Here is a 230,686-nt window from a genome sequence, read left to right as displayed (position 1 = left end):
GTCCGGACGGTGACCGCGCGGTCCTGGAGCACGTCGTACCTGCCGGCCCGGGCGGCGTCACGGGTGAGTGCGGCGTACCGCCCGCGGCGCGTGCCGGCGACGGCGGCGGCCGCGACGACGAACAGCGCGGCCCCGGCCAGGATGCCGATCCGGCGTCCGGTCACTCCCGGCACGAACAACCCGACACCCGCCGCGAACACCCCGAGCCACCACAGCGGGGCGGCTCCCGCCCGTACCACGACGGCCACTCGGGCCAGACCCTGTCCTCCGCGCACCACGTTCGGCCTCCCGTCTCGTCCTGTGAAGCGCCTCAGCGCGCGCAGGCTAGCGGCCGAAGGTGAGACGAGCCTGAAAAAACCCGGGTTCCGGGAAACCCGGGTCCGGCGGGCCGAAGCCCGAAGTCCGGGCCCGGGAGGGCTACTCCACGAACAGTCCCCGGGCCGCCGCCCGCGTGTCGAACTCCTCCAGCCGGGCCTGGGCGTCCGGCAGGTCGTCGCACATCGCCTCCAGCAGGACCCGCCCCAGCAGCATCGGCGCGCAGGCGGTGTCGAAGGCGAGCCCGGTGCCGACGGCCGCCGGCAGCAGCAGGTCGGAGGACTTCGCGACCGGCGCGAAGGCGGAGTCGGCGACGGTGACCACCGTCAGCCCGGCCTCCTTCGCGTATGCCAGCGCGTCCACGACCTCGCGCGGGTGCCGGGGCAGCGCGAAGCACAGCACGGCGCTCGCACCCGCCCGTACCGCCGCGTCCATGCGGTCGTGCAGCATCGTGCCGCCCTCGTCGAGCAGCCGGACGTCCGGGTGGACCTTGGCGGCGAAGTACGCGAAGCCGTACGCCTGGGCGGCCGCGGCCCGCAGCCCGAGGACGGCCAGGGGGCGCGAGGCGGCGAGGATCCGTCCGGCCTTCCGCACCGGCCGCGGGTCGGCCAGCACCTCCGCCAGATGCCTCAGGTTCTCGATCTCGGCCTCGACGGCCTGCTGGTACTCGTTGCGGGAGCCCGGGGACGGCGCCTGCTCGGCGGGCGCGACCTCGCGCAGGTACTTGCGCAGCGCCGGGTAGCCGTCGAAGCCGAGCGCGACCGCGAAGCGGGTGACGGACGGCTGGCTGACCCCGGCCAGTTCGGCCAGTTCGACGCTCGACAGGAACGGCACGTCGGCGGCCCGTCGCACCATGCTGTGCGCGATGCGCCGCTGGGTCGGCGTGAGCCGGTGCCCCTCGAAGAGCGCCTGCAGCCGTGCGGCAGGGCTGTCGGTCACGCTCATGACGTGCTCCCCCTCCAGATCTCCGTGCACCGGTCGAGCAGCCGGACCACCGCTGGGAGGCTATTCAAACACCAATGCCCCTGCATGGCGATATGCAATCCGGGCATGCGCCGCTCCCCGCCCCCCGTAACACGGGGGTTAGCCCCAGTGCGGCGTATGTCGTCGACTGCCTACCGTGGGCCGCATGACCGGTATGGACGCACAGGACACCGACCTGAAGAAGGAACTCGACGCCACCTTGCAGGCCCGCAGGGAACTGGGCGAGGAGTACGAATCGGCGCTGGTCGAATCCTTCCTGGAGAAGGTGGACCAGCGCATCGACGGTGCGGTGGACCGCCGGGTGCGGCGCGGGCTGGCCGAGCAGCAGATGGTCGTCGCCCGGGGCGCCCGCTCCCCGCGGGCGACGGACTCCTGGGGGGAGCGGTTCGGATTCGGCATCGTGTCGCTGGTGCTGGCGGTCCCGCTGTCCGCGATCGGGGGCGGCGTCGCGCACCTGCCCGGTCTGCTGGTGACCTGGGTGGGCATCGTCGGGGTCAACGCGTTCCAGGCCGTGCGCACCACCCCCGGCCTCTTCGGGCGCCGCCGCAGGTCCGGCCAGGACACCGACTGGCAGGACTGACCCGCACCGCCGGGCCCGGAGACGCGGGGGAAGAAGACGCCGGCCGGTGGCGCGGGGACAGAGACCACTGGCACGGGGACAGGGATACGGGCGGGGACAGAGATGTGCGCGGGGACCGCCGCACCCCCATAGCTGGGGGGCGGGACGACGGCGGTCCCCGCGAGGGACGCGGGCCGGGTCAGGGCCGGGCTTGCGCGTCCGTGGCGTCCATGGAGGTCCGGGAGCCGCTCCGGAGGTCCTTGGCGCCGTTTCGGTTGCCGACCGGGGCGGGGAGAGCCTCCCCCAGCGCTTCACGCCTGGGAGGTACCTCCGCGGCCCTGCCGACACCCACTAATGTGCCGGACCCGTGTTAAGCGGGTGCTGCGTGCACGTGACGCGCTCGTACCACTTCCGCGAAGCCCCGCACCCGCCCGTCACCGAAAGTTCGCCGCCGACACGGTCGGTTCACCGGACGCTTGCTACTGTTTCCCGCCCTTGGCCAGGAATGCCAGCAGGTCCTGCCGGCTGATCACCCCGGTCGGCTTGCCCTCGACGAGGACGATCGCCGCGTCGGCCCTGCCGAGCACCGACATCAGGTCCGCGACCGGCTCGCCGGAGCCCACCTGCGGCAGCGGCGCGGACATGTGCTTCTCCAGCGGGTCGTCGAGCGAGGCCCGCTTGGTGAACAGGGCGTCCAGCAGCTCCCGTTCCACGACGGACCCCACGACCTCGGCGGCCATCACGTCCGGGTGGCCCGCGCCCGGCTTGACGATCGGCATCTGCGAGACGCCGTACTCGCGCAGCACCTCGATGGCCTGTCCCACCGTCTCGTCGGGGTGCATGTGGACGAGTGAGGGGATGGAGCCGCCCGCCTTGTCGTCGAGCACGTCCGCGACCCGCGCGCTGGGGCCGGTGTCCTCCAGGAAGCCGTAGTCGGCCATCCACTCGTCGTTGAAGATCTTGCTCAGGTAGCCGCGCCCGCTGTCCGGCAGCAGCACCACCACGACGTCGTCCGGCCCGAGCCGCTCCGCGACCCGCAGCGCCGCCACCACCGCCATGCCGCACGAGCCGCCGACCAGCAGGCCCTCCTCCCTGGCCAGCCGCCGGGTCATCTGGAAGGAGTCCTTGTCGGACACGGCGACGACCTCGTCGGCGACGCTCCGGTCGTAGGCGTCCGGCCAGAAGTCCTCACCCACGCCCTCGACGAGGTACGGGCGCCCGGACCCGCCGGAGTACACGGAGCCCTCGGGGTCGGCGCCGATGACCTCGACACGTCCGTCGCTGACCTCCTTCAGATAGCGCCCGGTGCCGGAGATGGTCCCCCCGGTGCCGACGCCGGCGACGAAGTGGGTGATCTTCCCCTCCGTCTGCTCCCACAGCTCGGGGCCGGTCGAGTGATAGTGGGACAGGGGGTTGTTGGGGTTGGAGTACTGGTCCGGCTTCCAGGCGCCGGGAGTCTCACGGACGAGCCGGTCGGAGACGTTGTAGTAGGAGTCAGGGTGTTCGGGGGCCACCGCCGTCGGGCACACCACCACTTCGGCGCCGTATGCGCGCAGTACGTTGATCTTGTCGGTGGACACCTTGTCGGGGCAGACGAAGATGCACTTGTAGCCCTTCTCCTGGGCCACGATCGCCAGCCCCACCCCCGTGTTCCCGCTGGTCGGCTCGACGATCGTGCCTCCCGGCTTCAGCTCGCCGCTCTGCTCGGCCGCCTCGATCATGCGCAGGGCGATGCGGTCCTTCACGGAACCGCCGGGATTGAAGTACTCGACCTTCGCGAGGACTGTCGCCTGGATGCCGGCGGTCACGCGGTTGAGCCTGACCAGCGGGGTGTTGCCGACCAGGCTGATCATCGAGTCGTGGAATCGCACCGTTGTCTCCGGTTGCTGCAAAAGATGTGGTCGTGATGATGCCGCCAGCGTAAGGGCTCCCGCCCCCGGCACGGCCCGCGGACGCGGGCCGTGCCGGGCGTTCACGTCCGGTTGAGATTGGGCGACGGTGCGTACGGGGCAAGCACAGGGTGAAGGGCTACGAGGAGGTGGCGGCGACGCATGTCGAGCATGTCGAGGGCGAGGGTGGCCCGGCGCATCGCGGCGGGGGCGGCGTACGGCGGCGGTGGGATCGGCCTGGTCGGCGCGGCCACCGTCGGTCTCGTGCTGGCCGAGGTGCAGTTGGCCAAGCGCCAGGTGGGCAACGGGGACAGCCCGTACCCGCCGAGCCCGGAGGGTCTGTACGGATGGGGACCCTCCCGCTCGCCCGAGGCCGGGTCAGGACACACCGCCCCGGACGGACCGTCGCTCCGGCTGACCATGCTCGGCGACTCCACGGCCGTGGGACAGGGCGTGCGCCGCTACCGGCAGACGCCGGGCGCGCTGCTGGCGTCGGGTCTGGCGGCGGTGGCGGAGCGCCCGGTGGAGCTGCGTGTCGTGGCGGTCCCGGGGGCGCAGTCAGATGATCTGGACCGCCAGGTGGCCCTCGCCCTGGAGGACCAGGACCGGATCCCCGACGTCTGCGTGATCATGATCGGTGCGAACGACGTGACCCACCGCATGCCGCCGACGCGCTCGGTCCGCCATCTGTCCACGGCGGTACGGCGTCTGCGCACGGCCGGCGCGGAGGTGGTGGTCGGCACCTGCCCCGACCTGGGCACGATCGAGCCGGTCCAGCAGCCCCTGCGCTGGCTGGCCCGCCGGGCCTCCCGCCAGCTGGCCGCGGCCCAGACCATCGGGGTCGTCGAGCAGGGCGGCCGCACGGTGTCGCTGGGCGACCTGCTGGGCCCCGAGTTCGCGGCGAACCCGCGCGAACTCTTCGGCCCGGACAACTACCACCCCTCCGCGGAGGGGTACGCCACCGCGGCGATGGCGGTCCTGCCGACGGTCTGCGCGACCCTGGGCCTGTGGCCGGCGGAGGAGGAGCGCCCGGACGTGTCCCGCCGCGAGGGCTTCCTCCCGGTGGCCCGCGCCGCGGCCGAGGCCGCGTCGGAGGCGGGTACGGAGGTCACGGCCGCCATGCCGACCGGTCCGCGGGGGCCCTGGGCGCTCCTCAAGCGCAGGCGCCGCCGCCGTCTGCCCACCCCGGAGGCGGAGCCGGCCCCGGCCACGGAGTCCACGGCCTGACCACGGAGTCCACGGCCTGACCGGGGACTTCGCCCCTCTCTCCCTGCCCGGGCGCCGGGCGCCACCGGTCGTCCGGGCGCCGGGTGTCCGGCACGGGAGGACCCGGCCGCCCGGCACCGGAGGAGCCGGGCGGCCGGGCCGGGGCGGGGTCCTGGGTGTCGTCCCATCGGAGCCGGAAAAAGCAAGCGCTTGGAAAGTGCGGCCCGAGTCACACCGCCACGCTCGTGACCTCCACGGTACGTACAGGTAACTTCCCTCACAGCCCTGCCTCCCCTCGTCCAATGGAGCCGTGATGCCCGAAGCCGTCATCGTCTCGACCGCCCGTTCCCCCATCGGCCGCGCCTTCAAGGGCTCCCTCAAGGACCTCCGCCCGGACGACCTCACCGCCACGATCATCCAGGCCGCCCTCGCCAAGGTCCCCGAGCTGGACCCGAAGGACATCGACGACCTGATGCTGGGCTGCGGCCTCCCCGGCGGCGAGCAGGGCCACAACCTCGGCCGCATCGTCGCCGTGCAGATGGGGATGGACCACCTGCCGGGCTGCACGATCACCCGCTACTGCTCCTCCTCCCTGCAGACCTCCCGCATGGCCCTGCACGCCATCAAGGCCGGCGAGGGCGACGTCTTCATCTCCGCGGGCGTCGAGATGGTCAGCCGCAGCGTCAAGGGCACCTCCGACGGCCTCCCGGACACCCACAACCCCCTCTTCGCCGAGGCCGAGGCCCGTACCGCCACCGTCGCCGAGTCCGAGGGCGCCGACTGGCACGACCCCCGCGAGGACGGCCTCGTCCCCGACCCGTACATCTCCATGGGCCAGACCGCGGAGAACCTGGCCCGTCTCAAGGGCGTCACCCGCGAGGAGATGGACGAGTTCGGCGTGCGCTCGCAGAACCTCGCCGAGCAGGCCATCGCCAAGGGCTTCTGGGAGCGCGAGATCACCCCGGTGACCCTCCCGGACGGCACGGTCGTCGGCAAGGACGACGGGCCGCGTGCCGGCGTCACGATGGAGGCCGTGGCCGGCCTGAAGCCCGTCTTCCGCCCCGACGGCCGGGTCACGGCCGGCAACTGCTGCCCGCTCAACGACGGCGCCGCGGCGCTGGTCATCATGAGCGACACCAAGGCGCGGGAGCTGGGGCTCACGCCGCTGGCCCGGATCGTGTCCACCGGCGTGTCCGGGCTGTCCCCGGAGATCATGGGCTACGGGCCCGTCGAGGCCAGCAAGCAGGCCCTCCAGCGGGCCGGCCTCACCATCGGCGACATCGACCTCGTCGAGATCAACGAGGCGTTCGCCGCCCAGGTGATCCCCTCCTACCGCGACCTCGGCATCCCGCTGGACAGGCTGAACGTCAACGGCGGCGCCATCGCCATCGGCCACCCCTTCGGCATGACCGGCGCCCGGATCACCGGCACGCTGATCAACTCCCTCCAGTGGCACGACAAGCAGTTCGGGCTGGAGACGATGTGCGTCGGCGGCGGCCAGGGCATGGCGATGATCATCGAGCGCCTCAGCTGACGCAGGCCCCCACGGCCTCGCGCGCTCGCGCGAGGCCCGCAGACCGGCCCGGAGCCCGTTCCCTCGGGGCTTCGGGCCGTTTTGTGATCCAATCTCGCCCAGGATGTGACCTATCTCCCTCCTGGGGCGATTCACGCAGGTCAGGGCCCCTGCGCAGAGACACCCGAGGACCACACCCCTGTCCGTTTCGTGACGTTACGCACTGACAACGGGAAAGTCCGCCCTTCAAGCTGTTGTAGGAAGTCGGGGGTCGACCTTGAACGGGAGTACGTCAGTGAGCGCCATGCCGATTGCTCTGCTGCTCACCACGGCCGCCACCGCGGGCGTGGGCGTCGCCGTCCTGCGCAGCGTGCGGGCGCTGCGCCGGCAGCTCACGGCCCTGCACACCGAGCTCCTGGAGAGGAGCACCGGGCACGTCCGCGGGCGGGTTCCGGCCGCCCGCTCCACCGCCGAGGCGGAAGAGATACGCGCGGCCGTGGCCGAGGCGCTCGCCGAGGAGCGGGAGCGGGAGCTCGCCGAGGCACGTGCCTTCTGGGCCGCCCAGGAGGCGCGTGACATCGCCGACGCCGCCCCCACCGTGCTCGGCCTGCCCGACAGTGAGCTGTTCCTGCCGCGCCAGTCGGACTTCGCGGGCCTGGAGCACGACAGCCTGGAGCCGGTGGCCGAGCCGACGGCCGACGAGAGCGAGTTCGCCGCGGGCACCTCCCCGGACGGAGCCCTGGCGGGAGACTCCCCGGAGCTGGCCGCAGCCCGCCGCCGCCACCCCTCGCACCCCGACTTCGTACCGGCCCCCTCCCCCGTCGTGAACGACCACGAGCGCACCGTCGCCTGCCTCGAGGAACTGGCCGAGGCCCGCACCGAACTCGCCGATGTCCGCCCCGGGCCGCTGGGCACCCTGGACGTCTACGTCTTCGCGGACGGCACGACGCTGTGCCTGACCCCCGGCCACCGCGAGACCGCGGAGCGGCTGGCCGCGGCCCTGAGCGCCGGCCGTTCCCCGGTCCTGCTGGGCGGTTCGAGCCTCTCGGGCGCGTATGCGCTGACCTTCGCGTGCGGCGAGGAGACCGTCTACGTCCTCGCGGACCGCGTCATCGCGTCCCTGTAGCCCCGCGGCGGCGGGTGGTCGCGCCGGCGGACGGTGCCGGCGGACCGGGCGGACACGACAGTGCCCACCGACCGCGCCCCCGATCCCTCAACACACCCGCGCCGGAGCGTCAGACCCCGGCGCGTTTCTGCGCCTCCTCGACGAGCGCCAAGGCCGCCGCGAGGTCCGCCTCGTCCCTCAGCACGAGCGCCAAGTCGTGCACGGCGACCGTGATCTGGTCGGCGGCCGCGAACATGCCCGCGTCGGGCATCTCCCGGGGCTGCGCCGAGGGGTCCTCCAGGAGCTGGGCCCGGCGTGCCAACTCCCTGGCCAGTGCGAGTGCCTCGGCCGCCGCGCTCCGCTGCAGCCGGCTCTGCGGAGCGGCCCGCAACCGGTCGGCGAAGTGATCCACGGCCCGGGTCAAACGCGTCGTATCAAGCACGCCGCGAGACTACGCGTCGTACCGGGACTGTTGCCAACAGGCGAACGCTCAGGCACCGTGACCTGAAGGACCGGCTTCATCGAGTGCGTCCGGAGGCGCCGATGTCCCAAGTCTTCTCCCAGGAGACCCATCGCAATCTGCTCGCCCGCATTCCCCACTGCACCGGTCGTGAAGTCTCCGACTGGCTGCGTACCGTCGACGAAGGCCCCTCTCTCTGCTTCGAGGAGAAGGTCAGCTGGCTCCGGCACGAGCACAATCTCGCGTACGGCCACGCCAAGGCGATCATTCACGAGTACGACCTGAGGAGGGCCGCGCGCAAACTGCTCTGAGCGCGCATCACCGCATCCCGTTCGCCACCGAGCATCCGCACGACGAAGGGCCCGCGAACCCCGGTGCGGGGTCGCGGGCCCTTCCCTGTCCGGGGCCGACGGTCAGTCGTTGCTGCTGAAGATGGCGACCAGCCGGAGCATCTCGACGTAGATCCACACGAGCGTCATGGTCAGGCCGAACGCGGCCAGCCATGCCTCCTCGCGCGGGGCGCCGTAGGCGATGCCGTCCTCGATCTGCTTGAAGTCGAGGGTCAGGAAGAACGCGCCCAGCAGGATCGCGACGACGCCGACGAGCGCGCCCAGCGGGCCCATGCTGCGCAGCCCGCCGTCGGGTGCGACACCGAAGGCGACCAGCAGCAGGTTGACCGCCATGACCAGGACGAAGGCGATGGCGATGGCCATGCCGACCCGCGCATACCGCGCGGTCACCCGGATCCAGCCCGCCTTGTAGACGAGCAGGGTCGCGCCGGAGACCGCCATGGTGCCGAGCACGGCCTGGAAGGGTGCGCCGCTCCACTGCGAGTTGTACATCTCGCTGATCACGCCGAGGAAGACGCCCTCGAAGGCGGCGTAGCCGAGGATCAGCGCGGGCGAGGCGGTGCGCTTGAACGACTGCACCATCGCCAGGACGAACGCGACGAGCGCGGCGCCGATCGCGAGGCCGTAGCTGGAGGCCGAGACCGGCAGCAACGTCCAGGCCAGGATGGCGCCGACGGCGACCGTGCCGAGCGTCATCGCCGAACGCATGACGACGTCGTCCATCGTCATCCGGCCGGTGGCGGCCGGGGCCTGCGGCGGGGCGCCGTACTGAGTCTGCTGGGAGTAGGGGTTCTGCGCGTAGGGGTTGCCGCCCGCGTAAGGGTTCTGCGCGTACGGGTTGCCCTGCGTGCCGACGGCGGCTCCCCCGGCCTGCGGCGCGGTGTTGAAGCCCGCGTAGCCGTTGTCGCGGCTGAACCCCCGTCGCGAGAAGACCGGGTTGCTGCTCCTCATTTCACTCCTCCATGGCCACCCTGCGTGGCCTTGGCTCAAGAGTAATAGGTAGGCAAAGGATTGACCCTACTGCTTGAGGAGGATCTTTCCCCTGTCCTTGCGCGCAACACGCTACGCGGATGGGTGATTCCCTGCGAGGGGCCCGCCCATCCATGACCAATCTGGGACTCGGCCGAGACCGGCCGCTGATCCACGGCGCGTTTCCCCCACTCCGACGGCCCCCTCGGGGCTCACCCCGACGGCCCCTAGGGGCTCACCAGGCGCGGGGAACTGTCGACAGTGAGAATCGAACGCCTTGCCGCCACCGGGCATCCGTACCGCGCGCGGGCGAGGATGGGGGTACGGACCCTCCACGCCGCGGCAGGAAGCACGCCCACCCCATGAACGCTCTGCTGGAGATCGACGGAGCCGCCTGCTCGGGATCGGGCATGATCGTCCGCCAGGCCATGGCCTACGCGGCCGTGACGGGCATCCCGGTCCATCTGCGCCGTGTCCGGGCGCACCGGCCGTCCCCGGGGCTGCGGCATCAGCATCTCTGCGCGGTCGAGGCCGTCCGCACGCTGGTCGGCGGGACGGTCGAGGGGGCGGTGCTCGGCTCGCGGGACGTCACCTTCCGTCCCGCCGGCGGGTCGCCGCACGGCCGGTACGCGTTCGACGTGGGGACCGCGGGGTCGGCCACCGCACTGTCGCTCGCGCTGCTGCCCGTCCTCGCCACGGCAGCCGAGCCGGTCCGGGTCGACCTCACCGGCGGGCTGTTCCAGGACCGTGCGCCCTCCGCGTTCCACCTGCAGCATGTCCTCGCCCCGCTGCTCGGCCGGATGGGGCTCGCGGTCGAGGTCACGCCGGTCCGGCCCGGCTATCCGCCGAAGGGCGGCGGTGTGCTGCGGCTCGTGGTGCGCGGGCACGGCCCGCTCCTGCCCCTGGACGCGCAGTCGCCGGGGCCGCTCCGGTCGGTGTGGGGCATCGCCCTCGCCTCCCACCTGCGAGAACGCGAGGTGGCCCGGCGGATGGCGGACGGGGCCCGCGAGGTGCTGGCCCGGGCAGGACACGACGCTCGCATCGACGAGTACGACGACACCACCGCCCTCCAGCCGGGCGCCGCGCTCGCCCTCTTCGCGGACCTGACGGACGGGTGGCGACTCGGGGCGGACGGCGCCGGGGCCCCCGGGCGCCGCGCCGAGGCGATCGGGGCGGCCACCGCGCGGCGCCTGCTGGAGGAACTGCGCACGGGGGCGGCGCTCGACCGCTTCGCCGGCGACCAGATCGTCGCTTTCACCGCGCTGGCCCACGGCCGCAGCCGGGTGCGGCCGGCCGCGGTCAGCGACCATGTGCGCACCGCGGTGTGGCTGACGAACCTGTTCGGCCTGGCCCGCGCCGAACTGACGGGACGCCTCCTCGTCGTCGACGGGGGCGGCCGGCCGAGGAGACGGCCAGGGTGACGGCCGGGGACACGCCGCGGCGGCGGCCCGCCGGACGGCGGCACGTGCCCGATTCGCCAGGCCAGGTGGAGGCGCGCAGCATGGAAATGACCCGAATGCCGCCGTTTCGCGGAGGTGAACCGCGATGACACTGCCCGTACATCACCGGCCCGGCCAACACCTCGAGTGGTTCCCGGAGCTGAGCTGGGGCGAGCCGATCACCGCCGAGGTGGAGAACCTCTTCGAGCGGATGAACCGGTTCCTGGAGGCCGCCGGGGTCGCCCCTTCCGCCGGGGCCTGGTCGCCGGCGGCCGACCTGCAGGAGAGGGACGACGCCTACCTGATCGAGGCGGAGCTGCCCGGGATCAAGCGCGAGGACATCGACGTCGAGATCAGCGAGCGGGAACTGTGCATCACCGGCGAGTACAAGGAACGCGAGCGGGAGGGCGTCCTCCGCCGCAGCACCCGGCGCACCGGACGCTTCGAGTACCGGGCGCTGCTGCCGGCCGACGTGAAGACGGACGAGATCACGGCAACGCTGACGGACGGGGTGCTGACCGTCACCGTCCCCAAGGCCCAGGCGGTCACGTCGCGGCACATCGAGATCTCCCAGTCCTGAGGGACACGGCGCCTTCCCTCCCGACGAGCGGGGCACGGACGCCGAACGGCAGATCCCGGGCACCCGGCAGACCGAGAAGAGTCAGAAGACCCAGAACATCCCGATCGCGCACCTTCTTTGGAGAACCCATGCTCCAGACCCGTGAACTCCTCGACAGCCTGACCACCAAGTCACCGCTGAACAACGAGATCCTCGCCGCCACCATCGACGCCCTCTCCACCTGCGAGGAGGCCGTCACCGCCTGCGCCGCGGGCATGGCCACGAGCCAGGACGGCGGATCGATGGGCACGGCCATCGCCCTCGACCTGGACTGCGCGGACTCCGTACTGGCCACGCGGCGGATCCTGACCCGGGCGACGGGACCCAACGGCGCCCTGCTGGGCGCGCAGTTGGAGGCGTGTCTCATCGCCTGCCAACGCAGCCACGAGGAGTGCAGTCGCCACTCCGCCCACCATGAGCACTGCCGTCTGTGCGCGGACGCCACCCGGCAGGCCGCCGACGCCTGCCGTCAGGCCCTGACGGCCCTGCGCGCCTGACCGGACGACGCCGACCCGACCGGGCGACAGCGCCACCCCGGGCCCGGTCACCCCTCGTCGTACGCGGTCACCGGCCGGCACCGGCCGCGCCCGGGCGTCGACGTCTTGCGTCACCGCCTGCCCGGGCAGGCGGTGTCGACGTCGGTGCGAGCCCACGGCCCCCCGGCGCGCATGCACGTGCCCGCGTGACACGCTCGGCCGGGGGGCTGGGTCGCGGCTGCGCCGCACGCGTTCCTACCGTTCACCCCGGACCACCGTGGGGAGATCCCCGCCTCTCGCCGGGGTTCTCCGCACGGGACCTGGGCCGGTCCACGTCGAAGGCGTGGTGGGACGCGTCGTGCCGTTGATCGAGGCAGCCGGCGCTGTCGGGGCGGGAGACTCCCGCCCTCAGTCGTCCGCCTCCTGCTCCTCGAACATGCCCGGGTCGACGTCATCGTCCTCGAACATGGACGGGTCGGCGACCTCTTCGTCGTCGAACATGGACGGGTCGGCGACCTCCTGATCGTCGAACATGGCGGGGTCGGCGATCTCCTGCTGGTCGAGCTGCACGACGTCGGCGTTGGTCTGCGCCTCGCCTGCCTCTGCGAGGACCGGGGTGCTCAGGAGCATCAGGCCGGCGGCGGCGATTGCCAGCGCACTGGTGATGCGAGTCGTCTTGGTCACGATGGTGCTCCTCTGTCGAGCGGACTGGGATCCTGGTGTCTTTCCTGATCGGGCCCGTGGAAGCCGGAACGGGGGAGCGGCTGGGGCACCCTCGTCCGCCGTCGGACCCTTCGATCCCTGGTCGTTCTGCAAGCCGGCCGACCCGCAGAAGGGGATCTGTCCGCAGGCTATGCAGACATCAACAACGCCCATTGCCCCGACACGACATACAATATGACCTTTTGTACAACGTCCCTCATTTGACCTATTCGCCTCCGCATCCCGGGGCCGCTCGCTCCCGCCACGCACGCGGCGACAGAGTCGGATCGCGCCGAGCGGACCAGAGCGGCATCGACTGTGCCGAATCGCGGGCACGTTGCGGTTGGAGGTCGTACGGGAAGGATGCCCCGCATGGGGGCCTCACGAGCACGTCGGACAGCTCTGGTCTACGTCGGCCTACTGGCGGCAGCCGCAGGAGTGGCACTGTGGCTGTCCAAGGAGGGGCCTTGACCCCTGATCCGTAGCGCCGGGCCGAAGACGCCGCCGTCGAAGAGCTGGGCCGGGAGCCGGCGGCAGTGGCGCCGTGTCGTGCGATGGGCCCGGAACCGGACTCGAACCGGAAGAGGCCACCTCCCTGGAGTGGCTCACCGGGTGAGCCGGCAACGCAAGCAGTCGTCTGCACGCCGAGCGTGACCACCGCCTCCGACGAGGCGGCGGTCACGCTCGGCGTGTTCTCGCTCTGGGCGAGATCGCTTTCGAGGGGCGCTAACTGCAGGAGCTGCAGCTGCAGCAGCTTTGGACCCTGACGTCGTCGATGACGGGGCCGTGGGATCCGACGTTGGTGCCGGCGAATGTCAGCTTCGTGGAGGTGTTGTTGGCCACGAAGGTGAACTGCCGCGTCACGTACCCCATGTTCGTCGGGGTCTTGCCTGTGGTGTCGAAGGTGAAGTCCTGGAAGGTCTGCCCGTCGATGAGGGCCTTGCCCGTCTTCACGGGCGGACTGTATGTGGGATCGACGACAGGGTTGCCGGCGAGGTCGTAGGTCACGGTGTACTTCGTCCCGGGCTTCGTCGTGAAGGTCTGGGACACGGCGCCTGGGCCGCCGCCGTTGAGGTCTACGGACTGGTTGCCTTCCGCAGCCTGCCAGTAGCTGTTGTCGACCAGGTCGACGGTGCCGCTCTCGACCTGCCACAGGCCCATGTCCTGACCTGGGACGAAGGTCTGGAAGACGTTCGGCGCGACGATGGGCGTCTCGAAGCTGCCGTTGGAGAAGGCGGTGGTGGCTTGAGCTGCCACCGAGCGGGCCGCCTGGGCACCGTGAGCGGGGGATGCCGCAGCAGTGCCGGTACCGGCGAGCAGGCCCGCCGCGACAATCGCAGCGCAGAGACGTTTGGACAGCATGGACCCTCCGATTGAACGGTTCAAGGGAGCCGGGACAGGCTGAGTGTTGCCTACTTCGTTCACAATTGCGGCTGATGGACACATAGGCATTCGAGTGAGAGTTTGCTGGAGGAATATGCCATGTCCGCGTAGGGTGACCGCCGTGCAGCGGCAGGGTTGTTCGGCCGCCGGTCTCAGCTTGGCGTTTGTCCTCGGCGGCACTCAGTTGTTCTGGTCCGTGCAGATGCTTCACGGGCACGGCGAACAGGCGGGCACCACATCCGACGTGATCGTCCCTAATGGGCTGCGCCGCGGGGGGAGATCAAGCCGGACTCGTAGGCGACCACGACGAGTTGGGCGCGGTCGCGGGCGGCGAGCTTGGTCATGGCGCGGCTGACGTGAGTCTTGGCCGTGGACGGGCTGATCACCATGTGGGCGGCGATCTCGTCGTTGCTGAGGCCACGGCCGACCAGGGCGAGGACCTCGCGCTCCCGCCGGGTCAGCGCCTCCAGGCGGGACTGCGCGCCGGGGCCCGGGTACAGCGGCCGGGACGTGTACTCGGCGATGAGCTTGCGGGTGATGGCCGGGGAGAGCAGCGCGTCGCCGCGGGCGGCGACCCGAACCGCTTGGAGCAGGTCGGCGGGTTCGATGTCCTTGACGAGGAATCCGCTCGCGCCTGCGCGCAGCGCGCTGTAGACGTACTCGTCGACGCCGTAGTTCGTCAGGATCACCACGTGCACGGCGGACAGGGCCGGGTCCGCGGCGATCCGGCGAGTGGCCTCGATCCCGTCCGCCACCGGCATCGAGACGTCGACGAGGGCCACGTCGGGAACGTGCTCGGCGGCCAGCGCGGCCCCGGCCGCCCCGTCGGCGGCCTCGGCGACGACCTCGATGTCGTCCTCGGCGTCCAGCAGCGCGCGGAAGCCGCCGCGGATGAGCGGCTGGTCGTCGACGAGCAGAACCCGGATCACGGCGTGCCGCCGGGATCGGCTCCGTTCAGCGGGAACTCGGCGCGGACGGTGAACCCGCCCTCCGGCCGGGGCCCGGCGTGCAGCCGCCCGCCGAGTGCGGTGACCCGCTCGCGCATGCCGGTCAGGCCGGTGCCCGGCTCCGGCTGCGCCACGGGGGTTGCCCTGCCGTCGTCGTCGACGCGTATGGCCAGCGAATCCGGCTGGAAGTCGAGGCGGACCCGTGCCGAGGCGGGCCCGGCGTGCCGGGCGGCGTTCGTCAGCGCCTCCTGGACGACCCGGTAGGCGGCCCGGTCGAGTTCGGGGTGCAGCGCCCTCCGCTTGCCCTCGACGGTCACGGTGACGGGCAGGCCCGAGGAATTCGTCCGTTCCACCAGCTCGGGCAGGAGGACGAGCCCCGTGGCCGGGGGGTCGGGCCGGCCGGGGACGGCCTCGCCGGGGGCGCGCAGCACGTCGAGGGTCGCCCTGAGTTCGCGGGTCGCGTCGCCGGCGGCCTCCTCGATGGCCAGCAGGGCTTCCGGGGCGCTCTCGCCGCGCTTGCGTGCCAGGTGGACGGCCACCCCGGCCTGCACCTTGATCACGGAGATGCTGTGGGTGAGCGAGTCGTGCAGTTCGCGGGCGATCCGCAGCCGCTCCTCACCCGCCCGGCGGCGTGCGGTCTCCTCGCGCAGCCGCTCGGCGTCGGCCGCCCGCTGCTCCGCGTCCGCGGCGCGCTGCTCGGCCTGCCTGAGGTTGCTGTTCCACTGGCGCCGCATCTCCGCCGTCATCACTGCGGCCACCACCCAGCCGACCAGCAGGAACCGCCCCTCCACGATCTCCCTGGCGGACTGTCCCTGGGAGGACGTGAGGCTCGGAGCGACCGTGCCCGCGACGAACGCGCCTGTGCTCAGGGCAACCGTGACCAGCCGGTGGCCCGCGAGGACGGCGGTGTAGACCGCCACGAGAACGGGCAGGGCGGCCGCGTCCCCCGGGTAGCCGCGCAGTTCGTAGGCGACCAGGCAGGCGAGCGTGGCGGCCACGACCGCGACCGGGGCGTGGTGCCTCGCGGTGAGCGTGAGAGCCCCCACCAGCACCAGGAGGTGTCCGAGCAGGTCGAGACCGGTGCGGTCGGGGACGGCCACCGCGGAGCCGACCAGCGAGATCGCGGCGACGACACCCGCCGTCACCGCGTCCCGTGCGTAGCTGCGCAAGCCCCACCGCATGCCCATCCCCGCACGGTAGCGCCGGTGCGTGCACCGACGCGTCACCCCGTGGGGCCATTCCGCGGGTACTCCCGGGGAGGTAGCCGCCGGGCCGGGTCCGCCCGACGTGTCGGCTCGGAGTGCCACCGTCAGGGCGACGACGGCGGCCCCCGGCACCGCACACCCTCGAAAGACGCGGCGGCCGATGCCGCAGACGGTCGGCAAGGCGATCGGAAGGAGAAGGGGACATGAAGAGGCAAGCGGTCGACACGGCGGGCACCGGGGCGCGGGAGCCGGAGCAGCCCGGCGTCCTCATCCCGTGGGTGCGCCGGTACAACCTGCTCGTCACGGTGATCTTCGGCGGCCGCCGCGGTGCGCTGAACAGCACGCTGGTGGCGGCGAGCGGCGCCCGCTCCGGCGATGCGGTGCTCGACGTCGGCTGCGGCCCCGGCGTCTTCGCCGGGCGGCTCGCCGACGCGGTCGGGTCCGGTGGCCGGGTGGTCGGCATCGACCCCTCGGCACCCATGGTCGAGTACGCGTCCCGGCACGCGGGCCGGGCGGCCAACTGCCGCTTCGTACTCACGTCCGCGCAGTCCCTGGACCTGCCCGACCGCGAATTCGACGTGGTCACCTCGACGTTCGCGATGCACCACATCCCCGAGGCGCACCGGAGGACCGCGCTGGCGCAGATGTACCGCGTGCTGCGGCCCGGCGGGCGACTGCTGATCGCGGACGCCTTCCCGAGCGGCGCGGTGACCCCTCGGGTGACCCGTGCCATGGCCAGGATGATGTCCCACGGCGGCGCACGCCAGGAGATGCCGGATGATCCGATGTCCGTCGCCGACGTGCGGCAGTACACGGGTGCGCTCCGTGACGTGGGGTTCACCGAGCCGCGGTTCACCGACGTGCCGCCCTGGACGCGCTACCTCGTGGCGGAGCGCCCGACGGCATGACCAGGGGCGGGGACGGACGCCGGGGCCTCCCGGCGCCGAGCCGACGAACTGCGGTCGCTGATCGAGACTGGGCTCCCGGGTCGGCGTCCCGGGCCTTGCCGACTACTCGGCGACCAAGTCAGGGATCGAGAGGTACACCATGGGGGTCGCACGGGACCTCGGGCCCCGGGACATCACGGCCAACGTCGTGGAAGCCGGACTGATGGAGGGCGGCAGGGAAGGGCCGGACCCCGAGACCCTCAAGGCCCTGGTCAGCTCGCTGTCCCTGCAACGCCCGGGTCGCCCCGAAGAGATCGCCGCGGCGATCGCCTTTCTCGCGAGCCCCGCCGCGTCGTACGTCACGGGCGCGGTGCTGGACGCCCACGGTGGCTACAACGCCTGAACCTGAACTCCTGCCGCGCGCCCCGAACGACCGAAGAGATGCGGCGCCGACCGACGTCTTCTCCTGGTCTGCCACCGTGTCGTGCGATGTGCCCGGAACCGGACTCGAACCGGTACGCCCGCGAGGGGCAGCGAGGTTTAAGCTCGCCGTGTCTGCATTCCACCATCCGGGCAGGCCATGGGCTCCGCATCGAGGCTCCGAGCCTATCGGGGCGCATCGCTCCAACAGCGGCCGGGTGAGCCGATGTTGTCTTATTTTATTGACGTCTGAGGGAGCATCAGCCGCGGGTACGGGCCATCCGCACTTGCCAATAGCCTTTCGGGCGACCACAGCCCGTGCACGCGGAATGACGGAATTTCACCGCCCAGAAGGAGCGCATCGAGACCCGCTCCGCACCTGGTGAGCAACCGCTTTCTCCCCGGAAGCGCCCCCGGCAGCCTTCTCAGGGGCCGGCGTCATCCCCAGGTATGACGCCGGCCCGGCCGGTCCGACCCGAGACTGCCCCGGGAACCGGAACAGCGGCTGACTCCGCGCCGTGGATCGGCCGGGACGATGGACACGTCCCATCGACCGATGTCGTCCCGACAGGAGCACCCCGTGACCAGCACCCCCCTCGTCGACCGGGCCACCTCGGTGGCCGCCCGAGCCACGGATCTGTCCAAGGTCTACGGTCAGGGCGAGACCCAGGTGGTGGCCCTGGACCGGGTCACCGTCGACTTCCAGCAGGCCCGGTTCACCGCCATCATGGGGCCCTCGGGCTCCGGCAAGTCGACGCTGATGCACTGTGTCGCCGGCCTCGACTCCTTCTCGTCCGGTTCCGTGCGCATCGGCGACGTCGAGCTGGCCACGCTGAAGGACAAGCAGCTCACGCAGCTGCGCCGGGACAAGATCGGCTTCATCTTCCAGGCGTTCAACCTGCTGCCGACGCTGAACGCGCTGGAGAACATCACCCTCCCGATGGACATCGCGGGCCGCAGGCCGGACAAGGCGTGGCTGGACACCGTGATCCAGATGATCGGTCTGTCGGACCGGCTGAGCCACCGCCCCTCCCAGCTGTCCGGCGGCCAGCAGCAGCGCGTCGCGGTGGCGCGGGCCCTGGCCTCCAAGCCGGACATCATCTTCGGCGACGAGCCCACCGGGAACCTGGACTCGCGGTCGGGCGCGGAGGTGCTGGGCTTTCTGCGCAACTCCGTCAGGGAGTTGGGGCAGACGGTGGTGATGGTCACCCACGGCCCGGTCGCGGCGGCGTACGCGGACCGGGTGATCTTCCTGGCGGACGGACGGATCGTGGACGAGCTGCACGAACCGACCGCCGACGCGGTGCTGGACCGGATGAAGCGGTTCGACGCGAAGGGCCGCACCAGCTGACACCGGCGGCAACCCGCCCGTCCCGTACGAAAGCCCGCCCGCACGGGAGTGCGCCCGCGCGCCCGGCCCGCCACATCCCCGGGAGCGGCCGTCGGCCGCCCCGCGCGCCTCCCGCCCCCACCCGTCGCACAACCCAGCCCTGGACAGAGAGAAATGTTCCGAACCGCCCTGCGCACCGTGCTCGCGCACAAGGCCAGGCTGCTCATGACCGTCCTCGCCGTGATGCTCGGCGTGGCGTTCGTGTCGGGCACCCTGGTCTTCACCAACACCATCTCGGACGCCTACCAGAAGAGTTCCGCCAAGGGATTCGACCAGGTCGACGTCGCCATCCGCCCGGAGGGCCGCAAGGACACCGGCGACACGGTCGGCAAGGAGCCGGAGCTCACCCAGGCCCTTCTCGACAGGGCCGCCGAGGCGCCGGGCGCCGACAGCGCCATCGGTGTCGTCAGCGGCTTCACCGCCATCGCCGACAAGCACGGCAAGCTCATCGGCGGCGGCTTCCGGTCCCAGGGCGGCAACTACTGGGGCGCCGAGGATCCCCGGTACCCGCTCGTGAGCGGGCACGCCCCCAAGGGGCAGAACGAGGTCCTCATCGACTCCGGGACCGCCGAGCGCGCCGGCTACGAGGTCGGCGACACCGTGCGCCTCTCCGTCGACGGGCCCGTCCTGGCCCCGAGGATCACGGGCATCTTCACCACCGACGACGGCAACGTCGCCGCCGGCGGCAGCCTCGCCCTGTTCGACACGGCCACCGCCCAGCGACTGTTCCACAAGAGCGGGGCCTACGACGAGATCGACGTGAAGGCCGCCCCCGGCACCGGCCAGATCGCCCTGCGCAACGCGCTGGACGAGATCGTGCCCAAGGACGTCGCCTCCACCACCACCGGCCGGCAGCTCGCCGACGACCAGGCCCAGCAGATCGCCTCCGCGACCAGCGGCATGCGCACGGGACTGCTGGTCTTCGCGGGGATCTCACTGTTCGTCGGCACGTTCATCATCGCCAACACCTTCACCATGCTGGTCGCCCAGCGCACCAAGGAGCTGGCGCTGCTGCGCGCGGTCGGCGCCTCCCGCCGGCAGATCACCCGGTCCGTGCTCGTCGAGGCGTTCGTGGTCGGAGCGGTCGCGGCCGTCACCGGGCTGGTGGTGGGCATCGGCATCGGCGCCGGGCTGCGGTCGCTGGTGGGCAAGCTCGGCGGGACCGTTCCGGACGGGCCGCTCGTGATCACCCCGGGCACGGTCGTCGCCGCCGTCGCCGTGGGCGTCCTGATCACGATGCTGGCCGCCTGGCTGCCGGGCCGCCGCGCGGCGAAGATCCCGCCGGTCGCCGCGATGAGCAGTGTCCACGCGCAGGCCACCACGAAGTCCCTGGTCGTCAGGAACACGATCGGCGCCCTGCTCGCCGCGGCCGGTGTCACCACCGTGCTGTACGCCACCACGCTGGACGGCAGCGCCGGCCAGATGCCGATGGGTGCCGGCGCGGTGCTCCTCGTGATCGGGGTCTTCGTCCTCACGCCGCTGCTGTCGCGCCCGCTGATCGCGGCCGCCGCACCCGTCCTGCGCGTCTTCGGGGTCTCGGGGAAGCTGGCCCGGCAGAACGCGGTGCGCAACCCGCGGCGCACCGCGGCCACCGCCTCGGCCCTGATGATCGGCCTGACCCTGATCACCGGTCTGACGGTGATGGCGGGAAGTCTGCAGCACGCGATCGACAAGATGGCCGCCTCGGCGCTCAAGGCGGACTACGTGGTGTCGATGGCGAACGGCAACCCGCTCTCCGTCGACGTCGAGAAGACGCTGAAGTCGACCGACGGGGTCACCGCGACCAGCCCGCTGCGCAACGCGCCCTCGCGCATCGACGGCGAGACCGAGTACCTGACCGGCGTCGACGGCGCCACGATCGGCACGCTGACCGATCTGCCGGTCCTGGACGGCGCCTTCAAGGTCGGCGGCACCGGGGTGGTCGTCGACGACGGCACGGCCGGATCCCACCACTGGACGGCGGGTTCGCGGTTCACGGTCTCGTACGAGGACGGGAAGAAGCAGGTGCTGACGGTGGCGGGCGTCTACCGGAAGACCGAGATGATGCGCGGCATCATGCTGGACGTCGCGACGCTCTCCCCGCACCAGAGCGATCCGTCCGACATGCAGGTGATGGTCAGGACGTCGGGCGGCGCCACCGCCTCGGCCAAGAGCACGCTGGAGAAGGCGCTGGGCGACAACCCGGCCGTCCTGGTCCAGGACAAGAAGGACATCTCCAACAGCATCGCGCAGATCTTCACGCTGATGCTGAACATGCTCTACGGCCTGCTGGCCATGGCGGTGATCGTCGCCGTCCTCGGCGTCATCAACACCCTGGCCATGTCGGTCTTCGAGCGATCCCAGGAGATCGGGATGCTCCGCGCGATCGGACTCGACCGCAAGGCGACCAAGCGCATGGTCCGACTGGAGTCCCTGGTCATCTCGCTCTTCGGCGGCGTGCTCGGCCTCGGCCTGGGCGTGTTCTTCGGCTGGGCGGCCGGTGAACTGCTCGGCACGAAGCTGGCGACCTACGAACTGGTCCTGCCCTGGGGCCGGATGGCGCTCTTCCTCCTGCTGGCGGCGGCGGTCGGCGTACTGGCCGCCCTGTGGCCGGCCCGGCGGGCGGCCCGCCTGAACATGCTCACGGCGATCAAGTCGGAGTAGCGGCGAAGACCGAAGGGGCTCCGTCCGGACGGTGATCCGGACGGAGCCCCTTCGTCGTGCGGGCAGGTGCGGGGAGCGAGGGGGGTCAGTTCCAGGTGCGGGCGCGCAACGGCATCCCGGACGTGCCCGGCTGCGGTGTCCGCACGGCGAGGACCTGGTTGACGCCGATGCCGTTGCGCTCGAAGGCGAGGGCGGAGGCGGCCATGTAGAGGCGCCAGACGCGAGCGCGGCCCGGACCGGTGAGGCGCCGCGCCCGCACCCACTGGGCCTCCAGGTTGGCGCCCCAGCAGCGCAGGGTGAGGGCGTAGTGCTCACGCAGGGACTCGACGTCGCGGACCTCGAACCCGGCACGCTCCAACTGGGTCACCGTGGTGCCGATGGGGGCGAGTTCGCCGTCCGGGAAGACGTACGCGTCGATGAACGGGTCGACGGCGTACGAGGATTCGTCCCGCCGGGGCGGCCGGGCGATCTGGTGGTTGAGCAGCCGCCCGCCCGGCTTCAGCAGGGCGTACAGACCGCGGGCGTAGTCCAGGTACCGCTCGGCGCCCACATGTTCGGCCATGCCGATGGAGGAGATCGCGTCGAAGGGGCCGTCGGTGACGTCCCGGTAGTCCTGCACCCGGATCTCGACGCGGTCGGCGAGCCCCTCCTCGGCGACCCGCTTGCGGGCGTACGCGGCCTGCTCCTGGGAGAGCGTGACACCGACGACCTCGACGCCGTGCTCGCGGGCGGCGTGCACGGCCATGGAGCCCCAGCCGCAGCCGACGTCGAGGAGCCGCTGACCCGGCTTCAGGCTCAGCTTGCGGCAGACCAGTTCCAGCTTGTCGCGCTGGGCGTCCTCCAGGGTGCCGTCCGGAGTGTCCCAGTAGGCGCACGAATAGACCATGGAGGGGCCCAGGACGATCTCGTAGAAGTCGTTCCCGACGTCGTAGTGGTGGCTGATGGCCCGCTTGTCGCTGCGCCGGGTGTGGAGGTGGCGGGCCCGGCGGACCTCCTCCACGGGCGGCGGGGGCGGCGGCAGCGGGCCGGCCATCCTGGCCAGCCCGCGGACGGCGGCGCGGACCTCCGGGTCGCGGACCGCCTCGGCGAGGCCGCGGGCGTCCTCCCCGCGGTCCCAGAGGAGTCCGGCCAGCAGGTCCAGGGCGGTGTACAGGTCGCCGTCGATGCCCAGGTCCCCGGCGATCCAGGCACGGACCAGCCCCAGTTCGCCGGGCTTCCACAGGATGCGGCGCAGCGCGCGGCGGTTGCGCACGACGAGGGCGGGCGCCTCGGGCGGCCCTGCCTCGGAGCCGTCCCAGGCGCGGACGCGCACCGGAAGCGGGGCTCCCAGCAACTGTTCGACGAGGCCCTTCAGCCGCCGCGCGGTGTCAGCCATGGTGCACACCTCCGTGACAGGTCCCGGAATGTCCAACACCACGTAAACACCTGAGGGGCCGGATCGCAGTCCCCCGTCGGCATTACGGCTGGGCAAAATGCGGGTGTCGTCCGGTCCCGGCCCCCTCGCACCGACCGGGTCCGGCTCCTGTCGCCGTACGCCGAAGGGGCCGCCCGCACCACGGATGGCGGGCGGCCCCTTCGGGGACTGCGGTGTGACCGGAGGTCAGGAGGCCTTGGCCTTCTCCTCGGTCTTGGCCGCGACCGGGACCGGGACCGGCTTGGCGGCCTCGTAGAACTCGTCGCGCGGAGCGTGGATCGCGCCGAGCGCCACGACCTCACGCTTGAGGAACAGCGCCAGCGTCCACTCCGCGAAGATGCGGATCTTCCGGTTCCAGGTCGGCATGGCAAGGCCGTGGTAGGTGCGGTGCATGTACCACGCCAGGCGGCCGCGCAGCTTGATCCTCATCTTGCCCACGACGATCATCGCGACGCCCTTGTGGAGGCCCAGGCCCGCGACCGCGCCCTTGTTGGCGTGGCTGTACTCCTTCTGCGGGAAGCCCCGCAGGCCGGCCACCACGTTGTCGCCGAGGGTCCTGGACTGGCGCAGCGCGTGCTGCGCGTTGGGCGGGCACCAGGCGTTCTCGTTGCCCGCCTTGCGGCCGACGAGGTCCGGCACCTGGGCGTTGTCGCCGGCGGCCCAGATGTAGTCCGTGCCCTTGACCTGGAGCGTGGGCTCGGTGTCCACGTGGCCGCGCGGTCCCAGCGGCAGGCCGAAGCGGGCCAGCGCCGGGTTGGGCTTGACGCCCGCGGTCCACACGATCGTGTTCGAGTCGACCTCGAGGCCGTTCTTGAGCACCACGTGGCCGTCGACGCAGGACTCCATGGAGGTCGACAGGTAGACCTCGACGCCGCGACCCTCGAGGTGCTCCCTGCCGTACTGGCCGAGCTTGGGGCCGACCTCGGGAAGGATCTTGTCGGCGGCGTCGACGAGGATGAAGCGCATGTCGTCGCGGGACACGTTCTTGTAGTACTTGGCCGCGTCCCGGGCCATGTCCTCGACCTCGCCGACGGTCTCCGCGCCGGCGAAGCCACCGCCGACGAAGACGAAGGTGAGCGCCTTGCGGCGGACCTCCTCGTCGGTCGTGGAGTCGGCCTTGTCGAGCTGCTCGAGAACGTGGTTGCGCAGGCCGATGGCCTCCTCGATGCCCTTCATGCCGATGCCCTGCTCGGCGAGGCCGGGGATCGGGAAGGTGCGGGAGACGGCGCCCAGCGCGATGACGAGGTAGTCGAAGGGCAGCTCGTACGCCTCGCCGACCAGCGGGGAGATGCGCGCGACCTTGCGGTCCTGGTCGATGCTGGTGACCCGGCCGGTGAGGACCTCCGCCTTCGGCAGCACGCGCCGCAGCGGGACGACGACGTGCCGGGGGGAGATGCTGCCGGCGGCGGCTTCGGGGAGGAAGGGCTGGTAGGTCATGTACGAGCGCGGGTCGACGACCGTGACGGTCGCCTCGCCGTAGCGCATCTTCTTCAGAATGCGTCGAGCTGCGTACAGGCCTACGTACCCACCGCCTACTACGAGGATCCTGGGACGCTCCGTGGTGCTCATGGCATCGAGTATCCACCTGCCGGCGGGGGGAAGCTCGTGCGCCCCTTCACAAGCTCATGCCAGGTATCTGCTATAGTTCGCGGCCCTCGCAGCGCAGGCCAGGGCGCCCCGACGGAACAGTCGTACGGGCGGAGACTCGTCAAGGCCGCGTGAGCTGCGCCGACCTCCTGAGGAAGATCCACACGGGCTCCGGATCCGGGCCCGCACGGCCCCATACTCTCGCTCGTGTGAGCACGTGCAAGGGTCCACTGAGCCCCACGGATGGGCCATTCGGCCCATGGCGCCGCCCAGCTGGGACGATTTCCTTGTGAAGAACTTCACGAACTTTTCCGCCGGCGCCGTGCCGAGGGGCCCGCCGGGGCCCTCGGACACGCTCATACGGTATCCGACCTGCTCAAGGGAGGCTACCGGCGAGTAGAGAACCCGCCCGCCCGGCGAAGGACCGGGCGGTCCCACCGGGATATCGCGTGTACACACAGGTGCGTACACTGCCTCATGACTGAGAACACCGTGACCGTACGGGAAGCCCGCGCGCACCTCGCCGACCACATCAACCGGGCCGAGCAAGGCGTCCCGACGGTCATCACTCGCAATGGGGTCCCGGTGGCTGCCGTGGTCCCGATCTCGGACTTCGAAGCGTTGGAGGAAGCAGCCGACGTGATGGTGGCGCGTGAAGCCGAAGCAGTGCTGGCCGAGGGCGGCGCCACAGTGACGATGGCGGAACTGCTGGCGGATCTGTTCACCGACCAGGACGGCGAGGCGGCGTGAAGTGCGCCTTCCGGTTCACCACGGCGGCACAGCGGCAGCTCAGGGCCGTCAGCCGGCCCGACGCGATGCGTATCCTGACTGCGCTGACCGCACTCGGTGACGACCCGTACCGCCAGGACGCAGACGTCAAGAAACTCACCGGACCGTCGGGGCTCTACCTGCTCCGGGTCAAAAGCTACCGGGTCGCCTACCAGATCAACGATGGTGAACTCGTCGTCCTCGTCATCAAGGTGGGCGACCGGCGCGACGTCTACCGCAACCTGTGACGCCCCGCCCGACACCCCCACCGCCGGGCACCGCCCGTCAAAGCACCTCGCTCGCCGCGTAATGAGCGATCCCGTCGAGGATGTCGTGCTCGCTGACCACGACCTCGGCGGCCCCGGTCCGCTCCATGACGGCGAGCAGCACGAGGGCGCCCGCGCCGATGACGTCCACGCGTCCCGGGTGCATGGAGGGGATCGCCGCGCGCTCGGCGTGCGTGGACCTCAGGAGCCGCTCGGTGATCTCGCGCACGCGGTCGTGGGAGAGGCGGGAGTGGTGGATCCGCGCCGAGTCGTACTCCGGCAGGTCCTGCGCGATCGCCGAGACGGTGGTCACCGAACCCGCGAGCCCCACCAGCGTGTGCGCCTCACGCAGCGGCACCGACCGCTCCGCCAGGTCGAGCGCGGCCTCGATGTCGGACCGTATGGCCGCGATCTGCTCCTCGGTGGGCGGGTCGGTCACGGCCCCGTCGCGCACGAGGTGCCGCTCGGTCATGCGGACGCAGCCGATGTCGACGGACCGGGCGCCGCGCACCCGGTCGTCGCCGACGACGAACTCCGTGGACCCGCCGCCGATGTCGACGACGAGGAAGGGCCCCTCGAGGTCCTCCCGGCCGGCCAGCTCCCTGGTCGCGCCCGTGAAGGAGAACTCCGCCTCCTGCTCGCCGGAGATGACCTCGGGCTCGACACCGAGGATGTCCAGCACGCCGCGCACGAACTCCTCCCGGTTCTCGGCGTCACGGGAGGCGGAGGTGGCGACGAAGCGGATCCGCTCCGCGCCGTGTTTGTGGATGATCCCGGCGTACTCGCGGCAGGCGGCGAAGGTGCGCTGGAGCGCCTCCGGCGCGAGCCGCCCGGTGCGGTCCACGCCCTGGCCCAGCCGGACGATGGTCATCCGCCGGTCCAGGTCGACGAGTTCACCGGTCGCCGGGTCCGCGTCCGCGACCAGCAGCCGGATGGAGTTCGTGCCGCAGTCGACGGCGGCCACCCGGGTCACCGGCCGTCCTCCTCGGCATCGGCGGTGGGGGCGGCATCGCCGGTGGGGGCGGCATCGTCGGCGGGCCGGAACGCGAACCAGCCGGAGTCCGACGCCTCCACCTGCCACTCCTCACCGGACGGCGGTCCCGCGGGCGTCACGCACGGCCCCTTGCGCCACCATTCCGGCAGCATCGCGATCGCCTCGTCGCCGAGCGGGTTGACGCCCGGGCCCGCGGCCAGGGAGTGCGCCACGAGCACGTGCAGGCACTTCACCCGGTCCGGCATGCCGCCCGCGCTCGGGAAGCCCTGGAGGACCTCGACGGCGTCACGACGGGCGATGTAGTCCTCGTGCGCGGCCCGGTAGGCGGCGGCCAGCTCCGGGTCGGTGGCCAGCCGGTCCGTCATCTCCTTCATGACGCCGTTCGCCTCCAGCGTGCCGATGGCCGAGGCGGCACGCGGGCACGTCAGGTAGTACGTCGTCGGGAACGGTGTCCCGTCGGGGAGCCGCGGCGCCGTCTCCACGACGTCCGGCTGCCCGCACGGGCACCGGTGCGCGATCGCACGCAGCCCGCGCGGCGCGCGGCCCAGCTGCTGTGTGACGGACTGGACGTCCGCGTCCGTGGGCTCGGTGCGCGGGGTGGGCGGCGGAGGGATTTCCATGGCTGCTTTCAGGCTGTCTTTCTCGGTTCACTTGCCGGACGACGCGTCGGACGTGTCGACGCCGTACCAGATGTTGGCGTACCAGGGGCGCAGGGACGTCGTCCGGTCCGTGCGCGGCTGCTCGGCGGGACGCGGGCCGATCACGACGTACCCGGTCTCCCCCGGCATCACGTAGTGCAGCCGCTGCCGGATCTGCTGCTCCGCGTACGCGTCGTCCTGCCAGCGCGCCTTGAGGTCGCGCAGCTGCTCGACCCGCCGGCGGGCCTGCTCCTGCTGCCGCTCCAGGTCGGCGATGTCCGCGCGCTGGGAGACGTACTGGCGCATCGGGTACGCGAGCGCCACGATCAGCGAGCACAGGACGAGCGCGAGCAGGGCGGCCCGGCCGGTGAGCCGGGAGCGGTGGGCCTGCCGTCTGTTCTGGGAGCGGTAGACCCGGGCCGCCGTCTGCTCGCCGAGCAGCCTCAGCCTGGTCGCTGTGGAGAACCGGTCGCGGTCCTTCACGGCCATCTCTCCCGCCTCCCCTTCACACGTACGTACGTCCCCGCACACGGTACGGGACCGAGTACGGGGACGTACGGACGACTGGCTAAGGCGTGGCCCTGCTCGCTCAGCCCTTGAAGCGCGGGAAGGCGCTGCGGCCGGCGTAGACCGCCGCGTCGTCGAGGATCTCCTCGATGCGCAGCAGCTGGTTGTACTTGGCCACGCGCTCGGAGCGGGCCGGGGCGCCGGTCTTGATCTGGCCGCAGTTGGTGGCGACGGCCAGGTCGGCGATGGTGACGTCCTCGGTCTCGCCGGAGCGGTGGGACATCATGCACTTGAAGCCGTTGCGCTGGGCCAGCTCGACGGCGTCCAGGGTCTCGGTCAGCGAGCCGATCTGGTTGACCTTGACGAGCAGGGCGTTGGCGGTGCCCTCCTCGATGCCGCGGGCCAGGCGCTCGGGGTTGGTGACGAACAGGTCGTCGCCGACGAGCTGGACCTTGTCGCCGAGCCTGTCGGTGATGACCTTCCAGCCGGCCCAGTCGTCCTCGAACAGCGGGTCCTCGATGGAGACCAGCGGGTAGGCCGCCACGAGCTCCTCGTAGTACTCCGTCATCTCGGCGGCGGAGCGCTCCTTGCCCTCGAAGAGGTACTTGCCGTCCTTGTAGAACTCGGAGGCGGCGACGTCGAGGGCGAGGGCGATCTGCTGGCCGGGGGCGTAGCCGGCCTCCTTGATCGCCTCCAGGATGAGGTCGAGGGCCTCGCGGTTGGAGCCGAGGTTCGGGGCGAAGCCGCCCTCGTCGCCCAGGCCGGTGGACAGACCCTTGTTCTTCAGCACCTTCTTGAGGGTGTGGTAGACCTCGGCGCCCCAGCGCAGGGCCTCGGAGAAGGACTCCGCACCGATCGGGGCGATCATGAACTCCTGGATGTCCACGTTGGAGTCGGCGTGCGAGCCGCCGTTCAGGATGTTCATCATCGGCACCGGCAGCAGGTGCGCGTTCGGGCCGCCCAGGTAGCGGAACAGCGGCAGGTCGCTGGCCTCGGAGGCGGCGTGGGCGACGGCGAGGGAGACACCGAGGATGGCGTTGGCGCCGAGGGAGCCCTTGTTGTCGGTGGCGTCCAGGTCGAACATCGCCTGGTCGATCAGGCGCTGCTCCGTGGCGTCGTAGCCGACCAGCTCCGGGCCGATCTGCTCGATGACCGCGAGCACGGCCTTCTCGACGCCCTTGCCCTGGTAGCGGTTCGGGTCGCCGTCGCGCAGCTCGATGGCCTCGAAGGCCCCGGTGGAGGCGCCGGACGGGACGGCGGCACGACCCGTGCTGCCGTCGTCGAGGCCGACCTCGACCTCGACCGTGGGGTTGCCTCGGGAGTCCAGGATTTCCCGGGCTACGACGACGTCGATGGACGGCACGAGCATCTCCTTCGTGGATGTGACGCTGAGGGTGCGGGGCACCTTGCGACTAGAGACTAACCGTCCCCGGGATGCCGGAAGCCGACCGACCGTCCCGTGGACAGAGTGACGGTACACATTGTTCCTGCACTGAACAAAGGGCCTGGGGAAAGAGGCGGCGAACATCACGGGACGCGCAGGAAAAAAGCCCCGCTCCGGAGCGTTCGGGGGAAAACGCACCGGAGCGGGGAGCCTGTGGGGCGGGGGCCGCCCTCACACCGTCACTTCAGGTGCAGCCGCTGGCCCGGGAAGATGAGGTCGGCGTCCTTGACGACGCCCTTGTTCAGCTGGAACAGCTTCTGCCAGCCGCCCTTGACGTCGTGCTCGGCGGCGATGCCGCTGAGGGTGTCGCCCTTGACGACGGTGTACTCGCCGTCGCCCTTCGCGACCTTCGCGACCTTCGAGGCGGCCGGGGCGGCGGCCTTCGGAGCGGCCTTCGGGGCGGCCGGGCGCGCGGCCGACCGGGAGGACTGCTGCTGCGCGGCGGGGCGGGGCGCGGCCTTGGCGGCACTCGACGAGCCGCCGGTCACGGCGCCGCCGTAGGGAGTGCTGGACAGGCCCCTGCCGCAGACCGGCCAGGCGCCCTTGCCCTGGCCCGCGAGGACCTTCTCGGCGATGGCTATCTGCTGCGCCTTGGTGGCCAGGTCGGCACGCGAGGCGTAGGCGGTGCCGCCGAACGCGGCCCAGGTCGAGTTGGTGAACTGCAGGCCGCCGTAGAAGCCGTTGCCGGTGTTGATGGACCAGTTGCCGCCGGACTCGCACCGGGCGACGGCGTCCCACTCGGCGGCGGTGGCGGCCGAGGCGTTGCCGGCCGCGAGCAGCGGGGCGGCGATGGCGGCGCCGGTGACTCCGGCGAGCGCGATGACACGGGTGGCTTTGGACGGGCGGCGGTGCTTGCCGTTGCCGGAACACAGCATGGTTCGTTCCCCTCACCGACGCCTGCGAGGTGAGCTGTCGGGTTCGGGCCGGTTGAGTTGCCCGGCCGCGCTTGTCAGGGCGCGCGGCTTCACCCCAAGCCGTCCCCGGTCAACGTCCGGGCACGGCACTTACCTTGGGTCCCCCGCTCCTGCCTACGGCGCTTGACGCGACGACTGTTCCCGTGCGGCCACTGGCAGGATTAGGCGTGGCGGCCGTCGGAGCCCGCTGTGGCGAGCGGCATGACCGTAAGCAGTCGATCCACCGAATTTCAAAGCTGATCAGGGCGAGTGAGACCCATCTCTCACTTTCACCAAACAGGACATATCACATGAAGTGGGGCGTGAACTGTCGTCGAGACGACGGCAGTTCAGGACCGCCCAGCGGTCGCGTCGGCATCGAGCGCAAGGCTCTGACCGGGGAGGATGAGGTCGGGATCGATGCCGACCGTCTGCTTGTTCGCGTCGTACAGCGCCCTCCACCCGCCCGTGAGGTCGAGCGAGTCGGCAATGCCCGCGAGACTGTCCCCGGGGCGAACGGTGTACGAGTCGTCGTCCGCGTCCCGCGGGTCGGACGAGTCGCGCGAGGCATGCCGGCCCGCCGCATCGCCGGTACGGCCGTCCAGGGCGCCCTCGTCGGCACTGTCCCCGCGATGACGGCCCACGCCCGGGTCCTCGGATTCCTCGCTCTCCGAAGCGGCCCCACTCTGCCCGGACTTGTCCGAGTCATCGCCCTTCGTCGTATTGGCGAGCGAGTCATCGGAATCGCCTGATTCAGCCGCATTCGCCGCACTCTTTCCGGAATCGGTGAGCGAGGCTCCGGAAGGGGACGAAGAGGGAGAGGAGGGAGAAGAGGGGTAAGTCGGAGAAGAACCCTTCGATACGGATGTGCCGGACGACTCGGACAGACCGGAGTCGGCAGCGGAGTCCGCCGCCGAACCGCCGCCGGAGGCATCGCCGGCCACCCCGGTGTCGACGCGGGCGGAGGCCGTGTCCTTGTCCAGGCCCGAGAGCAGACCGCAGCCCGGCCACACCGAGACGCCCCGGTCGGCGAGGATCTTCTCGGCGACGGCGATCTGCTGCGAGCGGCTGGCCTGGTCGGGGCGCGGGGCGTAGTCCAGACCGCCGTACGCGTCCCAGTCGCCCTGCGACAACTGAAGTCCGCCGAAGCGGCCGTTGCCGGTGTCGGCGCTCCAGGATCCGCCGCTCTCGCACTCCGCGACCCGGTCCCAGGTCGTGCCGCTGGCCGCGCTCGCACCGGTGGCGCCGAGGAGCGGGATGGCGATCGCTGATCCGGTCACTCCCGCCGCGACGAGGAGAGCCGGAGCCTGGCGGGGGCGACGGTGACGACCGGTCCCGGAGAGCATGCGGTTGCCTTTCACGTGACAGCAGTGACCAACGCGGCGGCCGTGGCGCACCGCCGTGTTGCTGCGTGAACGTATCGGCACTCGAACGCCTGTCACAAGTCAATGCAGCGCAGATCACGTGAAGATCACAGAGTTGAGGGAATGTCAGCTTCCCGCGGTCCTCGGTCTTTTGGCCGTGTCACCGGGAGCGGCCGCCCGCAGGGCCGTGGCCGGTGCCGGGCACGGGGGCGAACTCCACGGGGAGCGTGCGCAGTCCGCGCATGATGAGCCCGCCCCGCCAGCGCAGATCGCCCGGATCCACGGCGAGTCGGAGGTCCGGGAGGCGGGTGAGGAGCGTCGCGAGCGCGGTCTGTCCCTCCAGACGCGCGAGGGGCGCGCCGAGGCAGTAGTGGATGCCGTGCCCGTATCCGAGGTGCTGGTTGTCGCGGCGGGAGAGGTCGAGGGCGTCGGGGTCGGCGAACCGCTCCGGATCCCGGTCCGCGGCGGCCAGGACGACGAGGACGGGGTCGCCGGGGGCGATGTGCTGCCCTCCGATGGTGACCGGCTGCGTGGCGAACCGCCACGTCGCCATCTCCACCGGGCCGTCGTAGCGCAGGAGTTCCTCCACACCGGTGGCGAGGAGGTCCCGCTCGTGACGGGCCAGGGACGCCTGGAGGCGGGCCCGCTGCCCGGGGTGGGTGAGGAGGGCGTACGTCCCGTTGCCGATGAGGTTGACGGTGGTCTCGAACCCGGCGAACAGCAGGATGAACGCCATGGCGGCGGCCTCGTTCTCGGTGAGGTGCTCGCCGTGGTCGGAGGCGCGGATGAGCCCGGAGATGAGGTCCTCACCGGGCTCCGGAGTGCCGGGCAGGGCCTCGCGTTTGCGGTGGATGAGGTCCGCGAGGTATCCGCGCATCTTCTTGACGGAGCGTGCGACCCCGCCCCGCGGGCCTTTGCCGTGCCCGCGGGGGTCCGGGGGCGCGTCCCCGGGAAGATGCAGCATCATTCCCGCCCAGTCCCGGAAGTCGTCCTGGTCCTCGCCGGGCACGCCGAGCAGGTCGCAGATGGCGTAGATGGGGAGCGGGAAGGCGAACTCGCGGATGAGGTCGGCGTGTCCGCGGCCCGAGAAGCCGTCGATGAGCCGGTCGGCCAGTTCCTGCACACGGGGCGCGAACTCGGCGACGCGCCGGGGGGTGAACGCCTTGGAGACGAGCCGGCGCAGCCGGGTGTGGTCCGGCGGGTCGATGTTGAGCAGGTGCGTCATCAGCTCGGCCTTGCGCTCACCCGGGATGCCGGTCCTGCCCCGGGCGTGGACGGGCTCGTCGTGGTGCGCCGGGTTCTTGCTGAGCCGCTGGTCGGCGAGGGCCTGCCGGGCATCGGCGTATCGGGTGACCAGCCAGGCCTCCACGCCGCTGGGCAGCCTGGTCCGGTGCACGGGGGCGTGCTCGCGGAGCCAGGCGTAGGAGGGATACGGGTCGGCCGCGAACTCCCAGGTGAAGAGTCCGGGGTCCGGGCCATGGGTGGGGGCGGGCGGCTGGGGCTGGGTGGTCACACCTCGACGGTATCCGGCGGGCCGGACCGCACGGCCCACGGGTCACCGCCCCCGCCCCCGGCCTCGCCGGGCGGGCGGGTGCGGACTGCCGCACGGTCGGGGCGACCAGGGCCCCCGGCCCCTGGGAACTCCGGCCGCCGGCCGCGGCGATGCTCAGCCCCCGCTCTCCACCGCCCGGATGGCGTCCCGGTAGGCCCGCCCTGCCGCCCGGAGGGCCGCCTCCGGGTCCACGCCCTCCGTCTCCGCGCGCACCGCGAGGGCGAGCAGCTCGTAGCCGATCCCCTCGCCCCGGGGAAGCGGGACGTCGAGGCCCGCCGTCCGCACCCGTGAGGCGAGCTTCGCCGCCAGGGCGAGTCCCGGCTGGCCCAGGGGGATGCCCTCCGTCACGGATGTGCGCTGCTTCTCCACCGCCTTGGTGCGCAGCCAGTGCTCCTTGACCTCTTCCGGCGTCGTCGCGGTCTCGTCGCCGAACACGTGCGGGTGACGGTGGATCAGCTTGGCGACGATGCCGCCCGCCACGTCGTCGACGGAGAAGGGGGCGTCCGGGTCCTCCTCGGCTATCCGGGCGTGGAAGACGACCTGGAGCAGGACGTCTCCCAGCTCCTCGCGCAGTTCGTCGCGGTCGCCCTCCTCAATGGCCTCGACCAGCTCGTACGCCTCCTCGATGCCGTACTTGGCCAGGCCCTCGTGGGTCTGCCGCGACGACCAGGGGCACTCGGCGCGGATGCGGTCCATGACCTGCACGAGGTCGAGGAGGCGGGCGCCCGGCAGGTCGTAGGACGCGGGGAGCAGCTCCAGCTCCGGCATCCGCACCCGTCCCGAGCCCGCCAGCCCGGCCAGGCCGTCGGTGAGGCGGGGCTCGCCCTCGCCGGTCGCGACCACGACCACGGTGCGACCGCCGGCGCAGGCGTCGACCAGCTCCCGCGCGGTCGGGGCGGTCTCCTCGACGGTGATGCCCGCCTCGCGCAGATAGGGCAGCTGGGGGTGCGCGCCGTCCGCGCACAGGACCCGGTCGGCACCGTGCAGCGCCTGCCAGGCGGGCCAGGACAGCAGGCCGGGCGCGACCCGGTGGCTGGTGGTGAGCAGGACGACACGACCGGGGGCGACGTCGGGTGCGGGGGCGGCGGAGGCGGAGGTTCCGTACGAACCTTCGCCGTGCGGGCTGCTTGCGTTCACCCTTCGAACGTAACCCACGTCACCGACAGACCCACGGTCGTCCACAGGCCCGGCCCGAGCGCCGGGCGCGCGTCACGCCGTCTGCGGCGGCGTCTCCGCCCCCGTGACCTGCTTGACCCACGGCGTCTTCGCGTCCACCCGGGTGCTCTTCTCCACGTCCCACGTGCCGTAGCGCGGGTTCAGGTCGATGCGGAGCTGCTTCGACGCCTCGGACATCGCCTTCCAGAAGGCGGCCTTGCCGTCGGTCGTGTTCATGTCGGCGCCGAGCGCGGCGGCGAGCTTCTGCGCCTCGACCTCGGTGCGCAGGCTGTCGTCGATGCGCTCGGGAGCCACCCCGTACTGCTGCAGCCAGGCCGACTGCAGCGCCTTCGCGCCGCCCGCCTGCTGCTCCAGGGTCGTCCGCATCCGCTGCACGTCCTGAGGAGTGGCGCGCACGCCCGCGTTCCTGGCGGCACGGTCCAGCACCCGGTCGAGGACCAGGCTGTGCAGCGTGTCCCGGGTGAGGGTGCCCGTCCGGGCGAGCGTCTGCTGGTACTGGGTGTCGTCCGGGGCCGCGGCGCGCTGAGCCGCGCGCACCTCGTTCACCCGGCTCTCCAGCTGTGTGACCGTGATCCGCTGTCCCCCGACGACGGCTGCGGCGCCCGGATGCGGCGCGCCACCGCAGGCGCTGAGGAGAGGGACCGCGGCCAGAGCGGCGCTGAGGGCGATCGCGGTGCGACGGCGGTGCAAGGTAGCCTCCCCAGGAGATTGTGCGACGGTGCACAAAGTCTTGCGATGATCGATAGTAGGCAGTGAACAGGCTCCGGCCAACCCATTCGGCCAACGATTCGCCCGGGCATCCGGCACCGTCCGCACCCGCCCCGCTGTCAGCCGGTGATGGCCACCGGCCCGTCCCAGGCGTCCCGGTCCACCGTGATCGTGTAACCGCCGCGCGTCTCCTTGCTGTTGACCAGGTACTGGTGGCCGCGGCTGTGGTCCGTGTACTGGCCGGAGCCGAACGGCCAGTCCGTGGTGGTGGTGTACGTCTTGTCCCACAGGGCGTACCAGAGGTTGCCCGGCAGATCGGTGCGGTCGGTCGCGGTGGCGACGGCCTTGGCGCTGGAGCTCGCGAAGCCGTAGAAGCCGGCGCGGTACGTCTTGGCGCGCAGGCCCTTGTCGAAGGCGCGCACGTAGGTGAGCACGGCGTCGTTGCACGCCTTGTCGGTGATGTCGTACGGCTCCATGTCGAGGTAGATCGGGCTGCCCGCCTTCATGCCGAGCGCCGACGCCTTGGCCACGGCGTCGGAGGCGTCGCTCGCGCCGAGCGAGGCGGCGGTGGAGGCCGTCAGCTTCTCGGGGTTGGAGCTCGTCTGGCAGGGCGGCTGCGCGCCGACGTAGATCGGGATGAGCTTCCAGCCGATGGAGCTGACCGACTTCACCCAGGACGCGGTCAGGTTGGGCTGGTTGCAGCCGCGGTTCTTGCCGCCCACGTACACGGCGGCGGCCCCGTAGAACCCGGTGTGCCACGCCTTCATCGCGGCCTGCGACGGCGCGGTGCAGGTGTCGAACGCGCGCCCGGTGAAGGTGCGCTGGGCGGGCCATGTCGTGGCCGCCATCGACGTCTGCGCGGCGACCCCGGCCCCGGCGACCACGGCGGCCCCGGTCACGGCCCACGCGATGTATCTGCGCTTCCTGGACAGCCGATGGCTCGACATGAAGGCCCCACCCCTGGTTGTGCGATGTCGGTGTTGTGCGATGCCGGTCGATGACTCGAACGAACGCAACGTGACGGACGTCGGGTCCGCGCGTGGAAAAGGTAATCCCTCCGGGCGCACAAGATTCCTTCAGGGCACCGTAAGAGCGGGTGCCCCGTGCGCCTGTCAGCCGCGCACCTGCCCCAGCCACTGCAGGGTCCGGCGGATGTCCCCGGCCAGCGGATGGCCGGGCCCCCGCAGTCGCTCCACGTCGTGCAGGAGCCGTACGAGGGTCTCGTGGGCGGCCGCGCGGTCGCCGAGGGCGAGGAGCAGGTGCCCGATGCGACGGCGGACGTCGTGCGCGAGTTCGGGATCGCCCGCGACGTACTGGTTCTCGTAGTACGGCAGCAGCGAGCGGTACTCGGCGAGCGCCGCAGCGGGTTCGCCGAGCTGCTCCAGGCACTGCGCGGCGTCGTAGCGGAAGCGCAGGGCCTGGGGGTCGGCCTGGCCCGCCTCGGTGGCGCGTTCGTCGGCGAGGCGGCGCAGTTCGGGCAGGGCGCGCCGGTACTGGCCGTCGTCCATGAGGGTGGCCGCGTACTGCTTGCGCAGGGTGCGGACGACCGGCGAGTGCTCGCCGTGCTGGGCCGCAGCCGCCGGGAGGATCGCACCGAGAATGTCGACGGCCTGGGTGATGCGGCCCTGGCCGAGAAGGCGCTTGACCTCCTCGACGGCGCCCGCGACATCGGGTTTCTCGACCGCGGGTGCCGGCTGCGGCTGGGGCGCCGGGGTACGGGCGCGGTCCGGCCACGGCGCGTGCGGGCGGAGGAAGGGGCGCGTGGGGTCGAGGGGGGCACCCGTGGGCATGCCGCGCGCCGGAAGGAGCGGGAGCAGGTGCTCGTACGTCTCCTGCGCGGAGGACGGGCGGTGCTGCGGGTCCTTGGCGAGCAGGCTCAGGACGAGCGATTCGAGCACCTCGGGCACTTCGGGGCGCAGCCGGCGGACCGGTACCGGCGGTTCGTAGAGATGGCGGTGCAGCACCCCGAGCGCGGTGGAACCGCTGAAGGGCACGTCCCCGCTGAGGAGTTCGTGCATGAGGACACCGAGCGCGTACAGGTCCGTGTAGGGGCCGACCGCGCCGCCCATCGCCTGCTCGGGCGCCATGTAGGCGGGCGAGCCGATGGGGGAGCCGGTGTGGGTGAGACGGGTCGTGTCCGAGTCCATCACCGAGGCCACACCGAGGTCGAGGACGGTGACCGTGCCGTCCTGCTTGACCATCACGTTCCGGGGCTTCAGGTCGCGGTGGATGATCGGCACGGCGTGCACGGCGGAGAGCACCGCGCACAGTTGCGCGGCCACGGCCACGACCCACTGCCAGGGGTACGGGTCGTGCTCGGCCAGATGGTCGGCGAGGTCGGCCCCGTCGACGTACTGCATGACGAGGTAGAGCTCCTCGCCCTCGCTGCCCGCGTCGTGCACGGTCACCAGGCCGGGGTGGTCGACCTGCGCGGTGACCCGGCACTCCCGCACGAAACGGCGGCGCAGTTCGTCCGCTTCCTGGCCCGCGACCTTGTCGGGGCGCAGCAGCTTGACGGCCACGCGCCGGTCCAGGCGGCGGTCGTACGCCGTCCAGACCTGGCCCATGCCGCCCTGGCCGATGAGCGTGGACAGTTCGTAACGGCCGGCGACGATGCGTCCGGTCGCCACGCTCACCTGCCGTCCTCGTGCTTGCGCAGGTAGTCGCTGAGTTCATCGAGCTCGGCCCGCACCTGGTCGATGCGCGCGGGCGCGGGACGCTGCGGCTGCGGGGGCTGCGGCTGCGGCTGCGGCTGCGGCTGCGGCTGCGGCGGCGGCGGCGCGGGGGTGTACGGGGACGGCGGCGTCTGCGAGTGCGTCACCCCGTACGGGGCGGCGGGCGGATAGCCGTAGCCCGACTGGTAGCCGGTGGCGTGCGGCGCGGGGCCGATGGGCGGCAGGGCTCGGTGGTGGCGTATGTCGAAGACCAGGAACCACGCGCAGCTGATCGCGCCGAGGAGGAGGATGGCGGCCAGCGCCACGTCGCTGCGGGGGTCGGTCTCCGGGACGGCGCCGATGACGGCGAAGCCCACGATGGCCACCGGCAGACTGACCCAGGCCAGGAGCCAGTCCCACCATTTGCCGCGCATCACGGCGATCCGGAACAGCGGGACGCAGGCGAGCAGTCCACAGGTGAGGAATCCGGCGAGGGCGAACAGCACGCGCAGGGTGATGACCGTGCCCGTACTGCGGGTGCGCGGCGCCGCGCCGTGGCCGTACATGACTGCTCCTGGAACCGGGTGAGGACGGACGTACGAGTGTCGGAGTCCGAGGGTATAGCCCGGCTCGGACACATGGTCCGGAGATGTGCCGAACCGTTGCCGTTCCGAACCGCAGGCACGGGGCGGCGTCACGGACGGTGAAGGCGGACGGGGCGTGCGTGAGGGCGGCGCGGCGCGGGTCGCGTGGGAGCGTCGCACGACGGCCCTTGCGCCCGGCGCGTCAGGCCGGCGGGACCGTACCGTCCGTCAGACCGTCGTACAGCCCGCGCACAAGTCGTTCGCCGAGGCGTCCCGCCAGGCGCAGCGCGTCCTCGAAGGCGGCCAGCGCCCGGAAGCGCTCGCCGTAACGGTGTTGCTGATCGAGCGGCAGCCGCGGCAGCTGGAGGCGCCGCACGTCGAGACGGGTCGCGGTGGAGGCATAGCTGGTGGCCTGGCGGTTGTTGGCGGTGCCGCGCAGGAAGCCGGCGAGGAACCAGGGGTCGAGCGCGGCCGGATCGGGGCGCAGCAGCGCCAGGTTGCGCCCGAGGGCGGCCCCGGCGGTGGCCCGGTCGATGACGCGTGCGACGGCGCCGCCGCCGAGGACGGGCACCACCACGTCGCCCTCCTCGACGAGGACCGGTTCCTCCCCGGCCTCGGGCAGCGTGCCGGAGGGTGCGGTGCCCGAGAGGACGTCGAGGTCGGTGAGCACGCGCGTGTGCGGGCCGTTGCCGCCGGTGCGCATCACCAGGGCGCCGGCGCGGACGAGTTCGCCGATCGTGGTGAGCGGCCAGCGGGCCGGGCCGCCGCTGTCGCCCGCGGGCGGGGTGAGGTCGGTGGTGAGGCGGAGGGTCTCGTCGAGGCGGGCGCGCAGGGCGGTGAGCTCCTCGGCGCCGCCGCCGGCCGTGGGCGGCGGGAGATGGCGGGCCGGGGCCAGGTCGACATCGTCGTCGAGGAGTTCGATGACGGGCACGCACCGGCTCACGCCCGGCACCTCCGGTGCGGTGCCGGCCCGGACGAACGCGCGCCAGGCGTCGAGGACGGTGCTGCGCACGCTCTGCCAGTCGGGGCCGCCGCGCCCCTCGGGGGCGAGGGCGCCGGCGTCGGTGAGCAGCACCTCGGGCTGCACGGGCGCCTGCTCGGGGCGGCGCAGCACCCACAGGTGCAGCGGGATGTTGTACGGCGGCGCCGCGCCCACCGGCAGTGCGATCACGGCGCGCAGAGCGCCGCGGCGCAGCAGATCGGCGCGGATGCGGCGGCCCGAGCGCCGGGAGGCGGCGGCGGGCGGCATCAGCAGGACGGCGGTGCCGCCGTCCTCGAGACGGGCCAGGGCGTGCTGCACCCAGGCGAGTTCGGACTCCGTGCGGGCCGGGAAGCCGTACTCCCAGCGAGGGTCGTAGGCGAGTTCGTCGTGGCCCCAGTTGCGCTCGTTGAACGGCGGGTGGCACAGCACCACGTCGGCCCTGACGCTGTCGAACGCGTCCGCCCTGAGGCTGTCTCCGGCGGCGGTGCGGACGGCGGCCCTGCTGTGCAGCGCGAGGCGCAGCGCGGTGAGCGCGGCGAGGCCGGGGTCGTCGTCCTGGCCGTACAGCTCCTGGTCGGACGCGGGGGCGACGGCACGCAGCAGGGCGCCGGTGCCGCAGGCCGGGTCGAGGACGGTGCGGGCAGGCCCGGCGAGGTCGGCCATCAGGGCGGCCAGGTCGCCCGGAGTGAGCGTGTACTGGCGCGGGTTGGCGTCGAGGTGCCGGCCGAGCAGGAACTCGTAGGCGTCGCGGGCGCCCAGGTCCGCGGCGAGGTCGGCGGCGGCGCGCAGGAGCGGCGCCGACGGCAGCAGCTGCGCCGGGGTCGGGACGGGCACGGCGGGCCTGCGGAGCGCGCCGAAGCGGGGGGTGAGCACCTGCTCCAGGGCGGTGGGCAGCAGTCGGGCGAGCAGTTCGTCGGGGCCGGAGCTCGCCTCCTTCCAGACCGTGGGCCGGTCGCGGACGAGGACGAGGACACAGCCCGTGTGAACGAGGGCGGTGACCGGACCGGCGGGGTGGCCGGCGAGCTGCTGCCAGACCCGTTCCCGCAGCGGCACCTCGGCGAGCTTGCCCTGGCGGCGCAGCCACTCCTCGACCTCGCCGAGCGCGAAGGAGGGACTGGTCTCGGTGCCGCCGACCGGTTTGGGGAAATCGGCGTGGCGGCGGCGCCAATTGCTGACGGCGGCACGGCCGACCCCTGCCATCCGGGCGATCCCGGCGGCGGTCACCTCTGTCCCGTTCTCCTGCACCGGCCCGGCTCCCCTCTGCCCTGTGCGGCGCCTGCGTTGCGGGCGCCTTGGTCTGCGGCACCCCTCGCCCTGTGGCGTCGAGCATACCGAGGCGCGCTGGATTCATCGCTTCACGAGCGTGTACACACATCCGAGCGTGAATCGTGTTGACTCGGTTCACAGGCTCTGCTCTTATTGACCCAGCGAACGAGCGATTCGCCGAGCGGGCGGATCCGGTCGACCGGGGAGGGGACGTGCCATGGGCATGAAGGGGAAGATCGCGTTGGGAGCCGTCATCGGCGTCGTCGTCATCGGCGTGGTGTCGGCGAACGCGGGCACCGAGGGGGCCAAGGACGGCGGCAAGGGGTCGTCCGCGTCCACGGCCCGGGGCGCCACGGGCCACAACGGCGACAAGGGTGGCAAGGGTGGCAAGGGTGGCAAGGGCGGCAAGAAGGAGAAGGCCGCCCGGCCGGCGTTCGGCGGCGACGGCAGCTACCAGGTCGGCAAGGACATCCGGCCCGGCACGTACCGGACCACCGGCAACACCGACGGCATGTGCTACTGGGAGCGGGCCAAGGACGCCTCGGGCGAGATCGACTCCCTGCTCGCCAACGACAACGTCACCGGCACGAGTTACGTGACCGTCAAGGCCACCGACAAGCTCTTCACGTCGAGGGACTGCGCGGACTGGGAGGCCGTCGACCCCAAGGCCGCGGGCTCGCCCTCCGGTTCACGCGTCAAGGGCGACGGCGGGATGTACCGGGTCGGCGTCGACATCGCTCCCGGCACGTACAGATCCCCCGGCAACAAGGACGACTCGTGCTACTGGGAGCGCACGAAGGACGCCCTGCACTCCATCGACTCCATCGCGGCGAACGACAACGTGACCGGAACCGCCGTCGTCACGGTCAGCGCGAAGGACGCCTACTTCAAGACCACGGGCTGCCAGGACTGGACGAGGACGTCCTGACCCTCCCCCGCCCTCAGGGCCCGGGTGGACGCCGCCCCCGCGGCGTCCACCCCTCCACCCCACCTCATGTCTCTCACCCCTAGGAACTGCCATGCGTCGCACCGTACTCGCCGCCCTCTGCCTCACCGCCGCGGCCACCACGGGACTCACCGGCTGTCTGTCCGGCCAGAACAGCGCCTCCGACAAGCCCAAGGGCCCGTTCCCCGGGATGACCGGCGGCGAGATCGCCGACCGGGCCGTGAAGGCCACCACCGGGGCCGGCTCGCTGCGTATGACGGGGGACGTGCCCGACGACCAGAGCAAGGGCACGATCCACATCGACATGGCCCTCGACAAGAAGGGCGAGTGCGCCGGGACGCTCGGCATGGGCGGACAGGGCAAGGCCGACCTGATCAAGACCGGCGACACCGTCTACATGAAGTACGACGAAGCGTTCCTGCGCGCGCAGAGCAAGGGCGAGTCCAAGGCCGACACGGACGCGGTCGTGGGCATGCTGGCCGGGAAGTGGACCAAGATGTCGGCGACGGGCAAGGACGCCAAGGACATCGCGGGCTTCTGCGACCTGGACACGGTGCTGGCCGGCGCCGAGGACGTGAACTCCGACGCGACCCGCGGCGCGACCACCACGGTCGACGGCACCCCGGCGATCGTCCTGCACGAGAAGGACGGCAAGGACCGCTACACGCTGTACGTCGCCACGCAGGGCAAGCCCTACCTCCTGAAGGTCACCAGCACCTCCCCGAAGGACCCGGGCGCCGTCACCTTCACCGACTACGAGAAGCCGGTCGCGGCCGACGCGCCCAAGGGCAAGGTCCTCGACCTGGACGCGCTGGGCGGCTGAGACGAGCCGGGCGGCACGGCACCGCCCGGACTCCGGCGCACACGGCCCGCGCGCTTCCCGTCAGCCGGCGGGGAACCGCGCGGGCGCCCTCATCCACCGCACTGCGTCAGCATGGCCGCCTTGTCCGCGGCGGTGACGGGAAGGCCGTACTTCAGCGACACCTGCGCGAAGCGCACCGCGTAGGAGCAGCGGATCCGCCTGTTCGGAGGCAGCCAGGCGGCCGGACCCGAGTCACCCTTGGCGCCATTGGCGGGGCCGTCCACCGGGACCAGGTTGAGCGGGTCGTTGGCGATGTCCTCGCGCTTGCCCTTCGTCCAGCGCGAGGCGCCCATCTGCCAGTCGTACGAGAGCGGCATGACGTGGTCGATCTGCACCGTCGCGGCACGGGACTTCGTCCACCGGATCGTCTTGCCGGTGTACGGGTCGTGCAGCGTCATGGAGACGACGACGCAGTCCGAGCCGGCCCGGAAACGGACCTTCTCCCCGTCGCGCTTCAGCAGATCGTTGCGCGTTATCTCTATCTTCCTCCTGAGCTCGATGCACATGAGGCACAGCCGTAACCCCTTCTTGTCGCTCGCCGTTATCAGTCATGCCATGAGGCACATGAGTGACATCGGAGACAGGAAGCAGATTCCGTGACGTTACGTGCAGAGAAGGCCGTGTCGCCTACCACCGGCGAGATCACCTGGCTCCTGGTCGACGAGGAGACTTACGCGCCTCACCCCGAGGCCCGCGAGTTCTCTCTGTACCTGCGCGGAGCCGGGCGGTCACCGCAGACACAGCGCGCTTACATCCCCAGAATCGGTCGCTTCCTCAACTGGTGCACGGAGCGAGGCGCCGGCTGGAAGAGCGTCGGGCTCGGAGACATGAGCCTGTTCAAGTTCCACGTCGAGCGGACACCGACCCGGTACGGGCGGCCTCCGACCGGCAAGACGGTCAACGCCACGCTCACCGCGGTCTGCGAGTTCCTCCGCTTCTGCGCCGTCCAGGGACACGTGACCCACGAAGTCGCCGCGCGTCTCAGCGAGCCACGCTTCCTCGCCCACGCCCCGGTCGGCTTCGATCCCGGCGAGGGCGGCCAGCACCTGATGGTCAAAGCCCGCGTTCTGAAGGCGCCGGAGGTCGGGCGGGCGCCACAGACACTCACTCGCGCCCAGACGGATCAGATCCTCGACGCCGCTCGCACCGCGCGTGACCGGCTGCTGCTGACCGTCCTCCTGGAAGCAGGCCTCCGCATCGGCGAAGCCCTCGGACTGCGGCGCGAGGACATACATCTGCTCCCCGACTCCACCCACCTCGGCTGCCGGACCGGCGGCGCGCACCTGCACGTCAGGCCGCGGCAGGACAACATCAACGGGGCACGGGCCAAGGCCGGGCGCTCTCGCATGGTCCCGCTCACACCGGAAGTGGTGCATCGATATCGCGATCATCTCGCCGAGCGTGAACAGGTGGCTGGCTCCGCCGACTGCGACTACGTCTTCATCAACCTCGTCGGCGTCCACACGGGACGCCCCCTGTCGTACTCCAACGCCAAGCAGGTGATCGAACGTATCGGGAGGCGCTGCGGTCTGGCCACCAGACCGCACATGATGCGGCATACGGCCGCCACCCGATGGATCCGCAACGGGGTCGCTCCAGACGTCGTGCAGGCCCTCCTGGGGCATGCGTCCTCGGCGAGCACCGCCGTGTACCTGCACGCCCAGGACGAGGATCTCCGCGCAGCCGTCGAGGCCGTCGAGAGTCTCGCGCCGGAGCTGCCGCGATGACCGTTGCGCTCCTCCACTCCGCTGCCGTTCCCTCTTTCCCCGGTGTCCCGGAGTGGCCGTCGTGGCTCGCGGCACGCCTCCCGTCGGGCTGGCGCACAGATGAGTGGGACCCCGTTCAGGCACTGTTCACCGCCAATCCCGGCAACCCGACGACCAGCGTTTTCATCTGTTCGGTGGCCGCCTGTGCCACCCATGTGGCGAGCAACGGATCGCGTTGCGACGCCTGCCGGAAAGCTCGCTACCTCCTGGGGAACCCCACGGACTTCGACACCACGCATACCCCGGATCCGTCCCGCCGCAGGCCCAACACCTCCGCGAACGGGGCGATGCCAGGCGTCTCCCAGTTCTCGCTCGCGGGTGTGACCCCTGCAGTCCGCCAGGAGATCCTTTACGGGCTCCAGCAGCGCGACGACGCCGGAATCAGCCTGGTCCCCCAGCGGGTACGCCGCATTGTGGCCGGCCTCCCAGCCGGACTCGGCTCGCTCCTCGACCTGGACGCCTCCTTCTCCTCCGGGCTTCCGGCTGCGGCCTCCGGCGTCCTGAACGGAGTGCTCCTGCACGTCCGACGCGCACGCGTCGAGTTCGAGGGCACCGATCCGACCTCGGGCGACGTATGGGAGTGCGCCCTCATCGGGCTTACGGCAGGGCGCGGGCGCAAGTATGCCGCTGTCCACGGCGACATCGACTTCCGTCCGGTACGGCAGCGTTGGCTGCGGGAACTGATCAAGGAGTACGGCCGCACGGCACGCCCCAACGTCATGGACCTACGGCAGACCGTCTACGCGGCGACCATCGCGTCCTCCGTACTGGCAGGCCGCCCCCACGGGGATGAGCCGGAGTGCCTCGCCATGGCTGACATGAACGCCGTAGTGGACATGTTCCGCATCACCAAGCGGCCCGAGGACGGTCACGACTACTCCACCAGCCACCGCAGAGCACTGCTACGCCACTGGCGCACATTCCTGGAATACGCCCGTCAGGCCGGGATGATGGACCACGTGCCCGGCGGGTTCGCGCTCAACCCCCGCTTCCACAGCATCGCCGCCGTGGAAGTGACCGAGGACGATCTCGGCCGCGCGATCCCCGAGCATGTCATCGCCCAGCTCGACGCACACCTCGGGCTGCTGGGCACCTCGACGGGGTACGCGAGCGGCGGCTGGACGGCCGCCGACTTCGCACGAATGTACCAGGTGGTCTACGCAGTCCTCCGGGACACCGGCCGACGCCCGGGCGAGGTCACCAGCCTGCACCGCGACTGCCTGGAGCGGATCGACGGCAAACCGACGCTGATCTACGACAACCACAAACGGCGACGCCACGGCCGTCGGCTGCCGATCTCGGAGAGCACCGCCCAGCTGGTCGAAACCTGGCGGCAGGAGCTCGATGCGCTACCGGCCGTACCAGCCTGCGCCCAGTGGCTCTTTCCCTCACCGGGACAGCGCAACCGTCCACGCCGCGGGCATCTGAAGGCCGCGCAGTTCTGCAACCGGATCTTCCGCGACTGGGTCGACGAGCTGATCCCAAACCTCCTGGACGACCGGCTCGACGAGGACGGCGCCCCGCTCGCCTACGACCGAACCCAGGTCGTGCCATACGGCTTCCGCCACGCGTACGCCCAGCGCCATGCCGATGCGGGAACCCGACCCGACGTCCTGCGGGAACTCATGGACCACCGTTCGCTGGACGTGACCATGGGCTACTACAAGGTCTCCCTCACCCGTAAACAGGAGGCCGTACGGACGGTCGCGGCGCTCGCCGTCGACCGGCACGGCACAGCCCACGGTTTCAGTGATCCCCTCGCCTACGAGGTGGAGAGCGTCGGGGTTCCGTACGGCGGCTGTACCGAACCGAGCAACGTCAAGGCGGGCGGCGGGCACTGCCGCATCCGTTTCCAGTGCGCCGGATGCGACTTCTACCGCCCCGATCCCTCCTACCTCCCCTCCCTGGAACAGCAGGTCGCGGACCTGCGAGCCGACAAGGAAGCCGCCCTCGCGATGGAGGCCGCCGACTGGGTCGTACGCAATCTCGATGACCAGATCCGCGCCTACTCGAAGTCGGCCGACGAGATGCGGCGGAAGCTCGACGCCCTGCCCGCCGAGGAGCGGGCCGCCGTCGAATCCGCCTCACGCGAGCTGCGCAAGGCACGTTCGGCAGCGGCCTTCATCCCTCTGCAGGCACTGACGACACGGAGCTCGGAATGAAGATTCCTGCTGCTTCCGGCGGCAACGACCGGAGCGCCCGGGTCGAGCGGCTGCGCGTCAGCCGCGCCAAGGACAGCGAAAACAAGACGAGGCGTGCACTCGACGCCGTGGATGCCCTTCTCCGCTCGGGGCGACGGATCACCGTCACCCAAGTGGCACGGGAGGCCGCGGTGTCCACGTGGTTCGTCTACAACCAGCCTCAGGTCCACCAGGCCGTTCAGGACGGCATCTCCGCCCAGCGAACGCGAGGTCGTCAGAACTCCCACACTCCAGAAGCGTCCCAGGCGTCTCCGGCCGGGTTGCGGACGGACCTTGCACTGGCCCGCGAAGAGATCAAGGACCTCAAGAAGGAGCGCGATCGGCTCCGTAACCGGGTCAGGCTCTCTCTCGGCGCCGAGTTGGAGGGCGTGAACCAGCACGAGCTGATCGAGCGGGTACAGCAGATCGAGCAGCGGAATACCACGCTGGAGCAAGCGCTGTCAGAGACCAGGGATCGGATCGCCGCCCTGGAGGGCCAACTGCGTGAGGCGGAGGACGACCTCACAGCCGCACGAGCCAGTCTGCGCCGTGCCATGCGGGCTGTTCCGTCCCCGTAGCTCGCGTTCCACCACCACCTGCGGCTGTCCGGCTTGAGTGTTGTCTGCCGGGCAGCCGTGAGAGGCGGAATCAGAATGGGAGATCGTTGAAGAACGAGCCGGTCCGGACAGGTGAGACCGGCTCGGAATCACGCTGCTGAAGGAGTGCGACGGCGTCGTTGACGCGCCCCAGGTCGATGAGGTGGCCGGCAAGTTCGTTGCTGTTCTCGGGGGCGTGCTGTTCGAGAACGGCAACAGCTTCCTCGGGGCGTCCGGCGCCGACGAGCAGGTCGGCGATGTGCGGCGCCGCGTACGAGGTGGATCCCTCGGGGTGGGAGCAGGCCTGTGCGACCGCTGCATCGACGCCGTCGCGGGCGGCGATGAGCGGCAACCGTATCCAGTACAGGTCCCAGTCCTCCTCGCCCCCGCGGGCAGCGGCGAGGGCGTCGAGGTGCGCCAGGCCGTCCTCGGCCCCGGAGTCCTAGCCCAGACACCAGCCGCAAAGTAGGTCTCGGGTAGCCGGACGAGCCCCGTTTCCCCGTCCCGGGCGTCGTCGTTGGCCTGATCGAGTGATCGAGGCCAAAGGGGTGGGTGTGCGGCAAGAGTGGTCGCCAGAAGAGCTGTTGGCGAGCTGGACGCTGGTAGACGGCGACTGGGACCTGGTGGCGAACAAGAGTGGGACGACCCGGCTCGGCTTCAGCCTCTTGCTGAAGTTCTTCGAGTTGGAAGGCCGGTTCCCCGATGTGCTGGAAGAAGTCCCGCCGGCCGCGGTGGAGTACGTCGCCGATCTGGTGAAGGTCCCGGCCACCGACTTCGCGAAGTACGCGCTGGTCGGCCGGACTGCCGAGTACCACCGCAACCAGATCCGTGAGGCCCTGGGATTCCGGCCCTCGACGGTCGCGGACGAGAAGGCGCTGGCCGAGTGGCTGGCCGTGGAGGTCTGTCCGGTCGAGCTGGTGGAGGACCGGCAGCGTGAGGCCCTGCTGGTCGAGTGCCGGGCTCGGAAGATCGAGCCGCCGGGCCGTACCCGGGTCGAGAAGGTACTTGTCGCGGCGCGGGGCAAGTGGGAGAAGACGTTCTGTGCCCGCTCGATCGGCCGCCTGGGCCAGACAGGCACGGCCCGACTGTTGTCCCTGGTGGCCGAGGACGACGAGGAGGGGACCGCCTTGCTGGCCGCGCTCAAGCGCGACCCGGGCGCGGTGGGCCTGGACTCCCTGCTCACGGAGATCACCAAGCTCAACGACGTGCGCAAGCTCGGACTGCCCGACGGGCTGTTCACGGACTGCTCGGAGAAGCTGGTGGCCGCCTGGCGGGCGCGGGCGATCAAGATGTACCCCTCGGACTTCCGCGACACGAGCGAGGACGTACGGATCACTCTGCTCGCGGCACTGTGCTCATCCCGTCAGGCGGAGATCACCGATGCCCTGGTCGACTTGCTGGTCGCTCTGGTCCACAAGATCAACGCTCGTGCCGAGCGGCGAGTGGAGAAGCAGCTGACGGCCGAGCTGAAGAAGGTCCGTGGCAAGGAGGGCATCCTCTTCAAACTGGCCACAGCCGCCGTCGACAAGCCCGACGAGGTGGTACGCCGGGCCCTGTTCCCGGTGGTCGGGGAGAAGACGCTCCGCGAGCTGGTGGCCGAGGCGAAGGCGAACGAGAAGGTCTTCAAGGCCAAGGTCCGCACCACCCTGCGCTCCTCCTACAGCTCGTACTACCGGCAGATGCTGCCTCCGCTGCTGAACACCCTCGGTTTCAGGTGCAACAACACCGCCTACCGGCCGGTGATGGACGCGATGAAGCTGCTGAAGAAGTACGCCGATATCGACGGCAAGACCCGCTTCTACGACGCTGGCGACGAAGTGCCCATGGACGGCGTGGTGCGCAAGGACTGGCGCGAGGCGGTCGTCGACGACAAGAGCAGGGTCGAGCGCATCCCGTACGAGCTGTGCGTTCTGGTTGCGCTGCGGGACGCCGTACGGCGCCGCGAGATCTACGTCGAGGGCGCGGCCCGCTGGCGTAACCCGGAGGACGACCTGCCTGGTGACTTCGAGGCCACCCGCGCCGTGCACTACGCCGCGATCCGGCAGCCGCTGAACCCGAGGGCGTTCATCGCGGACCTGAAGAAGCGCATGACCACGCGCCTGGACCAGCTGTCCGGCGCGCTCGCCGACGGCTCGGCGGACGGGGTGAAGGTCACCACCCGCAAGGGCGAGCCGTGGATCACCGTGCCGAAGCTGGAGCCGCTGGCCGAGCCCACCGGTCTGGCGGCCCTCAAGGAGGAGGTCGCACGCAGCTGGGGTGTCCTGGACCTCCTGGACGTGCTGAAGAACGCCGACTTTCTAACCGGGTTCACCGAGGAGTTCTCCTCGGTGGCCGCGTACGAGCGTATCGAGCGTGACGTCCTCCAGCGCCGCCTGCTGCTGGCCCTTTTTGCGCTGGGTACGAACATGGGCATCCGGGCGATCGTGGCGACCGGCGAGCACGGCGAGAGCGAGGCAGCGCTGCGGCACGTGCGCCGGCACTTCATCACCGTCGACAACCTCCGCGCCGCCGTCACCAGGCTGGTGAACGCCACCTTCGCCGCCCGCGACACCGCATGGTGGGGCCGCGGCACCGCGTGCGCGTCGGACTCGAAGAAGTTCGGGTCCTGGTCCTCGAACTTCATGACCGAGTACCACGCCCGTTACGGCGGCAACGGCGTGATGATCTACTGGCACGTGGAGCGGAAGAACGTCTGCATCTACTCCCAGCTCAAGAGCTGTTCGTCGTCCGAGGTCGCCGCGATGATCGAGGGCCTGCTGCGGCACTGCACGGACGCCGAGATCGAGTCGAACTACGTCGACACCCATGGCGCGAGCGTGGTCGGGTTCGCCTTCACCGAACTGCTCAGCTTCCGCCTGCTGCCGCGGCTGAAGAACATCGGCAGCATCCGCCTGTACCGCCCGGACGACACCCCGCCCGGCTGGCCCGCGCTCGGTGCCTCGCTGACGAGGCCGATCCGCTGGGAACTGATCGAGCAGCAATACGACCAGATGGTGAAGTACGCCACGGCGCTGCGGCTGCGCACGGCGGAGGCCGAGCAGGTGCTGCGGCGCTTCACCCGCGGCGGCCCCAAACACCCTACCTACCAGGCACTCGAAGAACTCGGCCGGGCCGTGCGCACGATCTTCGCCTGCGACTACCTGGCCAGTCCCGGCCTGCGCCGCGAGATCCACGGCGGGCTCCAGGTCGTAGAGAACTGGAACAGCGCGAACACCGTGCTCCACTACGGCAAGGACGGTGCCCTGACCGGCCCGGACAAGGAGCACGCCGAAACCTCGATGCTCGCCCTGCACCTGCTCCAGTCTGCGCTCGTGCACGTCAACACCCTGCTGGTGCAGCAGGTCCTGGCCGAACCGGCATGGGCGAAGAAGCTGAGTGACGAAGACCGGCGCGGCCTGACCGCGCTGTTCTGGTCGAACGTCAACCCGTACGGCACGTTCCGCCTGGACATGGACAAGCGGCTCGACCTGGGGCTCACGGTACCCCGCCCCCGCACCCCGACGAACGCCGCCGACCGATCAAGCACGGAGACACGATGAAAGGCTTCCAGGACCTCACCGACTCTCGGATGGACGAGGCTGTGGGTCAGGCGTTCTGGACCTGTTGGGCGCGGGCGGCGACCATCGAGGCCAGCTGCTCGAACTCCCTAGACCAGCCCGAGTTGTCGGGCACCGGCTGGTATTCCAGCTCGACGAGGACGGTGCCGACGCGGAGCAGGGCGACGGCTGTCGTCTCGTCGAGGTCGATGTTGTAGTGGGTGATCGCGGCGCGCTGGTCGCCGAGCTCCGGGAGGGAGATCTCCCTCGCCTTGTTGTTGTTGGCGACGCCCGACCGGGTTTCCTCGAAACCCTTCGCGGTCAGCGCCGCGCTGGGGCAGGACCACACCGTGAATTTGGCCCAGACCGTCCTCGTGCTGGTGCCGTCGTTCCAGTTGTTCGTGTTGAAGCGCGCCTGGGCCCTTGAGCATCCGTTGTCCTCGTCCTTGCCGGCCGTGAGGGAGTCGGATCTCTCCCAGCCGGAGGGCATGCTCGTCAGGTCCGGAACGACCTGCTTGACCTCGCTGACGTTCAGGGCTCGCACGGCATGGCGGGCGCTGTCGTCCTGCGACGACTCGGGGGAGCCGTCGACCATGATCAGCCGTGTGCCCCCGTATACCGCCAGCACGACCAGGGCCAGCAGCAGAGCGGCCACCAGGGCGATGACGGCCCGCCCGCCCCGGGTGTTGTTGATGGTCAGCGGGCCAAGAGCGATGGAACTGCGCGACACCTGGCTGCCGGTGATCAGCAGGCTGCCCGTGGCGTTCGTTCCCGGTGCGGTCAGCTGCAGTTGCAGCTGACGCCGCAGTTCCGGGTCCGCCTCGATCTCCTCCTGGACCACGGACCGGGCCGTGTCCTGTGCGGCCGGGTCTTCCGGGGCCTGGTTCAGTGTGTCCAGGGCCGCGCGCCCCCGCTCCGTTGAGGCGAGCCGGGCGTGTAAGGCATCGGCGACTGCGGTTCCGGCGCTCTGGCCGACCGCGGTCGCCGCGCCGGTCGCCGTCGCGGTCATGACCGCGACGGCCATGGTCGCCAGTTCAGAAGTCTCCATGCGCTCCCCCGGTTCCAATGCACAGTGTCCTCAGGGCCCCGCGCCCGGATTTCAGTATCGCCATGCACGCGACATTCAGCGTGGCATTCGGACACTTTCCCGGGGCGTGGACCAGCCACGCCCCGCGCCCCACTTTCAAGAGGGCGGGGCTGGCTATGTTTCATAGGTGGTCGCTCATGAAACAGCCGCCCGTCCGACGGTCCACCTGCGGCGATCATGTTTCATGAGTTGTTGCAAACAACTGGACATCTGAAACACCCTCATGACAGTCCGGGGTCGTGAGCGACGACTTCAAGCGCGTGGAATCGCACGACTGTCCGATGTTCACCTGCGCCGCCCCCGCAGGGTCCCCTTGCCGGACCGGCAAGGGCAAGGTTGCCATCCAGTACCACACCGCCCGCTTCCGCCTCGTGCCCAACTCGCCAAGGCCCTGAGCGTGCCGACCCCCGCCGTACGCAAGCCGGGCTCGGCGTGGACCGAGATGCCCCGGCCCGTACGCGCCGGCGCCGAACCGGTCGGGCAGGTCCGCCTCGGATACGCCCGCGCCTCGACCGCCCGGCAGTCCCTCGACGCACAACTCGACTCCCTCGCCGAGGCCGGGGTCACCCGCGTCTTCTCGGAGAAGATCTCCACCCGTGCCACCAGGCGCCCCGAGCTAGAGGCCGCCGTGAATCTCGCCGGTGAGATCCGCTCCTCCAGCGTCGCCGTGACTCTCGTCGTCCACGAGCACAAGCGGCTCGGCCGCGGCATCGAACTGGCCATGCTCGCCGAAGAGCTGAAGGCCAGCGACGTCGGCCTGGAGTTCCTCACCGGGGAGCTGAAGGGCTCGCACGACCCCTCCGGCATCGTCTTCACCGTGCTTGCGGCCATGTCCGGCATGGAGCGCGAGTACATCCGCGACCGCACCCTCGAAGGCCACGAGTCCGCCCGCAAACGCGGCAAGACCATCGGCGGCGCGGGTGTCACCGACGACGACATGCTCTCCATGGCCCTCCACCTGCGCGATCAGGAGATGAGCCTGCGTGACATCGCCAAGCGGCTCGTCATCACCATGGGCGCGAAGAAGGGACAGCATCCCTCGCCCGCCACCGTCATGCGGATGCTCCGCGAACACGACGAGCAGGGCGCCACGGCGGTGAGCACGTGATCATCCGGCTACTTTGCGGCTGGTGCCTGGGCTAGGACTCCAGGGCCTCCTCGGGGCGGTCCTGTGCGAGGCACAGGTTGGACCACGTATGCAGGATCCAGTCGTCCCCGTTGTGGGCCTCGGCCAGGACTCGCATCACATCGACCGCTTCGCCCCCTCGGCCATGCCGCGCCAGGAGCTCCGCCAGTCGCACCGTGCCGTGGCACCGGAAGTCCTGCAAGTCGCTCGACTGCCGGTACACGGCGATCGCGCCTTCCACGTCACCGCGCTCCTCCAGTGCCTCAGCCAGACGCTGCGCGGCGTGACCGAGACGATCGGTCACCGCGTACGCGCGCAGTTCCTCGATCCGACCGTGTCTCGCCAGCAGGTCGGCCAGCTGATCCCGGTTGTTGACCGAGGTGATGTACCGGGTGCGCAGCAGGGCGATCGCTTCGTCGACGCGGCCCTGGCGTTCGCGGATCGTGGCAAGAAGCCCGATGGCGTCGTCGGGGTCGAGACCGTGGCAGCACCATGGACTGTCACAGCGGTGCTGGTCCGGGATACGGGCAGCCAGCAGCGCGGCGACGTCTTCGTCCCGGCCCGCTCCCTCGGCGATGTCGACCAGAGCGGCGGCAAGAAGCCGGTCCTCAATTCCTGCGCTCAGCCGAGTAACTGCCTCGTCCGTACGACCGTGCCGCGCCAGCAGGCGCGCGAAATACTCCAACGGGAGCCCTCCCGCGCTCGCGTACGGCAGGGCCAGCGCAATCGCTTCCTCTGCCCGCCCCCAGCTCTCCAGCAGCTCCGCCTGGGTCCGTGCTGCCGACCACCAGCCAGTGGCAACGTACGGAGAGAGCACCTCCAGCGCCTCGGCTTGCCGACCCTGGACACTGAGCAGCTGCGCCCAGGCCCGCGCGCAGAACCATTCCCCGCGACGGGCTTGGGCCTCCACCTCTTCGCTGTGGCCGATCTCAAGAAGCCGGGAGACCAGGAGTGGAGGAATACACCCGGACAAGGTCCGGGCCTGACGGTCGAGATCGGCAGCGTCCACAACAGCGCACCTTAGCCACCACGTCCGAGAGGGAACCCGCAACGCCGAGGCCGGGACAGCCATGGTGATGCTGTCAGCCCTGGCACTGCTTCAACGTCGTCGCCCTGTCCGCCGCCGTCACCGCGAGGTCGTACTTGAGGGCCACCTGCGCGAACCGTACTGCGTACGAGCACCGGATCGCCTTGTTCGGCGGCAGCCAGGACGCCGGGCCTGAGTCGCGCTTGGCGGAGTTCGCGGAGCCCGAGACCGGCAGAAGATTCAGCACATCGTTGGCCAGCTGCTGCCGCTTCTCCTTGCTCCAACGCGAGGCACCCATCTGCCAGGCGTACGACAACGGCACCACGTGGTCTATCTGTACCTCGGTGGCCTTGGCCTTCTTCCAGGCGATGTGCTTGCCGGTGTACGGGTCGTACAGGTCCATCGACACGACCACGCAGTCGGAACCCCTGCGGAACTCGACGTCCTGTCCATGAAGTTTCAGCAAGTCGTTCCGGGTGTCACAACCGTTCCTCGCCAGCGGCACCCCATCCGCCGTGTCCGTCCACGCATAGCCGAACTTGTCCCGTTCGTAGCCCGTCTTCGGCCCACGCCCCTTGACTGTGAGTTTGTCGACGAGCTTGCGCGCGTTCGCCTTGTCCGCCTCCGACGTGAGCGCGCCGAGCCCCGGCTTCGTCCCGTCGGGATTCGCCAGTGGGCTCACCGCGCGCCCGTCAGCGACGTCCGGTCCGGACCCTGCGGAACTTCCGCCCGGCTCCAGGTCATCACAGCCCGCGACGAGCGCGGCGGCAACGGCGACCGTCAGCACGGCCCTCTTCCCGCGAGTACACAGCGTCCTGTGACTCATGTGCCTCTCACTACGCACAGCCGACCACACCCTGCATACGCTGCGAGAACAGATCCATCACGGCGCGAGGCATAGAGATAATGCGCGAGTCGCACCCGTTGTGGGAGTAAGGGACGCCGCCGGGGGCCGAGTCCGTCCAGGCGTAGCCGAACTCGTCCCGGTCGTAGCCCGTCCTGGGGCCGCGTCCCTTCGTGGCCACCTTCTCGATCAGCCCGCGCGCCGTCGCCCTGTCCGCCGCCGAGGTGATCGCCGCCAGCCCCGGTTTCGTGCCGTCGGGGTTGTCCAGCGGACTCGCCGCGCGCCCGTCGTCCGCCGGCGCACCGGAGCCGGACGGGGAGCCGTCGACAGGAAGTCCGCCACCGTCGCAGCCGGTGAGCAGCAGCCCCGCACCGAGCAGCGCGGCGCGGGCCGCCAGGACGAGCCGGACGCCCTCGCGCTCGGTGACCCCGCCCCTCGAACGCATCACGTGACCCCTCCCCTTGCCCCTGCCGCTCGACCGAGCCGCCCCACGCCGGGGCACCCCGGTCCCACGGTAGCCGCCGGGAAGTCATGTCCATACCATCGCCCGGCGGGCAGCGGGTGCGCGCCGGGCGTGTCCCGGGGTGGTGAGGTGTCCCAGCCGTGCGCCTACGAGCCCAGGACCGACGTCAGGAACTCCCCGACCCACCCCAGCAACTGCCGCCCCACCAACGGCTTTCCGCCGACCTTCGCGGTCTTGGGGCGCGGCACCAGCACCTGGCGCACCGCCGGCTTGATGACGGTCCCCGGGTACAGCCGCTTGACCCGCAGTTCCTGGGACTCCCTCAACTCCACCGGAGCGAAGCGGATGCTGGTGCCCTGGAGGACGATCTCACCGACGCCGCACGCGCGGGCGAGCATGCGCAGGCCCGCCACGAGGAGGAGGTTCTCGACCGGCTCCGGAAGCTTGCCGTAGCGGTCGACGAGTTCCTCGCGCACCGATGTGATGTCCTCCTCCGTGGTGATGGAGGCGATCGCCCGGTACGCCTGCAGGCGCAGTCGCTCGCCGGGCGCGTAGTCGTGCGGGACGTGCGCGTCGACCGGGAGCTCGATCTTGACCTCGAGGGGCGGTTCCTCCTGCGCCCCGCCCTCCAGGGACGTCCGGTAGTCCGCGACCGCCTCGCCGACCATCCGCACATACAGGTCGAAGCCCACGCCCGCGATGTGGCCGGACTGCTCGCCGCCCAGCAGATTGCCCGCGCCGCGGATCTCCAGGTCCTTCATCGCGACGTACATGCCCGCGCCCATCTCCGTGTGCTGGGCGATGGTCGCCAGGCGCTCGTGGGCCGTCTCCGTGAGCGGTTTCTCCGGCGGGTACAGGAAGTACGCGTAGCCCCGCTCGCGCCCGCGGCCGACGCGGCCGCGGAGCTGGTGCAGCTGGGAGAGGCCGAAGGTGTCGCCACGCTCCACGATCAGGGTGTTCGCGTTCGAGATGTCGATGCCCGACTCCACGATCGTCGTGGAGACCAGGACGTCGTACTTCTTCTCCCAGAAGTCGACGACCACCTGCTCCAGCGTCTGCTCCGACATCTGGCCGTGGGCGGTGGCGATACGGGCCTCCGGGACGATCTCGCGCAGCCGCGCCGCGGCCCGGTCGATCGACTCCACCCGGTTGTGGATGTAGAAGACCTGGCCCTCGCGCAGCAGTTCGCGGCGGACGGCGGCGCCGATCTGCTTCTCCTCGTACGGCCCCACGAAGGTGAGCACCGGGTGCCGCTCCTCCGGCGGTGTGGTGATCGTGGACATCTCGCGGATGCCGGTCACGGCCATTTCGAGGGTCCTGGGGATCGGGGTCGCGGACATCGTCAGGACGTCCACGTTCGCGCGCAGCTTCTTCAGCTGCTCCTTGTGCTCGACGCCGAAACGCTGCTCCTCGTCCACGATGACCAGGCCCAGGTCCTTGAACTTGGTCTCCGCCGAGAACAGCCGGTGCGTGCCGATGACGACGTCGACCGAGCCGTCCCGCAGGCCCTCCAGGACCGCCTTCGCCTCCGTGTCCGTCTGGAAGCGGGACAGCGCCCGTACGTTCACCGGGAACTGTGCGTAGCGCTCGCCGAACGTGCCGAAGTGCTGCTGCACCAGCAGGGTGGTGGGGACGAGGACCGCGACCTGCTTGCCGTCCTGCACCGCCTTGAAGGCGGCCCGCACGGCGATCTCCGTCTTGCCGTAGCCCACGTCGCCGCAGATCAGGCGGTCCATCGGGACCGACTTCTCCATGTCGTCCTTGACCTCGGCGATCGTGGTGAGCTGGTCGGGCGTCTCCGCGTACGGGAACGCGTCCTCCAGTTCCCGCTGCCACGGCGTGTCCGAGCCGAAGGCGTGGCCGGGGGCCGCCATGCGGGCCGAGTACAGCCTGATGAGGTCGGCGGCGATCTCCTTGACCGCCTTCTTGGCGCGCGCCTTCGTCTTCGTCCAGTCGGCGCCGCCCAGGCGGTGCAGGGTCGGGGCCTCACCGCCGACGTACTTGGTGATCTGTTCCAGCTGGTCGGTCGGGATGTAGAGCCGGTCGCCGGGCTGGCCGCGCTTGGCCGGGGCGTACTCCACCACCAGGTACTCGCGGGTCGCTCCCTGCACCGTGCGCTGCACCATCTCGATGTAGCGGCCCACGCCGTGCTGCTCGTGCACGATGTAGTCGCCCGGCTCCAGGGTCAGCGGGTCGATCGTCTTGCGCCGGCGGGCCGGCATGCGGGTGCCGTCGCGTCCGGCCGCCTTCTGGCCGGACAGGTCGGTCTCCGTGAGGACCGCGAGTCTGAGGGCCGGGTCCACGAAGCCGTACTCGATCGAGCCGCACGCCACGTGGACCACCGACGGCGACAGCCGGCCGAGGTCGACGTCGAGCCGGGCCGCGACGCCCTCGCCGCCCAGCACCTCGACCGTGCGGGACGCCGGTCCGTGGCCCTCCGTCACGAAGACCGTGCGCCAGCCGTCGGCCAGCCAGCCCTTGGTGTCGGCGAGTGCCTTGGCGGTGTCGCCGCGGTAGGTCTCCGGGGCGCGCATACCGAGTTTGAGGGTGTCCCCGTCCACCGCGGCCAGGTCGTCGTCGGCCGCGAACGGCGACACGCACCACCACATCATGCCCAGCTCGCGCGCCCGGTCCCGGACGTCCGCGAGGGGCCACAGGGAGGCCGCGCCGACGTCGATCGGCGCGTCGCCGCCGCCCGCCGTGGCCGCCCAGGACGCCTGCAGGAACTCCTGCGACGTCGCCACCAGGTCCGCCGCGCGGGTGCGGACGCGCTCCGGGTCGCACACGACCGCCATGGCGCCCGCGGGCAGCACGTCCAGGAGCAGCTCCATGTCGTCGACGAGCACCGGCGCCAGCGACTCCATGCCCTCGACCGCGATGCCCTCGGCGATCTTGCCGAGCAGCTCGCCCAGCTCGGGGTGGCGCTCGGCGAGCGCTGCGGCCCTGCGGCGCACGTCGTCCGTGAGCAGCAGCTCGCGGCACGGCGGGGCCCACAGGCCGTGCTCGGCGACCTCCAGGGAGCGCTGGTCGGCGACCTTGAAGTAGCGGATCTCCTCGACGTCATCGCCCCAGAACTCGATGCGCAGGGGGTGTTCCTCGGTGGGCGGGAAGACGTCCAGGATGCCGCCGCGCACCGCGAACTCGCCGCGCTTCTCGACCAGCTCCACCCGGGCGTACGCCGCGGCGGCCAGGGCGTCCACGACCTCGCCGAGATCTGCCTGCCGGCCTGTGCGCAGGGCGACCGGCTCCAGGTCGCCCAGCCCCTTGACCTGGGGCTGGAGCACCGAGCGGACCGGGGCGACGACCACCGAGACGGGGCCGGTCTCCGAGTCGTCCGGGGTCGGGTGGGCGAGTCTCCTGAGCACGGCGAGGCGGCGGCCGACGGTGTCGCTGCGCGGGCTCAGGCGCTCGTGCGGGAGGGTCTCCCACGACGGGTACTCCACCACCGCGTCCGGCGGCAGCAGGGAGCGCAGCGCTGCGGCGAGGTCCTCGGCCTCGCGTCCCGTCGCGGTCACCGCCAGGACCGGCCGGTCCGCGTCGCGGGCCAGCGCGGCCACCGCGAACGGGCGCGCCGCCGGAGGGCCGACCAGGTCGACGTGCATCCGGTTGCCGTCGGTCGCGGCCTTCACCGCTTCCGCGAGTGCGGCGTCCTTGACGACGGCGTCGAGCAGACCGTGCAGGCTCATGAAGGGGCATCCCGTCCCGGGTGGGCAACACGAACACCCGGCCGCGAAAAATTCGGAGGCCGGGGCTGTCCAGCGTACGACGCCCCGCCTGCGGGTGGCGGGGCCTGTGGGCAAGGTCCGTCCTGCCGGGGGCGGAGTGACCGCCGTGGGGGTGCGCCCCCAGACCCCCTGTCGGCCTGAACGGCCTCGTCCTCGAACGCCGGACGGGCTGTACACGCCTCCGCCCGGCGTCGGGGAGTCGGTGCTCCCCGACGCCGGGCTTTCCCCCGTGTCCCCGGTACTCCCCGCCCGGGCGCCCGGCAGGCGGCCCGGGCGCCCCGGTGGTCATTCGGTCGCGATCGCGTTCAGTACGTTCATCCGGCCCGCGCGGAACGCCGGGATGAGGGCGGCGAACAGGCCCACGAACGCCGAACCGATGAAGACCGCCGTGATCGTGCCCCACGGGATCTCCAGGACCTTCAGGCCCTGCAGGGCCAGGAGCTTCTGGGCCGTCGCACCCCAGCCCATGCCCAGGCCGAGGCCCACGAGGGCGCCGAAGAGGGCGATCACCACCGACTCCAGGCGGATCATCCGGCGCAGCTGGCGGCGCGAGAGGCCGATCGCCCTCATCAGGCCGATCTCCCGTGTGCGCTCCACCACGGACAGGGCCAGGGTGTTCACCACGCCGAGGATCGCGACGATGATCGCCAGGGCGAGCAGGCCGTAGATCATGTTCAGCAGCTGGCCGATCTGGTCCTTCAGCGCCTGCTTGTAGTCGGTCTGGTCGCGGACGGTGTACTGCGGGTAGTCGTGCAGCGCCGCCTTCAGCGCCTTGTACGCCGGGGTCTGCCGCCCGTCCTCGGCGGTGGCGAAGACCAGCTGGTCGAGCGGCATCTTGTCGGCCGGCACGTACCGGGCGAGCGTCGAGATCGACGTGTACATCGCGCCCTTGTCGATGACGACGTCGTCACTGGTGATCGCGCGGACCGTCAGCTCGGCCCGGGAGCCGTCCTTGAAGGCGACGGCGATGCGGGAGCCGAGGTGGATGCCGTGGTCCTCGGCGAACTTCTCGTGGACGGACATCGAGTCGGGCTTGTAGGCGTCCGCGAGGTTCCCGGCGACCGTCTTGGTGCGCAGGTCGGTCGCGTAGGTGGGGTCGGCGGCCGTGATCCCGGTGTCCTTGAGCGTCTTGCCGTCGGGCGTGGTGAAGTCGGCCTGGGTCGACTTGTACTCCGTGACCCGTTCGAGGCCCGGTGTCGCCTTCACGGCCTGGACCGCCTGCGGTGTGACCAGCTGCCCGTTGTCGCTCTGGATGATGAAGTCCGTGCCGACGGTCTTGTCGAGCTGGTCGGTCGCGGAGGCCACCATGGAGGAGCCGACCACCGACAGGCACGCCACCAGCGCGAGACCGATCATCAGGGCGGCGCCGGTCGCGCCGGTACGGCGAGGGTTGCGCAGGGCGTTGCGCTCGGCCATCCGCCCGACCGGGCCGAAGATCCGCAGGACGACCGCGCCGAGCGCCCGGACCAGGCCGGAGGCCAGCAGCGGGCCGATGACCACGAAGCCGATGAGGGTCAGCACCACGCCCGCGCCGAGCCACAGCGAGCCCTGGGCGGCCTTGCCGGCGTTGGCGGCGAGGTAGAGGCCGCAGCCGCCTGCGGCGGTGAGGACCAGCCCCACCAGGACCCGTATCCGGCCCGCCTTCGCGTCCGCCGGGGCGCCCGCGTCGCGCAGCGCGGCCATCGGGGACACCTTGCCCGCACGGCGGGCCGGCAGATACGCGGACAGGACCGTGACGACCACGCCCAGGGCGAGCCCGACCACCGGGGTCGTCCAGGCGACCGTCAGGTCGTCGGTCGACAGATGCATGCCCATGGAGCCCATGAGCTTCATCAGCCCGACGGCGATGCCGACGCCCGCGCCGACACCGAGCACGGACCCGAACACGCCGAGCAGCAGGGCCTCGGCGAGCACCGACCGGTTGACCTGCCCGCGGGAGGAGCCGATCGCCCGCATCAGACCGATCTCCCGGGTCCGCTGGGCGACCAGCATCGAGAAGGTGTTGATGATGAGGAAGATGCCGACCAGGAAGGCGATCCCGGCGAATCCGAGCATCGCGTACTTCATGACGCTCAGGAAGCTCTCGACGTCCTTCTGGTTGGCGTCCGCGGTCTCCTTGGCGGTCTGCACCTTGTAGGCGCCGCCGAGTTCGGCCACCACGTTCTTCTTCAGCTGCACGTCGCTGACGCCCTGGCCCGCCGTGACGTTGATGTTCGTGTAGACGCCGGTGCGCCCGACGAGGGCCTCCTGGGCGGTCCTGGTGTCCAGGTAGAAGATCGCGGCACCGGGGTTGGTGACGGTGAAGGCGGCGGTCCCGGAGACCTTCGCCCGGTGCGTGCCGACCGCGCTGATCACGCCGATCTCGTCGCCGAGCTTCAGGTGGTGCTTCTTGGCGGTGTCCGCGTCGACCATGATCTGGTCCGGGCCCTCGGGCGCCGCACCGGAGCTGATCTTCATGGTGCGGGCGTCGTTGCCGTTCCAGCTGCCGACGATGGTCGGCGCGCCGCTCTTGGGGGACAGGCTGTTCTTGTCGGCGTCGACGACGGTCACGGACGTGGAGAACACCGTCCCCTCGGCCGACCGCACGCCCTGCGCCCGGCGGACCTCGCCGAGCGCCGAGGCCGGCATGACCGGCGGCCTGCCGTTGTCGGAGGTCGTCTCACCGCTGTCCGAGGCGCCCTTCGCGCTGACCGTGACGTCCGACGACGTCACCGCGAACAGCTTGTCGAACGTCGTGTTCATGGTGTCCGTGAACACCAGCGTGCCGCACACGAAGGCCACCGACAGCAGCACCGCGATCGCCGACAGGGCCATGCGTCCCTTGTGCGCGAAGAAGTTGCGCATGGAGGTCTTCAGGACGGTCATGACGTGCGCCCCCGGGCGTCGAAGTCCTTCATGCGGTCCAGGACCTGGTCCGCGGTGGGCTGGTGCATCTCGTCGACGATCCGGCCGTCGGCCAGATACAGCACACGGTCGGCGTACGAGGCGGCTACCGGGTCGTGCGTGACCATCACAATGGTCTGGCCCAGCTCGTCGACGGAGCGGCGCAGGAAGCCCAGCACCTCGGCGCCGGCCCGCGAGTCGAGGTTCCCGGTCGGCTCGTCACCGAAGATGATCTCGGGCCGGGCGGCCAGTGCCCGGGCCACGGCGACGCGCTGCTGCTGGCCGCCGGAGAGCTGGGTGGGACGGTGCTTGAGCCGGTCGGCCAGGCCCACGGTCTCCACGACCTGCTCCAGCCAGGCGCGGTCCGGCTTGCGGCCCGCTATGTCCATGGGAAGCGTGATGTTCTCGATCGCGTTCAGCGTCGGCAGCAGGTTGAACGCCTGGAAGATGAAACCGATCCGGTCCCGGCGCAGCTGCGTGAGCTTCTTGTCCTTGAGGCCGGTGATCTCGGTCTCGTCCAGGAAGATCTGGCCGCTCGTCACGGTGTCGAGTCCGGCGAGGCAGTGCATGAGCGTGGACTTGCCGGACCCCGAGGGGCCCATGATGGCGGTGAACTGGCTGCGGGCGATGTCCACGTCGACGTGGTCGAGTGCGACGACACGGGTCTCCCCCGCGCCGTACGCCTTGACGACCTGGCGCGCCCGCGCGGCAACGGCCGTACGCCCTCCAGTGCCCCCGTGCCTGGGAATGGTCACGGCCGATGTCATGGTGAGTCTCCTCATGTCGGTTCGGTGATGAAGCAGGGTGAGCGGGCTACGGCTGACGCCCCCGTGCGGCCGGACCGCAGCGACGCCCCGCTCCACGAGTCTCGGGTCCGCGAGGGGTCCGGCGCCCTGGTGCCCGGCCCCCTCTTCCGCTGGGGTAAACCCCACCCCTTCTGCTACGGCCGGCACGACCCCCGTGCGTCCCGGCCGCTCCCCAGCGGCGTAAGACCAGGTTAAGGAACGGGTCCGGTCCCTCTCGTCCTCCCCCGGGACGAACCCTCCCCGACACCTCGTACGGAGGTACCCCTAGGGGCAGTCCACCGTGGGGTGGAGCTCCTCTCGGGGTCGGCTCCACCCTTCGGCGCGGCCAGCGTCCACCCTCCCGTCGCGTCAGGGTCAAGTGCGAAACTTGCGTGCGGCGGGCACATACAGGGGAGGGCACCGGTGGGCAGCACCAGACCTGCGGTACGCAAGGCCACGCGGCACACCGGTGCCGACAGGCGCGGTGCCGTCGTCGCGGCGCTGATGCTCGCGATGGCGCTGGCGGCGCTCGACTCGACGGTCGTGTCGACCGCCGTGCCGCAGATCGTCGGCGATCTCGGCGGCTTCTCCGTCTTCTCCTGGCTGTTCTCGGGCTATCTGCTGGCGGTGACGGTGACCCTGCCCGTCTACGGCAAGCTCTCCGACACCCTGGGCCGCAAGCCGGTGCTGATCGTGGGCGCGGCCCTCTTCCTGCTCGGCTCGCTGCTGTGCGCGCTCGCCTGGAACATGGGCGCGCTGATCGCGTTCCGCATCGTGCAGGGCCTGGGCGGCGGCGCGCTCCAGGGCACGGTGCAGACGCTGGCCGCCGACCTGTATCCCCTGGAGGAGCGCCCGAAGATCCAGTCCAAGCTGTCCACCGTGTGGGCGGTGTCCGCGATCGCGGGCCCGGCGCTCGGCGGGGTGCTGGCGGCGTACGCGGACTGGCGGTGGATCTTTCTCGTCAACCTCCCGGTCGGTGCGTTCGCGCTCTGGCTGATCGTCCGTCATCTGCACGAGCCGCAGCGAGAGGCGCACGCACGTCCTCGTATCGACTGGGCGGGCGCGCTCGCGGTGTTCGCCTGCGGGGGCGTCCTGCTGACGGCGCTGGTGCAGGGCGGGGTGGCCTGGCCCTGGCTGTCGGCGCCGTCCATGGCGCTGTTCGGCCTGGGACTCGGGCTGGTCGCGGTGGTGGTGGCGGTCGAGCACCGGGCGGCGGAGCCGATCATCCCCGGGTGGGTGTGGCGGCGACGGACGATCGCCGCGGTCAACCTGGCACTCGGCGCGCTGGGACTGCTGATGGTGGCCCCGTCGGTGTTCCTGCCGACGTACGCCCAGGCGGTCCTGGGCCTCGCGCCGGTGGCCGCCGGGTTCGTGCTCTCCGTGTGGACGCTGAGCTGGCCGGTGTCGGCGGCGCTCAGCCAGCACGTGTACCGGCGCATCGGCTTCCGCTCCACCGCGATGCTGGGCATCGGCACCGCGGCGCTGATCCTGCTGGCGTTCCCGTTCCTGCCCTACCCGGGGCAGGCGTGGCAGCCGGCCCTCCTGATGCTGCTGCTCGGCGGCGCGCTGGGGCTCTTCCAGCTCCCGCTGATCGTGGGCGTGCAGTCGACGGTCGGCTGGGCGGAGCGCGGCACGACCACGGCATCCGTGCTCTTCTGCCGTCAGACCGGCCAGACCGTGGGGGCGTCGGTGTTCGGCGCGGTCGCCAACGGGGTCCTGGCGTCCCGGCTGGGCGGCGCGGGCGACCTGGACGCGGTGACGCGGGCGCTGGACCACGGCACGGCACCCGAGACGACCCGCCGGGCGATCGCGTCCGCCGTCCACGCGGTCTACCTGGGCGCGTCCTGCGCGGCGGCGCTCGCGTTCCTGGTCCTGCTGGTCGTGGCGCCGCGCCGGTTCCCCGTCCTCGAGGACTGAACCCCGCGCCGCCAACGCCCGTCACCCCTTCCCGCGGCACCGCGCGCGTCCGCCCTCGCTCCCCACCGGGGCGAGGACGGACGCGAGCGGGCCGTGGCCTACTCGGCGGCGGCCCGGCCCGTCAGCATGGCGAGGCTGCTGCGCACATGGTCCATCTGGGCCTGCACGCAGTCCCATTCCTCGCCGTGCTCCCGCAGCACCCGTTCCGTCTCGCGGGCGATCCGGTCCTCCCGCACCCGGGCCTCGGCGATCAGCTCGGCGGCACGCGCCTGGGCGTCCAGTTCGATCTGTCCGGCCGACTGCTCCGCCGCGGCGAACGCGCGCTCGGCCTCCGTCAGGGCGGCCTCCGCGCGCGCCGCCCGGTCGGCGCTCGACGCGTCGATCTCCGCGGCCCGTTCGGCCTCGGCACGCTCCTCGCTCTCCCAGAGCTCGGCGTACTCCCGCTCCTGCTCGGCGAGCAGCGCCTCGGTGCGCTGCCGCATCTCGCGCAGCGCCGCCAGCGCCTCGCCGCGCCCCTCCTTCACCTCGCGCCGCGCCGTGACCCGCAGATCGTCCGCCTCGGCCCGGGCCGCCAGCAGACGCGTACGCACCCGTTCCTCGCCCTCGCCGCGCACCTCGTCCGCATACTCCTGCGCGGTCTCCAGCAGGCGCCGCCCCTCCTCCTCCGCCTCGGCGACGAGGCGCTGCGCCTCCTCGCGCGCCCCTTCCCGTACGGCGGTGGCCTCCTCCTGCGCCAGGTCGAAGAGGCGCCGGGCGCCGTCGCCGAGGGTCTCGTAGGTCTGCGGGCCCAGCTGCGCCACCGTCTCGCGCAGCCGCGCCAGGTCGCCCTCCATCTCCTTCGCCAGCACGGTCAGCCGCGCGGCCCGCTCCCAGGCGGCGTCGCGGTCCCTCGAGAGGGCCGCGGTGTACGCATCCACCTGGTCGGGACGGTAGCCGCGCCGCACGGTCACGAAGCCGTACGACGGCTCCGGTGCGCTGCTCATCGTGGAACCCCTCTCCACCTGACCCACACGAACCAATGATTTCGCGCACATCTTGATGGATCAGACGGAAGCGTTTATAACGCGACACTCCGCACATAAGCAACGGATCTCTCCGGACACCACCTGAAAAGGGGGCAGGGCCCGGTCGTACGGCTTCGTACGACCGGGCCCTGCCCCCTGAGGAACCATCAGGACCCGCCGGGAATCGTCAGGAACGACGCGTCACAGCAACCCGTCCCACATCTGCTCCAGCAGCACCGACCACCAGCTCTCCGGAGAGCCGAGCGCCGCCGGGTCCAGGGAGGCCAGCTGGGCCTGGAAGTCGACGGTCCAACGGCCCGCCTGCTCCTGGTTGAGCCCGTACCGCAGCCGCCACATCCGGCCGAGCAGCGCCAGGCAGCGCACGAACTCGGGCAGCCCCGTGTTCACGAACTGCGGCGGCACAGGAGCCCCGCCCGGGCCGGCCTCCACCGGCACCGCGACGATGTGCGCCGTGCCGTACTGCACACAGATCGCCTTGCCGAAGTCGCTGCCCATGACCAGGTACGAGCCCGCGTCCGCGGCCGGCTGCACCCCGCGCTCCTGCGCCAGTTCGGCCAGCGTCGGCACCGGACGGCCCGGCTGCGCCTGCGCCCAGAAGAACGGGCCCATGTCGAGGGGCAGCCCGGCCACCACCAGGGTGTGCGCCACCACCGGCGGCACGCCCTGCCGGGAGACCGCGGCCTGGTCGAACCGGAAGATCCCCGGCCCGAAGGCGCCGGCCAGTTCCTGCGCGACGGCCTCCGGCGGCACCGGTGGGACCGGCGGGACCGGGGGTAGCGGCGCGCGTACCGGCCCCGGCCGCGCCGGACCGTCCGCCACCTGGTGCAACTCACCCTGATGTGCGAGCAGTTGCTGCACGCCCTGCTGACGCGAGGCATGGTCGGCGCCGTACGGGGCGATGCTGGTGATCCGCGCCTGCGGCCAGTTCTCCCGGATCATCCGCGCACAGTACGCACCCGGCAGCTCGCACGACTCCAGCTCCGTGTGCAGCTCCAGCACCTGGTCCGGCGGGACGTTCATCGCGCGCAGCTCGTGGAAGATCTGCCACTCCGGGTGCGGGGTGCCCGGCGCCGAACGCCGGATCAGCTGCTGCTCCGAACCGTCCTGCGCGCGGTAGCGCAGCACGGCCTGGTAGCCAGGGCCGACCGTCGGCTGGCCCTGGGGCGGATAGCCGTACGACGGCTGCTGACCGGGCATCGGCTGCCCCGGCACCGGTTGCGGGGCGCCGGGCGCCATGCCGGGAGCGCCCGGGGGCGGCGGCGGGGGCGCGCCCGGGCCGCCGACCGGCGGCCCGGCCAGCATGGTCTCGGCGTGGTGCACGCCACCGGGGCCGGCGGGAGCGCCCGGGGCGCCGGGCGCTCCCGGGCCTGCCGGGGCTCCCGGAGGCTGCGGCGCGCCGGGGCCGCCGACGGCGGGACCGGCGAGCATCGTGGCCGCATGGTGCACACCACCCGGCGGCGTCCCACCCGGCACACCCCGCGGCGGCGTCCCACCACCCGGCAGACCCGGAGCACCAGGAACACCCGGAACACCCGGAACACCCGGAACACCAGGAGGCTGCGGCGCTCCCGGAGCACCCGGAGGCTGCGGCGCGCCGGGGCCCCCGACGGCGGGACCCGCGAGCATCGTGGCCGCATGGTGCACACCACCCGGCGGCGTCCCACCCGGCACACCCCGCGGCGGCGTCCCACCACCCGGCAGACCCGGCAGACCCGGAGCACCAGGAACACCCGGAGGCTGCGGCGCACCCGGAGCACCCGGAGGACCCGGAGGCTGCGGCGCGCCCGGAACGGGCGTGCCCGGGCCCCCGGGTCCGTCGGGGCCGAGCTGCGAGACGAGCTGCGTGGGCACATAGCCGCCCGCCGGACCACCTGGCGCGGACGGCGGCGGCGTCGCACCCGGGTGCGCACCGGGCGCACCCGGCACTCCGGGGGCGCCCGGCGGATGCGGCACCCCGCCGGGGTTCCCGCCCCGTGGCGGCGCCGCCTTGCTGGTCGCGGCGTCGGCGATGTCCCCGGCGTTCGGCGCGACCCGCTGCCCGGGCACCGGCGAACCGGCCGGAGGCTGCGCCTGGCCGGGCGCGCCCGGGGCCTGCGGCACGCCCGGCACAGGCACACCAGGAACCTGCGACCCACCAGGCACAGACACACCAGGAACCTGCGACCCACCAGGCACAGACACACCAGGAACCTGCGACGCACCCGGTACGGGCGCACCAGGCGCCGGCGTACCCGGCGTCGGCGTACCGGGACCGCCCGCGGAACCCTGCGGGTAGCCGTAGGAGGGCGGTCCGGGCGGCGGGGTGCCCGGGACGCCCGGCGCCTGCGGCCCACCGGGCGCGCCCGGAACACCGCCAGGCGGCGTCCCCGCGGCGCCCGGCGCACCCGGCCCGTCCAGCACCGGAGCCACCGTCGTGCGCGGCAACTGGCTGCCGCCCGCCATCAGGGCTGTCTTCGCGTCCGGCGCCACCGCGGGCGGCGGCGTGCCGTCGCCCTCGTCCGCGTCGACCAGCGGCGGCGCGAACACCGTCGCCGGCAGCGGCACCGAACCGTCCTCGCCCGCCTCGGCGTTGGTGTCGGTCCCCGCCCACGGCGTCGCCCCCGCGGGCGCACCCGGCCCCGCGGCCGACGCCTCCTCGCCGCGCCCGGCGGCCGGCCACGGCGTACCCGACGCCGATCCCGCACCGCCCGGGGCCGCCGCGGCCGGCGCATCCCCGGCCGCCGCGCCGCCCGCGGGGCGCGAACCGGCACCGTCCGACGCTCCGGACGCCGCCCGGGAAGAGGCCCCGGAAGCCGCCCCGGCCGCCCGCCGGTGATCCGGGATGCCCATCCTGTCCGCCGCCTCCTGGAGCCACTCCGGCGGGCTCAACAGGAACGACGTCTGGTTCAGATCGACCCGGGCCGGAGCCGCCGGCGCGGGCTGCGGCGCCGCGTCCTTCGCCCCGTACTCCTCCTCGTACCGGCGGATCACCTCGCCCACCGGCAGACCGGGCCACAGCGTCGCCTCGCCACTGTCGCGGGCGATGACGAGCCGCTGCGCGCCCCCGTCCGAACGGGGGCCCTCCGCCCGGTCCTCCGCCCACACCACGAACCCGAGCTCGAACTCCCGCACCCGCACCTCACGATGCTGGTACGACGGCACGTCGCCGTTGATCCACTCTTCCGCGCGCTCCTGCGCCTGTGCGAACGTCACCATCGCCCGACCTCACTCCCCCGCCGACGGTACGGGCACCGCACGCGCGAACCCGCCGTCCACCATCAGGTTCGCCACCGTCTCCAACTCCGGCGGATTGCCCGCGAGCCGGGACAGGAACCGGTCGAAGTCCTCGCCGCAGGGCAGCAGCAGCCGTGCCACACGGTCCGCCGGCGCCCACGACGGGTCCACGTCGCGCGCGTCGTCGAACGCGCAGAACCACACGGAACCGGTCCGCTCGCCCTTCACCTTCACGGCCAGCAGACCGCCCTGCACGAAACCGACTCCCAGGTAATCCTTCGTCAGATGGTCCCGCAGGCACTTGTTCACGTACACCAGGTCGTTGACCGCCGCCTCGTCGCGCACCGTGAAGAACGGCTGGTCGACCAGCAGCCCCAGTTCCGCGTCGAGCGCCGCGCCCACCGGCGCACAACCGCCCGCCGCCTTCAGGAACGAGCGGTAGGCCCCCGGCAGCCGGTAGCCCAGCTCCTCCTCGACGCCCAGCACCTGCTGCTCCGTCACCGCCACCGACGACCGCGGCAGCCGGAAATGCGCCGGCCGCGTCTCCTGCAACGGCCGCGTGCCCCGCTTGTTCTGATCGACGTTCGCCGTCGCGATCCCGCCGTGGTGCCGCAGCAGCGCCTTCACCTCGACCGGGACCAGCTCCAGGCGCCGCGTCCCGCGGACGTGGTGCCACGTCCAGCCGTGCGGAGTCGCCACCGCCGGGATCGTCTCCCACAGATCGTGCCCCGACGCCGCGAGCGCCGCGTTCGCCGACACGTAGTCCGTCAGCCGCAACTCGTCCACGCCGAAGCCCTCCGGCGGGTCGGCGATCTCGGCCGCCCCACGGGCGTACGGCGAGAAGTCCGGGTAGCCGAACTCGTCCACCCGTACCCCTCTCGGGTGACGGGCGGCCCGCACCGGATCCGGAAAGTGCACGACCTGTCCGGCGTAGGCCGCGTTCGGCGGCGCGGCGTGTCCCCCGGCCTGGCGGCCGGGAGGTGCCCCCAGTCCGAGCCGACCTGTCGTCATGGCGGTTGCCCCCTGCGGCGTTCTGTCTGGCCTGTACGGCGATGAATCGCGGATGCCGAACAGCCTATGCGGTACGACGACACCGGTCACCGGGCCTCCGGTCCCACGACCGTTCATCCGGCCGTCACCTCCGTGACCAGCCGTCACCCTGCCGTGACGGTCCGCCGAAGCCCTGGCGTGTCACGACGCCCCAGCTTCCGCAGCAGCCACGGCATTTGGCACTCTGGGTGCCGCCCGGGGGATGCATGGGAGGGGAAGACGATCATGAACGCGACACAAACGGACACGTCCGGGGACCCGCGCGTCGGCTGGAGCAGCGCCGAGGCGACCGCCGCCCCCGCCCTCCGCCACCGCCGCGACGGCATACTCCCCACCGTCGCCGCCGCCCTCTCCGTCCGCGGCGCCACCCTCACCGGCACCGCCGCACGCGGCGACCAGCCACCCGCCCTCCATCCCCTCGTACAGGACTTCCTCGACACCCTCACCAGCGGTCAACGGGACCGCTACACGGGGCGCTGCGCCGAAGTGATCCTCATCTCCCGCCACATCGCGGCCGCCGACGCGGCCCGCAGCAGGCGCGCGGCCCGCAAGCCCATGACCAACGGCGAGGCCCGCAAGGCCCTCAGGCAGGCCAAGCTCACCGCCCGCCGCATCCGCGAGGACGGCGACCCGCTGCACGGCAGCTTCGCCGCGCCCTGCCGTGCCTGCACCGCCCTCAGCGACCACTTCGGCGTACGCATCGTCGACCCCACGGCGCGGAGCTGACCCCTTACCCCGGCCCACGCACCACCGCAGCACGGCGTCCGCACGCCGGTCCAGGCACTCGACGAACGAAGGGCAGATGCACACCGACCGCTCCTCCAGCACACGCTTCTCCGTACCGGTGGACGCCGCACTGCGCGCCGCGGGCTGGCAACCGGGCCGCTGGGACATAAGGCAGGCGGAAGGCTGGGCCGACACCCTGCGCGGCCACACCTCCCCCGCGGGCCACCGACACGCGGTGTTCCCCGCGGCGGTCGAGGCATGGGCCGAGTTCGGCGGCCTGCGCATCACCGCCCGGGAGCCCGGCCGGCAGGTCGCCCCCGCCGTGCTCCACCTCGACCCCCTGCACGGCCTCCACATGGCCCGCACCCTCGGCGACCTCGGCCGCGCCCTCGGCACCGAGATCTGCCCCCTCGGCGAGGAGTCCGACAGCCGCGCCCTGCTCGCCGTCGACGCCGAAGGCCGCGTCTACGCCCTCGACCACACCGGCGACTGGTACCTGGGCCCGGACATCGACCACGGCCTGACCACCCTGATCACCGGGATCGAACCGGTACGGCTCACCGCGGGCTGACCCGGGGAACGGGCCGCGCCCCCGGGGTCACGCGGCCCCGGCCGGAATCACCGCCGACACCCGGAACCCGCCGGCGTCCGTCGGGCCCGACACGAACACCCCGCCCAGCGCGCTGACCCGCTCCTTCATCCCCACCAGGCCGTTGCCCCCGCTGGGCAGCCGCGCCGCCCGCGCCGAACCCGGCTCGGGCGGCGGCTCGTTCTCCACCTGCATCGCGATCTCCGCGCTGCGGTGCGCCAGCCGCACGTGCGTCTTCGCCCCCGCCGCGTGCTTGTGCACGTTGGTCAGCGCCTCCTGCACCACCCGGTACGCCGTCTGCTCCACCTGCGGCGCATACGGGCGCGCCTCGCCCTCCACGGACAGGTGCACGACCATCCCGGCCGCCGCCGACTGCCCGACCAGCTCCGCCAGCTCGGCCAGACTCGGACCGTCGGCGGGATCCTCCGCGGCCCGTGACGCGGCGGCCGCCGCTGCCGCCCCGACGGCGGCCAGGGGCACATCGGCCCGGGCGGGCCGCTCCGCGATCCCCTCCCCGCTCCGCAGCACCCCGAGCATCTGCCGCAGCTCGGTGAGCGCCTGCCGCCCCATGTCCCCCACCAGGGCGGCGTTCTTCACGGCCTTCTCCGGATCCTTCCGCGCCACGGCCTGCAGGGCCGCGGCGTGCACGACCATCAGGCTCACGCGATGCGCGACGACGTCGTGCATCTCCCGCGCGATCCGGGTCCGCTCCTCGTTCCGCGCCCACTCGGCCCGCTCCTCCGCCCGCTCGGCGAGCAGCATCAGCTCCCGCTCCAGCGAGTCGGCCCGCTCCCGCAGGCTCTCCATCAGCCGCCGCCGGGCGCCGATGTACAGCCCGAACAGCACGGGAGGAGCGGTCGTGCCGAGCGCGGTCGTCACGGACAGGAAGGGGATGAACCCGCCCGCGATCGCCAGATCGCCCTGGACCACCCCCTGATGGGCCCGCACGTACGTCACGATGAACATCCCGACGAACGACATGCCCGACAGGGCGCCGATCATCCGCCGGGGCAGCTCCGACGCCGCGAGGGTGTACAGCCCGACCACACCCATCAGAAAGCCCATCTGGGCGGGCGTGATGGCGATGCCCACCAGCACGACGGCGATCGGCCATCTTCGCCGCAGCAGCAGCGTGACGCCGGCGAACAGCCCGAACACCGTCCCGACGGGAACCGGCAGCCCGGCGTCCCGCGAGAACTGGATCCCCTCCAGCGCGCACTCCACGGCGGACACCGCCGCCAGCGAGACGTCGAGCAGCGCACTGCGCCACCGCCCCCACCACAAAGGCCCGGTCCCGGCCTCGGTGCGGACTTCCCCCGTCGTGGTCATGGCTCCAGACTACGGGCGTAGCGCGGGCGTTTTCCGCCGAGTTCCGACGGTCGCGTCACAGCACATTCCGTAATCGAACAGAAGCGGCGCCGCACGCGGCGGGCAGGCTCGTACCGTCGCATCGGAGGCGCTCGGTACGGCATAGTGGACTCCGCGCACGAGCCTGATCAACACAAGCGGGCGGAGTGCGCACACCGTCCCGGATCGTCTAAGGGCAGGACAAACGGTTTTGGTCCGTTGAATGAGGGTTCGAATCCTTCTCCGGGAGCGCAGCGCGGGCCCCGACAGCACCGTCGGGGCCCGCTCCCATGTCCTCCCGGAAACGCCCCGGTATCCTGCGGATGTCCACCCCACCCCGAAAAGCCGAAGGGCATCCCCGTGAGCGCCAATCGCCCGGCAGCCGTCGTCGTTCTCGCAGCGGGTGAGGGCACCCGTATGAGGTCGGCCACACCCAAGGTCCTGCACGAGATCTGCGGCCGTTCCCTCGTGGGGCATGTGCTCGCCTCAGCGCGCGAGTTGGAGCCCGAGCAACTGGTCGTCGTGGTGGGCCACGCGCGGGAGCAGGTCGGGGCCCATCTGGCCGGCATCGACCCCGAGGCCCGTACCGCCGTCCAGGCGGAGCAGAACGGCACCGGGCACGCCGTCCGGATGGCGCTGGAGGAGCTGGGCGGGTCCGTCGGCGGGACCGTGGTCGTCGTGTGCGGGGACACACCGCTGCTGACCGGTGAGACCCTGCGCGGGCTGGCCGCCACCCATCGCGAGGACGGCAACGCCGTGACCGTGCTGACCGCGGAGGTCCCGGACGCCACCGGCTACGGCCGGATCGTCCGGGACGACGCCGGCGCCGTGACGGCCATCGTGGAGCACAAGGACGCCACCGAGGCACAGCGCGTCATCCGTGAGATCAACTCGGGTGTGTTCGCCTTCGACGGGCAGTTGCTGGCCGACGCCCTGAAGAAGGTGCGGACGGACAACAGCCAGGGCGAGGAGTACCTCACCGATGTGCTCGGGATCCTGCGCGAGGCGGGGCACCGGGTGGGGGCGTCCGTCGCGGCGGACCACCGGGAGATCGCCGGCATCAACAACCGGGTGCAGCTCGCCCAGGCCCGCCGGATCCTGAACGACCGGCTGCTGACGGCGGCGATGCTGGCGGGTGTCACGATCGTCGATCCGGCCACCACCTGGGTGGATGTGTCGGTCACCTTCGAGCAGGACGCGGTGGTGCACCCCGGCACCCAGCTGCTGGGTGCCACGCATGTCGCCGAGGGCGCCGAGATCGGCCCCAACTCGCGGCTGAAGGACACCGAGGTGGGCGCGGGCGCACGGGTGGACAACACCGTGGCCGACGGCGCCACGGTGGGGGCGGGGGCGTCGGTGGGCCCGTACGCCTATCTGCGCCCCGGGACCCGCCTCGGCCCGAAGTCGAAGATCGGTACGTACGTGGAGACGAAGAACGCCTCCATCGGCGAGGGCACGAAGGTGCCGCACCTGTCGTACGTGGGTGACGCGACGATCGGCGACCACACCAACATCGGCGCGGCGAGCGTCTTCGTGAACTACGACGGACAGGACAAGCACCACACCTCCATCGGCTCCCACTGCCGTACCGGTGCGGACAACATGTTTGTGGCTCCTGTCACGGTCGGGGACGGCGTCTACACCGCCGCCGGCTCGGTGATCACGAAGGATGTGCCGGCCGGCTCGCTGGCCGTGGCCCGTGGTCAGCAGCGGAATATCGAGGGCTGGGTGGCCCGCAAGCGTCCCGGGAGCGCGGCCGCGAAGGCGGCCGAGGCGGCTTCCCGGGAGCCGGACGGCGAAGGCTGACCGGAAACAGGTGCGTCTGACACGGCGTACCGTGATAAGTGCACACCGCACCCCCACCAGCCGAGACGGCCGCCCATGTCCGGCTGCGAACACCTCTGAGGAGACAGTGCTGTGACCGGGATCAAGACGACCGGCCAGAAGAAGTTGATGTTCTTCTCCGGCCGCGCCCACCCCGAGCTTGCCGAGGAGGTCGCCCAGGAACTGGGTGTCGGAGTCGTGCCCACCAAGGCCTTCGACTTCGCCAACGGTGAGATCTATGTGCGGTACCAGGAGTCGGCGCGCGGTGCCGACTGCTTCCTGATCCAGAGCCACACGGCTCCGATCAACAAGTGGATCATGGAGCAGCTGATCATGATCGACGCGCTGAAGCGCGCGTCGGCGCGTTCGATCACCGTGATCGTGCCGTTCTACGGTTACGCACGGCAGGACAAGAAGCACCGTGGGCGTGAACCGATTTCGGCGCGTCTGATCGCGGATCTGATGAAGACGGCGGGTGCGGACCGCATCCTCACGGTGGATCTGCACACGGACCAGATCCAGGGCTTCTTCGACGGCCCGGTGGACCACCTGTTCGCGCTGCCGCTGCTCGCGGACTACGTGGGCCGCAAGGTGGACCGTGCCAAGCTGACGGTCGTCTCGCCGGACGCGGGCCGTGTGCGGGTGGCGGACCGCTGGTGCGACCGGCTGGGTGCGCCGCTGGCGATCGTGCACAAGCGCCGCGACAAGGACGTCGCCAACCAGGTGACGGTCCACGAGGTCGTGGGTGAGGTGAAGGGCCGCGTGTGCGTCCTGGTCGACGACATGATCGACACGGGTGGCACGATCTGTGCGGCCGCCGACGCACTGTTCGCGCACGGCGCGGAGGACGTGATCGTGACGGCCACGCACGGTGTGCTGTCGGGTCCGGCGGCCGACCGGCTGAAGAACTCGAAGGTGAGCGAGTTCGTCTTCACGAACACGCTGCCCACGCCGGGCGAGCTGGAGCTGGACAAGATCACGGTGCTGTCGATCGCGCCGACGATCGCGAGCGCGGTGCGCGAGGTGTTCGAGGACGGCTCGGTGACGAGCCTGTTCGACGAGCAGTGACGGTTCTGCGGTAGAGATCGTTTTGGGTACGGCCTCCCCCTCCGAGTAGACTGCGGAAGTTGCTCGGCGAGGGAGGCCGTACCGGTTGCGGTGCGGCGGTCCGTAATCGACGCGCTCTTCGTAGCAGGCCGTTCGTGGCCGGGTAACCCAGTCCGCCCACGATCCATACGAGGAGTGAACATGTCCGAGGTGAAGCTCGCCGCCGAGACGCGTACCGAGTTCGGCAAGGGCGCCGCGCGCCGCATCCGCCGTGACAACAAGGTCCCGGGTGTGCTGTACGGCCACGGTTCCGACCCGCTGCACCTGACCCTGCCGGGCCACGACCTGCTGCTGGCGCTGCGTACGCCGAACGTGCTGATCTCGCTCGACATCGACGGCGAGACGCGCGAGCTGGCGATCCCGAAGGCCGTGCAGCGCGACCCGATGAAGGGCTACCTGGAGCACGTCGACCTGCTGCTGGTGAAGCGCGGCGAGAAGGTCAACGTGGAGATCCCGGTGCACACCGAGGGCGAGCTGGCCCCGGGTGGCAACCTGCTGGAGCACGTCCTGTCCGCGCTCCCGGTCGAGGCCGAGGCCACGCACATCCCGGAGTCCGTGACCGTGTCGGTCGAGGGTCTTCAGGCCGGTGCCTCGGTCCACGCCAAGGACATCGCGCTGCCGTCCGGCGTCTCGCTGGCCGTCGACGAGGACGCGGTGGTCCTCCAGGTCCTGGCCGCGCAGGCCGAAGAGGCCGCGGAGGGCGGGGAAGAGGGCGCAGAGGCCGCCGAGGCCTGATCCTCACCGTCGTCGTTCCGTCAGCCGCTGTTCCCTCCAGGGGCAGCGGCTGGCGCGTATCAAGGAGACATGGACGTGACCACGCCCGCAAACGCCCCGTGGCTGATCGTGGGGCTCGGCAATCCCGGACCCGAGTACGCCATGAACCGGCACAACGTCGGCTTCATGGTGGTGGATCTGCTGGCCGAGCGGATCGGGGGGAGGTTCAAGCGGGCGGGCAAGGCCCAGGCGCAGGTGCTGGAGGGCCGTGTCGGTCCGCCCGGTCCGGCCGGCCACCGGGTGGTCCTGGCGAAGCCGATGTCGTACATGAACCTGTCCGGCGGTCCGGTCAACGCGCTGCGCGACTTCTACAAGGTGCCGGTGGCACAGGTGGTGGCCGTGCACGACGAGCTGGACATCGACCACGGCACGCTCCGGCTGAAGCTCGGCGGCGGGGACAACGGCCACAACGGCCTGAAGTCCATCACCAAGGTGCTGGGGCCGGACTACCACCGGGTGCGGTTCGGGATCGGGCGTCCGCCGGGGCGTATGCCCGTCGCGGACTTCGTGCTGAAGGACTTCTCGTCGGCGGAGCGCAAGGAGCTGGACTACTTCGTGGACCGTGCGGCGGACGCGGTGGAGTGTCTGGTGACCGAGGGCCTGGAACGGGCGCAGAGTTCGTACAACTCCTGATGAGTCGCCCACCTGAGTTGACCGCGCCCCGGGCCATGGCCAAGGATCGCCGGCATGCCTTCTGCCGTCTCCTCCTCACCGGGCGCGGTCGCGGTGCTGCGGTTCGGGCGGCTCGCGGCGATGGGTGCCGTCGCCGTGCTGATCCTGATCGCCGGGGTCTGGGGTTCCTGGGGCACGGCGCAGCACGTGATGCTGACCAAGGGCCGTGAGCAGGGCACGATCGCGGTGACGCGGTGCGGGGCGGACACGTGCAGCGGCCCGTTCACTCCCTTGTCGGCCGGGGCCACGGCCCGCGGGAACGTGGTGATCGAGAAGACGGCCGCGGTGAAGAAGGGGCAGACCTACACCGTGGTCGTGAAGCCGGGCACGGACGACGTGGTGCGCTCGGGTCCGGCCGGGATCCTGTACGCATGGGTTCCGATGGGCGGGGCGCTGCTGCTGGCCTCGGTCGTGGTGGCGGGCGGGCTGCGGCTGACGCGTGCGGCCTGGGTGATGGCGGGTGCCGGGGTCGCGCTGCTGACGGCGGCTTTCGCGACGATGTGACCGGTGAGTCCGGGGTGTCCGCTGTGACCGTTGTGAGTTCGTGATTGACCTGGCGATTCGCGAGGCTGGAGGATGAGCCGCCCCCTCCACATCTTCCTGTTCGTATCTCGAAGATGGACTGTCCATGCGAACCCTCATCCGCGCCGGCGCCGTGTCCGCCGGCCTCTCGGCGGCCTTCCTGCTCGCCCCCGTCGCTCACGCCACCGCGCCCGGTGACAACGGCACGGTGAAGATCCACGACGCTCGGACCGGCGAGGAACTGCGCCGCAACGAGCCCCACGTCTGCTCGTTCTACCTCGACGCCTTCGGTTTCGACGGCGTCCAGCAGGTCGACTGGCACATCGACGTCTGGGCCCCGACCTCCGGCACCAAGGGCGAGACCGTCAAGTCCGGTGACATCACCCTGGACGCGAAGGGCCACGGCCGTACGAAGGACATGACGCTGCCCGACGGGCACTACAAGCTGTTCTGGAACTTCGACGGCGAGAAGGGCGCCGCCAAGCACAAGGTGTTCTGGACGTACTGCGAGGGCTCCCAGGGCGGTGGCGGTTCGACGCCGTCCGCCTCCGCGTCGCCGTCGTCGTCGGCCTCTCCGTCGGACACGGCGGGGGCGACGGCCTCCCCGAGTTCGTCCGCCGGTGAGGGGACGGTCCCGTCGGCCGGGGCGTCCCCGTCCGCGCAGGGCGGCGGCAATCTCGCCGAGACGGGCAGCGGCGCCCCGGTGGGCCTGCTGTCGGGTGCCGCGCTCGCGATGGTCGCCGCGGGCGGTTACCTGCTGCTGCGCCGGCGCACCGCCTCCCGGGGCTGACAGCTCCCGGGGCTGACAGCTGAGGAACGACCGGTGCCCCGGGCTCGTGGAGCCCGGGGCACCGGCGTTTCCCGGGCCTGTCAGCCGGTGTTGCGCAGGCCCGCCGCCACGCCGTTCACGGTCAGCAGCAGGGCGCGGGACAGCACCGGGTCGGGCTCCGCGCCCGCCGCGCCGGCGTCGCGCTGGCGCTTGAGCAGGGCGACCTGGAGGTAGGAGATCGGGTCGAGGTAGGCGTCGCGGATGGCCAGGGTCTGCCTGAGGGCCGGAGCGGCGTCGAGCAGTTCCTCCTCGCCGGTGACGCGCAGGACCTCCCTGACCGTCAGCTCGTGTTCGGCCTCGATGGTGGCGAACACGTGCTTGAGGTCGTCGGGCACCAGGGTGTCGACGTAGTGCCGGGCGATCCTCAGGTCCGTCTTGGCGAGGGTCATCTCCACATTGGAGATGAAGTTGCGGAAGAAGTGCCACTGTTCGTGCATCTCGGCGAGCACGGTGTCCAGGCCGGCCTCGCGCAGCGCCTTGAGACCGGATCCGACACCGAACCAGCCCGGCACGATCTGCCGGGACTGGGTCCAGCCGAACACCCAGGGGATGGCGCGCAGACCGTCCAGGCCCGCGCCGGAGTCGGGCCGGCGCGAGGGGCGCGAGCCGAGGTGGAGGTCGGCGAGCTGGTCGACCGGCGTGGAGGCGAAGAAGTAGGCGGGCAGGTCGGGGTCCTCGACCAGCCTGCGGTAGGCGGCGTGGGCGGCGTCGGAGACGACGTCCATCGCCGCGTCCCAGCGGGCGAGCGACTCCACCGACTGGCGGGGCGCGGTGTGCAGGGCGGACGCCTGGAGGGTGGCGGCGACCGTCAGCTCCAGGTTCTCCCGCGCCAGGGAGGGGATGAGGTACTTGTCGGAGATGACCTCGCCCTGCTCGGTGACCTTGATCTCGCCCTCGAGGGTGCCCCAGGGCTGGGCGAGCACCGCGTCGTGGCTCGGGCCGCCGCCGCGGCCGGCGGTGCCGCCCCGGCCGTGGAAGAGGCGCAGGCGGACGCCGTGGCGGTGGGCCACGTCGCGCAGGCGGCGCTGCGCGCGGTGGATCTCCCACTGCGAGGTGGTGATGCCGCCGAACTTGGAGGAGTCGCTGTAGCCGAGCATGACCTCCTGGACGTCGCCGCGCAGGGCGACCAGGCGCCGGTAGGAGGGGTCGGCGAGCATGGCCTCCAGGATGGTGTCGGCGGCCTTGAGCTCGTCGGTGGTCTCCAGGAGCGGCACGATGCCGATCTTCGCCCAGCCGGCGTGCAGGTCGACGAGGCCGGCCTCGCGGGCGAGGACGGCGGCGGCGAACACGTCGTCGGCGCCCTGGCACATCGAGATGATGTACGACTCGACGACATCGGGTCCGAACACCTGCAGGGCCCGCTTGACGGTCTCGAACACGCCGAGGGTCTTGGTGCCGGCCGCGTCCAGCGGGGCGGGGGTGGGGGCCAGGGGCCGCCGCGACCGCAGCTCCTTGGCGAGCAGCTTGTGCCGGTACTCGCGGGGCATGTCCTCGTAGCGCCAGGACTCCTCGCCGAGCCGGTCGAAGAGCTGGCCGAGGGCGTGGTGGTGGGCGTCGGCGTGCTCGCGGACGTCCATGGTGGCGAGCTGGAGGCCGAAGGCGGCGAGGGTGCGGATGGTGCGGGCGAGGCGGCCGTCGGCGAACAGGCCGCCGCGGTGCGCGCGCAGCGAGGTCTGGATGAGTCTGAGGTCCTGCAGCAGCTCGGACGTGCCCAGGTAGTCGCGTCCCGGCTCGTGCGGGGTCCCCTTGGCCAGGCGCTGCTTGGTGTTGAGGAGCTTCTGGCGGATGCAGGTGGCCTTGAGGCGGTAGGGCTCCTCGGCGTTCAGGCGCTTGTAGCGGGGGCTGATCTCGGGCAGCAGCTCCAGGTCGCCGCGCAGGGAGGTCAGCAGGTCCTCGGTGGCGCCCGAGTAGCGGATCGAGTTGGACAGCAGGCCGCGCAGCTCGTCGATCATCTCCAGGGCGTCGTTGATGCCGTGCTCGTGCTGGAGGATCAGGACGTCCCAGGTGACCTGCGGGGTCACGTTGGGGTTGCCGTCGCGGTCACCGCCGATCCAGGTCCCGAAGGTGAGGGGGCGGGTGTCGTCGGGGAGCTTGACGCCGACGCGCTCCAGTTCGGCGGTGAGGTCCTCCAGGACGTCGCCGACCGCGCCGGCGTGCAGCTCGTCCAGGTAGTAGATCGCGTTGCGGGCCTCGTCGGCGGGCTCGGGGCGCACCACGCGCAGCTCGTCGGTCTGCCAGACCAGGTCGATGTTCTCGGCCAGGCGGATGTCGTGGCGGCGGCGGTCGGACTCGAGGACGGGGGCCTCCAGGAGCGCGGCGATGCGCCGGAGCTTGTTGAGCACGGAGCGGCGTGCGGCTTCCGTGGGGTGCGCGGTGAACACCGGGCGCACATTGAGGTGCCTGACGGTCTCGCGCAGGTGCTCGGGGTCGGCGTCCTTGAGCCGGTCGGCCGTGCGGGCGAGGATGCCTCCCTCGGCGGCGCGCCGGGCGCGCAGCTCGCGGCCGCGGTGCACCTGCTCGGTGACGTTCGCCAGGTGGAAGTACGTGGAGAAGGCGCGCACCAGCTTGGCGGCGGTCTCCAGCTCGGTGCCGCGCAGCAGCTCGGCGGCGGCCTCGCCGTCCTCCCGGGTCAGTCGGCGGACCCGCTCCACCAGTTCCAGGAGCTCGGTGCCCTCCTGCCGGACGAGGGTCTCGCCCAGCAGGTCACCGAGGCGGCGGATGTCGGCGCGCAGCTCACTGCTGGTCGTCGTGGTCTGGTCGTCGGCACTGCTCACAGGTGCGGCTCCTTGCAGTGTTGAAGCTCATCCGGAGGGAACCCGGACGGGTGCCGTGCGCGGCGGCTGCCGCATACGGACCGGGCATCCGGGAAGACATCAGAGCGGACCGCGCTGTCCGACCGACTCCAAGGATAGGTGTCCACGCGGACGCGCTGGCCCACGGGCTCTTGCCGCCGGCCGGCGCGCTGCCATACTTACGACGCCGTAGGTTACGGAACCGTAGGGTCTCCGCAGATCGCAGGAGCAGCCCTGGTCCGTTTCCCGGCACCTGCCTCGACCCTCGACCCCACAGGGGACGCCCCATGACCACGAGCTCCGATGTGATCGAAGACGCCCCGCAGGCGGATGACGACCCCATGCCCTCCGCCACGCTGGGCGGCGAGCAGAAGCGTTCGATCGAACAGATCACGCTGCTGCTCTTCATCACCGTCCCGTTCCTGGCGCTGGTCGCGGCGGTGCCGCTGGCCTGGGGCTGGGGTGTGAGCTGGCTCGACCTGGGCCTCCTGGTGTTCTTCTACTTCCTGGGCTGCCACGGCATCACGATCGGCTTCCACCGCTACTTCACGCACGGCTCGTTCAAGGCCAAGAGGCCGCTGCGGATCGCGCTGGCGATCGCCGGTTCGCTGGCGGTCGAAGGGCCGCTGGTCCGCTGGGTGGCCGACCACCGCAAGCACCACAGGTTCTCGGACGCCGACGGCGACCCGCACTCACCGTGGCGGTTCGGCGAGACCGTCCCGGCCCTGATCAAGGGCCTGTGGTGGGCCCACGTCGGCTGGATGTTCGACGAGGAGCAGACGCCGCAGGACAAGTACGCGCCGGACCTGATCAAGGACAGGACGATCCGGACGATCTCCCGCCAGTTCGTGCTGTGGACGGCGGTGTCCCTGCTGCTGCCGCCGCTGATCGGCGGGCTGGTGACGATGTCCTGGTGGGGCATGTTCACGGCGTTCTTCTGGGGATCCCTCGTCCGGGTGGCACTGCTGCACCATGTGACCTGGTCGATCAACTCGATCTGCCACGCGGTGGGCAAGCGCCCCTTCAAGTCGCGCGACCGCTCCGGCAACGTGTGGTGGCTGGCCGTGCTGTCGTGCGGCGAGTCGTGGCACAACCTGCACCACGCGGACCCGACATCGGCCCGGCACGGCGTGGAGCGCGGTCAGGTGGACTCGTCGGCGCGGATCATCCGCTGGTTCGAGCGGCTCGGCTGGGCGTACGACGTGCGCTGGCCGTCACGCTCCCGTATCGATTCGCGCCGGAGTACCGATGGGAACGGCTCCCGACGCAAGAAGGTGACCGTCGACGCGGCATGATTGACGGTGTGGCGACCGACTCCAGCACCCCCAGCAACGACAAGACGCGGCGCACCCGTCGCACCCGGATGACCGGTGCCGAGCGCCGCCAGCAGTTGCTGGAGATCGGTCGCACGCTGTTCGCCGCGAAGGGGTTCGAGGCCACGTCGGTGGAGGAGATCGCCGCGAAGGCCGGGGTCTCCAAGCCGGTGGTGTACGAGCACTTCGGCGGCAAGGAGGGGCTGTACGCGGTCGTGGTGGACCGCGAGATGCGGCGCCTGCTGGACATGGTGACCAGCTCTCTCACGGCGGGACACCCGCGCGAGCTGTGCGAGCAGGCGGCCTTCGCGCTCCTGGACTACATCGAGGAGTACACGGACGGCTTCCGCATCCTGGTCCGCGACTCCCCCATCCCGCAGTCGACGGGCTCCTTCGCCTCGCTGATCTCGGACATCGCCACCCAGGTGGAGGACATCCTGGGCCGTGAGTTCAAGAGCCGGGGCTTCGACCCGAAGCTCGCCCCGCTGTACGCCCAGGCGCTGGTGGGCATGGTCGCCCTGACGGGCCAGTGGTGGCTCGACGTGCGACGCCCGAAGAAGGCCGAGGTAGCGGCGCATCTGGTGAACCTGGCGTGGCACGGTCTCGACGGGCTGGAGCAGAAGCCGCGGCTGATAGGCCACCGCAAGAGCTGAGTCGGCATCGCCCCGGGCGCTCCGGCACCGGCGTCACTCCGGACGTGTCCGGCACGCCGTGTCCGGTTCCAGGAACTCCAGCCGGTTGCCCACGGGGTCCTCGGAGTAGAAGCGCTTGTGCCCCGGCAGGTCGTCGTCCCAGGCGACCGTCGCACCGTGGGCGGCCAGTCGCGCGGCGTACGCCTCGATGTCCGTGACCCGGAGCCCCGGGTGCGCCTTCTTCGAGGGCCGGTGGCCGGGCTCGATCCCCACGTGCAGCTGTACCGTGCCCGCCTGGAACCAGCAGCCACCCCGGGCCGCGAGCACCGGGGGCTTGGGGATCTCGGTCATGCCGAGGGCGTCGGCGTAGTAGGCGCGCAGCAGGTCCTCCGAACCGGGCGGGACGGCGAGCTGGACGTGGTCGAGGGCGGCGAGCATCGGTCAGTCCTCCTTGCGGGCGACGGCGAAGATGCGGCGGAAGGGGAAGACGGTGCCGTGGGCGGTGCGGGGGTACGCCTCGCGCAGCGCCGTGCGGTAGTCGGCGAGGAACTCCTCGGCCTCGTCGCCCAGCTCGGTGAGGACGGGCCGCAGTCCCGTGCCCTTCACCCAGTCCAGGACCGGATCCTCGCCCTCCAGCAGATGGAGGTACGTGGTCTCCCAGACGTCGGCCGTGCAGCCGAGGGCGGTGAGGCGCTGCAGATAGGCCTCGGGCGCGAGCACGGCGTCGCCGTGGCGCAGGGCGCCGGCGAGACGGTCCTTCCAGCGGGCGGAGTCGGCGAGCTCGCGCATCAGCCGGTGGCTGGGGGCGTCGAAGTTGCTGGGGACCTGGAAGGCGAAGGTGCCGCCGGGGGCGAGGCCCGCGATCCAGTCGGCGAAGCGGCCGGCGTGCCCGGGCACCCACTGCAGGGTGGCGTTGCTGATGATCAGGTCGTGCGGCTCGGCGGGCGTCCAGGTGCGGGCGTCGCCGTGACGGAAGTCGAGGCGGCCCCCGGCCGGGGTGGGTCCCGCGTGTTCCGTGCGGGCCCGGTCCAGCATCGCGGGCGAGGTGTCGTAGCCGGTGATGCGGGCGGTGGGCCAGCGGTCGGCGAGCATGACGGTGACGTTGCCGGGTCCGCAGCCCAGGTCGGCGATGCGGGGCGGGTCCGCGGGGAGTGAGGGGACGCGGGCGAGCAGGTCGGCGAAGGGGCGGGCGCGGTTGCCGGCGTGGCGCAGATACTGTCCGGGGTCCCAGGCGGGAGCTGCGGCAGGCATGGGTGGGGCCTCCTCGGAGTCACCGGGTGGTACGGCTGAGGTGTGGGCCCAGCCTCACATCCATATCTCTTGACGTCAAGAGACTTCACATCAAGAGACTTCATGTCGACACAACCATTACACTGATCGTCATGGAGGACGAGGTCGATCGGCTGGTCGCATCGTGGCGCCGGGAGCGCCCGGACCTCGACGTGGAACCACTCGAGGTGCTCAGCCGGGTCAGCAGACTGGCCCGGCACCTGGATCGTGCGCGTCGGCTGGCGTTCTCCGAGCACAGCCTGGAGCCCTGGGAGTTCGACGTGCTCACCGCGCTCCGGCGGGCCGGCGACCCCTACCAGCTCTCCCCCGGGCAACTGCTGACCCAGACGCTGGTCACCTCCGGCACCATGACCAACCGCATCGACCGCCTGGCGAAGAAGAGCCTGGTGGAACGGCTGCCCGATCCCAGCGACCGCCGGGGTGTGCTGGTCCGCCTCACCGAGGAGGGCCGGGACCGGGCGGACCAGGCGCTCGCCGGACTGCTGGAGCAGGAGCGGGCCATCCTCGCGGAACTGAGCCAGGCCCAGCGCAGTGAACTGGCCGCCCTGCTACGCCAGCTGACCGCCCCGTTCGACAACATCCCCGGCTAGCGCCTGTCGGGGCACCGGCTCGACCGGCCCCACCCCGGCCCGGCGGGCGAGGGCGACGGCGGCCAGGGTGGAGTGGACGCCCAGCTTCCCGAGGACGTTCTGCATATGGGTGCGCACGGTGTGCGGGGACAGGAACAGCCGCTCGGCGACGGCCTTCCGGCCCAGCCCGGCGACCATGCACTGCAGCACTTCCCGCTCCCGGGGCGTCAGGGACTCGACCAGGCGCTCGCTCTCGGTGCGGTGCTTGCGGGCGGCCGTCAGCTCGCGCAGGACCCCGGTGAGCAGGGCGGGCGGAAGGTGCGTCTCGTCCCGCAGCACGCCCCGGATGACCGTGAGCAGCCGGGACAGCGAGCAGTCCTTGGCGACCCAGCCGGAGGCGCCCGCCTGCAGGGCGAGGGCGGCGCGGCGCGGGTCGTCCTTCTCGGCGAGCACGACCGTGCGCACGCCCGGCTGCCCGGAGCGGACCCCGGCGACCAGGGAGATGCCGTCGACGAGACCGTCCTCGTTGCCCTCCTGCACGGAAACCGCGGGACGTGAGCCCGGCACGTTGCCGCCGAGGTCGGCGTCGACGAGCATCACGTCGAATCTGCGGCCCTCCGCCACCGCCCGCTCCAGGCAGCGCAGGGCGGCCGGACCGCTGCCGGCCGCGGACACGTCGACGTCGGGCTCGGCGGCCAGGGCGGCGGCGAGCGACTCGGCGAAGATGCGATGGTCGTCGACGACCAGGACTCGGATGCGAACCACACAAACCCCCACTGCTCGGGGGACGACCGGCGCAGGTACGGCGCCCGGAGTGCTCCCCGGTCCATCACCTGGGACGGGGCGACGCAGAACGCACGGCCGCCGCCGTGCTGAAACTGCTACCCCCACCACGGGCGTCGTACCCGCCTTGTCTCGCCCCCTGATCAGCGCCGGCCCCCACCGGCGCTGTTCACAGGGTAGGGCCGCGGGCCGGGAGGGGAAGGGAATTTGCAGAACTGGTTGACGGGGGCGTTTATGGTGAGCCGCATGTTTCGTATCGAGACGGAAGTCGACAAGGATCGGCGCGATCTGCTCCGCGCTCGGCTGCGCGAGACGAACACGGCGGCGTCACCGGTGCTTGCCGCCCTGCGCGGAACACCCGGCGAACGCGAGACCCCGCTCCACGTCTGGGCCTCGGACGCGGCGGGGGACCTGGCCGGCGGACTGGTCGGCCACACCTGGGCGACCTGGCTGCACGTCGCGTATCTGTGGGTCGACGACCGCCACCGGGGGGCGGGCCTCGGCACCCGTCTGCTCGCCGCGGCGGAGCGACTGGCGCGCGAGGGACGCGGCTGCACGACCGCACGCCTGGAGACCTGGGACTTCCAGGCCCCGGAGTTCTACAAGAAGCAGGGCTACGAGGTCGTGTGCGTGATCCCCGACTATCCGCCGGGGATCACGGAGTACACGCTGACCAAGCGGCTGGGGCCGACGGTGACGGGCCCGTCCGGCGACTGAGGAGGACACCGTCGGGCGAAGGCGCCCGGGGCGCGGCCCCGGCGGGTGCCGGGCTCAGCCCAGCCGCCGGGCTCCGGCCGACGGCACCGCCGGGAACACCCGGGGTGCCGTGAACCCGGCGGCGTCGAAGGCCTCCTCGATCGCCTTCGTGACGGTGTCCGCCTCCGACGCCTCCACGAGGACGATCGCGGAGCCGCCGAAGCCGCCGCCGGTCATCCGGGCGCCGAGCGCGCCCGACGCGGTGGCCGTGTCCACCACCAGGTCCAGCTCCGGGCACGAGATGCGCAGGTCGTCCCGCAGGGAGACATGCCCCTCCGTCAGCACGGGCCCGATCGCGCGGACATCGCCCGCGTCCAGCAGGGCGACGACCCGGTCGACGCGGTGGTCGTCGGAGACGACGTGCCGCACATAGCGGCGCACCCGCTCGTCGGACAGGCGCGCGAGCGCGGCCGGCAGGTCCCCGTAGGCGACGTCCCGCAGATACGGGACCCCGAGCTGCCGCGCGCCCTCCTCGCACCCCGCGCGCCGCTCGGCGTACGCCCCGTCGCCCAGCGCGTGCCGCACGCGGGTGTCGACGACCAGCAGCGCGAGGCCCTGGGAGGCCGGGTCGAAGGGGATCTGCCGGACCGACAGGTCACGGCAGTCGAGGTGCAGGGCATGGCCCTCGGTGCCGCACGCCGACGCCATCTGGTCCATGACACCGCACGGCACGCCCACGAAGTCGTTCTCCGCGCGCTGGGCGAGCCGTGCCAGCTCGGGGCGTGTCAGGCCGAGTCCGTACAGGTCGTCGAGGGCCAGGGCGGTCACGACCTCGAGCGCCGCCGACGAGGACAGGCCCGCGCCCGTGGGCACCGTCGAGGACAGGTGGACGTCCGCCCCGGTGACCGGGTGGCCCGCCTCGCGCAGCACCCACGCGACACCGGCCGGGTACGCGCCCCAGCTGCCGTCCGTCAGCGGTTCCAGTGCGTCGACCCGCAGTTCGACGACCGGGCCCGCGACGTCCGCGGAGTGCAGCCGCAGCACACCGTCGTCGCGGCGCGCGAGAGCCGCGACCACGGTGTGCGGCAGGGCCAGCGGCATCACGAACCCCTCGTTGAAGTCCGTGTACTCGCCGATCAGGTTGACCCGGCCCGGTGCCGCCCAGACACCGTCGGGAGCCGTCCCGTACAGCTCCTCGAAGCCCTCGCGTACGCCCACCTACCGCTCCTCGGAGATGTTCTGCGCGAACTCCCACGCGTCCGCGACGATTCCCGCGAGGTCCGCGCGGGACGGGTTCCAGCCCAGTCGTTCGCGGGCCGTGGCCGCGGAGGCGACCAGGACCGCCGGGTCGCCCCCGCGGCGCGGGGCCACGACCTCGGGGACGGGGTGGCCGGTGACGCGGCGCACCGTCTCGATGACCTCCCGCACGGAGAAGCCGTTGCCGTTGCCGAGGTTGCAGATCAGGTGCTCGCCGGGCGTGGCGGCGTCCAGCGCCAGCAGGTGGGCCTCGGCGAGGTCCGCGACGTGGATGTAGTCGCGGACGCAGGTGCCGTCGGGCGTCGGGTAGTCGTCGCCGAAGATCGAGATGGCCTCGCGCCTGCCCTGCGCGACCTGGAGGACGAGCGGGATGAGGTGGGACTCCGGGTCGTGCCGCTCGCCGCAGCCGCCGTACGCGCCCGCCACGTTGAAGTAGCGCAGGGACACGGCACCCAGGCCGTGCGCGGCCGCCTCGCCGCTGATCATGTGGTCGACGGCGAGCTTGGTGGCGCCGTACGGGGAGGTCGGCGCGGTCGGTTCGGACTCCGTGATCGGGGTGCCGGCCGGCTCGCCGTAGGTCGCCGCGGTGGAGGAGAAGACGAGTGTGCGCACGCCCGTCTCGCGCATGGCCGCGAGCAGCGCCATGGTGCCGCCGACGTTGTTGTCCCAGTACTTCTCGGGCTTCGCCACCGACTCGCCGACCTGGGAGAACGCGGCGAAGTGCAGCACGGCGTCGTAGGAGGGGTCCAGCCACTTGGCGGCGTCGCGGATGTCGCCCTCGACGAAGGAAGCGCCGGCCGGCACGCCCTCGCGGAAGCCGGTGGTGAGGTTGTCGAGGACGACGACCTCGTGCCCCGCTTCCAGCAGGTGCTGCGCGACCACGCTGCCCACATAGCCCGCACCGCCGGTGACCAGGTACTTCCCACTCATGAACTCGCTACCTCTCGCAGTCGCCGAGCCGCGGCTTCCGGCGGCACGTCGTTGATGAACACGTTCATGCCGGACTCGGAACCCGCGAGGAACTTCAGCTTGCCGGAAGTACGGCGGATGGTGAAAAGCTCGAGGTGGAGCGCGAAGTCGTCGCGGCTCACCCCCTCGAACTCCTCCAGGGTGCCGAACGGCGCCTGGTGCCAGGCGGCGATGTACGGCGTGGGGGGCTCGCCCGCGGCGCTCCCCCCGCCCGTGCCTCCGTCGAAGATCCGGTCGAAGCGCCTCAACAGTTCCAGATAGACCTGGGGGAATTCTGTGCGTGCCGCCTCGTCGAGCGCGAGCAGGTCGGGGACGCGCCGCCGGGGGTAGAGGTGGACCTCGTAGGGCCAGTGGGCGGCGTACGGCACGAAGGCCACCCAGTGCTCCCCCTCCAGCACGACGCGCTGGTCCGCGAGTTCGCGGGCCACGACCGTGTCGAACAGGTTCTCCCCGCCGGTCGCCTCCAGGTGCGCGGCGAGCGAGCGCAGCATCAGGGCGGTACGCGGGGTGGTGAAGGGGTACGCGTAGATCTGCCCATGGGGGTGGCCCAGGGTGACGCCGATCTCCGCGCCGCGGTTCTCGAAGCAGAACACCTGCTCCACGGCGGGCAGGTGGGACAGTTCCGCGGTGCGGTCCGTCCAGGCGTCCAGGACCAGCCCCGCCTGCTCCTCGGTCAGGTCGGCGAAGGAGGCGTCGTGGTCGGAGGTGAAGCAGACGACCTCGCAGCGCCCGAAGTCGCCGACGAGCGAGGGGAAGCGGTTCTCGAACACCACGACGTCGTAGGTGGCGTCCGGGATCTCGCTCAGTCGGCCGTCCCGGGAAGGGCACAGGGGGCACTCGTCGGCCGGCGGGTGGTAGGTGCGGCCCTGGCGGTGCGAGGCGATCGCGACCTGGTCGCCGAGCAGTGCGTCGCGACGGATCCCGGAGGTCGTGACGGTCGGCTCCAGCGGCCTGCGGTCGACCGCTTCCCGCACGGCGTCGTCGCGCAGGTCGTAGTAGATGAGCTCACGACCGTCGGCCAGCCGGGTCGAGGTCTTCTTCACGTCGGACTCTCCATCTTGAGCCACTCAGCCTTCAAACAGAACCCAACACACCAAAACACAACTCACCATGATCGTCAACATCACAATCAAACAAAGAGCATCATCGGAAGTGTTCAATCACTGAACGCGGAGGCGTAGGTTCCGCTCTGGATCAATTCGCAAACGAAGCGAGTTCTCATGCAAACCCCCACATGTCTGGCAGCCGAGCTACGACTCCCCACGAACGGGCTCGACTACGCGATTCTCGGGATCTACTTCGTGGTCGTCCTGGGCATCGGCTTCGCCGCCCGCCGCTCCGTGAAGACCAGCCTCGACTTCTTCCTCTCCGGGCGCTCCCTGCCCGCCTGGATCACCGGCCTGGCCTTCATCTCCGCCAACCTGGCCGCCACCGAGATCCTGGGGATGGCCGCCAACAGCGCCCAGTACGGCGCCTACACGGTCCACTGGTACTGGATCGGCGCCATCCCGGCCATGGTCTTCCTCGGCCTGGTGATGATGCCCTTCTACTACGGCTCCAAGGTCCGCTCGGTCCCCGAGTTCCTGCTGCTCCGCTTCGACAGGTGGGCCCACCTGTTCAGTTCGGTCCTGTTCGCGTTCGCCGCGATCCTGATCGCGGGCGTCAACCTCTACGCCCTCGCGATCGTCGTCGAGGCGCTGCTCGGCTGGCCGCAGTGGGTGGCGATCGTGGTCGCGGGCTTCTTCGTCCTCGCGTACATCACCCTGGGCGGCCTGTCGTCCGCGATCTACAACGAGGTGCTCCAGTTCTTCGTGATCCTGGCGGCCCTCATCCCGATCACCGCGCTCGGCCTGAAGAAGGTCGGCGGCTGGGACGGCCTGACCGACTCCCTGACCAGGACGCACGGCCACCACTTCGTCACCGCGTGGGGCGGCACCGGCATCGGCAGTGCCAACCCGCTGGGCGCCAACTGGCTGACGATCGTCCTCGGCCTCGGCTTCGTGCTGTCCTTCGGCTACTGGACGACCAACTTCGCGGAGGTGCAGCGCGCGCTGTCCGCGAAGAACCTCTCCGCCGCCCGGCGCACCCCGCTGATCGCCGCGTTCCCGAAGATCTTCATCGTCTTCCTGGTGATGATCCCCGGCCTGGTCGCCGCCGTCCTCGTGCCGAAGATCGGCACCTCGGGCTCGGACCTCCAGTACAACGACGCCATCCCCTACCTGATGCAGGAGTTGCTGCCCAACGGCGTGCTCGGCGTCGCGGTGACCGGTCTGCTGGCGGCGTTCATGGCGGGCATGGCGGCCAACGTGTCGTCCTTCAACACGGTGTTCACCAACGACATCTGGGCGAAGTACGTGGTCAGGGGCCGAGAGGACGGGTACTACGTGAACTTCGGCCGCCTCATCACCGCCGTCGGCGTGCTCGCCTCGATCGGCACCGCCTTCCTGGCCTCGTCGTTCTCCAACATCATGAGCTACCTGCAGACGCTGTTCTCCTTCTTCAACGTGCCGATGTTCGTGGTCTTCGTCGTCGGCATGTTCTGGAAGCGCGCGTCGATGAGGTCCGGCTTCTGGGGCCTGCTCGCGGGCACCACCGCCGCGATGGTGAACTACTTCGTCATCTACAAGCGGGGCGTCATCGGCATCCCCTCCGACCAGGGCGCCAACTTCGTCTCGGCGATCGCGGGTTTCGTGGCCGGAGCGGTCGTGATGGCCGCCGTCTCGCTGTTCACCGCGCCGAAGCCCGCCGAGGACCTCCAGGGCCTGGTGTACGGCACCCTCCCCCAGTCTCGGCTTCGCTCGACCGGGGGGACCCCCATCCCCGGCACGGCCGAACCGCCCGCCGTCGGCGACGACGCCTGGTACCGCAAGCCCGCCCTGCTCGGCTGGGGCGCCGTCGTCCTCGCCGCCGCCTGCTACATCCCGTTCTCGTTCTGACCGCGGGAGGATGGAGAGACCGTGTCCGAGTACTCCGAGCGTGACGTCCAGCGCGAAGTCACCGATCTGGAGGGGAAGTCCGCGACCGCGGCCCGCCTCTTCGACATCCGCCGCATCATCGGCGGCCTGTTCGTGCTCTACGGCGTCATCGTCATGATCGCGGGCTTCACCGCCTCCGACGCCGCCATCAGGAAGGCCGAGGGGGTCAACATCAACCTGTGGACCGGCCTGGGAATGCTGCTGCTCGGCCTGTTCTTCCTGGCCTGGCTGAAGCTGCGCCCGACGGTGCCGCCGCCCTCGGACGCGCTGCCCGAGGACGAGCGGCCGGACGAGCGGCCGTCCCAGTAGCAGCCGTCCCGGTAGCGGCCGTCCCGGCCTCGCACCCGCCGGTACCGGGGGTCGGCGCCGTCACCGTGGCGCCGGCCCCGCCGTCCCTCACCGCGGCCCGCCCTCCCGCGGGACGATGTGGTTCACCGGGCCCGCCCGGTCCAGCAGCCCCGTGCGGGCCGCGAGCGCCGCCGCCTCCAGACGCGAACCCACCCCCAGCTTCATCAGGACCCGCTGCACATGGGTGCGGGCCGTCGAGGGCGCTATGCCCATCCCGGCCGCGATCAGCCGGGTGTCCTCGCCGTCCGCGACCCGCACCAGGACCTCCACCTCGCGCGGGGTGAGCATCTCCAGCAGCCGCTGGCCCTCGTCGTCCGGCTGGGCAGCCGGGTTGAGCAGTTCGCCGAACGCCCCCTGCAACAGCTGCGGCGCCACGGCCGCCTCACCCGCCCGCGCCTTCATGATCGCCCGCTCGACGCCCTCGATGCGCTCGTCATGGCGTACGTAGCCCGAGGCACCCGCGGCGAACGCGGCGGCGATGCCGCGCGGACTCGGCACCGGGCCCAGGACCAGCACCGCCACCTGCGGCCGGTCCCTCTTGATGCGCACCACCGGGTCGAAGACCCCCGGCTCGGCGGGCGCCGCCGTCCCCAGCAGACACACCTCCGGTGCCCTGGCGATCACCAGGTCCGCCGCGCCCGCGGCGGGCGCGGCGGCGGCCAGCACCCGGTGCCCCCGCAGCTTCAGCGCCGAGGCCAGCGCCTCGGCCAGCAGCCGGTGGTCGTCGACCACCATCAGCCGCACTCCCATCGAGCAACCCCCCAGTCCGCCCACGGACGTCCCCTGTGGACACCCACGGTCCCGCACGGACAGACGCCCCCGGCGCGCCCCCTGCCCTGCGCTGCCCCCGGAAGCTACACGCTTGTTCGACGTTGCGCTGCCCCTACTGGTGAGAAGTGCCCCGGATTACCGATATCCAGCCCATTCGCGCCTGATGAGGAATACGCGAAAGGCCCCGCCCCTGACCTGGAGCGGGACCTTCGCGTGCGCGCCCCGCGCGCTACTTCGCGCCGAAGCCGAGCGCCGTGTACTGCTTCTCGTTCGCCGAGTACGGCTTGCTGACCAGATCCTTGCCGAAGAACAACCGCCCGTCGGTGTAGAGCAGTTCGGAGGTCTTCGGGACCATGCTGCTGATGGCGCTGAGCACGGCTTCCGAGGCCGGGGTCTCCAGCAGCTCGGTCTGCTTCAGCGTCGAACCGTCGATCGAGACGACCTGGGAGCCCTTGTCGTACGGGCCGTCCTTGTAGGCCAGGACGTTCCCGCCGTCCATGCGGATCGGGAAGATCTCGTACCCGTCGCCGGCGTCGATCTTGTCACCGGTGGTCTTCCCGGTGGCCAGCGAGAACGCGATGATCTCGTTGGTCTGGCTGTACTCGGCCGAGCCGTCGTGCTGCTTGGTCGGGACGTACAGCTTGTCGTTGCCGACCGCGATCGCGTGGCAGTCGTGCACCTTGCCGACGCCGCAGTCGTGCTCGTAGTGGCCGTCCGCCAGCGTGATCTTCGTGCGCAGCTTGCCGCTGTCGTCCAGCGAGAAGACGTCCGTGACGCCCGACGCGGTGACCTCGCCCGAGTCCACGCCGAAGACGACCGGCTTGGTGGAGATGACCTTGGCGTTGTCGATGCCGGCGGGGAGCTTGTACGTCCACTTGACGGCGCCGCTCCTCTGGTCGAGCAGCTGCACCTCGTAGCTCTCGTTGCCGTAGTCGCCGCACTTGCGCACCGCGACAAGCTGCTCGCCGCCCGCGTAGCCGACGTCCTCGCACGCGCCGACCTTGGGCTGCCACAGGCTCTTGCCGGTGGCCACGTCGAAGGCGGCGCCGCCGTCGTAGCCGCCGCCGACCGCGACCGTGCTGCCGCTGATCGAGACCTCGCCGAACGGGATCGGGCTGCCGCCGTTGGAGACGGACTTGGTCCACAGCTTCTTGCCGGTGGCGACCTCGAACGCGGTGACGTCGCTGCACGGCTTGCGGTCGCTGGCCCCCGACCGCTTGCCGGACTCACTGACCACCGCGGCGATGCCCGAGGAGGTGATCTCCGGGGAGGCCGCGCACGTCTGGCCGTTCAGCGGCAGCGTCCACTTGGTCGCGCCGGTGTCCGGGTCGTAGCCGACGATCTTTCCGATGCCGGCCTTGGCGTAGACGGTGTCGGTGAGCCAGGAACCGGCGACGCTGTCTATCTCCTGCTTGTCCGTGATCGTCGGCGCGGGCAGTTGGAAGAGCACCTTGCCGCTGGTGTCGGACGGGACCTTCTCCTTGGCACCGCCGGAGCCGCCGGTGCCGCCGGAGCCGCCCTTGCCGTCCTTGGAGCCGTTGCCGCCGCTCGTGCCGGAGGCGGAGTGCTTGTCCTTGTCCTTGCCGGACGAGCTGTTCGCGTACCAGACACCGCCACCGATGATCAGCGCGATGGCCGCCACCGCCGCGACGATGATCCACACCTGGGCGCTGGGTCCCTTGCGTCCGCCCTGCACGGCCTGCGGCTGCAGAGGGAGCGTCGGCCCCTGCGGATAGCCGTAACCGGGCTGGCCGTAGCCGGGCTGCTGCGGATAGCCGTACGGCTGCTGCGGCCCCGTGGGGGGCGGGGTCTGCGGCTGCGGGTAGCCGTACCCCGGGCCCTGCGCGGGTGGCGGGGGCGTCGGGGGAGGCGTCTGAGGAGGTGTCGGCGGGGGCGGCGTCTGGGGGGCGCCGAACCCGCCCGGCGGCGGGCTTTGCGGGGCGCCGAAGCCGCCAGGGGGCGGATCCTGCGGGGCGCCGAAGCCGCCCGGCGGCGGCTGGTTGGGGGGCGGGGGCGGCTGGCTCATGACGTGACTACCTCGAAGGACGGAAGGGTGGTGGGCGGGAACACGGGAGCAGCGGGCCGGGTCACTTGCCGTAGGCCAGCATCAGCTTCTCCTTCGACTGGTTGCTGCCCGACAGCCTGGTCGTCGAGATGTAGAAGCGGCCGTCCACGTAGTCGATCGCCTTGGAGAAGAAGCTGCTCTCGATCTGCGCGGTGCCCGAGGGATTCTGCAGCAGCTTGGTCGGGGTGTGGCCGGTGCCGCCCGTCGCGATGGAGACGATCTGCCCGCCGGCGGCGTACGACGGCTCGACATACGCGATCAGGTTGGTGCCGTCCGTCTTCAGCGGGAGCATCGACTCGTCCGCCGGGGACTTCACCCGCCACTTCTCCTTGCCCGTGTCGAGGCTGATCGCCACGATCTCGTTCGGGCCGGTCTTCGCCTCGGTCGGCAGGTACAGGGTGTTGGCGTCGGCCACCGCGCCCGTGCAGCCCTGCAGATCACGTTCGAGGATGGCCCAGCCGCACTCGGGCGAGAAGGACTCGTTGACGTCGACCTGGGCGCGCAGCGAGCCGTCGTTCTTCAGCGCGGAGACGTTCCACTGCTTCTTGTCCTCGTTGGTGAGGTACAGGACGACGGGGTCGACGGAGTAGGCGCGTGCGACGGTCCAGCCCTTGGGAATCTTCTTCGTCCACTTGGCCTTGCCGGTCGCGGGGTCCAGCTCCTGCACCTCGTCGTGCGCGTTCGACCCGCCGGCGTCGCAGGACGCGACGGAGAGGATCCTCGCGCCGCCCGCGAACGCGGTCGGGAAGCATGCGGAGCCGTAGCGCTGCTTGTCCCACAGTTTCTTGCCGGTGGCGACGTCGTAGGCCGTGCCGGACTGCGAGCGGCCGACCATCAGCGTCTTGCCGGTGACGGTGAGTTCGAGGCTGAGGGTGCTGTCGAACAGGTCGCCCTCGGCGATCTGCGTGCTCCAGCCCTTCTTGCCGGTGCCGAGGTCGATCTGCTGGAGCTGGTTACACTTGGCGTTGTCGCTGACACCGCTCATGTAGGCGACGACGACCTTGTCGTCGGCCGTCTTCTGCGGGGTGACCGCGCAGATCTTCTGCGGGAAGGTGATCGGGTCCCAGGAGGGGTTGCCGTCACCGACGTTGTAGGCGAAGACCTGCTTGTAGGCGGCCTTCACCGCCGTCTTGCCGGTGATCCACATGCTGGGGGCGTCGGCGCCGGAACCGGGTGCTTCGGGCGCCTCCTTGTACCAGAGGACCTTCGCCTCACCGGCCTTGCGGCCCTCGTTGAGGTTCTCCGGGTCCTCGCCGCCGTTGCCGCTGCCGTCGCCCGGGTCGACCGGGGACGACGCCGTGGCGGACGGTCCGGCGCTGTGGCTCTTCTCGGCGACGGGCTTCTCGTCCCCGCCACCGCCGCTGGTGACCGCGTACACGGTCCCGCCTATGACGGCCAGCGCGGCGACCGCGGCGCCCACGGCCAGCGCGGGCTTGCCCTTGAAGGGGTTCCTGGAGCCGCCGGGCGGCGGGGTGGGGGCGCCGGGATACGGGGCCGGCTGCTGCGGGTAGCCGTAGCCGGGCTGGGGCGTGGCGTAGGGGCCGGGCTGCTGACCGTACGGGCCGGGCTGGCCGTACGGGCCCGGCTGCGCGTACGGGCCGGACGGCTGCTGGGGATAGCCGTACCCCGGCTGCGGCGGCCCCGGGGGCTGGCTGGGCGGCGGCGGAGGCGGCGTGGACGGAGGCTGCGCGGGCGGCGGTGTGGCCTGCCGCGGGTCCTGCGGCGCCCCGAAGCCGCCCTGCCGCGGGTCCTGCGGCGCCCCGAAGCCACCCTGCGGCGGATCCTGCGGCGCTCCGAAGCCGCCCTGCGGCGGCTCGTTGGGCGGCTGAGTCATCAGCGCGTTCCCCCCTCTTGACTGATGTGTCCCCCGCCCGTGGTGCTGGAATCCGCCACGCCGGTGGTGCTCAGACTGTTCTCAGACGGCCCTTTCTACCATTGCGAAGCCCTCGCACACGGGGCCGGTCCTTCCCCTGTTCCCAAGGGAGGACCGGCCCGTGATGCCCTCGTTACGCGCCTTCACGGGCCCTTCACGCCGCGTGCGCGCCGTCCGCCGAACGCCTAGACCTCGTCGGCGAGTTCCAGCCAGCGCAGCTCCAGTTCCTCGCGTTCGCGCACCAGTTCACGCAGCTCGGCGTCCAGCGCGGCGACCTTCTCGAAGTCCGTCGCGTTCGCGGCGATTTGCTCGTGCAGCCTGGTCTCCCGCTCGGACAACTTGTCCAACTGCCGCTCGACTCGCTGGAGTTCCTTCTTGGCCGCGCGGGAGTCGGCGGCCGACGCGGCGGCCTTGCCGACCGTGGGCGCGGGGGCCGCGGCCGCGGCGGCCGCCTCCTCCATGCGGTGGCGCCGCTCCAGGTACTCGTCGATGCCGCGGGGCAGCATCCGCAGCGTGGCGTCGCCGAGGAGGGCGTAGACCGTGTCCGTGGTCCGCTCGACGAAGAACCGGTCGTGCGAGATCACGACCATGGAGCCGGGCCAGCCGTCCAGGAGGTCCTCGAGCTGGGTCAGGGTCTCGATGTCGAGGTCGTTGGTGGGCTCGTCGAGGAAGAGGACGTTGGGCTCGTCCATCAGCAGCCGCAGGAGCTGCAGGCGCCGGCGCTCACCGCCGGACAGGTCCCCCACCGGCGTCCACTGCTTCTCCTTGCCGAAGCCGAACGTCTCGCACAGCTGGCCGGCGGTCATCTCGCGCCCCTTGCCGAGGTCGACGCGGTCGCGGACCCGCTGCACGGCCTCCAGGACCCGCCACGCGGGGTCGAGCTCGGCCACCTCCTGCGAGAGGTAGGCGAGCCTGACGGTCCTGCCGACGACGATCCGGCCGCCGGCGGGCTGCCGCTCGCCCTCGCTGCGCGCGGCGTCGGCCATGGCGCGCAGCAGGGAGGTCTTGCCGGCGCCGTTGACCCCGACCAGGCCGACGCGGTCGCCGGGGCCGAGCTGCCAGGTGACGTGCTTGAGCAGCACCTTGGGCCCCGCCTGGACGGTGACGTCCTCGAGGTCGAAGACCGTCTTCCCGAGCCGCGACGACGCGAACTTCATCAGCTCGCTGCTGTCCCGGAGCGGCGGCACGTCGCTGATCAGTTCGTTGGCGGCCTCGATGCGGAAGCGGGGCTTGGAGGTGCGGGCGGGCGCGCCGCGCCGCAGCCAGGCCAGCTCCTTCCTGACCAGGTTCTGGCGCTTGACCTCCTCGGTGGCGGCGATGCGCTCGCGTTCGGCGCGGGCGAAGACGTAGTCGGAGTAGCCGCCGTCGTACTCGTGGACCGTGCCCCGCTGCACGTCCCACATCCGGGTGCACACCTGGTCCAGGAACCACCGGTCGTGGGTGACGCACACGAGCGCGGAACGGCGCTCGCGCAGATGCCCGGCGAGCCAGGCGATGCCCTCGACGTCGAGGTGGTTGGTGGGCTCGTCGAGGACGATCAGGTCCTGCTCGGCGATGAGCAGCTTGGCCAGCGCGATACGGCGCCGCTCGCCGCCGGACAACGGTCCGATGACGGTGTCGAGCCCCTGGGGGAACCCGGGCATGTCGAGCCCGCCGAACAGCCCCGTGAGCACGTCCCTGATCTTCGCGTTCCCCGCCCACTCGTGGTCGGCCATGTCCCGGATGACCTCGTGGCGCACGGTGGCGGCCGGGTCGAGGGAGTCGTACTGGGTGAGCACGCCCAGGCGCAGCCCGCCGGAGTGGGTGACGCGGCCGGAGTCTGTCTCCTCCAGCCTGGCAAGCATCCGGATCAGGGTGGTCTTGCCGTCGCCGTTGCGTCCGACGACCCCGATCCGGTCCCCTTCGGACACGCCGAGCGAGACGCCGTCGAGCAGGGCACGGGTGCCGTACACCTTGCTGACGTTCTCGACATTGACCAGGTTGACGGCCATTTCACTCCTGCGCGCGGGGATCGGATCAGCCTTCAAGCGTAGGGCCTCCGGGAGGGGATGCGGCGCGCGAGGTGATCGTCACTCTTTGTGGTGACGTGACGGCTGATCGACGGCTACGGTGGGAAGCAGGCCGCAAGGATCCCTTCCATGGGAGGAACCATGATCGCCGAGTCCACCGAGCAGTCTCGCTGGCCGATGCCGCCGATGGACGGTTACACCGTGGACGACCTGTTCGCGCTTCCGGATCTCCCGCCGCACACCGAGCTGATCGACGGGAGTCTGGTCTTCGTGAGCCCGCAGCGCTGTTTCCACTTCGCCGCGATCGACCTGCTGGTGAGCGGCTTGCGCCGCACCTTGCCGCCCGACCTCAAGGTCGCTCGCGAGATGACGGTGGTGCTGGACCGGCGCAACGGGCCCGAACCGGACATCTCCGTCGTGAAGGCCGGCGCCCGGAAGGGGCCCTTGCAGACGCACTTCGAGGCCAAGGACGTCGTGCTGGCCGTCGAGGTCGTCTCTCCCGAGTCCGAGTCGCGCGACCGCTTCACCAAGCCACACAAGTACGCCGCGGCCGGTATCCGCCACTTCTGGCTGGTCGAGATGGCGAACTCGGACGGCCATCCGGCCGTTCAGGTCCACGAGCTGGGTGAGACCACCGGCACCTACGCCCTGACCGGCATTTATCACGACCACATCAAGGTCGACGTGCCTTACCCCATCGACATCGACCTGACCGCCATCGACGAACTCTGAGCCCGGTCGCCGTCACCCTGCCGCGCCCCGCCCCCGTCCCGCCCGCTCCACCAGCAGCCAGCCCGCGAGCGTCATCAGCACGGCAGCGGGCGCGGTGACACGGACCGCTATCAGCAGCGCCGTGCGGCCTTCCAGGAGTCCTCCGAAGCCGACCGTCGACAGGCCGAGCACCCCGAGGAGGCACAGCGTGACGCCGAGCGCGGAGGCGGGTCCCGCCCAGGCGCGCGGCGCACTCGACTCCCGTGTCCCCGAGGGTTTTTCGGCGTGACGGAAGACGGCCACCAGGACCCCGGTGAGCATCACGGCGACCATGATCCGCAATGGTACCTGTACCCACCATGCACCAGATCCGGGCTCCGGCAGCCGGACGTCCGCGGCGAGCAGCGCGCCGTAGACGCCGAGCATCGCCGTGAGGTGCCACAGGAACGCGGTCATGGAGATGCCGTTGGCGGCCACGACCGTGCGCCACACGCGCGGCCGTCGCAGCCACCGGGTGACGGGGCCGCGCAGCAGCTCCACCGCCCCGACGAGCCACAGCCCGTGGCACAGCAGCGCGAGCGTGGGCGGCGCCATGTTGGAGACCTTCTCGCCGGGCATCCCGACCATCGACAGCGGGTAGGGCCCGCAGGCCACCAGCAGCGCGGCACCCGCGAGGCCGGCCCCGGCCAGGACGTAGGGCCGGCTCAGCCTCCCGTCCGCCCGCAGGAACCCCAGCTGGTGGACGGCGAGCCAGACGAAGGCGAAGTTCAGGAACTCCACGTAGGGCACGCCGAGGCCGAAGCGGAGCACGTCGACGGCCGCGGCCGACCCGGCCAGCATCCCGAAAGCGCCCCATCCCCATCGCTCGTGCAGCCGCAGCAGCGGCGGCGTGAAGGCGACCATGGCCAGGTAGATCCCGACGAACCACAGGGGCTGCGCGACCAGCCGCAGACTGATGTCGAGCAACCCGCCTCCGTGTCCGCTCAGTTGGAGGGCGAGCGCCGCTGCGCCCCACACGGCGATGAAGACGACCGTCGGCCGCAGCAGCCGCTGCAGCCGGGCGCGCAGGAAGACCGCATAGGGGCGAGCGGTCCTGCGGCCGAGCGAGCGCATCGAGAGGGCGTGCGAGAAGCCGCCGACGAAGAAGAACACCGGCATGACCTGGAACACCCAGGTCAGCAGCTGGAGCCGGGGCTGCAGGGCGAGCAGGTTGCCCACCCGGGCGTGCCCGTCCGCGCCCACGGACACGGCGGCCATCAGCCAGTGCCCGAGCACGACGGTCCCGAGTGAGGCGACCCGCAGCAGATCGATGGAACGGTCGCGGGACGCCGGGGTGGCGGCGGCGAGGTCGCTGGGTCTCATGGGGGTACGGTCGCGCGGACGCCCGGGGCCGCGTCAGCGCACTCGTACTCACATCGCTTCTGAGTACGTTTCCTTCACGGACCCGGTGCGGGCCCGTGCGGACCCGGTACGGGCCCGCCGCGCTCAGAGGACGGTGGCCCCCGGTGCCGGGGACGCCGCCACGCGGGCCGACCGGCACGTGCCCGACTCCGCCAGGGAGCCGGCGATCCGCGCGGCGCCGGCCGCGTCCGGTGCGAGGAACGCCGTCGTGGGCCCCGACCCCGACACCAGCGCCGCGAGCGCGCCCGCCGACCGCCCCGCGGCCAGCGCGTCCGCCAGCTCCGGGTACAGGGACAGCGCGGCCGGCTGAAGGTCGTTGGAGACCGCCGCCGCGAGCGCCGGGGCGTCCCCCTTGGACAGCGCGTCGAGCACGTCCTGCGAGGCGACGGGCCCGGGGATCGGCACGCCCTCCCCCAGCCGGTCGAACTCCCGGAACACCGCGGGGGTCGACAGCCCCCGCCCGGCCATCGCGAACACCCAGTGGAAGGTCCCGCCGACCTCCAGCGGTTCGAGCCGCTCGCCCCGCCCGGTGCCCAGCGCTGCCCCGCCCACCAGACTGAACGGCACGTCGCTGCCCAACTCGGCGCAGATGTCGAGGAGTTCCTCCCGCGACGCCCGCGTGCCCCAGAGGGTGTCGCAGGCCACCAGCGCCCCCGCGCCGTCCGCGCTGCCACCGGCCATGCCACCGGCGACGGGGATGTCCTTGGCGATGTGGAGGTGCACGGCCGCGTCGAGACCGCGGCGTCCGGCGAGCGTCAGCGCCGCCCGCGCCGCCAGGTTCGTCCGGTCGAGCGGCACCTGCGCGGCGTCCGGCCCCGAGCAGGTGACGCGCAGCCGGTCGGACGGGGTCACCGTGATCTCGTCGTAGAGGCCGACGGCGAGGAAGACGTTCGCCAGGTCGTGGTAGCCGTCGGGGCGGGCGCCGCCCACCGCGAGCTGCACATTGACCTTGGCCGGGACGCGTACGGTCACGCTCACTGCCGGTCCGACTCCTTGTCCTCGGGGGTGGGGTTCTCCGCCGTGCCGTGTGCCCCGCGGTTCCGGTTCTCCGCGATGCGGGCGAACTCCTCGACCGTGAGGGACTCGCCGCGCGCCTGCGGCGACAGGCCGGCGGCGACGATCGCGGCCTCGGCCGCGGCGGCCGAGCCGGCCCACCCGGCGAGCGCGGCCCGCAGCGTCTTGCGCCGCTGCGCGAAGGCCGCGTCCACGACGGCGAACACGTCCTTCTTCGACGCCGAGGTCCTGACCGGCTCGGCCCGCCGCACCAGCGAGACGAGCCCGCTGTCGACGTTGGGCGCGGGCCAGAAGACCGTGCGCCCGATGGCTCCGGCGCGCCTGACGTCCGCGTACCAGTTGGCCTTGACGGACGGCACCCCGTACACCTTCGAGCCGGGCGCGGCGGCGAGCCGGTCGGCGACCTCGGACTGCACCATCACCAGCGTCCGCTCGATGCTCGGGAAGGTGTCGAGCATGTGCAGCAGCACGGGCACGGCGACGTTGTACGGCAGGTTCGCGACGAGCGCGGTGGGCGCCGGGCCCGGCAGTTCGTTCACGTGGAGGGCGTCGCAGTGCACCAGCGTGAACCGCTCGGCGCGCTCGGGCATCCGCGCGGCGACGGTCGCGGGCAGTGCCGCCGCCAGGACGTCGTCGATCTCGACGGCGGTGACGCGCTCGGCGACCTCCAGCAGCGCCAGCGTCAGCGACCCGAGCCCGGGGCCCACCTCCACCACCACGTCGTCGGGACGCACCTCGGCGGTGCGCACGATGCGCCGCACCGTGTTGGCGTCGATGACGAAGTTCTGGCCGCGCTGCTTGGTGGGGCGCACGCCGAGGGCCGCCGCCAGTTCACGGACGTCGGCGGGCCCCAGAAGGGCGTCGGAGGGGGGGCTGCTCACGGACCAAGGGTACGGGGCGGCGCGGAGCGGTCGCGCGGGCGTGGGCGCCGGGCCCCGGTCAGCGGTACGACGCCGGTCACCGGCACGACGCTCACCGGCACACGCTCACCGGTCCGACGCTCACCGGTACAGGCGCTCACCGGTACAGGCGCGACCCGCAGTGCGGCCAGGGGCCGGCCCCCTGGCGCACGTACAGCTTCTTCGCGCGGTAGGTCTGCTCGGTGGCCGGGGCGTCCTGGGGCCGTCCGGACCCGCCGAGCCTGCGCCAGGTGCGCCGGTCGAACTGGTAGAGGCCCCCGTAGGTGCCGGACGCGTCCACCGCGTGCGGCCGGCCCCCCGACTCGCAGGCGGCGAGCGCCTCCCAGTTCAGGTGCTCCGCGCCCCGCACCGAGCCCAGCCGCGGCTTGGTGCCCACCCGCACCAGCTGGGTCCGCGGCTCCCGCACCACCTCCGACCCGAGGCGCCGCGGCTTCTGCTTGACGCCGTTGACGGTGCGCAGGGAGTACGTGACGCGGCGGGTGCCCGGCTGCCCGGCGCGGGCCACCACCTCGGTGCCCCGGAACAGCGTCGGGTCGTTCCTGCGGCGCACACGGAACGGGATGGGCTCCTCGCGGTACTCCTTGGCGCCGGTGATCCGCAGCACGGTCACCGTCTGCCCGTCGCGCGGGAAGCTCCCCGGCGCCACCGAGAGCGTGTCCTGCCCGCGCAGGACGACCCCGGCCTCCGCGACGGCCTCCTGGACGGTCGCGGCGTTGGTGCGGATCATGCGGGTCCGCCCGTCCGCCATGACCGTCACCGTGCGCTCCGTACGGACGTCCAGCACAAGCCCCTCGCGGCCGATCCGCCGGGAGCGCGAGGTGGACACGTAGGCGCCCTCCGCGCGCACCCCGAGCTGCCGCAGCGCGCCGGCCACCGTCTGCGCGGTCGTCCACACCTGGCGCCGCTGCCCGTCGATGGTGAGCTGCACGGGGCGTCCGTAGCGCACGGCGACCTCGTCGCCGCTCAGGAGCGGGGTGCCGGGCGCGGGCGCGACGACGTCCTGCGCGCTCACCGCCACGCCCTCCTCGGCGAGCAGCTCGTGCACGTCGTCGGCGAAGGTGTGCAGCACGCGCGGCCTGCCGTCGACGGTCAGTTCGATCACCTTGTCCTTGGCGACGAACGCGGTGGTACCGCCCGCGAGAAAGGCGACGACCAGCGCCTGGGGAAGCAGACGGCGCACGGAAGGTGTACGTGCCGCGCCCTTCCTGCGCCGAGCGGCATGCCGGGCCTGGGCGCGCGCTCCGGGGCCGGGGGCGCCGTCCTCCTGCTCCACGAGCGGGGCCGCCGTCCGGCCGGCGCGCGCCGCGTGGGCCCGCGCCTCGTACGCGGGCCGATAGGTGTCCCGGTGTGCCCGGCCGTACGGGTCGCGGTCCTCGTACGGCGGGACGGGGCCGGACGCCCCGCGCGGCAGGTACTGCCGGTTGCTCACGACGCCACACTCCAGAGGTCCGAGACGGGAGACCAGAACCTAGCGGCTGGCCGTCACTCTCCAAAGCAACGCGGCTACGCGGTGTCGCGACACGGCTCCGTGCGGGGGCACGGGCCCGGCGGGGGATCGTTGCCCTTCAGTAATCGAAGACGCGTGCCGTGTTCACCCCGACGGCCGCCGCCAGCGTGTCCTCCTCGACGCCCTTCACCGCGGCCATCGCGCGGACCGTGACCGGAACGAGGTACGGCGCGTTCGGCCGTCCGCGGTAGGGAGCGGGCGTCAGGAAGGGTGCGTCGGTCTCCACGAGGACGAGGTCGAGGGGCGCCACGGCGAGCGCGTCGCGCAGCGGCTGCGCGTTCTTGAAGGTCACGTTGCCCGCGAACGACATGAAGTACCCGGCGCGCGCGCAGACCTCGGCCATCGCCGCGTCACCCGAGAAGCAGTGGAAGACGGTCCGCTCGGGCGCGCCCTCCTCCTCGAGGATGCGCAGGACGTCGGCATGGGCGTCGCGGTCGTGGATGACCAGCGCCTTGCCGTGCCGCTTGGCGATCTCGATGTGCGCGCGGAAGGACCGCTCCTGGGCCGCCTTGCCCTCGGGGCCCGTGCGGAAGGAGTCGAGTCCGGTCTCCCCGACGCCCTTGACGTGCGGGAGGGCGGCCAGGCGGTCGATCTCGGCGAGCGCCTCGCCCAGGGCCGCGTCCCCGCCCGCCTCCCGCGCGCCCTGCCGCGACCATCCGTCGGGGTCTCCGTGCACGATCCGCGGCGCCTCGTTGGGGTGCAGCGCCACCGTGGCGTGCACGGCGTCGTGCGCGGCGGCCGTCTCGGCGGCCCAGCGCGAGCCCTTCACGTCGCAGCCCACCTGGACGACCGTGGTCACACCGACGGACGCGGCCTTGGCGAGGGCCTCCGCCACCGTCCCGGACTGCATGTCGAGGTGGGTGTGCGAGTCGGCGACGGGCACGCGGAGGGGTTCGGGAAGAGGCGGCGGGGCGTTCTTGCCGGACGCGGGGGAGGGCATGCCCCGATCCTACGGAAGCGGCGTGCCGCGCCCCGTCCGGGAGGGCCCGGGCCAGGCCGGGCCCCGGCGCTCAACCCGCCTTGCGGTGGTGGAACGGGTGCAGCAGGTCCGAGAGGTGCCAATGGTGGTGCCCCCCGGACTCCCCGGGCTCCGTCCGCGGCTCGTCGGCGGCGTCCGCGACCGGCCGCGGGGCCCGGCGGTGCGGCCGGTGCAGGGAGTTCTGCGCGGAGGAGACCTGGCCGGGGCGCATGATGCGCAGTATGTGGCTGTCGCAGTTGAGGCAGGTGGGCCGGCTCAGCGGCGAGGGCACGATCCGGCCGCCCGTCACGTACCTCACGAACTCGTTGCCGTCCCCGTCCAGATGGTGCTCTATCTCGTACGACTGCTCCCAGCCGTGCCCGCATCGCATGCAGGCGAAGGAATAGGACTCGTGCACGACGGCGGTCGCCGCACCCCGGTCGGTCCGCGTGACGTCGGGACCGGGTGCCGCGCCGCGGCCGGTCCCCCCTGCGATCTCACTCATGCCGCTCTCCTCTTGTCCTCCGGACAAGCGCCCGCGCAGGGCGGGGTTCCCCCTGAATCCCGCGGGGTCCCGCTGCGGGCGGGGGACGGGTGCGTCCCCTCCCCCCAGTGGACGCCTTCACCAGCGCGAACGCAGCAGGCCCTGTCGAGTGTTGGAGGCGATTTGGACTCCGCTTGCCCAAGCGGCCCCGGTCACGGCCCACCGCTTTGCCTTCCACGGCAGCCCTTTGCCCGCCCATGGGGCGCATGCTCACAGGAGATGCACCCTGCTCAGCGGGGGTACGAGCCCCTCACGAGCCCCTTGGGCGCCGGGGCGCGACCCGCCCGGTCCCACGGCCGCCGCCGGGCCCGGACGGGGCGCGGAGCGCCCCCCGAAGCCGGGTCGGCGCTCACCCGGACCCGGCGGCGTTCTTCGCGGCAACGACCGCGTCGAACACCTCCCGCTTCGGCAGGCCCGCCTCGGCGGCCACGGCCGCGATCGCCTCCTTGCGCCGCTCCCCCGCGTCCTCCCGCACCCGCACCCGGCGCACCAGTTCGGCCGCGTCCGGTTCTTCGGCGGCCTTCTCCCCCGCCCCCTCCACGACGACGGTGATCTCGCCCCGCACGCCCTCGGCGGCCCACGCCGCCAGTTCTCCCAGGGGGCCGCGCCTGACCTCCTCGTACGTCTTGGTCAGCTCGCGGCAGACCGCGCCCCGGCGGGCGGTGCCGAACACCTCGGCCATGGCGGCGAGGGTGGCCGCCAGCCGGTGCGGCGCCTCGAAGAAGACCATCGTGCGCCGCTCCTCGCCGACCTCGCGCAGCCGCGACAGCCGCTCGCCGGCCTTGCGGGGCAGGAACCCCTCGAAGCAGAACCGGTCGACGGGCAGCCCGGACAGCGCGACCGCGGTGAGTACCGCGGAAGGACCCGGCACGGCGGTGACCCTGATCTCCCGCTCGACGGCGGCGGCGACCAGCCGGAACCCGGGGTCGGACACGGACGGCATCCCCGCGTCCGTCACCAGCAGCACGCGCGCGCCCCCGGCCAGCGCCTCGACCAGCTCCGGGGTGCGGGCCGACTCGTTGCCCTCGAAGTACGACACGACGCGCCCGGCCGGCTGCACGCCCAGCGCCTGGGTGAGCCGCCGCAGCCGGCGGGTGTCCTCGGCGGCGATCACATCGGCGCCGGCCAGCTCCTGCGCGAGCCGTGGCGGCGCGTCTTCGATGTCCCCGATGGGGGTGCCGGCGAGGACCAGGGTTCCGGGCGTGACTGTCACGTTTCCATCCTCCCAGGCGCCATGCGCGGGACTCACACAGACGCGTTCCCTACGATGGCGCGGTGACCAGTACCGCGTCCTCCACGGACACCCGGCAGGGCCGGGCCCCCGAAGACCAACCGCCGTCCTGGTACCAGAGGCTGCGCCGTTTCGGGTACACGGCGCGCCCGAGAAGCGACGTCCGCGACCGGCTGGTGCCGCCGTTCAGCGAGCCCAGCCCTCGCCTGTGGGCGGCGATCGGCCTGCGCAAGGAGGTCACCGACCGCATCACGCGCTGGTCGGCCTGGGGCGGCCCGCTCCTGGTGACTCTCGTGGCCGGGCTGCTGCGGTTCTGGAACCTGGGCAGCCCCCGAGCGGTGATATTCGACGAGACGTACTACGCCAAGGACGCCTGGACGCTCGTGCACAACGGGTACGAGGCGAACTGGGCGAAGAACGCCAACGAACTGGTCCTCCAGCACCACGGCCATGTGGCGATCCCCACGGACCCCGCGTACGTGGTGCATCCGCCGGTCGGCAAGTACGTCATCGGGCTCGGCGAGCTGGTCTTCGGGTTCAACCCGTTCGGCTGGCGCTTCATGACGGCGCTGCTGGGCACGCTGGCGGTGCTGCTGCTGTGCCGCATCGGCCGCCGGCTGTTCCGCTCGACCTTCCTGGGCTGCCTGGCCGGCGCGCTGCTGGCGGTGGACGGGCTGCAGTTCGTGATGAGCCGCACCTCGCTGCTGGACGGCGTCCTGGAGTTCTTCGTGCTGGCGGCCTTCGGCTGTCTGGTCGTCGACCGGGACAGGGCGCGCGCACGGCTGGCGGCGGCGCTGCCGTCGGACGCGGACGGCCGGGTGCGCCCCGACGCGAACACGGCGGAGACGACCCGCCTCGGCCCGCGCCCCTGGCGCTGGCTGGCGGGACTGATGCTCGGCCTGGCGATCGGCACCAAGTGGAACGGCCTCTACGTCCTGGCGGCGTTCTGTGTGATGACGGTCCTGTGGGACGTGGGGACGCGCCGGGTCGCGGGTGCCCGCCGCCCGTACCTGACGGTCCTCAAGCGCGACACGGGGCTGGCGTTCCTGGCGACGGTGCCGGTCGCGCTGGCCGTCTACCTCGCCTCCTGGACCGGCTGGATCCTGTCGCCCGCGGACGGCTCCGGCGGCTACTTCCGCAACTGGGCGGCCACCGACGGCAAGGGCGGGTCCTTCACCTTCCTGCCCGACTGGCTGCGCAGCCTGTGGCACTACGAGCACGAGGTCTACCTGTTCCACGTCCACCTGTCGTCGCCGCACACCTACCAGTCGAACCCGTGGAGCTGGATCGTGGTGGGCCGCCCCGTCTCGTACTTCTACGAGTCGCCCTCCCCGGGCGAGGCCGGCTGTCCCGCGGACGCGGGCGAGAAGTGCGCACGCGAGGTGCTCGCGCTCGGCACCCCGCTGCTGTGGTGGGCGGCCTGCTTCGCGATCCTCTACGTCCTGTGGCGGTGGGCGTTCCGCCGCGACTGGCGGGCCGGGGCGATCGCCTGCGGCATCGCGGCGGGCTATCTGCCCTGGTTCCTGTACCAGGAGCGGACGATCTTCTACTTCTACGCGGTCGTCTTCGCCCCGTTCCTGTGCCTGGCGGTGGCGATGATGACGGGCGCCGTCCTGGGCCCGCCCGGGTCGACCGAACGCCGCCGGGTCGTGGGCGCGGCGAGCGCGGGCGTGCTGGTCCTGCTGATCGCCTGGAACTTCATCTACTTCTGGCCGATCTACACGGGCACGACCATCCCGATCGAACAGTGGCGGTCGCGGATGTGGCTGGACACCTGGATCTAGTGCTGTGGCCGGCCCGACGCGGCCCCGCCCGGTCCCGGTGGTGCGCCGCGGGTCGGGCGGGGGTTCTCCGTCGGACGGAACAACCCAGCGGCGTGGGAAGGATCACTCGTCGTCGGCGACCTCGCCGCCCACTCCGTGCTGGAGCGCAAGGCGGGTGAGGTCGGCCCGGCGCCGGAATCCGGTCTTGCTGCCCAGCCGGTCCAGGTGGGAATGAACCGTGTGCTCGCTGATGTTCAGTTTCGAGGCGATCTCCCGGTCCGTGGCTCCGCTCGCGACGAGCTCCAGGATCTGCTTCTCCCGGCCGGTGATGCGGGGAGGGTTCTTGTGCCGGCCCCGGTGACTGATGAAACCGGTGGCGAAATAGCTCCGGCCGGAGGCGACCGAACGGACCGCGGCCAGCAGTTCGCCCTCTCCCGTCCGCTGGCTCAGGTAGCCCCGGGCACCGGCCTCGATGGACGGGACGAGATCGTTCTGCGTGGTGGAGCCGGACACCACGACGACCCGGTGCCCCTCCTCGTGCAGCCGGGTGATGATGTCGCACGTCTCGCTGACCGGGGCCTGGACGTTGAGCAGGACGACGTCGGCGTCCCCCACCTCGTGGCGCCCCGCGCCGACACGCCCGACGGGCGCCGTTCTCCGCAGGTCCGGAGCGCTGTCGATCACGTGAGCGAGGCCGTGCCGAAGAAGCGGGCAGTCGGAGATGACGGCTACGTGCGTCGGATGCGGGCTCATCGAGGTCCTGTGGGTAGGGGCAGCGGCCACATGACGGGCGCCGTGACGGGCAGCCGGCCCGACCGCTTCACCCCAAGGATCGTCACCCCGGCCCCGGTCGGCATGCCGGACTGGTCCGTCCGGGCGCCATCGGGGATCGCACTTCGGACAACAAACGGTCACAGAGCCCACGACCTCCCCCGGGGCCGCTTACAGTGCGAGCTCCACGGGGAGGGGGCGACGCGTCATGCGCAAGGGGGTCAAGGCCGCCATAGTCGGCGGAGTGGTCGCGGTGATGGTGGGAGGGGCCGGGTACGGGGCCTACAACCTCCTGACCGCGCTGGACGGGGCCGCGGACGGAGCCGGCGGGCCCGGGCCCGTGAAGACCGGGCCGCCGTCCGCGAGCGAGGTCGAGGAGGCGAGCGCCACGTTCCTCGCCGCCTGGGCGAAGGGCGACGTGGCCACCGCGGCCTCGTACACGAACAACGCCGGGGCCGCGCAGCAGCTGCTGACCGCCTACGGCAGCGACGCCCACATCAGCGGGGCGCACATCACGGCGGGCGCGCGGAAGGGACGCTCGGTGCCGTTCTCCGTGAAGGCGACGGTGTCCTACGGGGGAAGGTCCAGGCCGCTCGCCTACGACAGCACGCTGACCGTCGTGCGCGGGCTGACCACCGGGCGGGCCCTGGTCGACTGGCAGCCCTCCGTCGTCCACCCCTCCCTGCGCAAGGGCGACACGCTCGTCACCGGTGAGGCGGCGGCCCCGCCGGTCGAGGCGGTCGACCGGCACGGCGCGGTGCTGACCAAGGAGAGGTACCCGTCCCTGGGGCCGGTCCTGGAGGCGCTGCGCGCCAAGTACGCGGACGCGGCCGGCGGCAGGCCCGGCACCGAGCTGTTCGTCCGGCACGCCGACGCCGAGGCACCGGGGAAGACGCTGCTGACCCTCGTCGAGGGCAGGCCCGGCACGCTCCGCACCACGCTGAGCGCCCCGGTGCAGGCGGCGGCGGAGCGGGCGGTGGGGCGGTACGCGGAGTCGTCGGTCGTGGCGGTGAAGCCGAGCACCGGCGAGGTGCTCGCCGTCGCCAACCACCGCGGGGACGAGTTCAACGCCGCCTTCGAGGGGCGCCTCGCGCCCGGCTCCACGATGAAGATCATCAGCGCGGCGACGCTCATCGACAACGGCATCACCACCATGAACGGCCCGGCCCCCTGCCCCGAGTCGGCGGTCTCGGAGAGCCAGACGTTCCACAACCTCAAGGGGCTGGCGCCGGACGAGAAGGCCACGCTGGCGGGCAGCTTCATGCGGTCGTGCAACACGGCGTTCGTGAAGTTCGCGGACGAGGTGAAGGCCGACTCCCTGACCCGGGAGGCCGAGGACCGCTTCGGGCTGGGGCGGGACGACTGGAAGACCGGCATCGTCTCCTTCGACGGCTCGGTGCCCGCCTCCGGCGGCCCGGACACCGCGGCCGGCCTGATCGGCCAGGGACAGGTCCAGATGAGCCCGCTGAACATGGCGTCGGTCACGGCCACCGCGATCACGGGCGCGTTCCGGCAGCCGTACCTCGTCCCGCCGAAGCTGGACCACCGTGAACTGGCCACCGCCAAGGGCCTGCCCGCAGCCACCGTCGCCCAGCTGAAGGCGATGATGCGGCTGACGGCGACACGGGGAACGGCCGCGCAGGCGATGGCCGGGCTCGGCGGCGACATCGGCGCCAAGACCGGGTCCGCGGAGGTCGACGGGCAGAGCAGGTCCAACAGTTGGTTCACCGGATACCGGAACGACATCGCGGCGGCGGCCATGACCGAGGAGGGCGGGCACGGCGGCGACGCGGCCGGTCCGATCGTCGCAGCTGTGCTACGAACCGGCGGCTGACGTCACCCTTGTCACTGCGGGACTCTAGGGTGGGGTTCTCGTTGAGGAGCGTGGGGCACCGGGGGACCAGGGGACTGCGGAGGATCGGAAGCTGTGGGCAAGAGAAGACGCGTCGCCGAGCGCAAGAAGGGCCGGCCGCTGCTGGTCGGCGGACTGGTCACCGCCATCGGGGTGGGCGTGGCCGCCGGCGCGTACAGCCTGCTGGGCGGTGGCGCCGCTGCCGACGACGGCGCCACCACCGCGGCTCACCGGATGAAGACGGGCCCGCTGTCGGCGTCCGAGGTCCGCACGACGGCCACCGCGTTCCTCTCGGCCTGGCAGCGGGGCGACGTCGCCGGGGCGGCGGCCGCCACGGACGACACGGCGGCCGCCATCCCGCTGCTGACGGCCTACGGCAAGGACGCCCACATCAAGGGTGTGACGCTGACTCCAGGCACGGCGTCCGGGGCGACGGTCCCGTTCTCCGTGAAGGCGACCGTCTCCTACCAGGGCCGGAGCAAGCCGCTGGCCTACCGGTCGAGGCTGACGGTGGTGCGCGGGCCCAAGGACGGTGAGCCGGTGGTGCGTTGGCAGCCGTCGGTGGTGCACCCGGACCTGGCCGAGGGCGACCGCCTGGTGACGGGCGCGGCGGGCACACCGCCGATCAAGGCCCTCGACCGCCACGGCGGCGAGCTCACCGCCGCCACGTACCCGTCGCTCGGCACGGTGCTGGACGGCCTGCGCGAGAAGTACGGCAAGAAGGCGGGCGGTACGGCGGGCATCGAGCTGCGGATCGTACGCAAGGCGGCGGCGAAGGGCGCCCAGAAGACCCCCGACAAGACGCTGGTGACCCTCAGCGAGGGCACGCCCGGGACCGTGCGGACCACGCTGAGCCCGGTGCTGCAGGCGAAGGCGGAGCAGGAGGTGGCGGCGAAGGACAAGGCGTCCGTCGTCGTCATGCGCCCGTCGACGGGGGAGATCCTGGCGGTGGCGAACTCCAGCCACGGCTTCAACGTGGCCTTCCAGGGCTCCCTCGCACCCGGTTCGACGATGAAGATCGTCACCTCGACGCTGCTGTTCGAGAAGGGCCTGGCGAAGGCGGACAAGGAGCACCCCTGCCCGAAGTACGTGAAGTACGGCGGCTGGAAGTTCCACAACGACAACAAGTTCGAGCTCAAGAACGGCACGTTCAAGACCAGCTTCGCGGTGTCCTGCAACACCGCCTTCATCAGCCAGGCGGAGAAGCTGGGCAACGACGACCTGACGAAGGTCGCCCAGCAGATCTTCGGCCTGAGCATGGACAACTGGTCGATCGGCGTCCCGTCCTTCGACGGTTCGGTCCCGGTGCAGAGCGCGGCCCAGATGGCGGCATCCCTGATCGGCCAGGGCGGGGTGCGCATGAACCCGCTGAACATGGCCTCGGTGGTCTCCACGGCCAAGACGGGAGTCTTCCACCAGCCGTTCCTGGTCTCGCCCTCGGTGGACAACCGCACGCTGGCGAAGGCACCCCGCGCGATGTCGGCGTCGACGCAGGCCCAGTTGAAGGAGGTCCTGCAGTACACGGCCGCGGCGGGCACGGCCGCCAAGGCGATGGCGGGCCTGGGCCCCGACGACGGAGCGAAGACGGGCTCGGCGGAGGTCGACGGCCAGGAGCAGCCCAACGGCTGGTTCACCGCCTGGAAGGGCGACCTGGCCGCCGCGGGCGTGGTGCAGGCGGGCGGCCACGGCGGCGACTCGGCGGGACCGATCGTGGCGGCACTGCTGCGCGCGGGAAGCTGACGCGCGCGTGCGGCCCCGGCCCCGTAACCCGGTCGCGTGCCCCCGCACCCACCGCTAGCGTGACGGTTCATGACGACGACCGCCGCAGGGGGCTCCGGAGCCCACCCCCGTTTCGCCGAGGCCCTCGATGAGCTGGGACTCGGCGAACTCCACGCCCGCATCCGCCGCTTCCCCGACGCGACCCGCACCGCGACCGAGGCCGCCGCCGCGATCGGGTGCGACCTGAGCCAGATCTGCAAGTCGCTCGTCTTCGCCGCATGGGAATCCCCCCTGGCCGAGCGGAGCCGAGAGCTCGGGGGAGGTGTTCCGGTGCTGGTGCTCATGGACGGGGCGTCCCGGGTGGACGTGGAGCGCGTACGGGAGGAACTGGGGGCCGGGAAGGTCACCCGGGCGGACGCCGACATGGTGCGGGAGACCACCGGGTACGCGATCGGCGGCGTGCCGCCCTTCGGGCACCGTACGAAGACCCGTGTGCTCGCCGACCGTTCGCTGCTCGCGCACGACACCGTGTGGGCCGCGGCCGGCACCCCGCACACCGTGTTCCCGATGGACCCGAAGACCCTGATCGCCCACGCGGGCGGCACACTGGTGGACGTGCGCGAGCAGTCCGCGTGACACCGGCCGTCACCGCGGCGGTGCTGCTCGCCGCCGTCACGCACGCCGGCTGGAACGCGATCGCGCACCGCATCACCGACAAGCTGGTCGGCTTCACGCTGATCGCGGGCGGCGGGATGCTCATCGGGCTGGCCGCGATCCCGTTCACGGCGCTCCCGGCGCCACGGGCCTGGCCGTACCTGTTCGCCTCCGCCGGCATCCACATCGCGTACTACACGCTGCTGATGCGGTCCTTCCGGCTCGGCGACTTCGGGCAGGCGTATCCCCTCGCGCGCGGCACCGCACCGCTGGTGGTCACCGTGCTGGCGGCGGTGTTCGCGCACGAGGTGCCGGACGGCTGGGCGGCGACGGGCATCGCCGTGTCGTGCGCGGGGCTGACCGGGGTCGCGCTGTGGGGTCTGCGCGGCCACCGGCCGAACCGGCCCGCCATCGGCGCCGCGCTCGCCACCGGCCTGACGATCGCGGCGTACACGGTGGTCGACGGGCTGGGCGTCCGGGCGTCGGGGACGTCCTTCGGGTACATCGCGTGGCTGATGGCGGTGCAGGGGGTGGTGCTCCCCGCGTACGCCGCTCACCGGTGGCGGGGCGAGCTGCCCGGCACGCTGCGGCCGTTCGCGGTGCTCGGGCTGCTGGGCGCGGCGCTGTCCGTGGTGGCGTACGCCCTCGTCCTGTGGGCCCAGACCCGGGCGGAACTGGCCCCTGTGGCGGCGTTGCGCGAGTCCTCGATCATCGTCGGCGCGGCGATCGGCGCGGTCTTCTTCAAGGAGCGGTTCGGTGTGCCGCGGATCGCGGCGGCCGGGTTGCTCGTGGTCGGGATCGGTCTGATGCTGCACGCCGGTTAGCCGACCGGCCGGCCGGGACGTTCACCTCGCGGTGTCCGGGCCGGCCGGCACGTTCACCTCGCGGTGTCCGGCACCGCCGGTGTCGGCACGGGTCTCGTTCACCGCCCGTTCCCCGCCTCCCGGGACCCGGGTGCGCCTGCATCGACACCCAGCCGTCTGCGGGCGGGCTCCAGGCCGTCGTCGACGAGTCCGGGACCGGTCCACTCGACGAGGAGGGAGCAGGGCCGGTCGTCCACTCGTCGCAGGGTGAGGGAGACCGGTCGGCGCCGCGGGCGGACCGGCCGCGGCAGTTCTGGCATGAGGGCCTGTGCCGAGTCCTTCACGGTGAAGGCCACGGGCGCCTCGCCCGCCAGCGCCAGCCTCACCTCGACCACTCCTCCGCCGCAGCCGCCGGCCTCGATGGTGCCGCTCCACTTCCGGAAGGAACGGTCGTTGAGGCTGTCGGGCAGCCAGAGCGTGCGGCGGGTCGCCCCCTGGGGAAGCTTCCACGACATGATCGGCACGCCGGGGCAGGCGGGGACACCCGGGCAGACGGATCCGTCGACGCGGACAGCGGGCTCGTCCCCGGAGTGGTAGTTCAAGCCGATGAGCGTGCTGGAGTAGTACGCCATGGACATCAGTGCGAGGCCGACAAGAGCCGAACCGACCTGCGCCAGACTGGCGAAGGGGGGCAGGAGCGGTCTCCACCGTCGCCACTTGTCGTTCCAGTCGCCGTAGACCGACCGGGAGGGCTTCTCGGCGGCGCTGCCGGCCAGCTGACTCAGCAGCCGCTCGTTCCGGAACTGGTAGACCGCGCCGATCTGACGCAGCACACCGAGCGCGTGGGCGTCTTCGAGAAAGGGCAGTGGCCGCCGGGGAAGCCGGCCCGTCGACCAGAACCACAGGCGGGAGGCCTGGTAGGAACCCCAGGCCGAGCCGAGCAGTGTGGCCGCGCCGAAGGCCACCCCGACGATCGCGCCGTAGTACCGGGCGATCGGTGCCCCGGCCTGGACGACCTCTGAAAGCCACAGCGCCACGCCGGCTCCTGTGGCGACGGTGACCCCCAGCGCCGTAGCACAGCCGATGAGCCTGTACCGGCGGATGAGGGCTTTCGGCCCGTGCACGGCGCGCTGCGGCACATACACCTGCTTCAGCTCGGCCCGGACCAGCCCATGGGCCGCCCAACCGCCGAGTCCGGCGAACAGTCCGGTCAGCACTCCCAGCACCGGGCCGAACAGGACCTCCATGAACCAGCCCCACACGAAGCCGAACGCGAGGCCGACCAGCGGACCCGTCAGCCCGGCGTTGAGCTGCCACCAGGCGAAGTCGGCGGTCCCGTCGCGTCGCATCTGACGTGCCAACAGCGCCAGATACCGCCTGGCCCGGTTCTCCCCGTAGCGACTGGGCGGATCGTCCGTGTAGACGGCTGGAAGGTACCGGCTCAGCAACGTGTCCTCGATCTCCTCCCGGGAACGCGTCGTCGACGCCAGTTCTCCGGGCTGGGTGAGGCGTGCCCGGTAGGTCTTCTGAGCCAGGTACAGCATCAAGGGTGAGGCCATCGTCCGGGCCGGGGTCGACTCCGGTTCCCCGCGCATGGCGTCGAAGACCGGATTCCAGCGGTCGTCACCGCTCACCTTCGACTGTCTCAGGTAGGTGATCGCGGCTTTCGCGCCCACGGTTTCGAGTTCCACCACCGCGGCCCTGGTGAGATGAGATCCGGCACTGCATACCTGTTCGTACTCCGTGGCACGAGAGGTGACCATCAGCCAGCAGCCGTTCGGGATCACCCTGTCGATCGCCTCGGCGGCCCGGACACGCAACAGCTCCGGCAGCTCGTCCAGTCCGTCGAGCACCGGCATCACAGCGCTCGCGGCGAACAGCCTGGCGGCCGGGTCCGGCCCGAACCTCCGTCGATCGGTGAGTCCGGGGCTGTTCTGCCTGATCTGCCGGACGATCCATTCCCGCAGGGGAATCGCCGGACGCCAGGACGACAGCGGCATCAGCACCGGGACCGGATCACCGGGCTGGGGATTCTCGGTCAGGTCCTGAACGAGGTGGATCGCCGCGACGCTCTTGCCCGTACCGGGTCCTCCCAGGACGACCAGCTGATGCCGGGGCAGCCGCCTGCAGGTCTCCGGAATCCGGGTCACCGTGCCGTGCAGATCCTCTGGGACGACACCCAACACTTCCTGCGACGGCTGGACAGGTCGGCTGCTGCCCTTCCAGGAGATCTCGATCAAGGACGGCCGCTGCAGGCCGAGACGGGCCACCGCGTGCCGCGCCCTCGACAGGACGTCCTCCCGTAACTGGACCGCCGCACGCTCCAGGCTGGTCGCGGCCGGTTCGCCGACCGTGACGAGCCCGTGGACGGTGCTGCCGCCGGCCCGGGTGGTGATGTCCTCGAGCGACAGCGGATTGCCTGCGGCCCTCACGGTGGTGCTGAAGCCGGGGCGGCCGACGAGGGTGGCCAGCGGGACGGCGACGAGCTGGTTGCCCGGATAGTTCCCGGTCCGGTCGGTGGTCAGCACCCCGGTGAGCAGGTTCCCGCAGAACAGGGCGGCCCCGGATGCCCCTGACCAGGACGATCGCCCACCGGCCGCACTGGGGGTGGCGACCTCGTCGATGTGCGCCGTGATCAGCCCGGACTTCAGGCCGCTCAGGGTCTCGATGCGCCCGCCGATGTGCTTGGTGTCGCGCGTGCCGTCCCGTTCCTCGGCCTGCGGGAAGCCCACCGCGACACAGGCGATACGGTCCGCGACGGCACCCGGTGAGGGCGCGGGAAGACGTCCCCAACGCACCGGTGACGCGGAGACCGGAGGCTGCCACCCCGAGTCGGTGATCAGCAGCAGGGCGGCATCCGAGTGCGGGTCCCGCTCGATGTCGGGAGGCTGCGTCGGCCACAGCACCTCGGCCGCCGCCCACGCGGCCTGCTGCTCCCCGTGCGGAGCGAGCCGCCGCACCTCCACCGCGCGCGCAGCGGTGGATCCCGCGTGCTCGATGTTGTGGTAAGCGGTCAGCACCAGGTGATCCGCGACGAGGTAGCCGGTTCCGGCGGTCTCGCCTGCCGGATCCCAGATCTCCATCACGCGTTGCACGTCCATCCGTGGGCCCCCGTCCTCCGCATCTCACCGAGCGAACGCCTGGGGGCGTGCTACCGGGGACGCCGCGGGGTGCGGGCGCCGATCTTCTGGTCCCGGCCGTGCTCGTCGACCGGATGCAAGGTGATCTTCAGCCGGGACGTGGTGCCGGCTGCGTATCCGGCCTTGGCCTCGGCGCTGGCGCTCCAGGGCAGGACGGACACCTTCGCACCGGCCTGGGAGTCCTTCTTCACGTCCACGGCGAACTCCATCTCCACCGGCCCGGTGCGGAACTGGACGGCATGCCCGTGACCGTCGGTCATGGCTTGCTCCAGTTCGGCCCGGATCGCGCTGATGGCCTCGGACAGCCCCGCCCACGGCTCCTGCGACATGAGTCGTTCCCCCGGTTTGATGAGATGCCGTCAGGTTGGCAGGGTAGTGGCTGGCTGCCGCGGAGAGACCCCGGAGCGACAATCTCCTGCATGAGCCGGAGGGAACCGGCGCCGCCTCGACCCCCACGGGGACGCCCGGCAGGGACTCCCCGGCCGTCGCACGGTCGCAGCGCGCCCGGCACGCAGGCGCCGGCGTGCCGGCACGCAACCACGCTTCGTACGGATCAGGAAGTTGACGTCATGACCGACAATCTCACCGTGAGCGTCCTTGGCACCGGGATCATGGGGGCCGCCATGGCCCGCAACCTCGCACGCGCCGGACACACCGTCCGCGCCTGGAACCGCACCCGTGCCAAGGCCGAGCCGCTGGCCGCCGACGGTGTGCACGTCGCCGACACCCCGGCGGAGGCCGTGCAGGGCGCCGACGTGGTGCTGACCATGCTGCACGACGGCGCCGCCGTCCTGGAGGTCATGCGGGAGGCCGCGCCCGCCCTGCGCACCGGCGCCGACTGGGTGCAGTCGACCACGGCGGGCATCGAGGCCACCGGCGAGCTGGCCGGCTTCGCCCGCGACCACGGCCTGGTCTTCTACGACGCCCCCGTGCTCGGCACCCGCCGGCCCGCGGAGGCCGGGCAGCTGACCGTCCTGGCCGCCGGCCCCGCCGAGGACCGGGACACGGTGTCGCTCGTGTTCGACGCCGTGGGCGCCCGCACCGTGTGGACGGGTGAGGACGGCACGACGGGCAGCGCCAGCCGCCTCAAGCTGGTGGCCAACAGCTGGGTCCTCGCGGTCACCGCGGCGGCCGGCGAGGCGCTGGCCCTGGCCAAGGGCCTGGGCGTGGACCCGCAGGCGTTCTTCGACCTCATCGCCGGCGGACCGCTCGACATGGGGTATCTGCACGCCAAGACCGATCTGGTCCTGAACGACCGGCTGTCCCCGGCGAGTTTCGCGGTGACCACGGCGGAGAAGGACGCCCGGCTGATCGTCCGGGCCGGCGAGCAGCACGGCGTCCGCCTCGACGTGGCCACCGCGAGCGCCGAACGACTCGCCCGCGCCGCCGCCCAGGGGCACGGCGACGAGGACATGGCCGCCTCCTACTTCGCCAGCTTCGACGAGGGCGACCGCTGAGCGGGGCCGTGCCGTGCGTCGGGCGGCGAGGAGGAGCACCCTGGAATCAGCGGTTCCGGAGGTGATCGTCATGATGCACACCACAGTCGGATGGCATGTGGAGCTCGAGTTCGAGGAGGACGACCTGCACACGCGGGCGGCGGCACTGGTACGGCTTCCCGACGGCCGGGAGGTACGGGCCCGCGGGCACGCCAGCCGCCACTTCTCCGACGCGAATCAGCCGCGTGTCGGGGAGGAGATCGCGGGGGCGCGCGCCCTCAACGAGCTCGCGATGCAGCTGCTCACGAAGGCGCACGACGAGATCGACGAGGCGTCGGGCAGGACGTCGCGTCCCCTGACGCACTGAATGGGCGGGCGGCCGGTGACGCCGCCCGTGCGTCGACGAGGCGTACGGCACCGCGTCGCCCCGCCGCACGCGGCACGCGGCACGGCGCCGGCCCGGCGGGCGTGGGCATCACGGCGTCGCCCCGCCGCACACGGGCATCACGGCGCCTTCCCGCCGCGCGCGCGGGCACGGCGCCGGCCCGCCCACCCAGGCGCCGCGCCGGCCCACCCGCACGGGCACTGCGCCGGCCCACCCACCCAGGCGCCGCGCCGGCCCACCCGCGCGGGCACTGCGTCGTCCCGCCGCGCGAGCCCGCCCCGCACGGCCCCTTCCCGCGCGGGCACCGCGTCGCCCCGCCGCGCGCCGCACCGCGTCGTCCCGCCGCGCGCCGAACCGCGTCGTCCCGCTCGCCCGCGCACCCGCCTCGGGGCGTCCGCGTCGGCAGTGCCTAGGGCAGTGAGGCGCGCACCGCCCGTACCAGGGCCTGTGCCCGCGGGTCCGCCGTCACGCTCGTGCGGAAGCCGTTGGTGACGTAGCCGAAGGCGATGCCCGAGCCAGGGTCGGCGAAGCCGAGGGAGCCGCCGCGGCCCGGGTGGCCGAAGGAACCGGGGCCGAGGAGCGGGGAGGCGCTGCCGTGGAGCATGTAGCCGAGGCCGAAGCGGGTGGTGACCACCAGCACCCGGTCGGGTCCCGCCGACGCCTCCGCGCGGGCCTCCTCCAGCGTCCGCGGGGCGACCAGGCGCACCCCGTCGACCTCGCCGCTCAGCGCCGCGTAGAAGCGCGCGAGGGACTCGGCCGTCGCGATGCCGTTCGACGCGGGCAGCACCGCCGCGCGGTAGGCGGGGTCGTTCTCGTCGGGCAGCGGGGTGATGGCGGCGAAGGCACGGCGGGTGAGGCTGCCGGGGTCCGCGTACGCCTCGGCGACCGCACGCTTGGGCCGGACACGCAGGGTGCCGTCCTGGGCGGGTGTCCCCAGGGGGCCGACCCGGCCCACGCGGTGGGCCTGGGCCTCGGGCAGGCCCAGCCACAGGTCGAGGCCCAGCGGCCCGGCGATCCCGTCCGCGATCCAGGCGCCGATGGACCGGCCCGTGACCCGCCGCACCAGTTCGCCCGTCAGCCAGCCGTACGTCTGCGCGTGGTAGCCGTGGTCCGTGCCGGGCTCCCACGCGGGTGCCTGCGCGGCCACCACGCGCGCCGCATGGTCGGGGTCGGCCGCCTCGGCGGGCGTGAGCGGCCGGTCGAGCGCCGGTACGCCGGCGCGGTGCGCGAGGACGTGCCGTACCAGCGCGCGCTCCTTGCCGTGCGCCTTGAACTCGGGCCAGTAGTGGCCGACGGGCGCGTCCAGGTCCAGCTCCCCGCGCTCGGCCAGCATCAGCAGGACGGCCGCCGCGACCCCCTTGGTCGCCGAGCGCACGATCTGCGCGGTGCCGTGCTCCCAGGGCTCGGCGCCGTCCACGTCGCGCGCGCCGCCCCACAGGTCGACGACCTTGCGGCCGTCGCGGTACACGGCGACCGCCGCGCCGTGCTCCCCCAGTTTCTCGAAGTTCCGTACGAACGCTTCCCTGACCGGCTCGAAGCCCTCGGCCACCACGCCGTGCGCGTCCACGCCCGTATTCCCTTCACTCGCCTGCGTCCGTGGGGGGAACACACGCGTACGGCCGTCGATTCCTCGGTGTCTCACCCCGTCGCCGCCCGCACCGAACGGGGATCGAAGCCGAAGGGCAGCTCCAGCCGGTGCGCGCGCATGAGCGCCTCGTCGGCGAGCAGGTCGGCCGTCTTCCCGTCCGCGGCGATCACCCCCTCGCTGAGGATCAGCGAGCGCGGGCACAGCTCCAGCGCGTACGGCAGGTCGTGCGTGACCATGAGGACAGTGACGTCGAGCGACCGCAGGATGTCGGCGAACTCGCGCCGTGAGGCGGGGTCGAGGTTCGACGACGGCTCGTCCAGGACGAGGATCTCCGGCTCCATGGCGAGGACGGTCGCCACGGCCACCCGGCGCCGCTGGCCGAAGGAGAGGTGGTGCGGCGGTCGGTCCGCGAAGTCCGCCATGCCGACCTGTGCCAGGGCCCGGTGGACGCGCGCCTCCAGCTCCGCGCCTTTGAGGCCGGCCGCCGCGGGCCCGAAGGCCACGTCCTCCCGGACCGTGGGCATGAAGAGCTGGTCGTCCGGGTCCTGGAAGACGATGCCGACCCTGCGGCGGATCTCGGCCATGTGCTTCCGGCCCACGGGCAGCCCGGCCACCGTCACGGTGCCGGTGCCGCCGCTCAGGATGCCGTTGAGGTGCAGCACGAGCGTGGTCTTCCCGGCGCCGTTCGGCCCGAGCAGCGCGACCCGCTCACCGCGCCCGAGGGAGAAGTCGACGCCGAAGAGGGCCTGGTGACCGTCGGGGTAGGCGAAGGCCAGCCCGGCCACGTCCAGTGAAGGGGGCTCTGAAGGGGGCTGTGAAGGGGGCGGCGAAGGGGGCGGCGAAGGATTCACAGGGTCCATCCCAGCAGGCAGACGACGAGGGCGGTGAGGGGAAGGGCGAGGGCGTACGACCACTGGGCCCGGGACGCGGTCACCTCGTCGATGACGGGCATGGAACCGGCGTACCCCCGGCTGACCATGGCCAGGTGCACGCGCTCGCCGCGCTCGTACGAGCGGATGAAGAGGGCGCCCGCGGACTTCGCGAGCACGCCCCAGTGACGGATGCCGCGCGCCTCGAAACCGCGCGACTCGCGCGCGATCCGCATCCGGCGCATCTCGTCGGTGATGAGGTCGCCGTAGCGGATCATGAAGGACGCGATCTGCACGAGGAGCGGCGGCAGCCTCAGCCGCTGGAGCCCGAGGAGCAGTTCGCGCAGTTCGGTGGTGGCGGCGAGGAGGACGGATGCGGCGACGCCGAGCGTGCCCTTGGCGAGCACGTTCCAGGCCCCCCACAGCCCGCTGGTGCTGAGTGACAGCCCGAGGACCTCGACGCGCTCGCCCCCGGCCACGAACGGCATGAGCACGGCGAAGGCGACGAACGGGACCTCGATCAGCAGCCGCCGCAGCAGGAACCCCGCGGGCAGCCGGGCCGCACGGGCGACCAGGCCGACGAGGACGGCGTACAGCGCGAACGCCCACATCGCCTCCCGCGGGGTGGAGACCACGACCACCATGAAGGCGAAGACGGCGGCGAGCTTGGTGTGCGGCGGCAGCGCGTGCACCGGGGAGTGCCCGTGCCGGTAGAGCCTGTGCGTGTGTCCCGCTCCCATGTCAGCCCGCCTGCGAGGGTTCGGCGTCGGCGGTACGGCGGCGGCGCACGGCCCAGAACACCGCGCTGCCCGCGACGACGGTGCCCCCGACGCCGATCACGCCCGCGAGGCCGCCGGAGAGCCGAGCGTCGGCGACGTCCTTGACGCCGTAGCCGGCGAGCGGGGAGTCGGAGGACGCGTGCTTCCGCGCCGTGTGGGCGATGCCCTGGTCGACGGCGACCTTCTCCAGGCCGTCCGGGCTGGCGGAGGCGTAGAAGCTGACGAAGCCGGCGAGGACGAGGGACGTGACGAGGCCGGTGATCCACAGCGTGCGGCGTGAGCGGGCGGCGACGGGCACGGGCTGGGCGGCGGGCGCGTCGACCAGCTCACCGCCGACCCGCAGCTTGAGCCGCTGCCGCAGGCCCCGGGCGCCGTGCACGAGATCGGGCCGTACGGCGACGACGGCGCCGACGGTGAGGGCGGTGATGACGGCCTCGCCGATGCCGATGAGGACGTGGACGCCGATCATCGCGGTGGCGACCTTGCCGATGGACACGTCGGTGGTGCCGCCGACCGCGTAGATCAGCGTGAAGACGACGGCGGCGGCCGGGACGGAGACCAGGGCGGCGAGGAAGGAGGCGGCGGTAATGGACCGGCGCCCACGGGGAAGGAGCCTGACCAGGACACGGAAGACGGTGTAGGAGACGACGGTCGTCACGATCGCCATGTCGGTGATGTTGACGCCGAGGGCGGTGAGGCCGCCGTCGGCGAACAGGATGCCCTGCATGAGAAGCACGACCGACACGCACAGAACCCCGGTCCAGGGTCCGACGAGTATGGCGGCCAGCGCGCCGCCGAGCAGATGTCCGCTGGTCCCGGCGGCGACCGGGAAGTTCAGCATCTGCACGGCGAAGATGAACGCGGCCACCAGGCCGGCGAGCGGGGCGGTGCGCTCGTCCAGTTCCCGCCGGGCACCCCTGAGGCTGACGGCGAGGGCACCCGCGGCGACGAGTCCGGTCGCGGCGGAGGTGGGAGCGTCGATGAATCCGTCGGGCACATGCACCGCTCGAGGATACCCCGCTATTGCGAACTCCTTGCAAGAGCCAGGAGGTCGTGGAAGAGACCCCGTCCACATCAGGAGCGGTTTTTATCCGCATATGCGACATTTGAGAGGTAGCGGAATCACAGCTTCTGCTTTGGTGACGCAACGTGAGGAGTCGTCCCGATGTCCGTAGTGGAACAGTACGCACGCGCCCACGTCATCACCGACTCCCCCGAATCCCTCGATCCCGTCCCCGCCCTCCTCCGCTACGACCCCGACGCGGATCCCCGCTCGGTCCACGTGGGCCTGCCGGGTCCGCACGAGTGGACGTTCTCCCTCGAACTCCTGGAGAAGGGACTGCGCGCACCGACACGCAAGGGCGACGTCCACATCTGGCCGTGCGGCCGCGTGCAGGCGGTGATGGAGTTCCACACGGCGACGGGCGTCGAAGTGGTGCAGTTCGAGTCGAAGGCCCTGATCCGCTTCCTGCAGCGGACGTATCTGGCGGGGGCGGGGGTCCTCTCGCGGCGGGGGTCCTAGAAGACCGGACTCCCGTCCGCGCCCCTGGGCCGTGCCGCGGTGCCGACGGGCACACTGGCCAGGCTGACCGGCATGTTCATCCTCGAACTCACCTACATCGCCCCGGCCGAACGCGTCGACGAGGCCCTGGCGGACCACGTCGCATGGCTGGACCGGCAGTACGAGGCCGGGGTCTTCCTCGCCTCGGGCCGCAAGGTGCCGCGCGACGGCGGAGTGATCGTCGCGGTCGGCGAGAGCCGTGCGGCCGTGGAGACCCTCATGGCGACCGACCCGTGCGTCGTGGAGGGGGTGGCCGAGTACCGGATCATCGAGTTCCTCGCCACCAAGACGGCTCCGCCGCTGACCCCTTACCGTCAGCAGCTTCCGTCGTCCTGACGGGGCCGGACCGGACCGTTCCCGACCCAGACCCCGGGGCTCTCGAGGTGGCCTCGGAAGGCCTTCGGATACCGCCAGGAACCGGCAGGCCGGTGCCGTCACCGAGGAGGTGGTGCACGGCCGGACCCCAGGCGCACGAGGTACGGCCCATCCGGGCGCCGGACGCGAGTGCGCAGGTCGCCGCCGTGCTGCACCGCAATGTGATTGCGGTCAGCTTCCGGAGACGTGGGTGACGAAGTCCGTCCAGACGGCGGGAGTGACGGTGAGGTGCGGCGCCTTGGGGATCTTTGAGTCGCGGATGTGGATGACGGCGGGGGCTATCGCGACCTCCACGCAGTCGTTGCCGTTACTGCTGTCGCTGTAGCTGCTCTTGAACCAGTGGAGTTCCAGGGTCCTCATAGCTCTCCCAGCGTCTGCTCGATGAAGGCCAGAGACTCCTCTGGCGTGAGCGCCTGAGCCCGGATGATGCCATATCGGAGTTCCAGGACACGGAGCTGCCTCGGATCAGAGACAGGACGCCCTCCGAAGTCACCATCGGTGCGGCCGACTCCCGTGCCGTCATTGAACTTCAGCACCTGAATCCGACCTCCCGTCCCCGGATGGTTCGCACGGGTGGTCGGCATCACCTGAAGCTCAACGAACGGCAACTGGGCTACGTCAAGCATGTGTTCGAGCTGCCGACGTAGCACCATTGTGTCCCCGACCGGCCGACGAAGCGTCACCTCTTCCTGAACAAAGCTGAATTCAGGTGCGGGAGACCGCTCGAACACAGACTTGCGCGCCATACGTGCAGCCACCATGCGCTCCAACTCCTCCGGCGAGTAGACCGGACGCCACGTTGCAAGAAGCGCCCGCATGTACTCCCCCGTCTGCAACAGCCCATGGAGATTGTGGTTGCCGTACATCAACAGCTCGACCGCCCGCTCCTCCAACTGCGCCAGCTCCCGCACCTTCTTCGGATAGCGAGCCCTCTGCATGTCCTCCCGGAACGCCTTCAGGTACCCCCTCGCCTTCAGCACCTCGTCCGCCTTGTCCAGGAACTCCGGCCGCGGGATCCGCGCCCCGCGCTCCACCTTGCGGATCAGGTCCTCGCCGTACCCCATCCTTTCGGCGAACTCGACCGCCCGCATCCCGGCCGCCTCACGGCACAACCTGACCAGCCGGCCGACGGCCTCGACCACCGGAGCGATCTCGTCCCCCGGCCGAACGTCCCAACCTGTTTCGTCCGCACCCTCGCTCATGCTCACCTCCAACGCGCACCGGTACCCGTACGGCACCGCGGACAGCCGGGACAGCGCCGGGCAGACACCGGACAGCCCCCTCCCACACACCGCGTCACGACTCACCGCACTGCACGCTCCGCCGCTCTGAGCGACCGAACCGCATACCGGCTGATCTTTCACTCCCAAGAGTGACTATTCCCAATTGAGCTGGATTTAGGACTAGTTGCCTGTCATATGCTCGCAGCCGTTCCTCACGAAAGGACGGCTTTCCGCCGTGGTCAGCTCTCAGCACGAAGCCATGCACAGGATCTTCCAGAAAGAACCCGCTCTTCTCGCCCGCGCGTTACGGATGCTCGGCCTCCCGTTCGGCGACCCGACCTCGACCGCCGAACTCCCGACCGACCTCACCGAGGACCGCCCATTGGAACGGCGTGTCGACACACTGTTGAAGATGGAGACGGCGAAGGGCACATTTCTTCTCGCCATCGAGGCTCAGGGAAAGAAGGACCCGGACAAGCCCGGGAACTGGGCCTACTACCTCGCCCACGTCTACGCCAAGTACAGGCTGCCCCCGCTCCTCATGGTCGTCTGCAACGACTGGAGCACCGCCGCGTGGGCGTCGCGCCCCGTGGACATCGGCCCACCGGAGTGGCCCGCCCTGACCGTGCGCCCCCTGGTCCTGGGACCGGACGAGGTACCCGTCGTCCGCGACCCCGCGGAGGCGGCCAAGGACATTCAGATGGCCGTCTTGTCCGTCATGGTGCACAGCCGTGATCACAACATCGGTGTCATACTCAGAGCACTGTCCGTAGCCCTGAAAACTCTGAAGGTCTCCGACCCGGAGGCCACGATGACCTACGTAGAACTGACAGCTCAGGGCCTGGGCGAGAAGACCCGGGCCGCCGAAATCTGGAGGAACCTGGTGGCCGTGGACACTTCTTTCTTCACCTCATGGCTGTCCGAGGAGATCCGGGACGAAGGCCGGGCCGAAGGCCGGGCCGCCGACGTACTGCGCATCCTCGAGCGCCGCGGCATCCCCCTCTCCGACGCCGACCGTGACCGCGTCACCTCCTGCAAGGACCTCGACACCCTCGCCCGCTGGTTCGACCGCGCCATCACCGCCGCCTCCGCCGCCGAGGTGTTCGCGCCGGACGACGAACCCGGCGGCGACGAGCAGCGCTGAGGGTCCGTCACGGAACACGGAACAGGGCGCCCCACGACCCGTGGGGCGCCCTGCCGCTGTTCAGGGGCTCTCGCTCAGACCCGTGCCAGCTCCCGGTCCTGGTCCTCGTCCGGGTCCCTGCGCTCCTCGTCGGCCGACGTCCGCAGCGCCTCCCCCTCCACGTCCACGTTCGGCAGGGCGCGGTCCAGCCACCTCGGGAGCCACCAGGCCCTTCGGCCCAGCAGGGCGAGGACCGCCGGGACGAGCGCCATCCGTACCAGGAACGCGTCGAAGAACACCGCGATCGCCAGGCCGAAGCCGATCATCTTGATCATCGACTCGCTGGAGCCGATGAAGCCGGAGAACACGGCGATCATGATGACCGCGGCGGCGGTGACGACCCGTGCGCCGTGCTGGAAACCGGTCACGATCGCCTGGCCGGGGTTCTCGCCGTGGACGTACGCCTCGCGCATGCGGGTGACGAGGAAGACCTCGTAGTCCATCGCCAGGCCGAACACCACGCCCACCATGAAGATCGGCATCATCGACATGATCGGACCGGTCTGCTCGACGCCCAGGAGACCGGCGAGCCAGCCCCACTGGAACACCGCGACCACCGCGCCCAGCGCCGCCGTCACCGAGAGCAGGAAGCCGAGTGCCGCCTTCAGCGGGACCAGGATCGAGCGGAAGACCACGATCAGGAGGAGGAAGGCGAGGCCCACCACCAGCACCAGGTAGGGGATCAGCGCGTCGTTCAGCTTCTGCGAGACGTCGATGTTCATCGCCGTCGTACCCGTGACCAGCAGCTTCGCATCGGTGTCCGCCGTGATGCCGGCACCCTTGGCGCGAATGCCGTGCACCAGGTCCTCGGTCGTGGCCGAGGACGGCTTGGAGCCGGGGATCACCGTGATCATGGCCGTGTCGCCGGACTTGTTGTAGGTCGCGGGCGTCACCGTCGTGACGTTCCCGAGGCGCTTGATGTCGTTCGTCACCGTCGTGACCGCAGCCTTCGGGTCGTCGCTCGCCTTCGCGTCGACGACGACCAGCAGCGGACCGTTGAAGCCGGGGCCGAAGCCCTCGGAGAGGAGGTCGTACGCCCGGCGCTGCGTCGTGGACGTCGGCTGCGAACCGTCGTCCGGCAGGCCCAGTTCCAGCGAGGACGCGGGGACCGCCGCGGCACCGAGCCCGATGACGCCGAGGAGCAGCACGGCGAGGGGGCGCCGCACGACGAAGCTCGCCCAGCGGGCGCCCATGTTCGGCCTGTTCCGCGCGGCGGTGGTCCGGCGGCCGCCCAGCAGCCTGCTCTTCTCGCCCGCCGGTTTGACCCTGCGGCCCGCGTAGCCCAGCAGCGCCGGGATCATCGTCAGGGCGATCAGGACCGCGACGGCGACCGTGCCCGCCGCGGCGAGACCCATCTTGGTCAGCATGGGGATGTTCACCACGGCCAGGCCCGCCAGCGCGATCACGACGGTCAGGCCCGCGAACACCACCGCGGAGCCCGCCGTGCCGACCGCCCGGCCCGCCGCCTCCTCGCGGTCGCGGCCCTCGGCCAGCTCGGCGCGGTAGCGGGAGACGATGAACAGCGCGTAGTCGATGCCCACCGCCAGGCCGATCATCATCGCCAGGGTGGAGGTGGTCGAGCCCAGGTCCAGGACATCGGCCAGCGCGGTGATCGTCGAGACGCCGATGCCGACGCCGACCAGGGCGGTGAGCAGGGGCAGCCCGGCCGCGACCAGCGAGCCGAAGGTGATGACGAGGACGACCGCGGCGACCGCGATGCCGATGACCTCCGTGGCACCCGTCTCCGGTACGGCCGCCAGCGCGTCACCGCCGACCTCGACGGTCAGCCCGCCGTCCCGCGCGTGCTGTGCGGCCGCCTTCAGGGCGTCCTTCGAGGTGTTCTTCAGCTCCATGCCGGAGACCTCGTACTTCACCTGCGCGTAGGCGACCGTGCCGTCCTTGCTGACGGCGTGCGCGGTGAACGGATCCGCCACGGAGACGACTTCGGAGCCGTCGCGCAGTTCCCCGACGGTCTTCTCGACGACCGCCTTCTGCTCCGCGGCCGTCACCTTCCGGCCGCTCGGCGCCTTGAAGACGACGCGTGCGGTGGCTCCGTCGGCACTCATGCCGGGGAAGCGCTGTTCCAGCAGGTCGAAGGCCCGCTGGGCCTCGGTGCCGGGGATGGAGAACGAGGCGGAGCCCGCTGCGGGGGCGCCGGCGGCGCCGACGCCCGCGAGCGTGAGCAGCGCCACCCAGACGAGGGCGACCACGTGCCGTCGCCGGAAGGCGAATCGGCCGAGTCGATGGAGGAATGTGGCCACGAGGACGTACTCCCGGTCAGGTCGTGAGGTTCTTCAGGGCAGGGGTGATCAGCCCGACGACGTGAGCGGTGACGTCAGGTGGAGGGCTTGCTGGGGGGACGGGTCAGGGGGTGGGCACGCCGAGGGCGGGGAGGACCACGGCGTCGATGTACGACAGCAGGAACGCCTGGGTCGGCGGCTGATCCTCGATCAGCGCGCGGGTGGCGAAGGCTCCGATCAGCATGTGCACCACGAAGTCGAGCGCAGGGTTGTCGGCGCGGACCTCACCCCGGTCGACGGCGCGCTGCAGCACGTTGCGGAAGTCCTTCATCTCCGGTTCCACGAGCAGTTCCCTGAACGCCCGCAGCAGGTCCGGGTTGTGGTGGATCGCCATGGCAAGGCCCCGCATCAGCGCGGAGTTCTGCTCCATGGCGCAGTCGTCCTCACGCCGGGCGAGGGCGTGGAAGTCGCCGCGCAGGGAGCCGGTGTCGACATCGCCGATGCCGCCCGGCTTGCAGTTCCGGATCGCCTTGGCGACCAGTTCGGCCTTCCCGCCCCACTGGCGGTAGAGGGTGGCCTTGCTGGACCGGGTGCGGACGGCCACGGCGTCCATCGTGAGGGCGTCGTAGCCGACGTCCCGGAGCAGTTCGAGGACGGCCTCGTACAGTTCGGCCTCGCGCTCGGGCGTGATCCGGCTGCGCCGTCCCGGCGCGGGCGCCGGCTGTTCGTCCTGAGCGGGCGTCGTCGCGCCCTTCAGCACACCGGCCATGCCTCTCGCCTTCCGCTCCGCGTCCGAAGCGGAGGGCTCCGGACGACACGGTTTCGTACACGACCGACCCTACCCCGCCCCATATCGAAACGAAACGGTTTCGTACGTGTTCTGGGTCACGGCCTCTGTCACCCCATCGGCCTACGAGTTGCCGGGCCCCGCCCGGCGGACAAGCATGGGTGGGTGAGCGACGCGAGCGACGTGTACGAAAACGCCTCCGGCTATCTCCGCTTCCCGCACCTGCACGGCGACCGCCTGTGTTTCGCCGCCGAGGACGACCTGTGGGTGGCCCCGCTGGACGCACCCGGGCGCGCCTGGCGGCTCACCGTGGACCGTACGAAGATCGGCCACCCCCGCTTCTCGCCCGACGGGCGCCGGATCGCGTACACGAGCTGGCGCAGCCTCGTCCCGGAGATCCATCTGACACCGGTGGACGGCGGTCCGGGCCGGCGGCTCACGTACTGGGGCAGCACCGACACACGCGTGTGCGGCTGGACCCCGGAAGGCGACCTCCTCGCCGTCGCCTCGCACGGCGAGCCCTTCTCCTACTACACCTGGGCCTACAAGGTCTCCACCGACGGCGACCCCGGCGGCAAGCTGCCCTGGGGCCCCGTCTCGGACATCGCGGTGGCCGACGTCGACGGCGCGCGCAAGACCTTGCTGCTCACCGGCACCCCGCCGCACGAACCGGCCTCCTGGAAGCGTTACCGCGGGGGCGCGACCGGCCGGTTGTGGCTGCACGGGCAGCGACTGCTCGCCGGACTCGACGGCCACCTCGACTCGCCGATGTTCGTCGGCGGGCGGATCGCCTTCCTCTCCGACCACGAGGGCGTCGGGAACCTGTACTCGTGCGCGTACGACGGCTCCGACCTGCGTCGCCACACCGACCACGACGCCTTCTACGCCCGGCACGCCGCCAGCGACGGCACACGCGTCGTCTACCAGTGCGCGGGCGATCTGTGGATCGTCGAGGACCTCTCGCCCACGTCCGCTCCGCGCCGCCTCGACGTGCGTCTGGGCGGGCCGCGCGCGGGGCGGCGCGCCTACCAGGTGCCGGCCGCCCAGCACCTCGACGGGATCTCCGTCGACGAGACCGGGCGGGCCAGCGCGGTGGTCGTCCGCGGCAGTCTGTACTGGCTCACGCATCGCGACGGTCCGGCCCGTACGATCACGGACACCCCGGGCGTGCGCGTCCGGCTGCCGGAGATGCTGGGCGTGGGCGGGCGGATCGCGTACGTCACCGACGCGGAGGGCGAGGACGCGATCGAGATCGCGTACCTCCCGCGGGCATCCGGCGACCGCGCACCGCGCCGACTGGCCTCCGGCGCGCTGGGCCGCGTACTGGAGCTGGTGTCGGACCCCCAGGGCGAGCGGCTCGCGATCGCCTCGCACGACGGGCGGCTGCTGCTGATCACCGTGCCCGACGAGGCCGCGGCGGCCGAGGAGGCCGCCGGTGAGGAGGCCGCCGGTGAGGAGGCCGCCGGTGAGGAGGCCGCCGCCGAAGGGGGCGGCGCCGGGGCGGCCCAAGAGTCGGACGGTGAGGTCACCGAGCTGGTCCGCTCGGTCAACGGGCCGGTGCGGGACCTGGCGTTCTCCCCGGACGGGGCATGGCTGACCTGGTCGCACCCCGGGATCGGCCGGTCCCTGCGGCAGATCAGGATGGCGCGCATCAAGGACGGCCTGACCGTCGACGTGACGAACGGCCGCTTCGAGGACGAGAACCCGGTCTTCACCCGGGACGGGCGCTATCTGGCCTTCCTGTCCTGGCGCGGCTTCGACCCGGTGTACGACGTGCACACCGGGGACCTCTCCTTCCCGCTCGGCTGCCGCCCGTACCTGGTGCCCCTGTCGTCCGCGACCCCCTCCCCGTTCGCGCTGAACCCGGAGGGACGGCCCGCGGCGGGCGGCCTCGATCCGCTGGAGGAGGAGGAAGAGGGCGGCGGGGTGGTGACTGTCGAGACCGAGGGGCTGGAGAGCCGGGTGACGCCGTTCCCGGTCGCCGCGTCGAAGTACTCCGCGCTGTCCCCGGTCGCGGGCGGGGGCCTGGTCTGGCTGCGCTGGCCCATCTCGGGCGCACTGGGCGAGACGTTCGTGAACCCGGACGACACCTCCGGGCGGCCGACCCTGGAGCACTTCACCATCAGCAAGGCGAAGAAGTCCGAACTCGTCGGCCATCTGGACTGGTTCGCGGTGAGCGGGGACGGGACACGGCTGGTGGTCGTCGACGAGGGCGACCTGCGGGCGGTTCCGTCGAGCGAGTCCGGCGACGCCGACACGACCGTCTGGATCGACGCGCGCCGCATCATGCACGAGGTGGATCCGGCGGCCGAGTGGCGGCAGGCGTACGCGGAGGCCGGACGGCTCATCCGGGCGTACTTCTGGGAACCGGACATGTGCGGGCTCGACTGGGACGGGATCCTCGAGCAGTACCGGCCGCTGGTCGAACGGGTCGCCTCGCCCGACGAGTTCGCGGATCTGCTGCGCGAGGTGCTGGGCGAGCTGGGCACCTCGCACGCGTACGTGTCCCCCGCCCGGCGCAACGAGGGCCCGCCGCACTACCAGCGCCACCAGGGCCTGCTGGGCGCCGACTTCGCCCGTCGCGACGGTGGTTGGGTGGTGAAGCGGATCCTGCCGGGCGAGTCGTCCGACTCGAAGGCACGCTCGCCGCTCGCCGGTACGGGCATCCGCGAGGGAGCCGTCCTGACCCATGTGGACGGACGGCCGGTGGACCCGGTGAAGGGTCCGTACCCCTTGCTCGCGGGAGCGGGCGGCATGACGGTGGAGCTGACGTTCGCCCCCGTGGAGGGTGAGGGCGGACCCCGGCGGGCGGCGGTGATCGCCCTCACCGACGAGCGCACGTTGCGCTACCAGGACTGGGTGGCCAAGCGCCGTGCGGTCGTACGGGAGCTGAGCGGCGGCCGCTGCGGGTATCTGCACATCCCGGACATGGGGGGTTCGGGCTGGGCGCAGTTCAACCGGGACCTCAGGAAGGAGGTCTCGCGGCCGGCGCTGATCGTGGACGTGCGCGGCAACGCGGGCGGGCACATCAGCGAACTCGTCATCGAGAAGCTGACCCGCACGATCCTGGGCTGGGACCTGACGCGCAACGCGCAGCCGGTGTCGTACACGTCGAACGCGCCGCGCGGCCCGGTGGTGGCGCTCGCCGACGAGGCGACGTCCTCGGACGGCGACATGATCACGGCGGCGTTCAAACTGCTCGATCTCGGCCCGGTGGTCGGCCAGCGCACCTGGGGCGGCGTGGTCGGCATGACGGGCCGCCACCGCCTGGGCGACGGGACCGTGATCACGGTCCCGATGAACGCGGCGTGGTTCGACGCGTACGGCTGGTCGGTCGAGAACCACGGAGTGGCGCCCGACCTGGAGATCATGCGGACGCCGCTGGACTGGGCGGAGGGGCGGCACAAGCAACTGGACGACGCCGTCGCACTGGCCTTGGAGCTGCTCGAGGCCCACCCGGCGTCCCTCCCCCCGGACTACAGCAAGGTCCCGGACCGGACGCGCCCGAAGCTCCCCCCGAGACCGGCCCGTTGACGCGAAGTGGGGTGCCCCCCATGCGGAGGGCACCCCGTTCCCCGGTCAACGCCGAGCGCTGCGACTAGGCGTCGTAGTCCAGGTTGAAGCGGTCCTCCGCCTCGTCCTGCGGCCGGCGCGACTCCTCGGGGGAGGAGGGACGGCCGCGGTGCTGCTGGCCCTGCTGGCCGCGCTGACCCTGCTGGCCCTGCTGACCCTGTTGACCGCGCTGGCCCTGCTGGCTCTGCTGGCCACGCTGCTTGGCCTGCTCCGTCTTCTGCTTGGCCTGCTGCTTCATCTGCCCGGCCTTGTCCTGGAACTGGTCCTTCATGCCCATGTGAGTTCACTCCCGTGGTGGGTGAGGGGATTGGGCCTCGACCAGACTGACATGACGGGACACAATACGCATGTCGACCGATTACGGAGCGTACAAATGCCTGGCCACGCCCGGCGATCCAGGGACGGAGTCCCGGCGTACGGCCCCTCAGCGCCGCCCGCTGCGGCGCTGCGTCTCGTCGGCCTCCCCGCCGGCGCCGACGAGCCCCGTGCGCATCCCCCTGAGCCGCGGCTCGAAGCGCCGCATCTCCCGCTGCCCCACGGTCGCGATGAGCCCCGGCAGGTACCCGCGCACGCTCTGCATGCCGCGCAGCCACCACTGCGCGTACACATGGCTCGACCGCCGCTCGATCCCGGCCACGATCCGGTCCACCGCCGGGCCCAGCGGGTACGTCTTGTTGGACGGCCACGGCAGCCGCTGACGCAGTTCCCGCATCACGTCCTCCTGGTCGGCGCCGCGCACCATGTCCGTGTCCGTCCACGACAGATACCCGACCCCGACCCGAACGCCCTTGTGCGCGACCTCGGTTCGCAGACAGTGCGCATACGCCTCCACACCCGACTTGGACGCGCAGTACGCCGACATCATGGGCGCGGGCGTGATCGCCGCGAGCGAGGCGATCTGGAGCAGATAGCCACGGCTCTCGGTCAGCACCGGCAGGAAGGCGCGGGCCGTCACCGCCGAACCGACCAGGTTGACCTCGATCACCCGCCGCCACGCCTCGGGGTCGGAGTCGGCGAACGGGCCGCCGGTCGCCACACCCGCGTTGGCGACCACGATGTCGACCTTCCCGAACCGCTCCTTCACCTCCCGGGCGACCCGCGTCATCGTCTCGTGGTCGGTGACATCGGCGTACCAGTGGGCGCTGTCCCCGTACAGCTGGTCGGAGACCTGCTTCAGCTCGTCCGCCTCCAGGCCGACGAGTGCCACCTTCGCGCCGCGCGCGGACAGCTTGCGCGCCAGCAGCTCGCCGACGCCCCGCGCGGCGCCGGTGACGACCGCGACCTGCCCCTCCAGACCGACCCTGCTCATGCGCCCTCCTCGATCCGTGCATCCGCCGCGTACGCAGTGACAAGTTCCCGGATCTTCCCGGTCACCAGCTCCGGTGCCTCCACCGGTGTCATATGGCCGAGCCCCGGCAGCTCCGTGCTGCCCACGCAGTTCGGCAGCGCCGCGACCAGCGTCCGGGCGTGCACCGGCGGCGTGAGCCGGTCCGCGGTGCCGACCACGACGTGCGTCGGCACCGTCAACTCCCTCAGACCGCCCTCGAGATCGAGCCCTTCGAGCACGAGCGACCAGGCGTGGCGCACACCCCGCGGGCAGGCGTGCACCACCCGCGCGCACGCCTCGACCATCTCCGGGGACGATCCGGGAGCCATGGTCGCGTACTTGAGGATGCGCTTCGCGACGGGCGTGACCGGACCGAGAGGGGCGCGCGAGCCCAGAAGGCGCGCCGTGAGCCAGGTGCGGACGCGCCCGGCGCGCAACGGCACCACGCGCGCCTCCGCGACCAGGCGCGCACTCCCGGTGCTGCACAGCAGGACGGCCGCCGCGTGCGCCTGGAAGCGCGGGCGTGCCGCCGCGGCCATCACGGTCATCCCTCCCATGGAGTGCCCGGCGATGACGGCCTTCCGCCCCGGTTCCAGCGTGGCGGCGAGCACCGCCTCCAGGTCGTCGGCGAGCGCCTCGGTGCTGCACGCTGGGCTCGCGGGGCTGCGCCCGTGCCCGCGCTGGTCGTAGGCGATCACGCGGTGGTCCGCGGCGAGGTCCCGTATCTGCGCCGCCCAGAAGGCGGTCGAGCAGGTCCAGCCGTGCGCGAGCACGACGGCGGGCGCGCCGTCGGGACCGTGCACCTCGACGTGCAGCCGGGCGCCGTCCGCGGAGACCACGGACAGCTCACGGACCGGGACGGGAGGGGCGTACCGCCCGCTCGTGACATGGGTGAGCCTGCTCATGCGCGCGTCGCCTCCACGGTCGCGGTCTTCTCGTCGTCTGCGGTGTCCTTCGCGGCCCCGCCGGTCCCCGCGGTGCCGGCCGGGGCCCTCAGCACCTCGTACTCCGCGAGGTCCACGCGTCGCGTCGCGCTGCGGAACTCCGTGGTCGTACCGGGCCAGACGGTGGTGTTGCGGCCGGCTGCGTCGAGGTACCAGCTGGTGCAGCCGCCGGTGTTCCACACCGTGCGCTTCATGCGTTCCTGCACCGTGTGGTTCCAGGCGTCGACGGCGCCCGCGCTGGCGTCGAGCGCGACCCGTCCGCCCAGCACGTCCAGCTGCCGCATGAAGTCGGCCAGGTAGTTCAGCTGGGACTCGATCATCAGGATCATCGAGGAGTTCCCCAGGCCGGTGTTCGGTCCGATGATCGTCATCCAGTTGGGGAAGCCGGCCGCGGAGGCACCCCGCAGGGCCTTCATCCCGTCCTTCCACGCCTCCGCGAGCGTCCTGCCGTCCGCGCCGACGACCCGCTCGGCGATCGGCATGTCGGTGACGTGGAAGCCCGTGCCGAAGATGATCGCGTCGACCTCGGCCTCGCTGCCGTCGGCGGCGACGACGGTCGGCCCGCGGACCTCGCTGAGCCCGGCGGGGACCACGTCCACATTGGGCCGCGCGAGGGCGGGGTAGTAGGTGTTCGACAGCAGGATCCGCTTGCAGCCGATGCGGTAGTCGGGGGTGAGCGCGGCGCGCAGGGCCGGGTCCTTGATCGCGCGGGCGATGTTGCGCCCGGCCATCCGCTCGACCAGCCCCAGTTCGTCCGGGTGCTTGGTGAACGCCTGGACCTGGAGTTCCCGGATGCCCCACAGCAGTCCGCGGCGCAGCCGGGTGGTGAACGGCAGCGCGCGGTGCAGACCGCGTTCGAACCCGCTGATGGCGCGGTCGACGCGGGGCAGCACCCAGGGCGGGGTGCGCTGGAGGAGGGTGAGGTGCGCGACGTCGGGCTGGATGGACGGCACGATCTGGATGGCGGACGCGCCGGTGCCGACCATGGCGACCCGCTTGCCGCGCAGGTCGTAGTCGTGGTCCCAGCGGGCGGAGTGGAAGACCTTGCCGGGGAAGCCGTCGAGGCCGGGGATCTCCGGGATCTTCGGGTCGGACAGCGGCCCGGTGGCGGAGACGACGACATCCGCGGTGAGCCGTCCGCTGCTCGTCTCGATCGCCCAGTGCAGCTTCTCCGTGTCCCACGTCATCAGCTTCACCTCGGAGTCGAAGCGGATGTGGGGACGCAGCCGGAAGACGTCGGTCACGTGCTCCAGGTAGGCGCGGATGTGCTCCTGCCCGGAGAAGGTGCGCGGCCAGTCGGGGTTGGGCGCGAACGAGAACGAGTAGAGGTGCGAGGGGACGTCGCAGGCGCAGCCGGGGTAGCTGTTGTCGCGCCAGGTGCCCCCGACGCTGTCCGCCCGCTCCAGCACCACGAAGTCGGTGATGCCCTCGCGGCGCAGCCGCACGGCGGCGCCGAGCCCGCCGAACCCGGATCCGACCACCGCCACTCGTACATGAGGCACATGCTCGTTCTCGGCCATCCGAAGCCTCCCGGTCCTTACGACACGGCCCCCTGACGCCCGGTCAGGCGGACCCGCACAACCATGCCAGTGAACACTGGCGCAATGGGAGGTTAGGGCAGCGGCGTACCGATGGGTAGGGGGCGGACCGAGGAAAGTTACCTGGGGTACGACGTAGGGTGCGGGAGTGGCAGACCACGGGGAGCGGCGCGAGTACCGCATGGAGGAACTGGCCGAGGAGGCCGGCATCACGGTGCGCACCCTGCGCTTCTACCGCGAGCGCAAGCTGATCCAGGCGCCGCGCCGGGAAGGACGCATCGCCTGGTACGACGAGACGCACCTGGCTCGGCTGCGCACGATCTCGGCGCTCCTGGAACGCGGCCACACCCTCAGCGGCATCGCGGACCTGGCCGAGGCGTTCGACCACGGACGCGACGTCGGCGACCTGCTCGGCGTCGGCGCACCCACCGAGGAGATCCCGGTGCGCCTCACCCCCGAGGCCCTGGCCGACGTGTTCGGCGCCGAGGCGACGCCGGAGAACCTCGCGGCGGCCCTCGACCTCGGCTACCTCGGCACGGACGGCGGCGAGATCGTCCACATCAGCCGCCGCCTGCTGGAGGTCTCGGCGGCCCTGGTGCGCGAGGGCATCCCGCTCGCCGACGTCCTGGCCGCCGCCCGCCGGGTGCGGGAACACGCCGAGGCCCTCGCGGACGTCTTCACGGACCTGGTGGCCACCACCCACCGCTCCCCCGAGGACGTCCAGCGCCTGCGCCCCCTGGCGAAGAGCGTGGCGGAGGCGGAACTGTCCCTGGCGCTGGACCGACGGCTGCGCCGGCACGAGGAGCACCGCGCACAGCGGCGCGGCCGCCATCCGTAGCGACGCCGTCGGCCCGGCCGCCCCTGCGGGTCAGCCGCGCACCGCAGCCAGGCACTCGTCGTACAGGTCCAGGATGTCGCCCTTGCCGTCGTCGGCGACCCAGGTCATCGATGCGACATCCAGGCATGCGAACGCCGTCGCGATCACCGCGCGGGCCCGCACGCCCTCGTTGCCGGCGGCCGCGTCCATGCGGGCCTCGACGAGCGGCAGCAGTTCCTCCTGGAACCGCAGTCGCTTTTCGAGCCAACCGGCACGCAGCGAAGGGGTGTCGTACAACAAGCGGAACCGCTTCAGGGCCTGCTCCCGGCTGTCGTGCAAGGCCAGTACGGCGGCAACCCCCGCGCGCACGACCTCCCAGACGCCGGCATCGGCGGGCTGTCCACCGATCGTGTCCACCAGGACCTGCCCGAACCGGTCCTGGCCGCCGCCGAGAAGGTCCTCCTTGGCGCCGAAGTAGCGGAAGAGGGTGCGCTGGGAGACGCCGGCCTCTCGAGCGATCTGGGCGACGGTCGTCTCCTCGTAGCCCTGCTCGGTGAACAGGCGCAGCGCCGTCTCGAGGATCTCCCGGGAAGCCAGTTGCCGTGTCCGGTCCCACAGCGTGGCCGGTGCACCCGTCGCCGACTTGGCTTCCTGCTTCATGCCACCAGACTAGCCCAGCACTGCCAGGCCGACAGTCACATCCTTCTTGGCAGTCGCTGCCAGGCTGTCGTACGCTGCCAAACCTTCGACGCCCTGTTCGACATCAACGTCAAGGGGAACTTCTTCACCCCGCAGAAGGCGCTGCCGCTCCTCGACGAGGGCGCCTCGGTCGTGTTCACCGTGGGGGCCGCCGAAGTGGTCGGGGCCGCGATGACAGCCGCGAAGGGCGCTCTGCTGCCCCTCATGCGGTCCCTCGCGCTCGAACTCGCCCCCCGCCGCATCCGCGTCAACGCGGTCAGCCCGGGAATGATCGACACCCCTGTCTACGGCAAGATGGGTGTCTCCCAGGAAATGATCGACTCCTGGGCCCGGGACGTCCCGCTCGGCCGCGTCGGCGCTCCCGCCGACATCGCCGAAGCCGTGACCTTCCTCGCCTCGGACGCCGCCGCCTACATCACCGGCGACAACCTCACCGTCTCCGGCGGCATCGGTGTTCACTCCAACGCCTGACGGGCCTTCGCACGGCGTTCGCGGCGACGTGCCGCGCGTCCGCCTACCGGTCGAACACGACCGTGACCGGGGCGTGGTCCGACCAGCGCTCGGCATGTGTGGCCGCGCGCTCCACGTACGCCTTCACGGCACGCTCGGCCATGCCGGGCGTCGTGCACACCAGGTCGATGCGCCAGCCGGTGTCGTTGTCGAACGCGCGCCCGCGGTACGACCACCACGAATAGGGCCCCTCGGCGTCGGGATGCAGGGCCCGGACGACGTCCACGTACCCGCCGTCGTTCACGTCGAGGACCCTGCTCAGCCATGCCCGCTCCTCGGGCAGGAAGCCCGAGTTCTTCTGGTTGGCACGCCAGTTCCTGAGGTCGGCCTCGCGGTGGGCGATGTTCCAGTCGCCGCACACGACGACCTCGCGGCCCTCGGCGGCGGCCCGCTCCCGGAGATCCTTGAGATGGGCCAGGAACTCGCCCATGAACCGGACCTTCTCGTCCTGCCGTTCGGTGCCGACCTCACCGGAGGGCAGATACAGACTGGCGACGGTGACCCCGGGCAGATCCGCCTCGACGTACCGTCCGCCGCCGTCGAACTCCGCCGAGCCGAATCCGACCCGCACACGGTCGGGCTCACGCCGGGTGTAGAGCGACACCCCGGCGCGCCCCTTCGCCGCGGCCGGCGCGTGCACGACGTGCCAGCCGTCGGGTGCGCGCAGCCCCTCGGGGATCTGCCCCGGCTCCGCGCGCACCTCCTGGAGGCACAGCACATCGGCGGACGTACCGTCCAGCCACTCCACGAAGCCCTTCTTCGCGGCGGCGCGGATCCCGTTCACGTTCACGGAGGTCACTGTCAGCACGCGCGAACCCTACCGGCACACTGGAAAGGCCCCGCCCGCCGACACTGCATAGATGTACCATGACCAGCATGTTTATTCGACACGTCCCCTTCGACCACCCGGACGCCGTCAAGCTCAACGACCAGGTCCAGGCCGAGTACCACCTGCGCTACGGCGACGGGGGCGACGCCACCCACCTGGACCCGGCGATGTTCGCGCCACCGGCCGGGCTCTTCCTCGTCGCGTACGACGCGCAGGACCGTCCCGTCGCCACGGGCGGCTGGCGTACCCAGGAGAAGAACGAGGACGGGTACCAGGACGGGGACGCCGAGCTCAAGCGGATGTACGTCATCGAGGAGCTGCGCGGCCGGGGCCTGGCGCGCCGCATCCTGGCCGCGCTGGAGGAGGACGCCCGCGCGGCGGGCCGCATCCGCATGGTCCTGGAGACGGGCACCAAGCAGCCGGAGGCGGTGGCGCTGTACGCCTCCAGCGGCTACGAGCCGTGCGAGAAGTTCGGCTACTACCGCTTCCACGAACTGAGCCTGTGCTTCGCGAAGCCTCTGTAGGACGGGCGGCGAAGCCGCCGCAGGACGAGCGGCGGGGCCGCGTCCTGGCCGGGGTGCGGGGCACTGCGGTCGGCCGCTCCGGCGGGCGCGGTCGGCCGCTCCGGCGGCCCTCGACTGTCAGCAGCTGAGCGAACTCGCCCGTGAGGCAGGGGAGTTCGATGTCTCTCATCCGTACCGGCCCCTAGATGGAGGCATCCGCACCATGATGAGCACCGACCCCGTGGGACTGCTGCGCGTGTTGATCGTCCACGAGCGTCCTTCGGCGCACCGGGTGGTCTGCCACAGCCGGTGCGTCAGTCTGGAGCGGGGGGTCTTCGTCGGCGATTCCGTACTCCCGGTGGACACCCCGCCGGGAGCCGTGATTCCCCCGGCCCGGGTGGTCCGTATACACCGCCAGCCGTACGGGGAGTTCACCGAGTTGCCCGCCGTCTGGAGCGCTCTCGTCGAACTCGAGGGCCCGGACGTGTCCTGGGTGCAGCCCGAGGCGACGCTCCGGGCGGTCCCGTCGGAAGGAACGGAGGCCGGCCGGGCAAAGGACCGGTGAGCCGCGGTCGGACCCCGACTTCGTCCGCACGACGGCAGTTGCCGTGCTTCGCCGCGGTATTGCATGTCGAAGCCCCGGCGGAAATTCCGACCGGGGCTTCGAGCTGCGTGGACCTGAGGGGATTTGAACCCCTGGCCCCCTCGATGCGAACGAGGTGCGCTACCGGACTGCGCCACAGGCCCTTGCAACGAGTGAAACTCTAGCATCCCCGTCCGGCTGCCTGGAAATCCGTTCCTGGCTGGTCAGCCGAGCGCCGCCGGGGCGGAGTCACTCGTTGGCGGCCCGGGGCCGTTCCCCGTCCTCGTACTGGTCGAACAACGGTGTACGTCCACGCCCCCGGGCCCGGCGTGCCGAAACCGAACGCCGGGCGTCGCTCCGGCCGCTGCCCGCGGGCTCCGCCGGCTGCGCCTCCGGTCCGCTCCCGGACTCCCCGGGGCCCGGCTCGGCGCCGGCCTCGGGGGCCCGCGGCGCCGGTGCTGCCTCCGCCGCGCTGGACCGGGCCGAGCTCCATGCGTCCGGCGCCCCGAGATCCACGTTCGGTGTCGCCCGCGGAGCGACCGGCGCGGTCACATAGGTCGGCAGCGGCACCGGTACGGGGTCCCAGCTGTCGCCGTGACCCGGCCTGCGCCGGCGCTCGCGCTGCTGGTCCACCCACTCCGCGTGGTCGGTCTGCTCGACCAGGGCCCGGCGGTCGGCGGCGAGCGCGGACAGTCCGGGGTCACTGTCGGCTTCGGGGCCCTCCTCCGGTTCCTCGGCCTCGGAGGGCGCCGGGGGCCGACGCCGCGGCTGGCGCTCGCGCAGCCGCTGCGCCGCGGCCTCGGCCCGCCGCCGGTCCATCGTGTACGTGAACCGCTTCCGCTCCTGAGCCCGCAGATAGGCGATGTACACGCTCAGCAGCACCGCGGGCACCCCCGGCGCCCACAGCAGGGCGAGGCCCCCGACCGCGGCGACGATCGCGCCCAGGGTGAACGCGAGGAAGAGCATGACGGTCGTGCGCCGCCGGCGCGCGAGCACCTTCGAGCGCTGGGCGCGCGCCTTGGCCTCCGCGGAGGACGCCTTCCTCGCCCCGGGCGCCCTGTTCGGCTTCGGTGTGCGCGCGGCCGCCCCGGGCGTCCGCCGGGCCGGCTCGCCCGGCTCCCGCGGAACGGGGTCCCGCCTGACGGGCTCGCGGTTGACGGGCTCGCGCTCACCCGGCTCACCCGGCTCGCGCCGGGCCGGTTTCTGCGGCTCCACCCGGGCCTTGACCTGCTTCCTGGTCGGAGGCATGGCGAAGGCCCGGACGTCCACCGAGTCGGTGACGCCGTCCGGATCGGCATCGGGCTCCCCCTCTTCGGCGGAGCGCGCGCGCAGGTCCTTGGCGTATCGGCGCTCCATCCCCGCCCGTCCGGACAGCAGCCGGATGGCGGTGCTGAAGCGTTCCGTGGGACGAGACTCGTTCAGCTCGTCCTGCCTACGGAGCCACATCGGCACCAAGTAGGCGGCCCAGGCCCCGACGATGACTGCGTAGATGAGGCCGCTGCTGCTCACGCCTCACACGGTAGAGGGGTTTGCGTGAGGCCATCTGCCAATTGAGCCGGTGTGTCGCACGATCTGGCTGATATTTCGAGCTTTTTTTGGGACCGATGCGATCAGCAGGCCATCGGGACCGCTAATTCATGGGCCTGAGCCGATCAGCGAGCGGCCAATTTCGAACGTATATTTCGAACGTATATTTTATTTTCTCGGGTTGGCGGGCTTACCCTGTTCCGCGCCCGCGTCCCGCGCGCGGGACGTCGGGGGCTGCGTGCCCGGCTGCTGGGAGCGTGCCCGGTGCCAGCGCGCGAGCAAACCCTCCGGCGCCTCTTCCGCGGTGAGCGCGAACACGAGATGGTCCCGCCAGGCCCCGTCGATGTGCAGATAGCGCGGCCGGAGCCCCTCCTCGCGGAATCCGAGTTTCTCCACGACCCGGCGGCTCGGTCCGTTCTCGGGGCGAATGCAGACCTCGATGCGGTGCAGCCCGACCGTCCGGAAGCAGTGGTCGACGACGAGCGCCACGGCCGTCGGCATCACACCACGGCCCGCGACCGCCTCGTCCACCCAGTAGCCCACATGCCCCGAGCACATCGAGCCCCAGGTGATCCCGGCCACCGTCAACTGCCCGACCAGGCGCCCCTGGTACTCGATCACGAAGGGCAGCATCCGGCCCGCGTTGGCCTCGTTGCGCAGATGCCGGACCATCTGGCGGAAGGTCGGCCGGTGCGCGACCGGGCCGGTGGGCGTGGGCGGCGGAATGGTCGCCTCCCACGGCCGCAGCCAGTCCCGGTTGCGGCGGTTGACCTCGCGCCAGGCCCGCTGGTCGCGCACCCTTATCGGCCGGAGGACGACATCGCCGTCCGCCAGCTCGACGGGCCAGGATGGGCTGTTCAGCTCGCACCCCCACTCGGTCCCGGGTCCTCGCCGGCCGGGGACCCGCCCGCGTGCGCCCTGGGGTGGTCACCGCCGCGGATCTGGTCGACTGCGTGGACCAACAAGGGTTCCAGGACGGCCAGTCCGTCCTTCACCCCGCCGGTGGAACCCGGCAGGTTGACGATCAGTGTCCCGCCGGCGACCCCGGCGAGTCCCCGGGAGAGCGCCGCCGTGGGCACCTTCTCCCTTCCGAACGCCCTGATGGCCTCGGGAATGCCCGGCACCTCGTAGTCGATCAGTGCCCGGGTCGCCTCGGGGGTGCGGTCGGTGGGCGACAGGCCGGTGCCGCCGGTGGTCACGATCACGTCGTAGCCCGCGCGGGCGCCGGTCCGCAGGGCGTTCGCGACCGGGTCCCCGTCGGGAACCACCCAGGGCCCGTCGACCGCGAAGCCGCACCGGACGAGGGCCTCCGCGATCAGCGGGCCGCCCTTGTCCTCGTACACACCGGCCGCCGCGCGGTTCGACGCGGTCACCACCAGGGCCGAGTACGGCGCCGTCAGGGCACCCCCGGCCGGCGGCCCGGCCGGTGCCGTCATGACCTGCTCCAGGAGCCCGACTTCCCGCCGCTCTTCTCCTCCACGCGCACGTCCGTGATCACCGCGCCCTTGTCCACCGCCTTGACCATGTCGATCACGGTCAGCGCCGCGACACTGACCGCGGTGAGCGCCTCCATCTCGACGCCCGTGCGGTCGGTGGTCTTCACGGTGGCCGTGATCTCGACGGCGTCGTCCGCGACCGACAGGTCCAGCGTCACACCGGACACCGACAGCGGGTGGCACAGCGGGATCAGGTCCGGTGTGCGCTTGGCGCCCATGATGCCCGCGATCCGCGCCGTGGCGAGCGCGTCGCCCTTGGGCAGGCCCTCACCGCGCAGCAGCTCGACCACGCGCGGTGAGACCAGGACGCGGCCGCTGGCGCGCGCGGTGCGCGCGGTCACGTCCTTCCCGGAGACGTCGACCATGCGGGCTGCCCCCGCCTCGTCGATGTGGGTCAGTCGGTCCTGCGTACTCATCTGCTGTGGCGCTCCCGGTCCGGGCCCGTGCGGCGGGACGCGCGGGCCTGCTGTGCGCGACACGGTACCGCCAACCGGGGGTGGTCAGCCGAGCAGGACCACCTCGACCTCGGTGCCCGGCTCGAGGGACGTGTCGTCCTCGGGGACGACGATCAGCGCGTCGGCCTGGGCGAGGGCCGCGATCAGATGCGATCCGGCGCCGCCGACGGGGGTCACCGTGCCGTCGCGGTACGCCCCGCGCAGAAACTGCCGGCGGCCCGCGGGCGAGGTCAGCGCCTTGTCGGTCTCCAGGACGGCCCTGGCCCTGGGGCGGTGCACGTCCTCCAGGCCCATCAGGGTACGGATCGCGGGGCGCACGAACAGCTCGAAGGACACGTACGACGACACCGGGTTGCCCGGCAGCGCGAGCAGCGGTGTGTGGTCGGGGCCGATGGAGCCGAAGCCCTGGGGCTTGCCGGGCTGCATGGCGATCTTGCGGAACTCTACGCCGCCGCCCGCCGCGTCCTCGTCGCCGATGGCGGAGAGGGCCTCCTTGACGACGTCGTACGCCCCCACGCTCACCCCTCCGCTGGTGACCATGAGGTCGGCCCGCACCAGTTGGTCCTCGATGGTCGAGCGAAGCGTGTCGGCGTCGTCGGCGACCGCGCCCACCCGGTAGGCGATCGCCCCCGCGTCCCGGGCGGCGGCGGTGAGGGCGAAGCTGTTGGAGTCGTAGATCTGTCCGCGGCCCAGTTGCTCGTCGGGCTGGACGAGTTCGCTGCCGGTGGACACCACGACCACGCGCGGGCGCGGACGCACCCGGACCGTGCCGCGGCCGATCGCGGCGAGCAGCGCGATCTGCGGCGGGCCGAGGACGGTGCCGGCCTCCAGGGCGCGGTCGCCGGCCTTGACGTCGCTGCCCTGCGCGCGCACGTGGGCGCGCGCCTCGGCGGGACGGTGGACCCTGACCTCCCCGGAGGCACCCTCCGGGGAGAGGCTGCGGGCCCGCATCCCGGAGACGGGCCCGCCGCCCAGCCCGCCGTCGGTCCACTCCACGGGGACGACGGTCTCGGCGCCGGGCGGCAGCGGGGCGCCGGTCATGATCCGCGCGGCCTGCCCGGGGCCCACGCGGAGCAGATCGGCCGAGCCCGCCGCGACGTCCCCGATCACCGTGAGGACGGCCGGGAACTCCTCGCTCGCGCCCGCCACGTCGGCGACACGCACCGCGTACCCGTCCATCGAACTGTTGTCGAACGGCGGCAGGGAGACCGGCACCGTGACGTCGTCGACCAGGACGCAGCCCTGGGCGTCGAGCAGTTGGAGCTCGATGGGTTCCAGGGGACGGACGGTGGCGAGGATGTCCTCCAGGTGCTCGTCCACCGACCACAGGTGGTCCGGGCCGGTGGCGCGGTTCGCGGCGGCGCTCAAATCGCTACATCTCCTCGGCTACGTAACTGCGAAGCCAGACCCGGAAGTCCGGGCCCAGGTCTTCACGTTCGCACGCGAGTCTGACAATGGCACGCAGGTAGTCGCCACGGTCTCCGGTGTCATAGCGGCGGCCCTGGAAGACCACGCCGTGCACGGGGCCGCCGACCTTCTCGTCCTCGGTGAGCCGCTGGAGGGCGTCGGTGAGCTGGATCTCGCCGCCGCGGCCCGGCTCCGTCGTGCGCAGTATGTCGAAGATGTGCGGGTCGAGGACGTAGCGGCCGATGATCGCGTAGTTCGAGGGGGCGTCCGCCGCCTCCGGCTTCTCGACGAGGCCGGTCACCTTGACGACGTCGCCGTCCTCGGTGGGTTCGACGGCCGCGCAGCCGTAGAGGTGGATCTGCTCCGGCGCGACCTCCATGAGCGCGACGACGCTGCCGCCGCGCAGTTCCTGGACCTCGACCATGCGGGCCAGCAGGGGGTCGCGCGGGTCGATCAGGTCGTCGCCGAGGAGGACGGCGAAGGGTTCGTGGCCGACGTGCGGGGCGGCGCACAGGACGGCGTGACCGAGCCCTTTGGGATCGCCCTGGCGGACGTAGTGCATGGTGGCGAGGTCGCTGGACTCCTGGACCTTCGCGAGCCGTTCGGCGTCGCCCTTCTTCCCGAGTGCCGACTCCAGTTCGTAGTTGCGGTCGAAGTGGTCCTCGAGGGGGCGCTTGTTGCGGCCGGTGACCATCAGGACGTCGTCGAGCCCCGCGGACACGGCCTCTTCGACCACGTACTGGATCGCGGGCTTGTCGACGACCGGCAGCATCTCCTTGGGTGTCGCCTTGGTGGCCGGCAGGAACCGGGTGCCGAGGCCCGCTGCGGGGATGACAGCCTTGCTGATCCGGGGGTGCGACTCAGTCATGTCCGCAACCATATCCGGTGACTATGTGCGGAATCTGTGCCCCCGGCCAATTCGCTCTCATATGATCACATTAAGGAAGGATGGGGGCAGGACTGTGGGTCCCATGGAACGCGACACGGATTCTGACAAGCCATTGTTGCGGCGAGGGTTCCTCGCGGTGAGAAGCAGGTTGACGGCGGATGACGTGCGCAAGGCGGCGGACGCGCTCGCCGGCCGGGCACTGGAGCTGCCCGAACTGGCGCACGCCCGAACGGTGGCGGCCTACGTCTCCGTGGGGAGCGAACCCGGCACCCTGGCGCTCCTGGACGCGCTGCGCGAGCGGAACGTGCGCGTCCTGCTCCCGGCGCTGCTGCCGGACAACGACCTCGACTGGGGTGTGTACGCCGGGCCGGACTCCCTCGTCCGCGTCCGGCACGGAGGGAAGATGGCCCTCCTGGAGCCCGCGGGCGAGCGCCTGGGCCCGGAGGCGGTCCGTCAGGCCGACGCCGTGCTGCTGCCCGGCCTTGCCGTCGACACCCGCGGCATGCGCCTCGGGCGCGGCGGCGGCTCCTACGACCGCGTGCTGGGCCGCCTGGAACGGACGGGTGCCGAGCCCGCGCTGGTGGTGCTCCTGTACGACGCGGAGATCGTCGAGCACGTCCCCGAGGAGCCGCACGACCGTCCGGTCCACGCGGCGGTGACACCCTCGGGCGTGCACCGTTTCCGCGAGCCCTAGTACCCCTGCCGCACCCGTGGAAGGCCCCCGGAGCCCCGCCGCCCCGTGCCACAAGCGAACCGGCCCTCCCCCGCGCGGGAGGAGGGCCGGTGTCACAGGACGGGCTCACAGGCCCGGCCCCGCAGGGCGGTGCCCGTCAGGGGCGCGTCAGGGCTTGAGCACCAGGGTGTCGGCCGTGGTCCCGTCGACCGCGTTCTTCGAGAAGCGCCACGGCAGCAGCTCGCCCTTGGCCCACAGGTCCGTCTGGTCGGTGTAGTGGGAGCTGTAGGCGTGGCCCGAGGCACCCGAGAGGTTGATCCACTTGGACTTGTCGAGGTCGCCCAGGTTGACCACCATCCGCATGGACGGCACCCAGACGACACCGTAGCCGCCCGCCGCGTTCCAGCCCGTGGCGTTCACGGTGGCCTCGCCGCCGTCGAGCTTCCAGGGGCCCCGGTTGAGCATGTACTGGATTATCCGGGGGCCGCCGGTGCCGAGGGTCTGGTTCTTCAGGAACAGCCGGTGCAGACGGCCCCAGCTCCAGGTGTCGATGTCCTTGCCGAGCTTGGCGGTCAGCTCCCACCGGGCGTCCTTCATGGCCCGCGCGAACAGTTCGTCCCGTGTCGTGGTCGCCTTGTCGGTGCGCGTCCCGGGCGTCTGCCACCAGTCGTTCTTCTCGTCGTCGACGATGCTGCGCACCACCTCGAACCAGCGGTCGCCGCCGTCCGGCTGCGCCTGGTCCGCGTCGCGCTGGCCGCACTCGCGCACCTTCCGGTCCTCGTCCGCGGGCCCGGTGTTGTCGGCCGGCTCGACCCACAGGCACTGCCCCTTGACCCGCAGTTCCTTGGGCAGCTTGTTGCCGAAGGCCAGCTTGAGGACGTTGCGCCAGACGGCGTTGAAGTACGCGGCGGCCGCCGAGTCGGCGTCCTGGGTGTAGTCCCAGCCCTCCAGCAGCTTCTGCGCCTCGCGGACGTGCCGGTCCGAGACGTCGATCTTGAGCAGCTTGGGCACCAGGAGCCTGGCGATCTCGCTGCTGCTGTCGAGCTGCATCTGCCGCATGTCGTCGGTGGAGATCTTGCCGCCGCCCTTGATCTTCGACTCGATCAGGTCGTTTATCCGCTGGCTGCGCGCGCCGTAGCCCCAGTCCGTGGTGAGCGTGTAGGGGTACTTGTCCTTGTCGACCACGGCCTGGTTGGCGGTGACGACGTAGCCGCGCTCCGGGTTGAACTCGTGCGGCAGCTCGTCCTGTGCGATGTAGCCGGTCCAGCGGTACTTGGAGTCCCAGCCGGGCGCCGGGATCGATCCGTCGAGTCCCTGCGCACGCGTGGGGATCTTCCCGGGCAGCTGGTAGCCGATGTTGCCCTGGGTGTCGGCGTAGACCAGGTTCTGCGAGGGCACGTCGAAGGACCGGGCCGCCGCGCGGAACTCGTTCCAGTTCGTCGCCCTGTCGATCTCGAACACGGCGTCCATGGAGGAGCCGGGGTCCAGCGCGGTCCAGCGCAGCGCGATGCCGTAGCCGTCGCCGCGGTCGGGCGCGGCGGTGTCGACGGTCGCCTTCTTGCCGACCTTGACGAGCTCGTCGTCGCGGTCGGACAGGAGGGGGCCGCTCTTCGTCTCGCGGACGACGATCTGCTTGGATCCACCCCCGGCGATCTTGATCGTCTCGGTGCGGGTGCTGAACGGCACCACCTTGCCGTCGTACACGTAGCCGTCGCCGGACAGCTTCTCCAGGTAGAGGTCGCTGACGTCCACGCCGGAGTTGGTCATGCCCCAGGCGATGGCCTGGTTGTGGCCGATGATCACTCCGGGCAGGCCCGCGAACGTGTACCCGGTGACGTCGTACGGACATGCGGCGGAGACGGTCGTGCAGTGCAGGCCCATCTGGTACCAGACCGACGGCAGTGAGGCCGACAGGTGCGGGTCGTTGGCCAGCAGCGGCTTGCCCGTGATGGTGTGGCGGCCGGCCACGACCCACGAGTTGGAGCCGATACCGTTGCCGTTCACGCCGACGGCCGTCGGGACGCCGTCCAGGACGGTGTAGAGGCCCGCCAGCTGGCTGCGCAGGGCCGACGACCCGGAGGTCCCGGTGGTCGACGTGGTGGTCCCGTTTGTTCCGGTTGTTCCGGTTGTCCCCGTCCCGGTGCCGGTCCCGGTCCCGGTCCCGGTGCCGGTGCCGGTGCCGGTGCCGGTGCCCGACCCGGTTCCCGTCGAGCCGCCCTGTCCGAACGTCTTCGTGGCCGCGTCGTACCGGCCCTCCTGGACGATCGGCTTGTGGCGGCCGAACGGGTACTCCGGGTACAGGTCCGCGATCTGCTTGGGGCCCAGCCGGCTGGTCAGCAGGGAGCGGTCGATCTCCTCCTGCATGTTGCCGCGCAGATCCCAGGCCATCGCCTTCAGCCAGGAGACCGAGTCGACCGGGGTCCACTCCTCCGGCTTGTAGTCGTTGGTGAGGTTCAGGGCCGCGTACTCCAGGGAGATGCTCTCGCTGCCCCTGCCCCGCAGGTAGGCGTTGACCCCCTTGGCGTACGCCCGCAGGTACTTCTTGGTGGAGGCCGACAGCTTGGTGTCGTACTCCTTCCGCGCCACTCGGTCCCAGCCCAGGGTCCGCAGGAACTCGTCGTTCTTGACCTGGCTCTTGCCGAACATCTCGGACAGGCGTCCGGACGTCATGTGGCGGCGCACGTCCATCTCGTAGAACCGGTCCTGCGCCTGGACGTAGCCCTGGGCCATGAACAGGTCCTCGGCGGAGGAGGCGTAGATCTGCGGGATTCCGTTGCCGTCGCGCTTGACGTCGACGGGGCCCGAGAGGCCGTCGAGGGTGATCGAACCCTTGGTCTGCGGGAAGGAGGCACGCACGGTACTGACGGACCAGTACCCGCCGTAGCCGAAGCCCGCCACGAGGGCCAGCACGAGGACGATCACGACCAGACGGGCTCTGCGCCCCTTCTTCCTGCCGGACTTGCCGGGCTTCTGGCCGGAAGAGGCGGTGGTGTTGGGGGGCATCGCTGTCCTTGCTGTCCTAACACGAGCGGCAGGGCGGGCTGTGCTTTCTACTGAGCGCTGGAGCAACCATAGGCGCAGGGGCCCCGCCGCCTGGACGCGGTCCGGGCAACCCGGCCGGACTGGAGTTCGATCACGCGCCCCGAAGCGTCAAGAAAGCGTCAAGAATTAGGTAAGGTAACGAAGTACTTGCGGTGAAGTCCCTGGTCGCCAGGGCGTCACCCGTCCTGGTCGAGGCGTTCGCATCGCGGCGCCGGGAATGGCGAGAAGGGAACGGCCGCTGACTGTCCACCACCTCAACCAGCTTCTGCTCCTGTGCTCGCTCGTTCTGCTCGTCGCGGTGGCGGCGGTTCGTGTCTCGTCGCGCAGCGGGCTCCCCAGCCTGCTCGTCTACCTCGGCATCGGCATCGCCATGGGCCGGGACGGGGTCGGCGCCATCCCCTTCACCAACGCGGAACTGACCCAGGTCATGGGGTACGCGGCCCTGGTCGTGATCCTCGCTGAGGGCGGTCTCGGCACGAAGTGGAGGGAGATCAGGCCGGCCCTCCCGGCGGCCGCCTCCCTGGCGCTCGTGGGGGTCGCGGTGAGCGTCGGCGTCACGGCCGCCGGTGCGCACTACCTCTGCGGGCTCGAATGGCGGCAGGCGCTCATCATCGGAGCGGTGGTGTCGTCCACCGACGCGGCGGCCGTCTTCTCCGTGCTGCGGAAAGTGCCCCTCCCCGCCCGCCTGACGGGTGTGCTGGAGGCCGAGTCCGGCTTCAACGACGCCCCGGTGGTCATCCTCGTCGTCGCCTTCTCCACGGCCGGCCCGGTGGAGCACTGGTACACGCTGCTGGGCGTGATCCTCCTGGAGCTGGCCATCGGCGCCGCCGTCGGCCTCGCGGTGGGCTGGCTCGGCTCCTGGGGCCTGCGGCATGTGGCGCTGCCGGCCTCCGGTCTCTACCCGATCGCCGTCATGGCCATCGCGGTCACCGCCTACGCGGCCGGCGCGCTGGCCCACGGCAGCGGCTTCCTCGCCGTGTACCTCGCGGCGATGATGCTCGGCAACGCGAAGCTGCCGCACTGGCCCGCCACCCGGGGCTTCGCCGAGGGGGTCGGCTGGATCGCCCAGATCGGCATGTTCGTCCTGCTCGGTCTGCTGGTCACCCCGCACGAACTGGGCGACGACGTGCTGCCCGCCCTCGTCATCGGCCTGGTGCTGACCATGGTGGCGCGGCCGCTGAGCGTCGTGGTGAGCCTCGCGCCGTTCCGGATGCCGTGGCAGGAGCAGACACTGCTGTCGTGGGCCGGGCTGCGCGGAGCGGTGCCCATCATCCTGGCGACCATCCCCATGGTGAACGGCGTCGACGCCAGCCGCCGCATCTTCAACATCGTCTTCGTCCTCGTCGTCGCCTACACCCTGCTCCAAGGGCCGACGCTGCCGTGGCTGGCCCGCCTGCTGCGACTGGGCGAAGGCCCCGAGGCCGCCGACCTCGGCATCGAATCGGCGCCCCTGGAGCGGCTGCGCGGCCATCTGCTGTCCGTCGCGATCCCCGAGGGATCACGGATGCACGGCGTCGAGATCAATGAGCTGCGGCTGCCGGCCGGCGCCGCGGTCACGCTCGTCGTCCGGGAGGGGCGGTCGTTCGTGCCGCTGCCGACGACGGTGCTGCGGCGCGGGGACGAACTGCTCGTGGTCGCCACGGACCAGGTCCGTGACGCCGCGGAGACGCGCCTCAGGGCCGTCGGCCAAGGCGGCAAGCTGGCCGGCTGGCTCGGTTTGGACGACGGGGCGGCGGGCGGCCGCGGCGGCGGAGCCCGCGGCGGGCGTTGAGGGCACGGCGGTCGTGGAGCCACGGCGGTCGTTGAGGGCCCGGCGGTCGTTGAGGGCCCGGCTGGTCATTGAGGGCCCGGCGGTCATTGAGGGCCCGGTTAGAATCAAGGCGCACTTGATCGAACCAACTCTGCCTGACGCAGAGCTGGCGCGACCGTATGGCGGCCGCGACGCCCCCCTCGACGGGCGCCGGTATCTACCGCAGTCCGCGCAAGAGGACAGCTCTCGGCGCCCCCCGCACGGGCGCGCTACCAGGCGGCAGAAAGGCGCGGGCCGTGGCGTCCACGGTCACCTCGAAGTCGTCCCGTCCGGGCTACTGGCAACTGCTGCGCACCCGCGGCGCCTGGACGTTCCTGCTCCCGGGCTTCGCGGCGCGTCAGCCGTTCGCGATGCTCACCCTCTCCATCGTGCTGCTCCTGCGACACACCACCGGCTCGTACGGGGCGGCGGGCGCCGTCGCCGCGGTCACCGGCGCCTCCATGGCACTGTTCGCGCCCGTCGGCGGCCGTCTCGCCGACCGCCACGGCCAGCGGGCGGTGCTGGTCCCCGGCGTCCTGGTGCACGCCCTGTCGGGCGCCGCCCTGACGGCGCTCGCGCTGGCCCACGCCCCCTTGTGGGTGCTGTTCGCCGCAGCCGTGCCGACGGGTGCCTCCGTGCCGCAGATCGGCCCCATGGTGCGCGCCCGCTGGGGCGTGCGGCTGCACGGCTCACCCCTGCTGGCGACGGCGGCCGCCTTCGAGTCCGTCACCGACGAGCTGACCTTCGTGCTCGGCCCGCTGCTGGCGACGGCCCTGTGCACCACCGTGACCCCGGCCGCGGGCCTGCTGACGGAGGCCGCGCTGACGCTGGCCGGCGGTCTGCTGTTCGCGGCGCGGAGGAGCACACAGCCGCCGGTCGCCGCCGTGCCGCACGCCCGCGTACGGCACGCCCCCGCGCTGCGCGTCCCCGGGGTACGGGTGCTGGTCGTGACCTTTGTGGGCATCGGGTCCGTCTTCGGCGGCCTGCAGGTCGCGCTCGCCGCGTTCAGCGAGTCGACCGGCGAGCCCGGCCTCAACGGCGTCCTGTACGGCGTCTTCGCCGCCGGCAACATGCTCTCCGGCGCCGTGTGCGGCGCCGTCGCCTGGAAGGCCGCCCCGCAGCGGCGGCTCGTCCTCGGCCATGCCGCCCTCGCGCTGGCCGCCTCGAGCCTGTGGACCGCACACTCCGTGACCGTCCTGGCCGGCCTCGGACTGCTCGTCGGCGTGTGCGTCGCGCCCGCCCTGATCACCGGCTACACGCTGGTCGAGGGCCTTGTCCCGGACGGCGCCCGCACCGAGGCGTTCACCTGGCTGACCGGCGCGGTCGCGCTCGGCCAGGCGGCCGCGGTGACGGTCGCGGGACAGTTGGAGGACCGTCTGGGGGACGGCGCCGGTTTCCTGGTCTCGATGGGCGGCACGGTGCTGGCACTGGTGACCCTGGTGTCCCTGCGGTCACGGCTGGCGGCACGGGCCGACGGCCGCACCGTCGCGCGTGGTGTGGGTCACCGCGTGCCGGTGACGGTGGACTGATCCCGAGGAATACGTCACTATGGATCGTCGTTAGCACTCATCGAGTGAGAGTGCCAGGAGGAAGACACGTGCCGACCTACCAGTACCAGTGCACCGAGTGCGGCGAGGGCCTCGAGGCGGTGCAGAAGTTCACCGACGACGCCCTGACCGAGTGCCCGAGCTGCGGTGGCCGCCTGAAGAAGGTGTTCTCCGCCGTCGGCATCGTCTTCAAGGGCTCCGGCTTCTACCGCAACGACAGCCGCGGCTCGTCGTCGAGCAGCCCGGCGTCGAAGTCGTCGAACTCCTCGTCGACGTCGTCGTCCTCGTCCTCGGCGTCCTCGGCGTCCTCGTCGTCTTCGTCGTCCTCGTCCGACTCCGGGTCGTCGGCGACGAACACCTCCACCAGCTCCGCCGCGTAAGCGCGCTGTCGTGCGACCCCGTCGTCGGCCGACGGCGGGTTCGCACGACGGCGGGGTCGCATGACGGCGGGGTCGGACGGCGGCGGAGCCTTCGCGTCCCGAAGCCAGCTACTGTGCTCGCCATGCAGAACGCAGACATCGGTGTCATAGGCGGCTCCGGCTTCTACTCCTTCCTCGACGACGTGACCGAGCTCCGCGTCGACACCCCCTACGGACCGCCCAGCGACTCCCTCTTCCTCGGCGAGGTCGCCGGCCGACGGGTCGCCTTTCTCCCCCGCCACGGCCGCGGCCACCACCTGCCGCCGCACCGCATCAACTACCGCGCCAATCTGTGGGCGCTGCGCTCCGTAGGCGTGCGCCAGGTGCTCGGGCCGTGTGCCGTCGGCGGCCTGCGCCCCGAACACGGTCCCGGAACCCTGCTCGTCCCCGACCAGCTGGTGGACCGCACGAAGGCCCGGACGCAGACCTACTTCGACGGACTGCCGCTGCCCGACGGCACCGTGCCGAACGTGGTGCACGTCTCGCTCGCCGACCCCTACTGCCCCGTCGGCCGCAAGGCCGCGCTGGAGGCGGCGCGCGGACGGGACTGGGAACCGGTCGACGGCGGCACGCTGGTCGTCGTCGAGGGCCCGCGATTCTCCACCCGTGCCGAATCGCTCTGGCACCGTGCGCAGGGCTGGTCGGTGGTGGGCATGACCGGTCATCCGGAGGCCGCGCTCGCCCGGGAACTGGAGCTCTGCTACACCTCCCTCACCCTGGTCACCGACCTCGACGCCGGAGCCGAGAGCGGCGAGGGCGTCTCGCACGACGAGGTGCTGAAGGTGTTCGCGGCGAACGTGGACCGGCTGCGGGGCGTGCTGTTCGACGCGGTGGCGGCGCTGCCGGCGAACGGGACACGGGACTGCTTGTGCACGACCGCGCTGGGCGGAATGGACCCGGGGTTCGAGCTGCCCTGAGCGGAACGGGCGCGGGGCCGGCGCTCGGGCCGGCGCTCGGGCCGACGCCCGGGGCGGCGCTCGGGCCGACGCCCGGGGCGGCGCTCGGGCCGACGCCCGGGGCGGCGCCCGGCACCGGCGTGTGGAACGCCCTGTTCGGGTGAGGGAGTTGTCCACAACCGGCCGGTAGTCCACGGGCGTCGGCGGACCCGGCGGCGAAGCCTCATCGTGGATCGCACCTCGATCTCGCGATGCAGGTGGTGATCAGCATGACCCGGTCCTCGTTCCCTCCCCTTCCCGCGCCTCACCCGGACGTCCCCGCGCCCCCGCCGCACCGGGCCGCCTTCACGGGTGTCCACGCCCCGGACGCCCTGGACGCCGCGGTCGGTGCGGTCGGTGCCGCCGGTGTGGTCGGTGCGGGCACGCCCGCGACGTGTGCGGTGCCGCACTTCGCTCCCGTGCGCGTGCGCGGCGGCGGGCAGCGGCTGCGGCGTCTCGTCCGGCACCGCAGGAGGGCCGTGGCCACGGGCCTGGCGGTCACCGCCGCCGCGCTCGTGGCGGCGGGGCCGCCCACGACCGAGGGGGCACGGGGACATCCGGACGCCGACGCGCGCCCGACCGCCGCCTCCGGGCCCGTACGGGAGCGCCACGCCGTCGAGATGGTGACGGCACCGGTGCGGATCGCCGACGGGGCCACGGTGGGGCTGCTGCGGCCGGGCGACCGGGTCGATGTGATCGCGGCCGACGGGAGCGGAGGCGCGTCGGTGGTCGCGGCCGGGGCGCGCGTGACGCGGCTGCCGGACGCGGCGGCCACGGAGAGCGGAGCGCTGGTCGTGCTGTCCGTGCCGCGCAGCACGGCAGCACGGCTGGCCGGTGCGGGCGCCACCGCACGGCTGGCGGTGACGCTGTGCTGAGCGTGCCGAGCGGCCTTCACGGCGCCCCGGACTGGACAGGTGTACTACGCCCTGCCGTAGGTTGCGGAGCGTTTTTCTCCACAGCCGGAGTGATCGAGGAAGGGCCCACAGGTGAGCGAGAAGCAGCGTCCGGGCGTCTGGAACGGTTTCAAGGCGTTCCTGATGCGGGGGAACGTCGTCGACCTGGCGGTCGCGGTGGTCATCGGTGCCGCCTTCACCAGCATCGTGAACTCCGTGGTGAAGGGGATCATCAACCCGGTGGTGGGTGCCCTCGGCACCAAGAGCCTCGACAGCTACAGCTCCTGCCTCAAGGCGCCGTGCACGGGCACCGGCGACACCGCGACAGGGGTCCGGGTCCTGTGGGGCTCGGTCCTCGGCGCCACGCTCAACTTCCTGATCACCGCGGCCGTCGTCTACTTCCTGATGGTTCTGCCCATGTCCAGGTTCCTGGCCCGGCAGGAGGCCCGCCGCAAGGCGAGGGAGAGCGCACACGAGGCGATCGAGGTGACCGAGCTGCAGGTGCTCAAGGAGATCCGCGACGCCCTCGTGGCGCAGCGCGGGCCGGGTCACGGCAGGCCGTAGCCCACGGGCCGCCCCTGCGCGGGGGTGCGCTCAGAGGTGGTGGGGCGGCTTCTCGTCGAGGAAGCGTGCCAGGTCGGCGGCGCTGCCGGCACTCTGCGCGGGGCGCTCGCCCCACCCCTGGTCCGTGTCGTCCGAGGACGGCCGGCTCAGCGGGTCGTCGAAGACGAGAGCGTCCTTGGGCGCGGACCTGGGCTCGGACTTGGGCTCGGACCTGGGCGCGGACCTGGGCTCGGATGCGGGCTCGCGCGGCTCGCGGGCGGGGGCTGGGCTCATGGCACCAGCGTACGTCCGCGCCGGGGCCGCCCCCGCGCCCTGTCGGGCGGATGCGGACGTCCCCTCCTGGAGCCGGCGCGGACGCGCGGATCGCCGCCGCCCGGGGTCGTGCCGACGGATACGAGCGGATCATGAGTCCATGACGGTTGACGCTCTGACAGATGTCGCGGGCCTGCGCGTGGGGCACGCCACACGGACCGGGGACGGCTGGCTCACCGGCAGCACGGTCGTCCTCGCCCCCGAGGGCGGCGCGGTCGCGGCCGTGGACGTGCGCGGCGGCGGGCCCGGCACCAAGGAGACCGACGCGCTGGACCCGCGCAACCTCGTGCAGAAGGTGGACGCGGTCGTCCTGACGGGCGGCAGCGCGTACGGGCTCGACTCGGCGTCGGGCGTGATGGCCTGGCTCGAGGAGCACGGGCGCGGGGTGCGGGTGGGCGCGGAGCCGACGCACGTGGTGCCGGTCGTGCCCGCCGCGTGCATCTTCGACCTGGGACGCGGCGGCGACTTCGCGGCCCGGCCGGACGCGGCCGTCGGCCGGGCGGCGGTCGAGGCGGCCGCGGCGAGCACGCCGGGCGCGCCCGTGGCGGAGGGCTGCGTCGGCGCGGGCACGGGAGCGACGGTGGGCCAGGTCAAGGGCGGCGTCGGTACCGCGAGCACCGTGCTCGACTCGGGGATCACGGTGGCCGCGCTGGTCGTGTGCAACGCGGTGGGCTCGGCGGTGGAGCCGGTGACGGGCGCCCTGTACGGGGAGTTGCTCCAGGGCCTGACCCACCGTCCGGCGCCCGAGGTGCACGAGGCCGCGCGGCGGCGGCTCGCCGAGACCGCCGCGCACAACCGGCACCCGCCGCTGAACACGACCCTCGCCGTCGTGGCGACCGACGCCGACCTCACCAAGGCGCAGGCGCAGAAGCTCGCCGGCACGGCGCACGACGGCATCGCGCGCGCCGTCCGCCCCGTGCATCTGCTGCACGACGGCGACACGGTGTTCGCGCTGGCGACCGGCGCGCGTGCACTCGCCACCGGGAATCCCCTCGCGCTCAACGACATCCTCGCGGCGGGCGCGGACCTGGTGACGCGGGCGATCGTCCGGGCGATGCGCGCGGCCGGCTCCGTGGACGGGCCGGGCGGGACGTGGCCGTCCTACGGGGAGTTGTACGGGGCCGGATAGGGGCCGGACAGGGGTCGGGCAGGGGCCCGACAGCAGCCGGGCAGGGGCCGGAGCGCGGGCGATTGTCCCGGTTCTGTCACGTGATGGCGTTCGCCGCGGCGGGCGGGAACCCGCTGCGGCGGGGTTCGCTCTTCTTCCACGTACTGGAGCGAATCACGCACCTCACGAGACCTGGGAGAAGCCCGTGACAACGCCGGACATGCGAGCGCGGCGCGTCGTGGGGGCCTGTGCCGCCCTGATGGTCGGCGCCCTGACCCTCACAGCCTGCGGCGGCAGCGCCAAGGCCGACAACAGCAAGGACGGAAAGGAATCCGCCAAGACCTCCGTGGCGAAGATCACCATCTCGGCGAAGGACGGCTCGACGGGCGCGTCCATCAACGCGACCGGGGTGACGGTCAGCGGCGGGAAGCTGACGGAGGTGAGGATGACGGTGGCGGGGACGGGCGCGGCCGTCCCCGGGGACCTGTCCGCGGACGGGAGGTCCTGGAAGCCGAGGCAGCGGTTGGAGCGCGGCACCAAGTACCAGATCTCGGCCACCGCCAAGGACTCCGGCAACCGCGTCGCGGCCGCCAACTCCATCTTCACCACGGTCACCCCGGCCAACAGCTTCATAGGCACGTACTCGCCCGACAACGGGACGACGGTGGGCGTCGGGATGCCGGTGTCCTTCACCTTCGACAAGGCCATCAGCGACAAGAAGGCCGTGCAGTCGCACATCACGGTGACCTCCAGCAGCGGGCAGCAGGTCGTCGGGCACTGGTTCGGGGCGCAGCGGTTGGACTTCCGGCCCGAGCAGTACTGGAAGGCCGGCTCCAAGGTCACCATGAGGATCGACCTGGACGGTGTCCGGGGCGCGAACGGCGCGTACGGCGTCCAGAAGAAGACCGTGAGCTTCACCGTCGGCCGCTCCCAGGTCTCCACGGTCGACGTCGGCACGCAGACCATGACGGTCGTGCGGGACGGCACGACGCTCAGGACGATCCCGATCTCGTCGGGCAGCCCGCAGCACACCACGTACAACGGCCAGATGGTGATCTCCGAGAAGTTCGCGCAGACCCGCATGGACAGCCGGACGGTGAACCTCGGCGGCGAGTACAACATCCCGGACGTACCGCACGCGATGCGGCTGACGAACACCGGGACGTTCATCCACGGCAACTACTGGTACAACAGGGCCGCTCCGCCCTTCGGCCGCCAGGGCACCAGCCACGGCTGCGTCGGACTCGCGGACGTGCAGGGCGGGCAGGGGGACACGAGCGCCAAGTGGTTCTACGACAACTCGCTCATCGGTGACGTGGTGACCGTCAAGAACTCCCCCGACAAGACGGTCGCGCCCGACAACGGGCTCAACGGCTGGAACCTGCCGTGGGCCGCGTGGACCGCGGGAAGTGCCCTCTGACCAGGCGAAGCTGACGAACGATCGGGCCGCGCGGGAACTCGTCGCGCGGTCCGTCCGTTTTTCCCCCGTACGTTTTCTCGGTTCCCGGACATGATGTCCGACCGAGAGGCTACGGTATGCACCCACAAGGTGACATGCAGCAACGCCGGGAGAGACCTTGAGCGTTCCGTACGAGACGGCACCGTACAAGCCACCCGAGTCGCCCGAGTCTCCGGAGGAGCACCTCGCGCGGCTCCTCGGTCGCGCCCTGAACTCCTTCGAGCTGCCCGACGAGACGATCGGACGGCTCGACTGGGCGCTGGTGTACGACAGTTCACTGCACTCCGCGCACCACAGCGCCGGGCTGTACCGGGAGACGTACCGGCACACCTGGCTGCTCGCGGACGGCTCGGCGGTCACCCTGTGGGAGCTGGTCCACAACACGGGGCCCGGCGGCCTGCTCGAGCACGAGGTGTACGTGGACGAGGAGGAGCTGCGGACCGCCACCGCACGGCTGCCCCTGCCGCCGGACGCGCCCGACTTCGAACTGCCCGTACGGGTGGAGCAGTCGCGGATCCCCGAGCCCCGGCACGCCTACGTACCCGACGACTCGGCGGACCACTCGCGCCGGCTGCTGCGCCGTGCGGAGAACGCGGACCGGCCGGGCTCGGACCTGGCGGCGTTACTTCTGCACTCGGCGTTAGCCCACCAGATCACCCAGGTCTTCGGGCGCCCGTCACCGGCCGCTCGCACGGGGCTGCGCTTCTCGCTCTACGAGCACGCGTTCCTGCTGCGCGACGGCCGCGAGCTGTCCCTGTGGGAGGTCGAGCACACCGCGACCCCGAACGGACGGCACATGTGCGAGGTCTACACGACCGAGGAGGCCGCGCGGGAGGCGATGGAGCGCCGCGCGGCGACGCTCGGCTGAGGCCGCGCGGCCAGGGCCTAGGGCGTGTTGCGAAAGTCCCGTCTGCCCCGCGACGCCTGGCACGGCGCCTCGCCGCGTTGTCGGGATCGCCCGCGTACGCCCAGTACGCGGACGACCCTCCGCCTTGCGATGCACCGCACCAGACGCCGCGGGCCCCGCCCTTCGGGCGGACGACGCCACTTTCGCAACACGCCCTAGGAGGTCTCGCCGAACCGCCGTACCAGGACCGCGAAAGCGTCCCGTTCGGCCGGGGTGAGCTCCACCGACTCCCACGGCGGTGCCCCCCGCCGCTGGGCGGGCAGGGACCGCAGCGTGCCGCCGTGCTGCCGGGCCGCACTCTCGAGACGGTCGTGCCGGATGCGGATCACGCCGAGCGCCCACACGGCGCTCGCCAGCGCGAAGACGACCGCGGTGACCAGTTGGAGGATCGACAGGTGCGCGGACATGTCTCCAGTACACACCACACTCACGGACTTCGGCCCCGGATCGTGACGCATCTCGCAGGTGCGGCGAGTGAGACGAACGGGGCACGGGCGCCCGAAACGGGGCGGCCCCGGTCCGGGGCGACCCCGTAACGGGGCGCGCGGGCGCGGGCGCCGGACCTGCGCCGGCCGCGGGCTCCCGCCACCGGGCCCGCGGCCCACGCGTGTTGGGCGGCTGGGCCCGTCGGGCGCCCGTCGGGCGGTGCCCGGCCGGGCTCGCGCGCAACGCGACCGCCGGGCGCCACCGGCCCCCTGCCCGGGCCCGGGCCCGGGCCCTCAGGGCACGAGCTCCGGCTCCTCGGCGGTCTGCGCCTCCGGTCCGGGTGCGGCCCCGGCCCCCGTCACCGTCTCGGTCGCGTCCTCCGCCTCGGTCGCGTCCTCCGCCTCCGCGCCCTCCACATGCTGCGCCGGGCGCTTCGGCAGGGCGAACATCAGCAGGAAGATCACCGCCATCACCGCCGCGACCCAGCCCAGCGCGTGCTGGAAGGCGTGCACGAAGGCCGGGCCCACCTGCGTCGGGGTCAGCCGGTCGTCGATCTCACCGAAGAAGACCACGGACACCAGGCCGAGGCCCAGTGCGTTGCCCATCTGCTGCACGGTGTTGATCAGACCCGACGCCGAGCCCGAGTGCTCCCGCGGCACCTCGGACAGAACGGCGTCCGTCAGCGGCGCCACGATCAGGCCCATGCCCACGCCCATCACGACCAGCGGCAGCGCCATCTGCCAGGAGGCGATGGACAGTCCGTAGCGATGGGCCTCCGCGGTGTAGAGGAGGACACCCGCCGCCATCACCAGGGCGCCGGCCTGGAGCACCTTGCGGCCGAACCGCGGGACCAGCTTCTGCACGGACATCCCGGCCGCCGTCGAGACCGCGAGGGAGAAGGGCACCCCGGTCAGGCCGGCCCGCAGCGCGCTCCAGCCGAGGCCGATCTGCATGTACAGGGTCCACACCAGGAAGAAGACGCCGAGGCCGACCCCGAACACCGTCTGCACCGCGATGCCCGCCGCGAAGCTCTTGACCCGGAAGAGGGACAGCTCGACGAGCGGGGACCCGTCGCGGGCCGCCTTCCTCCTCTCGTACGCCACCAGCGCGGCGCAGACGACGAGCGAGCCCGCCATCGACGCGTACCCCCACAGCGGCCAGCCCAGCTCACGGCCTCGGGTGAGCGGGTAGAGCAGCATCAGCAGGCCGAGTGTGACCAGGGCGACGCCGACGAGGTCCAGCCGCAGGGCCCGCGGGGCCTTCGACTCCATGATGAAGCGGCGCCCCAGCAGGAGGGCCCCGATGCCGACCGGCAGATTGATCAGGAAGATGGGCCGCCACTCCAGCCCGAACAGGTTCCACTCGGTGAGCAGGGCGCCGAGCAGCGGCCCGGAGACGGCACCCAGCCCGACGATCGCGCCGAACAGCCCGAAGACCTTGCCCCGTTCGTGCGCCGGGAAGGTGGCGTGCACGATCGACAGCACCTGCGGCACCATCATCGCGGCCATCGCGCCCTGCAGGATCCGCGCGGCGACCAGCATCTCCGGGTTCGCGGCGAATCCGCACAGCGCGGAGGCGACGGCGAAGCCGCTGACCCCGAGGAGGAAGAGGCGCTTGCGGCCGTGGATGTCGCCGAGTCGGCCGCCGGTGATGAGCCCGGCGGCGAAGGCCAGCGCATAGCCCGCGGTGATCCACTGGATCTGACTGAACGAGGCGCCCGCGTCCCGCTGGATCGAGGGGATCGCGATGTTGACGATCGTGACATCGACGAGGTCCATGAAGGCCGCGGTCATCACGATGGCGAGGGCGAACCAGCGGCGGCGGTCGCCCGCGCCCGTTTCGCCCGCGCCGGCCGCGGCGCTGAGTGTGCTCTCGGTGGAAGGCATGGCCCGACGCTAGATCCTCATTAGGTCAGATCATGTCCTAGTGGCGCGGCATCATCGATCTCATGACGACGGACACTCCGGCCCGGCTCCTTCACCTGCTCTCCCTGCTCCAGACCCCGCGCGAGTGGCCCGGCAGGGAACTCGCCGACCGGCTCGGGGTGTCCCGGCGCACGGTCCGCCGGGACATCGACCGCCTGCGCGAACTGGGGTACCCGGTGCAGGCCACCAAGGGCGCCGACGGCGGCTACCGCCTCGTCGCAGGGAAGGCCATGCCGCCGCTCGTGCTCGACGACGAGGAGGCCGTGGCGATCGCGGTCGGCCTGCGCGCCGGTGCCGGGCACGCGGTCGAGGGCATGGACGAGGCGTCGGTGCGGGCCCTGGCCAAGCTGGAGCAGGTGCTGCCGGGCCGGCTGCGCCGTCGCGTGGCCGTACTCCAGGCCGCCACCACGCCGCTGACGAGCGGCGACGGGGCGAGCATCGCGCCCGAGACACTGACCGTGATGGCCTCGACGATCGCGGGCCACGAGCGGCTGCGGTTCGCCTACCGCGCCAAGGACGGAACGCCGTCACGGCGCCTGACGGAGCCGTACCGGCTGGTGTCGACGGGCCTGCGCTGGTATCTCGTCGCCTACGACCTGGGCCGTGAGGACTGGCGTACCTTCCGGGTCGACCGGGTCGCCGAGCCGCTGGCGACGGGAGCGCGGTTCACGCCGCGGGAACTGCCGACGGGCAGTGCGGCGGAGTACCTGCGGCAGTCGATGGACCACAACCGGAGCCAGGAGACGTACACGTTCGAGGCGACGTTCGCCTCGTCGGCGGAGTCGGTCGCGGCGCGTCTGCCCCGGTGGGTCGGCACGCCCGAGCCGCTCGGCGACGACGGCTGCCGGCTGACCGGCGACACGAGCGCCCCGGTGGAATGGCTGGCGGTGCGGCTGGCCATGACGGGCTACGACTTCAGGGTGCACGGGCCGGCCGAACTGGTGGCGTACACGAGGGACTTGGGAGCGAGGCTGACGCGGGCGGCGGACGAACGCCAGGCGTGAGCGGCCGCGCCGGCCGCGGACGCTCAGCCGTTCTCCGGGCCGGGGTGGCTGTCCCAGTCGAAGTCCCGCAGGGCGTCCAGGTTGCGCAGGGCATGGCCGACGAGTCCGTGGGGACCGGTGGGCGGCTCGTCGCCCGCGGCCCAGCTCTCCACGGCCACGCGGATGGCGGCGCCTGCGACGGCGGCGGCGAAGCGCAGGGCCGGGGTGACGCCGACGGACGCCTCACCCCCGGAGCGCGCCCGTGCCGCCGGGCCGGCCGCCACCCGCTCCGCGAGGACCTGCGCCAGTTCCTCTTCCGCCGTCCGGCCGATCTCGGCCCAGACCTTGGTGAGCGCGGGGTCGGTGTGGACCAGGCGCATGAGGGTGCGCACCCACTCCAGGGACGCCGCGGACATGCCCGTGCCGAGAGCGAGGGTGTGGACCGCCGCGTGCCGCAGCGCCTCTCCGACGGCGAAGTCGGCGGGGGCGTCGCGGACGGCCTGCGCCCACCGGTGGGCGCCCTCGGTGAACAGCGGGGCGAGCGCCTCCTCCTTGGTCGCGAAGTAGCGGTAGAACGTGCGCGGGGCGACCCCGGAGGCGCGGGCGATGTCCTCGGCCCGGGTGGCCCGCGGACCGTTCGCGATGAAGAGCCGCGCGGCGGCCCGGGCGATCTCCATCCGGGTCTCCGCCTTGCGCCGCTCGGTCAGGGATGCGCCCCGCCCGCCCGTGGGCGCGCCTTCGGAGGCCTGCGTCGTACGGCCGGACGGCGTCCCGCCCGCACGTTTGGTACCGGTCACGGACGGCAGGTTATGCCGCTGTGGCACAATCTGCCATCCGGGTCGCCCCGGGGTTCAGGTCCGGGGCGGCCCCGCGGAGCGGCCCTGCGCGGAAACGGGCGGGCCAAGGCCCGATCGGGCGTGCGTCGTGCGGCACACCGGCGCGTGGGCGCGCGCACGCCGATGGGCACAGGAGAGCCGGGCCCCGGCGCCAGGGGGGAGTGGCGCCGGAGCCCGGCTCGGGAGAGTCCCGCCGCCGGGGGGAGTGCGTCGGGACTCGGCTTGGGGGGCACGGACCGGGGATCGGCCCGTACCGGAGGAACCTGGAGGTCTTGTGCCCCGGGTCCGGGGCGTTGAAGCGACGGAACAGCGCCAACTACGGCGGCGGGAACGCGCCTGTCGGACACGTGGTCCCGCCGGCCGCGCGGCGGCCCTCACGCCGCCGCGTCGAACCCCGTGCTGCGGGCCAGCTTCTTCAGCTCCAGCAGCGCGTGCTTCTCGATCTGCCGGATCCGCTCGCGCGTCAGGCCGTGCTCCTTGCCGACCTCCGTCAGCGTGCGCTCCCGGCCGTCCTCGATGCCGTACCGCATCTTGATGATGGAGGCGGTGCGCTGGTCGAGCCGGCCGATCAGGTCGTCCAGCTCCTCACTGCGCAGCAGCGTGAGCACCGACTGCTCCGGGGACACCGCCGAGGTGTCCTCGAGCAGGTCGCCGAACTGCGTCTCGCCCTCGTCGTCCACCGACATGTTCAGCGAGACCGGGTCGCGCGCCCAGTCGAGCACGTCGTTGACACGGTCCGGGGTCGAGTCCAGCTCGGCCGCGATCTCGGCCGGCTCGGGGTCCCGGCCGTTCTCCCGGTTGAACTCGCGCTGGACCCGCCGGATCCGGCCCAGCTCCTCCACGAGGTGGACGGGCAGCCGGATGGTCCGGGACTGATCGGCGATCGACCGGGTGATGGCCTGACGGATCCACCAGGTCGCGTACGTCGAGAACTTGAAGCCCTTGCGGTAGTCGAACTTCTCGACGGCACGGACCAGGCCGGCGTTGCCCTCCTGGATCAGGTCGAGCAGCGGGAGGCCGCTGCGCGGATAGCGGCGCGCCACGGCGACGACCAGCCGGAGGTTCGAACGGATGAATATGTCCTTGGCCCGCTCCCCCTCGGCGACCAGGGCCTCAAGCTCCTCACGGGTGGCATCCGCCTTGGCCTTCTCCTCGCCGTCGAGGATATGCTGCGCGAACACACCCGCCTCGATGATCTGGGAGAGCTCGACTTCCCTGGCGGCGTCGAGCAGCGGTGTGCGCGCGATCTCGTCGAGGTACATGCCGACCAGGTCGCGATCGGCGAGCTCGCCGCCATGGGCGCGGACACTGTGTGCCGCGTCGACGGCCTCGCTTTCGGCGGCCCGGCGACGGGCGACGGCACGGGTTGCCATGCGTGCTCCCTTGCGGATGAGGGTCCCCCCGCTCGAGCGGTCTCGAGAGTGGGGAGGGCTGGCGGTGGTCGTGGATGCTTCAGTCACCCTTCCGGGTGCCCGGCATCCGATGGGAACAACGACTGCAATCCGGACAGAATTCCCAACCCGACCCTCATTTTTTCTGATCATGCAGTACCCTGTCCCGCCACCGGGGGGCAGAGCGCCGCCGGAACGCTCAGAGGCGCAGGTCGGACGGGGGGTCACCGTCGGCGCCGCGCCCTTCGCATCTCCGGAGCGGCGCCCCCCGATTGCTCTCCCACCCGAAAGACGGCCCGTACCGGCCGATGGTTGCCATGGATGCGGGTCCGCCGCTCATCCGAACTGCACCGACCTCTTCGCCAGGCCCATCCAGAACCCGTCGATCACCGACCTGTGCGTGTCCAGCTCCCCCGTCGCGTCCGCCGCGCCCAGCGTGACGAACAGCGGGGCGAAGTGCTCCGTGCGGGGGTGGGCCAGGCGGCCCGCCGGGGAGCGGTGGGCGAAGTCGAGGAGGGCGTCCACGTCCGCGGCCTCGAGTGCGCGGTGGCCCCAGTCGTCGAACTCCGCCGACCAGCCCGGTATTCCCCCGCCCGTGTGGCGCAGCGCCGCCAGGTTGTGGGTGAAGAAGCCGGAGCCGATGATCAGGACGCCCTCCTCGCGCAGCGGGGCCAGCCTGCGGCCGATCTCCAGCAGCCGGACCGGGTCGAGGGTCGGCAGGGAGACCTGCAGCACCGGGATGTCGGCCTCGGGGTACATCTCGGCGAGCGGGACGTAGGCACCGTGGTCCAGGCCGCGGTCCGGGACGTCCTGGACGGGGGTTGCGGGGGCGCGCAGCAGTTTCCTCACGGACGCGGCGAGCGCGGGGGCGCCGGGGGCCGCGTACCGCACCCGGTAGTAGTGCTCGGGGAAGCCCCAGAAGTCGTGGACGAGCGGGACCGTCTCCACCGCGCCGATCGCGAGGGGGGCCTCCTCCCAGTGCGCCGAGACCATGAGGACGGCCTTCGGGCGCGGCAGGGCCGCGGACCAGGCGGCGAGCTGCCCGGGCCAGACCGGGTCGTCGGCCAGCGGGGGCGCGCCATGGCTCAGATAGAGGGCGGGCATGCGCTCGGACGCGGTGCGTTCCTCGGTGGCGGCGGACATGGCGGCGGCCTCCTTCTTTTATTGAAACATCAAGCTCTTCCGCAGACCTTATCGCCGACTTGTTTAAGTTTCAAGGAGAAGCCTCGTACAGTGGACCGCATGAAGACGGCAACCGCTGAGGACACACGCTGGCTCACCGACGAGGAGCAGCGCATCTGGCGTGCGTACATGCACGCGGCCACCCTTCTCGAGGACCACCTCGACCGCCAGCTGCAGCGCGACGCGGGCATGCCGCACGTGTACTACGGGCTGCTCGTCCAACTCGCCGAGGCCCCCGGGCGGAGGCTGCGGATGACCGAGCTGGCCATGCAGGCGAAGATCACGCGCTCCCGGCTCTCGCACGCGGTCGCCCGTCTGGAGAAGAGCGGCTGGGTACGGCGCGAGGAGTGCCCGTCCGACAAGCGCGGGCAGCTCGCGGTCCTCACGGACGAGGGCCAGGAGGTGCTGGCGCGCACCGCACCGGGGCATGTGGCGGCCGTCCGCCAGGCGCTCTTCGGCCGGCTCACGCCCGAACAGCAGCAGTCGCTCGGCGAGATCATGACGATCGTCGCGGAGGGGTTGCAGCCCCAGGGCGCCGGCGCGGACCTGCCCTGGCTGCGCTGAGCACCCGCCGGCCTCCGGCCCGGGGCCCGCCGACTCCGCCCGCACCGGCCCGGGTCCCGCGGACTCCGCCCGCACCGGCCCGGTCCCGCCGACTCCGCCCACTCCGGCCCGGGTCCCGCCGACTCCGCCCACTCCGGCCCGGGTCCCGCCGACTCCGCCCACTCCGGCCCGGGTCCCGCCGACTCCGCCCGCACCGGCCCGCCTCCCGTAGCCCCGCGGCCCAGCCGTCCGCCGCCGGGGGCTCTTCGGGCGGGCCGCAGAGCGGGTCCGCCCCGGCCCCGACGGATCGCGGAGCCGGGGCGGACCCGGAGGCGCACGGACGAGGCGTCCCGGCCCTCGTCCCTGTGCGACGTCCTGATCCGACGGGCGGGTACCCCTGCGGGCTGCTCGGTCAGTGCGCGACCACCGGCACCTGCACCTCGTCCTCGGCGCCCTCGGCCGCGCCCTTGCCCACGGCCGGCCCGACATCCGGGCTTCCGGCGTTCACGAAGGTCAGGGCGATCGTCGCGGCGATCACGAGGATGCCGACGGCGAACCAGATCGCGTTCGTGTAGCCGTGCACCATGCCCTCCAGCTGGACCAGCTTCTGCTGGGGCCCGGAGGCGGCGGTGGCGATGTGGTCCTTGACGTAGGACGCGGTCGCCGAGGCGGCGATGGTGTTCAGCAGGGCCGTGCCGATCGCGCCGCCCACCTGCTGCGAGGTGTTGACCATCGCGGAGGCGACACCGGCGTCCCGCGGCTGCACGCCGAGCGTGGCCAGGGACATCGCCGGCATGAACGCGGTGCCCATGCCGAGGCCGAGCAGGAGCTGGGCCGGCAGCAGCAGCCCCGCGTACGAGGAGCCGACCTCCATCTGGGTCAGCAGCAGCATGCCGGCGGCGGCGACCAGGAAGCCGGGCCCCATCAGGGTCCGCGGCGGGACCCGGGTCATCAGCCGCGCCCCGATCTGGGTGGAGCCCATGATCATGCCCGCGATCATCGGCAGGAAGGCGAAGCCGGTCTTCACGGGCGAGTAGCCCTTGACGACCTGCAGGTAGTAGGTCAGGAAGAGGAACAGGCCGAACATCGCGATGATCGCGAGGCCGAGGGAGAGGTAGACACCGCCGCGGTTGCGCTCGGTGACCACGCGCAGCGGCAGCAGCGGGGCCTTGACCTTGGACTCGACGAAGGCGAAGGCGGCGAGCAGCACGGCCGAAGCCACGAACAGCGAGACGGTCACGGCGTCGCTCCAGCCGTCGGACTCGGCGCGCGTGAAGCCGTACACCAGCGAGACCAGACCGAGGGTGGACAGGACGACACCCGGGATGTCCAGCGGCGAGCGGTTGCGGCCGCCCTCCGGCTCACGGATGACGAAGTACGCGCCGGCCGCCGCGACGATCGCGAACGGGATGTTGACGAAGAACGTCCAGCGCCAGTCCAGGTACTTGGTGAGGAAACCGCCGAGGACCAGGCCGACGGCACCGCCACCACCGGCGATCGCGCCGTAGATGCCGAACGCCTTGGCGCGTTCCTTGGCGTCCGTGAACATCACGGCGAGCAGCGACAGCGCGGCGGGCGCCAGCATGGCGCCGAACACGCCCTGCAGCGCGCGGGCGCCGAACATCATCGCCCCGCTCTGGGCCGCGCCGCCCAGCGCGGAGGCCGCGGCGAAGCCGGCCAGCCCGACGACGAAGGCGCGCTTGCGGCCCCACAGGTCGGCGATGCGCCCGCCGAACAGCAGCAGGCCGCCGAAGGCGAGGGCGTAGGCCGTGACGACCCACTGACGGTTGCCGTCCGATATGCCCAGGTCCTGCTGCGCGGACGGCAGCGCGATGTTCACGATGGTCGCGTCGAGGACGACCATCAGCTGGGCGAGCGCGATGAAGACGAGCGCCTTCCAGCGATTGGCGTCGGGAGCGGAAGCGTCGGGGACGCTTCGGGCTGTTTGAGACATGGAGGTACCCACTTCGGGACTTCGTGACGAAAAGAGAGAAGGGAGTGTCGGAAAAAGAGGACAGGGATGCCGGCGACAGGGCGTCGGAAAGGACGGCGCGTCGACGGTGACGGCCGGATCGTGTGTCGTCGGTGGAGACGGTCGAGGCTCGCGAAACTAATCGCTCAGGACTGGCGCAGATCCTCCATGGTCACGGCCGAGCCCGGCAGCGCGGAGCGGGCCGGGGCCCGCAGTCCGTCCAGGAACAGCTGAAGATGACGGTGTACGAAACGGTCGGCACTGAGGCATCCGGTACCGGCCGGAGGGCGGCTGAGCTGGGCCGCGGCGACCATCAGGTCACCGACACCGACGTCGGTGCGCAGCTGTCCGGCCGCCATGGCACGGTCCATGAGTTCCTGGACGAGCTGCTCGCACCGCCGGCGCGCGGCCTCCAGGTCCGGGTGGCACTTGTCGAACGTACTGGCGACCATCGGGCACAGCGCGCTGATCCGCTCGTCGGCGGCGGCGTGCACGAAGCGCGAGAGGGCCTCGAAGGCGTCGCCGGTCTCGGCGAGCGCCCGTTCGGCCTCCTCGGACATGCGGTCCATGACGGAGCAGACGACCTCGCGGACGAGCGCGTCGCGGTCGGGGAAGTTGCGGTACACCGTGGCGTTGCCCACGCCGGCCCGGCGGGCGATCTCGTCGAGCGGCACGTCGGGGCCGAACTCCACGAACATCTCCCGGGCGGCGGTGACGATCCGCTCCCGGTTGCGCAGGGCGTCGGCACGCGGCCGGGCCGCTCGGCGCTGCACGGGGGACGCGGTCTGCACGGCGTACTCCTCGGGGTGGACTGAATGCGATCCGGGGATCGATTCCCCGTTTCGCTCGGACACCCTGCTAAACGGGGAATCGGTCCCCGGTTATTTCCCGTCCGTGCCGACCATTCCTGTGACCTGCATCACATAGGACGACCGGGGTGCCCGCGTCCCGTCCCACGCCTGCCCGCCGCACCCTTCACCCCTTCCGGGCCCGAGGACCCCTCGTTCGGTCCGCTTCAGCGCGCGTCCCCGCACCCCGCGACTCAGGGTGATCGCAAGGGCGCAGCCGGAGACGGGGGCTGCCGTGGAGCGAAGGGCACCGCATGCAGCCGTCGAGCCGCCGGATACGCCCCCGCCGCGTGGCCACGCTCGCCTCGGTCTCCGCCCTCACGCTCGCGGTCGCCGGCTCGGCCACCACCCTGCACCAGGCGGTGCCCGCCGCCCCGGCCCGTTCCCCGGCGCTGCGTCCCTGCATGATCCACGGCCGCGTCGGGGTCCAGATGTCGGAGGGCGTCCCGACCTCCTCCGGCTACGCCCGCGCCACCGGCATCGTGCGCGCCGTCAACCTGATGGTCGACTTCTCCGACGCGCCCGGGCGGGGCAGCGCACTGGGCCGCCTCGCGGAGTTCTTCCCGCAGACCCGGCGGTGGTTCGCCATCAGCTCCTACGGCCGGCTCGACTACCGCCCCGAGGCCCCGGTCCGCCACTGGCTGCGCATGCCGAAGCCGTTCAAGGCGTACGGGATAGCACGCGGCGCCCCCTTCGACCCCGGCTACCGCCAACTGGTCCAGGACATCGTGGCGGCCGCCGATCCCGAGGTGGACTTCCGGCGCTACCAGCTGGTGAACGTGCTGTTCACCCCCAACGCCGGCCCGCCCGCCCTGGACACGGTCCTGTCGGTGACGTTCGCCGACAACGGCGGGGCGCCCGTCGCCGACGGCGTGCCGGTCGCCAACGCGTCCTTCATCTACAGCCGCCAGGACGACGGCTCCGGCTCCTGGGCCCGGACCGGCTACCGGGTCCTGCCGCACGAGAACGGGCATGTCTTCGGCCTGCCCGACCTCTACACCCAGGAGGGCGGGGGCGCGGTCGGGCACTGGGACATCATGAGCGAGGACTGGGGCGCCGACAACGACCTGCTCGCCTGGCACAAGTGGAAGCTCGGCTGGCTCGACGACTCCCAGGTCGGCTGCGTGACCACGCGCGGCACCGCCGAGTACACGCTGACCCCGCTGGCCCGCACCGGGGGCCGCAAGCTGGTCTTCATACCGATCGGCCCCACCAGTGGATACGCCCTCGAACTGCGCACCCGCGGCGGCAACGACGCGTCGGTGTGCCGGCCCGGCGTCCTCGTCTACCGGGTCGACGCCGGCGTCGAGTCCGGCAACGGCCCCGTCACGGTCCGCGACTCCCGGCGCGAGAGCGGCGGCTGCACCCGCAGCCCGAACGTCCACCCCGAACTGTCCGACGCCCCGTTCACCCCCGGGGAGACCTTCGAGGACCCTTCCGCGGGGGTCGCCGTCAGTGTCGTCGCACGGGACCCGTCCGGCGACTACCGGGTCCACGTGACCCGGCGGTGACGGCCACCGGGCCGCGGGGTCGGTCCACGTGACCGGACGGGTGACGGCCACCGGGCCGCACGGTCACGGCCGCACGGCCACGGCCGCACACTCACGGCCGCACGGTGACGCGTGGTGACGTGACGCGTGGTGACGTGACGCGACGTACGGCGTGGGCGAACGCGGCGTGCGCGCCCGGCCCGGCATTACGGTGACCCCATGGCCCCCAACGTCACGCCGGCACCGGACACCGTCGCACCCGCCGACGCCGTCGCCCCCCTGGTGCGCGGGCTCACCGTGCTGCGGCGGCTCACCGAGGCCGACGGCAGCTGCAGCCTCAGCGCCCTGGAGCGGGCCAGCGGGCTCGCCCGGTCCACGGTGGACCGGATCACGGGGACGCTCGCGCGCATGGGGTACCTCCGGCTCGACGGCCGGGACGCCGTGCTCGCCCCGCGACTGATGGACCTGGGCAACGCGTACCTGGCGGCGCTGCGGCTGCCGACGCTGCTGGACCCGCACGCGGACGCGCTCGCCGACGAGTTGGACGAGTCGGTGTCGCTCGCGGTGGCCGACCGCGACGGCATCCGCTTCATCCACCAGGCGACCCGGCGCCGCGCGATGTCGCTGAGCTTCCGCATCGGCGATCTGCTGCCCGCCGAGCGGACCGCCCCCGGGCCGCTGTTCGCCACCGAGTGGGACGACGCGGACTGGGCGCGGTGGCGCGCACGGCGGGCCGCGGATCCCGAGGACCGCGGCTTCCCGGCGGTGCCCGCGCGCAGCCGCCCGCCCGGCGGAGCCGACGACGGCCTCGTGGACGGAGACTTCCCGGAGCGTACGGCGCGGGCGCGGGTGCAGGGGTGGGCGCTGGACGACCAGTTGATCGAGCCGGGCCTGGTGGCGCTGTCCCTGCCGGTGCGGGAGGCGGGCGGCCGGATCGCCTGTGTGGTCAGTGTGGTGAGCCACACCAGCCGGCACTCGGCGGACGACCTGCGCTCGACGCTGCTGCCGCGGCTGCGCACGGCGGTGGCGGGGATGGAGCGGGAACTGCGGGAGGCGCCGCCCGCCGTGCCCGCGGTCCCGTCGTCCGGGCTCGCGGCCTGGACGGGGCCGTCCAAGCAGGAGCTGGGGCGGGAGTTCGTGGAGTCGCTGGCCCGCGGACTGACGGTGATCACCTCGTTCGGTGAGGGGCGTTCGGAGCTGACGCTGAGTGAGGTGGCCGAGGCGACGGGGCTGGCGAGGGCGACGGCCCGGCGGGCGCTGATCACGCTGGAGCATCTCGGGTACGTCACCTCGCAGGGCCGTGCCTTCCGGCTCACCCCGCGCGTGCTGGGTCTCGGCTACCCGCCGCTGTCCCGGGCGACGCTGTCGGACATCGCCGTCCCGCATCTGACCGCGCTGTCGCAACTCCTGCACGAATCGGCCTCGTTGGGGGTGCCGGCGGGTGACGACGACGTCCAGGTGACCGCGCGGGTGGCCCCGAGCCGCATCATGAGCGTCGACGTCAGGGTCGGCACGCGTCTGCCGGCGCACGAGACGTCCCTGGGCCGGGTGATCCTGGCGGACCTGCCCGAGCCGCCGCTGCCCGGGCGGGCCTCGCCGCGGGCGTCGGCGGACCGGGACCCGGACGGGTCGAGGGCCGTGCTCGAGCAGGTGCGGCGGGAGGGTTACGCCTTGATCGACGGGGAGTTGGAGGAGGGACTGCGGTCGATCGCGGTCCCGGTGCGGGAGCGCGGGGGCCGGGTGGTGGCGGCGGTGAACGTCGCCCTGCACAGCAGCCGCCGCACGGTCCAGCAGTGCCTCACCGAGGTGCTGCCGGAGCTGCGGGCGACGGCGGCGCGGATCGAGGCGGACCTGCGGGCGGCCGGGCGGTTCAGGACGGTGCCGAGCGGCTGACGTGCCCGCGCCGTTCCCGGACAGGCCGACGCCCGAGCCTCGGGGGTGGCTCGGGCGTCGGCTGGAGGCCCTGAAGGCGGCACCGGGTACGGGGGATCCCGGGGGCCCGTCGGGCGTGGTTCAGTGGCTCGCTTCGGCGAGCCGGTTCGGGCCCGCGTCCGCATCGGTCTGCGGCTCCGTGTCGGCGGTGGCGCCCTTCCCGCCGTCCCGCATCAGGAAGACCGCGAGGACGGCGGCGCCCACGACACCGGCGGCTCCGGCCAGGAAGCTCGCCGACATCGCGCTGGTGAACGCCTCGTGGGCGGCGCCGACCAGTGCCTTGTCACCGGTGGAGCCGGCCACGGCGAGCGCGTCGCCGATCGAGTGGCGGGCGGCCTCGGGGGCGCCGGCCGGCATGTGACCGGTGAAGGTGCTGGAGAGGACGGCGCCGAGGACGGCGACGCCGAGCGCGGCACCGGCCTGCTGGACGGTGTCGTTGAGCGCGGACCCCACACCGGCGTGCTCGTCCGGGATGGCGCCCATCATGGCGGCCATGGCGGCCGGCATCGCCAGCCCGCTGCCCGCGCCCATCAGGCACATCGACGCGGCCAGCAGGCCCCAGCCGCTGTCGGTGGTCATCTGGGACAGCAGCCCGAACCCGGAGGCGATGACCAGCAGGCCCACAACCGCCATGACCCGGTTGCCGGTCCTCGGCAGCAGTGCGGCGCCGACGCTGTTGAACGCGAGGGTCGCGACCGCCAGCGGGGTGAAGGCGAGACCGGTCTCGGTGGCGCTGTAGTCGAGGACGAACTGCAGGTACTGGGTGAGCACCAGCATCAGGCCGCCGTTGGCGAGGGTCAGCAGCACGAGCGAGAAGCTGGCGCCGGTGAAGACGCGGTTGCGGAACAGGGACAGCGGGACCATCGGGGACGCGCAGCGGGTCTCCCAGAGGCCGAAGGCGACCAGGCTGACGACGGTCACGGCGAGCGAGACCTGTGTGCCGCGGTCGTCCAGGCCGCCCTTGGGGAACTCGATGATGGTCCAGATCAGGGCGGTCATGCCGACCATGGACAGGAGCATCCCGAGCGGGTCGGCCTTGCGCCACGGGCCCTTGGACTCGGGCATCAGGGTCAGCGCCGCGAGGATCGCCAGGGCCGCGATCGGGATGTTGATCAGGAAGACGACACCCCACCAGAAGTGCGCGAGCAGCGCGCCACCGAGGACCGGGCCGCCGACCAGGCCGACCATCGCGACCGCGCTCCAGGCGGCGATCGCCCTGGGCCGCTCCTCGTCGTCGAAGACGGTGATCAGGATGGACAGCGTGCTCGGCATCACGAGGGCGCCGCCGACACCCATCAGGACCCGGCCCAGGATCAGGGCCTCGGGCGTGGTGGCCTTCATGGCCACCACGGAGGCCGCCCCGAACAGCGCGAGCCCTATGACCATCGTCCTGCGGCGGCCGAACTTGTCGGAGAGGCTTCCGGAGGTCAGCAGCAGCCCGGCGAAGACCAGCATGTACGAGTCGAGGATCCACTGGAGGTCCTGGGCACTCGCCTTGAGGTCCTCGGCGATCGTCGGGATCGCCACGGTGAGGACCATGTTGTCGATGACCAGCACGAGTGTGCTGAGGCACAACACGATCAGGATGAGCCAGCGGCGCGGGTGACGATCCATTTCAAACCTTTCGGGACGGGGTGAGCCCGGCGGCCGGTGGCGGCCGACAGGAAGTCGGGGCTGCGGATCTCAATACAAAACCAACTGCGCGGTTTTTTCTAGCCTTTCCGAACGCAAGAGCCGAGCAGTTGAACACGCCGTGCGCTCCGAAGAACACGGTACGCGGCTGCGTACACCGTGCGCAAGCCGGAACGACGTATCAACTCGCGTACGTCGTACGGACGAGGGGCGGACGGCCGGCGCTCGCGCACGGCGAGGGGCCCGGACCGCCGGTGCGGTCCGGGCCCCGGGAGGGAGCACGTCAGTGTGCGGCGCACGCCTCCGTGAGCACGGCGGGCAACCGCTCGAGGAGCGTCTCCAGTTCGCCGTCCGTGACGTTGAGCGGCGGTGCGAGCCGGACGACGTCCGGCTGGGCCGCGTTCACCAGCAGCCCGGCGTCCTGCGCCGCCTGCTGGACCCGGGCGGCGGCCGGCTCGGTGAGTACCACGCCAAGCAGCAGCCCGGCGCCGCGCACCCGGTCCACCAGCGGGTGCGCGAGCGAGTCGATGCCGTGGCGCAGCCGCTCCCCCGCCCGCTTGACGTGGTCGAGCAGGCCGTCGCGCTCGATGGTGTCCAGGACCGCGAGGGCGGCCGCGCAGGCGATCGGGTTGCCACCGAAGGTGGAGCCGTGGCTGCCGGGCCTCAGCAGGCCGGCGGCCTCGCCGAAGGCCAGGGTGGCGCCGATGGGCAGGCCGCCGCCGAGCCCCTTGGCCAGGGTGACGACATCGGCCTCGACGCCCTCGGCCTGGGCGGCGAACCAGTGCCCGGTGCGGCCGATACCGGTCTGCACCTCGTCCAGCACCAGCAGCGCGCCGGTGGCGGCGGTGATCTCGCGGGCGGCGCGGAGGTAGCCGGGCGGCGGGACGACGACGCCGTTCTCGCCCTGGACCGGTTCCAGGACGACCAGGGCGGTGCGCCGCGTGACCGCGCGGCGCAGCGCCCCGGCGTCGCCGTACGGGACGAAGGTGACGTCGCCGGGCAGCGGCCGGAACGGGTCGCGCTTGGCGGGCTGGCCGGTCAGGGCGAGGGCGCCCGTGGTGCGGCCGTGGAAGCCGCCGACCGTGGAGACGACATGGGTACGCCGGGTGAGCCGGCCGATCTTGAACGCGGCCTCGTTGGCCTCGGCACCGGAGTTGGCGAAGTACACCCGCCCGGCGCGGCCGGAGAGTTCGAGCAGGCGCTCGGCGAGGGCGACGGCCGGTTCGGCGACGAAGAGGTTGGAGACATGGCCGAGGCGGGCGAGCTGCCCGGAGACCGCCTGCACGATCGCGGGGTGTGCGTGGCCGAGGGAGTTGACCGCGATGCCGCCGAGGAAGTCGAGGTACTCCTTGCCGTCGGCGTCCCGGACGCGGGTGCCCCGGCCGGACACCAGGGGCAGCCGGGGGGTGCCGTAGTTGTCCATCATGGCGCCCTGCCAGCGGCGGGTGAGTTCCGCGTTGCCCCCCGCAGGGGTGTCGCCGGTGGTGCCCGGTCCGCCGTTCACGCCGCCGCTCCTTCGCAGGGCCGCTCGCCGGGCCGCTCGTCGGGCCGCTCGTCGGGCACGACCGTGGTGCCGATGCCGTCGTCGCCGAAGACCTCCAGGAGCACCGAGTGGCGCACCCGGCCGTCGATCACCCGGGCCGTGCCCACCCCTTCGTTGACGGCGTCCAGGCAGCCGCGCATCTTGGGGATCATGCCGCTGGACAGGCTGGGCAGCAGCTTCTCCAGCTCGCCGGCGGTGAGGCGGGGGATGACGTCGTGGCTGTGCGGCCAGTTCGCGTACAGACCGGCCACGTCCGTGAGGATCAGCAGCATCTCGGCGCCGAGCGCGGCGGCGAGGGCCGCGGCGGCGGTGTCGGCGTTGACGTTGAACACGCCCCCCGCGGCCGCGTCCTTGGCGTCGTCGCTGCGGGCGACGGACGAGACGACCGGGATCCGCCCGCAGTCCAGGAGATCCCGGACGACCCCGGTGTCGACGCGGGCGATCTCGCCGACCCGCCCGATGTCCACGGGACGGCCGTCGACCTCGGCGTAGCGCTTGGCGGCGGTCATCAGCCGGGCGTCCTCACCGGTGATCCCGACGGCGTGCGGTCCGTGCTCGTTGAGGAGGCCCACCAGCTCGCGCTGCACCTGACCGGCCAGCACCATCCGTACGACGTCCATCGTCTCGTCGGTGGTGACCCGCAGGCCGGCGGCGAACTGCGAGGTCAGGCCGAGGCGTTGGAGCTGCCTGCTGATCTGCGGGCCACCGCCGTGCACGACCACCGGCCGCAGGCCGGCGTGCTTCAGGAAGAGGATGTCCTGCGCGAAGGCGGCCTTGAGGTCGTCGTCGACCATGGCGTTGCCGCCGAACTTGACGACCACGGTCCGGCCCCGGTACCGCACCAGCCAGGGCAGGGCCTCGACGAGGGCGTCCGCCCGGGACGGTGCCGGGCGCGCGCGTCCGGCGGCCGGGACGGTGGGGTCGGGGTCGGGGTCGGGGTCCGCGGCGGTGAGAAGGGTCGGCAGGCTCATGAGGCGTACTCGCTGTTCTCGTGGACGTACTCGGCGGTGAGGTCGTTGGCCCAGACGACGGCGGACGCGCCGCCCGCGTTGAGATCGGCGGTGATACGGACCTCCCTGCCCCTCATGTCCACCAGGCCGCGGTCCTCGCCGACACAGCCGCCCTTGCAGACCCAGACCCCGTTGATCGCGACGTTCACCTGCTCGGGTTCGAAGGCGGCCCGCGTGGTGCCGATGGCGGACAGGACACGGCCCCAGTTGGGGTCCTCGCCGTGGACGGCGCACTTGAGGAGGTTGTTGCGGGCGATGGTGCGGCCGACCTCGACGGCGTCGTCCTCGCTCGCGGCGCCGGTGACCTCGATGCGGATGTCCTTGGTGGATCCCTCGGCGTCACCGATGAGCTGACGGGCGAGGTCGGCGCACACGGTCCGTACGGCCTCGGCGAACACGGCCTCGTCGGGAGTGACGCCGGCGGCGCCGGAGGCGAGCAGCAGAACGGTGTCGTTGGTGGACATGCAGCCGTCGGAGTCGACGCGGTCGAAAGTCGTCCGGGTGGCGGCGCGCAGCGCCCGGTCGAGGGCCGCGGCGTCCAGGTCGGCGTCGGTGGTGAGGACGACGAGCATGGTGGCCAGGCCCGGCGCGAGCATGCCCGCTCCCTTGGCCATGCCGCCCACGGTCCAGCCCTCCCCGTGGTGCACGGACTGCTTGTGCACGGTGTCGGTGGTCTTGATGGCGACGGCGGCCGACTCGCCACCGCGTGGGGAGCGTTCGGCGACGGCGCGCTCGACGCCGGCGAGCAGCCGGTCCACCGGCAGCTGGACGCCGATGAGTCCGGTGGAGCAGACGGCGGTCTCGGCGACCGGGTGGCCGAGCAGTCCCGCGGCCTTCTGGGCGGTGGCGTACACCGTCTCGTAGCCCTGCGGCCCGGTGCAGGCGTTGGCGCCGCCGGAGTTGAGGACGACCGAGCGGACGGTGCCCCCCTTCAGGACCTGCTGGGACCACTGCACGGGAGCGGCCTTGACGCGGTTGGCGGTGAAGACGCCCGCGGCGGCCGCCCGGGGGCCCTCGTTGACGACGAGGGCGAGGTCCGGGCCGCCGTTCTGTTTGATGCCGGCGGCGAGGCCCGCCGCCGTGAATCCCCTTGCTGCTGTGACGCTCATGGCGCGACTCCGATCGTGGTGAGTCCGGTGGTCTCGTCGAGACCCAGGGCGATGTTCATGCTCTGCACCGCGCCGCCCGCGGTGCCCTTCGTCAGGTTGTCGATGGCGCTGACGGCGACGATCCGGCGGGCGGCCCCGTCGAGGGCGACCTGGATGTGTGCGGCGTTGGAGCCGTACACGGCGGCGGTGCTCGGCCATCGGCCCTCGGGCAGCAGCCGCGCGAACGGCTCGTCGGCGAGGGCCTTCTCGTACGCGGCCCGTACGTCCTCGGCGGTGACGCCGGGCCGGGCCTTGGCGGAGCAGGTGGCGAGGATGCCGCGGGGCATCGGCGCCAGGGTGGGGGTGAAGGAGACGCAGACCGTCTCCCCGGCCGCGGCGCTGAGGTTCTGCGCCATCTCGGGGGTGTGCCGGTGGACGCCGCCGACCCCGTACGGGGACATCGAGCCCATGACCTCGCTGCCCAGCAGGTGCGGCTTGGGCGCCTTGCCGGCCCCGGAGGTGCCGGAGGCCGCGACGACGACGGCCTCCGGCTCGGCGAGGCGTGCCGCGTACGCCGGAAAGAGCGCGAGCGACGCGGCGGTGGGGTAGCAGCCGGGCACCGCGATGCGCGTGGCCTTCTGCAACGCGGGGCGGCGGCCCGGCAGTTCGGGGAGGCCGTAGGGCCAGGTGCCGGCGTGCGGCGAACCGTAGAACGTCTCCCAGGCGGTGGCGTCCTCGAGGCGGAAGTCCGCCCCGCAGTCCACGACGAGGACGTCCGGGCCGAGCTCCTCGGCCACGGCGGCCGACCGGCCGTGCGGCAGGGCGAGGAACACGACGTCGTGCCCGGCGAGCGCCTCGGGGGTGGTGGCCACCAGCTCGCGCTCGGTGAGCGGGCCCAGGTGCGGCTGCAGCGAGCCGAGCCGCTGCCCCGCGTTCGCGTTCCCGGTGAGCGTTCCGATCTCCACCCCGGGGTGCCCGAGCAGGAGGCGCAGAAGCTCTCCTCCGGCGTATCCACTGGCCCCGGCCACTGCGGCTCGCACTGTCATGGTCCCCTCCTGATCGACGCATCGACTGTCCCGGAGGAGGGGGGTCCCTTCAATGGGATTAGTCATGTCCACGTCAACAACGCAGGCGCTGAAAGGCCCCGCCCGGCATTCCGGACGGGGCCCGTGACCTGCGGCTCATCCGCCGCCGTAGAGCGCCTCCACATGATCGAAGCCCTCGGCGCGGAGACCCGGGGTCGCGTCGATCGCCTGCGCGTACTGCTCCCGCACGATCTCCTCGGGCACCCGGCACCGAGGCGGGCGCCGCGCGTTGCGCTCCAGACAGAGTTCCAGCGGGGTGGTCATCACGAAGACCGCGGCGGGTATCGCGTACCGCTCCGCCATCTCCAGGAACCTGGCCCGCACGGCCGGGTCCGTACTGGCGTCGGCGTCGACGACCGTCGTCAGACCGCGCGCCAGCCGGCCTTCCAGGATCGTGCCGAGCGCGTACACGGCCTCCTCGGTGGCACCGGGGTCTACGGCGTCGTCGCAGATCATCTGGCGCAGGGCCGACAGCTCCAGCACGCTGCCGGCCGGCCATTCGGCGGCCACCGTGCTCTTGCCGCTGCCGGCCGCGCCCAGCAGCACGACCAGGACGGGGCCGGGGAGGGAGGTGTCGGACACGGGTCGTCTCCTTGGTGAGGGAAAGGTGTCGGGCGCGGGCCCCGGATGCGCACGGTGACGGACCGTGCGAGCACCGTGAGCGGGTGGCGCCTGCACGGTTGTACCGCACGACCCCCCGTGACGTGCACCGACCAGGCGCCCGCGGCGGGGCCACTGGCGGAAAACCGACGGGCGGGCGCCCGCCCCGCCGGGCGCAGCGAAAGGCGCCCGGACGGCCGCAAGCCGTCCGGGCGCCTCTGCCCGGGGATGACGCCGCGCGCTCAGAACCTGACGGGCAGGCCCCGCAGATGACGGCCCTCCCCCGGCAGGTCGAAGTACTCCAGCTCGTCCCGGGCCACGCCCAGCGCCGTACCGCTGTTGCGGATCAGGATCTCGTGCAGCGCCACCTCCGCCTCGACCCGGGCCAGGGCCGCGCCGATGCAGTAGTGCGCGCTGTGGCCGAGGGCGACGTGCCCCACGCCGGGGCCGAGTTCACGGGTCACGTCGAGGGCCTCGGGCGCCCGGAACTCGTCCGGATCGTGGTTCGCGGCCAGCAGCGCGCTGGTGACGGCCTCGCCCTTGCCTACGGGCATGCCGGCGAACTCCAGGTCCTCGGTCGCGTACAGCGGGGCGCCCATCGGAACGGGCGAGGTGAAGCGCAGCAGTTCGGGCACGGCACGCGGCAGCAGCTCCGGCTCGGCGCGCAGGCGGGCCAGCTGGTCGGGGTGGTCGAGCAGGGCGAGCACGGCGGAGGCGATGAACAGCGCGGGCGGGGTGATGCCCGTGTTGATCAGCAGCAGGATCAGGGCGACCATCTCGGTCTCCGTCAGCCCGTCCGGGTCGTCCTCACCGGAGGTGATCCAGCCTGAGACCAGGTCGTCGCGGCGCTCCGCGCGGCGGCGGGCGATGAGGTCCTTGGAGTGCTCGACCATGTTCCGCAGGGCCGGGATGACCAGGTCGAGGTCGCCGGAGGCGTACTCGCGGATCCAGCGGCGCATGTCCGGCACGTCCGCGTCGTCGATGCCGATGAGCGCGCAGATGACGGTCGACGCCAGCGGGTAGCCGACGTCCTCCAGCAGTTCCGCCTCCTTGCGCGCGGCCAGCGGCTCGATCAGGCCCCGGGTGATCTCCTCGATGCGCGGGCGCAGCGCGTTGATGCGGCGTGCGGTGAACGACTTGGTGACGAGGTTCCGCAGCCGGGTGTGCTCCGCGCCGTCCGAAAGGACCATGATCCCGAGGTAGTCGCGGTACTCCGCCGGGAGCCCGTACGCCTCGATCATCTGCTCGGCGATGCTCGGTCCGTCCGTGGCGAAGCCCGGGATCCCGGCCTGGTCGCGCACGAAGCGTGGGTCGGCCAGCGCCGCCCTGGCGTCCTCGAACCGGGTGATCAGCCACACCGGTGTCTCCACTCCGGGCAGGGTGACCCGCACCAGCGGGGCCTGGCGGCGCAGCTCGGTGTAGCCGCGTACCGGATCGCTCACCAGCTCCGACGTCAGCCGGACGAGCGACTCCGACTCCATGGTGGTCATGTGGGGTTCTCCTTAGCGCACGGGATCTCGGCATCCGTCTGCCTCTGTGCGCCACAGTGGCGTCGCGATCCGGCCGTCACAAGGCCGCTCGACTGCCGTGCCTGATCCGGGAAAACGCCTCTGACCAGCGGGGACATCCCCTGCCGTAATGCCGTGACGGACGGAACCTGGACAGTTGAACGTCGGCCGAAGGACCCCGTACACGCGTGCGCGCCCGCCCCCGGATGAGGGGCGGGCGCGCACGTCCGGAGCCGGCGTGCGGGTGGCGCCGGCGTCCTGGTCGGCCGGCTCAGGGGCGCAGTTCCTGCGTGCAGCACTTCACGCTGCCGCCGCCCTTGAGCAGTTCGGACAGATCGACGCCGATCGGGTGGAAGCCGCGCTCCGCCAGCCGCCGCGCCAGGTTCTGGGCGGCCTCGGGCAGCACGACGTTCAGACCGTCACTGACGGCGTTCAGGCCCAGCAGCCGCGCGTCGTCGGCGTCGACGAGCAGGGCGTCCGGGAACAGCCGGGCGAGGACCTCGCGACTGCCCGGGCTGAACGCCTGCGGGTAGTACATGACGTCGTCGCCGTCGAGGACGCACAGGGCGGTGTCCAGGTGGTAGAAGCGGGGATCGACCAGCTCCAGACCGACCACCGGACGTCCGAAGAACTCCTGTGCCTCCTGGTGGCCTTCGGAGGAGCAGCGGAAGCCGCGGCCCGCCAGGATCCAGCTGTCGGTGACCGCGAAGTCCCCCTCTCCCTCGTTGACGTACCGCGGTTCGAGCACCTCCTCGTAGCCGTGAGCCCGGTACCAGTCCCGGTGCGCCGGTGCCTCGGCGACGCGCTCGGCGTGGGCGAACCGCGCGCCGAGCACCCTGCCGTCGACGACCGTGGCGCCGTTGGCCGCGAAGACCATGTCCGGCAGGCCCGGCACCGGGTCGAGCAGGTCGACCCGGTGCCCGAGCGAGCGGTAGAGGCCGACCAGCGACTCCCACTGCAGGACCGCGAGATCGGTGTCGACCGGCTTGGCCGGGTCCATCCAGGGGTTGATCACGTACTGGACGTCGAAGTACTCGGGGCGGCACATCAGGTAGTGGCGGGCCTGGGCGGACCGCTCGCGGGCCGGTACGGGACTCATGTCTTCTCCTAGTGGGGGAAGGCGGGGGTCAGGCCGCCATGGCCTCGCGCAGGCTCCTGGGCCGCATGTCGGTCCAGTGCTGCTCTATGTAGTCCAGGCACGGCCGGCGGCCGTCCTCTCCGAACGCGACCCGCCAGCCGGCGGGGACCTCGGTGAACGTGGGCCAGAGCGAGTACTGCTCCTCGTCGTTCACCAGGACGTAGAACCGGCCGTCGGTGTCGTCGAACGGGTTGGTGGTCATGGGAACTCCAATCTGGTCGGGACGCCCCGGCGCGGGCTCCGCCCGCACCGCGGGGCAGTCCACGGGTGGGGTCACGCCGTGCTGTACTGCCGGTTCGTCCTCCTCTCCGCGATCGAGTCGGCGATCTCACCGCTCCGTACGGCGATGTTGGAGAGCAGCGAGGAGGCGAGTCCGTGGGTGTGTTCGGTGCCGCCCTGCAGGTAGATCCCGCAGTGCACGTCCGGTCCGGTCGCGAGACGGTAGTCCCGCTCGACCCGGAACCGGCCCTGCTCGTCGCGCAGGCAGTGCGGCTCCAGTTCGCCGAGCAGCTCGCTCGGCTCCATGGAGTCGTAGCCGGTCGCGCACACCAGCGCGTCGACGTCGAGGTCGGACGTCTCGTCGCTGCGCAGGGAGTTCAGGGTGAGCCGCACCGTGCCGCCGGTCTGCTTCGCGCTGTCGACCTTCGACAGGTTCACGAACTCCAGCCGGGGGGTGCCGCGCACCTCGTCGTCGTACGCGCGCTGGTGGAGGTCGCGGATGACCTCGTCGTCGACGACGCCGTAGTTGGTGTTCCGGTGGTAGCGCCACACGGCGTCCTTCGACCGCTCCCCGCCGTGGTAGTAGTCGTCCACGGCGGAGGCGTCGAAGATCCGGTTGGCGAACGGGGTGTCGTCCGCGATGGAGTAGCCGTAGGACGGCATGATCGCGAAGACGGTGGCGCCGGGGACCGAGTCGTAGACGAAGCGGACGATCTCGGCGGCGCTCTGTCCGGCGCCCACGACGGCGACCCTCTTGACCGCCCGGTGGTCGAGTGTGCGGAACCTCTCCAGGAATTCCGAGCTGTGCCATATTCGCGTGTCGCGATCGATGCCGGCCGGCATCCGTGGCACGAGTCCGGTCGACACCACGAGGTTGCGGGCCCTGACGGTACGGACACCGCCGCGCGGTGTGGTGTCGCGGACCTCGACCTCGACGTGGCCGGCCGGGCCGCCGTCGCGGGGCAGCCGTACCGAGGTGACCTCGGAGCTGTAGCTGACGCGGTCGGAGAAGCTCGACTCCGCCCATTCCAGGTAGTCGTGGAACTCCTGCCGGGTCGGAAAGAAGTCCTGGTTGTTGACGAACTGGGCGAGCCGGCCGGCGGCGTGCAGGTAGTTGACGAAGCTGAACTGCGAGGCCGGGTTGCGGAAGGTGGCCAGGTCCTTGAGGAAGGAGATCTGCATCTTCGCGGACGGCAGCAGCATGTTGCGGTGCCAGCCGAGCGCGGGCTGCTTCTCGAAGAACGCGGCCGATATCGGCTGTCCGTCGCGCCTGCCCTCGTGCTCCTCCAGGGCGATGGCGAGGGACAGGTTGGAGGGGCCGAATCCGATGCCGACGACCTCGTACGCGTCGCTGAGCTGTTCCATGCGAATCTCCCGCCTTCCGGGCTGTCGATGGCTGTCGATGGCTGTCGTGGGGCTGTCACTTGCGGGTGGGACGGGGAGTCTTCGGATCAGACGGCGTGCGGGCAGCCGCCGCCCGGCGGGGGCAGCCGGGCCATGAGCCGGGCCGCCTCCCGGTGCCGGGTGGAGTCGCGGTCCGCGAAGGACCGGCGCACGCGCTCCCGGACCTCGGGGTCCTGCTCCTGGCTGAGCTTGAACATCCCTTCCGCGCCGGTCACGTCGACGCGGAAGGCACCCACCGCGGGCAGGATCTTGCGGAAGTAGTCGACGGACTCGGACATGTCCCAGTCGGCGCCGAAGTCGCCCTCGAAGGCGCGGACGGTGGAGCGGACCAGCTCCAGCGACTCCTCGCCCGCCTCCTCCGGTTCGATCCGGTGGAGCACGCCGTGGACGTGGACGGAGGTGAAGTCCCAGGTCGGCGCGGCCGGCGTGGTCTCGTAGACGGTCGGGGAGACATAGGCGTGCGGCCCGGTGAAGGTCAGCAGCACCACGGCGCCGTCGTCCAGGGCCCTCCAGTGCGGGTTGGCCCGGTTCATGTGGCCGAGGAGCCGGCCGCCGGAGAGGTCCTCGGACCACTCCCCGGTCGTCGTCGGGTCCTGGATGACCGGCAGGTGGGTGGCCCAGGGTCCCTGCGCCTCGGGGCCGTTGGTCGTCATCAGCGCCAGCGGGTTGCCGCGCAGGACGTCCAGCATCCAGGAGGTCTCGGGTGTTCGGTAGGGGGCGGGGACGAACATGTCGGATGCACATCCTCACTTCTCGTCGAGCGTGCGGTTGATGGCCGCCGCGATGGCTGCCGCGAACTCGGGCCGGCACATCTCGTGGTGCGTGCTCTCCACGTCCTGGACGTGCAGCGCACCGCGGATGTGGGCCGCCCACTGGTCCGTGTACGGGGCCTCGGGGTTGAGCGTCGCGTTGAAGAACAGGGCGTCGCCGTGGAACACCGGCGGCCGGAACTTCTTGAGGATCTCGACGTTGTTGACGACGAAGTCCGACGAGATCTCCAGGAGCTGTTCCTCGTCCCGGCCGGCGAGGTCGCCGACGTGGTCCCTCAGGAGCGCGCGGACCTGGGCGAGTTCCAGGTCCGGGTCGTCGGCGAAGTGGCCGCTGGGAGCCGCGTCCAGCAGGGCCAGAAGTGCCACCTCGTGTCCCCGCCGCTGGAGTTCGGCGGCCATCGCGTGGGCGACGACTCCGCCGAAGGACCAGCCGACGAGGTGGAAGGGCCCTTCCTTCTGGATCGAGAATATCTGGTCGAGGTACTCCGACACCATGGATTCAATGGAGTGTTCGCGTTCCTCCCCATGGAATCCGCGTGCCTGAAGGCCGTACGAGGGACGGTCGTCCCGCAGGTGCGCCGTGAAGTTGAGGTACGGCCAGGCGAGACCGCCGGCGAGGTGGATCCACCACAGCGGTTCCTTGTCGCCGCGCGTCCGGATGGGCAGCAGCCGCGCGAAGGGGTCGGAACTCTCCCGGGCCGCGGCCCCGGAGTCCATGTACGCGGCCAGCTCGGCGACGGTCGGCGACTGGAACACGGCCCGCATGGGCAGCGCGACCCCCAGCCGCGTACGGATCCTGCCGCCCAGTCTGGTCGCCAGCAGGGAGTGCCCGCCCAGGGCGAAGAAGTCGTCGTCGACGCCGACCCGTTCGAGGCCCAGCACCTCGGCGAAGACCGCCGCCAGTTGCTCCTCCCGTGGGGTGCTGGGCGCCCGGTAGGTCCCCGCGCCGAGGAAGTCGGGTTCGGGCAGGGCGCGCCGGTCGAGCTTGCCGTTGGGCGCCAGCGGCAGCCGCTCCAGCGGTACGAGGGCGGCCGGGACCATGAAGTCCGGCAGCCGCTCGGCCACGAACCGGTGCAGCTCCCCGGTGTCGAGATCGTCCACGGGCACCACGTACGCCACCAGGCGCCCCTCGCGGGCGAGCACGGCCGCCTGCGTCACCCCCGGGTGGGCCGTGAGCGCGGCCTCGACCTCGCCCGGTTCGACCCGGAATCCGCGCACCTTGACCTGGGCGTCGCCGCGGCCGGCGTACTCCAGCTTCCCGTCGGCGTTCCAGCGCGCCAGGTCGCCGGTGCGGTACATGCGGGAGCCGGGCGGCCCGAAGGGGTCGGTGACGAAGCGTTCCGCGGTGAGGGCCGGGCGGCCGTGGTAGCCGCGGCCCACGTTGCCGGCCACGTACAGTTCGCCCGTGACTCCCTGGGGGACCGGCCTGAGCCCGGGACCCAGGACGTAGGCCCGCATGTTCTCCAGCGGTTCGCCGATGGGCGCGCTGCCGCTCCACTCGCCGCCCTGGGGCACGGAGAACGTGGTGGCGTAGAACGACTCGCTCTGGCCGTAGGCGTTGACGATCCGTACGCCCGGGAAGGCCCTGCGTGCCCGGTCCACCAGCGACGCGGGCAGCGCCTCGCCCGCGAAGACCAGCGTGTCCACGCTGGTGCGGTCGGCGATGGTGTCGACGAGTTCGGCGAACGCGGACGGGACGGTGCTGATGACGTTGCCGTGCCAGCCCTCCCGCTCGCCGAGCACCAGGACGTCCCGGACCACCTCCACGCTGCCGCCGGTGGTGAGGGTGGTGAAGATCTCGAAGGCGGACACGTCGAAGTTGATCGAGGTGCCGGCCAGCAGCCGCCGGCCCCGCTCCATCCCGATGCGGGAGGCCAGCCGCAGCACGCCGTTGACCACGTTGCCGTGGGTGATGGCGACGCCCTTGGGCTTGCCCGTGGAGCCGGAGGTGTACATCACGTACGCCAACTGCTCGCCGTGCAGCGGCAGTCCGAGGTCGGCTCCGTCGCCCGCCGACAGGTCGAGCCCGTCCACGAAGAGCGCGGGCACGTCCGTCGGCGGCAGCACCGGGAGGGTCTCCGCGTCCGTGAGGACCAGCTGCGGGCGGGCCTCCTGAAGGATCGCCGCCAGCCGCGCGCTCGGGTACTTGGGGTCGACGGGCAGATAGGCGCCGCCCGCCTTCAGCACCGCCAGCAGCCCCACCACCAGATCGGCGGAGCGCGGCAGCGAGACCGCGACGACCGACTCGCCGCCGACGCCGTGGGCGACGAGCGTGCGGGCCAGCCGGTTCGCCCGCGCGTTGAGCTCGCGGTACGTCAGCTGCCGGTCCTCGGCGATCACGGCGACCTCGTCCGGGGTCCGCTCCGCCTGGAACTCGAAGAGTTCGGTGATGGCCAGGTCCGGGGTGTCGGCGGCCGTGTCGTTGAACTCGACCAGCAGCCGGTCGCGTTCGGCCGGCTCCAGCACGTCGAGTGCGGCCGTCCTGGTGCCGGGGTCGGCCACCAGCTGCCGCAGGATGCGCACCAGGCGGGCCGCGAACTCCTCCACCGCGTCCCGGTCGAAGACGTGCTGCTGGAACTGCAGGGTCAGCATCAGGTGCGGGTCGGCGGCCGCCATCAGGGTCAGCGGGTAGTGGGTGCCCGAGAACGGGCGGATGCCGGTGAAGGCGATCCCGGAGGCGGTGTTGGCGTCGCTCAGGCCCTCCTTGTCGACCGGGAACGACTCGAAGACGACCAGCGTGTCGAAGAGCGTCTTCAGGCCGGTGGCCTGCTGGATGTCGGTGAGCCCGTAGTAGTGGTGGTCGAGCAGCGCGGCCTGCCGGCGCTGGAGTCCGGTCAGCACGTCGGCGAGGGTGTCGCCGGGCGCGTACCGGACGCGGACCGGCAGCGTGTTGATGAACAGGCCGACGATCGAGTCGACGTCCGCGAGCTGGGGCGGCCGGCCGGAGACCGTGGCGCCGAAGACGACGTCCTGCCGCCCGGTCAGCTCGCCGAGCAGCAGCGCCCAGGCGCCCTGGACGAGCGTGTTGACGGTGACGCCGAGTTCTGAGGCGCGGCGGTTGAGGCTGCGGGCCTCCTCCAGCGGGAGCTGGATGTCGACCTGCCCGACGGCCCCGCCCGCACCCTCGTCCGTGCCCTCGTCCGTGCCCTCGTCCGTGCCCTCGTCCGTGCTTTCCTCTGTGCCCTCGTCCGCGCCCTGGCCGGCGTCCTTGTCCGAGGGCCGTGCCGAGGGTGCCAGGAGCGTGGGCTCCTCCACCCCGGCCAGTTCCTCCGCCCAGGCCCGCGCGGTCTCCTCCCGGTCGCGCCGCGAGAGCCACACCAGGAAGTCGCGGTAGCCGCGCACCCGCGGCAGCGCGGCGAGGTCGCCGCCCGAGCCGTACAGCCGCAGCAGGTCCTGCATCAGCAGCGGGAAGGACCAGCCGTCGAAGAGGACGTGGTGGGCGGTGAGGACGAGTTCGGAGCGGTCGTCGGCCGTGCGGACCAGGGCGAGCCGCAGCAGCGGCGCCGCCGCCGGGTCGAAGTGGACGGTGTGGTCGTGCGCGAGGAACCGTTCGAAGGCCGCGTCGCGTTCGGCCGGCGGCAGCCCGCGCAGGTCGAGCTCCTGCCAGGGGAGTTCGACGTGATCGAGCACGAGCTGGACCTGGTGGCCGTGCGCGTCCGTGACGAAGGCGGTGCGCAGGTTGGCGTACCGGTCGAGCATCGCCTGCCCGGCGGCCCGCATCCGCACGGGGTCCACGCGGCCGGAGACATGGAAGGCGATCTGCATCTGGTACGCGTCGATCGCCTCGTCGTTCACCAGCGTGTGGAACAGCAGTCCGGACTGGAGCGGGGTGAGCGGCCAGACGTCCGCGAGCCCCGGGTAGCCCTCCTCCCATGCCTCGATCTCCCGCTGGCCCACCGTGACCAGCGGCAGGTCGGAGGGGGTGAGTCCGCCCGCTCCCGGCTCGGCCGCGTGCCGGGCCAGCGCGGTGAGCGCCGCGCACCACAGGTCGATCAGCTCCTGCACCTCGGCCTGCTCCAGCACACCGGCCGGGAATCCGACGACCGCCTCGAGCTGGGCGCCGAGGTCGGTGTCGACGACCGCCGAGTTGATCTCCACGGTGGACATGGCCGGCATGTCGGCGTCCAGGTCCGCGTCCAGGTCGTCGGCGTCGGACAGCTGCACCCAGCCCAGGTCCCGCAGGTGTTCGGGCATGTCGGCGGCGGAGAACCGGCCCAGGTAGTTGAAGCCGATCTGCCCGCTCGGGCACCCCGCCAGCTCCTTCGCCGTCTCCTCGTTCAGATACCGCAGCAGACCGAACCCCAGACCCTTGTCCGGCACCGCGAGCAACTGCTCCTTGACCGCCTTCACCAGCCCGCCGGCCGCCGCACCACCCGCCAGCACCTCGTCCAGATCGAACCCGGCCGTCTCCAGCCGCACCGGGAACATGCTCGTGAACCAGCCGATCGTCCGGGACAGATCCGCACCCGGCACCACCTCCTGCTCACGCCCGTGCCCCTCCAGCCGGACCAGCGTCGAGGACTCCACCACGCCCCGCGACCGCCGCCACACCGCCACCGCCACCGCAAGCGCCGCCAGCAACCCGTCGTTCACCCCGCCGTGGAAGGCGGCCGGGACGGTGGTGACCAGTGCCTCGGTGACGTCCACGGGCAGCCGGAGGCTCAGCCGGCGCAGGGTGGAGCGGGTGTCGACGGCCGGGTCGAGCGGGCGGGAGCCCAGCAGCGGGTCGGGGCCGTCGAGCACCGAGCGCCACAGCTCCAGCTCCGCGGTGCGGGAGGCGCTGTGCGCCTCCTCGATCAGCGCGTGCGTCCAGCGCCGCACCGACGTGCCCACCGGCGCCAGTTCCGGCGAACGGCCCTCCCGCACCGCCCGCCACGCCTCCGCCAGGTCCGGCACGAAGATGCGCCAGGAGACACCGTCCACGACGAGGTGGTGCAGGGCGACGAGCAGCCGCCCGCGGCCGTGGCCGGGGTCGAACCACACGAACCGCGCCATGACCCCGGCGGCCGGGTCCAGCCGGCCGGTGGCGGCGTTCAGTTCGTCCCGGGCCGCCCGCTGCCACTCCTCGCCCCAGGTCCCGTCGCACGGGACGCGGTGGACGAGGGCGGCGGCGTCGACGGACCCGGCGGGCCCGATGTGCAGTCCCTCCCCCGGCACCAGCCGCGAACGCAGCACGTCGTGCCGGTCGAAGACCGCGTTCAGGGTCGCGGCCAGCCCGCCCGCGTCGATCCCGGCGGGCAGTTCCAGCGCGATCGACATGGAGAACCGGTCGTGGCTGCCGCCGAGTTCGAGCAGGTACTCGGCGATCGGCAGCAGCGGCAGCAGCCCGGTGCCACCGCCCTCGTACTCCTCCAGGACCGCGGCCGTGCCCACGGCCGTGGCCACCGTCGCCAGCTCCGCGACCGTGCGCTGTTCGAAGATCTGCCGGGGCGTGACCTCCACGCCCTGGGCACGGGCCCGCGAGACGACCTGGATGGAACGGATGCTGTCACCGCCGACGGCGAAGAAGTCGTCGTCGACACCGACCCGCTCAAGGCCCAGGACGTCCGCGTAGACGGCCGCGAGGACCTTCTCCTCCCGGGTGCGCGGGGCGCGGTAGGCCTCGCCGGTGAACTCCGGTTCCGGCAGCGCCCCGCGGTCCAGCTTGCCGTTCGGGGTGAGGGGCAGCCGGTCCAGGACCACGAACGCGGACGGGACCATGAACTCGGGCAGCCGACTCGTCATGAAGCCGCGCAGATCGCGGGCGGTGAGCCCGGCGGTGAGGTCGACGTCGATGTCGCCGAGCCCGTTCACACCGTCGCCGTCGGCGTCCGCGTCCTCGCTGCCGGTGCCCGCGCCGACGGGCACCACGTACCCGACGAGCTGCTTGGCCCCGCCGCGCGTCTCACGGACGACGACCGCCGCCTGCGCCACCTCGGGGTGGGCGGTCAGTGCCGCCTCGACCTCACCGGGCTCGATGCGGAAGCCGCGCACCTTGACCTGGGCGTCGCCGCGGCCCGCGTACTCGAGGACGCCGTGGCGGTTCCAGCGGGCCAGGTCGCCGGTGCGGTACATGCGGGCGCCGGGCGGCCCGTACGGGTCGGCGACGAAGCGCTCGGCCGTCAGGTCCGGGCGGCCCAGATAGCCGCGGCCCACGTCCCCGGCGACGTACAGCTCGCCGACGACACCGGCCGGGACCGGCCTCAGGTGCGCGTCGAGGACGTACGTCCGCATGTTGCCGAGCGGGGAGCCGATCGGTGCGCTGCCCGTGCCGCCGTCCGTGCCGGAGGCGATGTGGGTCGTGGCGTAGAAGGACTCGGTCTGGCCGTAGGCGTTGATCACGCGGACGCCGGGGACGGCCTCGCGCATCCGCTCCACGAGGGTGGCCGGGAGCGCCTCGCCGGCGAAGACCACCGTGTCGACGTCGATGCGGTCGGCGAGCTGGTCGAGGAGTTCCGCGAAGGCGGACGGGACCGTGCTGATCACGGTGCCGTTCCAGCCGCCGCGTTCGCCGACGACCAGGACGTCCCGGACGATCTCGACGGTGCCGCCGGTGGTGAGCGTGGTGAAGAGCTCGAACACCGAGACGTCGAAGTTGACGGACGTGCTCGCCAGGGTGCGCGAGCCGGGTCCCATGCCGAGCCGGGAGGCCAGGCGCAGGATGCCGTTGACGACGTTGTGGTGCGTGACGGAGACGCCCTTCGGGGTGCCCGTGGAGCCCGAGGTGTACATGACGTACGCCAGGTTGTCCGGCCGCGGGGCGGCTTCCGGGGCGTGCTCCGGCACGTCGGCGCCGAGCCGGTCCACGAAGAGCGCCGGAACGTCGTTCTCCGGCAGGACGGTCACCGTCCGCGTGTCGGTCAGCACCAGCCGCGGCCGGGCCTCGGCGAGGATGTGCGCCAGCCGGTGGCTCGGGTACTTCGGGTCGATCGGCAGATAGGCGCCGCCCGCCTTCAGCACCGCGAGCAGCCCCACCACCAGCTCCACCGACCGCGGCAGCGACAGCGCCACCACCGTCTCGGGGCCCACTCCCGCGGCGGCCAGCCGCCGCGCCAGCCGGTCGGCGCGTGCGTCGAGTTCGGCGTAGGTGACCGAGTCGTCCTCGAAGACCACCGCGACCGCGTCCGGCGTGGCCGCGGCCTGCCGCTCGAACAGCTCGACGAGCGTGGTCCCGGGTGTCGGCTCCGCGGTGTCGTTGAGGCCGTACAGCAGCCGCTCGCGCTCGGCCGGCTCCAGCACGTCGACCGCTCCGACCGGGCGCCCGGGGTCGGACACCACCTGGCGCAGCACCCGCACGAAGCGCGCCGCGATCGTCTCGGCCGTCTCGCGGTCGAAGAGGTCGGTGGCGTACTCCAGCAGTCCCTGGACCTCCCGGCGGTCGGCGTCGGTGACCTCCGTCAGGTTGAGGAACAGGTCGAACTTGGCGGTCCCGGTGGCGATCGGCTCGATGCCGACGCGCAGGCCGGGCAGGTCGAAGTCGGCCCGGGTGAAGTTCTGCCAGGCGAACATCACCTGGAACAGCGGGTGGTAGGCGGTGGAGCGGTCCGGGTTGAGCAGTTCGACCAGCCGCTCGAACGGCACGTCCTGATTGCCGTACGCCGACAGGGCCTTCTCCCGGACCTGGTCGAGCAGCCCCTCGAAGGTGAGGTGGCCGTTCATCTCGGCGCGCAGCACCCACGTGTTGACGAAGAAGCCGATCAGATCTGCGAGCGCGTCGTCGGTGCGGCCCGCGATCGGCGAGCCGATCGGGATGTCGTCGCCGGCGCCGAGCTGCCGCAGCAGGACGGCGAAGGCGGACTGCATGACCATCGCCACCGTGACGTCCCGCTCCTGCGCCAGCCGTTCGACGGCCACGAGGAGGTCGGGCTCGACGGTGAACTCCAGCATGTCGCCGCGGTAGCTCGCCCGCGGCGGCCGGGGCCGGTCCGTGGGCAGGTGCAGCGGCTGCGGGGCACCCGCCAAAGCCTCCTGCCAGTACGCCGACTGCGCGGACAGCAGGCTGCCGGGGTCGTCGGCGTCGCCGAGCAGGTCGCGCTGCCACAGGGCGTAGTCGGCGTACTGCACGGGCAGTTCGGCCCACTCGGGGGCGCGGCCCTGGCGGCGGGCGGCGTACGCCTGCGAGATGCCCTGGATCAGCGGAGCCATGGACTCCCCGTCGCCCGCGATGTGGTGGATCACCAGGGTGAGGACGTGCTCCTCGGGGCCGATCCGCAGGATCCGGGCCTGCACGGGGATCTCCCCCGCCAGGTCGAAGGCGTAGGTGCCGGCCTCGGCGACGGCGGCGGCCACGTCCTGTTCGGCCACCTCCCGTACGGGGACGGCGAGCCGGGCCTCCCGGGCCGGCAGCACCAGTTGGTACGCGACGCCCTCCGTGTCCTCCCGGTACACCGTCCGCAGGCTCTCGTGCCGGTCGACCACGTCCTGGACGGCGGCGACCAGCGCCCCGGTGTCCAGGGGGCCGCTCAGCCGCAGTGCCATCGGGATGTTGTACGTCGCCGACGGGCCCTCGAAGCGGTCGAGGAACCACAGCCGGCGCTGGGCGAACGACAGCGGCAGCCGCTCGGGGCGCTCGGCGAGCCTGCGCAGCGGCGGACGGACCGCGAGGCCGCCGGACAGATGGGCGCTCAGCTCCGCGACCGTCGGGGAGCCGAAGACCGCCCGGATGGGGATCTCCGCGTCGAGGACCGCGCGGATGCGGCTGGTGAGCCGGGTGGCCAGCAGCGAATGGCCGCCGAGGGCGAAGAAGTTGTCGTCGATGCCGACCCGCTCCAGGCCCAGCACCTGCGCGAACAGCTCGGCCAGCGTCTCCTCGGCCGTGGTGCGCGGCGCCCGGTAGGGGGTGCCGGTGACCTCGGGCTCGGGCAGTGCCGCCCGGTCGAGCTTGCCGTTGGGCATCAGCGGCAGCCGGTCCAGGGCGACGAAGGCGGACGGGACCATGAACTCGGGCAGCCGCTCGGCGGCGAACCGGCGCAGTTCGTCGGGGGCGACGTCGCCCACCGCGTACGCGACCAGCCGCCTGCCGTCGCCGGGGCCCGGGCGGGCGATCACGACGGCCTGGTCCACCTCGGGGTGGGCGGTCAGCGCCGCCTCGATCTCGCCGGGCTCGATGCGGAAGCCGCGCACCTTGACCTGGGCGTCGCCGCGGCCGGCGTACTCCAGCCGGCCGTTCTCGTTCCAGCGGGCCAGGTCGCCGGTGCGGTACATGCGGGCGCCGGGCGGCCCGAAGGGGTCGGCGACGAAGCGTTCCGCCGTCAGGTCAGGGCGGCCCAGATAGCCGCGGCCCACGTCCCCGGCGACGTACAGCTCGCCGACCGCTCCCGGCGGGACCGGGGTGAGGCCGGGGCCGAGGACGTACGCCCGCATGTTGCCGAGCGGGGACCCGATGGGCGCGCCGCCGCTCCACTCGTCGTCGCCCGAGACCGTGAAGGCGGTGGCGTAGAACGACTCGCTCTGCCCGTAGGCGTTGACGACGCGCACTCCCGGGAAGGCCGCGTGGACCTTCTCCACCAGGGAGGCCGGCAGTGCCTCGCCGGCGAAGACGACGGTGTCCACCTCGGTCCGGTCGGCGATGGTGTCGACGAGTTCGGCGAACGCGGACGGCACGGTGCTGATGACGCTGCCGCGCCAGCCCTCCGCCCGCTCCCCCAGCACGAGCACATCGCGGACGATCTCGACGGTGCCGCCGCTGGTGAGGGTGGTGAACAGCTCGAACGCGGAGACGTCGAAGTTGATCGAGGTGCCGGCCAGCAGCCTTCGGCCGGGCCCCATGCCCACGGTCGGGGCGAGCCGCAGCACGCCGTTGACCAGGGTGCGGTGGGTGATGGCGACGCCCTTGGGCTTGCCCGTGGAGCCGGAGGTGTACATCACGTACGCCAACTGCCCGGCGCTGCACGGCACATCGAGCGGGGAGCCGTCGCCCTCGCCGAGGTCGCCGAGGTGGAGGACGGGTGCGTCGGACGGCGGCAGCAGGGGGGCCGTGGCGGTGTCGGTGAGGACCAGCCGTGGACGGGCCTCCTGAAGGATCGCCGCCAGCCGCGCGCTCGGGTACTTGGGGTCGACGGGCAGATAGGCGCCGCCCGCCTTCAGCACCGCCAGCAGCCCCACCACCAGTTCCACCGAGCGCGGCAGGGACACCGCGACCAGGGACTCGGAGCCGACGCCGAGCGCGACCAGGTCGCGGGCCAGCCGGCCCGCCCGGGCGTCGAGTTCCGCGTACGTCACCGAGGTGTCCTCGAAGACGACGGCGACCGCGTCGGGTGTGGCCGTCGCCTGCAGTTCGAACAGCTCGGTGACGGTCACGTCCGGGACGTCGGCGGCTGTGTCGTTCAGGGCGAGCAGCCGGTCGCGCTCCGCGGGCTCCAGCAGGTTGATCCGGCCGACCGGCAGGTGCGGGTCGTCGGCGAGCTGCCCGAGGATCCGCCCGAAGCGGGCCGCGATCGCCTCGACGGCCTCCGGGTCGAGGACGCCCTCCTGGTGGTTCAGGGTGAGCCGCAGATGGGGGTCGGCGTCCGCCATCACGGTCAGCGGGTAGTGCGTGCCCGTGGTCGGGCGGATGCCGGCGAAGGCGATCCCGGCGGCCGTGTTCGCGTCGCTGAGGCCGTCGCGGTCCACGGGGTACGACTCGAAGACGACCAGGGTGTCGAAGAGCTTCGCCAGTCCGGTGGCCCGCTGAATCTCCGTGAGCCCGTGGTGGTGGTGCTCCAGCAGCCCCGCCTGGCGGTGCTGCAGCCGGGTGAGCACCTCGGCGAGGGTGTCGGCCGGCCCGTACTCGACGCGTACGGGAAGGGTGTTGATGAACATCCCGACCATGGAGTCGACGCCCTGCACCTCGGGCGGGCGGCCGGAGACGGTGGCGCCGAAGACGACGTCCTGCCGGCCGGTGAGCTGGCCGAGCAGCAGCGCCCAGGTGCCCTGCACCAGGGTGTTGACGGTGACGCCCAGCTCGGCGGCGCGCCGGCCGAGGGCGCGCACACGGTCCGGCGCCAGGGGCACCGGGACGCCCCCGATGCCGGTGCTCTCCTTCTCGGCCCGGGCGCCCGGCAGCAGCAGCGTCGGCTCGTCGACGCCCGCCAGCTCGTCCGCCCACGCCCGCGCGGACTGCGCGTGGTCCCGGCGGGAGAGCCAGTGCAGGAAGTCCTTGAACCCGCGCACCCGGGGCAGCACGGAGGCGTCCCCGTGGGAGCCGTACAGGCGCAGCAGGTCCTGCATCAGGACGGGGAAGGACCAGCCGTCGAACAGGACGTGGTTGGCGGTGAGGACGAGTTCGCAGTGGTCCTCGGTCATCCGTACCAGGGTCAGCCGCAGCATGGGCGGCACGAGCGGGTCGAAGTGCGCGGCGTGGTCCTCGGCGAGGAACCGCTCGTACGACGCCTGCCGCGCGGACTCCTCCAGGTCGCTCAGGTCGATCTCGCGCCACGGCAGTTCGACCCCGTCGACCACGAGCTGCACCTGGGTGCCCTCGGAGTCGGTGACGAAGGCGGTGCGCAGGTTGGCGTACCGGTCGAGCATCGCCTGCCCGGCGGCCCGCATGCGGGCCGGGTCCACCCGGCCCTCCACCCGGAAGGCGAGCTGCATCTGGTACGCGTCGAAGGAGGCGTCGGCGAGCATCGTGTGGAACAGCAGCCCGGACTGGAGGGGAGTCAGCGGCCACACGTCGACGAGGCCGGGGCAGCTCCGCTCCCAGCTCTCGATGTCCCGCTGGCCCACCGTAACCAGCGGCAGGTCGGAGGGGGTGAGTCCGCCCGCTCCCGGCTCGGCCGCGTGCCGGGCCAGCGCGGTGAGCGCCGCGCACCACAGGTCGGCGAGTTCCTGGACCGCCGCGCGGTCCAGCACGCCCGGCGGGAAGGAGATCACGCCGTCCAGGCAGGCGCCCTGGTCGGTGTCGACGACCGCGGAGTTGAGTTCCAGCACGGACATGGCGGGCATGTCGGCGTCCAGTGGCGCCGTCATCTCCCGGATCTGGGTGAATCCGAGGCCGCGCAGGTGTTCGGGCATGTCGGCGGCGGAGAACCGGCCCAGGTAGTTGAAGCCGATCTGCCCGCTCGGGCACCCCGCCAGCTCCTTCGCCGTCTCCTCGTTCAGATACCGCAGCAGACCGAACCCCAGACCCTTGTCCGGCACCGCGAGCAACTGCTCCTTGACCGCCTTCACCAGCCCGCCGGCCGCCGCACCACCCGCCAGCACCTCGTCCAGATCGAACCCGGCCGTCTCCAGCCGCACCGGGAACATGCTCGTGAACCAGCCGATCGTCCGGGACAGATCCGCACCCGGCACCACCTCCTGCTCACGCCCGTGCCCCTCCAGCCGGACCAACGTCGAGGACTCCACCACGCCCCGCGACCGCCGCCACACCGCCACCGCCACCGCAAGCGCCGCCAGCAACCCGTCGTTCACCCCGCCGTGGAAGGCGGCCGGGACCGCCGTCAGCAGGGCCTGAGTGACATCCGCCGGGAGGCGCACGGGAAGGTGTTCCAGCGCCGTGCGGGTGTCGACGACCGGGTCCAGGGGGCGGGAGCCCAGCAGCGGGTCGGGGCCGTCGAGCACCGAGCGCCACAGCTCCAGCTCCGCGGTGCGGGAGGCGCTGTGCGCCTCGTCGATCAGCGCGTGCGTCCAGCGCCGCACCGACGTGCCCACCGGCGCCAGTTCCGGCGTACGGCCCTCCCGCACCGCCCGCCACGCCTCCGCCAGGTCCGGCAGCAGGATGCGCCAGGAGACACCGTCCACCACCTGGTGGTGCAGCACGATGATCAGCCGGCCGGAGCCGGCGTCGCGGCCGGCATCGGGGCCGGGGTCGAACCACACGAACTGCGCCATGACCCCGGCGGCCGGGTCCAGCCGGCCCGCCGCCGCGTCGAGTTCGTCCTCGGCGAGCCGCTGCCACGCCTCGCTCTCCCAGTCGCCGTCGCACGGGACGCGGTGGACGAGGGCGGCGGCGTCGACGGACCCGGCGGGCCCGATGTGCAGTCCCTCCCCCGGCACCAGCCGCGAACGCAGCACGTCGTGCCGGTCGAAGACCGCGTTCAGGGTCGCGGCCAGCCCGCCCGCGTCGATCCCGGCGGGCAGTTCGGCGAGCAGCGACATCGAGAACCGGCGGTGCGAGCCGCCCAGTTCGAGCAGGTATTCCGTGATCGGCAGCAGCGGCAGCAGACCGGTGCCACCGCCCTCGTACTCCTCCAGGACCGCGGCCGTACCCACGGCCGTGGCCACCGTCGCCAGCTCCGCGACCGTGCGCCGTTCGAAGATCTGCCGGGGCGTGACCTCCACACCCTGGGCACGGGCCCGCGAGACGACCTGGATGGAACGGATGCTGTCACCGCCGACGGCGAAGAAGTCGTCGTCGACACCGACCCGCTCAAGACCCAGCACCTCGGCGTACACGGAGGCCAGGACCTGTTCCCGAGGGGTGCTCGGGGCGCGGTACTCGCCGCCGCCGAACTCCGGTTCGGGCAGTGCACCGCGGTCCAGCTTCCCGTTGGGCAGCAGCGGCAGCCGGTCCAGGACCACGAACGCCGACGGCACCATGAAGTCGGGCAGGTGCTGCGACGCGAACGCGCGCAGATCGGTGGCTTCGATGCCGGCGCGGAAGTCATGGCTGTCGTTGTCGCTGGTGAAGGCGGGGACGACATAGCCGACGAGCTGCTTGCCCGCGCCGGTGTCGCGCGCCACCACCGCGGCCTGGGCGACCCCGGGGTGGGCGGTCAGCGCCGCCTCGACCTCACCGGGCTCGATACGGAAGCCGCGCACCTTCACCTGGGCGTCGCCGCGGCCCGCGTACTCCAGCTGTCCCCGGCCGTTCCAGCGGGCCAGGTCGCCGGTGCGGTACATGCGGGCGCCGGGCGGCCCGTACGGGTCGGGCAGGAAGCGCTCGGCGGTCAGGTCGGGGCGGCCGTGGTAGCCGCGCGCCACGTTCCCGGCGATGTACAGCTCACCGGCGACCCCGGGGGCGACGGGCCGTAGGCCCGGTCCGAGGACGTACGCCCGCATGTTGCCGAGCGGGGTGCCGATCGGCGCACTGCCGGTGCCCTCCCAGTCGTCGCCGACGGTGAAGGCGGTCGCGTAGAACGACTCCGTCTGCCCGTACGCGTTGATCACCCGCACGCCGGGGAACGCGGCCCGCACCGTGTGCACGAGCGCGGCGGGCAGCGCCTCGCCCGCGAACACCAGGGTGTCCGGGCTGATCCGGCCGGCCGTCTGCTCGACCAGCTCGCCGAAGGCCGACGGGACGGTGGAGATGATCCGGCCGTCCCAGCGGTCGCGTTCGGCGAGCGCGAGGACGTCCCGGACGATCTCGACGGTGCCGCCGTGGCAGAGGTTGGTGAAGATCTCGAAGACCGACACGTCGAAGTTGACGGACGTGCTCGCCAGGGCGGTCCGGCCCGGCCCGGCCTGGATCAGTCCGGCCAGGTGCGTGATGCCGTTGACCACGTTGCCGTGGGTGACGGCCACGCCCTTGGGGGTGCCGCTGGAGCCGGAGGTGTACATCACGTAGGCCAGGTGGTCCGGCGCCGGCGCCACGCGCGGGGGCCCGGCGGCGGACCGGCCCGCCGGGAGGTCGTCGAGGAAGAGCAGGGGCGCGTCCGTGCGCGGCAGCACCGGGGCGGTGTCCGTGTCCGTGAGGACGAGCCGCGGCCGGGCCTCGGCGAGGATGTACTCCAGGCGGTGGCTCGGGTACTTCGGGTCGATCGGCAGATAGGCGCCGCCCGCCTTCAGCACCGCGAGCATGCCGACGACGAGGTCCACGGAGCGGGGCAGTGCCAGCCCGACCACCGCCTCGGGGCCGACGCCCCGGCCGGCCAGTTCGTGTGCCAGGTGATCGGCCCGCGCGTCGAGGTCGCCGTACGTCACCTGCGTGCCCTCGAACACCACGGCGACGGCGTCCGGCGTCCGTGCGGCCTGCCGCTCGAACAGCGCCGGGACGCTGACGTCCGGTACCGCGACGGCGGTGTCGTTGACCGCGTCGAGCCGCTCCCGCTCGGCCGGCGCGAGCACGTCCAGGGCGCCCACCGGCCGCGCCGGGTCGGCCACCAGCTGCTCCAGGACGCGTACGTACCGGTCGCCGATGGCCTGCACGGTCGCACGGTCGAACAGGTCCGTGGCGTACTCGATGGTGCCCCGCGCCCCGTCCCGCCCGTCCGGGGCGACATTGAACTCCAGGTCGAACTTGGCGGTCCGGGTGCCCAGTTGCTCGAAGTCCAGCCGGGTGGTGAGGCCGGGCAGCTCGATCTCCGCGCGGCTGATGTTCTGCCAGGCGAAGAAGACCTGGAAGAGCGGGTTGTAGGCGGTGGAGCGCTCCGGGCTCAGCCGGTCGACCAGCATCTCGAAGGGCGCGTCCTGGTTCTCGTACGCGCCCAGCGCGCTGTCCCGCACCTGTTCCAGGAGGTCCTCGAAGGTGGGGTCGCCGGTCATCCGCACCCGCAGCACCCAGGTGTTGACGAAGAAGCCGACCAGATCGGCGAGGTCCTCGTCGACGCGGCCCGCGATGGGCGCGCCGATCGGGACGTCGTCACCGGCACCGAGGTGGTGCAGCAGGACGGCCAGCACCGACTGCAGCACCATGGAGACGGTCAGCCCCCGCTCCGCCGCCAGCCGTTCGGCCCGGGCCCGCAGCGCGGGCTCGATGCGGAACTCGACATGGTCGCCCCGACGGCTCGCGACCGAGGGGCGGACCCGGTCGAGCGGCAGGTTCAGCGGCTGCTCCAGATCCGCCAGCCGCTCCTGCCAGTACGCGAGCTGGCCGGACAGGACGCTGTCCGGGTCGTCCGGTTCGCCGAGCATCTCCCGCTGCCAGAGCGCGTAGTCGGCGTACTGGACGGGGAGTTCGGCGAACACGGGGGGCCGGCCCTCGCGCCGGGCGGTGTAGGCGGCCGCCAGGTCGCGCAGCAGCGGGGCCCCGGACTCGCCGTCCGCCGCGATGTGGTGGAACAGCAGCACCAGGACGTGCTCGTCGGGGGCGTGCCGCAGGATGCACGCCCGGACCGGTATCTCGGCGTAGAGGTCGAACTCGTGGGAGATCGCCTCGTCGACGGCGTCGCGCACCTGCTCCGGCGGCACCGTGCGGACCGGGACGTCGAGGTGCGCCTGCCCGGGGTCGAGGACGCGCTGGTAGGGGACGCCGTCCTGGTCGAAGAGGACCGTGCGCAGGCTCTCGTGCCGGCCGACCACGTCCCGGACCGCGGCGCTCAGCGCGTCCGTGTCCAGGTCACCGGTCAGCCACAACGCCATCGGCACGTTGTAGGTCGCGGAGGGGCCCTCGAAGCGGTCGAGGAACCACAGCCGGCGCTGTGCGTACGACAGGGGGATCACTGGGACTGCTCCTTGGTCATCTTGCGCAGACGGGGGCGGCTCGTGGTGCCGGTGGCCGTGGTGACCCGGCCCGAAAGCTCCGCGATGGACGGATATTGGAAGAGGGTGCGCAGGGACGTCTCGATGCCGAGCCGCCTGCGCAGCTGGCCGATCAGCCGGGTGGCGGTCAGCGAATTGCCGCCCAGGTTGAAGAAGTTGTCGTCGATGCCCACCCGCTCGGCCCCGAGCACCTCGGCGAACAGGGCGCACATCGCCTCCTCCTGCGGGGTGCGGCCGGGGCGGTGCCCGTCGTCGGCCGCGGCCGGGGCGGGTGGGGCGAGCGCCTCCCGGTCGACCGTGCCGTCCGGCGCGAGCGGCAGCCCGGCCAGGGACACGAAGGCGGTGGGGACCATGTGGTCCGGCAGCCGGCGGGCGGTGAACTCCCGCAGCTCGCCCGCCTCGGGCGGGCCGACCACGTACGCGGTGATCCGCTCGCCGTCCGCCGTGACCGCCGCCTGGGACACCCCGGGGTGCGCGGCCAGCACGGCCTCGATGTCGCCGGTCTGGAAGCGGTGCCCGCGCACCCTGGCCCAGGCGCCGGTCCGGCCCGCGTACTCGAGCCGGCCGCCGCCGGTCCAGCGGGCCAGGTCGCCGGTGCGGTACATCCGCGAGCCGGGCGGCCCGTACGGGTCGGGCACGAACCGCAGGGCGGTCGGCGCGGGCAGGTCCCGGTAGCCGCGGGCCAGTTCCCCGGCGACGTACAGCTCACCGGTGACACCCGCCGGGATGGGCCGCAGGGCCGGGTCGAGCACGTAGGCCCGCATGTTGCCCAGTACGGAGCCCAGCGGAGCCGGGCCGTCGCCCCGCCACCCCTCGGCCGCGGTGAGCGCGGCGGCGCGGATGGTCTCGGTCGGGCCGTAGCCGGTCACGATCCGCACGCCGGGGACCGTCTCGCGCAGCCGCCGCACCAGGGAGCCGAGCAGCACGTCCCCGGTGAGGACCACGGTGGTGGCGTCGATCTCCGGCCGGCTGTCGAGCGCCGCCGCCAGCACCGGGGCACGGGTGCTGATCACGTCCGCGCTCCAGCCCTCCCGGGTGCCGATGCGGACGCTCGCCCCGGCGCACAGCCCGGCGAGGAGTTCGAAGGCCGCCGCGTCACCGGGCGGTGACGCGGCCAGCAGCCGGGTGCCGGGCGCCAGGCCCGCGCTGTCCGCGAGGTTCCGCAGGCCGTTCACCAGCGCGCGGTGCTCGGTCGCGACACCCCCGGCGTCCACACAGGCCAGCCGCCGCGGCCCGACGCGTCCGTGGGCCCCGCCGTCCGCGTACTCGAGTGCGGTGAGCGTCAGTTCCGGCCGCTCCCGGCCCGGCGCGAGCACGGTGTAGGCGGCTCCCGCGCGCAGCGTGCCCAGCAGCGCCACCGCCAGGTCGGCGGTGCACGGCAGATCGAGGCCGACGACGGTCTCGGGTGCCACGCCCCGCCGGAGCAGGGCGGCCGCCAACCGGCCTGCCCTCTCGTCCAGTTGCGCGTACGTCAGCGATGTGCCGCCGTCCGCCACCGCGACCGCGCCGGGGGCGGCCGCCACCCGCTGCCCGAACAGTTCGGTGACCGTCTCGGCCGGCAGCGGCGCGGCGGGCCCGGTCAGCGGCTGCTCCTCGTGGGGCAGCAACAGGTCGACGGCGCCGATCAAATGCCGCGGGTCGTCCGCGATCTGGCCGAGCACGGACCGCAGCCGGGCCGCGATGTCCTCGGCGGTGCCGCGCTCGAAGAGGCTCGGGTGGTACTGGAGGGTGAGCCGCAGCCGCGGTTCCGACTCGACGATCAGGGCGAGGGGGTAGTTGGCCCCGCCGACCGAGCGCACCTCGGTGATCTCCACCCCGCCGCCGGGCGCGCGGTCCACCGGGTACGACTGGAACGCGACCAGGGTGTCGAACAGGGCGTCCAGGCCCACGGCCCGGTGGATCTCCGTCAGCGGGTGGTGATGGTGGTCGAGCAGGGCCGTCTGGCGCTCCTGCAGTGCGGTCAGCAGCTCGGCCGCCGTGCTCCCGGGCGCGGGGCGGGCACGGACGGGGACGGTGTTGATGAACAGCCCGGCCATCGACTCCACCCCCGGCAGGTCCGCGGGCCGGCCGGAGACCGCGGCGCCGAACACCACGTCGTCCCGCCCGGTCAGCCCGCCGAGCAGGACCGCCCAGGCGCCCTGCACCAGGGTGTTGAGGGTGACGCCCAGGCCGGCGCAGCAGGCGGCCAGCCGGCGCCTCTCCTGCGGGCTCAGCAGCAGCTCGACCTCCGACACCTCGCCGGCCTCGGCACGCGGCGCCGTGGCCGGGACCAGGGTGGTCGGCTCGTCGACCCCGGCCAGTTCGTCGGCCCAGGCGCGGGCGCTCTCCTCCCGGTCCCTGCGGGCCAGCCAGGCCAGGAAGTCCCGGAAGCCGCGCACCGCGGGCACCCGCGAGGCGTCGCCGCCAGCCGCGTACAGGCGCAGCAGGTCCTGGCCCAGCAGCTCCTCCGACCAGCCGTCGAACAGCACGTGGTGCGAGGTGAGGACGAGTTCGCAGCGGTCCGGTGCGAGCCGGACGAGCGTCAGGCGCAGCAGCGGCGGCACGGCCCGGTCGAAGCGGGCGGCACGGTCCTCGGCGAGGAACCGCCGCAGTGCCTCGTCACGTCGGGGGTCGGGCAGGTCGCTGAGGTCGATCTCCCGCCAGGGCAGCTCGACGCCGTCGACGACCAGTTGCACGAGCGTGCCGGAGGCGTCCGGGACGAAGGCCGTGCGCAGGTTGGCGTACCGGTCGAGGAGTGCCTGCCCCGCCGCGTGCAGCCGGTCCGCGTCGACGTCGCCGCTCAGGGTGAACAGCGTCTGCATCTGGTACGCGTCGTGGCCGCCGTCGCTGAGCATCGACTCGAAGAGCATGCCGGACTGCATCGGGGTGAGCGGCCAGACGTCGGCGAGACCCGGGTAGCGCTGCCGCCAGGCGGCGAGGTCGTCCACGGCGACGTCGACCAGGGGGGCGGTGTCCGGCGTGGTCGCCTCGTCCGCCTCGTCCGCCTCGCCCACCTCACCCGCCGCGCGGGCGAGCGCGGCGACGGTACGGCTGTGCAGCACCTGCTTCGGGGTGATCTCGACGCCGCGGGCGCGGGCCCGGGTGACGACCTTGATGGCGCGGATGCTGTCGCCGCCCAGCGCCAGGAAGTCGTCGTCGGCGCCGACCCGTTCCAGGCCCAGCACCTCGGCGAAGACCCCGGCGAGCGTCTCCTCGCGCTCTCCGCTCGGTGCCCGGTAGGCACCGCCGGTCAGGTCCGGTTCGGGCAGCGCCTTGCGGTCGACCTTGCCGTTCGGGGTGAGCGGCAGCCGCTCCAGGCGGACGACCGCCGCCGGGACCATGAACGCCGGCAGCTTCTCGGCGGCGAGGCGGCCGAGCCGGGCCGTGTCCACGCCGTCCTCGGCGACGACGTACGCCACCAGCTGGTTGCGGTGCGCGACGACGGCGCTCGCCTGCACGGACGGGTGGGCGCGCAGCACCGCCTCGATCTCGCCCAGTTCGACCCGCAGGCCGTTCAGCTTGACCTGGAAGTCGACGCGGCCGAGCAGTTCGATCAGACCGTCGGGGCCGAAGCGCGCCATGTCGCCGGTGCGGTAGATGCGGTCGCTGACGCCGGCGTGCGACCAGTCGAGGAATCGCTCCGCGGTCTTCTCGGGCTGGCCCAGGTACTCGCGGGCGACACCGATGCCGCCGACGTACAGCTCCCCGGCGACGCCCGGGGGCACCGGCTGCAGCGCGTCGTCGAGGATGTAGGTGTGCTGGTTCGCCATCGGGCGGCCGTAGGGGATGCTCGCCCACTCCGGGTCGACCTCGCCGACCTCGTAGATCGTGGAGTGGATGGACGCCTCGGTGACCCCGCCGAGCGTGATCAGGCGCATGCCGGGGGCGACCCGGCGGACCCGGTCGGGCAGCGGCACGGGGATCCAGTCGCCGCCGAGCATCGCCGCCCGCAGGTGCGGCAGCGGCTCGGCACCCGTCTGCTCCAGGTGGTCGACGAGCAGTTCCAGCAGGGCCGGGGCGGTGTTCCAGACGGTGATGCCCTCGGCGGTCAGCAGCTCGTGCCAGTGCGCGGGGTCCTTGACGCGGCCCGGCGACGGTACGACGACGGCCCCGCCGGCCGTGGTGATGCCGAGGTACTCGTAGACCGACATGTCGAAGCTGGGCGACGACAGCGACAGCACCCGGTCCTGCGGGCCCGCGGCGAAGCGGGAGTTGAGGTCGGCGATGTTGTTCATGACGCCCCGGTGGCGCAGCGCGATCGGCTTGGGCGCGCCCGTGGAGCCCGAGGTGTGGATGACGTAGCAGAGGTCGTCCGGGGTGGCGAGGGCGCCCGGGTCGTGGTCCGGCCAGTCGTCGAGACCGCCGCCGTCCCGCTCCAGCAGCACCAGCGGCCGGCCCGCCTCCTCGGGCAGGTTCCCGGTGAGATCGGCGCGGCTGACCATCACGGCGCAGGCGGTGCCGCGGACCATGGCGGCGATCCGCTGCGCGGGGTAGTCCGGGTCCAGCGGCACATACGCGCCGCCCGCCTTGAGGATGCCGAGGATCGCCACCAGCAGGGCGGGCGAGCGGTCCAGGCACAGCCCGACCCGTACGTCGGGGCCGACGCCGAGCGAAAGCAGCTTGTGGGCGAGGCGGTTGGCGTCCGCGTTGACCTCGGCGAAGGTGCGGTGGTCTCCCTCGTGGACCACCGCGACCGCGTCGGGCCGCTCCTCCGCGCGCGCCTCGAACGCCTCGTGCAGGCAGATGGCGTGCGGCAGTTCGGCGGCGGTGTCGTTCCACTCGACGAGGGTGCGGTGCAGCTCGGTGTCGGTGAGCAGGCGCAGCCGCGAGACCGGCGTGTGCGGGTTGCGCACGCCGTCCTCGGCGAGGGTGCGGTAGTGGTCGAGGAACCGCTCGGCGGTGGCCTCGTCGAAGAGCCGGGGGTCGTAGCGCAGTTCGAGGGACCCGGGCCGCACCACGAGCCTGAGTTCGCAGCCGGCGGTGCCGGTGTCCCGGTCCTCCTCGGAGCCGAACCTGATGCCGACGGCCTCGGGCCCGGCGGTGGCGGCCGGGACGGCAGCCGCCGCCAGCTCCCCGAGCGTCGCGCTCCCGTCGACCCGGAACCGCAGCGTCCCGTCGGCGGTGCCGACGCCGATCCGGTCCTGGCCGGTGTAGCGGGACAGCACCGCGGCGAACGCGGCCGTCAGCGGCTCGGGGCCGGCGGCGGTCCGGAAGCCGGCGCGGACGGCCGCCGAGCACCGGGCCCCGGCGCCGGGCCGGCGCGGCCGGTCGGCCGGCAGCAGCACGGGCGGCCACGGCCCGTCGGTGTCCTGAAGGTGGTCGTGGCTCACTGTCCGGCTCCGATCAGGGTCGCGGGGAGGGTGGTCCGCCCGAGCGGCAGGGGGTGGCGCACGCACAGGTCGCGCACGGCGTCGCGGACGCGGGCGACGAGGGCGGGGTCGAGGACGTACTCGGTGTCGGTCACCGGGGCGGTGCCGTCGAGGACCGTGTGCATCAGACGGGCGCACTCGGCCATGTGCTCGGGGCCCATGCCGCGCTGGGCGAGGATGTTGGTGCCCAGCCGCAGTCCGCTGGTGACCAGGGGCGGCTTGGTGTCGCCGGGGATGCGGTTGCGGTTGGCGAGGATCCCGCACTCCTCCAGGGCGCGTTCGGCGACGACCCCGCTCAGGCCGCGGTCGATCACGTCGATCAGGACCATGTGGTTGTCGGTGCCGCCGGTGAGGATCCGGTAGCCGAGCCCGGCCAGTTCGGCGGCGAGGGCGCTCGCGTCCTCGACGATCAGACGGGCCGTCTCACGGAACCGCGGGGAACCGGCGATCGCGAAGGCGCGGGCCTTGGCCGCGATGGTGGCCGGGCCGGGCGTGCCCTGCGACTGCGGGAACACCGCCCGCTGCATCAGCCGCGACAGCGGGGTGCGGCCGTCGGGTCCCGGGGTGCGGTGCTCGCCGCCGCTGAGGATCAGCCCGCCGCGCGGGCCGCCCAGTTGCTTGTAGGTGCTGGTCGTCGTCAGGTGGGCGACGTCGATGGGGCTCGGGTGCCGGCCCGCGGCGACCAGGCCCGCGATGTGCGAAATGTCCGCGAGCAGGAACGCGCCCACCGAGTCGGCGATCGCCCGGAAGCGTGCGAAGTCCACCGTCCGCGGGTAGGCGCTCGCCCCGGCGATGACCACCCTGGGCCGGTGCAGGAGGGCCAGTTCCTCCGCCTGGTCGTAGTCGATGCGGCCGGTGGCGTCCAGGCCGTAGTGCACCGCGCGGTACTGGCGGCCGGTCACCGAGGCCGGTGAGCCGTGGGTGAGGTGGCCGCCGGCGTCGAGGTCCAGGCCGAGGATGGTGCCGCCGGGCGGGACCAGGGCGGCGAGCACCGCGAGGTTGGCCGAGGAGCAGGAGTGCGGCTGGACGTTGGCGTAGCGGGCCCCGAACAGCTCCTTGGCCCGCTCCACGGCCAGCGTCTCGACCGCGTCGAAGTGGACGGCACCCGGATGGTAGCGGGCCCCTGGATAGCCCTCCGCCGTGACGTTCGAGAGGGCGGCCCCGCCCGCGGCCAGCACCGAGGGGTCCGCGATGCTGGCCGAGGCGATCATCGCCAGGGTGGTGCCCTGGTGGCGCACTTCGGCGTCCAGCAGCCGCGCCAGCTCCGGGTCGCCGCGGTGCAGGGTCTCCATCCCGATGGCGAGCAGCGCCGCCTGCTCGCTCGTGGTCGTGGCCTGCTCCGCCTCGGACCCGGCGTTCCTGCGGGCCGTCTCCACCACGTCGGTGCTCCAATGACCGGCCATGTCGTCCACCTCGTCTCTCATGTGATTCCGTCGATGAATAAAGCCCGGAAGAACTGAATGCGATATCGGTCCGTTTCGCGAATTTCCTCGGATGAAAGGACCGTAACTTTCGCGCCGCACGGCCGACAACCGTTCAATGGCGGGCCGGATCCGGTCGGGCGCTCAGGAATTGACGAGCTGTCGGGAAACGCGCTGCGAAACCGAGCGCGAAAGGGAACGCGGAAGGACCGCGAGCTCGTCGAGGCGTCCCAGGGACGCGTGCGGATCGGCGGCGAAGTGCCGCAGGACGTGCCCGAGCCGGGCCGCGACGGCGCGGGCGGACGGGTCGTCGAAGGCGGTGCGGTGGTACGCGAGGCGCACCCACAGGCCGGGCCCGGTGTCGGCCACCACGGTCAGCGGCTGCGGCCGGTCGGGAAGGGCGCGGAAGGCGACGACGGTGATGCCCGCCGCGCGCAGCGGCGGCCGGGGCGGCGGACCGCAGTCCACGGCGGTGTCGAAGGTCCGCGGTCCGTCCGGGCCGGGCCCGGTGGGCAGCCGGCGCAGCCGGGCCAGCAGATCGGCCGGGGTGTCCAGCGGGCCCCACACGGCGCGCACGGCGACCGTGCGCGCGAAGGGGCCGAGCAGCGTGGCGGCGTCCGGGGGCCGGCCGGGGACGGTGACCCCGAAGACCACGTCCCGGCAACCCGCCGTCTCGGCCCGCACCACGGCCCAGGCGCCCTGCACCAGCGTGCTCACGGGGACGTCCAGTTCGGCCGCGCGGACCCGCAGCAGCCGGACCGCGGCGGGCGGCAGCACCACCTCTGCGCTGCCCGGATCGGGGGGGTCGGGGGGGTCGGGGGGGTCGGGGGGGTCGGGGGGGTCGGGGGGCTCAGGTGGTTCGGCGGGTTCAGAGGGTTCGGCGGGCGGGCCCAGGGGCCCGAGCACGCCGGCCCGGCGCGCCAGCGGCGCGGGGTCGCCGCAGGTGGCGTACAGGCGCAGCAGGTCCCCGGTGAGCAGCCGGACGGATTCGGTGTCGAGCAGCGCGGGGTGGGCCGTGACCAGGAGGTCGTGGTGTTCCCAGCCCAGCCTGACCAGGGTGAGGCGCAGCAGGGGCGCCGCGCCCAGGGGGGCGCGCCGGTCCTCGCGCAGCAGACGGTCGAGCCACGCGCTGCGTTCCCCGATGGTCAGCCCGGTGATGTCCCGCTCCCGCCACGGGAACGGGACCCGCTCCCGGACCTCTCCGCCCCGTGCGGTCCGCAGATGCGGGTGCCGGTCGAGCAGGGCCCGGGCCGCCGTGCGCAGACGGCCCGGATCGACGACACCGGCGAGCCGGACGACGGTCTGGACGTTCCCGGCCTGGCGCGCAGTCAATTCCTCCACCCCCGTTTCTCGATGTTCCGCGGAAAAGAACCCGAGGAATGTCCCGGTCCCCCCCCGGGCCACCGATTTCCAGGCGACCCGAGCGACCGGAATCCCGACCGCCCGAGACCGTGGCACCCGGCGACCGAAATCCCGACGGCCGGGAATCCCGGTGACCGGAGACCGGAATCCCGACCGCCCGAAACCCTGGCGGCCGAAGACCCGAATCCCGACCGCCCAAAACCCTGGCGCCCGGCGACCGAAATCCCGACGGCCGGGAATCCCGGTGATCGGAGACCGGAATCCCGGCGGCCCGGAGACGGACACCCCGGCGGCCCCGACGCCCCCTCACCCGAAGACGGAATCCCCGGCGGTCCGACGGCCGGGCGCGGGCCGCCGGGGAATCGCTCGTCCCGCCGCGGTCACCCGTCCGCGGCTCACTCCGTCGAGATGGCCGCCGCCATGCCCGCGACGGTCGGGTTCTCGTACAGCTCGTGCGTGGTGAGCCGGACCGTCAGCTCGTCGCCGATCCGGGCCAGCAGCCGGGTGGCGCGCAGCGAGTTCCCACCGAGGTCGAAGAAGGAGTCGCCCCGGCCGACGGTCGGCCGGCCCAGCACCTCCGCCCAGATCTCGGCGATCTGCCGCTCCAGCTCGCCGGTCGGCGCCTCGTACGGTGTCGTGCGGCCGGACGGCCGGGGTGCCGCGTCCAGCAGGAGCTGGGTGGTGTCGACCCCTCCCGCCGCGTCCGTCGGGATGCGGCTCACCTCCACCAGCCGGACCGGGACGGTGACCTCGCCCAGTACCGGCTCCAGTGCGGCGCGCACGGCGCCGGGATCGGCGCCGTCGGCCGTGTAGGCGACCAGGACCTCGCGGGCGCTGAGTTCGTCCGCGGCCAACTCGGCCAGGATCGCCGGGTTGCCGAGGTCGAGGCCGATCAGCAGGTAGTGGTGCGGCAGCGCGGACGCGGCCAGGAAGGCGCGCAGCCCGTCGTCGGGGTCGAGGGCGCGGAAGCCGCGGCGGCGGGCGGGAGCCGAGGACCGGCCGCGGTTCATGCCGGTGTCCTCCCACACGCTCCACGCCAGACAGCGCACCTCGCGGCCGCGTTCGTGGCGCCAGTGGTCGGCGAAGCCGACCAGGAAGGTGTTCGCCGCGGCGTAGGCGCCGAAGGAGTGTCCGCCGAACTCGCCGTTGACCGACCCGAAAAGGGTCAGGGCGGCGTCCGGACGGCTCTCCAGCAGCTCGGCGACCGCCAGCGTGCCGGCGACCTTCGCCGCGTACTGCCGGGCGAAGGACTCCCCGGTCTCGCGGGCCAGCGTGTGCCGCTCCAGTTCGGACCACTGGTCGCCGACATCGGCGGCGGCCAGATGCAGCACCCCGTCGAGGGTGCGCCCGAAGCGCTCCTCGGCCGCGGCCACCGCCGCGCCCAGCTGCGCCGCGTCGGCCACGTCGGCCTGCGCGTACCTCACCTGCCCGAGCGCGCGGAGTTCGTCGAGGGCCGCCGCCCTGTGGCCCTGTGCGGGCGAGCGGCCCACCAGCAGCAGCCGGACCCCGTACGCGGCCAGCAGATATCCGGCGAGGTCCCGGGCGATGCCGCCGAGGCCGCCGGTGACGAGGTAGAGCCCGCCGGGCACGACGGGCGCGGCGCCGGTGGCCTCCTCCTCGTCGACGGGCGTGAGGCGCGGCTGCCAGCGCAGTCCCGCACGGGCGGCGACCACGCCGGACCGCGTCCGGTCGGCCAGCTCGGTGCGGACCGCCGACGCCCATGCCTCCCGGTCGGCGGGCAGGTCGAGCTGGCGCACGGTGAGGTGCGGCAGTTCGGCGACGGCGGTGCGCACAAGACCCGGCAGCGCGCACACGCCCAGGTCGACGAGGTCCCCGGGACGGACGTGCACGGCGCCCGCGGTGAGCAGGAGCAGCAGCGGGCGCCCGAACGCCTCGTCCTCCAGGGCCCGCACGAGCGCGGTGAAGCGCCGGGTGACCTCGGTGAGCCGGGCGGCGGGTCCCCCGGAACCACCGGTGTCGCCGAGATCGCCTCGGGCGGGCAGCGGCCAGGCGCAGACGACGGAGTCGATCGCCCCGTACCGCTCGACGACGTCGGTGAACACACGCCGGATCTGTCCGGCGTCGGCGGGGGCGACCCGGTAGCGCCCGGGGCCCTCCTCGGCGTAGGCACCGCCCTCGCCGACGACGACCACCGGCCCGCCGTCGACGCCGAGCCGGGCCGTCTGCTCCTCCTCGGCGAAGACGACCCGCACGCCGCCCGAGCCGCCGTGCGCGCCGCCGTGCGCGCCGTCACGGCCGGAGTCGCCGCCCACGGCGTCCAGCCGCTCCCACCTCCGCGCCACGAACCACGTGTCCGGCCCCGTCTCGTCCCGGTCCGCCCGGTCCGCCCGGCCCTCCCGCTCGATCCGGTCGTCGAACCGTCCGGCCTTCAGGTCCGCGACCAGCGCGGCCCGCTGGATCTTGCCGCTCGCGGTCTTCGGGAACTCCGCCTCGGTGACGGGCACGAGCAGGTCGGGGGCGAGCCCCGCCTCCCTGCCCAGCCGGGTCCGCACGTCCCGGAAGGTGCGCTGGAGCGACTCGGCGTCCCACTTGACCGGGACGAAGAAGACGACGAGCCGGTCGGAGCCCTCCCCCGGTTCGCGGACGCCCGCGGCGGCCGAGAAGGTGACCCGGACGCCTTCGGCCTCCTCGACCACGTTCTCCAGTTCGTGCGCGATGTAGTTGGCGCCGCGGACCACGATCTGGTCCTTCTTGCGCCCGGCGATGACGAGGGCGCCCCGGTGCACGAAGGCCAGGTCGCCGGTGCGGAACCAGCCCTCCGCGTCGAACGCGGCCCGGTTCGCCTCCGCGTTGCCGTGGTAGCCGCGCATCATCGTCACGCCGCGGATCTGCAGCTCCCCGATCCGGTCCTCGGGCAGTACCCCGCCGTCGGGGTCGACGATCCGGACGGTCACACCGGGCAGCGGGCCGCCGACGGTCGAGAAGGCCACCGCGTCCCGGTCCCCGCGCTCGTGCTCGTCCGGGAACCGCAGCTCACCGTCGAAGGAGGAGGGCGCGACGACCAGCGTGCCCGCGGTCCGGTCGGTGCGGGACTGCATGGAGTACGTGACGCCGGAGCAGGTCTCGGACATCCCCCAGGCCGGTGCCATCGCGTCGGCGGGCACCCCGTAGGGGGCGAGGAGTTCGAGGAAGCGGTGGCTGGTGGCGGCGATGACGGGTTCACCGCCGTTGGTGAACTCCTTGACGTGGGACAGGTTCCAGGACCGCCCGGTCATCCGGCCGGCCTGCTCGTTGATCAGCGCGAAGGCGAAGTTCGGCGCCCAGGTGTTGGTCGCCCCGTGCTCCTCCAGCCAGTCCAGCCACAGCAGCGGGTCGGCGAGGAAGTCGTCGATACGGCCGTTGACATGGGCGCAGCGCAGGAACATGTCGCGGATGTTGTAGAAGACCATCGTCACGTGGTCCAGCGGCATCCAGATCAGGCTGATGTCGTCGGACGTGTAGCCGCGCCCCTGGATGACGGCCCAGCTGCGGGCGGCGACGCTGGCGTTGGTGTGCTGGACGCACTTCGGCACACCGGTGCTGCCGGAGGTCAGCAGGTTGATCACCGGGGTGTCGGGTGTGGTCGGGTACCAGTCGCCGTCCCGTTCGTGCGCGGCCAGGGACTCCACGGTCAGGATGCGCACCGTCGACTCGCCCCACAGCTCGCGCACTTCGCTCAGGGCGGGCGCGGTGGCGGCGTCGGTGAGCACGACCGGGTGGCCGAGCAGGTTCCAGGCGCCGCGCAGTTTGCGGTTGGCCTCGTTGTGCGCGGTGTACGTCGTCGCCACCGCGACCGGTGTCGGCACGAAGCCGCCGAGCACGCACGCCCAGAAGGCGGTCATGTAGCCGCGGTGGTCGTCGAACTGGAACAGCGCCGCGTCACCCGGCTCCATCCCGGCCGCGCGCAGTCCGGCGAGCACCCGCTCCGCCTCCGCCAGCAGCTCCGGATAGGGCTGCAGGTCGGGGGTGGTGCCGCGGCGCAGGAAGGTCGTGCCCTTCTCGGGCGCGAGCTCGGCGGCCCGGCGCAGCGCCTCCTGGAGGGTGGTCGCGGCGCCGTCGGGTAGGTGCAGGGGGCCGCCGTGGGTCTGGGAGGACGGTGCGCCGCCGTGGGTCTGGGAGGACGGTTCGTCGCCGCCGGCCGCCGGGGGCCGCGGCGCCTCGGGAGCCGGGGCAGCGGGAGTCGCGGGTGCGGGCGCACGGGTCCCCTGGCGCACCACGGCGACGGCTTCCCGTACCCCGGGCACCGAACGGGCCGCGGCGGCGATGCCGGCCACCAGGGCCGGGTCGATCGCTCCGGACGTGGTCATGAGGTCCTCCCTGCCATCTGGGGAGCCAGCAGCGTCTGGCTGATGAATCCGGTCAGTTCGGCCGCCCGGCCGAGGAAGTAGAAGTGGCCGCCCGGGTAGCGGCGGACGTCGAAGCGGGCCGTGGTCTGCTCGCGCCACGCGTCGAGGGTGTGCAGCGGGGCGCGCGGGTCGCTGTCGCCGCTGAGCACGGTGATCGGGACGTCCAGCGGGTCGGCGGGCGCGATGCGGTGGTTCTCCCAGAGCGTGAAGTCCGCGCGCAGGGTCGTCAGCAGGGCGTCCATGACGTCCTCGTCCTCGGCGATCTCGGCCTCGATGCCGCCGAGCCGGACCACCTCCGCGGTCAGCTCCTCGTCGGAGAGGTGGTGCAACTGCCGTATGCCTTCGCGGGATCCGGGCGCGGACTGGGCGGACAGGAAGAGGTGGGCCGGCTGGGGTCCGCCCCTGTCCCGCAGGACGCGGGCCAGTTCGAAGGCGAGGATCGCGCCGCCGGAGTGCCCGAAGAAGGAGAACGGCCCCTCCAGGACGGGCCGCAGTGCCTGGGTCAGCACCCTGACGAGCGGGGCGACCTCGGTGAAGGGCTCCTCGGCTATGCGGTTCTGACGGCCCGGCAGCTGGACCGCCACCAGTTCCGTCTCCGGCGGCAGCAGTGCGGCCCACTCGGTGTAGGCGCCGGCCCCGGCCCCGGCGTGCGGGAAGCAGATCAGCCGGTGGCGGTGGCCGTCGCGCCTGGCCCGCCAGATGTAGGGGGTCTCGGCGACCAGGTCAGCGGTGTCGACGGTCATGCAGGTCCTCCAGGGCAGTTCTCGGTAGGGGTGGTGAACGGCGCCGCCGGCCGGCCGCCGCAGCCGGATCGACCAGCTGCGGAGCCGCTTGCGGCAGAGGGTCAGGACGCCGGGCAGGGGCGCCGGGGCACGCGTGGGGACGGCGGGGCCCCGCTCCCGGGTGCTCATGGACAGCGCATCTCGAGTTCGTGGGCCAGCCGCAGCCAGTGGTCCGCGCACCGCCGAGCGGCCTGCGCCAGGGTGTGGGAGCGGTGGGCGGGGACGCACTGCGCCAGGCGGCGCCACTTCGCCTCGTCGCCGATCGCGTGGAGGCTCAGCATCTGCAGCAGCAGCCGTCCCGCCTCGGTGCGCAGCGACGGGTCCTTGCGCAGGTTCGGCAGCATCAGCCCGATCGCCGCGGCCGAGGTGCGGGCCGGGGCGCGTCCGCCGGGCCGCCGCGCGGGCGCCGGTGCCGCCTCCTGCTCCCCCGCCGCGGCCCGCGCCCGGCCGGGCACGGGGTCCTGTCCCTGGCGTATGCGGTCGCGTACGTCCTTCGCGGTGGCGGTGGCTATGCCGGCGCGGGCGGCGATCTCCCGCAGGGAGGCGTCGGGGTGGGCCGCGATCACCTGACTGGCCCGGAGCCGGCCCTCCGCCGCGTGCAGGGGGCGGACCCGTCCGTCGCGCCCCATCCGCGCGGTGTTCGACTGTGTGTTCCGGTCGGTTGAACGACGCCGGACGGCCGCGATGGTGCTGGCCGCGAGCCCCGTGGTGGCCGCGATCCGCCGGTCCGACCAGTAGGGGCGCGCCGCGAGGATCCGGGTCGCGGCGGCGGTGCGGTCCGCCTGGGACAGCGGGAGTCCGTGCGTCACGTTCAGCCGGACGGCCAGCGCGAACGCGTCCTCCTGCGCGCCGTCGTAGAACTCGACCTCGATCTCCGTGTCCCCGCGCAGCCGGGCCGCTCGCAGCCGGTGCACGCCGTCGACGATCCGCATGGTGGCGCGGTGCACCAGGATCGGCGGGAGGGGGGAGTCGAGTTCGGCCAGGGCGCGGACGTGGTCCTCGTTCACGCCGTCGACCCGCGGGGAGTCGGAGTCCAGCAGTGCGCCGAGCGCCACGGTGGCCCGTTCCGCGACCGGGTCGCCCGGCAGCTCCCCGGACACCGGGTCGGCGGTCCATTCGGCTTGAGCGTCAAGGACGTTCATGACGTGGTGGTTCCTCCCCCTGTGACGACCAGCACGGACGGCGACGGCGCAGTGCTTGGTCGGGCACGCCCGTCAACCGTGGCCTAGAAACATACCAGTCCCCTGGTTTTTTTACGACCCCTCCGACCAGGACGCCTCTCCGATCACGCCTGACACGGGGGCGCCCCGGCACCCCCGCCACCCGGCAGCCGCCCGGCCCGCGAGGCGCTGTCTACACTCTGAGCTGCCGCTATGCGTCGGATTCGGATCCCATCGGGCACCCGCCCGCCGACTTCGGAGCCCCCGATCCGGCGATCGATCTCCTTGCCGTGACCACGGAACATACGGGCGTGCTGGTTTTCTACCATGTTCAGTGACCATCAGTTGGTCACCACATGCACCTTTGTTCACGCCTGAAACATGGCCTGAACTGCCCTGCTCCACCGACCACCAGGAATGCGCCCCGTCTGGATGTCAAGGAAACAAACCGCTACGCTGGTTTCTTAATTGCTCTCAATCCGGTAATTCGGCCTTCAGTGAGGAGCCACCGGTGTCGAAACAGGAACGTGCGGTCCGCACCCGCCACGCCCTCATCCGCTCCGCGGCGCGGGCCTTCGAGCGCCATGGCTACGCCCAGGCGAAGCTGGCGGACATCAGCGCCCGCGCCGGCGTCAGCCCGGGGGCGCTGCACTTCCACTTCGAGAGCAAGGCTGCGGTGGCCCGGACGGTCGAGTCGGCGGCGGGGGCGATGCTGCGCCGCGCGGCCTGGCTGGCGCAGCCGCCGGGCACCAACGCGCTGCAACGGTTGACGAACGCCTCGCACGCCCTGGCCGGCCTGCTCCGCGCGGACGTCGTGGCCCGGGCCGGCTTCCGGCTGAACTGCGACGCGGTGGGCGGCGGAGAGCTGGACCTGCGCGAGGAGTGGCGCGGGTGTGTGGAGCATCTGCTCGCCGAGGCCGCCGACGAGGGGCTGCTGGCCCGGCGGGCCGTCCTCACCGAGTTGTCCGCGGCGATCGTCGCGGCGACCGTGGGCTTCGAAGTGCTCGGCCGCCGGGACCCCGAGTGGCTCTCGCACCGCGCGCTGACCGGCTTCTGGCGGACGGTGCTGCCGTGCCTGGCCCGGCCGGATGCGTGGGGCGCGCTGGATCCGGGCAGCACCCGCACCCGGCACGGGGAGGACCGGGTGGAGGACGAGGAGGAGTCCGTCGAGCCCCCGGTGGAGGCGACGGGACCGGCGCCCCCGTGAGTCCGGGGCCGTCGATCCGGCCCCGGTCGTCGTTCGAGGGACGCCGGGGCTCAGTCGGGCAGCGCGACGGTGAGGTCCACCTCGACCAGCTGTCCCGGGAAGCCCAACTGTGCGACGCCCAGGAGCGTGCTGGCGGAGGTGAACGCCGGCCCGAGGGCGGAGGCGGTGAGCCGACGCCATGCGAGGCTCAGGACCTCTCTGTCCTCGCTCCGCACGTAGATCACCGAACGCACCACGTGACGGGGCCGGGCGTGCACCGCTTCGAGAGCGGCGAGCGCGTTCAGGACGACCTGATCGATCTGCACCTCGACGGAGTCCGGGCCGACGAGCGAACCGTCACGATCGAGCGGGCACTGCCCTGCCAGGTAGGCCGTTCGGCCGCCGGCCTCCACCACGGTGATGTGGTGGTAGCCGGGCGGTTCGTGCAACTGCTCGGGGTTGATGCGCGTGATCTCCGCTGTCATGCCCGTGAGTCTGACCAGAAGGCCGCCCACCCGCATCGCATTTTTCCCTCGCGTGACCGTCCGTCACCGCGCGAGGTCGCAGAACGGGATCAGCCCGCCCCCTTCGGTCTCCCCGCGGCCTCCATCGCCCGCAGCACGGGGGCGGCGACGATGCGCGGCAGGAGCAGCCGCCAGAAACGGGTGAGCGTGGTGCGCGACAGCCAGCGCACGTCCTGTCCGCCGAGGGCGGCGAAGCCGACCGTCGCGCCGACGACCGTGGTCACCAGGTCCTGGGGCGCCACGTCGGACAGCAGCCCTTCTTTCGCGGACCGGGCGACGGCGCCCTCCACCCACGCGTGCCAGCGCCGGTAGAGGTCCACGCCGCGGCCGGGGCCCACCGCGCCGTCGTCGAGGTCGAACCCGGCGCGCAGGACGACGTCGTGGCCGAGCCCCTGGAGCAGGGCGTGGCTCGTGTCGACGAGCGCCTGCAGCGAACCACCGGACCGCGGCGGCGGCCGCTCCCCCGAGGTGAGGTGCCCGAAGCGCTGGGCCGCCACGTCGCACACGGCCTCGGCGAGGGCCGCCTTGCTCGGGAAGTGGAAGTGCAGGGCGCCGTTGCTCACCCCGGCCTTGGCGCTGATCGCCGACAGGGGGACCACCTCGAAGCCGTCCCGGGTGAAGAGCTCGGCGGCGGATTCGATCAAGGCGTTGCGTGTGCGTACCGCGCGTTCCTGCTTGGCCATCGGGCGCTCCGTTACTACTGGGGGCAGGAGCATAACAAACCGCTTGTGCGGTTTTCAACTTGAGCTGCAGTGTTCCCCGTGGACCGTCATGCTGCCCAAAAAAGCGGAACCTCACAGTCCGAGACCGTGCGGTTCCGCTTGAAGTGGCGGAAAATACGGGTCAGTTCGGCTGAAGTACGACGGGCAGCTCCGCATGCCCGTGCACGATGAAGGACTGCACCGGCTTCACCGCATGCATCGGAAGTACCGACTCCATATCCGGGAATCGAGCGAAGAGCGCCGCCAGGGCGGAGGTCGCCTCCATCCGGGCCAGCGGCGCGCCCGGGCAGCGGTGCACCCCGTGCCCGAAGCCCAGGTCGTCCCGTCGGCCGGGCCGCAGCACGTCGAAGACGCCGACGTCCTCCCCGTACGCCGCCGGGTCCGAGGCCGCGCCGGCGAAGGAGACCAGGATCGGGTCGCCCTTCCCGATGCGCACACCGTCCAGGTCGATGTCCTCCACGGCGAACCGCATCGGCGAGTACGCGGCCGGGCTGTGCGTGCGCAGCGTCTCGGCGACCACGTCGGCCCACTCGGCGCGTCCCGCCAGCACGTGCGCCCGCTGCTCGGGATGGGCGCACAGCGCCCCGACGGCGTTGGTGATGAGCGTGCAGGTGGTCTCCTGACCCGCCGCGATCATCAGATAGAGGGTGCCGAGGAGTTCCTGCTCGGTCAGCCGGCCGTCGTCGCTGTCGCGGGCCTCGATCAGCGCGGACGTCAGATCGTCGCCGGGCCGGGCCCGTTTCTCGGCCACCAGTTCACCCAGCATCCCGAAGACCCGCACCTGCGCCGCCGCCATCTCCTCCCCGGGAACCGCCGTACCGAACACCAACTCGAGTGCGGCGCAGAGGGGTTCGCGTGCCTCCTCGGCGACGCCGAACAGTTCGCAGATCACCCGCATGGGCAGCAGCTTGGCGAACCGGGCGCGCAGGTCGACCGGTTCGCCCTGCGGCAGCGCGGCCAGCGCGTCGAGCAGCGACTCGGTGATCTCCTCGACGCGCGGCCGCAGGGCCTCCGTGCGCCGGGCGGTGAACGCGGCGGCCACCAGCCGGCGCAGCCGCGCGTGGCTCTCACCGTAGGCGAAGAGCATGTTCTCGTTCGCCACCCACGGGTACAGCGGCCAGTCCTCGCCTATGCGGCCCGCCACGAAATCGGGCCAGTGCCGGCGTGCGTCCTTCGACACCCGTGCGTCCATGAGGAGTTGCTTGACGTACTTCTGTCGTACGACGGCCCAGGCGCGCACCCCGCCGGGCAACTCCACCTCCACGGCCGGTCCCCGTGACCGCAGCATCGCGGTCTCCCCCGCCAGATCACGCCCGGTCACATCGAGGGCGTAGGGGCACGCGGTCATGTCCATCCGTGCACTCCGTTCGGTCGGTCGATCCGTTCGGCATTCGGCGCGGCACGCCGTCGCGGCGCACCGCGGTGGAACCCATGCACATGCACGAAGGAGCCGCACGCACGCTCCCCCGTACGGAGCCGCTCTCCGGCTCACCCGCACGTCGTCCGGCCCCCCGGCCGGACGACGTCACTGCACGCCGGGCGGTCCTCCCGGGCCGGCCGTCCCGCCGTCCCGGTGATCGCCCGGCGGTGTCACTCCGCCGCGCTCGCCGCCTGCAACTCCCGCTGCCGCACGGCGGCTTCGTACACCTTCGGGCCCCGCTCGGCGGAGAAGTCCAGCCGGACCAGGACCCCCGGCACGGCGACGGACGGCATCAGGTGCCGGTAGAGGTCGGCGACCCGCTCGGCCAGATCGGCCCGCTCGGTCATGATCCTCGACAGGACCTGGACTCCGGTGAACGCGCCGACGAACAGCTTGGCGAGCGCGGCGACGTCGGCGTGCGGAAGGATCTCCCCCTTCAGCTTGGCCTCTTCGAAGATGGACCGCGTGTGCTCCGTCCATGCCTGCATCGGCACCCGCCGGTTGAGGTGGTCCCGGGGCGATCCCTGGTCCACCGTCAGGCGCACACTGCCCTTGACGATCGGGTCGCCGGTGTCCTTCATGAGCAGATGAGCCAGCAGCAGCGCCTCGTCCAGCGACTGTTGCAGCTTCAGTTCCTGCTCGGGGACGCGCGGAAGCGAGGAGACCTGCTCGGCCAGGACCGCCTGCGCCAGTTCCTCCTTCGACGTGAAGTGGAAGTACAGGGCTCCCTTGGTCACCCCCGACCGCTTCAGGACGTCGGAGATCGTCGCCGCCTCGTATCCGACCTCGTCGAACACCTCGGCCGCGGCGATCAGGATCGCCTGCCGCGTCCGGATGGCCCGCTCCTGCCGTGCCACAAGCACCCTCCGTACCAGCCCGCCCGGGCGGGGAAAAGAGACCAAACGGTTCGCACCCTAACAGCGGCGTCCGCTGCGGAACGGGCCGTCGGGCGCGCCCCCGGCTCTCCGTCGCCACCTCTGGACAATAAAACCAGCCGCACGGTTTTTCAACCCTGAAGCTCGACCTCCGCAAATACCCCATTCCCGCCCCAAGGAAACGGTAAGAGCACGGGAGCGGCATCGAAGAGGCGTGCGAAAGGGCTTGCAAACAAAACCGGGTGGTACGTATCTTCAGTCCCGTGGTTCACACCTGACCGAACCCACCAGGGGGAATCTCGATGACTGTCATGACGTCCGAGACCATATGGACGGATGCACTCCACCGCACCGACCCTCCCGCCCCTTCGCCCTCGGCCGACCCCTCCCCGTGCGCCACGGGGCACCCGGTCGCCGGCGAACTGGCGCACCTCCTCTTCGAGGGTGCCGACCGGGAGCGCACGCACGGCACATGGCGCACCATGATCTCCGGCCGGGCGTTCTCGTACCGGCCCGGCCTGGCCCCGGCCGAGCGGGCCGCCCTCTCCTACGACCGCCTGCGGCTCCTCAACGACACCCTGGACGACCCGGAGCGGTTCGCGGCGGACCCGCACCGGCTGGCGGCGCTGCACGAATGGATCGGGCCGGTGGACGGAGGGCTGACCACCCTCGCGAGCATCCACTACAACCTGTTCCTCGGCAGCCTCGTCGACCACGACAACGAAGGCCGCGACCTGTCCGCCTTCACCTCGATGCGGCGCACGGGAGCGTTCCTGTGCACGGAGCTGGAGCACGGCAACGACGTGGCCGCGATGGAGACCGTCGCGGTGTACGACCGCACGAGCGACGGCTTCCACCTGCACACGCCGACGCCCGGGGCGCAGAAGTTCATGCCCAACACCAGCCTGACCGGCGGACCCAAGACCGCGGTCGTCGCCGCCCGGCTCGTCGTGGACCACGAGGACCACGGCGTCTTCCTCTTCCTCACCCCCCTCAGCGACCACACGGGGCACCTGCCGGGCGTGACGGTCCGCCGGCTGCCGGAGCGCACGGGCACCCCGGTCGACCACTCCCTCACGTCCTTCGACCACACCTGGCTGCCGCGCGAGGCGCTCCTGGAGGCCGAGCACGGCCGGCTCGACCGCGCGGGCACGCTGACCAGCACCCTCGGCAACAAGCGCAAGCGGCTCCTGCGCTCCATCAACCGTGTCACCATGGGCAAGCTCTGCATGAGCGCCGGCACCCTCGGCATGGCGCGCGCCGCGCTCACCATCGCCGTCCGGTACGCCCACAGCCGCCTCATCGCCGGACCCCGGTCCGGCGAGCGGATACCGGTGGCCGCCCATCGCAGCCACCACAGCCGCCTGCTCGACGCGCTGGCGACGGCATACGCGATGACGTTCCTGCACCGCACGGTGGTCGACCGGTTCGCCGCCCACACCGACGAGGACCGCGAGGAGGTCGAGCGGCTCGCGGCGATCGCCAAGGGCTGGATCACCTGGCAGGCGCGGAGCATCACCACCGAGTGCCGCGAACGCTGCGGCGCGCAGGGCCTGTTCCCCGCCAACGGCATCTCCGAGCTGCCGGCGAACATCGAGGGCGGCATCACCGCCGAGGGCGACAACCTGGTGATCTGGGTGAAGGCCGCCTCCGAGATGGTCTTCGGTCACCGTTCGGCGGCGTCCGACACGCTGCCGGCCGGAGACCTGGCGGACCTTCCGTTCCTGCGGGGCCTGCTCGCCCAGGTCGAGGCGATCTGGCAGGCGCGGGCGCGCACGGCGCTGCGCGAGGGCCCGTCCGGCGACCCGATCGGGCGCTGGAACGTCACCTCGGCCGCCGCCCTGGAGATGGTCTCCGCCCACGCCCAGCTGCAGGCCGCCGACGCGCTCGCCGCCGCGGCCGCGAGGGCGGCGGACCCGACGGCGGGCCTGCTGCTCGACTCCCTGTGCCGGCTGTTCCTGCTCCGTCAGATCCGCGAGCACACGGGGGACCTGCTGGCCGAGGGGTATCTGACACCAGATCAGGTACGGGCGCTGCCACAGACGTTGGACACGGTCATCGCCGGCCTCGCGCCGCACATGATGACCCTGGTCGACGCGTTCGACCTCCCGGCGGAAATGCTGTCCGCGATCCCCATCGCCAGCGGCGGGTCGATCGTGCGGACGATGACGGAGCGGGTTCCGGTGTCGTGCTGAGGCGGGTGCCCGGCGGAGCGGCGGGACGGCGCGGGGCGCGGGAGCCGCGGTCCGCGCAGGAGCCGCGGTCTGCGCGGGAGCCGCGGTCCGCGCGGGAGCCGCGGTCCGCGCGGGAGCCGGTCGCCGGCTGACGCCCGTACAGACCAGGCGGACCGGGCGGACCGGGCGGACCGGGCGGGAGCCGGTCGCCGGCTGACGCCCGTACAGACCAGGCGGACCGGGCGGACCGGGCGGACCGGGCGGGGGAAACGGGAAAGGGGCAAGAGCCCGTACGGCTGCGTGCCGTACGGGCCCTCCCCGAGACGGGGCTCAGCCCCGGACCGGCGGTCCCCGCACCCGTCCGCCGCTTCACGGTCCTCCCCGTCCGCCGCTTCACGGTCCTCCCCGTACGGCGGCGCCCGCCCTCCCCGTACGGCGGCGCCCGCCCTCACCCCACCTTCGGCGCCGCCCGCATCCCGATGTACACGCACGCGGTGCCGTCGGCGAGGGTCGAGAACACCACCGGCATCCAGTCCGCGCTGTAGGCCCCCGAACCCGGCCCCGCAAAGACGTCGGGCGCGACGGGCACGAGGTCCATCTCCAGCGGCGGGGAGAAGTCCTTCATGCCGTCGACGAACTCGTACACGAGATGCCCCTTGCCGTCCCGCTCGCTGACCGTGATGAGCACGCCCTCCCGCTTGTAGGTGCCGGTCAGCGGCGCGATGTCCACGGCGACCGGACGCGCCGGCGGCCCGAACGGCTCGGGCATCCGCACCCCGGCCAGGTCGCGCAGCAGCTCGCCGAACAGCTCCTCGTACAGCCGGCGGGCGTCACCGCCGTTGGTGAGCAGCACGAGGACGACACCCGCCTCGGGCACCGCCCGCAGGAACCCGTACTGCCCGATCGAGGCGCCGTCGTGGCCGAACCCGGGTGTGCCGGACCAGTCGTACAGCGTCCAGCCCAGCCCCCAACCGTCCGCGCTGACGGTCCACTTGTCGGGCACGTCGACCTCGCGCTGCTGCATCGCGCGCACGCTGCCCGGGGTGAGCAGCCGGGTGCCGTCCTCGGCGACGCCGCCGTCGAGGTGCATCTTCGCCAGCCGCACGACGTCGCCGGCGGTCGCCAGGACTCGCCCGTAGGGGCCCGCCGACCGCGGCATCAGGTCCCAGGCCGGCGCGGGGTCGGGGTCCTGCCCCAGCTCCCCGAGGTGCCCCATCGCCGCCCGGTGCGAGAGCGCCTCCTCGGGCAGGGTCATGGTCCCGGTGAGGCCGAGCGGGGCGAGCAGCCGTTCCTTGAGGGCCTCGTCCCAGGTGAGCCCGGTGAGGACCTCCACGATCCGGCCGAGCACGTTGTACCCCAGGCTGCTGTACGACACCGCCGTACCGGTGGGGCAGTCGAGACCCACGTCCCTGGCGGCCTCGACATAGCGGGCGAGGCAGTCGTCACCGCGCCCCGAGTCATAGGTGAAGTCGCAGGTGAGCCCGCTGGTGTGGGAGAGCAGCTGGCGGGTGGTGATGGTCTCGGTGGCCTCGGGGTCGCCGACGGCGAAGTCCGGCAGCACCCGCTTGACGGGGGCGTCGAGGTCGAGGCGCCCCTCGTCGACCAGCTGCATGACCAGGGTGGCCGTGTAGACCTTGGCGAGCGAGCCGAGCTGGAAGACGGAGTCGGTGGTCGCCTCCACGCCGGTCCCGCGGTGCAGGACGCCGCTCGCCATCTCGTGCACATGACCGTGGTCGAGGACGGCCAGCGAGGCGCCCGGCACGTGGTGGGCCTCGCGCAGCTGGTCGAGGCGGGCCTGCCAGTGGTCGCGGTAGAAGCCACGTCCCCGAGAGTCCCTCGCTCCCCAGCTGCCGCTGGCCTCCCAGTTGCCCTGGGCGTCCCAGCTGACGTGCCCCTTCTCCTTCTGCGACATGACCCCTCCATGGCGGTGCGCACAACGTGCTCAAGTTGCGAACACTGTACGCACATCGACGGACCGTGCGCAAGCGGCGACCCTCGGCCACGACTTGGGCACTCCGACGCCAGCGTGCCGGTCCCCCGGCACGAAAGGCCAGGCAGGGCGCACGGCGCACCGCACATGCGAACGCCGTACGCAGCCATTCCCTCCCGTACGCATCATGCGTATGGTGTGCGCTGAGTGCGCTAAGGTTGTCGGCAGGCGGCGCCGGGTGATCGACTGCAGCGATTGGACAGGTGAACGGCTGGTCGGCGCGGACGGACGAGGAAGGAAGCCCCATGCCATCCCCATCTCCCTCCCCTGAACAGGTGATCCAGTCGGTGTGGACCCGGCCGCGGGGCGGGCGGGAGCAGCCGGCGCTGAGCCGGGAGCAGATCGTCGCCGAGGCCCTGCGCCTGCTGGACTCGGAGGGCATCGACGCGCTGAGCATGCGCAAGCTGGGCAACCGGCTGGGCGCGGGAGCCACGTCCCTGTACCGGCACGTGGCCAACAAGGACGAGCTGATCGAACTGGCCGTGGACGAGATCTACGGCGAGATCGAGGTGCCCGAGGCCGCCGACCCCGCCCGCTGGCGCGAGGACGCGGCCCGCTGCGCACACGACCTGCGCGCCACGATGCTGCGTCACCCGTGGATCGCCTCCGTACTGGGCGAGATGGGCATGTCGTACCTGGGCCCGAACTGGATGCGCCTCTCGGAGGCGATGCTGGGCCTGTTCACCACGGCGGGCTTCCCGGCGGGCGAGGCGGACCGGGCGGTGGCGACGGTCGTCGCGTACGTCACGGGCATGGCGACCAGCGAGGCCGCCTGGCTGACCGTCCTCGCCCGCAGCGGCCAGGACGAACAGGAGTGGGTGGAACGCCTGTGGCCGGCCGCGGAACGGGCGGCCCAGGCATACCCCCGCCTGCGCGAGGGCTACGCGGAACAACGCGGCAAGGACCCGCGAGCGGCACGCGAAGAGGGCTTCCAGTACGGGCTGGAGCGCGTGCTGGACGGGCTGGAGACGCGGTTGCGGAGCAGGTAGCAGGCAGCAGGCAGCAGGACCGTCGGGCGACGGGGCGGGTCGGCAGCACCGTCGGGCGACGGTACGGGCTCGGGCGCACTGGACACCGGTGGCAGGCGACCGGAAGCTCGTGACCGACAGGACCGGGGTCAACGCGCTGCTGGTGCAACAGGTCGCCGAACCGACCTGGGCCGAGAAGCCGTCCGCCGAGGACCGGCGTGCTCCGACCGCGTCGTCCCGGTCGGAGATCGCCCCGTACGGAACCGTCCGCCTCGACATGGACAAGCGGCTCGAACGTGCGCCGACCGTCAGGGTGCCCGGTCCGCGCCGTGCGGTCGGCGACACTGCCGGAACAGGCGATTCGCCATCATGACGGTATGCGGCGCCCGGCCCGGAAGAGGTACACCGATGCGGCCGCCGGTACCAGCACGCTGGGGGCGACGAGAGCGAGCAGCCCCGGGTCGAGCGGCCCCGTCGACGCTGCGGTGAAGGCCGTGCCGACAAGCGCCACAGGGACCGTGAGTGCGGCCGCGGTACCGATGATCTTGTCGCGGCGGCTCCGGTGAGGTGCCGCCCACAGCAGCACGAAGCCCGCGATCATGGCGATGCCGCCCAGGACGAGGTTGACGTCACCGAGGAGTCCGGCCGCCGGCAACAAGAGCAGCGGGGCAAGGCTGTGCCACTTGCTGACCGGCGGCGCAACGGTCTCGCCTTCGCGGGCGGTGGCCACGATGGTGCGGGGGTCGCCGAGGCGGTCCAGGACGGCCTTCACCTCTGTCTCGTCGCGGGCCGGCTGCTCGGCGAATGCCACCGCGATGTGCTCCGTCAGGTCGGCGAGAAGTTCGTTGCGGCGCTCCGGTGCCAGGGCTGCGGCCTCACGGGCCACAGCCTCCAGGTAGGCCACCGCAAGCGGGTGCTCGACGGTCTTCATGGTGAATCTCCAATACGGGCGGTGGGGAGTTCGGTCGTTCAATCGGCGATGAAGCGGTCCACGGCGTCACGGAAGTGCGGCCAGATCTCGGTGAACTCCGCCAGCGCCGCCTCTCCCTGAGGGGTCAGCACGTAGTAGCGGCGCGGCGGCCCGGTCGGGGACTCCTGCCAAGTGGTGTCCACCAGGCCCTCACGGCGCAACCGGGCCAGCAAGGGATAGATCGTCCCCTGGCTGGTGGTCATCACGTTCACCGCGCCCAGCACCTCCAGCAGCTCCACACCGTAGCGAGCGCCACCGCGCAGAAGCCCCAGGACGCAGTACTCCAGCACTCCTTTGCGGAGCTGACTCTCCGCCTTCCCTGAGCCGTCCTTGCTTGCCTCACCAGCTACCATGCAATGCATGATAGCTGGGCCTGGTTATGTACTCCAGTCCCTGCCCAGAACCGCCCCATCCCCTGAAGCCCTACAGCCCTCCAGGCCCTCCAGGCCCTCCAGGCCGCCAAGCCCACTGGCTGATCTCGAACACCGATCCGAGTGCGACGCGGACGACGGGACCGTCGCAGCGTGTCGCGGCGCACGCCACCGCCTACCGGGGAGTGAGGAACCGCCCCACGTGCGTGACGATCAGCCGTCCCGCGCCCGCCGCGCCCGCCGCGTCCGCCGTGTCGCCGGCGTCCTCGGGGGTGTGGTGCACCGGTCGGTCACACTGCGGCCGGAGCGACCAACAGCCGCCCCATGGCGGCGAGTACGGACGGCTCGACGCGGTAGTACACCCAGGTGCCGCGCCGCTCGGAGGTGAGCAGTCCGGCTTCTTTGAGCTTCTTCAGGTGGTGGGAGACGGTCGGCTGGGAGACACCGACGTCGGAGATGTCGCAGACGCACGCCTCGCCGCCCTCGTGCGAGGCGACCGCGGAGAACAGACGCAGCCGAACCGGGTCGCCGAGCGCCTTGAACATGCGGGCGGCCGTCTCCGCCTCCTCCGCGGTCATCGCCCGCTCGGTCAGCGGCGGACAGCACGGAACCACGCCCTGACCGGCGGTCTCGAGCAGCGGCAGCACCTCGGCGTTCGACATGCATCTATGTTGACATACATCGAACCAACGCGGGGAGCCCCAGACAGCCCCGAGCAAGGCGGGCCCACCGGGCGTACCAACCGCACCGGCGCCCCAGGAACGCGGCGGAGGGGCACGCCGAGACCGAGGCCACGCCCCGGCCGGCCCCGCCACGGCGTCCCGAACACTGATCACCTCCACACCCCGCACGCGCGTCCGCTACCCTGTTCCCCGGTACTTCTCCATGCCGCCAGAGGGAGAACGGGGACCCGTATGACGGTCACCGCCTCCGACTGAGACCTGGAACAAGTACCGACGACGTGCAGTGATCTCGACCAGAAGATCCCAGAAGGGTCCTCTGCGACGATCCCCCACGTCCCGCCTTCGTAGCTCAGGGGATAGAGCACCGCTCTCCTAAAGCGGGTGTCGCAGGTTCGAATCCTGCCGGGGGCACCAGCGCAAAGGCCCCGGACCGATCTTGGTCCGGGGCCTTTGACATCCACTTTTGACATCAACGGGGTCGGTCACTGATGACCGGGGCGCCTCTTCCTGAGCAGCCGGTCCATGTGGCTCATGGCCTCGCGCTGGGTGTCCTGCACGACGTGTGACGGTGACGTCGGTATTGGAACGGTCCGAATGCCCTGGTGGTAGCGGAATCCGGAGTGCCTTGAGGCGGTGATCCCGGCAGGATGCGGGCATGGTCACCCCCTTGGATGTGCCCCGATTGGCTGCTGGCGGCAGTTTCGTGCTCCGTCCCTGGGAGCTCGGAGATCTTCCTCTCGTCCGGGAGGCGTCGAGCGACGACTACATCCCGTTGATCACGACCGTTCCCTCGACGTACTCACAGGCGGCGGGCGAAGCCTTCATCCGGCGGCAGTGGGAGCGCGCATCTTCTGGTAGCGGGTATCCGTTCGTCATCGTGCGGATCACGGACGGGCGCCCGCTGGGGATGGTCGGCCTCTGGCTGAGGGACCGGAGCGAGGGACGGGCGTCGCTGGGGTACTGGCTTGCCGGGTCGGCCCGCGGCCAGGGGATTGCGGCGGAAGCCCTCCGGGCGGTGGTCCGCTGGGCTCTCGATGACCTGCGGATTCCCCGTCTTCAGCTGTATGTCGAACCGTGGAATGCGACGTCACAGCGGACAGCTGAGCGTGTGGGCTTCCAGCGCGAGGGCCTGCTCCGCAGTTGGCAGCAGGTGGGCGAGGAACGTCGGGACATGTTCATGTATTCGGTGCTGGGTGTTGATCTGCCCCCACCGGCTGCTGACTGAGTTCGGCCGCGTAGGTGGCCCACGTCGGCAGAGAAACGCTGCCAGACGACGGCGACATCGGTGTGGATGCCCAGGGTGCGGGCGAGGATTGCGGCGGGGATCTCGGTGACGGGCTGGAAGATCGCCATGCTGCGGGCCTGACTATTCGAAGTGCAGGGACGTGATTCAGCGCGCGGGCAGCGGAACCGCACGGCGACGGCCGCTAGTAGGGCCGTGGGCAAGACTCCGCCACGAGCACGATCCCCGGCGCGACCGCGCTCGCCGCCGACACGGGATTCACCGCACTCACCGCACCAGCGAGGGCAACCCGCTGGCTGACCTATCGCTTCGGCGGCCGGGCAGCTCCCGGCGGCGCGGCCGAGCTGGGCGAGGCGGATGAGCTGGGTGACCATCTCGTCGCGCCGTTCCTCCTCCTTGCGCGTGCGACGAGGAACAGTTCGGCCACCTCGTCGACGAACAGCACGACCGACACCGGGCGTTCACTCGCGGGCAGTCCCCCAGATATCCGAGGTGATCTCCTCCTCCGAAGTGTCCGGCGCGATACCCTGACGCGCCTTGATCAGGTCGTATCGGTCCTCCATCTCCTTCACGAGCACGGGCAGCAGTTCCGCCGCCTGGTCGGGGTCGGTGGCCAGGGCCGAGAGCCGCGGAGCGAACGGCGCCAGCTCCACACCCCGCTTGCAGTCGACGCCGACCAGGGCGACCGGTTGCCGGGCGAGTCCGGCAACCAGGTGCCGCAGGTACATGGACTTGCCCGACAGCGTTGCCCCGAGCGTCAGTTGGTGCGGGATGGTCCGGTAGTCGCGCACGAAGGGCGTGGCATCCTCCCGCAGCGCCACCGGCACCTTGAGGAGCCCTCCCTCGACCTTGCGCGGCATCCGGACCTTCCGCAGGACGTCGAAGCCGACGAGCCGCAGTTCGACCACGCCCGGCTTGACGGTCGTCACGTAGACGGCGTGAACTCCCCAGGCGTGCCGCAGCCGTTCGGCCGAGGCTGCGATGTCCGCCGGTTCCTGTCCCGGCGCGAGCCGCAGGCGAAGCCGCAGGCGAAGCCGCAGGCGAAGCCGCAGGCGAAGCCGCAGGCGAAGCCGCAGGCGAAGCCGCAGGCGAAGCCGCAGGCGAAGCCGCAGGCGA

Annotated in this window: 184 protein-coding genes, 4 tRNA genes, 2 pseudogenes and 1 riboswitch (1 of these 191 only partly in view); of the genes and pseudogenes, 74 read left to right on the top strand and 116 right to left on the bottom strand. The window is 72.0% G+C overall.

Annotation, left to right across the window (positions count from 1 at the left end; genetic code table 11):
- On the bottom strand, positions 1-278 hold the beginning of the coding sequence (locus ACFYMU_RS20925) for a hypothetical protein (protein WP_388375015.1). It extends 307 nt beyond the left edge of the window; only the first 278 of its 585 coding nucleotides appear in the window; it begins with the start codon at positions 276-278; its stop codon lies off the left edge, out of view.
- Positions 279-417: 139 nt separating this feature from the next.
- Positions 418-1,260, bottom strand: coding sequence for a MurR/RpiR family transcriptional regulator (locus ACFYMU_RS20920; protein ID WP_388375012.1), 843 nt, complete (start codon positions 1,258-1,260; stop codon positions 418-420).
- A gap of 193 nt (positions 1,261-1,453) precedes the next feature.
- Here ACFYMU_RS20920 and ACFYMU_RS20915 point away from each other — a divergent pair, with 193 nt between their 5' ends.
- Positions 1,454-1,879: a hypothetical protein gene (locus ACFYMU_RS20915; protein WP_388375181.1), complete on the top strand. Its 426-nt coding sequence runs from the start codon at positions 1,454-1,456 to the stop codon at positions 1,877-1,879.
- Between the two features lie 458 nt (positions 1,880-2,337).
- Here ACFYMU_RS20915 and ACFYMU_RS20910 read toward each other — a convergent pair whose 3' ends face one another.
- Positions 2,338-3,729 (bottom strand): cystathionine beta-synthase, encoded by a 1,392-nt coding sequence (locus ACFYMU_RS20910; protein ID WP_388375009.1) that lies wholly within the window; start codon positions 3,727-3,729, stop codon positions 2,338-2,340.
- A gap of 180 nt (positions 3,730-3,909) precedes the next feature.
- Here ACFYMU_RS20910 and ACFYMU_RS20905 point away from each other — a divergent pair, with 180 nt between their 5' ends.
- From ACFYMU_RS20905 to ACFYMU_RS20895, 3 genes are all read left to right on the top strand, one after another.
- On the top strand, positions 3,910-4,974 hold the full coding sequence (locus ACFYMU_RS20905; protein ID WP_388375006.1) for an SGNH/GDSL hydrolase family protein: 1,065 nt from the start codon (positions 3,910-3,912) through the stop codon (positions 4,972-4,974).
- Between the two features lie 292 nt (positions 4,975-5,266).
- On the top strand, positions 5,267-6,487 hold the full coding sequence (locus tag ACFYMU_RS20900) for an acetyl-CoA C-acetyltransferase (protein WP_388375004.1): 1,221 nt from the start codon (positions 5,267-5,269) through the stop codon (positions 6,485-6,487).
- Positions 6,488-6,770: 283 nt separating this feature from the next.
- Positions 6,771-7,592 carry a hypothetical protein gene (locus ACFYMU_RS20895; protein WP_388375001.1) on the top strand — a complete coding sequence of 274 codons (822 nt, stop codon included), beginning with the start codon at positions 6,771-6,773 and terminating at the stop codon, positions 7,590-7,592.
- Positions 7,593-7,701: 109 nt separating this feature from the next.
- Here ACFYMU_RS20895 and ACFYMU_RS20890 read toward each other — a convergent pair whose 3' ends face one another.
- Entirely contained in the window at positions 7,702-8,013 is a 312-nt protein-coding gene (locus ACFYMU_RS20890) for a hypothetical protein (protein WP_388374998.1), read from the bottom strand.
- Positions 8,014-8,114: 101 nt separating this feature from the next.
- Here ACFYMU_RS20890 and ACFYMU_RS20885 point away from each other — a divergent pair, with 101 nt between their 5' ends.
- On the top strand, positions 8,115-8,342 hold the full coding sequence (locus ACFYMU_RS20885; protein WP_265564261.1) for a DUF4287 domain-containing protein: 228 nt from the start codon (positions 8,115-8,117) through the stop codon (positions 8,340-8,342).
- Between the two features lie 102 nt (positions 8,343-8,444).
- On the opposite strand, the gene ACFYMU_RS20880 is transcribed toward ACFYMU_RS20885, so the two are convergent.
- Positions 8,445-9,332: a Bax inhibitor-1/YccA family protein gene (locus tag ACFYMU_RS20880; protein ID WP_388374995.1), complete on the bottom strand. Its 888-nt coding sequence runs from the start codon at positions 9,330-9,332 to the stop codon at positions 8,445-8,447.
- Between the two features lie 380 nt (positions 9,333-9,712).
- On the opposite strand from ACFYMU_RS20880, the gene rtcA reads away from it, so the two are divergent.
- The 3 genes from rtcA to ACFYMU_RS20865 all read left to right on the top strand — a co-directional run bounded on the left by rtcA (position 9,713) and on the right by ACFYMU_RS20865 (position 11,905).
- Positions 9,713-10,771, top strand: a complete 1,059-nt coding sequence (gene rtcA, locus ACFYMU_RS20875) for an RNA 3'-terminal phosphate cyclase (RefSeq protein WP_388374992.1) — start codon at positions 9,713-9,715, stop codon at positions 10,769-10,771.
- A 124-nt stretch (positions 10,772-10,895) separates the two neighbouring features.
- Positions 10,896-11,369 carry an Hsp20/alpha crystallin family protein gene (locus tag ACFYMU_RS20870; protein ID WP_388374989.1) on the top strand — a complete coding sequence of 158 codons (474 nt, stop codon included), beginning with the start codon at positions 10,896-10,898 and terminating at the stop codon, positions 11,367-11,369.
- Between the two features lie 128 nt (positions 11,370-11,497).
- Entirely contained in the window at positions 11,498-11,905 is a 408-nt protein-coding gene (locus ACFYMU_RS20865) for a hypothetical protein (RefSeq protein WP_388374988.1), read from the top strand.
- Positions 11,906-12,292: 387 nt separating this feature from the next.
- Here the strand turns inward: ACFYMU_RS20865 and ACFYMU_RS20860 are convergent, their stop codons facing one another.
- The 4 genes from ACFYMU_RS20860 to ACFYMU_RS20845 all read right to left on the bottom strand — a co-directional run bounded on the left by ACFYMU_RS20860 (position 12,293) and on the right by ACFYMU_RS20845 (position 16,103).
- Positions 12,293-12,568 carry a hypothetical protein gene (locus tag ACFYMU_RS20860; protein ID WP_388374985.1) on the bottom strand — a complete coding sequence of 92 codons (276 nt, stop codon included), beginning with the start codon at positions 12,566-12,568 and terminating at the stop codon, positions 12,293-12,295.
- Between the two features lie 744 nt (positions 12,569-13,312).
- The gene (locus ACFYMU_RS20855) at positions 13,313-13,843 is read right to left on the bottom strand and encodes a choice-of-anchor C family protein (protein ID WP_388374982.1); all 531 of its coding nucleotides are present in this window, start codon (positions 13,841-13,843) and stop codon (positions 13,313-13,315) included.
- Between the two features lie 380 nt (positions 13,844-14,223).
- Positions 14,224-14,898 carry a response regulator gene (locus tag ACFYMU_RS20850; RefSeq protein WP_388374979.1) on the bottom strand — a complete coding sequence of 225 codons (675 nt, stop codon included), beginning with the start codon at positions 14,896-14,898 and terminating at the stop codon, positions 14,224-14,226.
- Complete coding sequence (locus ACFYMU_RS20845; protein ID WP_388374976.1) at positions 14,895-16,103, bottom strand: sensor histidine kinase; 1,209 nt, start codon at positions 16,101-16,103, stop codon at positions 14,895-14,897. Before ACFYMU_RS20845 ends, ACFYMU_RS20850 begins: the two co-directional genes overlap by 4 nt.
- A gap of 221 nt (positions 16,104-16,324) precedes the next feature.
- Between ACFYMU_RS20845 and ACFYMU_RS20840 the strand changes: the two genes are divergently transcribed.
- Positions 16,325-17,029 (top strand): class I SAM-dependent methyltransferase, encoded by a 705-nt coding sequence (locus ACFYMU_RS20840; RefSeq protein ID WP_388374973.1) that lies wholly within the window; start codon positions 16,325-16,327, stop codon positions 17,027-17,029.
- A gap of 67 nt (positions 17,030-17,096) precedes the next feature.
- Positions 17,097-17,411 (top strand): SDR family NAD(P)-dependent oxidoreductase, encoded by a 315-nt coding sequence (locus ACFYMU_RS20835; protein WP_388375178.1) that lies wholly within the window; start codon positions 17,097-17,099, stop codon positions 17,409-17,411.
- Between the two features lie 89 nt (positions 17,412-17,500).
- Here ACFYMU_RS20835 and ACFYMU_RS20830 read toward each other — a convergent pair.
- Positions 17,501-17,583, bottom strand: a tRNA-Leu gene (locus ACFYMU_RS20830).
- 401 nt (positions 17,584-17,984) lie between these two features.
- Between ACFYMU_RS20830 and ACFYMU_RS20825 the strand changes: the two genes are divergently transcribed.
- Together ACFYMU_RS20825 and ACFYMU_RS20820 are read left to right on the top strand one after the other, a co-directional pair.
- Positions 17,985-18,779 carry an ABC transporter ATP-binding protein gene (locus tag ACFYMU_RS20825; RefSeq protein ID WP_388374970.1) on the top strand — a complete coding sequence of 265 codons (795 nt, stop codon included), beginning with the start codon at positions 17,985-17,987 and terminating at the stop codon, positions 18,777-18,779.
- A gap of 153 nt (positions 18,780-18,932) precedes the next feature.
- Complete coding sequence (locus tag ACFYMU_RS20820; RefSeq protein ID WP_388374967.1) at positions 18,933-21,461, top strand: ABC transporter permease; 2,529 nt, start codon at positions 18,933-18,935, stop codon at positions 21,459-21,461.
- 85 nt (positions 21,462-21,546) lie between these two features.
- Here the strand turns inward: ACFYMU_RS20820 and ACFYMU_RS20815 are convergent, their stop codons facing one another.
- Positions 21,547-22,836 carry a class I SAM-dependent methyltransferase gene (locus ACFYMU_RS20815; RefSeq protein ID WP_388374964.1) on the bottom strand — a complete coding sequence of 430 codons (1,290 nt, stop codon included), beginning with the start codon at positions 22,834-22,836 and terminating at the stop codon, positions 21,547-21,549.
- Between the two features lie 225 nt (positions 22,837-23,061).
- Positions 23,062-24,444: an NAD(P)/FAD-dependent oxidoreductase gene (locus ACFYMU_RS20810; RefSeq protein WP_388374961.1), complete on the bottom strand. Its 1,383-nt coding sequence runs from the start codon at positions 24,442-24,444 to the stop codon at positions 23,062-23,064.
- A 495-nt stretch (positions 24,445-24,939) separates the two neighbouring features.
- On the opposite strand from ACFYMU_RS20810, the gene ACFYMU_RS20805 reads away from it, so the two are divergent.
- Both ACFYMU_RS20805 and ACFYMU_RS20800 read left to right on the top strand, forming a co-directional pair.
- Entirely contained in the window at positions 24,940-25,212 is a 273-nt protein-coding gene (locus tag ACFYMU_RS20805; RefSeq protein ID WP_388374958.1) for a type II toxin-antitoxin system Phd/YefM family antitoxin, read from the top strand.
- Positions 25,209-25,478, top strand: coding sequence for a type II toxin-antitoxin system RelE/ParE family toxin (locus tag ACFYMU_RS20800; protein WP_388374956.1), 270 nt, complete (start codon positions 25,209-25,211; stop codon positions 25,476-25,478). The genes ACFYMU_RS20805 and ACFYMU_RS20800 overlap by 4 nt, the downstream gene beginning before the upstream one ends.
- Before the next feature lie 37 nt (positions 25,479-25,515).
- Here the strand turns inward: ACFYMU_RS20800 and ACFYMU_RS20795 are convergent, their stop codons facing one another.
- From ACFYMU_RS20795 to ACFYMU_RS20735, 13 genes are all read right to left on the bottom strand, one after another.
- Entirely contained in the window at positions 25,516-26,469 is a 954-nt protein-coding gene (locus tag ACFYMU_RS20795) for an exopolyphosphatase (protein WP_388374953.1), read from the bottom strand.
- Positions 26,466-27,110 (bottom strand): DUF501 domain-containing protein, encoded by a 645-nt coding sequence (locus tag ACFYMU_RS20790; RefSeq protein ID WP_388374952.1) that lies wholly within the window; start codon positions 27,108-27,110, stop codon positions 26,466-26,468. The genes ACFYMU_RS20795 and ACFYMU_RS20790 overlap by 4 nt, the downstream gene beginning before the upstream one ends.
- A gap of 27 nt (positions 27,111-27,137) precedes the next feature.
- Positions 27,138-27,617, bottom strand: a complete 480-nt coding sequence (locus ACFYMU_RS20785) for a septum formation initiator family protein (protein ID WP_388374949.1) — start codon at positions 27,615-27,617, stop codon at positions 27,138-27,140.
- A gap of 100 nt (positions 27,618-27,717) precedes the next feature.
- Positions 27,718-29,004: a phosphopyruvate hydratase gene (gene eno, locus ACFYMU_RS20780; RefSeq protein WP_388375175.1), complete on the bottom strand. Its 1,287-nt coding sequence runs from the start codon at positions 29,002-29,004 to the stop codon at positions 27,718-27,720.
- 254 nt (positions 29,005-29,258) lie between these two features.
- Positions 29,259-29,954 carry a transglycosylase family protein gene (locus ACFYMU_RS20775; RefSeq protein WP_388374947.1) on the bottom strand — a complete coding sequence of 232 codons (696 nt, stop codon included), beginning with the start codon at positions 29,952-29,954 and terminating at the stop codon, positions 29,259-29,261.
- A 4-nt stretch (positions 29,955-29,958) separates the two neighbouring features.
- Positions 29,959-30,125, bottom strand: a riboswitch (cyclic di-AMP (ydaO/yuaA leader).
- Between the two features lie 197 nt (positions 30,126-30,322).
- The gene (locus tag ACFYMU_RS20770) at positions 30,323-31,318 is read right to left on the bottom strand and encodes a transglycosylase family protein (RefSeq protein WP_388374944.1); all 996 of its coding nucleotides are present in this window, start codon (positions 31,316-31,318) and stop codon (positions 30,323-30,325) included.
- 178 nt (positions 31,319-31,496) lie between these two features.
- Positions 31,497-32,849 carry a cytochrome P450 gene (locus tag ACFYMU_RS20765; RefSeq protein WP_388374941.1) on the bottom strand — a complete coding sequence of 451 codons (1,353 nt, stop codon included), beginning with the start codon at positions 32,847-32,849 and terminating at the stop codon, positions 31,497-31,499.
- A gap of 153 nt (positions 32,850-33,002) precedes the next feature.
- Positions 33,003-34,025 (bottom strand): nucleoside triphosphate pyrophosphohydrolase, encoded by a 1,023-nt coding sequence (locus ACFYMU_RS20760; protein WP_388374938.1) that lies wholly within the window; start codon positions 34,023-34,025, stop codon positions 33,003-33,005.
- Between the two features lie 72 nt (positions 34,026-34,097).
- A complete protein-coding gene (locus ACFYMU_RS20755) occupies positions 34,098-34,754 on the bottom strand; it encodes a SurA N-terminal domain-containing protein (RefSeq protein ID WP_388374935.1) in 657 nt (218 codons plus the stop codon).
- A 137-nt stretch (positions 34,755-34,891) separates the two neighbouring features.
- Complete coding sequence (locus tag ACFYMU_RS20750; protein ID WP_388374933.1) at positions 34,892-35,719, bottom strand: glycoside hydrolase domain-containing protein; 828 nt, start codon at positions 35,717-35,719, stop codon at positions 34,892-34,894.
- A 165-nt stretch (positions 35,720-35,884) separates the two neighbouring features.
- On the bottom strand, positions 35,885-37,366 hold the full coding sequence (locus ACFYMU_RS20745) for a protein kinase (protein ID WP_388375173.1): 1,482 nt from the start codon (positions 37,364-37,366) through the stop codon (positions 35,885-35,887).
- A gap of 38 nt (positions 37,367-37,404) precedes the next feature.
- Complete coding sequence (locus ACFYMU_RS20740) at positions 37,405-37,992, bottom strand: hypothetical protein (protein ID WP_388374930.1); 588 nt, start codon at positions 37,990-37,992, stop codon at positions 37,405-37,407.
- 220 nt (positions 37,993-38,212) lie between these two features.
- Positions 38,213-40,237, bottom strand: coding sequence for an N-6 DNA methylase (locus ACFYMU_RS20735; RefSeq protein WP_388374928.1), 2,025 nt, complete (start codon positions 40,235-40,237; stop codon positions 38,213-38,215).
- Between the two features lie 238 nt (positions 40,238-40,475).
- Between ACFYMU_RS20735 and ACFYMU_RS20730 the strand changes: the two genes are divergently transcribed.
- Both ACFYMU_RS20730 and ACFYMU_RS20725 read left to right on the top strand, forming a co-directional pair.
- Positions 40,476-41,186 (top strand): hypothetical protein, encoded by a 711-nt coding sequence (locus tag ACFYMU_RS20730; protein WP_388374925.1) that lies wholly within the window; start codon positions 40,476-40,478, stop codon positions 41,184-41,186.
- A gap of 91 nt (positions 41,187-41,277) precedes the next feature.
- Positions 41,278-42,027, top strand: coding sequence for a hypothetical protein (locus ACFYMU_RS20725; RefSeq protein ID WP_388374923.1), 750 nt, complete (start codon positions 41,278-41,280; stop codon positions 42,025-42,027).
- Positions 42,028-42,116: 89 nt separating this feature from the next.
- On the opposite strand, the pseudogene ACFYMU_RS20720 reads toward ACFYMU_RS20725, so the two are convergent.
- Positions 42,117-42,539: pseudogene (locus ACFYMU_RS20720) on the bottom strand (HNH endonuclease family protein); the annotation flags it as partial.
- Positions 42,540-42,662: 123 nt separating this feature from the next.
- Here ACFYMU_RS20720 and ACFYMU_RS20715 point away from each other — a divergent pair.
- The 3 genes from ACFYMU_RS20715 (at position 42,663) to ACFYMU_RS20705 (ending at position 46,590) form a co-directional block, all read left to right on the top strand.
- Positions 42,663-43,793 carry a tyrosine-type recombinase/integrase gene (locus ACFYMU_RS20715; protein WP_388374920.1) on the top strand — a complete coding sequence of 377 codons (1,131 nt, stop codon included), beginning with the start codon at positions 42,663-42,665 and terminating at the stop codon, positions 43,791-43,793.
- Between the two features lie 359 nt (positions 43,794-44,152).
- Positions 44,153-45,994 (top strand): tyrosine-type recombinase/integrase, encoded by a 1,842-nt coding sequence (locus tag ACFYMU_RS20710; protein ID WP_388374917.1) that lies wholly within the window; start codon positions 44,153-44,155, stop codon positions 45,992-45,994.
- On the top strand, positions 45,991-46,590 hold the full coding sequence (locus ACFYMU_RS20705; RefSeq protein ID WP_388374915.1) for a DUF6262 family protein: 600 nt from the start codon (positions 45,991-45,993) through the stop codon (positions 46,588-46,590). Before ACFYMU_RS20710 ends, ACFYMU_RS20705 begins: the two co-directional genes overlap by 4 nt.
- Before the next feature lie 70 nt (positions 46,591-46,660).
- Here the strand turns inward: ACFYMU_RS20705 and ACFYMU_RS20700 are convergent, their stop codons facing one another.
- Positions 46,661-46,960, bottom strand: coding sequence for a hypothetical protein (locus ACFYMU_RS20700; RefSeq protein WP_388374913.1), 300 nt, complete (start codon positions 46,958-46,960; stop codon positions 46,661-46,663).
- Between the two features lie 178 nt (positions 46,961-47,138).
- Here ACFYMU_RS20700 and ACFYMU_RS20695 point away from each other — a divergent pair, with 178 nt between their 5' ends.
- Positions 47,139-50,147: a Tn3 family transposase gene (locus tag ACFYMU_RS20695; protein WP_388374910.1), complete on the top strand. Its 3,009-nt coding sequence runs from the start codon at positions 47,139-47,141 to the stop codon at positions 50,145-50,147.
- A 46-nt stretch (positions 50,148-50,193) separates the two neighbouring features.
- Here the strand turns inward: ACFYMU_RS20695 and ACFYMU_RS20690 are convergent, their stop codons facing one another.
- Complete coding sequence (locus ACFYMU_RS20690) at positions 50,194-51,192, bottom strand: hypothetical protein (protein ID WP_388374908.1); 999 nt, start codon at positions 51,190-51,192, stop codon at positions 50,194-50,196.
- A gap of 278 nt (positions 51,193-51,470) precedes the next feature.
- Between ACFYMU_RS20690 and ACFYMU_RS20685 the strand changes: the two genes are divergently transcribed.
- Positions 51,471-51,626 carry a hypothetical protein gene (locus ACFYMU_RS20685; RefSeq protein WP_388374905.1) on the top strand — a complete coding sequence of 52 codons (156 nt, stop codon included), beginning with the start codon at positions 51,471-51,473 and terminating at the stop codon, positions 51,624-51,626.
- 2 nt (positions 51,627-51,628) lie between these two features.
- Complete coding sequence (locus tag ACFYMU_RS20680; RefSeq protein WP_388374903.1) at positions 51,629-52,339, top strand: recombinase family protein; 711 nt, start codon at positions 51,629-51,631, stop codon at positions 52,337-52,339.
- 31 nt (positions 52,340-52,370) lie between these two features.
- Here ACFYMU_RS20680 and ACFYMU_RS20675 read toward each other — a convergent pair whose 3' ends face one another.
- The 6 genes from ACFYMU_RS20675 to ACFYMU_RS20650 all read right to left on the bottom strand — a co-directional run bounded on the left by ACFYMU_RS20675 (position 52,371) and on the right by ACFYMU_RS20650 (position 62,066).
- Entirely contained in the window at positions 52,371-53,366 is a 996-nt protein-coding gene (locus ACFYMU_RS20675; RefSeq protein ID WP_388374900.1) for a tetratricopeptide repeat protein, read from the bottom strand.
- A 73-nt stretch (positions 53,367-53,439) separates the two neighbouring features.
- The gene (locus ACFYMU_RS20670) at positions 53,440-54,210 is read right to left on the bottom strand and encodes an HNH endonuclease family protein (RefSeq protein ID WP_388374897.1); all 771 of its coding nucleotides are present in this window, start codon (positions 54,208-54,210) and stop codon (positions 53,440-53,442) included.
- A gap of 10 nt (positions 54,211-54,220) precedes the next feature.
- A complete protein-coding gene (locus ACFYMU_RS20665) occupies positions 54,221-54,676 on the bottom strand; it encodes a hypothetical protein (protein WP_388374894.1) in 456 nt (151 codons plus the stop codon).
- Positions 54,677-54,837: 161 nt separating this feature from the next.
- A complete protein-coding gene (gene mfd, locus ACFYMU_RS20660; protein WP_388374891.1) occupies positions 54,838-58,377 on the bottom strand; it encodes a transcription-repair coupling factor in 3,540 nt (1,179 codons plus the stop codon).
- 324 nt (positions 58,378-58,701) lie between these two features.
- Entirely contained in the window at positions 58,702-61,281 is a 2,580-nt protein-coding gene (locus ACFYMU_RS20655) for an ABC transporter permease (protein WP_388374889.1), read from the bottom strand.
- On the bottom strand, positions 61,278-62,066 hold the full coding sequence (locus tag ACFYMU_RS20650) for an ABC transporter ATP-binding protein (RefSeq protein WP_388374886.1): 789 nt from the start codon (positions 62,064-62,066) through the stop codon (positions 61,278-61,280). The genes ACFYMU_RS20655 and ACFYMU_RS20650 overlap by 4 nt, the downstream gene beginning before the upstream one ends.
- 441 nt (positions 62,067-62,507) lie before the next feature.
- Between ACFYMU_RS20650 and ACFYMU_RS20645 the strand changes: the two genes are divergently transcribed.
- On the top strand, positions 62,508-64,001 hold the full coding sequence (locus tag ACFYMU_RS20645; RefSeq protein ID WP_388374884.1) for an MFS transporter: 1,494 nt from the start codon (positions 62,508-62,510) through the stop codon (positions 63,999-64,001).
- Between the two features lie 98 nt (positions 64,002-64,099).
- Here ACFYMU_RS20645 and ACFYMU_RS20640 read toward each other — a convergent pair whose 3' ends face one another.
- The 3 genes from ACFYMU_RS20640 to ACFYMU_RS20630 all read right to left on the bottom strand — a co-directional run bounded on the left by ACFYMU_RS20640 (position 64,100) and on the right by ACFYMU_RS20630 (position 69,250).
- Positions 64,100-64,984, bottom strand: a complete 885-nt coding sequence (locus ACFYMU_RS20640; protein ID WP_388374881.1) for a DivIVA domain-containing protein — start codon at positions 64,982-64,984, stop codon at positions 64,100-64,102.
- A gap of 222 nt (positions 64,985-65,206) precedes the next feature.
- Entirely contained in the window at positions 65,207-68,221 is a 3,015-nt protein-coding gene (locus tag ACFYMU_RS20635; protein ID WP_388374878.1) for an SUKH-4 family immunity protein, read from the bottom strand.
- Between the two features lie 9 nt (positions 68,222-68,230).
- Positions 68,231-69,250 carry an SMI1/KNR4 family protein gene (locus tag ACFYMU_RS20630; protein ID WP_388374875.1) on the bottom strand — a complete coding sequence of 340 codons (1,020 nt, stop codon included), beginning with the start codon at positions 69,248-69,250 and terminating at the stop codon, positions 68,231-68,233.
- Positions 69,251-69,514: 264 nt separating this feature from the next.
- On the opposite strand from ACFYMU_RS20630, the gene ACFYMU_RS20625 reads away from it, so the two are divergent.
- Together ACFYMU_RS20625 and ACFYMU_RS20620 are read left to right on the top strand one after the other, a co-directional pair.
- Positions 69,515-70,015: a YwqJ-related putative deaminase gene (locus ACFYMU_RS20625; protein WP_388374873.1), complete on the top strand. Its 501-nt coding sequence runs from the start codon at positions 69,515-69,517 to the stop codon at positions 70,013-70,015.
- Positions 70,016-70,091: 76 nt separating this feature from the next.
- Positions 70,092-70,586: an SUKH-3 domain-containing protein gene (locus ACFYMU_RS20620; protein ID WP_388374870.1), complete on the top strand. Its 495-nt coding sequence runs from the start codon at positions 70,092-70,094 to the stop codon at positions 70,584-70,586.
- Positions 70,587-70,613: 27 nt separating this feature from the next.
- Here ACFYMU_RS20620 and ACFYMU_RS20615 read toward each other — a convergent pair whose 3' ends face one another.
- A complete protein-coding gene (locus ACFYMU_RS20615) occupies positions 70,614-71,933 on the bottom strand; it encodes a sensor histidine kinase (RefSeq protein WP_388374867.1) in 1,320 nt (439 codons plus the stop codon).
- Between the two features lie 197 nt (positions 71,934-72,130).
- Here ACFYMU_RS20615 and ACFYMU_RS20610 point away from each other — a divergent pair.
- From ACFYMU_RS20610 to ACFYMU_RS20580, 7 genes are all read left to right on the top strand, one after another.
- Positions 72,131-72,201, top strand: a tRNA-Gln gene (locus tag ACFYMU_RS20610).
- A gap of 110 nt (positions 72,202-72,311) precedes the next feature.
- Positions 72,312-73,757: a bifunctional UDP-N-acetylglucosamine diphosphorylase/glucosamine-1-phosphate N-acetyltransferase GlmU gene (gene glmU / locus ACFYMU_RS20605; RefSeq protein ID WP_388374864.1), complete on the top strand. Its 1,446-nt coding sequence runs from the start codon at positions 72,312-72,314 to the stop codon at positions 73,755-73,757.
- 111 nt (positions 73,758-73,868) lie between these two features.
- Positions 73,869-74,843, top strand: a complete 975-nt coding sequence (locus ACFYMU_RS20600; RefSeq protein ID WP_388374861.1) for a ribose-phosphate diphosphokinase — start codon at positions 73,869-73,871, stop codon at positions 74,841-74,843.
- A 180-nt stretch (positions 74,844-75,023) separates the two neighbouring features.
- Positions 75,024-75,617, top strand: coding sequence for a 50S ribosomal protein L25/general stress protein Ctc (locus ACFYMU_RS20595; protein WP_388374859.1), 594 nt, complete (start codon positions 75,024-75,026; stop codon positions 75,615-75,617).
- Between the two features lie 69 nt (positions 75,618-75,686).
- Positions 75,687-76,289 (top strand): aminoacyl-tRNA hydrolase, encoded by a 603-nt coding sequence (pth, locus tag ACFYMU_RS20590; protein ID WP_388374856.1) that lies wholly within the window; start codon positions 75,687-75,689, stop codon positions 76,287-76,289.
- A gap of 54 nt (positions 76,290-76,343) precedes the next feature.
- Positions 76,344-76,832, top strand: a complete 489-nt coding sequence (locus ACFYMU_RS20585; protein ID WP_388374853.1) for a hypothetical protein — start codon at positions 76,344-76,346, stop codon at positions 76,830-76,832.
- Between the two features lie 124 nt (positions 76,833-76,956).
- A complete protein-coding gene (locus ACFYMU_RS20580; RefSeq protein WP_388374850.1) occupies positions 76,957-77,640 on the top strand; it encodes an LPXTG cell wall anchor domain-containing protein in 684 nt (227 codons plus the stop codon).
- An 80-nt stretch (positions 77,641-77,720) separates the two neighbouring features.
- Here the strand turns inward: ACFYMU_RS20580 and ppc are convergent, their stop codons facing one another.
- Positions 77,721-80,453, bottom strand: coding sequence for a phosphoenolpyruvate carboxylase (ppc, locus tag ACFYMU_RS20575; RefSeq protein WP_388374847.1), 2,733 nt, complete (start codon positions 80,451-80,453; stop codon positions 77,721-77,723).
- A gap of 305 nt (positions 80,454-80,758) precedes the next feature.
- Between ppc and ACFYMU_RS20570 the strand changes: the two genes are divergently transcribed.
- On the top strand, positions 80,759-81,766 hold the full coding sequence (locus ACFYMU_RS20570; protein ID WP_388374844.1) for an acyl-CoA desaturase: 1,008 nt from the start codon (positions 80,759-80,761) through the stop codon (positions 81,764-81,766).
- Positions 81,763-82,437: a TetR family transcriptional regulator gene (locus ACFYMU_RS20565; RefSeq protein ID WP_388374841.1), complete on the top strand. Its 675-nt coding sequence runs from the start codon at positions 81,763-81,765 to the stop codon at positions 82,435-82,437. The genes ACFYMU_RS20570 and ACFYMU_RS20565 overlap by 4 nt, the downstream gene beginning before the upstream one ends.
- Positions 82,438-82,470: 33 nt before the next feature.
- Here the strand turns inward: ACFYMU_RS20565 and ACFYMU_RS20560 are convergent, their stop codons facing one another.
- Both ACFYMU_RS20560 and ACFYMU_RS20555 read right to left on the bottom strand, forming a co-directional pair.
- Positions 82,471-82,854, bottom strand: a complete 384-nt coding sequence (locus ACFYMU_RS20560; RefSeq protein ID WP_388374838.1) for a VOC family protein — start codon at positions 82,852-82,854, stop codon at positions 82,471-82,473.
- Between the two features lie 3 nt (positions 82,855-82,857).
- On the bottom strand, positions 82,858-83,667 hold the full coding sequence (locus tag ACFYMU_RS20555; protein WP_388374835.1) for a trans-aconitate 2-methyltransferase: 810 nt from the start codon (positions 83,665-83,667) through the stop codon (positions 82,858-82,860).
- Between the two features lie 131 nt (positions 83,668-83,798).
- Between ACFYMU_RS20555 and ACFYMU_RS20550 the strand changes: the two genes are divergently transcribed.
- A complete protein-coding gene (locus ACFYMU_RS20550) occupies positions 83,799-84,296 on the top strand; it encodes a MarR family winged helix-turn-helix transcriptional regulator (protein ID WP_388374832.1) in 498 nt (165 codons plus the stop codon).
- Here ACFYMU_RS20550 and ACFYMU_RS20545 read toward each other — a convergent pair.
- Positions 84,255-85,040, bottom strand: a complete 786-nt coding sequence (locus ACFYMU_RS20545) for a LuxR C-terminal-related transcriptional regulator (protein WP_388374830.1) — start codon at positions 85,038-85,040, stop codon at positions 84,255-84,257. The genes ACFYMU_RS20550 and ACFYMU_RS20545 overlap by 42 nt on opposite strands.
- Positions 85,041-85,292: 252 nt before the next feature.
- On the opposite strand from ACFYMU_RS20545, the gene ACFYMU_RS20540 reads away from it, so the two are divergent.
- Positions 85,293-85,775 (top strand): GNAT family N-acetyltransferase, encoded by a 483-nt coding sequence (locus ACFYMU_RS20540; protein ID WP_388374827.1) that lies wholly within the window; start codon positions 85,293-85,295, stop codon positions 85,773-85,775.
- Positions 85,776-85,829: 54 nt separating this feature from the next.
- On the opposite strand, the gene galK is transcribed toward ACFYMU_RS20540, so the two are convergent.
- The 3 genes from galK to galT are packed head-to-tail and all read right to left on the bottom strand — an operon-like array spanning position 85,830 to position 89,023.
- Positions 85,830-86,972, bottom strand: a complete 1,143-nt coding sequence (gene galK / locus ACFYMU_RS20535; RefSeq protein WP_388374824.1) for a galactokinase — start codon at positions 86,970-86,972, stop codon at positions 85,830-85,832.
- A complete protein-coding gene (gene galE / locus ACFYMU_RS20530) occupies positions 86,973-87,941 on the bottom strand; it encodes a UDP-glucose 4-epimerase GalE (protein WP_388374821.1) in 969 nt (322 codons plus the stop codon).
- Positions 87,938-89,023, bottom strand: a complete 1,086-nt coding sequence (gene galT, locus ACFYMU_RS20525) for a galactose-1-phosphate uridylyltransferase (protein ID WP_388374819.1) — start codon at positions 89,021-89,023, stop codon at positions 87,938-87,940. The genes galE and galT overlap by 4 nt, the downstream gene beginning before the upstream one ends.
- A 177-nt stretch (positions 89,024-89,200) precedes the next feature.
- On the opposite strand from galT, the gene ACFYMU_RS20520 reads away from it, so the two are divergent.
- The gene (locus ACFYMU_RS20520; protein ID WP_388374817.1) at positions 89,201-90,916 is read left to right on the top strand and encodes a sodium:solute symporter family protein; all 1,716 of its coding nucleotides are present in this window, start codon (positions 89,201-89,203) and stop codon (positions 90,914-90,916) included.
- Positions 90,917-90,937: 21 nt separating this feature from the next.
- Positions 90,938-91,264 carry a hypothetical protein gene (locus ACFYMU_RS20515; protein ID WP_388374814.1) on the top strand — a complete coding sequence of 109 codons (327 nt, stop codon included), beginning with the start codon at positions 90,938-90,940 and terminating at the stop codon, positions 91,262-91,264.
- Positions 91,265-91,351: 87 nt separating this feature from the next.
- On the opposite strand, the gene ACFYMU_RS20510 is transcribed toward ACFYMU_RS20515, so the two are convergent.
- The 4 genes from ACFYMU_RS20510 to ACFYMU_RS20495 form a co-directional block, all read right to left on the bottom strand.
- The gene (locus ACFYMU_RS20510) at positions 91,352-92,053 is read right to left on the bottom strand and encodes a LuxR C-terminal-related transcriptional regulator (protein WP_388375171.1); all 702 of its coding nucleotides are present in this window, start codon (positions 92,051-92,053) and stop codon (positions 91,352-91,354) included.
- Positions 92,054-92,303: 250 nt separating this feature from the next.
- Positions 92,304-94,100, bottom strand: a complete 1,797-nt coding sequence (locus ACFYMU_RS20505) for a PQQ-binding-like beta-propeller repeat protein (protein ID WP_388374811.1) — start codon at positions 94,098-94,100, stop codon at positions 92,304-92,306.
- 61 nt (positions 94,101-94,161) lie between these two features.
- A complete protein-coding gene (locus tag ACFYMU_RS20500) occupies positions 94,162-95,973 on the bottom strand; it encodes a PQQ-binding-like beta-propeller repeat protein (protein WP_388374809.1) in 1,812 nt (603 codons plus the stop codon).
- 224 nt (positions 95,974-96,197) lie between these two features.
- Positions 96,198-98,003 (bottom strand): ABC-F family ATP-binding cassette domain-containing protein, encoded by a 1,806-nt coding sequence (locus ACFYMU_RS20495; protein WP_388374806.1) that lies wholly within the window; start codon positions 98,001-98,003, stop codon positions 96,198-96,200.
- Between the two features lie 159 nt (positions 98,004-98,162).
- Between ACFYMU_RS20495 and ACFYMU_RS20490 the strand changes: the two genes are divergently transcribed.
- Positions 98,163-98,753 carry a Uma2 family endonuclease gene (locus ACFYMU_RS20490; protein WP_388375169.1) on the top strand — a complete coding sequence of 197 codons (591 nt, stop codon included), beginning with the start codon at positions 98,163-98,165 and terminating at the stop codon, positions 98,751-98,753.
- Between the two features lie 12 nt (positions 98,754-98,765).
- On the opposite strand, the gene ACFYMU_RS20485 is transcribed toward ACFYMU_RS20490, so the two are convergent.
- From ACFYMU_RS20485 to rsmI, 7 genes are all read right to left on the bottom strand, one after another.
- Positions 98,766-100,094 carry an acyltransferase gene (locus ACFYMU_RS20485; RefSeq protein WP_388374804.1) on the bottom strand — a complete coding sequence of 443 codons (1,329 nt, stop codon included), beginning with the start codon at positions 100,092-100,094 and terminating at the stop codon, positions 98,766-98,768.
- Between the two features lie 123 nt (positions 100,095-100,217).
- On the bottom strand, positions 100,218-101,111 hold the full coding sequence (locus ACFYMU_RS20480) for a 4-(cytidine 5'-diphospho)-2-C-methyl-D-erythritol kinase (protein WP_388374801.1): 894 nt from the start codon (positions 101,109-101,111) through the stop codon (positions 100,218-100,220).
- Entirely contained in the window at positions 101,108-102,028 is a 921-nt protein-coding gene (rsmA, locus tag ACFYMU_RS20475) for a 16S rRNA (adenine(1518)-N(6)/adenine(1519)-N(6))-dimethyltransferase RsmA (protein ID WP_388374798.1), read from the bottom strand. Before rsmA ends, ACFYMU_RS20480 begins: the two co-directional genes overlap by 4 nt.
- A 136-nt stretch (positions 102,029-102,164) precedes the next feature.
- Positions 102,165-103,496 carry a ubiquitin-like domain-containing protein gene (locus tag ACFYMU_RS20470; RefSeq protein ID WP_388374795.1) on the bottom strand — a complete coding sequence of 444 codons (1,332 nt, stop codon included), beginning with the start codon at positions 103,494-103,496 and terminating at the stop codon, positions 102,165-102,167.
- 136 nt (positions 103,497-103,632) lie between these two features.
- On the bottom strand, positions 103,633-104,514 hold the full coding sequence (locus tag ACFYMU_RS20465; protein WP_388374792.1) for a TatD family hydrolase: 882 nt from the start codon (positions 104,512-104,514) through the stop codon (positions 103,633-103,635).
- A 70-nt stretch (positions 104,515-104,584) separates the two neighbouring features.
- Positions 104,585-105,037: a hypothetical protein gene (locus ACFYMU_RS20460; RefSeq protein WP_388374789.1), complete on the bottom strand. Its 453-nt coding sequence runs from the start codon at positions 105,035-105,037 to the stop codon at positions 104,585-104,587.
- Between the two features lie 388 nt (positions 105,038-105,425).
- The gene (gene rsmI / locus ACFYMU_RS20455; protein ID WP_388374787.1) at positions 105,426-106,289 is read right to left on the bottom strand and encodes a 16S rRNA (cytidine(1402)-2'-O)-methyltransferase; all 864 of its coding nucleotides are present in this window, start codon (positions 106,287-106,289) and stop codon (positions 105,426-105,428) included.
- A 62-nt stretch (positions 106,290-106,351) separates the two neighbouring features.
- Here rsmI and ACFYMU_RS20450 point away from each other — a divergent pair, with 62 nt between their 5' ends.
- Complete coding sequence (locus ACFYMU_RS20450; RefSeq protein WP_388374784.1) at positions 106,352-108,091, top strand: dolichyl-phosphate-mannose--protein mannosyltransferase; 1,740 nt, start codon at positions 106,352-106,354, stop codon at positions 108,089-108,091.
- Between the two features lie 102 nt (positions 108,092-108,193).
- On the opposite strand, the gene ACFYMU_RS20445 is transcribed toward ACFYMU_RS20450, so the two are convergent.
- Positions 108,194-108,754, bottom strand: a complete 561-nt coding sequence (locus ACFYMU_RS20445) for a LuxR C-terminal-related transcriptional regulator (protein WP_388374781.1) — start codon at positions 108,752-108,754, stop codon at positions 108,194-108,196.
- Positions 108,755-109,049: 295 nt separating this feature from the next.
- Between ACFYMU_RS20445 and ACFYMU_RS20440 the strand changes: the two genes are divergently transcribed.
- The 4 genes from ACFYMU_RS20440 to ACFYMU_RS20425 all read left to right on the top strand — a co-directional run bounded on the left by ACFYMU_RS20440 (position 109,050) and on the right by ACFYMU_RS20425 (position 113,890).
- Positions 109,050-110,675, top strand: coding sequence for a penicillin-binding transpeptidase domain-containing protein (locus tag ACFYMU_RS20440; protein WP_388374776.1), 1,626 nt, complete (start codon positions 109,050-109,052; stop codon positions 110,673-110,675).
- Positions 110,676-110,768: 93 nt separating this feature from the next.
- A complete protein-coding gene (locus tag ACFYMU_RS20435) occupies positions 110,769-112,433 on the top strand; it encodes a penicillin-binding transpeptidase domain-containing protein (RefSeq protein ID WP_388374775.1) in 1,665 nt (554 codons plus the stop codon).
- Positions 112,434-112,502: 69 nt separating this feature from the next.
- Positions 112,503-113,048, top strand: coding sequence for a YbaK/EbsC family protein (locus ACFYMU_RS20430; RefSeq protein ID WP_388374772.1), 546 nt, complete (start codon positions 112,503-112,505; stop codon positions 113,046-113,048).
- Positions 113,045-113,890: an EamA family transporter gene (locus ACFYMU_RS20425; protein ID WP_388374769.1), complete on the top strand. Its 846-nt coding sequence runs from the start codon at positions 113,045-113,047 to the stop codon at positions 113,888-113,890. Before ACFYMU_RS20430 ends, ACFYMU_RS20425 begins: the two co-directional genes overlap by 4 nt.
- 98 nt (positions 113,891-113,988) lie before the next feature.
- Here ACFYMU_RS20425 and ACFYMU_RS20420 read toward each other — a convergent pair whose 3' ends face one another.
- Complete coding sequence (locus tag ACFYMU_RS20420) at positions 113,989-116,970, bottom strand: NACHT domain-containing protein (protein ID WP_388374767.1); 2,982 nt, start codon at positions 116,968-116,970, stop codon at positions 113,989-113,991.
- A 50-nt stretch (positions 116,971-117,020) separates the two neighbouring features.
- Positions 117,021-117,338: a trypco2 family protein gene (locus ACFYMU_RS20415; RefSeq protein ID WP_388374764.1), complete on the bottom strand. Its 318-nt coding sequence runs from the start codon at positions 117,336-117,338 to the stop codon at positions 117,021-117,023.
- Positions 117,339-117,578: 240 nt separating this feature from the next.
- Between ACFYMU_RS20415 and ACFYMU_RS20410 the strand changes: the two genes are divergently transcribed.
- Together ACFYMU_RS20410 and ACFYMU_RS20405 are read left to right on the top strand one after the other, a co-directional pair.
- Positions 117,579-118,466, top strand: a complete 888-nt coding sequence (locus ACFYMU_RS20410) for an NAD(P)-dependent oxidoreductase (protein ID WP_388374761.1) — start codon at positions 117,579-117,581, stop codon at positions 118,464-118,466.
- A gap of 70 nt (positions 118,467-118,536) precedes the next feature.
- On the top strand, positions 118,537-118,812 hold the full coding sequence (locus ACFYMU_RS20405; RefSeq protein WP_388374758.1) for a DUF1876 domain-containing protein: 276 nt from the start codon (positions 118,537-118,539) through the stop codon (positions 118,810-118,812).
- 427 nt (positions 118,813-119,239) lie between these two features.
- Here the strand turns inward: ACFYMU_RS20405 and ACFYMU_RS20400 are convergent, their stop codons facing one another.
- The 4 genes from ACFYMU_RS20400 to ACFYMU_RS20385 all read right to left on the bottom strand — a co-directional run bounded on the left by ACFYMU_RS20400 (position 119,240) and on the right by ACFYMU_RS20385 (position 123,069).
- Positions 119,240-120,397 (bottom strand): serine hydrolase domain-containing protein, encoded by a 1,158-nt coding sequence (locus ACFYMU_RS20400; protein ID WP_388374755.1) that lies wholly within the window; start codon positions 120,395-120,397, stop codon positions 119,240-119,242.
- A 71-nt stretch (positions 120,398-120,468) separates the two neighbouring features.
- The gene (locus ACFYMU_RS20395; RefSeq protein WP_388374752.1) at positions 120,469-121,278 is read right to left on the bottom strand and encodes an energy-coupling factor ABC transporter ATP-binding protein; all 810 of its coding nucleotides are present in this window, start codon (positions 121,276-121,278) and stop codon (positions 120,469-120,471) included.
- Complete coding sequence (gene cbiQ / locus ACFYMU_RS20390; RefSeq protein ID WP_388374749.1) at positions 121,266-122,027, bottom strand: cobalt ECF transporter T component CbiQ; 762 nt, start codon at positions 122,025-122,027, stop codon at positions 121,266-121,268. Before cbiQ ends, ACFYMU_RS20395 begins: the two co-directional genes overlap by 13 nt.
- 1 nt (position 122,028) lies before the next feature.
- Positions 122,029-123,069, bottom strand: coding sequence for an energy-coupling factor ABC transporter permease (locus ACFYMU_RS20385; RefSeq protein ID WP_388374747.1), 1,041 nt, complete (start codon positions 123,067-123,069; stop codon positions 122,029-122,031).
- Between the two features lie 162 nt (positions 123,070-123,231).
- Between ACFYMU_RS20385 and ACFYMU_RS20380 the strand changes: the two genes are divergently transcribed.
- Together ACFYMU_RS20380 and ACFYMU_RS20375 are read left to right on the top strand one after the other, a co-directional pair.
- The gene (locus tag ACFYMU_RS20380) at positions 123,232-123,588 is read left to right on the top strand and encodes an SsgA family sporulation/cell division regulator (protein ID WP_388374744.1); all 357 of its coding nucleotides are present in this window, start codon (positions 123,232-123,234) and stop codon (positions 123,586-123,588) included.
- A 72-nt stretch (positions 123,589-123,660) separates the two neighbouring features.
- A complete protein-coding gene (locus ACFYMU_RS20375; protein ID WP_388374742.1) occupies positions 123,661-123,963 on the top strand; it encodes a YciI family protein in 303 nt (100 codons plus the stop codon).
- Between the two features lie 210 nt (positions 123,964-124,173).
- Here ACFYMU_RS20375 and ACFYMU_RS20370 read toward each other — a convergent pair whose 3' ends face one another.
- Entirely contained in the window at positions 124,174-124,362 is a 189-nt protein-coding gene (locus ACFYMU_RS20370) for a DUF397 domain-containing protein (protein ID WP_388374739.1), read from the bottom strand.
- Positions 124,359-125,204, bottom strand: coding sequence for a Scr1 family TA system antitoxin-like transcriptional regulator (locus ACFYMU_RS20365; RefSeq protein ID WP_388375167.1), 846 nt, complete (start codon positions 125,202-125,204; stop codon positions 124,359-124,361). The genes ACFYMU_RS20370 and ACFYMU_RS20365 overlap by 4 nt, the downstream gene beginning before the upstream one ends.
- Before the next feature lie 256 nt (positions 125,205-125,460).
- Between ACFYMU_RS20365 and ACFYMU_RS20360 the strand changes: the two genes are divergently transcribed.
- Positions 125,461-126,369 carry a hypothetical protein gene (locus ACFYMU_RS20360; RefSeq protein WP_388374736.1) on the top strand — a complete coding sequence of 303 codons (909 nt, stop codon included), beginning with the start codon at positions 125,461-125,463 and terminating at the stop codon, positions 126,367-126,369.
- Positions 126,370-126,443: 74 nt separating this feature from the next.
- Here ACFYMU_RS20360 and ACFYMU_RS20355 read toward each other — a convergent pair whose 3' ends face one another.
- On the bottom strand, positions 126,444-128,669 hold the full coding sequence (locus tag ACFYMU_RS20355) for an MMPL family transporter (protein WP_388374734.1): 2,226 nt from the start codon (positions 128,667-128,669) through the stop codon (positions 126,444-126,446).
- A gap of 103 nt (positions 128,670-128,772) precedes the next feature.
- The gene (locus ACFYMU_RS20350; protein ID WP_388374731.1) at positions 128,773-129,417 is read right to left on the bottom strand and encodes a TetR/AcrR family transcriptional regulator; all 645 of its coding nucleotides are present in this window, start codon (positions 129,415-129,417) and stop codon (positions 128,773-128,775) included.
- Positions 129,418-129,600: 183 nt separating this feature from the next.
- Between ACFYMU_RS20350 and ACFYMU_RS20345 the strand changes: the two genes are divergently transcribed.
- The gene (locus ACFYMU_RS20345; RefSeq protein WP_388374728.1) at positions 129,601-132,969 is read left to right on the top strand and encodes a S41 family peptidase; all 3,369 of its coding nucleotides are present in this window, start codon (positions 129,601-129,603) and stop codon (positions 132,967-132,969) included.
- A 64-nt stretch (positions 132,970-133,033) separates the two neighbouring features.
- Here the strand turns inward: ACFYMU_RS20345 and ACFYMU_RS20340 are convergent, their stop codons facing one another.
- The 4 genes from ACFYMU_RS20340 to ACFYMU_RS20325 form a co-directional block, all read right to left on the bottom strand.
- Positions 133,034-133,285, bottom strand: coding sequence for a hypothetical protein (locus ACFYMU_RS20340; protein ID WP_388374725.1), 252 nt, complete (start codon positions 133,283-133,285; stop codon positions 133,034-133,036).
- 147 nt (positions 133,286-133,432) lie between these two features.
- Entirely contained in the window at positions 133,433-134,317 is an 885-nt protein-coding gene (locus tag ACFYMU_RS20335; protein WP_388374723.1) for an SDR family oxidoreductase, read from the bottom strand.
- Complete coding sequence (locus tag ACFYMU_RS20330) at positions 134,314-135,240, bottom strand: alpha/beta fold hydrolase (protein ID WP_388374720.1); 927 nt, start codon at positions 135,238-135,240, stop codon at positions 134,314-134,316. Before ACFYMU_RS20330 ends, ACFYMU_RS20335 begins: the two co-directional genes overlap by 4 nt.
- Positions 135,237-136,799, bottom strand: a complete 1,563-nt coding sequence (locus ACFYMU_RS20325; protein WP_388374717.1) for a flavin-containing monooxygenase — start codon at positions 136,797-136,799, stop codon at positions 135,237-135,239. Before ACFYMU_RS20325 ends, ACFYMU_RS20330 begins: the two co-directional genes overlap by 4 nt.
- A 199-nt stretch (positions 136,800-136,998) precedes the next feature.
- Here ACFYMU_RS20325 and ACFYMU_RS20320 point away from each other — a divergent pair, with 199 nt between their 5' ends.
- Positions 136,999-137,655 carry a MerR family transcriptional regulator gene (locus tag ACFYMU_RS20320; protein WP_388375165.1) on the top strand — a complete coding sequence of 219 codons (657 nt, stop codon included), beginning with the start codon at positions 136,999-137,001 and terminating at the stop codon, positions 137,653-137,655.
- Positions 137,656-137,685: 30 nt separating this feature from the next.
- Here ACFYMU_RS20320 and ACFYMU_RS20315 read toward each other — a convergent pair whose 3' ends face one another.
- Entirely contained in the window at positions 137,686-138,294 is a 609-nt protein-coding gene (locus ACFYMU_RS20315; protein ID WP_388374715.1) for a TetR/AcrR family transcriptional regulator, read from the bottom strand.
- On the opposite strand from ACFYMU_RS20315, the gene ACFYMU_RS20310 reads away from it, so the two are divergent.
- Positions 138,232-138,804, top strand: coding sequence for an SDR family oxidoreductase (locus ACFYMU_RS20310; protein WP_388374712.1), 573 nt, complete (start codon positions 138,232-138,234; stop codon positions 138,802-138,804). The genes ACFYMU_RS20315 and ACFYMU_RS20310 overlap by 63 nt on opposite strands.
- Positions 138,805-138,847: 43 nt before the next feature.
- Here the strand turns inward: ACFYMU_RS20310 and ACFYMU_RS20305 are convergent, their stop codons facing one another.
- Positions 138,848-139,651 carry an exodeoxyribonuclease III gene (locus tag ACFYMU_RS20305; protein WP_388374710.1) on the bottom strand — a complete coding sequence of 268 codons (804 nt, stop codon included), beginning with the start codon at positions 139,649-139,651 and terminating at the stop codon, positions 138,848-138,850.
- Between the two features lie 68 nt (positions 139,652-139,719).
- On the opposite strand from ACFYMU_RS20305, the gene ACFYMU_RS20300 reads away from it, so the two are divergent.
- Together ACFYMU_RS20300 and ACFYMU_RS20295 are read left to right on the top strand one after the other, a co-directional pair.
- Positions 139,720-140,196, top strand: coding sequence for a GNAT family N-acetyltransferase (locus tag ACFYMU_RS20300; protein WP_388374708.1), 477 nt, complete (start codon positions 139,720-139,722; stop codon positions 140,194-140,196).
- Between the two features lie 202 nt (positions 140,197-140,398).
- Complete coding sequence (locus ACFYMU_RS20295; protein ID WP_388374705.1) at positions 140,399-140,740, top strand: hypothetical protein; 342 nt, start codon at positions 140,399-140,401, stop codon at positions 140,738-140,740.
- A 108-nt stretch (positions 140,741-140,848) separates the two neighbouring features.
- Here the strand turns inward: ACFYMU_RS20295 and ACFYMU_RS20290 are convergent.
- The 7 genes from ACFYMU_RS20290 to galU all read right to left on the bottom strand — a co-directional run bounded on the left by ACFYMU_RS20290 (position 140,849) and on the right by galU (position 146,511).
- A tRNA-Ala gene (locus tag ACFYMU_RS20290) sits at positions 140,849-140,922 on the bottom strand.
- An 85-nt stretch (positions 140,923-141,007) separates the two neighbouring features.
- The gene (gene glpR / locus ACFYMU_RS20285; protein ID WP_388374702.1) at positions 141,008-142,267 is read right to left on the bottom strand and encodes a gephyrin-like molybdotransferase receptor GlpR; all 1,260 of its coding nucleotides are present in this window, start codon (positions 142,265-142,267) and stop codon (positions 141,008-141,010) included.
- A 186-nt stretch (positions 142,268-142,453) separates the two neighbouring features.
- Positions 142,454-143,146 carry a GNAT family N-acetyltransferase gene (locus ACFYMU_RS20280; RefSeq protein ID WP_388375163.1) on the bottom strand — a complete coding sequence of 231 codons (693 nt, stop codon included), beginning with the start codon at positions 143,144-143,146 and terminating at the stop codon, positions 142,454-142,456.
- Positions 143,143-143,721, bottom strand: a complete 579-nt coding sequence (locus ACFYMU_RS20275; protein WP_388374699.1) for a molybdenum cofactor biosynthesis protein B — start codon at positions 143,719-143,721, stop codon at positions 143,143-143,145. The genes ACFYMU_RS20280 and ACFYMU_RS20275 overlap by 4 nt, the downstream gene beginning before the upstream one ends.
- Positions 143,718-144,197 carry a cyclic pyranopterin monophosphate synthase MoaC gene (moaC, locus tag ACFYMU_RS20270; RefSeq protein WP_388374696.1) on the bottom strand — a complete coding sequence of 160 codons (480 nt, stop codon included), beginning with the start codon at positions 144,195-144,197 and terminating at the stop codon, positions 143,718-143,720. Before moaC ends, ACFYMU_RS20275 begins: the two co-directional genes overlap by 4 nt.
- 84 nt (positions 144,198-144,281) lie before the next feature.
- Positions 144,282-145,604 carry a gephyrin-like molybdotransferase Glp gene (glp, locus tag ACFYMU_RS20265; protein WP_388374693.1) on the bottom strand — a complete coding sequence of 441 codons (1,323 nt, stop codon included), beginning with the start codon at positions 145,602-145,604 and terminating at the stop codon, positions 144,282-144,284.
- A gap of 4 nt (positions 145,605-145,608) precedes the next feature.
- Entirely contained in the window at positions 145,609-146,511 is a 903-nt protein-coding gene (galU, locus tag ACFYMU_RS20260) for a UTP--glucose-1-phosphate uridylyltransferase GalU (protein ID WP_388374690.1), read from the bottom strand.
- A 103-nt stretch (positions 146,512-146,614) separates the two neighbouring features.
- Between galU and ACFYMU_RS20255 the strand changes: the two genes are divergently transcribed.
- Entirely contained in the window at positions 146,615-147,226 is a 612-nt protein-coding gene (locus tag ACFYMU_RS20255; RefSeq protein WP_388374688.1) for a 5-formyltetrahydrofolate cyclo-ligase, read from the top strand.
- Between the two features lie 147 nt (positions 147,227-147,373).
- Here the strand turns inward: ACFYMU_RS20255 and ACFYMU_RS20250 are convergent, their stop codons facing one another.
- The gene (locus tag ACFYMU_RS20250) at positions 147,374-150,208 is read right to left on the bottom strand and encodes a penicillin acylase family protein (protein WP_388374687.1); all 2,835 of its coding nucleotides are present in this window, start codon (positions 150,206-150,208) and stop codon (positions 147,374-147,376) included.
- 256 nt (positions 150,209-150,464) lie between these two features.
- Between ACFYMU_RS20250 and ACFYMU_RS20245 the strand changes: the two genes are divergently transcribed.
- From ACFYMU_RS20245 to mscL, 6 genes are all read left to right on the top strand, one after another.
- A complete protein-coding gene (locus tag ACFYMU_RS20245) occupies positions 150,465-152,018 on the top strand; it encodes a potassium/proton antiporter (RefSeq protein ID WP_388374685.1) in 1,554 nt (517 codons plus the stop codon).
- A 275-nt stretch (positions 152,019-152,293) separates the two neighbouring features.
- Positions 152,294-153,565 (top strand): MFS transporter, encoded by a 1,272-nt coding sequence (locus ACFYMU_RS20240; protein WP_388374682.1) that lies wholly within the window; start codon positions 152,294-152,296, stop codon positions 153,563-153,565.
- Positions 153,566-153,633: 68 nt separating this feature from the next.
- Positions 153,634-153,963, top strand: a complete 330-nt coding sequence (locus ACFYMU_RS20235; protein ID WP_388374680.1) for an FmdB family zinc ribbon protein — start codon at positions 153,634-153,636, stop codon at positions 153,961-153,963.
- Positions 153,964-154,085: 122 nt separating this feature from the next.
- Complete coding sequence (locus tag ACFYMU_RS20230; protein ID WP_388374677.1) at positions 154,086-154,919, top strand: S-methyl-5'-thioadenosine phosphorylase; 834 nt, start codon at positions 154,086-154,088, stop codon at positions 154,917-154,919.
- Positions 154,920-155,167: 248 nt separating this feature from the next.
- A complete protein-coding gene (locus ACFYMU_RS20225) occupies positions 155,168-155,812 on the top strand; it encodes a hypothetical protein (protein WP_388374675.1) in 645 nt (214 codons plus the stop codon).
- 111 nt (positions 155,813-155,923) lie between these two features.
- Positions 155,924-156,394, top strand: a complete 471-nt coding sequence (gene mscL / locus ACFYMU_RS20220; protein WP_388374672.1) for a large conductance mechanosensitive channel protein MscL — start codon at positions 155,924-155,926, stop codon at positions 156,392-156,394.
- 30 nt (positions 156,395-156,424) lie between these two features.
- On the opposite strand, the gene ACFYMU_RS20215 is transcribed toward mscL, so the two are convergent.
- The gene (locus ACFYMU_RS20215; protein WP_388374669.1) at positions 156,425-156,667 is read right to left on the bottom strand and encodes a hypothetical protein; all 243 of its coding nucleotides are present in this window, start codon (positions 156,665-156,667) and stop codon (positions 156,425-156,427) included.
- Between the two features lie 139 nt (positions 156,668-156,806).
- On the opposite strand from ACFYMU_RS20215, the gene ACFYMU_RS20210 reads away from it, so the two are divergent.
- From ACFYMU_RS20210 to ACFYMU_RS20200, 3 genes are all read left to right on the top strand, one after another.
- Entirely contained in the window at positions 156,807-157,835 is a 1,029-nt protein-coding gene (locus ACFYMU_RS20210) for a P1 family peptidase (RefSeq protein WP_388374667.1), read from the top strand.
- Positions 157,836-158,019: 184 nt separating this feature from the next.
- A complete protein-coding gene (locus tag ACFYMU_RS20205; protein ID WP_388374664.1) occupies positions 158,020-159,234 on the top strand; it encodes an Ig-like domain-containing protein in 1,215 nt (404 codons plus the stop codon).
- 157 nt (positions 159,235-159,391) lie between these two features.
- Entirely contained in the window at positions 159,392-160,141 is a 750-nt protein-coding gene (locus ACFYMU_RS20200; RefSeq protein ID WP_388374662.1) for a DUF6227 family protein, read from the top strand.
- Between the two features lie 194 nt (positions 160,142-160,335).
- Here the strand turns inward: ACFYMU_RS20200 and ACFYMU_RS20195 are convergent, their stop codons facing one another.
- Together ACFYMU_RS20195 and ACFYMU_RS20190 are read right to left on the bottom strand one after the other, a co-directional pair.
- Positions 160,336-160,587 carry a hypothetical protein gene (locus ACFYMU_RS20195; protein ID WP_388374659.1) on the bottom strand — a complete coding sequence of 84 codons (252 nt, stop codon included), beginning with the start codon at positions 160,585-160,587 and terminating at the stop codon, positions 160,336-160,338.
- Between the two features lie 312 nt (positions 160,588-160,899).
- A complete protein-coding gene (locus ACFYMU_RS20190) occupies positions 160,900-162,492 on the bottom strand; it encodes an MFS transporter (RefSeq protein WP_388374656.1) in 1,593 nt (530 codons plus the stop codon).
- Positions 162,493-162,554: 62 nt separating this feature from the next.
- Here ACFYMU_RS20190 and ACFYMU_RS20185 point away from each other — a divergent pair, with 62 nt between their 5' ends.
- The gene (locus ACFYMU_RS20185; RefSeq protein WP_388374654.1) at positions 162,555-163,535 is read left to right on the top strand and encodes a helix-turn-helix transcriptional regulator; all 981 of its coding nucleotides are present in this window, start codon (positions 162,555-162,557) and stop codon (positions 163,533-163,535) included.
- A gap of 23 nt (positions 163,536-163,558) precedes the next feature.
- Here ACFYMU_RS20185 and ACFYMU_RS20180 read toward each other — a convergent pair whose 3' ends face one another.
- The 3 genes from ACFYMU_RS20180 to ACFYMU_RS20170 form a co-directional block, all read right to left on the bottom strand.
- Complete coding sequence (locus ACFYMU_RS20180; protein ID WP_388375160.1) at positions 163,559-164,191, bottom strand: TetR/AcrR family transcriptional regulator; 633 nt, start codon at positions 164,189-164,191, stop codon at positions 163,559-163,561.
- Positions 164,192-164,724: 533 nt separating this feature from the next.
- Positions 164,725-165,723, bottom strand: coding sequence for an RNA polymerase sigma factor RpoD/SigA (locus ACFYMU_RS20175; RefSeq protein WP_388374652.1), 999 nt, complete (start codon positions 165,721-165,723; stop codon positions 164,725-164,727).
- A 354-nt stretch (positions 165,724-166,077) separates the two neighbouring features.
- Complete coding sequence (locus ACFYMU_RS20170; RefSeq protein WP_388374649.1) at positions 166,078-166,884, bottom strand: dioxygenase; 807 nt, start codon at positions 166,882-166,884, stop codon at positions 166,078-166,080.
- 99 nt (positions 166,885-166,983) lie between these two features.
- On the opposite strand from ACFYMU_RS20170, the gene ACFYMU_RS20165 reads away from it, so the two are divergent.
- Entirely contained in the window at positions 166,984-167,487 is a 504-nt protein-coding gene (locus ACFYMU_RS20165) for a MarR family winged helix-turn-helix transcriptional regulator (RefSeq protein WP_388374646.1), read from the top strand.
- A 391-nt stretch (positions 167,488-167,878) separates the two neighbouring features.
- Here ACFYMU_RS20165 and ACFYMU_RS20160 read toward each other — a convergent pair whose 3' ends face one another.
- Both ACFYMU_RS20160 and ACFYMU_RS20155 read right to left on the bottom strand, forming a co-directional pair.
- A complete protein-coding gene (locus ACFYMU_RS20160; protein ID WP_388374643.1) occupies positions 167,879-169,420 on the bottom strand; it encodes an MFS transporter in 1,542 nt (513 codons plus the stop codon).
- Positions 169,421-169,584: 164 nt separating this feature from the next.
- The gene (locus ACFYMU_RS20155; protein WP_388374640.1) at positions 169,585-170,229 is read right to left on the bottom strand and encodes a TetR/AcrR family transcriptional regulator; all 645 of its coding nucleotides are present in this window, start codon (positions 170,227-170,229) and stop codon (positions 169,585-169,587) included.
- Positions 170,230-170,540: 311 nt separating this feature from the next.
- Between ACFYMU_RS20155 and ACFYMU_RS20150 the strand changes: the two genes are divergently transcribed.
- Both ACFYMU_RS20150 and ACFYMU_RS20145 read left to right on the top strand, forming a co-directional pair.
- Positions 170,541-171,797 (top strand): M6 family metalloprotease domain-containing protein, encoded by a 1,257-nt coding sequence (locus ACFYMU_RS20150; protein ID WP_388374638.1) that lies wholly within the window; start codon positions 170,541-170,543, stop codon positions 171,795-171,797.
- A gap of 198 nt (positions 171,798-171,995) precedes the next feature.
- A complete protein-coding gene (locus tag ACFYMU_RS20145; protein WP_388374637.1) occupies positions 171,996-173,669 on the top strand; it encodes an IclR family transcriptional regulator C-terminal domain-containing protein in 1,674 nt (557 codons plus the stop codon).
- A gap of 120 nt (positions 173,670-173,789) precedes the next feature.
- On the opposite strand, the gene ACFYMU_RS20140 is transcribed toward ACFYMU_RS20145, so the two are convergent.
- The 18 genes from ACFYMU_RS20140 to ACFYMU_RS20055 form a co-directional block, all read right to left on the bottom strand.
- The gene (locus ACFYMU_RS20140; protein ID WP_388374635.1) at positions 173,790-175,322 is read right to left on the bottom strand and encodes an MFS transporter; all 1,533 of its coding nucleotides are present in this window, start codon (positions 175,320-175,322) and stop codon (positions 173,790-173,792) included.
- A 301-nt stretch (positions 175,323-175,623) separates the two neighbouring features.
- The gene (locus tag ACFYMU_RS20135) at positions 175,624-176,844 is read right to left on the bottom strand and encodes an acetylornithine transaminase (RefSeq protein ID WP_388374633.1); all 1,221 of its coding nucleotides are present in this window, start codon (positions 176,842-176,844) and stop codon (positions 175,624-175,626) included.
- Positions 176,841-177,854 (bottom strand): acetylglutamate kinase, encoded by a 1,014-nt coding sequence (gene argB / locus ACFYMU_RS20130; RefSeq protein WP_388374631.1) that lies wholly within the window; start codon positions 177,852-177,854, stop codon positions 176,841-176,843. The genes ACFYMU_RS20135 and argB overlap by 4 nt, the downstream gene beginning before the upstream one ends.
- Positions 177,851-179,002, bottom strand: coding sequence for a bifunctional glutamate N-acetyltransferase/amino-acid acetyltransferase ArgJ (argJ, locus tag ACFYMU_RS20125; RefSeq protein WP_388374629.1), 1,152 nt, complete (start codon positions 179,000-179,002; stop codon positions 177,851-177,853). Before argJ ends, argB begins: the two co-directional genes overlap by 4 nt.
- Positions 178,999-180,027 (bottom strand): N-acetyl-gamma-glutamyl-phosphate reductase, encoded by a 1,029-nt coding sequence (gene argC / locus ACFYMU_RS20120; protein ID WP_388374627.1) that lies wholly within the window; start codon positions 180,025-180,027, stop codon positions 178,999-179,001. Before argC ends, argJ begins: the two co-directional genes overlap by 4 nt.
- A 135-nt stretch (positions 180,028-180,162) precedes the next feature.
- Positions 180,163-180,648 (bottom strand): AAA family ATPase, encoded by a 486-nt coding sequence (locus ACFYMU_RS20115; protein WP_388374625.1) that lies wholly within the window; start codon positions 180,646-180,648, stop codon positions 180,163-180,165.
- Positions 180,649-180,908: 260 nt separating this feature from the next.
- Positions 180,909-182,156: a cytochrome P450 gene (locus ACFYMU_RS20110; RefSeq protein WP_388374623.1), complete on the bottom strand. Its 1,248-nt coding sequence runs from the start codon at positions 182,154-182,156 to the stop codon at positions 180,909-180,911.
- A gap of 289 nt (positions 182,157-182,445) precedes the next feature.
- The gene (gene ddaH / locus ACFYMU_RS20105; protein WP_388374621.1) at positions 182,446-183,273 is read right to left on the bottom strand and encodes a dimethylargininase; all 828 of its coding nucleotides are present in this window, start codon (positions 183,271-183,273) and stop codon (positions 182,446-182,448) included.
- A gap of 28 nt (positions 183,274-183,301) precedes the next feature.
- Positions 183,302-183,514 carry an MbtH family protein gene (locus tag ACFYMU_RS20100; RefSeq protein ID WP_388374619.1) on the bottom strand — a complete coding sequence of 71 codons (213 nt, stop codon included), beginning with the start codon at positions 183,512-183,514 and terminating at the stop codon, positions 183,302-183,304.
- A 71-nt stretch (positions 183,515-183,585) separates the two neighbouring features.
- Complete coding sequence (locus ACFYMU_RS20095; protein ID WP_388374617.1) at positions 183,586-184,896, bottom strand: lysine N(6)-hydroxylase/L-ornithine N(5)-oxygenase family protein; 1,311 nt, start codon at positions 184,894-184,896, stop codon at positions 183,586-183,588.
- 86 nt (positions 184,897-184,982) lie between these two features.
- Positions 184,983-185,666 (bottom strand): FMN-binding negative transcriptional regulator, encoded by a 684-nt coding sequence (locus tag ACFYMU_RS20090; RefSeq protein WP_388374615.1) that lies wholly within the window; start codon positions 185,664-185,666, stop codon positions 184,983-184,985.
- Between the two features lie 15 nt (positions 185,667-185,681).
- Entirely contained in the window at positions 185,682-201,986 is a 16,305-nt protein-coding gene (locus ACFYMU_RS20085; protein WP_388374613.1) for an amino acid adenylation domain-containing protein, read from the bottom strand.
- The gene (locus tag ACFYMU_RS20080) at positions 201,983-207,334 is read right to left on the bottom strand and encodes an amino acid adenylation domain-containing protein (protein WP_388374611.1); all 5,352 of its coding nucleotides are present in this window, start codon (positions 207,332-207,334) and stop codon (positions 201,983-201,985) included. Before ACFYMU_RS20080 ends, ACFYMU_RS20085 begins: the two co-directional genes overlap by 4 nt.
- Positions 207,331-208,665, bottom strand: a complete 1,335-nt coding sequence (gene glyA, locus ACFYMU_RS20075; RefSeq protein WP_388375158.1) for a serine hydroxymethyltransferase — start codon at positions 208,663-208,665, stop codon at positions 207,331-207,333. Before glyA ends, ACFYMU_RS20080 begins: the two co-directional genes overlap by 4 nt.
- 273 nt (positions 208,666-208,938) lie before the next feature.
- Entirely contained in the window at positions 208,939-210,126 is a 1,188-nt protein-coding gene (locus ACFYMU_RS20070; RefSeq protein ID WP_388374609.1) for a condensation domain-containing protein, read from the bottom strand.
- 425 nt (positions 210,127-210,551) lie between these two features.
- Complete coding sequence (locus ACFYMU_RS20065) at positions 210,552-214,463, bottom strand: SDR family NAD(P)-dependent oxidoreductase (protein WP_388374607.1); 3,912 nt, start codon at positions 214,461-214,463, stop codon at positions 210,552-210,554.
- Entirely contained in the window at positions 214,460-215,413 is a 954-nt protein-coding gene (locus ACFYMU_RS20060; protein WP_388374605.1) for a thioesterase II family protein, read from the bottom strand. The genes ACFYMU_RS20065 and ACFYMU_RS20060 overlap by 4 nt, the downstream gene beginning before the upstream one ends.
- The gene (locus tag ACFYMU_RS20055) at positions 215,410-216,426 is read right to left on the bottom strand and encodes a ParB/RepB/Spo0J family partition protein (protein WP_388374603.1); all 1,017 of its coding nucleotides are present in this window, start codon (positions 216,424-216,426) and stop codon (positions 215,410-215,412) included. The genes ACFYMU_RS20060 and ACFYMU_RS20055 overlap by 4 nt, the downstream gene beginning before the upstream one ends.
- A 529-nt stretch (positions 216,427-216,955) precedes the next feature.
- Between ACFYMU_RS20055 and ACFYMU_RS20050 the strand changes: the two genes are divergently transcribed.
- The gene (locus tag ACFYMU_RS20050) at positions 216,956-217,651 is read left to right on the top strand and encodes a ScbR family autoregulator-binding transcription factor (protein WP_388374601.1); all 696 of its coding nucleotides are present in this window, start codon (positions 216,956-216,958) and stop codon (positions 217,649-217,651) included.
- Positions 217,652-217,701: 50 nt separating this feature from the next.
- Here the strand turns inward: ACFYMU_RS20050 and ACFYMU_RS20045 are convergent, their stop codons facing one another.
- The 4 genes from ACFYMU_RS20045 to ACFYMU_RS20030 all read right to left on the bottom strand — a co-directional run bounded on the left by ACFYMU_RS20045 (position 217,702) and on the right by ACFYMU_RS20030 (position 221,153).
- Positions 217,702-218,115, bottom strand: a complete 414-nt coding sequence (locus ACFYMU_RS20045; RefSeq protein WP_388374599.1) for a RidA family protein — start codon at positions 218,113-218,115, stop codon at positions 217,702-217,704.
- An 89-nt stretch (positions 218,116-218,204) separates the two neighbouring features.
- Positions 218,205-218,837: a ScbR family autoregulator-binding transcription factor gene (locus tag ACFYMU_RS20040; RefSeq protein ID WP_388374597.1), complete on the bottom strand. Its 633-nt coding sequence runs from the start codon at positions 218,835-218,837 to the stop codon at positions 218,205-218,207.
- 160 nt (positions 218,838-218,997) lie between these two features.
- Positions 218,998-220,230 (bottom strand): cytochrome P450, encoded by a 1,233-nt coding sequence (locus tag ACFYMU_RS20035; protein WP_388374595.1) that lies wholly within the window; start codon positions 220,228-220,230, stop codon positions 218,998-219,000.
- Between the two features lie 236 nt (positions 220,231-220,466).
- Positions 220,467-221,153, bottom strand: a complete 687-nt coding sequence (locus ACFYMU_RS20030; protein WP_388374593.1) for a ScbR family autoregulator-binding transcription factor — start codon at positions 221,151-221,153, stop codon at positions 220,467-220,469.
- A 329-nt stretch (positions 221,154-221,482) separates the two neighbouring features.
- Here ACFYMU_RS20030 and ACFYMU_RS20025 point away from each other — a divergent pair, with 329 nt between their 5' ends.
- Positions 221,483-223,366 carry an acyl-CoA dehydrogenase gene (locus ACFYMU_RS20025; RefSeq protein WP_388374591.1) on the top strand — a complete coding sequence of 628 codons (1,884 nt, stop codon included), beginning with the start codon at positions 221,483-221,485 and terminating at the stop codon, positions 223,364-223,366.
- 427 nt (positions 223,367-223,793) lie between these two features.
- On the opposite strand, the gene ACFYMU_RS20020 is transcribed toward ACFYMU_RS20025, so the two are convergent.
- Positions 223,794-225,257 carry a serine hydrolase domain-containing protein gene (locus tag ACFYMU_RS20020; RefSeq protein ID WP_388374589.1) on the bottom strand — a complete coding sequence of 488 codons (1,464 nt, stop codon included), beginning with the start codon at positions 225,255-225,257 and terminating at the stop codon, positions 223,794-223,796.
- Positions 225,258-225,580: 323 nt separating this feature from the next.
- Here ACFYMU_RS20020 and ACFYMU_RS20015 point away from each other — a divergent pair, with 323 nt between their 5' ends.
- Positions 225,581-226,324, top strand: a complete 744-nt coding sequence (locus tag ACFYMU_RS20015; protein WP_388374587.1) for a TetR/AcrR family transcriptional regulator — start codon at positions 225,581-225,583, stop codon at positions 226,322-226,324.
- Between the two features lie 109 nt (positions 226,325-226,433).
- Positions 226,434-226,676 carry a hypothetical protein gene (locus ACFYMU_RS20010; RefSeq protein WP_388374585.1) on the top strand — a complete coding sequence of 81 codons (243 nt, stop codon included), beginning with the start codon at positions 226,434-226,436 and terminating at the stop codon, positions 226,674-226,676.
- Here ACFYMU_RS20010 and ACFYMU_RS20005 read toward each other — a convergent pair.
- The 3 genes from ACFYMU_RS20005 to ACFYMU_RS19995 all read right to left on the bottom strand — a co-directional run bounded on the left by ACFYMU_RS20005 (position 226,671) and on the right by ACFYMU_RS19995 (position 228,306).
- Positions 226,671-227,234, bottom strand: a complete 564-nt coding sequence (locus ACFYMU_RS20005) for an HAAS signaling domain-containing protein (RefSeq protein WP_388374583.1) — start codon at positions 227,232-227,234, stop codon at positions 226,671-226,673. The two genes, ACFYMU_RS20010 and ACFYMU_RS20005, sit on opposite strands and share 6 nt — an antisense overlap.
- A gap of 38 nt (positions 227,235-227,272) precedes the next feature.
- Positions 227,273-227,626, bottom strand: coding sequence for a PadR family transcriptional regulator (locus ACFYMU_RS20000; protein ID WP_388374581.1), 354 nt, complete (start codon positions 227,624-227,626; stop codon positions 227,273-227,275).
- Positions 227,627-227,934: 308 nt separating this feature from the next.
- On the bottom strand, positions 227,935-228,306 hold the full coding sequence (locus ACFYMU_RS19995) for an ArsR/SmtB family transcription factor (RefSeq protein WP_388374579.1): 372 nt from the start codon (positions 228,304-228,306) through the stop codon (positions 227,935-227,937).
- Between the two features lie 359 nt (positions 228,307-228,665).
- On the opposite strand from ACFYMU_RS19995, the gene ACFYMU_RS19990 reads away from it, so the two are divergent.
- Together ACFYMU_RS19990 and ACFYMU_RS19985 are read left to right on the top strand one after the other, a co-directional pair.
- Positions 228,666-228,741: transfer RNA gene (locus ACFYMU_RS19990), tRNA-Arg, on the top strand.
- A gap of 241 nt (positions 228,742-228,982) precedes the next feature.
- Positions 228,983-229,552: a GNAT family N-acetyltransferase gene (locus tag ACFYMU_RS19985; RefSeq protein WP_388374577.1), complete on the top strand. Its 570-nt coding sequence runs from the start codon at positions 228,983-228,985 to the stop codon at positions 229,550-229,552.
- Positions 229,553-229,893: 341 nt separating this feature from the next.
- Here ACFYMU_RS19985 and ACFYMU_RS19980 read toward each other — a convergent pair.
- A pseudogene (locus ACFYMU_RS19980) lies at positions 229,894-230,658 on the bottom strand (FtsK/SpoIIIE domain-containing protein); the annotation flags it as partial.
- Between the last annotated feature and the right edge of the window lie 28 nt (positions 230,659-230,686).

The organism is Streptomyces sp. NPDC007264, assembly GCF_042869095.1.
Classification (GTDB): Bacteria; Actinomycetota; Actinomycetes; order Streptomycetales; family Streptomycetaceae; genus Streptomyces.
This window is presented reverse-complemented; position numbering and strand designations above follow the sequence as displayed.

Coding starts and splice junctions, on each gene's coding strand:
- ACFYMU_RS20920 (WP_388375012.1), bottom strand. CDS start 1,260: ATGAGCGTGACCGACAGCCCTGCCGCACGGCTGCAGGCGCTCTTCGAG.
- ACFYMU_RS20915 (WP_388375181.1), top strand. CDS start 1,454: ATGGACGCACAGGACACCGACCTGAAGAAGGAACTCGACGCCACCTTG.
- ACFYMU_RS20905 (WP_388375006.1), top strand. CDS start 3,910: ATGTCGAGCATGTCGAGGGCGAGGGTGGCCCGGCGCATCGCGGCGGGG.
- ACFYMU_RS20900 (WP_388375004.1), top strand. CDS start 5,267: ATGCCCGAAGCCGTCATCGTCTCGACCGCCCGTTCCCCCATCGGCCGC.
- ACFYMU_RS20895 (WP_388375001.1), top strand. CDS start 6,771: ATGCCGATTGCTCTGCTGCTCACCACGGCCGCCACCGCGGGCGTGGGC.
- ACFYMU_RS20885 (WP_265564261.1), top strand. CDS start 8,115: ATGTCCCAAGTCTTCTCCCAGGAGACCCATCGCAATCTGCTCGCCCGC.
- ACFYMU_RS20880 (WP_388374995.1), bottom strand. CDS start 9,332: ATGAGGAGCAGCAACCCGGTCTTCTCGCGACGGGGGTTCAGCCGCGAC.
- rtcA (WP_388374992.1), top strand. CDS start 9,713: ATGAACGCTCTGCTGGAGATCGACGGAGCCGCCTGCTCGGGATCGGGC.
- ACFYMU_RS20870 (WP_388374989.1), top strand. CDS start 10,896: ATGACACTGCCCGTACATCACCGGCCCGGCCAACACCTCGAGTGGTTC.
- ACFYMU_RS20865 (WP_388374988.1), top strand. CDS start 11,498: ATGCTCCAGACCCGTGAACTCCTCGACAGCCTGACCACCAAGTCACCG.
- ACFYMU_RS20845 (WP_388374976.1), bottom strand. CDS start 16,103: ATGGGCATGCGGTGGGGCTTGCGCAGCTACGCACGGGACGCGGTGACG.
- ACFYMU_RS20840 (WP_388374973.1), top strand. CDS start 16,325: ATGAAGAGGCAAGCGGTCGACACGGCGGGCACCGGGGCGCGGGAGCCG.
- ACFYMU_RS20825 (WP_388374970.1), top strand. CDS start 17,985: ATGTCGTCCCGACAGGAGCACCCCGTGACCAGCACCCCCCTCGTCGAC.
- ACFYMU_RS20820 (WP_388374967.1), top strand. CDS start 18,933: ATGTTCCGAACCGCCCTGCGCACCGTGCTCGCGCACAAGGCCAGGCTG.
- ACFYMU_RS20815 (WP_388374964.1), bottom strand. CDS start 22,836: ATGGCTGACACCGCGCGGCGGCTGAAGGGCCTCGTCGAACAGTTGCTG.
- ACFYMU_RS20810 (WP_388374961.1), bottom strand. CDS start 24,444: ATGAGCACCACGGAGCGTCCCAGGATCCTCGTAGTAGGCGGTGGGTAC.
- ACFYMU_RS20805 (WP_388374958.1), top strand. CDS start 24,940: ATGACTGAGAACACCGTGACCGTACGGGAAGCCCGCGCGCACCTCGCC.
- ACFYMU_RS20790 (WP_388374952.1), bottom strand. CDS start 27,110: ATGGAAATCCCTCCGCCGCCCACCCCGCGCACCGAGCCCACGGACGCG.
- ACFYMU_RS20785 (WP_388374949.1), bottom strand. CDS start 27,617: ATGGCCGTGAAGGACCGCGACCGGTTCTCCACAGCGACCAGGCTGAGG.
- eno (WP_388375175.1), bottom strand. CDS start 29,004: ATGCTCGTGCCGTCCATCGACGTCGTCGTAGCCCGGGAAATCCTGGAC.
- ACFYMU_RS20775 (WP_388374947.1), bottom strand. CDS start 29,954: ATGCTGTGTTCCGGCAACGGCAAGCACCGCCGCCCGTCCAAAGCCACC.
- ACFYMU_RS20770 (WP_388374944.1), bottom strand. CDS start 31,318: ATGCTCTCCGGGACCGGTCGTCACCGTCGCCCCCGCCAGGCTCCGGCT.
- ACFYMU_RS20750 (WP_388374933.1), bottom strand. CDS start 35,719: ATGTCGAGCCATCGGCTGTCCAGGAAGCGCAGATACATCGCGTGGGCC.
- ACFYMU_RS20740 (WP_388374930.1), bottom strand. CDS start 37,992: ATGTACGGCCACGGCGCGGCGCCGCGCACCCGCAGTACGGGCACGGTC.
- ACFYMU_RS20730 (WP_388374925.1), top strand. CDS start 40,476: ATGGGCATGAAGGGGAAGATCGCGTTGGGAGCCGTCATCGGCGTCGTC.
- ACFYMU_RS20725 (WP_388374923.1), top strand. CDS start 41,278: ATGCGTCGCACCGTACTCGCCGCCCTCTGCCTCACCGCCGCGGCCACC.
- ACFYMU_RS20705 (WP_388374915.1), top strand. CDS start 45,991: ATGAAGATTCCTGCTGCTTCCGGCGGCAACGACCGGAGCGCCCGGGTC.
- ACFYMU_RS20690 (WP_388374908.1), bottom strand. CDS start 51,192: ATGGAGACTTCTGAACTGGCGACCATGGCCGTCGCGGTCATGACCGCG.
- ACFYMU_RS20670 (WP_388374897.1), bottom strand. CDS start 54,210: ATGAGTCACAGGACGCTGTGTACTCGCGGGAAGAGGGCCGTGCTGACG.
- mfd (WP_388374891.1), bottom strand. CDS start 58,377: ATGAGCCTGCACGGTCTGCTCGACGCCGTCGTCAAGGACGCCGCACTC.
- ACFYMU_RS20655 (WP_388374889.1), bottom strand. CDS start 61,281: ATGACCGTCCTGAAGACCTCCATGCGCAACTTCTTCGCGCACAAGGGA.
- ACFYMU_RS20650 (WP_388374886.1), bottom strand. CDS start 62,066: ATGACATCGGCCGTGACCATTCCCAGGCACGGGGGCACTGGAGGGCGT.
- ACFYMU_RS20640 (WP_388374881.1), bottom strand. CDS start 64,984: ATGAGCAGCGCACCGGAGCCGTCGTACGGCTTCGTGACCGTGCGGCGC.
- ACFYMU_RS20635 (WP_388374878.1), bottom strand. CDS start 68,221: ATGGTGACGTTCGCACAGGCGCAGGAGCGCGCGGAAGAGTGGATCAAC.
- ACFYMU_RS20630 (WP_388374875.1), bottom strand. CDS start 69,250: ATGACGACAGGTCGGCTCGGACTGGGGGCACCTCCCGGCCGCCAGGCC.
- ACFYMU_RS20625 (WP_388374873.1), top strand. CDS start 69,515: ATGAACGCGACACAAACGGACACGTCCGGGGACCCGCGCGTCGGCTGG.
- ACFYMU_RS20620 (WP_388374870.1), top strand. CDS start 70,092: ATGCACACCGACCGCTCCTCCAGCACACGCTTCTCCGTACCGGTGGAC.
- ACFYMU_RS20615 (WP_388374867.1), bottom strand. CDS start 71,933: ATGACCACGACGGGGGAAGTCCGCACCGAGGCCGGGACCGGGCCTTTG.
- ACFYMU_RS20595 (WP_388374859.1), top strand. CDS start 75,024: ATGTCCGAGGTGAAGCTCGCCGCCGAGACGCGTACCGAGTTCGGCAAG.
- pth (WP_388374856.1), top strand. CDS start 75,687: ATGGACGTGACCACGCCCGCAAACGCCCCGTGGCTGATCGTGGGGCTC.
- ACFYMU_RS20585 (WP_388374853.1), top strand. CDS start 76,344: ATGCCTTCTGCCGTCTCCTCCTCACCGGGCGCGGTCGCGGTGCTGCGG.
- ACFYMU_RS20580 (WP_388374850.1), top strand. CDS start 76,957: ATGCGAACCCTCATCCGCGCCGGCGCCGTGTCCGCCGGCCTCTCGGCG.
- ACFYMU_RS20570 (WP_388374844.1), top strand. CDS start 80,759: ATGACCACGAGCTCCGATGTGATCGAAGACGCCCCGCAGGCGGATGAC.
- ACFYMU_RS20565 (WP_388374841.1), top strand. CDS start 81,763: ATGATTGACGGTGTGGCGACCGACTCCAGCACCCCCAGCAACGACAAG.
- ACFYMU_RS20560 (WP_388374838.1), bottom strand. CDS start 82,854: ATGCTCGCCGCCCTCGACCACGTCCAGCTCGCCGTCCCGCCCGGTTCG.
- ACFYMU_RS20555 (WP_388374835.1), bottom strand. CDS start 83,667: ATGCCTGCCGCAGCTCCCGCCTGGGACCCCGGACAGTATCTGCGCCAC.
- ACFYMU_RS20550 (WP_388374832.1), top strand. CDS start 83,799: ATGGAGGACGAGGTCGATCGGCTGGTCGCATCGTGGCGCCGGGAGCGC.
- ACFYMU_RS20540 (WP_388374827.1), top strand. CDS start 85,293: ATGGTGAGCCGCATGTTTCGTATCGAGACGGAAGTCGACAAGGATCGG.
- galE (WP_388374821.1), bottom strand. CDS start 87,941: ATGAGTGGGAAGTACCTGGTCACCGGCGGTGCGGGCTATGTGGGCAGC.
- ACFYMU_RS20520 (WP_388374817.1), top strand. CDS start 89,201: ATGCAAACCCCCACATGTCTGGCAGCCGAGCTACGACTCCCCACGAAC.
- ACFYMU_RS20510 (WP_388375171.1), bottom strand. CDS start 92,053: ATGGGAGTGCGGCTGATGGTGGTCGACGACCACCGGCTGCTGGCCGAG.
- ACFYMU_RS20505 (WP_388374811.1), bottom strand. CDS start 94,100: ATGAGCCAGCCGCCCCCGCCCCCCAACCAGCCGCCGCCGGGCGGCTTC.
- ACFYMU_RS20500 (WP_388374809.1), bottom strand. CDS start 95,973: ATGACTCAGCCGCCCAACGAGCCGCCGCAGGGCGGCTTCGGAGCGCCG.
- ACFYMU_RS20495 (WP_388374806.1), bottom strand. CDS start 98,003: ATGGCCGTCAACCTGGTCAATGTCGAGAACGTCAGCAAGGTGTACGGC.
- ACFYMU_RS20490 (WP_388375169.1), top strand. CDS start 98,163: ATGATCGCCGAGTCCACCGAGCAGTCTCGCTGGCCGATGCCGCCGATG.
- ACFYMU_RS20485 (WP_388374804.1), bottom strand. CDS start 100,094: ATGAGACCCAGCGACCTCGCCGCCGCCACCCCGGCGTCCCGCGACCGT.
- ACFYMU_RS20465 (WP_388374792.1), bottom strand. CDS start 104,514: ATGCCCTCCCCCGCGTCCGGCAAGAACGCCCCGCCGCCTCTTCCCGAA.
- ACFYMU_RS20460 (WP_388374789.1), bottom strand. CDS start 105,037: ATGAGTGAGATCGCAGGGGGGACCGGCCGCGGCGCGGCACCCGGTCCC.
- ACFYMU_RS20440 (WP_388374776.1), top strand. CDS start 109,050: ATGCGCAAGGGGGTCAAGGCCGCCATAGTCGGCGGAGTGGTCGCGGTG.
- ACFYMU_RS20430 (WP_388374772.1), top strand. CDS start 112,503: ATGACGACGACCGCCGCAGGGGGCTCCGGAGCCCACCCCCGTTTCGCC.
- ACFYMU_RS20420 (WP_388374767.1), bottom strand. CDS start 116,970: ATGGACGTGCAACGCGTGATGGAGATCTGGGATCCGGCAGGCGAGACC.
- ACFYMU_RS20415 (WP_388374764.1), bottom strand. CDS start 117,338: ATGTCGCAGGAGCCGTGGGCGGGGCTGTCCGAGGCCATCAGCGCGATC.
- ACFYMU_RS20410 (WP_388374761.1), top strand. CDS start 117,579: ATGACCGACAATCTCACCGTGAGCGTCCTTGGCACCGGGATCATGGGG.
- ACFYMU_RS20405 (WP_388374758.1), top strand. CDS start 118,537: ATGATGCACACCACAGTCGGATGGCATGTGGAGCTCGAGTTCGAGGAG.
- ACFYMU_RS20395 (WP_388374752.1), bottom strand. CDS start 121,278: ATGGACCCTGTGAATCCTTCGCCGCCCCCTTCGCCGCCCCCTTCACAG.
- cbiQ (WP_388374749.1), bottom strand. CDS start 122,027: ATGGGAGCGGGACACACGCACAGGCTCTACCGGCACGGGCACTCCCCG.
- ACFYMU_RS20380 (WP_388374744.1), top strand. CDS start 123,232: ATGTCCGTAGTGGAACAGTACGCACGCGCCCACGTCATCACCGACTCC.
- ACFYMU_RS20375 (WP_388374742.1), top strand. CDS start 123,661: ATGTTCATCCTCGAACTCACCTACATCGCCCCGGCCGAACGCGTCGAC.
- ACFYMU_RS20370 (WP_388374739.1), bottom strand. CDS start 124,362: ATGAGGACCCTGGAACTCCACTGGTTCAAGAGCAGCTACAGCGACAGC.
- ACFYMU_RS20365 (WP_388375167.1), bottom strand. CDS start 125,204: ATGAGCGAGGGTGCGGACGAAACAGGTTGGGACGTTCGGCCGGGGGAC.
- ACFYMU_RS20350 (WP_388374731.1), bottom strand. CDS start 129,417: ATGGCCGGTGTGCTGAAGGGCGCGACGACGCCCGCTCAGGACGAACAG.
- ACFYMU_RS20340 (WP_388374725.1), bottom strand. CDS start 133,285: ATGGGCATGAAGGACCAGTTCCAGGACAAGGCCGGGCAGATGAAGCAG.
- ACFYMU_RS20335 (WP_388374723.1), bottom strand. CDS start 134,317: ATGAGCAGGGTCGGTCTGGAGGGGCAGGTCGCGGTCGTCACCGGCGCC.
- ACFYMU_RS20330 (WP_388374720.1), bottom strand. CDS start 135,240: ATGAGCAGGCTCACCCATGTCACGAGCGGGCGGTACGCCCCTCCCGTC.
- ACFYMU_RS20325 (WP_388374717.1), bottom strand. CDS start 136,799: ATGGCCGAGAACGAGCATGTGCCTCATGTACGAGTGGCGGTGGTCGGA.
- ACFYMU_RS20320 (WP_388375165.1), top strand. CDS start 136,999: ATGGAGGAACTGGCCGAGGAGGCCGGCATCACGGTGCGCACCCTGCGC.
- ACFYMU_RS20315 (WP_388374715.1), bottom strand. CDS start 138,294: ATGAAGCAGGAAGCCAAGTCGGCGACGGGTGCACCGGCCACGCTGTGG.
- ACFYMU_RS20300 (WP_388374708.1), top strand. CDS start 139,720: ATGTTTATTCGACACGTCCCCTTCGACCACCCGGACGCCGTCAAGCTC.
- ACFYMU_RS20295 (WP_388374705.1), top strand. CDS start 140,399: ATGATGAGCACCGACCCCGTGGGACTGCTGCGCGTGTTGATCGTCCAC.
- ACFYMU_RS20275 (WP_388374699.1), bottom strand. CDS start 143,721: ATGACGGCACCGGCCGGGCCGCCGGCCGGGGGTGCCCTGACGGCGCCG.
- moaC (WP_388374696.1), bottom strand. CDS start 144,197: ATGAGTACGCAGGACCGACTGACCCACATCGACGAGGCGGGGGCAGCC.
- galU (WP_388374690.1), bottom strand. CDS start 146,511: ATGACTGAGTCGCACCCCCGGATCAGCAAGGCTGTCATCCCCGCAGCG.
- ACFYMU_RS20255 (WP_388374688.1), top strand. CDS start 146,615: ATGGAACGCGACACGGATTCTGACAAGCCATTGTTGCGGCGAGGGTTC.
- ACFYMU_RS20250 (WP_388374687.1), bottom strand. CDS start 150,208: ATGCCCCCCAACACCACCGCCTCTTCCGGCCAGAAGCCCGGCAAGTCC.
- ACFYMU_RS20245 (WP_388374685.1), top strand. CDS start 150,465: ATGGCGAGAAGGGAACGGCCGCTGACTGTCCACCACCTCAACCAGCTT.
- ACFYMU_RS20230 (WP_388374677.1), top strand. CDS start 154,086: ATGCAGAACGCAGACATCGGTGTCATAGGCGGCTCCGGCTTCTACTCC.
- ACFYMU_RS20225 (WP_388374675.1), top strand. CDS start 155,168: ATGACCCGGTCCTCGTTCCCTCCCCTTCCCGCGCCTCACCCGGACGTC.
- ACFYMU_RS20215 (WP_388374669.1), bottom strand. CDS start 156,667: ATGAGCCCAGCCCCCGCCCGCGAGCCGCGCGAGCCCGCATCCGAGCCC.
- ACFYMU_RS20210 (WP_388374667.1), top strand. CDS start 156,807: ATGACGGTTGACGCTCTGACAGATGTCGCGGGCCTGCGCGTGGGGCAC.
- ACFYMU_RS20195 (WP_388374659.1), bottom strand. CDS start 160,587: ATGTCCGCGCACCTGTCGATCCTCCAACTGGTCACCGCGGTCGTCTTC.
- ACFYMU_RS20190 (WP_388374656.1), bottom strand. CDS start 162,492: ATGCCTTCCACCGAGAGCACACTCAGCGCCGCGGCCGGCGCGGGCGAA.
- ACFYMU_RS20185 (WP_388374654.1), top strand. CDS start 162,555: ATGACGACGGACACTCCGGCCCGGCTCCTTCACCTGCTCTCCCTGCTC.
- ACFYMU_RS20180 (WP_388375160.1), bottom strand. CDS start 164,191: ATGGAGATCGCCCGGGCCGCCGCGCGGCTCTTCATCGCGAACGGTCCG.
- ACFYMU_RS20175 (WP_388374652.1), bottom strand. CDS start 165,723: ATGGCAACCCGTGCCGTCGCCCGTCGCCGGGCCGCCGAAAGCGAGGCC.
- ACFYMU_RS20170 (WP_388374649.1), bottom strand. CDS start 166,884: ATGTCCGCCGCCACCGAGGAACGCACCGCGTCCGAGCGCATGCCCGCC.
- ACFYMU_RS20165 (WP_388374646.1), top strand. CDS start 166,984: ATGAAGACGGCAACCGCTGAGGACACACGCTGGCTCACCGACGAGGAG.
- ACFYMU_RS20160 (WP_388374643.1), bottom strand. CDS start 169,420: ATGTCTCAAACAGCCCGAAGCGTCCCCGACGCTTCCGCTCCCGACGCC.
- ACFYMU_RS20150 (WP_388374638.1), top strand. CDS start 170,541: ATGCAGCCGTCGAGCCGCCGGATACGCCCCCGCCGCGTGGCCACGCTC.
- ACFYMU_RS20145 (WP_388374637.1), top strand. CDS start 171,996: ATGGCCCCCAACGTCACGCCGGCACCGGACACCGTCGCACCCGCCGAC.
- ACFYMU_RS20140 (WP_388374635.1), bottom strand. CDS start 175,322: ATGGATCGTCACCCGCGCCGCTGGCTCATCCTGATCGTGTTGTGCCTC.
- argB (WP_388374631.1), bottom strand. CDS start 177,854: ATGAGCCTGCCGACCCTTCTCACCGCCGCGGACCCCGACCCCGACCCC.
- argJ (WP_388374629.1), bottom strand. CDS start 179,002: ATGAGCGTCACAGCAGCAAGGGGATTCACGGCGGCGGGCCTCGCCGCC.
- argC (WP_388374627.1), bottom strand. CDS start 180,027: ATGACAGTGCGAGCCGCAGTGGCCGGGGCCAGTGGATACGCCGGAGGA.
- ACFYMU_RS20110 (WP_388374623.1), bottom strand. CDS start 182,156: ATGACCACCATGGAGTCGGAGTCGCTCGTCCGGCTGACGTCGGAGCTG.
- ddaH (WP_388374621.1), bottom strand. CDS start 183,273: ATGAGTCCCGTACCGGCCCGCGAGCGGTCCGCCCAGGCCCGCCACTAC.
- ACFYMU_RS20100 (WP_388374619.1), bottom strand. CDS start 183,514: ATGACCACCAACCCGTTCGACGACACCGACGGCCGGTTCTACGTCCTG.
- ACFYMU_RS20095 (WP_388374617.1), bottom strand. CDS start 184,896: ATGGAACAGCTCAGCGACGCGTACGAGGTCGTCGGCATCGGATTCGGC.
- ACFYMU_RS20090 (WP_388374615.1), bottom strand. CDS start 185,666: ATGTTCGTCCCCGCCCCCTACCGAACACCCGAGACCTCCTGGATGCTG.
- glyA (WP_388375158.1), bottom strand. CDS start 208,665: ATGGAGACCCTGCACCGCGGCGACCCGGAGCTGGCGCGGCTGCTGGAC.
- ACFYMU_RS20065 (WP_388374607.1), bottom strand. CDS start 214,463: ATGACCACGTCCGGAGCGATCGACCCGGCCCTGGTGGCCGGCATCGCC.
- ACFYMU_RS20060 (WP_388374605.1), bottom strand. CDS start 215,413: ATGAGCACCCGGGAGCGGGGCCCCGCCGTCCCCACGCGTGCCCCGGCG.
- ACFYMU_RS20055 (WP_388374603.1), bottom strand. CDS start 216,426: ATGAACGTCCTTGACGCTCAAGCCGAATGGACCGCCGACCCGGTGTCC.
- ACFYMU_RS20045 (WP_388374599.1), bottom strand. CDS start 218,115: ATGACAGCGGAGATCACGCGCATCAACCCCGAGCAGTTGCACGAACCG.
- ACFYMU_RS20040 (WP_388374597.1), bottom strand. CDS start 218,837: ATGGCCAAGCAGGAACGCGCGGTACGCACACGCAACGCCTTGATCGAA.
- ACFYMU_RS20035 (WP_388374595.1), bottom strand. CDS start 220,230: ATGGACATGACCGCGTGCCCCTACGCCCTCGATGTGACCGGGCGTGAT.
- ACFYMU_RS20025 (WP_388374591.1), top strand. CDS start 221,483: ATGACGTCCGAGACCATATGGACGGATGCACTCCACCGCACCGACCCT.
- ACFYMU_RS20020 (WP_388374589.1), bottom strand. CDS start 225,257: ATGTCGCAGAAGGAGAAGGGGCACGTCAGCTGGGACGCCCAGGGCAAC.
- ACFYMU_RS20015 (WP_388374587.1), top strand. CDS start 225,581: ATGCCATCCCCATCTCCCTCCCCTGAACAGGTGATCCAGTCGGTGTGG.
- ACFYMU_RS20005 (WP_388374583.1), bottom strand. CDS start 227,234: ATGAAGACCGTCGAGCACCCGCTTGCGGTGGCCTACCTGGAGGCTGTG.
- ACFYMU_RS20000 (WP_388374581.1), bottom strand. CDS start 227,626: ATGGTAGCTGGTGAGGCAAGCAAGGACGGCTCAGGGAAGGCGGAGAGT.
- ACFYMU_RS19995 (WP_388374579.1), bottom strand. CDS start 228,306: ATGTCGAACGCCGAGGTGCTGCCGCTGCTCGAGACCGCCGGTCAGGGC.
- ACFYMU_RS19985 (WP_388374577.1), top strand. CDS start 228,983: ATGGTCACCCCCTTGGATGTGCCCCGATTGGCTGCTGGCGGCAGTTTC.